This is a genomic window from Ruegeria sp. YTSA064 (assembly GCF_059610325.1).
In genome coordinates this window covers 1-222370 of the sequence record NZ_JBXWNK010000008.1, presented here as the reverse complement: position 1 = coordinate 222370, position 222370 = coordinate 1, and the positions used below count along the sequence as shown (strand labels likewise).

Annotated in this window: 225 protein-coding genes, 2 tRNA genes, 1 other RNA gene, 3 pseudogenes and 1 riboswitch (1 of these 232 cut by a window edge); of the genes and pseudogenes, 141 read left to right on the top strand and 90 right to left on the bottom strand. The window is 56.3% G+C overall.

Annotated elements, in window-relative coordinates:
- The 4 genes in view from AC2FI7_RS14145 to AC2FI7_RS14130 are tightly spaced (each overlapping or abutting the next) and all read left to right on the top strand, a layout consistent with a single transcriptional unit that may run on beyond the window.
- Positions 1 to 1007, top strand: partial view of an ABC transporter ATP-binding protein gene (locus AC2FI7_RS14145; RefSeq protein ID WP_029621870.1) — the 3' portion only. Its footprint begins 121 nt before the window's first position; only the last 1007 of its 1128 coding nucleotides appear in the window; its start codon lies beyond the left edge, outside the window; its stop codon occupies positions 1005 to 1007.
- Complete coding sequence (locus AC2FI7_RS14140; RefSeq protein WP_010440728.1) at positions 1007 to 1897, top strand: ABC transporter permease subunit; 891 nt, start codon at positions 1007 to 1009, stop codon at positions 1895 to 1897. Before AC2FI7_RS14145 ends, AC2FI7_RS14140 begins: the two co-directional genes overlap by 1 nt.
- Entirely contained in the window at positions 1894 to 2712 is an 819-nt protein-coding gene (locus AC2FI7_RS14135; protein WP_170780872.1) for an ABC transporter permease, read from the top strand. Before AC2FI7_RS14140 ends, AC2FI7_RS14135 begins: the two co-directional genes overlap by 4 nt.
- Entirely contained in the window at positions 2709 to 4010 is a 1302-nt protein-coding gene (locus AC2FI7_RS14130) for an NAD(P)/FAD-dependent oxidoreductase (protein WP_010440732.1), read from the top strand. The genes AC2FI7_RS14135 and AC2FI7_RS14130 overlap by 4 nt, the downstream gene beginning before the upstream one ends.
- Here AC2FI7_RS14130 and AC2FI7_RS14125 read toward each other — a convergent pair.
- The 3 genes from AC2FI7_RS14125 to AC2FI7_RS14115 form a co-directional block, all read right to left on the bottom strand.
- A complete protein-coding gene (locus AC2FI7_RS14125; protein WP_496816202.1) occupies positions 4005 to 4751 on the bottom strand; it encodes a phosphotransferase family protein in 747 nt (248 codons plus the stop codon). The two genes, AC2FI7_RS14130 and AC2FI7_RS14125, sit on opposite strands and share 6 nt — an antisense overlap.
- A gap of 174 nt (positions 4752 to 4925) precedes the next feature.
- On the bottom strand, positions 4926 to 5591 hold the full coding sequence (locus tag AC2FI7_RS14120; protein ID WP_496816201.1) for a flagellar hook capping FlgD N-terminal domain-containing protein: 666 nt from the start codon (positions 5589 to 5591) through the stop codon (positions 4926 to 4928).
- 3 nt (positions 5592 to 5594) lie between these two features.
- Positions 5595 to 6815, bottom strand: a complete 1221-nt coding sequence (locus AC2FI7_RS14115) for a flagellar hook-length control protein FliK (protein WP_496816200.1) — start codon at positions 6813 to 6815, stop codon at positions 5595 to 5597.
- A gap of 113 nt (positions 6816 to 6928) precedes the next feature.
- On the opposite strand from AC2FI7_RS14115, the gene AC2FI7_RS14110 reads away from it, so the two are divergent.
- Together AC2FI7_RS14110 and AC2FI7_RS14105 are read left to right on the top strand one after the other, a co-directional pair.
- Positions 6929 to 7201, top strand: a complete 273-nt coding sequence (locus AC2FI7_RS14110) for a rod-binding protein (protein ID WP_010440740.1) — start codon at positions 6929 to 6931, stop codon at positions 7199 to 7201.
- Entirely contained in the window at positions 7194 to 7541 is a 348-nt protein-coding gene (locus AC2FI7_RS14105) for a flagellar biosynthesis protein FlgN (protein WP_496816199.1), read from the top strand. The genes AC2FI7_RS14110 and AC2FI7_RS14105 overlap by 8 nt, the downstream gene beginning before the upstream one ends.
- 53 nt (positions 7542 to 7594) lie before the next feature.
- Here the strand turns inward: AC2FI7_RS14105 and AC2FI7_RS14100 are convergent, their stop codons facing one another.
- Positions 7595 to 7762, bottom strand: coding sequence for a hypothetical protein (locus tag AC2FI7_RS14100; protein WP_162096913.1), 168 nt, complete (start codon positions 7760 to 7762; stop codon positions 7595 to 7597).
- Between AC2FI7_RS14100 and AC2FI7_RS14095 the strand changes: the two genes are divergently transcribed.
- The 4 genes from AC2FI7_RS14095 (at position 7752) to AC2FI7_RS14080 (ending at position 10646) form a co-directional block, all read left to right on the top strand.
- Positions 7752 to 8999, top strand: coding sequence for a flagellin N-terminal helical domain-containing protein (locus AC2FI7_RS14095; protein WP_010440744.1), 1248 nt, complete (start codon positions 7752 to 7754; stop codon positions 8997 to 8999). The genes AC2FI7_RS14100 and AC2FI7_RS14095 overlap by 11 nt on opposite strands.
- A gap of 77 nt (positions 9000 to 9076) precedes the next feature.
- Positions 9077 to 9451 (top strand): flagellar biosynthesis regulator FlaF, encoded by a 375-nt coding sequence (gene flaF, locus AC2FI7_RS14090; protein WP_010440745.1) that lies wholly within the window; start codon positions 9077 to 9079, stop codon positions 9449 to 9451.
- Complete coding sequence (flbT, locus tag AC2FI7_RS14085; protein ID WP_010440747.1) at positions 9451 to 9852, top strand: flagellar biosynthesis repressor FlbT; 402 nt, start codon at positions 9451 to 9453, stop codon at positions 9850 to 9852. The genes flaF and flbT overlap by 1 nt, the downstream gene beginning before the upstream one ends.
- Positions 9849 to 10646 (top strand): DUF1217 domain-containing protein, encoded by a 798-nt coding sequence (locus AC2FI7_RS14080; RefSeq protein WP_496816198.1) that lies wholly within the window; start codon positions 9849 to 9851, stop codon positions 10644 to 10646. Before flbT ends, AC2FI7_RS14080 begins: the two co-directional genes overlap by 4 nt.
- A gap of 152 nt (positions 10647 to 10798) precedes the next feature.
- Here the strand turns inward: AC2FI7_RS14080 and AC2FI7_RS14075 are convergent, their stop codons facing one another.
- The 3 genes from AC2FI7_RS14075 to AC2FI7_RS14065 form a co-directional block, all read right to left on the bottom strand.
- Entirely contained in the window at positions 10799 to 12358 is a 1560-nt protein-coding gene (locus AC2FI7_RS14075) for a DUF427 domain-containing protein (protein WP_010440751.1), read from the bottom strand.
- A gap of 90 nt (positions 12359 to 12448) precedes the next feature.
- The gene (locus tag AC2FI7_RS14070) at positions 12449 to 13150 is read right to left on the bottom strand and encodes a winged helix-turn-helix domain-containing protein (protein ID WP_010440753.1); all 702 of its coding nucleotides are present in this window, start codon (positions 13148 to 13150) and stop codon (positions 12449 to 12451) included.
- Positions 13122 to 13409 (bottom strand): hypothetical protein, encoded by a 288-nt coding sequence (locus AC2FI7_RS14065; RefSeq protein ID WP_010440755.1) that lies wholly within the window; start codon positions 13407 to 13409, stop codon positions 13122 to 13124. The genes AC2FI7_RS14070 and AC2FI7_RS14065 overlap by 29 nt, the downstream gene beginning before the upstream one ends.
- Positions 13410 to 13585: 176 nt before the next feature.
- On the opposite strand from AC2FI7_RS14065, the gene AC2FI7_RS14060 reads away from it, so the two are divergent.
- From AC2FI7_RS14060 to AC2FI7_RS14045, 4 genes are all read left to right on the top strand, one after another.
- On the top strand, positions 13586 to 14065 hold the full coding sequence (locus AC2FI7_RS14060) for a hypothetical protein (RefSeq protein ID WP_010440757.1): 480 nt from the start codon (positions 13586 to 13588) through the stop codon (positions 14063 to 14065).
- 110 nt (positions 14066 to 14175) lie between these two features.
- A complete protein-coding gene (gene rnhB / locus AC2FI7_RS14055) occupies positions 14176 to 14793 on the top strand; it encodes a ribonuclease HII (RefSeq protein WP_029621872.1) in 618 nt (205 codons plus the stop codon).
- A gap of 105 nt (positions 14794 to 14898) precedes the next feature.
- Positions 14899 to 16002: a site-specific DNA-methyltransferase gene (locus tag AC2FI7_RS14050; RefSeq protein WP_010440761.1), complete on the top strand. Its 1104-nt coding sequence runs from the start codon at positions 14899 to 14901 to the stop codon at positions 16000 to 16002.
- Positions 16003 to 16141: 139 nt separating this feature from the next.
- Positions 16142 to 17530 carry an adenylate/guanylate cyclase domain-containing protein gene (locus AC2FI7_RS14045; protein ID WP_010440763.1) on the top strand — a complete coding sequence of 463 codons (1389 nt, stop codon included), beginning with the start codon at positions 16142 to 16144 and terminating at the stop codon, positions 17528 to 17530.
- A 78-nt stretch (positions 17531 to 17608) separates the two neighbouring features.
- On the opposite strand, the gene AC2FI7_RS14040 is transcribed toward AC2FI7_RS14045, so the two are convergent.
- On the bottom strand, positions 17609 to 18745 hold the full coding sequence (locus AC2FI7_RS14040) for an alkane 1-monooxygenase (protein WP_010440765.1): 1137 nt from the start codon (positions 18743 to 18745) through the stop codon (positions 17609 to 17611).
- Between the two features lie 59 nt (positions 18746 to 18804).
- Positions 18805 to 19791, bottom strand: a complete 987-nt coding sequence (locus tag AC2FI7_RS14035) for an A/G-specific adenine glycosylase (RefSeq protein WP_238528784.1) — start codon at positions 19789 to 19791, stop codon at positions 18805 to 18807.
- Positions 19792 to 19941: 150 nt separating this feature from the next.
- Between AC2FI7_RS14035 and AC2FI7_RS14030 the strand changes: the two genes are divergently transcribed.
- Together AC2FI7_RS14030 and AC2FI7_RS14025 are read left to right on the top strand one after the other, a co-directional pair.
- Positions 19942 to 20448 (top strand): DUF721 domain-containing protein, encoded by a 507-nt coding sequence (locus AC2FI7_RS14030; RefSeq protein ID WP_010440769.1) that lies wholly within the window; start codon positions 19942 to 19944, stop codon positions 20446 to 20448.
- A 14-nt stretch (positions 20449 to 20462) separates the two neighbouring features.
- A complete protein-coding gene (locus AC2FI7_RS14025) occupies positions 20463 to 21128 on the top strand; it encodes a DsbA family protein (protein WP_496816197.1) in 666 nt (221 codons plus the stop codon).
- Between the two features lie 38 nt (positions 21129 to 21166).
- Here the strand turns inward: AC2FI7_RS14025 and lpxK are convergent, their stop codons facing one another.
- From lpxK to AC2FI7_RS14000, 5 genes are all read right to left on the bottom strand, one after another.
- Positions 21167 to 22165, bottom strand: coding sequence for a tetraacyldisaccharide 4'-kinase (gene lpxK / locus AC2FI7_RS14020; protein ID WP_496816196.1), 999 nt, complete (start codon positions 22163 to 22165; stop codon positions 21167 to 21169).
- Positions 22152 to 23387 carry a 3-deoxy-D-manno-octulosonic acid transferase gene (locus tag AC2FI7_RS14015; protein WP_496816195.1) on the bottom strand — a complete coding sequence of 412 codons (1236 nt, stop codon included), beginning with the start codon at positions 23385 to 23387 and terminating at the stop codon, positions 22152 to 22154. Before AC2FI7_RS14015 ends, lpxK begins: the two co-directional genes overlap by 14 nt.
- Positions 23384 to 24184: an inositol monophosphatase family protein gene (locus AC2FI7_RS14010; RefSeq protein WP_010440776.1), complete on the bottom strand. Its 801-nt coding sequence runs from the start codon at positions 24182 to 24184 to the stop codon at positions 23384 to 23386. The genes AC2FI7_RS14015 and AC2FI7_RS14010 overlap by 4 nt, the downstream gene beginning before the upstream one ends.
- Positions 24171 to 25517, bottom strand: a complete 1347-nt coding sequence (locus AC2FI7_RS14005; protein ID WP_010440779.1) for a TldD/PmbA family protein — start codon at positions 25515 to 25517, stop codon at positions 24171 to 24173. The genes AC2FI7_RS14010 and AC2FI7_RS14005 overlap by 14 nt, the downstream gene beginning before the upstream one ends.
- 124 nt (positions 25518 to 25641) lie before the next feature.
- Positions 25642 to 27165, bottom strand: coding sequence for a DUF2125 domain-containing protein (locus tag AC2FI7_RS14000; protein WP_496816194.1), 1524 nt, complete (start codon positions 27163 to 27165; stop codon positions 25642 to 25644).
- Positions 27166 to 27297: 132 nt separating this feature from the next.
- Here AC2FI7_RS14000 and AC2FI7_RS13995 point away from each other — a divergent pair, with 132 nt between their 5' ends.
- The 3 genes from AC2FI7_RS13995 to AC2FI7_RS13985 are packed head-to-tail and all read left to right on the top strand — an operon-like array spanning position 27298 to position 29389.
- Entirely contained in the window at positions 27298 to 28047 is a 750-nt protein-coding gene (locus AC2FI7_RS13995) for an SDR family oxidoreductase (RefSeq protein WP_010440783.1), read from the top strand.
- Complete coding sequence (locus AC2FI7_RS13990) at positions 28044 to 28652, top strand: enoyl-CoA hydratase/isomerase family protein (RefSeq protein ID WP_010440785.1); 609 nt, start codon at positions 28044 to 28046, stop codon at positions 28650 to 28652. Before AC2FI7_RS13995 ends, AC2FI7_RS13990 begins: the two co-directional genes overlap by 4 nt.
- Positions 28653 to 28654: 2 nt before the next feature.
- The gene (locus tag AC2FI7_RS13985) at positions 28655 to 29389 is read left to right on the top strand and encodes a VOC family protein (protein WP_480614498.1); all 735 of its coding nucleotides are present in this window, start codon (positions 28655 to 28657) and stop codon (positions 29387 to 29389) included.
- On the opposite strand, the gene AC2FI7_RS13980 is transcribed toward AC2FI7_RS13985, so the two are convergent.
- Positions 29386 to 29682 (bottom strand): hypothetical protein, encoded by a 297-nt coding sequence (locus AC2FI7_RS13980; RefSeq protein WP_010440788.1) that lies wholly within the window; start codon positions 29680 to 29682, stop codon positions 29386 to 29388. The two genes, AC2FI7_RS13985 and AC2FI7_RS13980, sit on opposite strands and share 4 nt — an antisense overlap.
- A gap of 44 nt (positions 29683 to 29726) precedes the next feature.
- Here AC2FI7_RS13980 and AC2FI7_RS13975 point away from each other — a divergent pair, with 44 nt between their 5' ends.
- Complete coding sequence (locus tag AC2FI7_RS13975; protein ID WP_496816193.1) at positions 29727 to 30905, top strand: TIGR03862 family flavoprotein; 1179 nt, start codon at positions 29727 to 29729, stop codon at positions 30903 to 30905.
- Between the two features lie 3 nt (positions 30906 to 30908).
- Here AC2FI7_RS13975 and holA read toward each other — a convergent pair whose 3' ends face one another.
- The 4 genes from holA to AC2FI7_RS13955 form a co-directional block, all read right to left on the bottom strand.
- The gene (gene holA, locus AC2FI7_RS13970; protein WP_010440792.1) at positions 30909 to 31937 is read right to left on the bottom strand and encodes a DNA polymerase III subunit delta; all 1029 of its coding nucleotides are present in this window, start codon (positions 31935 to 31937) and stop codon (positions 30909 to 30911) included.
- On the bottom strand, positions 31934 to 32425 hold the full coding sequence (gene lptE / locus AC2FI7_RS13965; protein ID WP_010440794.1) for an LPS assembly lipoprotein LptE: 492 nt from the start codon (positions 32423 to 32425) through the stop codon (positions 31934 to 31936). Before lptE ends, holA begins: the two co-directional genes overlap by 4 nt.
- Positions 32412 to 34964, bottom strand: coding sequence for a leucine--tRNA ligase (leuS, locus tag AC2FI7_RS13960; RefSeq protein ID WP_010440797.1), 2553 nt, complete (start codon positions 34962 to 34964; stop codon positions 32412 to 32414). Before leuS ends, lptE begins: the two co-directional genes overlap by 14 nt.
- A 72-nt stretch (positions 34965 to 35036) precedes the next feature.
- On the bottom strand, positions 35037 to 35525 hold the full coding sequence (locus AC2FI7_RS13955; protein WP_010440798.1) for a DUF3576 domain-containing protein: 489 nt from the start codon (positions 35523 to 35525) through the stop codon (positions 35037 to 35039).
- A 282-nt stretch (positions 35526 to 35807) separates the two neighbouring features.
- Here AC2FI7_RS13955 and AC2FI7_RS13950 point away from each other — a divergent pair, with 282 nt between their 5' ends.
- Both AC2FI7_RS13950 and AC2FI7_RS13945 read left to right on the top strand, forming a co-directional pair.
- A complete protein-coding gene (locus tag AC2FI7_RS13950; RefSeq protein WP_010440800.1) occupies positions 35808 to 36815 on the top strand; it encodes a porin in 1008 nt (335 codons plus the stop codon).
- 102 nt (positions 36816 to 36917) lie between these two features.
- Positions 36918 to 37577 carry a YggS family pyridoxal phosphate-dependent enzyme gene (locus tag AC2FI7_RS13945; RefSeq protein ID WP_010440803.1) on the top strand — a complete coding sequence of 220 codons (660 nt, stop codon included), beginning with the start codon at positions 36918 to 36920 and terminating at the stop codon, positions 37575 to 37577.
- Here AC2FI7_RS13945 and AC2FI7_RS13940 read toward each other — a convergent pair.
- Complete coding sequence (locus AC2FI7_RS13940) at positions 37561 to 38061, bottom strand: L,D-transpeptidase family protein (RefSeq protein ID WP_029621876.1); 501 nt, start codon at positions 38059 to 38061, stop codon at positions 37561 to 37563. The genes AC2FI7_RS13945 and AC2FI7_RS13940 overlap by 17 nt on opposite strands.
- Complete coding sequence (gene ribA / locus AC2FI7_RS13935; RefSeq protein ID WP_010440806.1) at positions 38058 to 39152, bottom strand: GTP cyclohydrolase II; 1095 nt, start codon at positions 39150 to 39152, stop codon at positions 38058 to 38060. The genes AC2FI7_RS13940 and ribA overlap by 4 nt, the downstream gene beginning before the upstream one ends.
- Before the next feature lie 161 nt (positions 39153 to 39313).
- Between ribA and AC2FI7_RS13930 the strand changes: the two genes are divergently transcribed.
- From AC2FI7_RS13930 to AC2FI7_RS13905, 6 genes are all read left to right on the top strand, one after another.
- Entirely contained in the window at positions 39314 to 40000 is a 687-nt protein-coding gene (locus AC2FI7_RS13930; RefSeq protein ID WP_008756096.1) for a response regulator transcription factor, read from the top strand.
- Positions 40001 to 40164: 164 nt separating this feature from the next.
- Positions 40165 to 40656, top strand: coding sequence for a GNAT family N-acetyltransferase (locus AC2FI7_RS13925; protein WP_010440809.1), 492 nt, complete (start codon positions 40165 to 40167; stop codon positions 40654 to 40656).
- 114 nt (positions 40657 to 40770) lie between these two features.
- Positions 40771 to 41559, top strand: coding sequence for an exodeoxyribonuclease III (locus AC2FI7_RS13920; protein WP_010440811.1), 789 nt, complete (start codon positions 40771 to 40773; stop codon positions 41557 to 41559).
- A gap of 87 nt (positions 41560 to 41646) precedes the next feature.
- Positions 41647 to 42564: a tetratricopeptide repeat protein gene (locus AC2FI7_RS13915; protein WP_480456600.1), complete on the top strand. Its 918-nt coding sequence runs from the start codon at positions 41647 to 41649 to the stop codon at positions 42562 to 42564.
- Positions 42565 to 42591: 27 nt separating this feature from the next.
- A complete protein-coding gene (locus tag AC2FI7_RS13910; RefSeq protein WP_010440815.1) occupies positions 42592 to 43233 on the top strand; it encodes an LON peptidase substrate-binding domain-containing protein in 642 nt (213 codons plus the stop codon).
- Entirely contained in the window at positions 43230 to 43415 is a 186-nt protein-coding gene (locus AC2FI7_RS13905; RefSeq protein WP_010440817.1) for a Trm112 family protein, read from the top strand. The genes AC2FI7_RS13910 and AC2FI7_RS13905 overlap by 4 nt, the downstream gene beginning before the upstream one ends.
- Here the strand turns inward: AC2FI7_RS13905 and AC2FI7_RS13900 are convergent.
- Positions 43412 to 44638, bottom strand: a complete 1227-nt coding sequence (locus AC2FI7_RS13900) for an FAD-dependent monooxygenase (protein WP_010440819.1) — start codon at positions 44636 to 44638, stop codon at positions 43412 to 43414. The two genes, AC2FI7_RS13905 and AC2FI7_RS13900, sit on opposite strands and share 4 nt — an antisense overlap.
- An 87-nt stretch (positions 44639 to 44725) precedes the next feature.
- Between AC2FI7_RS13900 and AC2FI7_RS13895 the strand changes: the two genes are divergently transcribed.
- From AC2FI7_RS13895 to AC2FI7_RS13880, 4 genes are all read left to right on the top strand, one after another.
- Complete coding sequence (locus AC2FI7_RS13895) at positions 44726 to 46054, top strand: amidase (RefSeq protein ID WP_010440821.1); 1329 nt, start codon at positions 44726 to 44728, stop codon at positions 46052 to 46054.
- A gap of 108 nt (positions 46055 to 46162) precedes the next feature.
- The gene (locus AC2FI7_RS13890; protein ID WP_010440822.1) at positions 46163 to 47344 is read left to right on the top strand and encodes an aminotransferase class I/II-fold pyridoxal phosphate-dependent enzyme; all 1182 of its coding nucleotides are present in this window, start codon (positions 46163 to 46165) and stop codon (positions 47342 to 47344) included.
- A gap of 14 nt (positions 47345 to 47358) precedes the next feature.
- Positions 47359 to 50250 carry a DNA translocase FtsK gene (locus AC2FI7_RS13885; RefSeq protein ID WP_010440824.1) on the top strand — a complete coding sequence of 964 codons (2892 nt, stop codon included), beginning with the start codon at positions 47359 to 47361 and terminating at the stop codon, positions 50248 to 50250.
- A 39-nt stretch (positions 50251 to 50289) separates the two neighbouring features.
- Positions 50290 to 50886 carry a LolA family protein gene (locus AC2FI7_RS13880; protein ID WP_010440826.1) on the top strand — a complete coding sequence of 199 codons (597 nt, stop codon included), beginning with the start codon at positions 50290 to 50292 and terminating at the stop codon, positions 50884 to 50886.
- A 10-nt stretch (positions 50887 to 50896) separates the two neighbouring features.
- Here AC2FI7_RS13880 and AC2FI7_RS13875 read toward each other — a convergent pair whose 3' ends face one another.
- Positions 50897 to 51478, bottom strand: coding sequence for a transglycosylase SLT domain-containing protein (locus AC2FI7_RS13875; RefSeq protein ID WP_010440829.1), 582 nt, complete (start codon positions 51476 to 51478; stop codon positions 50897 to 50899).
- Positions 51479 to 51538: 60 nt separating this feature from the next.
- Complete coding sequence (locus AC2FI7_RS13870) at positions 51539 to 52420, bottom strand: AEC family transporter (protein WP_010440831.1); 882 nt, start codon at positions 52418 to 52420, stop codon at positions 51539 to 51541.
- A gap of 80 nt (positions 52421 to 52500) precedes the next feature.
- Here AC2FI7_RS13870 and hspQ point away from each other — a divergent pair, with 80 nt between their 5' ends.
- The gene (gene hspQ / locus AC2FI7_RS13865; protein WP_010440833.1) at positions 52501 to 52827 is read left to right on the top strand and encodes a heat shock protein HspQ; all 327 of its coding nucleotides are present in this window, start codon (positions 52501 to 52503) and stop codon (positions 52825 to 52827) included.
- A 24-nt stretch (positions 52828 to 52851) separates the two neighbouring features.
- Here the strand turns inward: hspQ and AC2FI7_RS13860 are convergent, their stop codons facing one another.
- The 3 genes from AC2FI7_RS13860 to AC2FI7_RS13850 all read right to left on the bottom strand — a co-directional run bounded on the left by AC2FI7_RS13860 (position 52852) and on the right by AC2FI7_RS13850 (position 55451).
- Entirely contained in the window at positions 52852 to 54429 is a 1578-nt protein-coding gene (locus tag AC2FI7_RS13860) for a gamma-glutamyltransferase family protein (protein WP_010440835.1), read from the bottom strand.
- Positions 54430 to 54640: 211 nt separating this feature from the next.
- Positions 54641 to 55090, bottom strand: a complete 450-nt coding sequence (locus AC2FI7_RS13855) for an ATP-binding protein (protein WP_010440837.1) — start codon at positions 55088 to 55090, stop codon at positions 54641 to 54643.
- Between the two features lie 22 nt (positions 55091 to 55112).
- Positions 55113 to 55451, bottom strand: coding sequence for an STAS domain-containing protein (locus AC2FI7_RS13850; protein ID WP_319545414.1), 339 nt, complete (start codon positions 55449 to 55451; stop codon positions 55113 to 55115).
- A gap of 102 nt (positions 55452 to 55553) precedes the next feature.
- On the opposite strand from AC2FI7_RS13850, the gene AC2FI7_RS13845 reads away from it, so the two are divergent.
- On the top strand, positions 55554 to 56726 hold the full coding sequence (locus AC2FI7_RS13845; RefSeq protein WP_010440841.1) for a thiolase family protein: 1173 nt from the start codon (positions 55554 to 55556) through the stop codon (positions 56724 to 56726).
- 75 nt (positions 56727 to 56801) lie between these two features.
- A complete protein-coding gene (locus AC2FI7_RS13840; RefSeq protein ID WP_010440843.1) occupies positions 56802 to 57254 on the top strand; it encodes a GAF domain-containing protein in 453 nt (150 codons plus the stop codon).
- 10 nt (positions 57255 to 57264) lie between these two features.
- On the opposite strand, the gene AC2FI7_RS13835 is transcribed toward AC2FI7_RS13840, so the two are convergent.
- Positions 57265 to 57549: a DUF1294 domain-containing protein gene (locus tag AC2FI7_RS13835; protein ID WP_170476242.1), complete on the bottom strand. Its 285-nt coding sequence runs from the start codon at positions 57547 to 57549 to the stop codon at positions 57265 to 57267.
- A 117-nt stretch (positions 57550 to 57666) separates the two neighbouring features.
- Between AC2FI7_RS13835 and AC2FI7_RS13830 the strand changes: the two genes are divergently transcribed.
- From AC2FI7_RS13830 to rarD, 9 genes are all read left to right on the top strand, one after another.
- Positions 57667 to 58236, top strand: a complete 570-nt coding sequence (locus tag AC2FI7_RS13830) for a helix-turn-helix domain-containing protein (RefSeq protein ID WP_496816191.1) — start codon at positions 57667 to 57669, stop codon at positions 58234 to 58236.
- Positions 58236 to 58859, top strand: a complete 624-nt coding sequence (locus AC2FI7_RS13825) for a LysE family translocator (RefSeq protein WP_010440850.1) — start codon at positions 58236 to 58238, stop codon at positions 58857 to 58859. Before AC2FI7_RS13830 ends, AC2FI7_RS13825 begins: the two co-directional genes overlap by 1 nt.
- A gap of 4 nt (positions 58860 to 58863) precedes the next feature.
- Positions 58864 to 59244: a GFA family protein gene (locus AC2FI7_RS13820; RefSeq protein ID WP_029621880.1), complete on the top strand. Its 381-nt coding sequence runs from the start codon at positions 58864 to 58866 to the stop codon at positions 59242 to 59244.
- Between the two features lie 15 nt (positions 59245 to 59259).
- On the top strand, positions 59260 to 61707 hold the full coding sequence (locus tag AC2FI7_RS13815; RefSeq protein ID WP_496816190.1) for a GcvT family protein: 2448 nt from the start codon (positions 59260 to 59262) through the stop codon (positions 61705 to 61707).
- Between the two features lie 24 nt (positions 61708 to 61731).
- Positions 61732 to 62778 (top strand): alcohol dehydrogenase family protein, encoded by a 1047-nt coding sequence (locus AC2FI7_RS13810; RefSeq protein ID WP_010440857.1) that lies wholly within the window; start codon positions 61732 to 61734, stop codon positions 62776 to 62778.
- Positions 62779 to 62790: 12 nt separating this feature from the next.
- Positions 62791 to 63684: a homocysteine S-methyltransferase family protein gene (locus AC2FI7_RS13805; RefSeq protein ID WP_010440859.1), complete on the top strand. Its 894-nt coding sequence runs from the start codon at positions 62791 to 62793 to the stop codon at positions 63682 to 63684.
- A 9-nt stretch (positions 63685 to 63693) separates the two neighbouring features.
- Positions 63694 to 64674, top strand: a complete 981-nt coding sequence (locus AC2FI7_RS13800; RefSeq protein WP_010440861.1) for a GlxA family transcriptional regulator — start codon at positions 63694 to 63696, stop codon at positions 64672 to 64674.
- Positions 64675 to 64763: 89 nt separating this feature from the next.
- On the top strand, positions 64764 to 67217 hold the full coding sequence (locus tag AC2FI7_RS13795) for a GcvT family protein (RefSeq protein ID WP_496816189.1): 2454 nt from the start codon (positions 64764 to 64766) through the stop codon (positions 67215 to 67217).
- Between the two features lie 160 nt (positions 67218 to 67377).
- Positions 67378 to 68283 (top strand): EamA family transporter RarD, encoded by a 906-nt coding sequence (gene rarD / locus AC2FI7_RS13790; RefSeq protein WP_010440863.1) that lies wholly within the window; start codon positions 67378 to 67380, stop codon positions 68281 to 68283.
- On the opposite strand, the gene AC2FI7_RS13785 is transcribed toward rarD, so the two are convergent.
- Together AC2FI7_RS13785 and AC2FI7_RS13780 are read right to left on the bottom strand one after the other, a co-directional pair.
- Positions 68274 to 68984, bottom strand: coding sequence for an SGNH/GDSL hydrolase family protein (locus AC2FI7_RS13785; RefSeq protein ID WP_010440865.1), 711 nt, complete (start codon positions 68982 to 68984; stop codon positions 68274 to 68276). The two genes, rarD and AC2FI7_RS13785, sit on opposite strands and share 10 nt — an antisense overlap.
- 2 nt (positions 68985 to 68986) lie before the next feature.
- Entirely contained in the window at positions 68987 to 69397 is a 411-nt protein-coding gene (locus tag AC2FI7_RS13780) for a nuclear transport factor 2 family protein (protein ID WP_010440868.1), read from the bottom strand.
- A 97-nt stretch (positions 69398 to 69494) separates the two neighbouring features.
- On the opposite strand from AC2FI7_RS13780, the gene AC2FI7_RS13775 reads away from it, so the two are divergent.
- Complete coding sequence (locus tag AC2FI7_RS13775) at positions 69495 to 70142, top strand: RluA family pseudouridine synthase (protein WP_010440870.1); 648 nt, start codon at positions 69495 to 69497, stop codon at positions 70140 to 70142.
- Here AC2FI7_RS13775 and AC2FI7_RS13770 read toward each other — a convergent pair.
- The gene (locus AC2FI7_RS13770; protein ID WP_010440872.1) at positions 70139 to 70336 is read right to left on the bottom strand and encodes a hypothetical protein; all 198 of its coding nucleotides are present in this window, start codon (positions 70334 to 70336) and stop codon (positions 70139 to 70141) included. The two genes, AC2FI7_RS13775 and AC2FI7_RS13770, sit on opposite strands and share 4 nt — an antisense overlap.
- Positions 70337 to 70440: 104 nt before the next feature.
- On the opposite strand from AC2FI7_RS13770, the gene AC2FI7_RS13765 reads away from it, so the two are divergent.
- The 3 genes from AC2FI7_RS13765 to AC2FI7_RS13755 all read left to right on the top strand — a co-directional run bounded on the left by AC2FI7_RS13765 (position 70441) and on the right by AC2FI7_RS13755 (position 72562).
- Positions 70441 to 71133, top strand: a complete 693-nt coding sequence (locus AC2FI7_RS13765) for a helix-turn-helix transcriptional regulator (protein ID WP_010440874.1) — start codon at positions 70441 to 70443, stop codon at positions 71131 to 71133.
- Between the two features lie 118 nt (positions 71134 to 71251).
- On the top strand, positions 71252 to 71923 hold the full coding sequence (locus AC2FI7_RS13760; protein ID WP_010440876.1) for a YiaD family glycine zipper/OmpA-like lipoprotein: 672 nt from the start codon (positions 71252 to 71254) through the stop codon (positions 71921 to 71923).
- A gap of 96 nt (positions 71924 to 72019) precedes the next feature.
- A complete protein-coding gene (locus AC2FI7_RS13755) occupies positions 72020 to 72562 on the top strand; it encodes an NADPH-dependent FMN reductase (protein WP_010440878.1) in 543 nt (180 codons plus the stop codon).
- Between the two features lie 3 nt (positions 72563 to 72565).
- On the opposite strand, the gene AC2FI7_RS13750 is transcribed toward AC2FI7_RS13755, so the two are convergent.
- Positions 72566 to 73045 carry a GNAT family N-acetyltransferase gene (locus tag AC2FI7_RS13750; protein ID WP_010440880.1) on the bottom strand — a complete coding sequence of 160 codons (480 nt, stop codon included), beginning with the start codon at positions 73043 to 73045 and terminating at the stop codon, positions 72566 to 72568.
- Complete coding sequence (locus AC2FI7_RS13745) at positions 73042 to 74076, bottom strand: NAD(P)/FAD-dependent oxidoreductase (RefSeq protein WP_010440881.1); 1035 nt, start codon at positions 74074 to 74076, stop codon at positions 73042 to 73044. Before AC2FI7_RS13745 ends, AC2FI7_RS13750 begins: the two co-directional genes overlap by 4 nt.
- Before the next feature lie 55 nt (positions 74077 to 74131).
- Here AC2FI7_RS13745 and mnmC2 point away from each other — a divergent pair, with 55 nt between their 5' ends.
- Both mnmC2 and AC2FI7_RS13735 read left to right on the top strand, forming a co-directional pair.
- The gene (gene mnmC2, locus AC2FI7_RS13740; protein WP_010440882.1) at positions 74132 to 74797 is read left to right on the top strand and encodes a tRNA (5-methylaminomethyl-2-thiouridine)(34)-methyltransferase MnmC2; all 666 of its coding nucleotides are present in this window, start codon (positions 74132 to 74134) and stop codon (positions 74795 to 74797) included.
- Positions 74794 to 75672, top strand: a complete 879-nt coding sequence (locus tag AC2FI7_RS13735) for a DMT family transporter (RefSeq protein ID WP_010440883.1) — start codon at positions 74794 to 74796, stop codon at positions 75670 to 75672. Before mnmC2 ends, AC2FI7_RS13735 begins: the two co-directional genes overlap by 4 nt.
- On the opposite strand, the gene AC2FI7_RS13730 is transcribed toward AC2FI7_RS13735, so the two are convergent.
- Positions 75637 to 77610 carry a lytic transglycosylase domain-containing protein gene (locus tag AC2FI7_RS13730; RefSeq protein ID WP_496816188.1) on the bottom strand — a complete coding sequence of 658 codons (1974 nt, stop codon included), beginning with the start codon at positions 77608 to 77610 and terminating at the stop codon, positions 75637 to 75639. The two genes, AC2FI7_RS13735 and AC2FI7_RS13730, sit on opposite strands and share 36 nt — an antisense overlap.
- Positions 77611 to 77732: 122 nt before the next feature.
- Here AC2FI7_RS13730 and dapA point away from each other — a divergent pair, with 122 nt between their 5' ends.
- Complete coding sequence (dapA, locus tag AC2FI7_RS13725) at positions 77733 to 78605, top strand: 4-hydroxy-tetrahydrodipicolinate synthase (RefSeq protein ID WP_010440885.1); 873 nt, start codon at positions 77733 to 77735, stop codon at positions 78603 to 78605.
- 133 nt (positions 78606 to 78738) lie between these two features.
- Here dapA and AC2FI7_RS13720 read toward each other — a convergent pair whose 3' ends face one another.
- From AC2FI7_RS13720 to pdxR, 5 genes are all read right to left on the bottom strand, one after another.
- The gene (locus tag AC2FI7_RS13720; RefSeq protein WP_010440886.1) at positions 78739 to 79626 is read right to left on the bottom strand and encodes a dimethyl sulfoxide reductase anchor subunit family protein; all 888 of its coding nucleotides are present in this window, start codon (positions 79624 to 79626) and stop codon (positions 78739 to 78741) included.
- On the bottom strand, positions 79626 to 80375 hold the full coding sequence (locus AC2FI7_RS13715; RefSeq protein ID WP_010440887.1) for a 4Fe-4S dicluster domain-containing protein: 750 nt from the start codon (positions 80373 to 80375) through the stop codon (positions 79626 to 79628). Before AC2FI7_RS13715 ends, AC2FI7_RS13720 begins: the two co-directional genes overlap by 1 nt.
- Entirely contained in the window at positions 80372 to 83218 is a 2847-nt protein-coding gene (locus AC2FI7_RS13710; protein ID WP_083829002.1) for a molybdopterin oxidoreductase family protein, read from the bottom strand. Before AC2FI7_RS13710 ends, AC2FI7_RS13715 begins: the two co-directional genes overlap by 4 nt.
- 139 nt (positions 83219 to 83357) lie before the next feature.
- Positions 83358 to 85133, bottom strand: a complete 1776-nt coding sequence (gene xsc, locus AC2FI7_RS13705) for a sulfoacetaldehyde acetyltransferase (RefSeq protein WP_010440889.1) — start codon at positions 85131 to 85133, stop codon at positions 83358 to 83360.
- A 124-nt stretch (positions 85134 to 85257) separates the two neighbouring features.
- Positions 85258 to 86718, bottom strand: a complete 1461-nt coding sequence (pdxR, locus tag AC2FI7_RS13700; protein ID WP_010440891.1) for a MocR-like pyridoxine biosynthesis transcription factor PdxR — start codon at positions 86716 to 86718, stop codon at positions 85258 to 85260.
- Between the two features lie 125 nt (positions 86719 to 86843).
- Between pdxR and AC2FI7_RS13695 the strand changes: the two genes are divergently transcribed.
- Both AC2FI7_RS13695 and AC2FI7_RS13690 read left to right on the top strand, forming a co-directional pair.
- Positions 86844 to 87152 (top strand): ArsR/SmtB family transcription factor, encoded by a 309-nt coding sequence (locus tag AC2FI7_RS13695; RefSeq protein WP_010440893.1) that lies wholly within the window; start codon positions 86844 to 86846, stop codon positions 87150 to 87152.
- Entirely contained in the window at positions 87145 to 88176 is a 1032-nt protein-coding gene (locus tag AC2FI7_RS13690) for a permease (RefSeq protein ID WP_010440895.1), read from the top strand. The genes AC2FI7_RS13695 and AC2FI7_RS13690 overlap by 8 nt, the downstream gene beginning before the upstream one ends.
- Before the next feature lie 41 nt (positions 88177 to 88217).
- On the opposite strand, the gene AC2FI7_RS13685 is transcribed toward AC2FI7_RS13690, so the two are convergent.
- Complete coding sequence (locus tag AC2FI7_RS13685) at positions 88218 to 88607, bottom strand: hypothetical protein (protein ID WP_010440898.1); 390 nt, start codon at positions 88605 to 88607, stop codon at positions 88218 to 88220.
- Between the two features lie 54 nt (positions 88608 to 88661).
- Complete coding sequence (locus AC2FI7_RS13680; protein WP_010440901.1) at positions 88662 to 89423, bottom strand: DUF1013 domain-containing protein; 762 nt, start codon at positions 89421 to 89423, stop codon at positions 88662 to 88664.
- A gap of 130 nt (positions 89424 to 89553) precedes the next feature.
- Between AC2FI7_RS13680 and AC2FI7_RS13675 the strand changes: the two genes are divergently transcribed.
- On the top strand, positions 89554 to 90195 hold the full coding sequence (locus tag AC2FI7_RS13675) for a ribonuclease T2 family protein (RefSeq protein WP_010440903.1): 642 nt from the start codon (positions 89554 to 89556) through the stop codon (positions 90193 to 90195).
- Here AC2FI7_RS13675 and AC2FI7_RS13670 read toward each other — a convergent pair.
- Positions 90192 to 90680: a hypothetical protein gene (locus AC2FI7_RS13670; protein ID WP_010440905.1), complete on the bottom strand. Its 489-nt coding sequence runs from the start codon at positions 90678 to 90680 to the stop codon at positions 90192 to 90194. The genes AC2FI7_RS13675 and AC2FI7_RS13670 overlap by 4 nt on opposite strands.
- Positions 90681 to 90829: 149 nt before the next feature.
- On the opposite strand from AC2FI7_RS13670, the gene AC2FI7_RS13665 reads away from it, so the two are divergent.
- Together AC2FI7_RS13665 and AC2FI7_RS13660 are read left to right on the top strand one after the other, a co-directional pair.
- On the top strand, positions 90830 to 91006 hold the full coding sequence (locus AC2FI7_RS13665; protein WP_010440907.1) for an ArsR/SmtB family transcription factor: 177 nt from the start codon (positions 90830 to 90832) through the stop codon (positions 91004 to 91006).
- A 153-nt stretch (positions 91007 to 91159) separates the two neighbouring features.
- Entirely contained in the window at positions 91160 to 91642 is a 483-nt protein-coding gene (locus AC2FI7_RS13660) for an SRPBCC family protein (protein WP_037321185.1), read from the top strand.
- 23 nt (positions 91643 to 91665) lie between these two features.
- Here AC2FI7_RS13660 and recR read toward each other — a convergent pair whose 3' ends face one another.
- The 3 genes from recR to AC2FI7_RS13645 all read right to left on the bottom strand — a co-directional run bounded on the left by recR (position 91666) and on the right by AC2FI7_RS13645 (position 94630).
- Complete coding sequence (gene recR / locus AC2FI7_RS13655) at positions 91666 to 92259, bottom strand: recombination mediator RecR (RefSeq protein WP_010440911.1); 594 nt, start codon at positions 92257 to 92259, stop codon at positions 91666 to 91668.
- A 64-nt stretch (positions 92260 to 92323) separates the two neighbouring features.
- Entirely contained in the window at positions 92324 to 92668 is a 345-nt protein-coding gene (locus AC2FI7_RS13650) for a YbaB/EbfC family nucleoid-associated protein (protein ID WP_010440914.1), read from the bottom strand.
- Between the two features lie 201 nt (positions 92669 to 92869).
- Complete coding sequence (locus tag AC2FI7_RS13645; protein ID WP_496833433.1) at positions 92870 to 94630, bottom strand: DNA polymerase III subunit gamma/tau; 1761 nt, start codon at positions 94628 to 94630, stop codon at positions 92870 to 92872.
- Positions 94631 to 94800: 170 nt separating this feature from the next.
- Here AC2FI7_RS13645 and AC2FI7_RS13640 point away from each other — a divergent pair, with 170 nt between their 5' ends.
- Entirely contained in the window at positions 94801 to 95304 is a 504-nt protein-coding gene (locus AC2FI7_RS13640; RefSeq protein WP_010440915.1) for a protein-tyrosine phosphatase family protein, read from the top strand.
- A gap of 3 nt (positions 95305 to 95307) precedes the next feature.
- Here AC2FI7_RS13640 and AC2FI7_RS13635 read toward each other — a convergent pair whose 3' ends face one another.
- Entirely contained in the window at positions 95308 to 95715 is a 408-nt protein-coding gene (locus AC2FI7_RS13635) for a hypothetical protein (protein ID WP_010440917.1), read from the bottom strand.
- 87 nt (positions 95716 to 95802) lie between these two features.
- Positions 95803 to 96023: riboswitch (cobalamin riboswitch) on the bottom strand.
- 121 nt (positions 96024 to 96144) lie between these two features.
- On the opposite strand from AC2FI7_RS13635, the gene AC2FI7_RS13630 reads away from it, so the two are divergent.
- The gene (locus tag AC2FI7_RS13630) at positions 96145 to 97002 is read left to right on the top strand and encodes an alpha/beta hydrolase family protein (RefSeq protein WP_010440919.1); all 858 of its coding nucleotides are present in this window, start codon (positions 96145 to 96147) and stop codon (positions 97000 to 97002) included.
- Positions 97003 to 97036: 34 nt separating this feature from the next.
- Here the strand turns inward: AC2FI7_RS13630 and rsgA are convergent, their stop codons facing one another.
- The 3 genes from rsgA to AC2FI7_RS13615 form a co-directional block, all read right to left on the bottom strand.
- Positions 97037 to 98065, bottom strand: coding sequence for a ribosome small subunit-dependent GTPase A (gene rsgA, locus AC2FI7_RS13625; protein WP_496816185.1), 1029 nt, complete (start codon positions 98063 to 98065; stop codon positions 97037 to 97039).
- A 158-nt stretch (positions 98066 to 98223) separates the two neighbouring features.
- Positions 98224 to 98322: signal recognition particle sRNA small type (gene ffs, locus AC2FI7_RS13620), an RNA gene on the bottom strand.
- 39 nt (positions 98323 to 98361) lie between these two features.
- A complete protein-coding gene (locus tag AC2FI7_RS13615; protein WP_496816184.1) occupies positions 98362 to 100278 on the bottom strand; it encodes a bifunctional 2',3'-cyclic-nucleotide 2'-phosphodiesterase/3'-nucleotidase in 1917 nt (638 codons plus the stop codon).
- 137 nt (positions 100279 to 100415) lie between these two features.
- Here AC2FI7_RS13615 and nudC point away from each other — a divergent pair, with 137 nt between their 5' ends.
- From nudC to AC2FI7_RS13595, 4 genes are read left to right on the top strand one after another with little or no spacing between them, the layout of a single operon-like run.
- Positions 100416 to 101399, top strand: coding sequence for an NAD(+) diphosphatase (gene nudC, locus AC2FI7_RS13610; protein WP_496816183.1), 984 nt, complete (start codon positions 100416 to 100418; stop codon positions 101397 to 101399).
- Positions 101400 to 101438: 39 nt separating this feature from the next.
- Complete coding sequence (locus AC2FI7_RS13605; protein WP_010440928.1) at positions 101439 to 101906, top strand: SRPBCC family protein; 468 nt, start codon at positions 101439 to 101441, stop codon at positions 101904 to 101906.
- Positions 101907 to 101920: 14 nt separating this feature from the next.
- Complete coding sequence (locus AC2FI7_RS13600; RefSeq protein WP_010440930.1) at positions 101921 to 102406, top strand: GNAT family N-acetyltransferase; 486 nt, start codon at positions 101921 to 101923, stop codon at positions 102404 to 102406.
- A 37-nt stretch (positions 102407 to 102443) separates the two neighbouring features.
- Positions 102444 to 102986, top strand: coding sequence for a chloramphenicol phosphotransferase CPT family protein (locus AC2FI7_RS13595; RefSeq protein ID WP_496816182.1), 543 nt, complete (start codon positions 102444 to 102446; stop codon positions 102984 to 102986).
- 13 nt (positions 102987 to 102999) lie between these two features.
- Here AC2FI7_RS13595 and AC2FI7_RS13590 read toward each other — a convergent pair whose 3' ends face one another.
- Entirely contained in the window at positions 103000 to 103833 is an 834-nt protein-coding gene (locus AC2FI7_RS13590) for a prephenate dehydratase (protein ID WP_010440934.1), read from the bottom strand.
- A 119-nt stretch (positions 103834 to 103952) separates the two neighbouring features.
- On the opposite strand from AC2FI7_RS13590, the gene AC2FI7_RS13585 reads away from it, so the two are divergent.
- From AC2FI7_RS13585 to AC2FI7_RS13565, 5 genes are all read left to right on the top strand, one after another.
- Entirely contained in the window at positions 103953 to 104462 is a 510-nt protein-coding gene (locus tag AC2FI7_RS13585) for a c-type cytochrome (protein ID WP_029621890.1), read from the top strand.
- A gap of 175 nt (positions 104463 to 104637) precedes the next feature.
- A complete protein-coding gene (locus AC2FI7_RS13580) occupies positions 104638 to 106545 on the top strand; it encodes an extracellular solute-binding protein (protein ID WP_010440938.1) in 1908 nt (635 codons plus the stop codon).
- Between the two features lies 1 nt (position 106546).
- Positions 106547 to 107641 (top strand): microcin C ABC transporter permease YejB, encoded by a 1095-nt coding sequence (locus AC2FI7_RS13575; protein ID WP_010440940.1) that lies wholly within the window; start codon positions 106547 to 106549, stop codon positions 107639 to 107641.
- Positions 107642 to 108748 carry an ABC transporter permease gene (locus tag AC2FI7_RS13570; protein ID WP_010440942.1) on the top strand — a complete coding sequence of 369 codons (1107 nt, stop codon included), beginning with the start codon at positions 107642 to 107644 and terminating at the stop codon, positions 108746 to 108748.
- Positions 108745 to 110322 (top strand): ABC transporter ATP-binding protein, encoded by a 1578-nt coding sequence (locus tag AC2FI7_RS13565; protein ID WP_010440943.1) that lies wholly within the window; start codon positions 108745 to 108747, stop codon positions 110320 to 110322. Before AC2FI7_RS13570 ends, AC2FI7_RS13565 begins: the two co-directional genes overlap by 4 nt.
- Positions 110323 to 110344: 22 nt before the next feature.
- Here the strand turns inward: AC2FI7_RS13565 and AC2FI7_RS13560 are convergent, their stop codons facing one another.
- Together AC2FI7_RS13560 and hemN are read right to left on the bottom strand one after the other, a co-directional pair.
- Complete coding sequence (locus tag AC2FI7_RS13560) at positions 110345 to 112270, bottom strand: elongation factor G (RefSeq protein ID WP_010440946.1); 1926 nt, start codon at positions 112268 to 112270, stop codon at positions 110345 to 110347.
- Positions 112271 to 112482: 212 nt separating this feature from the next.
- The gene (hemN, locus tag AC2FI7_RS13555) at positions 112483 to 113838 is read right to left on the bottom strand and encodes an oxygen-independent coproporphyrinogen III oxidase (RefSeq protein WP_010440949.1); all 1356 of its coding nucleotides are present in this window, start codon (positions 113836 to 113838) and stop codon (positions 112483 to 112485) included.
- A 61-nt stretch (positions 113839 to 113899) separates the two neighbouring features.
- On the opposite strand from hemN, the gene fnrL reads away from it, so the two are divergent.
- Complete coding sequence (gene fnrL, locus AC2FI7_RS13550; protein ID WP_010440951.1) at positions 113900 to 114643, top strand: transcriptional regulator FnrL; 744 nt, start codon at positions 113900 to 113902, stop codon at positions 114641 to 114643.
- 45 nt (positions 114644 to 114688) lie between these two features.
- Positions 114689 to 114943, top strand: a complete 255-nt coding sequence (locus AC2FI7_RS13545; RefSeq protein ID WP_010440953.1) for a GlsB/YeaQ/YmgE family stress response membrane protein — start codon at positions 114689 to 114691, stop codon at positions 114941 to 114943.
- A 38-nt stretch (positions 114944 to 114981) separates the two neighbouring features.
- Here AC2FI7_RS13545 and AC2FI7_RS13540 read toward each other — a convergent pair whose 3' ends face one another.
- Complete coding sequence (locus AC2FI7_RS13540) at positions 114982 to 115821, bottom strand: universal stress protein (RefSeq protein WP_010440955.1); 840 nt, start codon at positions 115819 to 115821, stop codon at positions 114982 to 114984.
- A 193-nt stretch (positions 115822 to 116014) separates the two neighbouring features.
- Here AC2FI7_RS13540 and ccoN point away from each other — a divergent pair, with 193 nt between their 5' ends.
- The 4 genes from ccoN to ccoP are packed head-to-tail and all read left to right on the top strand — an operon-like array spanning position 116015 to position 119443.
- The gene (gene ccoN / locus AC2FI7_RS13535) at positions 116015 to 117622 is read left to right on the top strand and encodes a cytochrome-c oxidase, cbb3-type subunit I (protein ID WP_010440957.1); all 1608 of its coding nucleotides are present in this window, start codon (positions 116015 to 116017) and stop codon (positions 117620 to 117622) included.
- 14 nt (positions 117623 to 117636) lie between these two features.
- Positions 117637 to 118365 (top strand): cytochrome-c oxidase, cbb3-type subunit II, encoded by a 729-nt coding sequence (ccoO, locus tag AC2FI7_RS13530; protein ID WP_010440960.1) that lies wholly within the window; start codon positions 117637 to 117639, stop codon positions 118363 to 118365.
- Between the two features lie 11 nt (positions 118366 to 118376).
- Entirely contained in the window at positions 118377 to 118583 is a 207-nt protein-coding gene (locus AC2FI7_RS13525) for a CcoQ/FixQ family Cbb3-type cytochrome c oxidase assembly chaperone (RefSeq protein WP_010440962.1), read from the top strand.
- Complete coding sequence (ccoP, locus tag AC2FI7_RS13520; protein ID WP_010440964.1) at positions 118580 to 119443, top strand: cytochrome-c oxidase, cbb3-type subunit III; 864 nt, start codon at positions 118580 to 118582, stop codon at positions 119441 to 119443. The genes AC2FI7_RS13525 and ccoP overlap by 4 nt, the downstream gene beginning before the upstream one ends.
- A gap of 152 nt (positions 119444 to 119595) precedes the next feature.
- Here the strand turns inward: ccoP and AC2FI7_RS13515 are convergent, their stop codons facing one another.
- Complete coding sequence (locus AC2FI7_RS13515; protein ID WP_158005269.1) at positions 119596 to 119754, bottom strand: hypothetical protein; 159 nt, start codon at positions 119752 to 119754, stop codon at positions 119596 to 119598.
- 100 nt (positions 119755 to 119854) lie between these two features.
- Here AC2FI7_RS13515 and AC2FI7_RS13510 point away from each other — a divergent pair, with 100 nt between their 5' ends.
- The 7 genes from AC2FI7_RS13510 (at position 119855) to nusG (ending at position 126077) form a co-directional block, all read left to right on the top strand.
- Positions 119855 to 120730, top strand: coding sequence for a LysR family transcriptional regulator (locus tag AC2FI7_RS13510; protein ID WP_010440966.1), 876 nt, complete (start codon positions 119855 to 119857; stop codon positions 120728 to 120730).
- A gap of 102 nt (positions 120731 to 120832) precedes the next feature.
- A complete protein-coding gene (ccoG, locus tag AC2FI7_RS13505) occupies positions 120833 to 122260 on the top strand; it encodes a cytochrome c oxidase accessory protein CcoG (protein WP_037321191.1) in 1428 nt (475 codons plus the stop codon).
- 2 nt (positions 122261 to 122262) lie between these two features.
- The gene (locus AC2FI7_RS13500; protein ID WP_010440969.1) at positions 122263 to 122721 is read left to right on the top strand and encodes a FixH family protein; all 459 of its coding nucleotides are present in this window, start codon (positions 122263 to 122265) and stop codon (positions 122719 to 122721) included.
- 4 nt (positions 122722 to 122725) lie between these two features.
- A complete protein-coding gene (locus AC2FI7_RS13495; RefSeq protein WP_496816181.1) occupies positions 122726 to 124903 on the top strand; it encodes a heavy metal translocating P-type ATPase in 2178 nt (725 codons plus the stop codon).
- A 5-nt stretch (positions 124904 to 124908) separates the two neighbouring features.
- Positions 124909 to 125067, top strand: coding sequence for a cbb3-type cytochrome oxidase assembly protein CcoS (ccoS, locus tag AC2FI7_RS13490; RefSeq protein WP_010440972.1), 159 nt, complete (start codon positions 124909 to 124911; stop codon positions 125065 to 125067).
- Positions 125068 to 125146: 79 nt separating this feature from the next.
- On the top strand, positions 125147 to 125344 hold the full coding sequence (gene secE, locus AC2FI7_RS13485) for a preprotein translocase subunit SecE (RefSeq protein WP_010440974.1): 198 nt from the start codon (positions 125147 to 125149) through the stop codon (positions 125342 to 125344).
- 199 nt (positions 125345 to 125543) lie between these two features.
- Positions 125544 to 126077, top strand: coding sequence for a transcription termination/antitermination protein NusG (nusG, locus tag AC2FI7_RS13480; protein ID WP_010440977.1), 534 nt, complete (start codon positions 125544 to 125546; stop codon positions 126075 to 126077).
- A 53-nt stretch (positions 126078 to 126130) separates the two neighbouring features.
- Here nusG and AC2FI7_RS13475 read toward each other — a convergent pair whose 3' ends face one another.
- The 3 genes from AC2FI7_RS13475 to AC2FI7_RS13465 form a co-directional block, all read right to left on the bottom strand.
- Complete coding sequence (locus tag AC2FI7_RS13475; protein WP_010440979.1) at positions 126131 to 127315, bottom strand: adenylate/guanylate cyclase domain-containing protein; 1185 nt, start codon at positions 127313 to 127315, stop codon at positions 126131 to 126133.
- A 268-nt stretch (positions 127316 to 127583) separates the two neighbouring features.
- Complete coding sequence (locus tag AC2FI7_RS13470; protein WP_238528782.1) at positions 127584 to 128456, bottom strand: alpha/beta fold hydrolase; 873 nt, start codon at positions 128454 to 128456, stop codon at positions 127584 to 127586.
- A gap of 306 nt (positions 128457 to 128762) precedes the next feature.
- A complete protein-coding gene (locus tag AC2FI7_RS13465) occupies positions 128763 to 129980 on the bottom strand; it encodes a peptidoglycan-binding domain-containing protein (protein WP_010440982.1) in 1218 nt (405 codons plus the stop codon).
- A gap of 381 nt (positions 129981 to 130361) precedes the next feature.
- Here AC2FI7_RS13465 and rplK point away from each other — a divergent pair, with 381 nt between their 5' ends.
- The 4 genes from rplK (at position 130362) to AC2FI7_RS13445 (ending at position 135423) form a co-directional block, all read left to right on the top strand.
- Complete coding sequence (rplK, locus tag AC2FI7_RS13460; protein WP_010440985.1) at positions 130362 to 130811, top strand: 50S ribosomal protein L11; 450 nt, start codon at positions 130362 to 130364, stop codon at positions 130809 to 130811.
- A 1-nt stretch (position 130812) separates the two neighbouring features.
- On the top strand, positions 130813 to 131511 hold the full coding sequence (gene rplA, locus AC2FI7_RS13455; protein WP_010440987.1) for a 50S ribosomal protein L1: 699 nt from the start codon (positions 130813 to 130815) through the stop codon (positions 131509 to 131511).
- A 639-nt stretch (positions 131512 to 132150) separates the two neighbouring features.
- Positions 132151 to 133323 carry a glycosyltransferase family 32 protein gene (locus AC2FI7_RS13450; protein ID WP_496816180.1) on the top strand — a complete coding sequence of 391 codons (1173 nt, stop codon included), beginning with the start codon at positions 132151 to 132153 and terminating at the stop codon, positions 133321 to 133323.
- Between the two features lie 243 nt (positions 133324 to 133566).
- A complete protein-coding gene (locus AC2FI7_RS13445; protein WP_496816233.1) occupies positions 133567 to 135423 on the top strand; it encodes an SLC13 family permease in 1857 nt (618 codons plus the stop codon).
- 9 nt (positions 135424 to 135432) lie between these two features.
- On the opposite strand, the gene AC2FI7_RS13440 is transcribed toward AC2FI7_RS13445, so the two are convergent.
- Entirely contained in the window at positions 135433 to 136533 is a 1101-nt protein-coding gene (locus AC2FI7_RS13440; RefSeq protein WP_010440992.1) for a Gfo/Idh/MocA family protein, read from the bottom strand.
- Between the two features lie 12 nt (positions 136534 to 136545).
- Positions 136546 to 137256 (bottom strand): GntR family transcriptional regulator, encoded by a 711-nt coding sequence (locus AC2FI7_RS13435; RefSeq protein WP_010440994.1) that lies wholly within the window; start codon positions 137254 to 137256, stop codon positions 136546 to 136548.
- A 105-nt stretch (positions 137257 to 137361) separates the two neighbouring features.
- Between AC2FI7_RS13435 and AC2FI7_RS13430 the strand changes: the two genes are divergently transcribed.
- From AC2FI7_RS13430 to AC2FI7_RS13405, 6 genes are read left to right on the top strand one after another with little or no spacing between them, the layout of a single operon-like run.
- Positions 137362 to 138516: an LLM class flavin-dependent oxidoreductase gene (locus tag AC2FI7_RS13430; protein ID WP_010440997.1), complete on the top strand. Its 1155-nt coding sequence runs from the start codon at positions 137362 to 137364 to the stop codon at positions 138514 to 138516.
- Positions 138516 to 139406, top strand: coding sequence for an aldo/keto reductase (locus AC2FI7_RS13425; protein ID WP_010440999.1), 891 nt, complete (start codon positions 138516 to 138518; stop codon positions 139404 to 139406). Before AC2FI7_RS13430 ends, AC2FI7_RS13425 begins: the two co-directional genes overlap by 1 nt.
- On the top strand, positions 139406 to 139921 hold the full coding sequence (locus AC2FI7_RS13420) for a flavin reductase family protein (protein ID WP_010441001.1): 516 nt from the start codon (positions 139406 to 139408) through the stop codon (positions 139919 to 139921). The genes AC2FI7_RS13425 and AC2FI7_RS13420 overlap by 1 nt, the downstream gene beginning before the upstream one ends.
- Before the next feature lie 53 nt (positions 139922 to 139974).
- The gene (locus tag AC2FI7_RS13415; protein WP_010441003.1) at positions 139975 to 140562 is read left to right on the top strand and encodes a TRAP transporter small permease; all 588 of its coding nucleotides are present in this window, start codon (positions 139975 to 139977) and stop codon (positions 140560 to 140562) included.
- Positions 140563 to 141852 carry a TRAP transporter large permease gene (locus AC2FI7_RS13410; protein ID WP_010441005.1) on the top strand — a complete coding sequence of 430 codons (1290 nt, stop codon included), beginning with the start codon at positions 140563 to 140565 and terminating at the stop codon, positions 141850 to 141852.
- A 20-nt stretch (positions 141853 to 141872) separates the two neighbouring features.
- Positions 141873 to 142934 (top strand): TRAP transporter substrate-binding protein, encoded by a 1062-nt coding sequence (locus AC2FI7_RS13405; RefSeq protein WP_010441007.1) that lies wholly within the window; start codon positions 141873 to 141875, stop codon positions 142932 to 142934.
- 30 nt (positions 142935 to 142964) lie between these two features.
- Here the strand turns inward: AC2FI7_RS13405 and AC2FI7_RS13400 are convergent, their stop codons facing one another.
- Positions 142965 to 143435, bottom strand: a complete 471-nt coding sequence (locus AC2FI7_RS13400) for a tetratricopeptide repeat protein (RefSeq protein ID WP_010441009.1) — start codon at positions 143433 to 143435, stop codon at positions 142965 to 142967.
- 15 nt (positions 143436 to 143450) lie between these two features.
- Here AC2FI7_RS13400 and AC2FI7_RS13395 point away from each other — a divergent pair, with 15 nt between their 5' ends.
- Together AC2FI7_RS13395 and AC2FI7_RS13390 are read left to right on the top strand one after the other, a co-directional pair.
- On the top strand, positions 143451 to 144719 hold the full coding sequence (locus tag AC2FI7_RS13395) for a cytochrome-c peroxidase (RefSeq protein ID WP_496833430.1): 1269 nt from the start codon (positions 143451 to 143453) through the stop codon (positions 144717 to 144719).
- Positions 144720 to 144929: 210 nt separating this feature from the next.
- Entirely contained in the window at positions 144930 to 146102 is a 1173-nt protein-coding gene (locus tag AC2FI7_RS13390) for an acetate/propionate family kinase (RefSeq protein ID WP_010441012.1), read from the top strand.
- A 219-nt stretch (positions 146103 to 146321) separates the two neighbouring features.
- Here AC2FI7_RS13390 and gph read toward each other — a convergent pair whose 3' ends face one another.
- On the bottom strand, positions 146322 to 146990 hold the full coding sequence (gph, locus tag AC2FI7_RS13385; protein ID WP_010441013.1) for a phosphoglycolate phosphatase: 669 nt from the start codon (positions 146988 to 146990) through the stop codon (positions 146322 to 146324).
- Positions 146991 to 147211: 221 nt separating this feature from the next.
- Here gph and hemP point away from each other — a divergent pair, with 221 nt between their 5' ends.
- A complete protein-coding gene (hemP, locus tag AC2FI7_RS13380) occupies positions 147212 to 147379 on the top strand; it encodes a hemin uptake protein HemP (protein WP_010441016.1) in 168 nt (55 codons plus the stop codon).
- Complete coding sequence (locus AC2FI7_RS13375) at positions 147376 to 147852, top strand: hypothetical protein (RefSeq protein WP_010441018.1); 477 nt, start codon at positions 147376 to 147378, stop codon at positions 147850 to 147852. Before hemP ends, AC2FI7_RS13375 begins: the two co-directional genes overlap by 4 nt.
- A gap of 46 nt (positions 147853 to 147898) precedes the next feature.
- On the opposite strand, the gene AC2FI7_RS13370 is transcribed toward AC2FI7_RS13375, so the two are convergent.
- The 5 genes and pseudogenes from AC2FI7_RS13370 to AC2FI7_RS13350 all read right to left on the bottom strand — a co-directional run bounded on the left by AC2FI7_RS13370 (position 147899) and on the right by AC2FI7_RS13350 (position 155647).
- Complete coding sequence (locus AC2FI7_RS13370) at positions 147899 to 150964, bottom strand: aminotransferase class III-fold pyridoxal phosphate-dependent enzyme (RefSeq protein ID WP_496816179.1); 3066 nt, start codon at positions 150962 to 150964, stop codon at positions 147899 to 147901.
- A gap of 104 nt (positions 150965 to 151068) precedes the next feature.
- On the bottom strand, positions 151069 to 151941 hold the full coding sequence (locus tag AC2FI7_RS13365; protein ID WP_010441022.1) for an NAD(P)-dependent oxidoreductase: 873 nt from the start codon (positions 151939 to 151941) through the stop codon (positions 151069 to 151071).
- 101 nt (positions 151942 to 152042) lie between these two features.
- A complete protein-coding gene (gene cueR, locus AC2FI7_RS13360; RefSeq protein ID WP_010441024.1) occupies positions 152043 to 152432 on the bottom strand; it encodes a Cu(I)-responsive transcriptional regulator in 390 nt (129 codons plus the stop codon).
- Positions 152429 to 154903 (bottom strand): annotated as a pseudogene (locus AC2FI7_RS13355) (heavy metal translocating P-type ATPase). The gene cueR and the pseudogene AC2FI7_RS13355 overlap by 4 nt, the downstream one beginning before the upstream one ends.
- A gap of 111 nt (positions 154904 to 155014) precedes the next feature.
- Positions 155015 to 155647, bottom strand: a complete 633-nt coding sequence (locus AC2FI7_RS13350; protein ID WP_010441026.1) for a pyridoxamine 5'-phosphate oxidase family protein — start codon at positions 155645 to 155647, stop codon at positions 155015 to 155017.
- Positions 155648 to 155858: 211 nt separating this feature from the next.
- Between AC2FI7_RS13350 and AC2FI7_RS13345 the strand changes: the two genes are divergently transcribed.
- Both AC2FI7_RS13345 and AC2FI7_RS13340 read left to right on the top strand, forming a co-directional pair.
- A complete protein-coding gene (locus tag AC2FI7_RS13345; RefSeq protein ID WP_010441027.1) occupies positions 155859 to 157016 on the top strand; it encodes an acyl-CoA dehydrogenase family protein in 1158 nt (385 codons plus the stop codon).
- Between the two features lie 216 nt (positions 157017 to 157232).
- Complete coding sequence (locus tag AC2FI7_RS13340; RefSeq protein ID WP_010441028.1) at positions 157233 to 157985, top strand: nuclear transport factor 2 family protein; 753 nt, start codon at positions 157233 to 157235, stop codon at positions 157983 to 157985.
- Between the two features lie 7 nt (positions 157986 to 157992).
- On the opposite strand, the gene AC2FI7_RS13335 is transcribed toward AC2FI7_RS13340, so the two are convergent.
- Positions 157993 to 158892, bottom strand: a complete 900-nt coding sequence (locus AC2FI7_RS13335; RefSeq protein WP_010441030.1) for a LysR substrate-binding domain-containing protein — start codon at positions 158890 to 158892, stop codon at positions 157993 to 157995.
- 191 nt (positions 158893 to 159083) lie between these two features.
- On the opposite strand from AC2FI7_RS13335, the gene AC2FI7_RS13330 reads away from it, so the two are divergent.
- The 3 genes from AC2FI7_RS13330 to AC2FI7_RS13320 are packed head-to-tail and all read left to right on the top strand — an operon-like array spanning position 159084 to position 163620.
- On the top strand, positions 159084 to 161276 hold the full coding sequence (locus tag AC2FI7_RS13330; protein ID WP_029621896.1) for a dehydrogenase E1 component subunit alpha/beta: 2193 nt from the start codon (positions 159084 to 159086) through the stop codon (positions 161274 to 161276).
- Positions 161273 to 162307: an acyl carrier protein gene (locus tag AC2FI7_RS13325; protein ID WP_010441033.1), complete on the top strand. Its 1035-nt coding sequence runs from the start codon at positions 161273 to 161275 to the stop codon at positions 162305 to 162307. Before AC2FI7_RS13330 ends, AC2FI7_RS13325 begins: the two co-directional genes overlap by 4 nt.
- A gap of 41 nt (positions 162308 to 162348) precedes the next feature.
- Positions 162349 to 163620 (top strand): NAD(P)/FAD-dependent oxidoreductase, encoded by a 1272-nt coding sequence (locus AC2FI7_RS13320; protein WP_496816178.1) that lies wholly within the window; start codon positions 162349 to 162351, stop codon positions 163618 to 163620.
- A gap of 3 nt (positions 163621 to 163623) precedes the next feature.
- On the opposite strand, the gene AC2FI7_RS13315 is transcribed toward AC2FI7_RS13320, so the two are convergent.
- The gene (locus tag AC2FI7_RS13315; protein ID WP_010441038.1) at positions 163624 to 164325 is read right to left on the bottom strand and encodes an SDR family oxidoreductase; all 702 of its coding nucleotides are present in this window, start codon (positions 164323 to 164325) and stop codon (positions 163624 to 163626) included.
- A 103-nt stretch (positions 164326 to 164428) separates the two neighbouring features.
- Between AC2FI7_RS13315 and AC2FI7_RS13310 the strand changes: the two genes are divergently transcribed.
- Positions 164429 to 165280 (top strand): LysR substrate-binding domain-containing protein, encoded by an 852-nt coding sequence (locus AC2FI7_RS13310; protein ID WP_010441039.1) that lies wholly within the window; start codon positions 164429 to 164431, stop codon positions 165278 to 165280.
- Here AC2FI7_RS13310 and AC2FI7_RS13305 read toward each other — a convergent pair.
- Positions 165271 to 166173 (bottom strand): LysR family transcriptional regulator, encoded by a 903-nt coding sequence (locus AC2FI7_RS13305; protein ID WP_010441041.1) that lies wholly within the window; start codon positions 166171 to 166173, stop codon positions 165271 to 165273. The genes AC2FI7_RS13310 and AC2FI7_RS13305 overlap by 10 nt on opposite strands.
- 77 nt (positions 166174 to 166250) lie before the next feature.
- Between AC2FI7_RS13305 and AC2FI7_RS13300 the strand changes: the two genes are divergently transcribed.
- The 5 genes from AC2FI7_RS13300 (at position 166251) to AC2FI7_RS13280 (ending at position 173427) form a co-directional block, all read left to right on the top strand.
- Positions 166251 to 169463 carry a reductive dehalogenase gene (locus AC2FI7_RS13300; RefSeq protein ID WP_496816177.1) on the top strand — a complete coding sequence of 1071 codons (3213 nt, stop codon included), beginning with the start codon at positions 166251 to 166253 and terminating at the stop codon, positions 169461 to 169463.
- A 127-nt stretch (positions 169464 to 169590) separates the two neighbouring features.
- Complete coding sequence (locus AC2FI7_RS13295; RefSeq protein WP_010441045.1) at positions 169591 to 170457, top strand: FAD binding domain-containing protein; 867 nt, start codon at positions 169591 to 169593, stop codon at positions 170455 to 170457.
- Complete coding sequence (locus AC2FI7_RS13290) at positions 170454 to 170933, top strand: (2Fe-2S)-binding protein (RefSeq protein ID WP_010441047.1); 480 nt, start codon at positions 170454 to 170456, stop codon at positions 170931 to 170933. The genes AC2FI7_RS13295 and AC2FI7_RS13290 overlap by 4 nt, the downstream gene beginning before the upstream one ends.
- Positions 170933 to 173185 (top strand): xanthine dehydrogenase family protein molybdopterin-binding subunit, encoded by a 2253-nt coding sequence (locus AC2FI7_RS13285; protein WP_010441049.1) that lies wholly within the window; start codon positions 170933 to 170935, stop codon positions 173183 to 173185. Before AC2FI7_RS13290 ends, AC2FI7_RS13285 begins: the two co-directional genes overlap by 1 nt.
- Positions 173182 to 173427: a MoaD/ThiS family protein gene (locus AC2FI7_RS13280; protein WP_010441051.1), complete on the top strand. Its 246-nt coding sequence runs from the start codon at positions 173182 to 173184 to the stop codon at positions 173425 to 173427. The genes AC2FI7_RS13285 and AC2FI7_RS13280 overlap by 4 nt, the downstream gene beginning before the upstream one ends.
- 11 nt (positions 173428 to 173438) lie before the next feature.
- Here AC2FI7_RS13280 and AC2FI7_RS13275 read toward each other — a convergent pair whose 3' ends face one another.
- Positions 173439 to 174317, bottom strand: a complete 879-nt coding sequence (locus AC2FI7_RS13275; protein WP_010441053.1) for a LysR family transcriptional regulator — start codon at positions 174315 to 174317, stop codon at positions 173439 to 173441.
- A gap of 100 nt (positions 174318 to 174417) precedes the next feature.
- Between AC2FI7_RS13275 and AC2FI7_RS13270 the strand changes: the two genes are divergently transcribed.
- From AC2FI7_RS13270 to AC2FI7_RS13240, 7 genes are all read left to right on the top strand, one after another.
- Positions 174418 to 175860 carry an aldehyde dehydrogenase family protein gene (locus AC2FI7_RS13270; RefSeq protein WP_010441054.1) on the top strand — a complete coding sequence of 481 codons (1443 nt, stop codon included), beginning with the start codon at positions 174418 to 174420 and terminating at the stop codon, positions 175858 to 175860.
- Positions 175860 to 176837: a membrane dipeptidase gene (locus AC2FI7_RS13265; protein WP_010441056.1), complete on the top strand. Its 978-nt coding sequence runs from the start codon at positions 175860 to 175862 to the stop codon at positions 176835 to 176837. Before AC2FI7_RS13270 ends, AC2FI7_RS13265 begins: the two co-directional genes overlap by 1 nt.
- The gene (locus tag AC2FI7_RS13260; RefSeq protein WP_496816176.1) at positions 176834 to 178519 is read left to right on the top strand and encodes a hypothetical protein; all 1686 of its coding nucleotides are present in this window, start codon (positions 176834 to 176836) and stop codon (positions 178517 to 178519) included. The genes AC2FI7_RS13265 and AC2FI7_RS13260 overlap by 4 nt, the downstream gene beginning before the upstream one ends.
- Positions 178516 to 179145: a DUF3726 domain-containing protein gene (locus AC2FI7_RS13255; RefSeq protein WP_010441060.1), complete on the top strand. Its 630-nt coding sequence runs from the start codon at positions 178516 to 178518 to the stop codon at positions 179143 to 179145. The genes AC2FI7_RS13260 and AC2FI7_RS13255 overlap by 4 nt, the downstream gene beginning before the upstream one ends.
- A gap of 12 nt (positions 179146 to 179157) precedes the next feature.
- Complete coding sequence (locus AC2FI7_RS13250) at positions 179158 to 180168, top strand: Ldh family oxidoreductase (protein ID WP_010441061.1); 1011 nt, start codon at positions 179158 to 179160, stop codon at positions 180166 to 180168.
- A gap of 77 nt (positions 180169 to 180245) precedes the next feature.
- Complete coding sequence (locus AC2FI7_RS13245; protein WP_010441063.1) at positions 180246 to 182060, top strand: BCCT family transporter; 1815 nt, start codon at positions 180246 to 180248, stop codon at positions 182058 to 182060.
- 189 nt (positions 182061 to 182249) lie between these two features.
- On the top strand, positions 182250 to 182471 hold the full coding sequence (locus tag AC2FI7_RS13240) for a hypothetical protein (RefSeq protein ID WP_010441066.1): 222 nt from the start codon (positions 182250 to 182252) through the stop codon (positions 182469 to 182471).
- 242 nt (positions 182472 to 182713) lie between these two features.
- On the opposite strand, the gene AC2FI7_RS13235 is transcribed toward AC2FI7_RS13240, so the two are convergent.
- Complete coding sequence (locus AC2FI7_RS13235) at positions 182714 to 184024, bottom strand: tetratricopeptide repeat protein (RefSeq protein ID WP_139056601.1); 1311 nt, start codon at positions 184022 to 184024, stop codon at positions 182714 to 182716.
- A gap of 594 nt (positions 184025 to 184618) precedes the next feature.
- Positions 184619 to 184876 (bottom strand): hypothetical protein, encoded by a 258-nt coding sequence (locus tag AC2FI7_RS13230; RefSeq protein WP_496816175.1) that lies wholly within the window; start codon positions 184874 to 184876, stop codon positions 184619 to 184621.
- Positions 184877 to 185641: 765 nt separating this feature from the next.
- Here AC2FI7_RS13230 and AC2FI7_RS13225 point away from each other — a divergent pair.
- The 3 genes from AC2FI7_RS13225 to AC2FI7_RS13215 all read left to right on the top strand — a co-directional run bounded on the left by AC2FI7_RS13225 (position 185642) and on the right by AC2FI7_RS13215 (position 187326).
- Positions 185642 to 186331: a DUF6629 family protein gene (locus AC2FI7_RS13225; RefSeq protein ID WP_120981271.1), complete on the top strand. Its 690-nt coding sequence runs from the start codon at positions 185642 to 185644 to the stop codon at positions 186329 to 186331.
- Between the two features lie 456 nt (positions 186332 to 186787).
- On the top strand, positions 186788 to 187072 hold the full coding sequence (locus AC2FI7_RS13220; protein ID WP_496816174.1) for a TraM recognition domain-containing protein: 285 nt from the start codon (positions 186788 to 186790) through the stop codon (positions 187070 to 187072).
- Complete coding sequence (locus AC2FI7_RS13215) at positions 187069 to 187326, top strand: hypothetical protein (protein ID WP_010441075.1); 258 nt, start codon at positions 187069 to 187071, stop codon at positions 187324 to 187326. The genes AC2FI7_RS13220 and AC2FI7_RS13215 overlap by 4 nt, the downstream gene beginning before the upstream one ends.
- Here the strand turns inward: AC2FI7_RS13215 and AC2FI7_RS13210 are convergent.
- Complete coding sequence (locus AC2FI7_RS13210; RefSeq protein WP_010441076.1) at positions 187323 to 187571, bottom strand: hypothetical protein; 249 nt, start codon at positions 187569 to 187571, stop codon at positions 187323 to 187325. The two genes, AC2FI7_RS13215 and AC2FI7_RS13210, sit on opposite strands and share 4 nt — an antisense overlap.
- 68 nt (positions 187572 to 187639) lie before the next feature.
- Between AC2FI7_RS13210 and AC2FI7_RS13205 the strand changes: the two genes are divergently transcribed.
- The 3 genes and pseudogenes from AC2FI7_RS13205 to AC2FI7_RS13195 all read left to right on the top strand — a co-directional run.
- Positions 187640 to 188131 (top strand): hypothetical protein, encoded by a 492-nt coding sequence (locus tag AC2FI7_RS13205; RefSeq protein ID WP_010441078.1) that lies wholly within the window; start codon positions 187640 to 187642, stop codon positions 188129 to 188131.
- Positions 188132 to 188210: 79 nt separating this feature from the next.
- On the top strand, positions 188211 to 188579 hold the full coding sequence (locus AC2FI7_RS13200) for a hypothetical protein (protein ID WP_010441080.1): 369 nt from the start codon (positions 188211 to 188213) through the stop codon (positions 188577 to 188579).
- Positions 188576 to 189571: pseudogene (locus AC2FI7_RS13195) on the top strand (recombinase family protein); the annotation flags it as partial. The gene AC2FI7_RS13200 and the pseudogene AC2FI7_RS13195, both read left to right, overlap by 4 nt.
- Positions 189572 to 190118: 547 nt before the next feature.
- Here AC2FI7_RS13195 and AC2FI7_RS13190 read toward each other — a convergent pair.
- Positions 190119 to 190193, bottom strand: a tRNA-Thr gene (locus tag AC2FI7_RS13190).
- An 83-nt stretch (positions 190194 to 190276) separates the two neighbouring features.
- Here AC2FI7_RS13190 and AC2FI7_RS13185 point away from each other — a divergent pair.
- From AC2FI7_RS13185 to AC2FI7_RS13135, 11 genes and pseudogenes are all read left to right on the top strand, one after another.
- A complete protein-coding gene (locus tag AC2FI7_RS13185; protein ID WP_010441084.1) occupies positions 190277 to 190432 on the top strand; it encodes a hypothetical protein in 156 nt (51 codons plus the stop codon).
- Between the two features lie 6 nt (positions 190433 to 190438).
- Positions 190439 to 191707 (top strand): UDP-N-acetylglucosamine 1-carboxyvinyltransferase, encoded by a 1269-nt coding sequence (murA, locus tag AC2FI7_RS13180; protein WP_170780747.1) that lies wholly within the window; start codon positions 190439 to 190441, stop codon positions 191705 to 191707.
- The gene (locus tag AC2FI7_RS13175; protein ID WP_010441087.1) at positions 191704 to 192180 is read left to right on the top strand and encodes a DUF2948 family protein; all 477 of its coding nucleotides are present in this window, start codon (positions 191704 to 191706) and stop codon (positions 192178 to 192180) included. Before murA ends, AC2FI7_RS13175 begins: the two co-directional genes overlap by 4 nt.
- On the top strand, positions 192177 to 192698 hold the full coding sequence (locus AC2FI7_RS13170) for a GNAT family N-acetyltransferase (protein ID WP_010441088.1): 522 nt from the start codon (positions 192177 to 192179) through the stop codon (positions 192696 to 192698). The genes AC2FI7_RS13175 and AC2FI7_RS13170 overlap by 4 nt, the downstream gene beginning before the upstream one ends.
- 60 nt (positions 192699 to 192758) lie before the next feature.
- Positions 192759 to 194060 (top strand): histidinol dehydrogenase, encoded by a 1302-nt coding sequence (gene hisD, locus AC2FI7_RS13165; RefSeq protein ID WP_010441090.1) that lies wholly within the window; start codon positions 192759 to 192761, stop codon positions 194058 to 194060.
- 97 nt (positions 194061 to 194157) lie between these two features.
- Positions 194158 to 194637 carry a UPF0262 family protein gene (locus tag AC2FI7_RS13160; RefSeq protein ID WP_010441091.1) on the top strand — a complete coding sequence of 160 codons (480 nt, stop codon included), beginning with the start codon at positions 194158 to 194160 and terminating at the stop codon, positions 194635 to 194637.
- A 3-nt stretch (positions 194638 to 194640) separates the two neighbouring features.
- A complete protein-coding gene (locus AC2FI7_RS13155) occupies positions 194641 to 195093 on the top strand; it encodes an arsenate-mycothiol transferase ArsC (protein WP_010441093.1) in 453 nt (150 codons plus the stop codon).
- Positions 195094 to 195095: 2 nt separating this feature from the next.
- Positions 195096 to 195494, top strand: a complete 399-nt coding sequence (locus AC2FI7_RS13150; RefSeq protein WP_029621900.1) for a ketosteroid isomerase-related protein — start codon at positions 195096 to 195098, stop codon at positions 195492 to 195494.
- Positions 195487 to 196080, top strand: a complete 594-nt coding sequence (locus AC2FI7_RS13145; protein WP_496816172.1) for a GNAT family N-acetyltransferase — start codon at positions 195487 to 195489, stop codon at positions 196078 to 196080. Before AC2FI7_RS13150 ends, AC2FI7_RS13145 begins: the two co-directional genes overlap by 8 nt.
- Positions 196081 to 196139: 59 nt before the next feature.
- Complete coding sequence (locus AC2FI7_RS13140; protein ID WP_050806456.1) at positions 196140 to 196817, top strand: SOS response-associated peptidase; 678 nt, start codon at positions 196140 to 196142, stop codon at positions 196815 to 196817.
- Positions 196818 to 197010: 193 nt separating this feature from the next.
- Positions 197011 to 197124: pseudogene (locus AC2FI7_RS13135) on the top strand (hypothetical protein); the annotation flags it as partial.
- A 2-nt stretch (positions 197125 to 197126) separates the two neighbouring features.
- On the opposite strand, the gene AC2FI7_RS13130 reads toward AC2FI7_RS13135, so the two are convergent.
- Positions 197127 to 197750 (bottom strand): DnaJ domain-containing protein, encoded by a 624-nt coding sequence (locus tag AC2FI7_RS13130; RefSeq protein ID WP_010441101.1) that lies wholly within the window; start codon positions 197748 to 197750, stop codon positions 197127 to 197129.
- A 107-nt stretch (positions 197751 to 197857) separates the two neighbouring features.
- Here AC2FI7_RS13130 and AC2FI7_RS13125 point away from each other — a divergent pair, with 107 nt between their 5' ends.
- Positions 197858 to 198112, top strand: coding sequence for a BolA family protein (locus tag AC2FI7_RS13125; protein ID WP_010441103.1), 255 nt, complete (start codon positions 197858 to 197860; stop codon positions 198110 to 198112).
- 252 nt (positions 198113 to 198364) lie between these two features.
- On the top strand, positions 198365 to 199621 hold the full coding sequence (locus AC2FI7_RS13120) for a molybdopterin molybdotransferase MoeA (RefSeq protein ID WP_010441106.1): 1257 nt from the start codon (positions 198365 to 198367) through the stop codon (positions 199619 to 199621).
- On the opposite strand, the gene AC2FI7_RS13115 is transcribed toward AC2FI7_RS13120, so the two are convergent.
- From AC2FI7_RS13115 to AC2FI7_RS13070, 10 genes are all read right to left on the bottom strand, one after another.
- Positions 199605 to 200150 carry a GNAT family N-acetyltransferase gene (locus AC2FI7_RS13115; protein WP_010441108.1) on the bottom strand — a complete coding sequence of 182 codons (546 nt, stop codon included), beginning with the start codon at positions 200148 to 200150 and terminating at the stop codon, positions 199605 to 199607. The genes AC2FI7_RS13120 and AC2FI7_RS13115 overlap by 17 nt on opposite strands.
- On the bottom strand, positions 200147 to 200701 hold the full coding sequence (locus AC2FI7_RS13110) for a helix-turn-helix domain-containing protein (protein WP_480456716.1): 555 nt from the start codon (positions 200699 to 200701) through the stop codon (positions 200147 to 200149). The genes AC2FI7_RS13115 and AC2FI7_RS13110 overlap by 4 nt, the downstream gene beginning before the upstream one ends.
- A 115-nt stretch (positions 200702 to 200816) precedes the next feature.
- Positions 200817 to 201833 carry a Fe(3+) ABC transporter substrate-binding protein gene (locus AC2FI7_RS13105; protein ID WP_010441112.1) on the bottom strand — a complete coding sequence of 339 codons (1017 nt, stop codon included), beginning with the start codon at positions 201831 to 201833 and terminating at the stop codon, positions 200817 to 200819.
- Between the two features lie 375 nt (positions 201834 to 202208).
- Complete coding sequence (locus AC2FI7_RS13100; RefSeq protein WP_010441114.1) at positions 202209 to 203408, bottom strand: pyridoxal phosphate-dependent aminotransferase; 1200 nt, start codon at positions 203406 to 203408, stop codon at positions 202209 to 202211.
- Entirely contained in the window at positions 203405 to 204067 is a 663-nt protein-coding gene (locus AC2FI7_RS13095) for a TetR/AcrR family transcriptional regulator (RefSeq protein ID WP_496833429.1), read from the bottom strand. Before AC2FI7_RS13095 ends, AC2FI7_RS13100 begins: the two co-directional genes overlap by 4 nt.
- Positions 204068 to 204232: 165 nt before the next feature.
- Positions 204233 to 205492, bottom strand: coding sequence for a TRAP transporter large permease (locus AC2FI7_RS13090; protein ID WP_010441118.1), 1260 nt, complete (start codon positions 205490 to 205492; stop codon positions 204233 to 204235).
- Positions 205489 to 206022, bottom strand: a complete 534-nt coding sequence (locus AC2FI7_RS13085; RefSeq protein WP_010441120.1) for a TRAP transporter small permease — start codon at positions 206020 to 206022, stop codon at positions 205489 to 205491. The genes AC2FI7_RS13090 and AC2FI7_RS13085 overlap by 4 nt, the downstream gene beginning before the upstream one ends.
- Before the next feature lie 63 nt (positions 206023 to 206085).
- Complete coding sequence (locus tag AC2FI7_RS13080; RefSeq protein ID WP_010441122.1) at positions 206086 to 207060, bottom strand: TRAP transporter substrate-binding protein; 975 nt, start codon at positions 207058 to 207060, stop codon at positions 206086 to 206088.
- Between the two features lie 25 nt (positions 207061 to 207085).
- On the bottom strand, positions 207086 to 207628 hold the full coding sequence (locus AC2FI7_RS13075) for a 3-hydroxyanthranilate 3,4-dioxygenase (protein WP_010441124.1): 543 nt from the start codon (positions 207626 to 207628) through the stop codon (positions 207086 to 207088).
- Between the two features lie 95 nt (positions 207629 to 207723).
- On the bottom strand, positions 207724 to 208677 hold the full coding sequence (locus AC2FI7_RS13070) for a dihydrodipicolinate synthase family protein (protein WP_029621903.1): 954 nt from the start codon (positions 208675 to 208677) through the stop codon (positions 207724 to 207726).
- Between the two features lie 146 nt (positions 208678 to 208823).
- Between AC2FI7_RS13070 and AC2FI7_RS13065 the strand changes: the two genes are divergently transcribed.
- The 3 genes from AC2FI7_RS13065 (at position 208824) to AC2FI7_RS13055 (ending at position 212079) form a co-directional block, all read left to right on the top strand.
- On the top strand, positions 208824 to 209597 hold the full coding sequence (locus AC2FI7_RS13065) for an aspartate dehydrogenase (protein ID WP_010441128.1): 774 nt from the start codon (positions 208824 to 208826) through the stop codon (positions 209595 to 209597).
- 2 nt (positions 209598 to 209599) lie between these two features.
- On the top strand, positions 209600 to 210544 hold the full coding sequence (locus AC2FI7_RS13060) for a LysR substrate-binding domain-containing protein (RefSeq protein ID WP_496816170.1): 945 nt from the start codon (positions 209600 to 209602) through the stop codon (positions 210542 to 210544).
- A gap of 104 nt (positions 210545 to 210648) precedes the next feature.
- The gene (locus AC2FI7_RS13055) at positions 210649 to 212079 is read left to right on the top strand and encodes an NAD-dependent succinate-semialdehyde dehydrogenase (RefSeq protein WP_010441131.1); all 1431 of its coding nucleotides are present in this window, start codon (positions 210649 to 210651) and stop codon (positions 212077 to 212079) included.
- Between the two features lie 84 nt (positions 212080 to 212163).
- Here AC2FI7_RS13055 and ykgO read toward each other — a convergent pair whose 3' ends face one another.
- On the bottom strand, positions 212164 to 212289 hold the full coding sequence (gene ykgO, locus AC2FI7_RS13050; protein ID WP_005648635.1) for a type B 50S ribosomal protein L36: 126 nt from the start codon (positions 212287 to 212289) through the stop codon (positions 212164 to 212166).
- A gap of 90 nt (positions 212290 to 212379) precedes the next feature.
- Positions 212380 to 212454: transfer RNA gene (locus AC2FI7_RS13045), tRNA-Val, on the bottom strand.
- 150 nt (positions 212455 to 212604) lie between these two features.
- Between AC2FI7_RS13045 and AC2FI7_RS13040 the strand changes: the two genes are divergently transcribed.
- Complete coding sequence (locus AC2FI7_RS13040; RefSeq protein ID WP_496816169.1) at positions 212605 to 213477, top strand: N-formylglutamate amidohydrolase; 873 nt, start codon at positions 212605 to 212607, stop codon at positions 213475 to 213477.
- 2 nt (positions 213478 to 213479) lie between these two features.
- On the opposite strand, the gene AC2FI7_RS13035 is transcribed toward AC2FI7_RS13040, so the two are convergent.
- Positions 213480 to 214733 carry a DNA polymerase IV gene (locus AC2FI7_RS13035; protein ID WP_496833427.1) on the bottom strand — a complete coding sequence of 418 codons (1254 nt, stop codon included), beginning with the start codon at positions 214731 to 214733 and terminating at the stop codon, positions 213480 to 213482.
- A gap of 89 nt (positions 214734 to 214822) precedes the next feature.
- On the opposite strand from AC2FI7_RS13035, the gene AC2FI7_RS13030 reads away from it, so the two are divergent.
- Entirely contained in the window at positions 214823 to 215215 is a 393-nt protein-coding gene (locus tag AC2FI7_RS13030) for an NUDIX hydrolase (protein WP_496816168.1), read from the top strand.
- Between the two features lie 280 nt (positions 215216 to 215495).
- On the opposite strand, the gene pyrF is transcribed toward AC2FI7_RS13030, so the two are convergent.
- Positions 215496 to 216200 (bottom strand): orotidine-5'-phosphate decarboxylase, encoded by a 705-nt coding sequence (pyrF, locus tag AC2FI7_RS13025; RefSeq protein WP_010441153.1) that lies wholly within the window; start codon positions 216198 to 216200, stop codon positions 215496 to 215498.
- A 141-nt stretch (positions 216201 to 216341) separates the two neighbouring features.
- Here pyrF and AC2FI7_RS13020 point away from each other — a divergent pair, with 141 nt between their 5' ends.
- Together AC2FI7_RS13020 and clpB are read left to right on the top strand one after the other, a co-directional pair.
- The gene (locus AC2FI7_RS13020; RefSeq protein ID WP_010441155.1) at positions 216342 to 216662 is read left to right on the top strand and encodes a hypothetical protein; all 321 of its coding nucleotides are present in this window, start codon (positions 216342 to 216344) and stop codon (positions 216660 to 216662) included.
- Between the two features lie 127 nt (positions 216663 to 216789).
- On the top strand, positions 216790 to 219408 hold the full coding sequence (gene clpB, locus AC2FI7_RS13015) for an ATP-dependent chaperone ClpB (protein ID WP_010441156.1): 2619 nt from the start codon (positions 216790 to 216792) through the stop codon (positions 219406 to 219408).
- A 75-nt stretch (positions 219409 to 219483) separates the two neighbouring features.
- Here clpB and AC2FI7_RS13010 read toward each other — a convergent pair whose 3' ends face one another.
- Positions 219484 to 219861 (bottom strand): VOC family protein, encoded by a 378-nt coding sequence (locus AC2FI7_RS13010; RefSeq protein WP_010441157.1) that lies wholly within the window; start codon positions 219859 to 219861, stop codon positions 219484 to 219486.
- Positions 219862 to 219901: 40 nt separating this feature from the next.
- Here AC2FI7_RS13010 and AC2FI7_RS13005 point away from each other — a divergent pair, with 40 nt between their 5' ends.
- From AC2FI7_RS13005 to msrQ, 3 genes are all read left to right on the top strand, one after another.
- The gene (locus AC2FI7_RS13005) at positions 219902 to 220429 is read left to right on the top strand and encodes a winged helix-turn-helix transcriptional regulator (protein ID WP_010441159.1); all 528 of its coding nucleotides are present in this window, start codon (positions 219902 to 219904) and stop codon (positions 220427 to 220429) included.
- Between the two features lie 143 nt (positions 220430 to 220572).
- Positions 220573 to 221472 (top strand): protein-methionine-sulfoxide reductase catalytic subunit MsrP, encoded by a 900-nt coding sequence (gene msrP, locus AC2FI7_RS13000; RefSeq protein WP_010441161.1) that lies wholly within the window; start codon positions 220573 to 220575, stop codon positions 221470 to 221472.
- 4 nt (positions 221473 to 221476) lie between these two features.
- Complete coding sequence (gene msrQ / locus AC2FI7_RS12995) at positions 221477 to 222091, top strand: protein-methionine-sulfoxide reductase heme-binding subunit MsrQ (RefSeq protein WP_029621906.1); 615 nt, start codon at positions 221477 to 221479, stop codon at positions 222089 to 222091.
- Positions 222092 to 222370 lie beyond the last annotated feature (279 nt).

The window sequence follows — 222370 nt, the reverse complement described above, 5'->3', positions numbered from 1 at the left end:
ATGAGCGTGAGTTCTTTGCTCTGCTTGGGCCGTCGGGCTGCGGAAAGACCACGATGATGCGGATGCTGGCCGGTTTTGAAACTCCGACCGATGGCCATATCCTTCTTGGGGGTCAGGATATCGATCCGATCCCGCCCAATAAGCGGGCGGTGAACATGATGTTTCAGTCTTACGCCCTGTTCCCTCATCTGAGCATCTGGGACAATATCGCTTTTGGTCTGCGTCGGGACAACATGCCCAAGCGCGATCTGGAAGAACGAGTTGAAGAGATGTTGCGCCTGACCCGCCTTGAGCAGTTTGCGCGCCGTAAGCCGCATCAGATCTCGGGCGGTCAACGCCAACGCGTGGCGCTGGCCCGGTCATTGGCCAAAGCGCCAAAACTGCTTTTACTCGACGAACCCTTGGGGGCGCTGGATAAGAAGCTGCGTCAAGATACCCAATTCGAGTTGATGGACATTCAGGAAAAGACCGGCACGACCTTTGTCATCGTGACTCACGACCAGGAAGAGGCGATGACCGTTGCCAGCCGAGTGGCTGTCATGGATCAGGGCAAGTTGATGCAAGTGGCGACACCCGATCGCATCTATGAGACACCGAATTCCGTCTATGTCGCTGATTTTATCGGCGACGTGAACATCATCGAAGGGCGCGCCACGGCACAAGGGGATGAAAACTATCGGATTGATTGGGCCGAGGGGCAACCTCCGCTCACAGCCTCAACTGCAACCCAATTGTCCGATGGGCAGGGCTGCCATCTGGCGATCCGTCCCGAGAAAGTCGCCATTTCAGCCGAGCGCCCCACAGATGCGATCAATGCGATCCAGGGCAAGGTGCATGACATCGCTTATCTGGGCAACCTGTCGACCTATCATGTTGAGCTGCCAGACGGCACGATCATCAAAGCACAAACGGCGAATACCCGTCGTATCTCGCGCCGCTCGTTTACTTGGGAAGACCCGGTCTGGCTGTCCTGGACAGCGACTGCCGCAGTCTTGTTGGAAAACTGATGCGTCGCGCTGTTCTGATCGCCATTCCCTATGTCTGGCTTCTGGCGCTGTTTCTGGTGCCGTTCTTTATCGTTCTGAAAATCTCACTTTCGGACACCGCGCTGGCCATTCCACCTTACACGCCGACATTGGATTTCTCTGAGGGCTGGACAGGCATTAAGAACTTCTTCAGCCAGCTTGATCTTGAGAACTTCGTTTGGCTGACCGAGGACGATCTATACTGGAAAGCTTACCTTTCCAGCGTCAAAATCGCCCTGATTTCAACAATTCTTACGCTGATTGTCGGCTACCCGATCGCCTACGCGATGGCGCGCGCGCCTGAAGAATGGCGGCCCACATTCATGATGTTGGTTATCTTGCCCTTCTGGACGTCATTCCTAATCCGGGTCTACGCGTGGATGGGCATTCTCAGCAATGAAGGTTATCTGAACCAACTGCTGCTGTGGACGGGCATTATCTCAACCCCGCTGACCATTCTTAACACCAATACGGCGGTCTATATTGGCATCGTCTACACTTATTTGCCCTTCATGATTCTGCCGATTTACTCGTCTCTAGAACGTATGGACGGGTCGCTGATCGAGGCCGCCGAAGACCTTGGGTGTTCGCGCATGCAGGCTTTCTGGTTGATCACAATCCCTCTTTCACGCCCGGGTATCATCGCGGGTTGTTTTCTTGTGATGATCCCGGTGATTGGTGAGTTCGTGATCCCGTCGCTTCTGGGTGGCTCCGGAACTCTGATGATCGGTAAGGTTCTTTGGGAAGAGTTCTTCTCGAACCGCGACTGGCCGGTCGCCAGTGCGGTGGCCGTTGTTTTGCTACTGATCCTTGTGATTCCGATCGTGCTGTTCCAGCGCAACCAGCAAAAGCAGACGGAGGCTGAACAATGAGCAGACTCAGCTGGTTCAACACAGTGTCGCTGACGTTGGGGTTCGCGTTCCTGTATATCCCGATGATCATCCTGATCATCTTCAGCTTCAACGAAAGCAAGCTTGTCACGGTCTGGGCCGGGTTTTCGACCAAATGGTACGGAGAGCTGGTTCAGAACGAAGCGTTCCTTGACGCGGCATGGGTTACACTGCGGGTTGCTGTGTTCTCGTCTACTTTGGCGACGATCCTTGGCACGGCTGCGGCATATGTTCTGGTGCGTGGCGGGCGGTTCTTTGGACGAACGCTATTCTCGGGGATGATCTACGCCCCTCTGGTGATGCCAGAGGTGATAACGGGCCTGTCTCTGCTGCTGTTATTCATCGGGATCGGGTTGGATCGGGGGATCCTGACCATCGTTCTGGCTCATACGACATTTTCCATGTGTTTCGTTTCGGTCGTCGTCTCTTCGCGCCTTGTTACATTTGATAGGTCGCTGGAAGAGGCCGCGCTGGATTTGGGGTGCTCGCCGGCGCAGGCTTTTCGTCTAGTGACGTTGCCGATCATTGCGCCCGCCGTAGTTTCCGGCTGGTTATTGGCGTTTACCTTGTCGCTTGATGATCTAGTCATTGCGTCCTTCACCTCAGGACCATCCGCCACGACACTTCCCATCAAGATTTTCTCGGCTGTGCGTCTGGGTGTCAGTCCAGAAATCAACGCGTTGTCGACGCTTATGATCGCTGTGGTAACGGTGGGTGTCATCACCGCATCATTGGTGACCAAACGCGCGATGATGCGGCAAAAGCAGGATGAACAAGCCGCGGCGCGCACCGAATGAAGCGAATCTTTTCGGATTACGCCTACAGTGCGGCCCCTCGTTCAGGATGCTGGTGGGACGAGACGATTGAGGCACCTGATTGGCCTAAGCACCAAGGAGAGCTGAAGGTCGATGTTGCCATAATCGGTGGCGGGTTCACGGGCCTATCTGCAGCGCTGCATTTAGCGAAAGAGGGCGTATCGGTTGCTGTGTTCGAGGCGAACTCTCTGGGCTGGGGCGCGTCAGGGCGAAACGGAGGATTCTGCTGTCTGGGTGGTTCGAAGCTCAGTGAAGCCACTCTCAGACGCCGTTACGGTGCAATTGAGGCAGCAGCATATTTTCAGGCTGAAAAAGACGCAGTGTCGTTGGTTGCCGATCTTCTGGCGCGTCATGAAATCGATGCGGACAGGCACTCGCGGGGTGAAACTCAACTGGCCCATTCCAAGCGAGCGATGGCACGACTACGTCAAAGCGTCGCCTCAGAAGGCCAGCTGCATGAGCAGCATGAACTGGCAGATTTAGGGTTGGGAGGCGCGTTCTTTGGCGGATACACAACGCCTGTAGGCTTTGGTTTGAACCCTCGTAAGTACCTTTTTGGTTTGGCCAACGCAGCGCAGGCTGAGGGTGCAAAGTTGTACCAACACAGCCCGGTTCAGAAGATATGCAAAATCGCGCAAGGCTTTGATCTGCATACCCCCACCGGTCAAGTTCGGGCTTCGAACGTGCTAACCTGCACAAATGGGTATTCCAGCGAGGATTTACCCCAATGGATGGCTGCGCGCTATATGCCGACGCAATCGACGGCTTTTGTCACACGCGTTCTGTCCCAAAACGAATTACAGGCTCAAGGCTGGACTTCGGATCAGATCGCATATGACACGCGCAACCTGCTGCATTATTTCCGGTTGATGCCCGATAGGCGGTTTCTGTTCGGAATGCGTGGGGGATTGATGTCGTCACCCCGTGCCGAAATGCGCATTCGGCAAAAGGCGTTGCAGGATTTCAGACGCTTGTTTCCTGCGTGGGCCTCGATTGACGTTACGCATATCTGGTCCGGTATGGTCTGCCTGTCCCGCGCCCTCGTGCCCTTTGCGGGTCCGGTTCCGGATCAAGCCGGGTTGTTTGCGGGCTTTGCATATCACGGCAACGGCGTTGCTATGGGGACCTATTGTGGCCGAGCCCTCGCCCGGATGGTCCTCGGGCAACCGAGCGAGCTTCCTTTGCCGATCAAGCAACCGCCAACCCGTTTTCCATTGGGTAGATGGCGTCGTGCCTTGATGCCGCCAGCCTATGCATTGCTTGGTCTTGCGGATCTATAAGGCCTGAATTTCCAATTCAAAGGCCCGAACATATTCGGGTGATCCGTTTTCGACCCGCCACAGACAATAGGCCGCCATTCGCCAGCCATACCAAGAGCGCAGAGATAAGTATCGCGCAGTAACTTGGTGCCGATCATAGGCGGTTAGAAAGTTCGTTACCTCCACCTCCGACAGAGGTGTACCGCGATAAAGCTGCTGCATCGCGGGCGATAAAAATATCGCTAAGTCTTCGCATGGGTCACCCGAGGCCGGACATTGCCAGTCGATGAGTGTCAGCCCGGCTGATGATTGCAGAATGTTGCCCGCCACCGGGTCACCATGGATCAGACATCGCTCGGCAAGGGGTGGTATTTGCCCCCGCGGTTTCAACGCGATCAGCTGCTGTGTCTCAGCGTTCTGGCAACTGCGCAAAATCTGCTCAGCATGGCATCTCAGATCCTCGCTGCCATTGCAGCCAGTGGGGAGGTCCAGATTTATCGATAGACTGTGTAGTCGCCTCAGCAGAACCGCGACGTTTTCGACGCCTTCGCGCCATGGATTGCCTGGTGCATGATCGTAGTAAACCCAGCTCGCCTTCTCGAAAGACCCGGTCGCCCGTAGATTGGGCACGAAGCCGGTGCTGTTGAGTGCGCGCAAGCAGTTCGCCTCAAGTCTAGCGTCGTTGCGAAACAGTGGGTTCTGAAACGGTGCGCGATACAGCTTGAGGACCGCGTCGCTGTGATCCGACAGTACCTTCCACACCTGATTTGTACGCCCACCGTACAGCACCTGGAATTGGGCTCGAACATCAATCAGCCCTTGAGAATGTAACTGGGCAACCAGCTTTGGCGGAGGTGGGATTTGGTCAGACAGGGAAGTTACCAGATTGAGCAGCGAGTCGATTTTGCCAAGCTTTGACCTGCGCCGCCCAACAGATCAAGCACCTGTTCGGATTTGAGTAACCTCATTCGCAGATACTTCTGCCCCGCTTTCAAGTGTTAACATGACCGCGCCGTCACCAACTTGGGCCTCAACAACACGGCCAAAAGCTGCGGTGGGGGTTTCAGCCAGCAATTTGTCTCCCTTATAGCTCGCGAGAGACGCAGAGTAACTCCCTGCCAGAAACGCAGTGCCGGTACTGTCAACACCGTGCCATTCGAATTCGGTTTCATCGACGGGTACGGTAATTCGGTCGACCACGTCGCCCTGCGTGTTGCGGATGATCAGTTCAGCTCTGGTTGCATCAGGAGCTGCACTGGCAAAGAGCGTAACAGGCTGGTTTTCAAACTGAAATGGTGCGGCAACTTGAACATCCATACCAACCCAACTGGCAAGCTGATTCAGATTGACCGATCCCAACGTCAAAGCCAGACCAGATAAAAGTTCATTTGCTTTGACCTGTTGTTCGACCATCGAAAACTGCGCGAGCTGCGAGGCGTATTCTGATGAGTCCAATGGTTCCAGCGGATCCTGATTTCGTGCCTGTACCGTCAGCATGCGCAGGAATGTCTCGAAATCCGACGTCAGAGCAGAACGTTGCGCGTTGCTGGGTACACCTGAGGTTGCAATTGGGTTTGCGGTTGAACTCGACAGGGTGATCATCGCTTAAAGCCTCACATCAAGGCCACCACGCGGGCCGGATTGAACTATTGGTGCATTATGAATCTCATCAACAGCGACCTCCGATGTGTCAGAGAACTGCTGAGCCTCGGGATCTTTTTCTTGCTCTGCTGTGTTACCGGACAGGCCCAGATCAAGCGACATACCTTGGTATCCAAGTTTCTCGAATTCAGCGGATAACAGCGCGATGTGCCGCCGCATCAAATCAAGCGTTTCTGGCCGTTCCGTCATGATCATCAGATGCAACCCATCTTCACGGTTGGTTAATGTGATCGAGACGCGGCCCAGTTCCTCGGGGTTGAGGGCAATGTCTACGCCCTGAACGCCGGGCCTTGCTGAGATGACGGCTGCCAGTTGGCCCGCAATGGCGCGGGCATATTCGGCGCGATGGGGTATAAATGGTGTTATGCCCATGGTTTCCCGCTGCGTGGGCACAATTGTGGCTTCCTTTAGTGTCGGAATATCGAGAATCTCGTGTACTGTTGCAGGTTCGCGGATTGTGTCCACAGGAGCTATATTTGTGGCTTGGGCCGATATCAGCGCATTTGTGGCGCTAGCTGTTTGCTGCTGCGAGACTACTTTAAATACCGACGCGATCGGTGTGTCTAAATCCGGGCGGATGCCGACTTCGGTCGAATTTCGAGACTGAAACGGGCGTGCATTCGAATCCGGGCTGATCCCGGACCGACCTAGCGTCCGTGTGAGCACCCGTTTTTCAACTTTATCGGATTTTTGTTCCGGCGCTGGCGGGATTTCGGACGCTGCAGGGGTGGTCGAACTTATTGTTGTCGACCTATTTGTCTGATCGGTTGGTGAAGTGGATATGTTCTGATTAGACACCGGATCTACAGCGGGCGAGGGTACTGCTATTTCCGACTGTCTTGGCGCTTGCAATTCGCTGTCCGCAAGCGTCAACAGTTGCGGAAACGCAGCCTCGGGATTTGGCAGCTCCTCATCACCGTTTTGGGATAGTGGTTTCACAGTAGTTCTAACAGAGTCGTTGATTTCGACATCCGGCTGTTCTTCTACTGCGACTTTCTGTTTTGAAATTGTTGGCAAGCTCTCAGGATCGTTCAACTCGGCCTCTTCGTTCATGACGTCCTCAAAGGCCTGAGCTCCCTTGTTCTCTCGCGCCCCCCCGTGCTGGGCATCGGATTTGCTTCCTGTTGTGGTTGAGGCCGTCAAAACGGTCAGCGGGTTGGACATTTCTTGCTCCGGCTGTGTTTGCCTGACCCGGACTCTGACCTCAGGAGGTTACAATTATTTTAACTGCTTTCCTCTTTGATCATGAAAGTTCGAAGCAATTTACGGAGAATCCAATGTCGATATCAGCGATTGGAGCAACGACGCCGGCCGCTCAAGCTTCAGATAAGCTTAGAGCTGCCTCAATCGAGCTTGAGGCGACCTTTCTCGCCGAGATGTTGAAATCCGCGGGCCTTGGGCAGGCGCGGCAATCGTTCGGAGGAGGCGCAGGTGAAGATCAGTTTTCTTCGTTTCTAATTCAGCAGCAGGCCCAGCAGATGGCCCGCGCTGGTGGAATTGGTCTGTCAGAGGTTCTCTTTAATGCAATGATGGAGAAGGCCGATGGGTGAAAATCCGATAAAGGCGTTGGAGGATCTGCTGGATCAGGAGCGTAAGGCATTGATAGGCGGCGATCTTGACGACCTGAACCGATTGGCACCTGAAAAGGAAGACCTGATTGATGCTCTCAACGGCCTGAAAGTCATTGATAACGACGGCCTTGTTCGTGTTCAGATGAAAGTCGCGCGTAATCAGGCACTATTGACCAGTGCAGCCGAGGGCATCCGCGCCGTTGCTGAACGCATGTCGGAACTGCGTCGCGTGCGTCAGGAGTTCAGTACTTATGACGCGGCGGGTCAGCGGAATGGGTATTCGGTGCGCTTGCAGGCAAAGCTGGAGAAGCGTGCATAAGGCTGGGTTTGATTCAAATCCAAAGCTTTGGATTTATTCGTCTTAGCACTCCGTTAGGGGATCAGGGTCAAAGTTGGGATTGCACCTGGAACAGCAGGTGGCGCGAAGGCCACAGGGCGCGACGCAAAGGTCAGAACGACGGAATGCCCGCCGGTTCGGTGGGTCCAACATGGGCGTCGAAGGCGCTCGAACGCAAAGAGGATGACAAATATGTCCAGCATTCTGACGAACAATGGCGCAATGGTTGCGCTGCAAACTCTCAAATCCGTAAACAAGAACCTGGCGATGACGCAGAACGCGATTTCGACCGGTAAAGATGTGGCGACGGCCAAGGACAACTCTGCCGTCTGGGCTATTTCCAAAGTGATGGAATCGGACGTTAAGGGTTTCAACGCCATCAAAGACAGCCTGGCGCTGGGTGAATCCACAGTGGCAGTTGCACGGAACGCTTCGGAAACGGTTACAGATCTGCTGAACCAGATGAAAGGCAAGATTGTTGCGGCACAGGAAGACAATGTCGACCGCGGCAAGATCAATGACGATGTGACGGCATTGCGGGACCAGATCGCATCGGTCGTAGGCGCGGCGCAATTCAATGGTCTAAACCTAGTCGATGGGTCGGCAGGTACAGCGTCCATTCTTGCGTCGCTGGATCGTGATAGCGCTGGAAACGTAAATGCATCATCAATTTCGGTTGCGAGCCAGGATTTGTCGACCGGCGGCTATGCGTCGAAGGGGGTTCTGGCGGGGTCGGATAACGTAACCACCGACAATGATGCGGCCGGGTTCACAATGGATAAGTCCGGCGGTTCGGGTGATATCGTTATCGACAGCTCGACTGACAACTTTGCTGCTGGTGACCAGGTGTCGATTACCATCGGTGACAAAGTTGCTTCCTATACGGTTCAAGCTGGAGATCTGGACCCGTCGGGCACCTACGACTCAGCTTATACTGATGCGATTGTCGCAGTTGGGTTGAAGAACCAGATTGATGCCTTGGGTATTACCGGTGTGGCTATCGACTATGACTCCAGCGCGGCGGGTACGCTCTCATTCGTTACCGGGACTGCAACAGCGGGTTCCGACGCAGATCGCGATGTGACCGTTTCGGCGCAATTCACCAATGCCGGAGCAGGCGGTTTGGGTGCGTTGTCGTCGATTGACGTATCGACCGATGCAGGTGCCGCGGCAGCACTAGGAACCATCGAGACACTGATCAATACCGCGATTGATGCATCGGCCGCATTTGGTTCGTCGCAGGGCCGGATTGAAACCCAGAAAGAGTTCATCTCGAACCTGGCGGACTCGTTCAAATCCGGTATTGGCTCATTGGTCGACGCCGACATGGAAGAGACGTCGGCGCGGTTGCAGGCTCTGCAGGTGCAACAACAACTGGCGACGCAGTCTCTTTCTATTGCGAACCAGGCTCCGCAGTCCATCCTGTCGCTGTTCCGCTAATTCAGGAACTCAGCCGGGGCGCGCGTACCGTGCCCCGGCCTTAACTGCCCGCTGATGGACAATCGGAAGGATTTCAAGTGACTCCGCAAACGCTCGCCCAACGCGCTTATGCGCAATCTGCTGCACCGACGCGAACGCCCCGGGATACGGAATATGAGGCGATATCCAAAATCACACATCGCCTAAAGTCTGCGTCAGCACGCATGGAAACGGATTTTAGCGCCTTCGTCCAGGCATTGCATGAAAACCGCCGGTTATGGAGCGTGTTGGCGACCGATGTTGCGGATGCTGATAATGCACTGCCGAACAATCTGCGGGCTCGAATATTTTATCTCGCTGAATTCACGGAACAACACAGCAGTCAGGTGTTGGGAAATAAAGCGACAGTAGAGCCGCTGCTTGAAATCAACATGGCAGTCTTGCGAGGACTGCGTCAAATGAGGGGGAATTGATGGGCGGTCTGGTGCTAAAGCTTGCCCCAAAAGAGCGGGTTCTGATCAACGGTGTCGTCATCGAAAATGGTGAACGCCGCAGCAGATTTTCCATCATGACACCGCAAGCCAATGTTCTGCGTCTGCGCGATGCTATTCACCCTGAAGAGGTGAACACTCCAGTGCGTCGTGTCTGCTATGCAGCACAGCTTGTGCTGTCTGGTGACACAGAACCCGATCAGGCGCGTCAGCAGTTGCTGCGACGCGTAGAGGAGTTAAGCCAAGTCTTTACAGATACCGATAGCCGCCGGGTGTTGGCCGATGCCACAGAAGCGTTGGTGGCCGAGCAATACTATAAGTGCCTAAAAGCGTTGCGCTCTCTATTACCGCGAGAAGAGCGGTTGATGGCGTATGAGCAATGACCTTTCAACCGGTCGTACCCACCGGTGGAATTGTGGGCTGGCGAATTCTTCAGCGGACGTATGACGCGCAACTGCAAAGTTTTTCAAACTCGTCGATTAATGAGCGTGAGACAGCGTATTTTCTGAAAAACATAGGAAATGTTCGCTCGGCTGAAGATCTGGTTGCTGATCGTCGCTTACTACAGATCGCCTTGGGTGCCTTTGGCCTCGAAGATGATCTGAACAATCGGTTTTTTATACAAAAGATGCTGTCGGACGGTACTCAGGCGGAGGATGCATTGGCGAACAGGTTGGCTGACAACCGATATCGTGACTTTGCAAAAGCTTTTGGATTGGGGCCGGGTGAGATTCCAAAGACGGGTTTGGTCAGCGCGATGGAGAAGATCGCCGAAGATAATATGGCCGCCCGGTTCGAAATATCGGTTGGTGAATCCGATGAATCGGTGCGTATCGCACTATTCACGCAGCATGCCTTGCGCGAGATAGCTCAACAAGGTGGTAGTGAGAACAGAAAATGGTTCGACCTTATGGGATTGCCACCATTGCGCAACATGATGGAAACGGCATTAGGCCTGCCCAGATCATTTGCACAGTTGGATTTAGACAAACAACTTGAAGTCTTTAAGGATCGGTTGCAACGCGCCACCGGATCCTCGGATCTGGCGCAATTTACGGACATAGAAGCCGTCGAAATTTTGACGGATACCTATCTGGCCCGCAGCCAGATCGCGCAATTCCAGAGTGTAACTTCTCCTGCGCAGACGGCGTTGATCCTGCTGGGTGGCGGGTTTTGATACTAAACTCCGGATGTCGGACGGAGTTCGATCTGGGTCAGAAATCGCCAAAGCTCTGAAGCGTGAATTCGAGTGTGGTAAAGACCTGGCTTCGGCAACTAGGTGTTCAGATCTTTCGACGCGTCGTATCCGCTAACAATTTAAGTATCCGGTTAGATATCTGCAGAAGCTTGCAGTGCAAAAGAACTAATCGGTTGCGAAACGTTATGCAGCTTGATCTCTCCTAACGGGATGGCCTGTTTACAGGCGGGCTCGATATCGTGGGATACAACGATTCTGTGACCGGCTGTTTTGCCATATTCCCCTAGTCTGGCGGCGATATTCGCCGCTTGTCCGATCACTGTGAAATCCAGCCGCTCTTGTGAGCCTACATTGCCGTAAGTAACACGACCATAGGCGACGCCGATTGAGCAGTCGCAATGATAATCATTTTCGCCGTTGCGAAGCTCAGCCAGTTTCTCGACGATCTCAATCGCCGAGAGCTGCGCGTTGGTCCGGGCTTTAGCGGCGTCGTCACCCGCCGGGAAAACAGCCAATACCGCGTCGCCGATGAATTTCAACACTTCTCCATCATGGTCGTGCACGATCCCCGATACTGTTTCGAAGAACGCGTTCAACAAATCGATGTATTCATCGCGGCCCAACGTCTCTTCGAGCGCGGTTGAGTTGCGCAGATCGCAAAACATAATAGCCGCATCTATATCATCACCATCACCTCGGCGGATTTCACCGCCCAAAACCCGAGCGCCCGATCGTTTTCCAACATAGGTTTCAAGCAAAACCTGGGCGTTTTCGCGCTGCATGAAGACCTCGTAGAAGCGCGCGATTACGGAAGAGCACTCAAAAACCAGGCCAAGGTTTTCTGTTGTGAATCCATCTGGGTGATCACTGGTCAGGGTCAGGACGTTTATTCGCCCATCTGAAAAGGGTAGTGGCATGGCAACATAGTCTGTTGCCCCTTTCGCGCGCAGATCTTCGATGATCGGAAAACTGTTATGCGGATTGTCGTTGTTCAGGCGTTGACGCACGCCGCCCAGTCCGTTTGAGACGTGGCGCAGGGGGCTATTGGTAAAGGCAGGGTGATCGTGGATCTCGTAGGTCGGGGTGTGGGTCGAAATCTCGGCCGTGTCCTTTTCCCAGATGTAGTGTTTGCCTGCGATCAACGGGTGCAGCGACCAGACCAGGATGCTAAGGCGTTGTATTGCGATGCCGTGTTCCAGCATTTTCTCGGCCAGTGCTTTGGTGAAAGCATCGGGTGTTGCGATATCCGACGCTCCGCGCATCAACCAGTCGATCAAAGGCCCGCTGATATTGCCGTCATCGGGTTGCCGAAGTTGGTTTTCTCCAAGGTCGATCCGCGTCGCCGTGTTGGGCATAAAGCCGATATGTCCTTGAATGGCTGCGCTTTCGGGAAAGGCATCTTCATAGGCCCAGATCGAGTTACTCAGGTGCTCTTCCGGCAGGCTGATGTCGTGATAGGTTGCGGTGCCCTTGAACGGACAGAATGTTTGCAACTCAGTCTCGGGGCTGAGTTCGACGCACAGGTCTTCACGCGGGATGTAAACCGAAGGGGGCAGCCGCGTTTCATACATGACCTTGGCGTTATGACTTTCGGCGAGCAGGATATCACCACGGTAGATCGCAATCCGCCCTTTTAACGGTTCAACCGAAATACCATAGCCTTTGACATTTGGTGTGGCATGGACGTTCATCTGCAACCTCCCCTGGCCAAGCCCTTATATGATGGGCCTTCAGGGTGACGATTCCAAGATGCGCACACAGATTTTACCGCGGTGAAGCAGTCAGACCATCTGAATTACGTCTTTTTCGATCGACAACATGTAGCCTTTTTTGGCGATGTTTTTCACCAGCAATTCACTGACCATCTGATTGCCGAGTGCGTCCCTTAGGCGTTTGATACGGGTGGCCCCAGCGGCTTCTTCGCAATCGACCACGTTCCGCCCTGAAATCATGGCTTCGATCTGCGCTCCGGACAGAACTTCGTCATCCAGCCGGGATTCGGCTAATACCGACAGGGTTTCCATTGCTGCGGGAGTTAGCCTGAAATCCATGTTGTTGAGGTAAACCGTGTTTTCCTCGCGGCTGATCAGCAGCGAGGTCACCTGAATCCCGGTCCGCTCAATCTGCGCCATGCGGCGATTCAGCAGGACTAGCATCACCAGAAACACCAACGCGGTAATCAGCATGGCGCTGGCAAAGACCAGCAGCACGAAGATCACCATGCGATAGCTGGACAGCGTATCGGCGAATGCTGTGCCGGATTGGGCCAATATTTCCAGCAGGCGGATTTCGGATTGTGAGGTCAGGTCAGACTCGACAAACAACCGCTCGACACGCGCGTTGAAAGCGTTCGCATCCGGTAGCGTCCAGAATAGGAAAACCGCTGCAGTCACCAGGATCGCGACGACTGCCGCTATCCCCAGACCAACCAGCCGAACCCCCGAGCGACGCGCTTCAGTAACGGAGATAGTATTTTCCGGCATTGGCCTTCCTTTGATCCAGTCCATTCGCCTCAAAAACGGTCATCACGTTCAGCAGGGTCCAGCCGTTTGATTTCAGCCGCTTTGCGACTTCGTTCTGGGCCGAGCCCTTATCGCAGCTTGAGACCTGCATGACGCCATAGTGCAGGCGCAAGGGATTGTCCTGCTTGGCTTTGTAGTCGGCATAGCAATCTGCCGCGATGGCCTGCGACCCAACCGATATCAGGGCCGTCAGAGCCAGAGAAGAGAGGATCTGTTTCATGGGCTGCATCCTGCGCATGGGTTGGGCGGATATTCAATAACCTCAGGGGGTTTGCGGTGCTGATATTGGATAACAGATTGCCGTTATTGCTTGTCTGGAGGGGGTGGTCGCAGTGTCGGGTTATCAGTTTCGCGGTCCGTCACGGGCCTGCCCCATCATCCGAAAGGACACGTATCATGCACCGGAAATTTATTGCTCTGATCATAGCCGTCGCCGTTGCCATCACCGGGATCTCAGCGTCACAGGCACGGGCAGCAGATACCAGGGATATTCTCGGAGGACTGGCTGCAATCGCGATCATTGGTGCGGCGGTCAATCACTACCATCAAGAGAAGAAGCGTGACGAAGAGGCCGAGCGCCGCAAGCGTCATAAGAAGGCTGAAGCCAAGGCGGAAAAGGCTAGGAAAAAACATGCTGTTCGCCCGCTGCCAAAGCGGGTTGCTCGTTATGACTTGCCGCAACGTTGCCTGCGTACGTTTAATGCCTACTCGAAAAAGCGTCCGCTGCTTGGGCCGAACTGCCTGAAGAAGCACTATAAACATGCCGATAGCCTGCCACACCAATGCAAGGTTGGTTTCTGGAATGGTAAAAGGGTAAAACGGGCATACGAACCCGCCTGCCTGCGCCAGAAAGGATACCGCGTCGTTTACCAGTAACCGGTTTCGAGCAGGAGTGGCGCCATAGAAGCGCCACGCGGGAGAGGGTGGCGCAAGCTGCCCTCTTCTTTTTTCTTGCGCCCGGCAAGGAAACGCGGTTTGCCAATGGTATGACGACACCTGATTTCGAACTCGAACGGGCTTTGCTAGCGCGCGGATACACCCGAATTGCCGGGGTGGATGAGGTTGGGCGTGGTCCATTGGCCGGGCCTGTTGTTGCGGCAGCGGTGGTATTGAATCCGCAGGATATTCCGGACGGGCTGAACGATTCCAAAAAACTGACGGCCAAACGTCGCGTTGGTTTGGATGAGTCATTGCGCAATCGGGCAGAGGTCGCGGTGGCCGAAGCCACAGTTGCCGAGATAGATGAGCACAACATCCTGCGCGCCTCTCATCTAGCGATGGTGCGTGCGGTCGCGGCGCTCGACCCGGCACCGGATTTTCTGCTGATCGATGGGAATATGATTCCGCGCGGGATGAAACTACCCTCGCAAGCCGTGGTGAAGGGTGACGCTCGATCGATGTCGATTGCGGCAGCGTCGATCATTGCGAAAATCTGGCGTGATCAATTGATGGTGGATTTGGCGCAACAGCATCCCGGCTACGGGTGGGAGGCAAATGCCGGATATCCGACAAAACAGCACCGCGAGGCGCTGCGAAATCTCGGGGTGACCCCACACCATAGACGTTCGTTCAAACCGGTCCACAATATCTTGTATCAAGAGTAAATTGTAAGTTGCTGATTCAAAAAAGAAATTGACGGCGAATCATCTTTGACTCATCCTTGTCTCAACCAAATGAGCGCAAAAGCGCCGTGGAACTGAGGCAGTGATATGACCACAATCAAGACGAAGGGCGCAACCGCGCTCCCTTTAAACACGATTCTATCCGGGGACTGCATCGAGGCGATGAACAGTCTGCCCGAGGCGTCGGTTGACCTGATTTTTGCGGACCCCCCGTATAATCTGCAGTTGAAAGGCCAGTTGCACCGGCCCGATAACTCTCAAGTCGATGCGGTCGATGATCACTGGGATCAATTCTCAAGCTTTGGCGCCTACGACCAGTTCACGCGTGGTTGGCTGAAAGCGGCGCATCGTTTGCTGAAACCCAATGGTGCGATCTGGGTGATTGGGTCTTATCACAACATTTTCCGCGTGGGTTCCGCCCTGCAGGATGCTGGCTATTGGATTCTGAATGATGTGGTTTGGCGAAAATCGAACCCGATGCCGAATTTCCGCGGCAAGCGCTTCACCAATGCGCATGAGACGATGATCTGGGCCTCCAAACGTGAGGGTGCGAAATACACGTTTAACTACGAAGCGCTGAAAGCGCTGAATGAAGGCGTACAGATGCGCAGCGATTGGGTGCTGCCGATCTGCACCGGGCACGAGCGCTTGAAGGATGAAAATGGCGACAAGGCGCATCCGACACAGAAACCGGAATCACTGCTGCATCGTGTTTTGATTGGCTCGACTAATCCGGGTGACGTTGTGCTGGATCCTTTTTTTGGCACTGGCACCACAGGTGCTGTTGCGAAAATGCTGGGGCGTGAGTTCATCGGTATCGAGCGCGAAGAAAGCTATCGCGAGGTAGCTGAAAAGCGCATCGCCAAGGTCCGTAAATTCGACCGCGAGGCGCTGGAAGTCAGCGCCAGCAAACGCGCCGAGCCGCGCGTGCCCTTTGGCCAATTGGTCGAACGCGGCATGCTGCGTCCGGGTGAGGAGCTTTATTCCATGAACCAGCGCCACAAGGCCAAGGTACGCGCGGATGGGACGTTGGTAGGCGACAACGTCAAGGGCTCGATCCATCAAGTGGGGGCGCATCTTGAAAACGCGCCGTCCTGCAATGGCTGGACTTACTGGTGCTTCAAACGCGATGGCAAGACTGTGCCGATTGATGTGCTGCGTCAGCAGATCCGATCAGAGATGCATAGCTGATTTACTCAATACCGCCGGTGCCTGTGGCCTGACACAAGGCACTAAGCCTTGCCCCGCCGTTTTGGCGGGGTCTTTTGTTTTCTTCTATAGGATGATTGCATAGGGTAGCCCCTGACCGCGCATATGGGAGACCGATGCAATGACCGAGACAACCGCCAGTCAATCTCGTCTGAGCAGACTGTTCTTCACGCAGCCGGACAATTATGACCTAGACAACAAGTACACCGAAGCTGCGCTGGAGCGAAATAAGCGTGAGGGTTTGGAGCTTGCAGTTCGGGCGCGTTGGATCGCAATGGCCTTTACGGCACTATTGCTGATTTACCTGAATCCCCACTGGGAGGTTCTCTGGTACCATTTCATTCTGTTGCTGATCTGCGCCAATGGTTGGCTGATCCGACGTGCGGGGCGCGTTGGTCAATCCCGAACAGAGCTATTTTTGATCTTCATTGATCTGCTGATCATGACATTGGGTATGATCGTTCCTAACCCGTTCAGCGACGACGTGCGGCCGCTGGCAATGCAGTATCGGTTCGACAACTTCCAGTATTTCTTCATCATTCTGGCTGCAGGAACTCTTGCCTATTCCTGGCGTACCGTCATCGCGATTGGTACTTGGACGGCATTCATGTGGACAGCAGGTTGGGTTATCGCATGGTGGGTCTCCACGCCGATACCGGGGATCAGCGAGCGTGTATCCGAGGCCTTGGCAGGTTATCCAGACGTCGCAGAATTCATGGATCCCAACAGTTTCATGCCGACGCTTCGTATTCAGCAGGTGATTGTTTTTGTCATGGTTGCAGTGACGCTTGGTGTTTCGATGCGGCGCCTCAATCGCTTGTTGATGTCGAATGCCGGGCTTGAACGTGAGCGCGCGAACTTGTCGCGCTATTTCTCTCCGAATGTGGTTGATGAGCTGAGCCAGAACGATGAGCCTTTGAAGCAAGTCCGCAAAGAAGACATTGCGGTTCTTTTCATCGACATCGTTGGGTTCACCAAGTTTTCTGCAGGGCGCGATCCGTATGAGGTCATCGAGGTGTTGCGCGGGTTCCACGCGCGGATGGAGACAGAGGTGTTTCGCCACCATGGAACGCTAGACAAGTATCTTGGAGACGGATTGATGGCTACGTTTGGCACACCGCTGCCGGGTGAATTGGATGCGAGCAATGCATTGGCTTGTGCCCGGTCGATGGTCGATATGATCGACCGCTGGAATATTGATCGCAAACGCGCCGGTGAGGCAGAGATCCAGATCGGAGTAGGGGTTCATTATGGCTCAGTTGTCCTGGGTGATATCGGAGCGAACCGGCTGGAGTTCGCCGTGATAGGCGATGCGGTAAATGTTGCTGCAAAGCTTGAGGCAATGACGCGCGAATGCGCTGCCCGCATAATTGTCAGCGATGCATTGCGCGCCCAAGCGTTGCAAGAAACACCGAACTCAGAAGACTTGATGGCAGGATTTGAACAGCGGCCGGATCAGACGGTGCGAGGTGTCGCCGCCCCGATGGATTTTTGGGTGCTCCAAAAATAGGGGCTCCCGCCTGTCAGAACCGCATCAAAGATGCGATCCTTCCTGTTGGGCGGGGGAGCACGCTGGCGCGTGCTGCGGTTAGGTGCGAGGCAGAGGGTTCTGCGCCTTGTTATAGGGCTGCCAGTCGGCGATCTCGGGATAGTATTGACGTCGCCACGCTCGGACCTTGGGGTTCATGATGCGTCGCCACAATGGTGGGATCATCGCAGCAATTGTCATGACCGGATACCCATATGGCAGTTGCGGGGCGGCGTCCTGAGAATGGTGTTGCAGCAAAGGGAACCTGCGGCTTGGTTTGTAATGGTGATCCGAATGGCGTTGCAGGTTGATAAGTAGCCAGTTCGACGCTTTATGCGACGCGTTCCACGAGTGGCGCGGGTGGACGTGTTCGTACTTACCGTCCCCCAGGTATTTTCGCGTCAGGCCGTAATGTTCGACATAGTTGACCAATTCTAGCTGCCAGATCGCGGTACCTGCCTGCAGCAGGAATAAGCCTATCCCGGCCCATCCTCCGAGCAGATACGCCAGAAGCAGCATGGTCGATTGCAAGGCCCAATACCGCCAGAAGGGGTTCGTGGAAGCTGTCCAGGGGCGGTCTTTGCGGGCCAGTTTGTTCGCTTCCGCGTGAAACGCCGATTTCAGACTTTGGCGCAGGACGCGCGGATAGAAACGGTGGAAGCCTTCGTTGTAGCGTGCGGTCACAGGGTCGCGTGGGGTGCCAACATAGCGGTGGTGGACCAGCAGATGTTCCGACCGGAAATGGGAGTAAAGCACCATCGACAGCAGGATATCACCCAGCCATCGTTCCAGCTTGCCTTTCTGGTGCATCAACTCGTGGCTGTAATTGATTCCGATCGTGCCTGAAATAACGCCCATGCCGAAGAATACGCCAATTTTTTCGATTGTGGTCAGTCCCGTTGCGCGGGTCGTGTACCAGATCAGTCCGTAAAGCGTGAGGAACTGCACCGGAGCCCATGCTTTGGTCAGCCAAATATACCAGTCCAGCTCTTCATCTGGCGCATCCGGGTCGGCATTTTCCAAGTTAAGCCCCGTCAGTTGATCCAGCACAGCAAAGGCCCACCAAGTTGAAAGAGGCACAATCAAGACCCACCAACCACCAGCGAAGGAGGTCATCCAAATGAGTGGGACCAGCAGGTATGAGACCCAAAATGGAACGGCAGATTGCCAGCGAGAGAGGGTGTCAGATGCAATCATCTTGGGGCTCCAAAGCGTTGCCCGAACAGTAGACCGCTCTTTATGTTTTGCACAGCGGTCTATTGGCCGCGCCAGAGATCGAACCCCTTGCGCATAACGGTGGGTAAGTCGCTGGGTTTGAACTGGTGTTTGTCCATGATCACAAAATCATCCGGAGTAAACCCATCGGGCAGTTTGGTCGTCCAGATACGCAGGATCAGGTGAAAATGGGTGAAAGTGTGCCGCACTTCGCCCGGTATTTCTTGCCAACGCGCCGGGAACGGAGGATTTTCTACAGGCGCGTCGGACCAGTCCGAGCCGGGCCAGCCCAACATGCCGCCCAGCAGGCCTTTGTCGGGGCGGCGTTCCAATAGCAGAGCACCATCTCTGCGTTGGGCAATATAGATATGACCCAACCGTGTTGGTTTCGGTTTTTTGGGTGTTTTTTGCGGTAATTCTGTCTGCGTACCCGCAGCCCGCGCCAGACAGGGCGCATAGAGTGGACAAATCCCGCAGGCTGGAGATTTAGGAGTGCAGATCGTCGCGCCTAAATCCATAACCGCCTGAGCATGATCCCCGGGCCGCAGAGGTGGTGTCAGTGACGCGGCCTTTTCTTTCAACAGGGGTTTTGAACCAGGTAGGGGATCGTGAATGTCATATAACCGCGCCATGACTCGTTCGACGTTGCCGTCCAAAACAGTTTCGGATTGATCAAATGCAATCGCTGCAATAGCAGCAGCGGTGTAGGGCCCAACTCCCGGCAGTGTCAGTAATTCGTCGTATCTCTCGGGGAATTGACCATCATACTCAGCAGCGACAACGCGCGCGCATTTCAATAAGTTGCGCGCGCGGGCGTAATAGCCAAGGCCAGCCCACTCGCCCATGACCTGATCGTCTTGGGCCTGTGCCAAGGCTTTGACAGTGGGCCAACGGGTGGTGAATCTGATGAAATAGTCGCGCACAGCGGCTACGGTGGTCTGCTGTAGCATAACTTCGGAAAGCCAGACCCGATAGGGATCAGGCATGACACCGGCGGCGCGATCCACCGGGCCAATCCGCCACGGCATTTCCCGCGCGTGGCGGTCGTACCAGTCCAACAGCGTCTTGCTCAGGTCGATTTCGGTGCAGTCACGCAAGTTTTATGTAACTCCCTGTCGGGTTTCACTGGCGCACAGGTCGCAGCTTATTACAATAGCCGCGCAAGAGTTGGAAACCAGATGCAACGCAGACGTTCTTCGACCCGCGGGTTCAAGCGTACCGCCACTTTGCTGAATGACCGGATCAGGCAGGCCGGGGAAAGCCGGGGTTTTGCCGTCTCGCGCCTTTTGACTCATTGGGCCGAGATTGTGGGCCAGGACATCGCGTCGATCGCCCGGCCGGTGAATGTAGGATACGCCAAGGGCGGATTTGGGGCGACGCTGACGGTGCTGACAACCGGGCCGCAGGCTCCAATGCTGGAGATGCAGAAAGAGCAGCTCCGTGACAAAGTGAATGCCGTCTATGGTTACAACGCGATTAATCGGGTACGTATCACCCAGACCGCGCCGACCGGGTTTGCCGAGGGGCAGGCGAGTTTCGATCATAAACCGAAACAGACAAAACCTGTTGTTTCACCAGAAGTCGCAGCTGAGGCCGACAATGTGTCGCGCGCAGTTCATGATGAAGATTTGCGTGCAGCCCTTGAACGTTTGGGCCGCAACGTTTTATCCAGACAGAAACGCTAAGAAAGGGCTGAGGAATGAGCCGGATTGCAACCGTAATATGTGCGGCTGTCGCCGTAGCCGCTGGCGGCTATTGGCTGACAACGTCGAGTAATACGATCCCTTCTAACCCGCTTGTCGGTACCGCCGAGGCGCAAGAGGCGGATCTGGACACGTCAACCATCGTTGAGATGGTGCAGGGGGCGGAAGACGCGCCAGTCGAGATCATCGAATATGCATCATACACTTGTCCGCACTGCGCGAACTTTCATCAGGGCGCGTATAAGCAGCTCAAGAAGGACTTCATCGACACGGGCAAGGTCAAGTTCACCTACCGCGAGGTGTATTTCGACCGCTATGGCCTTTGGGCATCGATGGTGGCGCGGTGTGCGAGCCCCGAGAAGTTCTTTGGCATTACCGATCTGCTGTATGAAGGTCAGTCTGAATGGACTCGCGCCGGAGGTCCCACCGAAATCGTTGAGGAGCTGCGCAAGATTGGTCGTCTAGCAGGTATCGACAATGATCAACTTGAAGCCTGCTTGCAGGACGGCACCCACGCGCAGACGTTGGTAGCCTGGTACCAAGAGAACGCTGAACGTGATGGAATTCAGGCGACACCCTCTTTCATCGTGAATGGCAAGAAGGTTGATAACCAGTCTTATGACGACTTCAAGAAGTTGATCGAAGACGAGCTGGGCAGCTAATCCCTGTTGGGCCAGCCTGTATCGGGCTGGCCATTCGTTCAGGGTGAGGGTGCGACTTTGGTTAACATCGCTTTGACCATTTCATCCTGATTGATGTGTAGCCGAACCGGAAGTGTAAGGACCTTACTTCGGAACGCCGCAGGTAAGCGCACGGCGTCCTTCTCGGTTGTAACCAATTGGGCGCTCAACGCTTTAGAGTCCTTCTCCAAGCGGCTCATAAGGGCGGTTGTCAGCGGTTGGTGATCGTCCAAAGCTTCGGCGCGCAGCAGTTTTGCACCTAGTTGCCGCAGAGTTTCAAAAAACTTTTCGGGGTATCCGATGCCCGCAAATGCCAGAACAGAGGTATCGCTCCAGTCCATCCCGGTTTGCAGCGGTCGCATCTCACCCGTGGCGTGGGGCACCGAAAGGGCGTGGCTCCATCTTTCAGCAAAAATCGATTGCGCCTCGGAATCGCCAAGGGACAATACAAGATCAGCCCGCTTCAACCCCGCTTCCACGGGTTCTCGCAAGGGTCCGGCAGGAAGGCACAGCCCGTTGCCAAATCCCCGCGCGGCATCCACCACGATGATCGAAAAGTCTTTGTTGACCGAGGGATTTTGAAATCCGTCATCCAGTACAATAGCGGTCGCGCCTGCAGCTGCGGCAGCCTGTGCTCCGGCGGCACGATCCTTTGCAACCCAGACTTCGGCGAATGCAGCCAACAAAAGGGGTTCGTCGCCCACCTGCGCCGCGGTGTGTTTCCGCGGGTCAACCTGCACCGGGCCTTCCAGAGATCCACCATGTCCGCGGGTGACAACATGAGGTTGGTGCCAGATGCCCCTCAGACAATCCAGTACCCATACTACGGTTGGCGTTTTGCCGGTGCCGCCCGCGTTCAGGTTGCCGACGCAGATTACCGGTACCCCGGGTGAGAGGCTCTGCCCGCTCGCCACGCGGCGGGCTGTCGCGGACGCGTAGATGCGGCCGAGTGGTGCAAGTAATCTGGCCCGCAAGTTCAACTGATCGGGGGCCGAATTCCAAAAATCAGGGGCGCGCATGGTGGGCCCTCCGCCGGTCCAGCGTGTCTTGCACCATGTCGATCAGTTGATCCGCCTGTGGCGCGCCTTCGGTTACAATCTGCCAACCGGCCAATGCCATGTCTGCGGTGCGGTCCGGGGCCAGCAACTCGACTACGCCATCGCCCAACTCAGTCGCTGACTTTATGGTTAGGGCGGCGTTGGCTTGGTTCAACCTATCATAAAGGACCTGGTAATTGCCGACATGCGGACCATTAATCACCGCCGATCCCAACGCGACTGCAATCAACGGGTCTTGACCACCTGCGTTGCGTTCTAACGAACTGCCCATGAATGTCACGGCTGAAACACGATGCCAAAGGCCCAGATCTTCGGGTTCTGACGACACGATGACTTGCGTTGTATCCTCAATGGCATGACCTTCGTCCCAATTAGCGCATCGCAAGTCCATCGCCTCTAAACGTTTGTACAATGGCGCGGCCTCGGATGCATCGGCCACGTGCAGAACCATAGCAAGACGCGGCAACAATCGTAGTGCCTGGCGATGTGCACTGAGTACCGAAATAAACTCCTTGGCCTGAACCCATGCGGCCAGCCAAACTGGCCGACCGGCCAGAATGTGGTTGGTCTCGATCAATTCATCCTCGGGCCAAGGGGTTGGGTTGGGGCTGATATGAAGAGGAGGTTCGACCGAAATTTTTGCCGAATTGACCCCCAGCCTCCGGATTTGGCGTGCTGTTTCATCATTTGTGGTGAGGATGGTCATAAAGCAATCCAGCGTATAACGGGTAATATCCGGGAGCCAACGCCCACCTCGTGCCGTCTTCACTTCAACTAATGCCTCAAGCAGTACGAGCGGGATTGACCGTTCCTGCGCACGGGTAATGATGTTTGGCATTAATCCACCGCCGAACCAAAGTCCCATATCGGGGCGCCAATGGTCCAGGAAAGCTCGTGCGGCACCGGTGTGTTCGGCCGGGAGCTTTAGAATTTGGCAGCTGCACTCTTCCCATTCTCCGAAATCGGCGTCGGGAGGCGCTGTTAGAAGCAGCGACAAACCCGGTCGCGCAGACATCAAGCGGCGACAGAAATCATCAACAGCGCGTAGCCGGTATGGTGTGCTGACATGCACCCATAAAACTTCTCCCTCGGGACGCGCTATACCTGCAAAACTGGTGTTCTTGGGAACACCCCAAGAAAGGACCCGATAGGCCGCCAGGCTGAGAGATCGTGGTTTACTCATGCAGAGATGCCGATCCCGCGCGGGTCCAATCTGGAACGAAGATTTTCATGTACCTCTGAGCCCGCCGCTACAACGCCATTCAGGCGAGGGTGAGCATTATTGAACCGTAAAGGATGCCCCAACCGATCTGTACAGCGTCCACCCGCCTCACGCAGGATAAGATCACCGGCGGCGATATCCCATTCCCAACTGGGGCGCAGGGTCAGCATTCCGTCGAACCGTCCTTGTGCAACCAATGCCATCCGATAAGCGAGTGACGGCCGGTACACTCGGCGAAATTCCGGGACAGCCTCAGATAGCCAATGGCGCGGATCAAGATTAGGTTTTGCGGCCAGAATCTCAGCTTCGGACAGCTGCACCCGCCCAGAAACGTATATGGGTCTGCCATTCAGCGTTGCGCCTTGCTCTTTCGCGGCGGCATAAAGCAGATCACGCATTGGCAGATAAATGACCGCTGCCGTTACTTCCCCCTGCTCAGTCACGGCCAGCGAATGCGCCCAGGTGCGTGATCCTTCGGCAAAACTGCGGGTGCCATCGATGGGGTCAATGACAAAGACCCGATTACGGGTCAGGCGATCAGGTGAATCCTCGGTTTCTTCGCTGAGCCAGCCATAGTCTGGGCGGGCAGCCTGCAGTTCACGCTCGAGCATTGCATTGACGGCCAAATCTGCTTCGGTAACCGGTCCTGCGCCTTCGGGTTTGTCCCAGCGCTGGGCCTGAGGGCCAGAATAGCGCGTGGCGATATTTCCGGCTTCAAGTGCGGCGTCGATCAGCAGGGACAGGTCAGTTGCCGGCAAGGGTCATCCCTTCGATCAGCAGCGAGGGTACAACGCGCGACAAGTAAACGCGCGCATCGTTTGCAGGAATGATGCGCATTAACATGTCGCGCAGATTGCCCGCGATGGTGCATTCGTTGACAGGGTGCGTGATCTCACCGTTTTCGACCCAAAAACCCGAGGCCCCGCGGGAATAGTCGCCGGTATTGGGGTTGATGGTCGAGCCAATCATCGACGTAACCAAAAGCCCTGTCCCCATATCGCGCAATAAATCAGCACGTGTTTTGTCGCCCGGCGTCAGGCTAAGGTTCCAGTTGCTGGGTGAGGGTGGCCCGGATACGCCGCGCGCGGCGTTCCCGGTAGAGCTCATTTCCAGTTTGCGCGCGCTGGACAAATCCAGCGTCCATCCAGTCAGCACACCATCCTCAACGATAGCTCGCCTGTGTGTTGCCAGGCCTTCGGCGTCAAATGGGCGCGAGCCGGAGATGCGCGGGCGATGTGGGTCTTCGATCAGCGACAGGTGTGACGGCAGAACCTGCTGCCCTAGGCTTTCCTTCAGCCAAGAGGCTCCGCGTGCAATAGCGGCGCCATTGCTGGCCGCCAGCAGATGGCCGATCAGGGACGAAGAAATACGCTCGTCGAAGACGACAGGGAAACTGCCGGTCTGCGGTTTGCGCGCACCGACGATCTGAACCGCGCGCTCACCTGCTGTTCGGCCGATCTCGGCCGGACCGCGCAGATCTGACTGAAAGGTACGGCTGTCACCGTCATAGTCACGTTCCATCCCTGTGCCCTCGCCGGATATGGCAACGCATGAGGTTGAACGGCTGCTGCGCATGTAGCCACCCGAAAAGCCGTTTGTCGCAGCAAGATGAACCCGGTGAGTGCCATAAGCCGACGCCGCGTCAGAAACCTGCGATACGCCCGCCACTTCCAACGCCGCTGCTTCGGCAGCCAACGCGTCCTGCATCAGAGCTTCGGCGCTGGGTTCAGGGGCCGTGTCAAAAAGTTCCAGTGCATCCATGTCCCAGTCGGTGATCAACTGGTCGGGTTCAGCCAAACCGGTAAACGGATCCTCCGGGGCTTCCCGGGCCATGGCAACAGCCCTTTCGGCCATCGCTTTGAGGGTCTCGGGACGGCTGTCTGAACTGGAAACGATCGCCTGACGCTTGCCCAGAAAAACCCGCAGCCCCAGATCGGTTGCTTCCGAGCGTTCGGCATGTTCCAGCGCACCACCACGCACCTCTACAGAAACGGAAGATCCATCAATAACAATGGCATCGGCCGCCTCGGCGCCAGCCCTGCGGGCTGCGTCCAGCAGTTCGTCGCTGATGTTCTGAGGTGTTCGGGTCATGAGGCCTCCGGTCTGGTTATACTGGACCTAGCCTCGGATCGTTCGTCCCGCAAGGCCTGCAGCACAATAGCGTAATGTGCCTCAGGCGGGAAAGGCCACGATTGCGGCCTTTCCCATATGTTGATCACTTGATACGCTGACCGTTGGCCAGAATCTGTCCGTCCTCGGTGAACTCAATTTTCGAATTCAACGTGTCGGGTTCTTCGCCTGGAACAGCCATCAGACCCATCATCATACGGGCACCCAGCGCATCGTTTTCCGAGACAAAGCCCATGCCGATCAGCTTGTCGAGCAGAGCATTTGCCCCAACAAGTTTCAGATTGGCGACGCCCGACGGGGCGGGTAGACCATCAAACTCTTCGGTGTTGGAATTGTCGAACGTGAAGTCTCCGTTCCCGGTCAACTCTGCCCCGACCAGCGACACAAGCAGTTCGTTGATCTTCATTGAATGCAACTCGCCCGGAACCACATCAGATGTCTCAAGCTCTTCCACTGCTTCTGGGTCCATGAAATCAACCAGAACCTTGGCGGTGCCGGTCGTATCCAACGCAATGGTTGCCGGATCACGGGGCAGCGCGCCTGCAGGGTCAAACATGCTCCACAAAATGTCGGACATGGTGAAATCGGTCAGGTTTATACCAAACCCGAAGGGCTGGATCTCTTCCGACGCCTGAACGGGGAACTCAAATTTCAGCCCGGCATTGGCCATTGCCATTTCGATCGGGAACGGCAGGTCGGCCGTTGTGATCGCCAGCTTCGTGCCGTTCTGCGCAAGATCGTAAACAAGTCTCTGGGCATCGATGCTGCCGGTAAATCTGCCACCCTCGGAACTGCTGCTCAGCGAAAACGGTTCGCCCTCGGATGTACCCGCCATTTCGGTGCTACCCGAGGCATAGGTAAAGGTCCCTGACGCGGCAAACCCTGCCTTATAGATGTCTTCAATACTTGCGACATCCATGCCGGGTGGGATGATTGTATCACCGTTAAATTTCAGGTCATCAAGCTTGCCGCTGATCCGGCCCGTATCTTCGCTATCAGGCTCGTTAAAGGCGACGTCATAGGACAGACTGCCAGCGGTAAGTTGCTGCTCTATATTGCGCTTCTCGTTGATTTCCATCCGGGAAGCGCCAGCAATATCGTTCATCTGGACATTCAGGGCCAACATGTCATCTGGCGCAGTCTCACCGTCGAATTCCATCGAGTCCAGCGTCAGAGACAGGCTGTTCGCCGTATAGTCGTAAGTCATATTTTCGGGAGTACCCGACACGACCATTTCCAGAGCGTCATGAGAATAGACCAGATCGGCCGAGAATGTCTCCCCCTCAGCCTCACCCGAAATTGTCATTGGAAAGCTGGCAGGGAACCCGATATTGACAGTGCCGTCGCCATTCTCGGTCAGCGTCATCTCGGGGATGACCATATCAAATGTGCCTTCGGTATCCGGAATCGCCATTGCCATCGTCATGTTCGAGATGGTTGTGACGCTGCCCGATACGCTCTGCTCACCCGTTACGTCATAGCCCATCCCGCCCAGATAGGCCTGCCAGTCGGACCAGACATCATCGGCTGTTACATCTGCAAATGCGCCGTTTGTGGCAACGGCATATGCCAAAGCTGCACCGCAGCTGCGGCGAAGGAAAACAGTCATAAGAGAACCCTTCTTGATCAATTTGACGGCATCGTCGTGCCTGTAGCGATCAGCGTCAAGGGGGAAGGGGTGGACCAATTCCCCATTTGCGGGGTACGAGTTAAGACAATTTCAAATGCAGGGATTTAAGCGATGCATATGCAAGGGAAAACTGTACTGATCACTGGGGCCAGCCGAGGTATCGGCGCAGAAGCCGGGCGCGTTTTTGCCGCAGCCGGGGCCCATGTGGCTCTGGTCGCGCGCAGCCGTGATCAGATCGAAGCGCTGGCTGCGGCGCTGGGTGAAAATGTGATCGCATTGGCTTGCGATGTCAGCGATTTTGCGCAGGTAGAACAGACAGTTGCCGACTGCATTGATCGGTTTGGTGCGCTGGACGTGCTGATCGGGAACGCGGGTGTGATCGATCCGATTTTTCATCTGTCGAACGCGGATACACAGGCTTGGAGCCATGCGATCGATATCAATCTAAAAGGTATCTTCTATGGAATGCGCGCGGCTTTGCCCATCATGCGGGCGTCAGGCGGGGGCACGGTTTTGACCGTCTCGTCCGGCGCGGCGTCTAATCCGGTGGAAGCCTGGAGCCACTATTGCGCCTCCAAAGCTGGTGCCAAGATGTTAACGGAATGCGTGCATTTGGAAGAGGCGCATCATGGCATCCGCGCCATGGGCTTGTCGCCGGGGACCGTGGCCACCGATATGCAGCGGGTGATCAAGGCCAGCGGTATCAACCCGGTCAGCCAGCTGGATTGGGACGATCATATCCCCGCAGATTGGCCGGCTCGGGCGTTGATGTGGATGTGTTCGGCGGATGCGGATGAGTTTTTGGGGACCGAGATATCGCTGCGCAATGAAGAAATTCGCAAACGAGTTGGTCTGACGTGATTGATCTGACCCAAGAAGACGGGTTGTGGACGGTCACGTTGAACAACCCGGAAAAGGCCAATGCACTGACTTCAGCGATGCTGGGTGAATTGGTCCACATCGCAGAGACCGCAACTGAGGCCCGCGCGTTGATCTTGACCGGCGTAGGCCGGGTTTTCAGCGCAGGTGCAGATCTCGAGGAAGCGCGGGCGGGACTTGCAACCTCAGATCTGTGGGAACGACTTTCGGGTGCGATTGCTGCGTTGCCCTGCCTGACGGTGGCGGCGCTCAATGGCACGCTGGCGGGTGGGGCCAACGGTATGGTTCTGGCCTGTGATCTGCGTATCACAGTTCCGTCAGCCAAGTTTTTCTATCCAGTCATGAAGCTGGGTTTTTTGCCGCAACCCTCTGATCCGAAACGGATGGCCGCTTTGATTGGCCCATCCAGAACTAAAATGATCTTGATGGCCGGGCAAAAGATCTCGGCCGAAGAAGCGTACAACTTTGGGTTGGTTGATCGGGTTGTCGAGGCCGATCTACTGATGCCCACCGCGCGGGAGTTGGTAGCAGACAGTCTGTCTGCTGACCCAGCAATTGCAGCTGGTATCGCCGGATTGTGCCCATGAGAATGGCTGCACTGCGCTTGCGAGTGACAGATCCGGATGGGTTGGCCGCGTTCTATCGTGATGCGCTTGGTATGTCGGTTCAGGCCGAAGGTGCCAATCGCCGCGTGGGATACCCCGGCTTGGATGCCGATCTTTTACTGATGCCGGGTGGCGGCGGCTACCGCCACGACCGTGGTCAACGCTATTGGAAGATTGGGATCACGCTGCCGAATGTTGATCTTGCAGCGGACATCCTGCACCAGAAGGGTATCGCGGTCAGCGCGCCGGGACAGTTTTTGGACATTGGCTACATGTGCCATCTGAGTGATCCCGAGGGGTTTGTTATCGAACTGCTGCAGCATGATTTCGAGGGTAACCGACCCGACGAAGCCGCCAGCCCGGACACCCCATTTGCCGAGGCCCACATTGGTCAGATCACCTTGCGGACTGGTGACATCGCCGCTGAAGATGCGTTTTGCCGATCCCAGGGAATGACTTTGCTATCTATGCAAGATGTCGAACCTTACGGCTTTGATCTGCATTTCTATGCGTTTACAGCCGACGCGCCTCCTAACCCCGATCTCTGGGCAGTCGAGAATCGCGAATGGCTGTGGAAGCGCCCCTACACGACGTTGGAGTTCCAACATATCCCAAGTGCTCGGTTTGCGCCGGTGCCGGATTATCTTGGGATTGAGGTCGAAGGATTGGCAGATCCACAAGAGGATGCGTTTGGTGATCCATGGCTTCCGGGTGGTTAACGTCCACGCCGTTTACCGGGCACCTTTGAACGAAAACCCGGTGGGCGTTTACGCACCCAATCCAGAAACTTTTCCAGCCTTGGGTGCGTGCGCAGCGAATCGACCGTGTTGTAGTCGCGCGCCAATTCGGCCTCGGTGAGTGTTGCATGTACTTCTTTGTGACAGATCTGATGCAATAAAACGATTGGCCCGCCCTTGCCTCCTTTGAGCTTTGGGATCAGATGGTGCAGGCTACCACCCCCTTCAGGGATCGGGCGGTTACAGAGCGGGCAGATCGGATCAGAATTTGCCATGACCTAACTTTGCGCCGAAGCGTGCATTGGGCAAGAGGGACACAATGGCGCAAACCGTTGTCATAGGAGCAGGACCAGCGGGATTGATTGCTGCCGAGCAACTTGCTGCTGCAGGGCATGAGGTTCTTGTGGCCGAAGCGAAACCTTCGGTGGCGCGCAAATTTTTGATGGCAGGAAAGTCTGGGCTGAACCTGACCAAAGACGAACCCTTTGAGACTCTTATTTCCGCATATGGGGAAGCTGCGAACTGGCTGCATCCGATGATCCAAGCGTTTGACGCGCAGGCGGTCATGTCTTGGGCCGGTGGTCTGGGGCAAAAGCTTTTCACAGGTTCAACTGGCCGTGTATTTCCCAAAGCGATGAAGGCATCGCCCTTATTGCGGGCGTGGTTGTCCCGACTTGATCGGGCTGGTGTCGAGATCAAAACCCGATGGCGCTGGAAAGGTTGGCAAAATGGTGCGTTGGTGTTTGAAACGCCCATTGGGGCACAGTATTGCACCCCAGACGCGACAATATTAGCGCTCGGCGGTGCCAGTTGGGCGCGGCTTGGATCGGATGGGGCATGGGCACCTTGGCTTGTAGAACAAGGTGTCAGCGTGGCCCCGTTCGCACCCGCTAATGCGGCTCTTTCAGTCGATTGGAGCCCGTACATGCAGCCTCATTTTGGTGCAGCCCTAAAGTCGGTGAGATGGTGGGCAGGTCAATTTCAAAGTCGAGGTGAGGCGACGATTTCCGCAAAGGGCTTGGAAGGTGGGGGCCTGTATTCTCTGACGCCGGCACTTCGGAATGGCACGCCACTATTTGTGGATCTGGTTCCGGATATTTCGAAAGATGCGCTGCATGAGCGATTGGGTGCGAAGAAACCCAAGGCGACCCTGTCGCATTGGTTGAAAAATGGTTTGCGCCTGTCTTCGCAGAAGGTCGCTTTGTTTCATGAAATGACCAAAGGTAGCGATTTGGCACCATCGCATTGGGTCGAGACCCTGAAGAACCTGCCTTTACACCATTCTGGCCTGCGCCCGATGGATGAAGCGATCTCGACTGCAGGTGGTATTGAGCGTCATTCGGTGAATGAAGGCCTAATGCTGACCGCCTTGCCTGGCGTCTTCTGTGCAGGCGAGATGCTGGATTGGGAAGCACCAACTGGCGGTTATCTTCTGACCGGCTGTCTGGCGACGGGTCGATGGGCTGGGCAGTCGGCAGTTGAATGGTTGAACCGCTAGGCTTCAGCCGGATCTGGCCAGCATCGCCAAGCGGATCATGGCCCTCTCCACCAGCGCCATTGCTGGTGCGGTTTGGCCAGCCGAGCGCAAGGACAGGTCAGTATCGGTCAGAACCGTTAATGCGGTCTGCAATTTCTGTGCCCCCCAACCCTGGGCTTGCCGTAAGATCCGATCGCGCCGTTTGCCATAGACCGGAGGGCGCAATTTGCCGATTCCCTGTGCCGCTCCGCCTGGATCTGACGCACAGGCATAGAGAGTTCGGAAATGTCGCGTGGCACCGATACACAAGGTTACCGCATTGGTGCCCTGCGCCTGCAACCGCCGGATCAATGGCCCGATCTCTTGTGCACGGCCTTCGGCGACAACGTTCAACACATCATCCAGTGCGGCCTCAGTCGACCGTGGCGCGCATGCCTCGATATCTTCTATGATCAGTTCGCTTGTGTCGCCACGCTTGTAAAGCGACAGTTTCTCAACGGTTTGCGTGAAATCGCCGGGGCTCAGCGCCATGGCGAGCTCGCTGAGGGCCGACATCGAATCACGCGGAATATTCTGTAATCCGGCTTGCGCTAGAATTCGTTCCACCTCGGCCCGAGAGGGTGGATCATCATAGATACCAACGGCGTACGCTGCCGGGTTCGCCTCAAACGCTTTGCGGATTTTTGAGCTGGGTTTGAGCTGACCAGCGGTTACAACAATTTGTGCGTCGCCATGATCCCAGTCTTCCAAAGCGGCAAGAATCGCGGGCGCTGCCACATCTGTCGTGTCTTCGACAAATACCGCGCGGGGTCCGGGAAAAAACCCGACCGCCTTTACTGCGTCCAGCAACAAGGCCGGGTCGCTGCGCAGCTCGCTTCCGGGGATTCGGGTCAGGCGCATTTCTTCTTCCGCGCCGGGTCCAAGCAGGGCGGCCAGTACCTGTTGGCGTTTCAGGGCAACCCGCATGGCGTCCGCGCCGTAGATCAGCAAACCCGCTTTGCCCTCATCCGGCTTGGCAAAATATCCGTCAGCCTCGCGCGGGCTCAGCTTCATGCGGACAGGCCCGGTGTGGCATATAGACGATTCACGATCTGATCGGCCAGTATCACCATCAATCGCTCGGTCGCGTCGCGTTCATCAGCCAATGTTGAGACGGTCGAGCCAGCGGCAGAATAACCGACGAAATCTGTGACCTGTCCAGAGGCAAGGACCTGCCCGGTCGCGTTGGACTTCAACTCGTATCTGGCATTGCCATCAATCGTGTAGCGATTGGTTTCATTTGCCGTCGTGATTGAGGCTCGGCGGGTGACCGTCGAAACCACGACATCTAGTTTGTATTCATTGCCGGAGGTCGCGCTTCGGCCCAATTTACGCTCAAGATTCTGTACCAGCAGAAAACTTTCGACCGTATTCGGTGCTGATACCTCAACCTTGCCATCCAGAGCCGAGCCTGATCCACCGGGTGCATAGACCGGCTCGAACCCGCAAGCGGCAAGCGCTAGCGGCATCAACAGCAAGGTTCTGCGATCAAACGACGACATTTACGATTCGGCCCGGAACAACGATTACTTTTCTCGGAGCAGCGCCATCCAGCGCCTTTTGCACAGCTTCGGTGCTGAGCGCGATTTTTTCAACCTCTGCCTTGTCCATGTCTTTCGGAACGCTGATTTCTGCACGGCGCTTGCCGTTGATCTGAATGGGCAGGGTGATGGTGTCATCAACCAGCATCGCCTCATCGGCCACAGGCCACGGTGCTGTTGCGACCAAACCTTCGCCGTCCAGCATCTGCCAAAGCTCTTCTGACAGATGAGGGGTCATGGGCGACATAAGCTGTGCCAGCGTTTTTGCGGCCTCGCGCTTGGCTGCGGTGCCCGCCTTTGATTTCGCCAGCGTGTTGGTGAAAGCATAAAGCTTGGCGATGGAGGCGTTGAAGCCGAAGGATTCGATGCCGCCTGACACATCGTGAATGGCTTTGTGCATCTCGCGCAGTAGCGCTTCGTCCTCGGCATTGGCGGCCACGTCCGACCCGACGATTTCCGATGCGATCCGGTGCACCCGGCTCAGGTGCTTGAACGCGGCTTCAGCGCCGGACGCGGTCCATTCCACGTCGCGTTCGGGTGGCGAATCGGACAGCACGAACCAGCGCGCGGTATCGGCACCGAAGGCCGAGATGATGCTTACCGGATCAACCACGTTTTTCTTGGATTTCGACATCTTGGCCGAGGGGATGATCTCTACCTCGGTGCCGTCGGCCAATTTGCCGTCGGTCACATCCTCGGGCAGGTGGTAGACCGGTCGGCCCTTGGCATCGCGCGTCTGGTAAATCTCGTGCGTGACCATGCCTTGCGTGAACAGCGCATTGAAGGGCTCGATGGCTTTTTTCGGCAGGTGGCCAGTGATGTTCATCGCCCGCGCGAAGAAACGGGAATAGAGCAGGTGCAGAATCGCGTGTTCGATCCCACCGATATACTGGTCGACGTTCATCCAATACTCGGCTTCGGCAAGATCGGTAGGCGATTCCGCGCGCGGCGCAGTGAAACGGGCGAAATACCACGACGAATCGACGAACGTGTCCATCGTGTCGGTTTCGCGCTTGGCCGGTGCGCCGCAGGACGGGCAAGGGGTGTCACGCCAGTTGGGGTGACGGTCCAGCGGGTTGCCCGGGATCGAAAAGTCGATTGGTTCGCCGTTGCCACCGTCATAGGGCAGCTGAATCGGCAGATTCTCTTTCTTCTCTGGCACGGTGCCGCATTTGTCGCAATGGACAACGGGAATCGGACAACCCCAATACCGCTGACGGCTCAGACCCCAGTCGCGCAGGCGGTACTTAGTGACGCCTTCACCCCATCCTGCCTTTTCGGCGAAATCGACCGTCGCGTTGATCGCCTCATCACCGGTCGCCTCGGTCAGACCGGCAAAATGGTTCACCCAGCGGACCTTTTCGGTCTTAGGCGGTACAAAGGCGATTTTGTCGACCGGTGTGTCACTGTCCAGTGCGAAGAACGTGTCGATCACCGGCAGGTCGTATTTGCGGCAGAAATCCAGATCGCGCTGGTCATGGGCGGGGCAGGCGAAGATCGCGCCGGTGCCATAGTCCATGAGGATGAAGTTGGCGATCCAAACCGGCAGCTCCCAGTTCGGGTCCAAAGGGTGCTTGACGCGGATGCCGGTATCGTAACCCAGCTTTTCGGCCGTTTCGATGGCTTCTTCGGTGGTGCCACCCTTGCGGCATTCGGCAACAAATTCAGCAACTTCGGGGTTTTCGGCCTCGAGCTGCTTGGCGATCGGGTGGTCAGGCGAGATGCCAACAAAAGATGCCCCCAGCAGCGTGTCGGGACGAGTCGTATAGACGGTGATAGGCTCTTTGCCATCGGTTCGTTCGAACCCAAACTGAAGGCCGCGCGACTTGCCGATCCAGTTTTCTTGCATCAGGCGCACCTTGGCGGGCCAGTTATCCAGCGTGTCCAGCGCGTCGAGTAACTCCTCGGAATAATCCGAGATCTTGAAAAACCACTGAGTCAGCTCCCGACGCTCCACCAATGCACCCGAACGCCAGCCACGGCCGTTTTCTACTTGTTCATTGGCCAAAACGGTCATGTCGACCGGGTCCCAGTTCACTACGGCGTTCTTGCGGTAGACAAGACCGGCCTCAAGCATATCTAGAAACAGCGCTTGCTGTTGGCCGTAGTATTCCGGATCACAGGTGGCAAATTCACGGGACCAATCGATCGACAGGCCCAGCGGTTTCATCTGACCGCGCATGTCGGCGATGTTGCCGTAGGTCCAGTCTTTAGGGTGGCCGCCGATTGCCATCGCGGCATTTTCGGCTGGCATTCCGAAGGCATCCCAGCCCATCGGATGTAGCACGTTATGTCCGGTCGCCAGTTTATGCCGCGCGATCACGTCGCCCATCGTATAGTTGCGCACATGCCCCATATGAATGCGGCCTGAGGGATAGGGGAACATTTCAAGCACGTAGTATTTCGGCTTGTCCGCCTTGTGGTTGGCGGTGAAGATTCCGGCCTTGTCCCAGGCCTCTTGCCATTTTGCTTCGATTTCGTTGGCCGAGTAGCGCGACATGGTGCGGTCCTTCGTGAATGAAAACGCCGGGTATGAACCCGGCGTTGTATTATTGTGATTTCTTGCGGGTTGCTAGAACTTGTTGTCAGCAATCCGTAGCTGACGGGCCCGGGATAGGATTGCATCCTCAACCGCGCGAGAGGTTGCCGCACTGACCGGGGAACCGCCACTGGTTTGAAGCGCAACAGAAAGTGAGCGCGCCTCGAGCGCTGGATCACTAATATGTACCGTTGCGCGATACGACCGCCCGCCGCCGGGCGGCCTTCCGTAACCGGTAACGATCACACCTGTAAACGGATCAACCTCTTCAATGGGCAGGAAATTCAGCACATCCAGTGACGCGGCCCAAAGATAGCGGTTTACCTGCGTTACCTGCTCGGATGTGTCCGGGCCGAAGATGTCCCATATCGTTGTACGATTCGGATCATTCAGCTCGCGCTCTTCTGACGAGCTGCCATCAACGGTCAAAACGCTGGCGTCTCCTGGCGGCAGTCGCCCGCGACTACAGGCAGAGACAGTCGCCGTCACCATGATCAAACCCAGAATCGTTATCAGGCGCATCGTTGGAAGGTCCTGTTTTACTTGTTTTGTACTGTTTGAATGTCACTCCTAGACAAGGAGTGGTGCTGCAACAAGCCTATTCTTTACATATGGGCGTGAGTTGCCCGCAGGACCTGGCGGAAAATCGACTGTGGCATCCTTGCACCAATTCGATCTGAATGACGGCAAGGCGTTTATGCCAAGCTTGCGCAACCGGGGTAAAAAAAGCGAAACGATGTGCGTGCTGAGACACGTGCTTTGCATGTGTCGAGTAGAAATATCTTTGAAACCGAGGGAAACAAGATGAAAAAAGTTCTCTTCGCATCGACCGCTCTGATCGCAACCGCAAGTGTTGCAGCGGCCGACGTTAAATTCAGCGGTTATGGCCGCTTTGGTATTGGTTACCTGGAAGACCGTACCGGCACCGTTGATTCGATTGATGGCGGCACCGCTTCTGGCGTTGACACCGACAACACAATCCTGATCTCGCGTTTCCGTCTGAACATCGACGGCACCGCAGAAACCGACGGTGGTGTTGAGTTCTCGGCTCGTGTTCGTCTGCAAGCTGACGAAAACGCCGGCAACGGCGAAGCAGGCACAGCTCAGCTGAGCGGCGCGCGCTTCTCGGCAATCTACGGCGGTCTGCGTGTTGACGCGGGTAACGTATCGGGTGCCTTCGACAACCTGGCAAACTACTACGGTAACGAGCCTGGTCTGGAATTCTTCATCGGTCAGTATGCTGCTGTTGACTACAGCTTCCTGGCATTCTCGTCGACCGGCGCAGGTTCGAACGCTGTGTTCTTCCAGTACGCAGTTGGCGATTTCGCCTTTGGCGCGTCGTATGACCAAGCCACTTTTGCTGAAACTGCAACTGCCGGTGCAGACACCGACAGCGGCGACCGCTGGGATATCAGTGCAACTTACACCTTCGGCAACGTCACAGCCGCTCTGGCCTATGGTCAGACCGACCGTCCGTTCGGTGGTGAGAAAGACACTCTGACCGTACTGACCTTGGGCGCTGACTTCGGCGACTTCAACGGTACCCTGTTTGTAGCTGACGATGACGTTGCAGCAGATAACCTGAACGGCACCGCGTATGGTTTCTCGCTGGCCTATAACCTGGGCGCGGCAACCACTCTGACCGCTGCTTACGGTGACGGTAGCGCAGACGACGACACCCAGCAGTACGGCATCGGCTTCATCCATGACCTGGGTGGCGGTGTGTCGCTGAAAGGTGGTCTGGGCAACACCAAAGCTGGTGACGGCGACAGCCGCGTTCGCGCAGACTTCGGTGTCAACTTCAACTTCTAAGTTGATTTGAACCGCAAGGTTTAAGGGCAGGTCTTCGGACCTGCCCTTTTCTTTTTTGTCTACATGATGTTTTGCTGCAGCAAACGCAAAATGAGAGGCCCCATGTCGCTGCAAGATATCACCGACCGTATCGCAAAAGCGGAATCCGCATCCGGGCGCGCCACTGGGTCTGTAAAGTTGATCGCGGTTTCCAAGGTTCAACCCAACGATCGGGTCGAAGCCGTTTTGCAACAGGGCCATCGGTGTTTTGGAGAGAACCGGGTTCAGGAGGCAGCGGGCAAATGGCCCGCGTTCCGGGAAAGTTATCCAGATGTCGATTTGCATTTGATCGGACCGCTGCAGACCAACAAGGCGCGGCAGGCGATTGAGCTTTGCGATGCGATCCATTCGGTAGATCGGCCAAAGCTTGCGAAAACACTGGCGAGATTGGCGCAAGAAATGGGCAAGTGCCCGGATCTGTTCATTCAGGTCAATACGGGAGAAGAGGATCAGAAGGCAGGCGTACTTCCACTTGATGCGGATACCTTTATCGCTGAATGCCGGGGCCTTGACTTGCCCCTTCGTGGATTGATGTGCATACCACCGGTCGAAGAAGAACCCGCGCTGCACTTCGCGCTTTTGGCAAAAATAGCCGAAAGGAACGGGTTGGACGGGTTATCGATGGGGATGAGCAGCGATTTCGAATCCGCAATTGCCTTGGGCGCGACTCACGTTCGCGTCGGATCAGCCATCTTTGGTGCGCGCGTTAAGCCTGAGGAATGATCAGCCGATTACCCGGTGCAATCTGCCGCGCGATCCATCGTAGATGGTCGCGCCGGAAGGCGATGCAGCCTTCTGTGGGATAGCGCGGTCGTCGCCACTGATGCAGGAATATGGCCGAACCTTGACCGGGTATCGAGTCTGGGTAATTCCAGTCGGTTATAAGTATCAGATCGTACAACGGATCGGGACGACGCAGTTTTTCGTGGCTGTAGCCGTGAGGCGCATGAACCAGATGATTATAGGCGGTGTCTTCTACGTCGTCTGACCATAAATCGTTTGTTCCGATAGGGCGCGCCCAAGAAGCGGGCCGCGACATTCGGTCAGCGCGGTAGAGCATCCCGACAATATGATGTGCGCCCACAGGTGTAGCCCCATCACCTTCCCGTTTGGTTCGACTCAAAGATCCCCTGCCTATCGCACAGGGGAACATGCGCCCCAGAAACCGTATGCCCCGAGGTGTTAGAACCAGATCGCGTGGTGTCACAGTAAATGACCCGATTTCGCCGCTTTGGTTGCAAGATATGAGCGGTTGAAATCGGTTTCGCCCACCTTCAGCGGAACGCGTTCAGTGACGGCGATTCCGGTTCGCTCCATCATCGCGATCTTAGCGGGGTTGTTGGTTAGCAGACGCACCGAACTGAACCCCAGAGACTTCAGGATGTCAGACCCCAGTCTAAAATCCCGCTCGTCATCTTCGAAACCCAATCGATGATTGGCTTCAACCGTATCAAAGCCCTGATCTTGTAAAAAATAGGCGCGCATCTTGTTGGCGAGCCCAATGCCGCGGCCTTCCTGATTCAGATAGAGCAGTACCCCCGCACCTTCGGCGCCCATCTGAGTTAGAGCTCCGCGCAATTGCGGACCGCAGTCGCATTTCAGGCTGCCCATAAGATCACCGGTAAAACAGGCTGAATGCAGCCGAGCGAGGACGGGTTCGTCTCGGTCCGGACGTCCGATCTCAATGGCGTAGTGTTCCTCTCCGCCGTCTTCAGGGCGGAATACGTGCAGGCGACCAGCCTCTGACACTTCCATCGGGAGACGCGCGGCGACGACAGGATGCAACGCGCTTCGATCGGTCAGATGTGGTGCCGCGCGTGCATGATCGATACGGGTCAGCCCGTGCGTTGCTGCAAACTCATGGCTTTCATTGATGGGGACGACCACAGTCGCGGGTAGCAGTTGGGCCGATTTGGCCAACGCAATCGCGATCCGGTGCAAATTTGCGCTGCCCTGCCGCTGGGTCATCAGCGGCCCTTTCATGGGCGCGTTCAGATCGTCCGAGGGGTCTGCGACTGCCTGGACCCAGCTTAGCTCGGCATCCGCTGGAATCATGACCCGGGCCAGATCGCCGTCATACGCGCGCGCTTTTAGTGTTTCGGCGCGCCGCATTGTAATGGCCACAACCGGTTCTCCACCAAGGGTACGCAAGTCTGCCAGTCTCTGCGGGCTCAGCGTTTCCGTGGCGAAAGCGAGAGCACCGAAACCGAGTTCATCCGTTAGAACGACAGGAACACCCATTCGCAGGTCCGCCCGCGCCCGCGCCAGCAGTTCAGTTATGTTGGGGACGAGACTCATGTATGTTACCCTATAACGATTTGTCTTTCTCCTACCCCGATCAATGGGAAATGTGAAACAATTCCTATGCGACAGACACGAGGCCGTGAGGCGACTGCAGTATATCTTGCTGATTGCATTCTCCGTACGCAAGTGATGGAAAAGGCTTAGGAGGACCGGACATGGCTCAGCTCAAGAAAATCCTGCTGGTGGATGATGACGAAGATCTGCGCGAAGCGCTCAGTGAGCAACTCGTGATGACTGAAGATTTTGATGTGTTCGAAGCATCAGATGGTCAGTCCGCAATGGAGCGTGCACGCGAAGCGATTTACGATCTGGTTATTCTAGATGTCGGCCTGCCCGATACCGATGGCCGCGAGCTGTGCCGCCTGATGCGCAAGCAAGGTGTCAAAAGCCCTGTACTGATGCTGACCGGGCACGACAGTGATGCCGATACGATCCTTGGCCTGGATGCAGGTGCAAATGACTATGTCAGCAAGCCTTTCAAATTCCCGGTTCTTTTGGCACGCATTCGGGCCCAACTGCGTCAACACGAACAATCCGAGGATGCAGTATTTGTTCTTGGTCCCTATACCTTCAAGCCAGCGATGAAGATGCTGATGACCGAAGATGATCGCAAGATCCGACTGACTGAGAAAGAGACGAACATTCTCAAGTTTCTCTATCGGTCGACCGATGGCGTTGTCGCGCGCGATGTCCTGCTGCACGAAGTGTGGGGTTATAACGCCGGTGTTACGACGCACACATTGGAAACACACATCTACCGTCTTCGTCAGAAGATCGAACCCGACCCGTCAAATGCGCGCCTTTTGGTCACAGAATCGGGCGGATATCGCCTTGTTGCTTGACTAATGGTGGATTGACTTGGATCAAAGTGATACCCTGTAGGTATCTTTAGATTACTCCCAACCCGCGCATGTCCGGGTTATGACATGCACCTCCCTGTTGGACTGCCGGGCCTCATGGCCCGGCTTTTTTTAACGCTCAGCCAATTGATCGCCTGAATTCTACTATGCTGTCACGATCAGAGATTGAGATGAAACTGACCTTTACACGCCTACCCGAGGTTGATCCGCAAGATATTCTTTCGCACATGTCTGATCCTCGCTTGGCTGAACATTTGCCTCTGTTAACAAGCGGATGGGACAACGCAGCCGTCGACCAATTTGTTCAGGTCAAGGAAGAGTACTGGGTGCGTGACGGGCTTGGGCATTGGGCAATATTGCAGGGCGATACATATATAGGTTGGGGTGGGTTCCAAAAAGAAGGCGACGAGTGGGACTATGGTTTGGTTCTGAGGCCTGAATGTTTTGGATTAGGCTCGCGGATCACGCGACAGGCAATTGAATTTGCTATTGCGGACACGCGCATCCCGTTCGTGACGTTTTTACTGCCTCTATCGCGTCGGAAATCGGGGGCTTTGGCACGGTTGGGTGCCCACTATATCGGTGAAATCGAGTATGAGGGTGCGAAGTTCAGAAAGTATCGTATTAAAACGGGCTGAAAGCCCGACACATGCCGTTTCGGGCAATAGGATCTGATTTGTCGGTCTTTTCCCATGGCGCCGCTCACAGTCGCGCGCTAACCTGCGCAGATCGAGACAAAGGAACTTTCCGATATGCCCTTTACCCTTGCCACATGGAACATCAACTCGGTCCGCCTGCGAGAGCCTATCGTGCTGAAATTGCTGCAGGAAGAAGCGCCGGATGTGCTGTGTTTGCAGGAATGCAAGTCGCCGGTCGACAAGATTCCGACCGAGGGCTTCGCCGAGCTAGGCTACACGCATATGATCGCGCGGGGGCAGAAAGGCTACAACGGTGTCGCCATCCTGTCCCGGCTGCCGCTCGAGGAAGTGGGCGACAAGGATTTCGCGGGTCTGGGCCATGCGCGGCATATTGCGGGCCGGTTGGAAAATGGTGTGACTATCCACAATTTCTATGTTCCTGCCGGGGGTGACGTCCCGGATCGCAAGATGAATGAGAAGTTTGGTCAGAAACTGGACTACCTGACCGATATGCGGGACTGGTTCCATGCCGAGAAGCCGGAAAAGTCCATACTGGTTGGCGATTTAAATATTGCCCCGCGCGAAGATGATGTCTGGTCGCACAAACAACTGCTCAAGGTGGTTTCGCATACGCCGATCGAAGTTGAAGCGCTGGCCGAGACGCAGGATGCGGGTGGCTGGGTCGATATTACCCGGCAGGATATCCCCGAAGGGCAGCTTTATAGCTGGTGGTCCTACCGGGCGCGGGATTGGGACGCGGCAGATAAGGGGCGCAGGCTGGATCATGTCTGGGCCACGCCTGATATCTCGAACGCTGGCCATTCCAGCCGAGTTTTGCGCGATGCGCGTGGATGGGAGAAACCAAGCGATCATGCGCCGGTTTTTGCGACATTCGACGTCTGATTGATGTAAAAACGCTCGACTCAGCCCTTGGTTTCTGAACTGCGGGGCTGCATATAGAGCGCAAATACGAACCTGAGAGTAAATACCATGGATCTTTTGAACGGCGCAGCCGGCCCTGATACCACTGATCTGATCAAGGATGGGACCGAGGCCACTTTCATGGCCGATGTGGTCGAAGCCTCGCAAGAGATGCCGATCATCGTCGATTTCTGGGCTCCATGGTGCGGTCCTTGCAAAACGCTAGGCCCGGCACTGGAAGAGGCGGTGACCGCAGCCAAGGGCGCGGTCAAGATGGTCAAGATCAACGTGGATGAGGCTCAGATGATCGCGGGCCAGTTGCGTGTGCAGTCGATTCCGACCGTCTATGCCTTTCATAAGGGGCAACCAATTGACGGATTTCAAGGCGCCTTGCCGGGGTCTGAGATCAAGGCATTTATTGATCGCGTGATCGAAGCCGCAGGTGGTGAGAGCCCCGGTAATCAGCTGGACGATGCGGTTCAGGCCGCAGAAGAAATGTTGACTGAAGGGGCGGCCGTTGACGCGGCGCAAACCTTTGCGGCTATTCTGGGCGAGGATGCCAACCACGCTGCAGCTTATGGCGGGCTAGTACGGGCGCATATCGCGCTGGGTGATCTTGATCAGGCTGAAGCCATCCTCAACGGTGCCCCGGCCGAGATTTCAACTTCGCCCGAGGTTGAAGCAGCCCATGCGCAGCTCGAACTGGCTAAACAGGCGGCGGATGCTGGGCCGGTTGGTGAATTGACTGCGGCGGTTGAGGCTGAACCTGACAACCATCAAGCCCGATTTGATCTTGCGCAGGCCTTGCATGCCAACGGTGATGTTGAAGAGGCGGTCGCTCAATTGCTCGAACTGTTCCGCCGCGATCGCGAATGGAATGAGGGCGCGGCCAAGGCTCAGCTCTTCACGATCTTCGATGCGCTCAAGCCCAATGATCCGATCGTGTTGAACGGACGGCGCAAGCTCAGCTCGATGATATTTGCCTAAATTCCGATCAGGGCTACACTCGTCTACATGATGCACCCCGCTGATCTGCCGGAAACGGTGTCTGTGTTTCCTCTGCCCGGAGCGCTGCTGTTGCCGCGCTCGCGCCTACCGCTGCACATTTTTGAGCCGCGCTATCTCCAGATGCTGGATGACGCTCTGAAAACGTCCGAGCGGCTGATCGGGATGGTGCAGCCGAACACCTGTCAGGGGGACGAGACCAAGCTGCATCAAATCGGTTGCGCTGGCCGCATCACGCAGTTTTCCGAGACTGAAGATGGTCGCTATCTGATCACTCTGACTGGTATATCGCGATTTAGGGTCAAATCAGAATTGGACAGTTTCACCCCGTATCGGCGCGCCTCAGTGTCTTGGGATGGGTTCGATCGTGATCTGGGCAAGGCCGAAGTGGATGATGGTTTTGATCGAAACAGGTTCCTAAAACTACTGGAACGGTTTTTCTCATCGCGCCAGTTGTCGACCGATTGGGACACGATGAAAGACGCAGACGACGAGCTTTTGGTCAATTCGCTGTCGATGATGCTCGAATTTGACCCTGAGGAGAAGCAGGCCCTGCTTGAAGCCCCCTGCCTGCGTACCCGGCGCGAGACCTTGGTGACATTGATTGAGTTCGCCATGCGTGGCGGATCGAATGAGGAACATCTGCAATGAGCACACCCGAACACGCATTTGATCGCCATATGCTTGAGGCGTTGATTTGTCCGCAGACGCACACGACGCTGCACTATGATGCCGAGCGGCAGGAACTCGTTTCCAAAGCCGCCGGGCTAGCCTTCCCGATCCGCAACGGTATCCCAGTGATGCTTGTGGATGAGGCGCGCGAACTGGACTAAATCGGACGCCCTTGTAGCAGTTTCGGCAAATCACCGGTCAGACCTGCTGCCTCGCGCACAAAGCCCCGGCGCAGCCCGGGCAGAGATCCGACAATGCCCATACCGATATCCCGGCCCATGCGGAGCAGAGGGTTGTCGTTTGAAAACAGCTTGTTGAACACATCCGTCGCCATTGCGAGCGAGGCGGTGTCGAACCGACGCCACTCCTGATAGCGCTCCAGTACCAGCGTTGATCCGATATCTTCGCCACGTCGTCCAGCAAGAGTCAGGACCTCGGCCAAGGCCCCCACATCGCGCAGTCCCGCGTTCAGGCCTTGCCCAGCAATGGGGTGCATGCCGTGGGCGGCGTCTCCGACCAAGGCCAGTCGATCTGCTATGAAGGAGTTGGCAATTGTCAGGTTCAGCGGATATGTGAACCGGTCGCCTTGCAGGTGGATGTCCCCAAGGAAATCGCCAAAGCGCGGGCGCAGGATCTGCAGATAGTCTGCCTCGGGCAGGGCATTGATCTGTTTTGCCGTCTCACTGCGTTCGCTCCACACGATGGAACTACGGTTGCCGGTCAGAGGCAGAATCGCCAGCGGGCCGGGGGGCATGAAGAATTGATGGGCAATTCCGTGATGGGGCAGTTCGTGTTCTATGGCGCAAACCAAAGCGGTCTGTCCATAGTCCCATCCCGTGCGCTTTATCCCAGCGCGCGCTGCAGTCCCGCTGCGACGACCATCGCAACCGACCAAAAGATTGCCAGACAGAGTCGAACCGTCATCCAGCGTCAGCGTCGCTCCGAGTGCTGTGATGTCCTGAGATACAACAGTTTTGCCGCTGATTTCGGTGATCCCGGCATGTTCGGCCATGGCTTCCAGAAAGGCACGCCGAAGGTGACGGTCTTCGACCATATAGCCCATTGGACCTTCTTCGATCTCAGCATGATCGAAATGCATGAAAAATGGCGAGGGTCCTGCACCGGCATGGCCATCGGTGACCTTGATTTCGAGCATGGGCTGGGCATGTTCTTCGACCTTCTCCCAAACGCCGATTGCGTCCAGAAGACGTTGCGAGGCCAGCGCCAGTGCGTAAGCACGCCCATCAAAGGCCGCGTTCTTGCGCACCTTCTCTGCCAGAGCATCAACTACGGTGACCGAATGCCCGGTCTGAGCCAGCGCCAGCGCAAGAGCGGGGCCATTCAGGCCACCGCCAACAATCAGGATGTCGGATCTGTGTTCCATGTGCTGCAATATGCGTGCCCATTCGGGATTGTCCATGTGCGGTCCTGTCGCTACCGTCCGGACACGGAATTAACTGGAGGGGACCGGATGCAAGACTGGCTGACCATGACGGCATGTGATTTGGGCCGTGGTATCGGAATGGGGCAGATCGATCCGGTTGAACTTACCGAAACATATCTGAGCGCGATTGACGCCCATCCACATCGCGATCGCATTTACGCCTGTGTTACCCACGACCGCGCCCGCGCCGAGGCACAAGCAGCTCAAGAGCGGGTCAAACTTGGCCTGCGTCGATCATTGCTGGATGGGGTTCCGATCAGCTGGAAAGACCTGTTTGACACGGCAGGCGTCGGAACCGAGGCAGGTTCGGCCCTGCTAAAAGGCCGCGTTCCCGAATCTGACGCGCAGGTGGTACGGAACGCGACAGCAATGGGCACGGTCTGTCTGGGCAAAACGCATATGAGCGAATTGGCGTTTTCGGGTTTGGGCCTCAACCCTGTGACGGCCACACCTCCGTGTGTGAATGACGAAGAGGCCGTGCCCGGAGGTTCATCCTCAGGGGCAGGGGCCTCGGTGGCATGGGGTCTTGCGGCTGGTGGCATCGGATCAGACACGGGTGGATCGGTGCGCATTCCTTCTGCATGGAACGATCTTGTGGGGCTCAAAACCACGGCGGGGCGCGTTAGCCTCGAAGGCGTCGTACCGCTCTGCCTGAAATTCGATACGGTTGGGCCTTTGACAAGGTCTGTTGAGGATGCCGCTCATATGCTGGCTGCACTGGAGGGCACAGCCCCGGCTGATCTGCGCGGGGCCTCTTTGAAAGGTCGCCGCTTTGCTGATTTGCAGAACGTGGCCAAAGATGATCTGCGCGAGGCACCTGCCAAGGCCTATGATGAGGCGCTAGTGCGTCTGAAAGAGGCCGGGGCCGAGATTGTTCCGCTTGAAGTGCCCGAGTTGAACGATGCGATGGGACTGTCAGGTGTGCTTTATACGACCGAAGCCTATGGTCTGTGGCGCGACGTGATCGAAGCGAACCCTGAAGCGATGTATCCCGAAATCCTGGAACGGTTCCGCATGGGCAAAGCCTATACCGGCCCAGATTACGTGGCTGCCTGGTCAAAGCTGACTGCCTGCCGTCAGGCCTGGGACGCGGCGACCGCCGGGTTTGACGCGGTGCTTGCGCCGACGGCGCCGATCCTACCGCCCAATCTCGACCGGCTGATGAATGATCATGACTACTATGTCACCGAAAATCTCTTGGCCCTCCGAAATACAAGGATTGGAAATCTGATGGGGCTTGCGGCGTTGACTTTGCCCACGGGAACACCCGGTTGCGGGCTGATGATGCTGGGCTATCCGGGGTCGGAAGAGGCCCTGTTACGGCTCGGATCAGCCGCCGAAGGTGCTTTGACCTGAATGCCACAATCCCCTGATTCGGAACCTCTTTGTCTGGACGAGACCCGGGTCGATCTGTAATCTGCCAAGAAACGGGGCGCAAAATGACCCCGATATTGAGGCAGTATGATGAATTACCCCGAGCGGTTTTCGAACCTACCGGAATATGCATTCCCGCGTCTGCGCGCCCTGTTGGATCATCATCAACCGGGTGGTGATATCGTTCACATGACCATTGGCGAGCCCAAGCACGATTTCCCGCCCTGGGTAACCGACGTGATCATGGAAAACGCCGCCGGATTTCAAGGCTATCCGCCAAACGAGGGCTCGCCCGAATTGCGCGCTGCAATCGCTGACTGGGTCAACCGCCGCTATGGCGTGTCAATGGGCGCAGATACCAATGTGATGGCTCTGAACGGCACCCGCGAGGGGTTGTACAATGCTGCGATGGCACTGTGCCCTGAACAGAAGAATGGCCAGCAGCCGATCATTCTGTGCCCTAACCCGTTTTATCAGGTCTACATGGTCGCCTCGATCTCGGTCGGAGCGCAGCCCTATTTTGTGTCCGCAACCGCCGCAACTGACCATTTGCCGGACTACACCAGTTTGCCCGAAGAGGTGATGAATCGCACGGCCGTCGCCTATATCTGTTCACCCGCGAACCCTCAGGGGGCGGTCGCATCGCGAGACTATTGGGCTGAACTGATCCAATTGGCCGAGAAATACGATTTTCGCATCTTTGCCGATGAGTGTTACTCCGAGATCTACCGCGACACCGCTCCGGTCGGTGCGCTGACCGTTGCACAGGAGCTGGGTGCTGATCCCGAGCGGGTTACTCTGTTCAACTCACTGTCCAAGCGATCAAATCTGGCCGGATTGCGGTCCGGGCTGATCGCGGGTGGGCCTGAAACAATAAAACAGGTCAAGCTGTTGCGCAGCTATGCGGGTGCACCCTTGCCTGCACCGTTGCAGGCCGCCGCCGCCAAAGTCTGGGCCGATGAGGTGCACGTGCAGGAGAACCGCGCTCTCTATCAGGAGAAATACGCAATCGCGGATGAGGTCTTTGCAGGTGTGCAGGGTTACATGCCGCCTGAGGCCGGGTTCTTCCTGTGGCTGCCGGTCGAAAACGGCGAAGAAACCGCATTGAAGCTTTGGCAGGAAACCGGCGTTCGGGTTCTGCCGGGCGCATATCTTTCCCAAGGTGATCCGGGGCAAAACCCGGGCGAGCAATTTATCAGGGTCGCTATGGTGGCTCCAAAAACAGAGATGAAGCGCGGGCTGATCACGCTCCGCGACTGCATCTATTCGTGAGGTACGAGGGCAAAATGGCATCATTGAACGCGCGCAACCGTGACCCGCTGCTGGACAGCACCACGCAGGCCGCCATCGAACGGCGCAGTAAGGAACTGATCGGGATCGCTCTGATCTTGTTGGGGCTCGCAGCGGCCGCGATGGTATGGTCCTATACGCCTGACGATCCGAACTGGATGGTCTCAACCGACGCACCTGTGCAGAATTGGATGGGGCGCATCGGGGCCTCGATCGCCGCACCGTTGTTCATGATCGTGGGGTGGGGCAGCCTGGGTGTCGCGCTGGTATTGGTCACCTGGGGCGTGCGCTTTGCTGGTCATTTTGGCGAAGATCGCGCCATTGCCCGTTTGATTTTCGCTCCGATCTGGATTGCAGTTCTGGCCGTATACGCAGCGACGCTGGTGCCGGGTGTCGAGTGGCGGGCTACGCATAGCTATGGGCTGGGCGGTCTGTTTGGTGACACGGTGATGGGCGCTTTGTTGACGCTGTTGCCGATCTCTTCACATTTTCTTGTCAAGCTGATGTCGCTTGCGATGGCGGTTGGGATGCTAGCGCTGGGCGTTTTCGTGTTGGGTTTTACCAAAGTCGATGTGCGCAATGGTTTCCGGGCCTTCTTGTTGGGGCTGGTCATGGCTTATGACTTGCTGATGAATGCGCTGGGCCGAGGGGCGACCGCGACCGCGCAGGCCGCGCGCGATCGAAAAGCGCAGTGGGCCGAGCGTAAAGCAGAACGCGCAGTAGCGGTGCAGGCGGATTTTGATGATGATCTGGCCTATGCAGATCCTGTTTTTGAAGACCCTGAGCCTGAAGTTCAGGAGCCCGCAGCTAAGACAGGTCTTCTGGCGCGGATGCCATCGCTGATCCGCCGCCCCGAACCGATGCCCGAACCCGAGTTGATCGAAAACGTCGCTGTCGAAGGCTATTACGATATGCCCGGCGAGGATCGTATTCGGTCCAAGATTTCGGCTGCGGTACGCAATCGTAAGGTCGCGGCAGGGGAGCTGACGCCTGAACCTGATCCGAGTCTGCCATTGACCAAAGGGCGGGGTAGGGGTCCGGATCCGCTGATATTGAACTCTGGCGTGGCAGATGAATTGCCACCTGAGCCTCCGATGACATCTGCCGGTTTGCCCCCCGAACCACCGATGACTGCTGGTTCTGAGGCGTCTTATTTGGCTCAGGCTGATTTTGTGGCCGAACCGGACTATGAAGACGAGGCAGTGTTTGAGGATGCCCCTGAACAAGCGCCGCAACCACGGCAGGCGGTTAAGATACCGGTGGCAGAACCGCGTAAGCCCGTAGTGGCTCAGCCGGTTCGCCGCACTCCGCCGCCTTCGCGCCGGGCACAGGCCGAGGCGCAGCCGACACTTTCATTTGAGGAGCGGCATTCCGATTTCGAACTGCCACCGCTGGGCTTGTTGTCAAACCCGGCCAGCATTCAGCGTCATCACCTGAGTGATGAGGCGCTGGAGGAAAATGCGCGGATGCTGGAAAACGTACTGGATGATTATGGCGTCAAGGGTGAGATCGTCAGCGTCCGCCCTGGCCCTGTGGTCACCATGTACGAACTTGAACCGGCTCCGGGCCTGAAGGCCAGCCGCGTGATTGGTTTGGCGGACGATATCGCGCGCTCGATGTCGGCCTTGTCGGCGCGGGTGTCGACTCTGCCGGGGCGCTCGGTCATTGGGATCGAACTGCCGAATGAAAATCGTGAGATGGTGGTGCTGCGCGAGATCCTCGCCAGCCGTGATTTCGGTGATGGCAATCACGCCCTGCCACTGGCGTTAGGTAAGGATATCGGCGGTGAGTCCGTCGTAGCGAACCTCGCAAAGATGCCTCATCTACTGATTGCTGGTACAACCGGTTCCGGTAAGTCGGTAGCGATCAACACGATGATCCTGTCGCTGCTTTATAAGCTGACGCCGGATGAATGCCGCCTGATCATGATTGACCCGAAGATGTTGGAACTGTCCGTTTATGACGGTATTCCGCATCTACTCTCACCCGTTGTGACTGACCCGAAAAAGGCGGTCGTGGCCTTAAAATGGGTCGTGGGCGAGATGGAGGATCGCTATCGCAAGATGTCCAAGATGGGTGTGCGCAACATCGCGGGCTACAATGGCCGCGTGAAGGACGCGCTGGCCAAGGGAGAGATGTTCAGCCGCACGGTCCAGACCGGATTCGACGATGAAACCGGTGAGCCGATGTTCGAGACCGAGGAATTCGCGCCTGAGGCAATGCCTTATATCGTCGTCATCGTCGATGAGATGGCCGACCTGATGATGGTCGCAGGTAAAGAAATTGAGGCCTGCATCCAGCGTCTGGCGCAGATGGCGCGTGCCTCAGGTATTCACCTGATCATGGCCACGCAGCGCCCCTCGGTCGATGTGATCACCGGCACGATCAAAGCGAACTTCCCGACACGGATTTCATTCCAGGTAACTTCGAAAGTCGACAGTCGCACCATTCTGGGCGAGATGGGCGCCGAACAGCTGCTGGGGCAGGGCGACATGCTGTATATGGCTGGCGGTGCCAAGATTACCCGTTGCCACGGCCCGTTTGTCTCAGATGAAGAGGTCGAAGAGATCGTCAATCACCTGAAGCAGTTCGGCCCGCCGGAATATGTCGGCACCGTTTTGGAAGGTCCGGCCGAGGACAAAGCCGACAATATCGACGCGGTTCTGGGTCTGAATACTGGCGGTAACACCAACGGTGAAGACGCCCTTTATGATCAGGCGGTGGCGATTGTGATCAAGGATCGCAAATGCTCGACCTCGTACATTCAGCGGAAACTCGCCATTGGCTATAACAAAGCGGCACGGCTTGTTGAGCAAATGGAGGATCAAGGCGTTGTTTCCGGGGCAAATCATGTGGGTAAACGCGAAATCCTCGTCCCCGAGCAATAGGATATTTAATAACAAGGGCAGAACGCTTATCTGGGGCGTATGAAACAGATTGCTTTTGCCCTTGCTCTGACACTGGCCGCACCCGCCGCATGGGCGGCGGACAAGCTGCCGCTGTCGCAGATTTCTAACTATCTGAATCAGTTGAAAACGGTTCAGACCACGTTCACGCAAGTAAACGATGATGGCTCATTAAGCACCGGAAAGCTGTGGTTGCAGCGTCCGGGTAAGATGCGGTTTGAATATGATCCGCCAAATGACGCGGTGGTTTTGGCACGGGCCGGAACAGTGCAGATATTCGACCCCAAATCGAACCAACCGCCCGAGCAGTACCCTTTGAAACGTACCCCACTGTCTCTGGTCTTGGCGCGCAATGTCAATCTTGCACAAGCCAACATGGTCGTGGGTCACGACTTTGACGGAACAGCTACGATTGTCACGGCTCAGGACCCCAAGAACCCTGAAAGCGGCCGGATCGAACTGATGTTTACTTCCGATCCGGTTGAGCTGCGCAAATGGGTGATACACGACAACGCAGGCAGTCAGACGACCGTTCTGCTTGGGCCTCTGATCGAGGGTGGGACCCTCGATTCAAATGTGTTTTCTAACAAGGCCAGAATCGGGTCAAGCGATCGCTGATCCGACAGGTTCAATATCGGCAATTCGCCAACTGGGCCTGATACAGCTCTGCGCGGGCGTCCACATCACTCGCCACATTCAGCAGCCATGACTTGCTGTTGTAGCTGCCGCGTGCGTAACCTGTATGACCTTCGTGATAGGCCAGATACTGGTTGCGTGTGTCGCTGGGGTGGATGCCGTTCCGCTCATAGCTTTTGTTCATGTACCAGCCGATGAAATCTGACGCATCGCGAATGCGATCCCGCTTGGCGCGGCGTTTACCGGTTTCGCGCTGATACTGCTCCCAGGTGCCATCAAGCGCCTGGCCATAACCGTAGGCGCTGCTTTGACGACCCATCGGAATAACACCCAGCACATATTTGTGCGGGGTGCGTGCGTCGTGCCTATACCGGCTTTCCTGATAAATTGTCGCCATCTGAACGTGGACCGGAACGCCCCATTTGCGCTCGGTGCTTTTGAAGGCCTTGATATAGTCGGGCTTTTCGCGCGCAATGCTGCACGCGTCATTCAATCTGCTTGGCGGCTGCTTCGACCCGCCACCACAGGATGCCAAAAGCAGCACCCCGAAGAGTACGAAAAGAAATCTGCTCATGTGCCTCGTGCCTTTTTTCTTTATTCTAGCGCAGATTGAGCATTTTGGAAATCACAATCGTTACAGAATAATAGCGAGAATTAGAGGTAGTGCTGCAACAGACAACATCGTCGAGACCATAACCATACCGGCAACGGCGTCGGAATCAGCCTCGAACCTTTCCGCCAGCAGGTATGATGTCACGGCGACCGGCGTGCACATCTGCAAGACCAACACTCCAAAAGCCACAGGCCCCAACCCAAAACCGGCGGCAAAAGCCCAGCCGAGCCCGAAGCACACAGAAAGCTTGAGCAGAGAAAGCCAAATCGCCTGTTGCAATTTTTGGGTTGTCAGTCGGGCAATCGCTACGCCCAGTGTAATCAGCATCATCGGAATCGCCATCTGACCCAGCAATTCCAGCGTGTTGGTCAGAAACAGAGGTGTTTGCCACCCACGCCAAAGAAACAAGGCCCCCAGCAACGTGGCCCAAACCATGGGTTCGCGCAGAACCTTGCCAAATGCTCCGCGCCCGGCGACCAGATAGATTCCGTAGGTGAATGAGAACAGAGCGGTCACTGCCAAAAATATCACCGCATAACCCAATCCTGCCTGACCAAATGCAAATATGCAAAGCGGTAGCCCAAGATTGCCGGTATTTCCAAAGATAAGCGGTGCCAGATAAGTGCGTTGCTCCATTCTGGTCAATCGCACAAAGGCCCAAAACACTGCTGCCAGCGCGATATGGGCCGCAATTGCCGCAATGGTGAACCGGGTCAGATCCCCACCGGGAATATTGGTCTGCATCAGGGCGACAAAAATCAGACTGGGCACCGCAAGTGTGACCGCAAGACGCGTTACAAACTGTAGCCGATACTCAAATCCAAGCCTAACCCATGCGAACCCGATCCCAGCCAAAAGGAACACAGGGGCCACGATTTCGAACACTGTCAGTAGTAGGTGCACAGACTGTTTCCCCGAATTTCCACTCAATGATTGGCTTTTCCGCCCGAAAAGAGGTAGTAACCTCTTTGGGGGCCGAAACAATGTTAAAGACACAAGCCAAGTACCGCCTGGGACAGGTGGTTCGACATAAAAGACACCCTTTTCGAGGGGTAATTTTTGATGTCGATCCGGAATTTTCGAATTCAGAAGAATGGTATCAAGCCATCCCCGAAGATAGCCGCCCTCTGAAAGATCAGCCGTTCTATCACCTGCTAGCTGAGAACGACCAATCCTTCTATGTGGCTTATGTTTCAGAACAAAATCTGATCGAAGACCAATCGGGTGAGCCCGTTGATCACCCCGACATCCCCAATATGTTCGGCCCGTTTCAGGACGGATCATACCCGTTACATTTTCAGTTGAACTGAATTCCGTAGCTGTATTCTAAGTGTTTAGTATCCAAGGGCGCAGCCGTCTTTACGCGGGTCACTTGCCCCTATCAAGATGCCTGTGTCACAGATTCGAATGGCTTGCGCGCCCCCGAGGGGTGTTTCCAGAACCTCAATGATGTGCCCCATATCGGATAATTGTTGTTTGATTGGGTCAGAATAGCCGCGTTCCATTTTTAATACACCTCCATCCGCAAACGCGCGGGGGGTGTCAATGGCCTGCTGCATCTCCATCTTGAAATCCGTCAGGTTTGATACAAGCCGGGCATGGCCGGTCGGTTGATAGGCACCACCCATGACGCCAAAGGGCATCGTTATCCGGCCATTTTCCCGCAAAAGGCCGGGAATGATGGTGTGCATAGGACGCTTCCCACCTGCCAACTCATTCGGATGTCCAGGTTCAAGATTAAACCCGGCCCCCCTGTTCTGCAGCAATATTCCGAACTTCTCGGAAGCAATGCCCGAGCCGAACCCATGGTAGATCGAATAGATCAGCGAAACCGCCATGCGATCCCGGTCAACGACAGTGATATAGACGGTGTCCTTGTGCACGGATTCAGTCAGAGGGGCGGCTGCGGGCATAGCGCGTTTCGGGTCTATGAGGGCAGCCAGGCTTGCAGCGGTTTCTGGGGCAAGGAAATGCGCCATCCGGCTGCTATGATCGGGGTCGGCAATGAACCGGTTGCGGGCGTCATAGGCCAGTTTGGTGGCCTCGGCCTCGATATGCACCCGCTCGGCCCCCAATGGGTCGAGTGCTGCCAAATCAAAATGTTTCAGGATGTTTAGCAAAAGGATTGCGGTGGCGCCCTGACCGTTTGGAGGATGTTCGTACAGATCGACACCTGCGTAATCTCCACGAACAGGCGACGCTTCGTCACTCTGAACCGCCGCGAAATCTTGTACTGTGTGTGTGCCTCCAAGTTCTGATAAGACCGCCAGCATGTCTTCGGCAATCTCACCGTTATAAAACGCGTCATGCCCGTGTCGTGCCACACGGCGCAGTACCTCTGCCTGGCCCGGTGCCCGAAAAATCTGACCGGTTTGCAGGGGTTTGCCATCCCTCAGATAGTGATCCCGTGCGGCACCTTGCAGGGTCGCGGCGCTGTTTTGCCAATCAAACGCTACGCGCGGCGCAACTGGTACGCCAATTTCAGCATAGTGGATGGCCGGTCGCAGGATCGCTTCCAGCCCCAATCGCCCCTCCGATTGTGCCAATCGGCAAAAGGCCTCAACGGCACCAGGAATAGTCACCGCATCGGGGCTGGTCAGAGGGACGGAGCTTAGTCCGCGATCACGCAATGCCCCCGCATCAGCATCCGTCGCGGCACGACCTGAGCCGTTTAGTGCACGCACCGTGTTTTCACCTGCGCGGTTATACAGAACAAAGCAATCGCCACCTAAGCCGGTCATCTGTGGCTCGCAAATACCCAGAAGCACAGCACCCGCAATGGCGGCATCCATCGCGTTACCGCCTTGTTCAAGAATGTCCAATGCTGTTTTGGCGGCCAGTGGATGTGATGTGGCACACATTCCTTCGGTTGCCAGAACTTCAGACCGTCCGGGCTTGTGCAGATCGCGCATTGCGTACCTCTTCCGTAGTCAGGCCGAGACTAGGGCTTGGGATAAAATTGTCCAACAATTTCAGGAAGGAGGTTCCTCGGCGCCGTTCACTGGGTGGGGGCTGTGACGCTAGGCGCCGAGGGAAGCTATCTGAGCTACCCCTTGTTTATGATCTTTGTTTGCGGCGCGACAATGGTTCGATCTGGGCGTTATTGTGGCCATTTGGTGCCGATCAGTGTGGCGTGTCAAAGTTGAAGCGAAGGTAGAGCAGATTAACTCCGTCTTTGCGCTCATACTGAATGTCGCTGCTAAGTCGGTGAATCAGGTACCAGCCAAAGCCGCCTTCAGGAAGGTTCTCCAAATCTGTGTCGACGGGTGCCGGGTGGCTGCTTGGCACACGCAAACCGGGCATTGGATCGCCGGAGTCAAAAATTTGGACTATCAGTTCTTTTGCGCACAAAGAGCAATTAATTCTAATGTCAGTCGGGGAGATCTCGGCATAGGCGTGTTCAACCACATTGTTTATGGCTTCGGTGAGCGCAATTCTAACATCGTCAGCTTTACTTTCCGGCAAGCCGTGTTTTTCCAGTCGGGCACTTAAAATAGCTATCCCTTCGGAGGCCTGAACCTGGGTCGCAGGAAAGCTCAAATTGAGACAATCTTGTTTGCAATTGGCGCCCACAGCGACTTACTCCTGCCGGTCGTCAATCCGCCCCTGCGCATATCGCTTCATCCAGCGAAGCGAACAACCTGAAAACGGTATCCATACGCGTAAGACGAAACACTTTTTCAACAATCGGGCGGGGTCCTGCCAAGTCCAGGCGTTGCCCGTCGCCCAGTTGTTTCATTGAGGCGACAATGGCCCCCAGGCCACTGGAGTCTATGAATTCTACCGATGACAAATCCAGAACAATTCGTTTCGCACCGGTTTGTGTTTCTGCCCGCATGGCTTCTTTGAATTGAATCGCCATTGCGGCATCTATGCGGTCGCAGTGAACGGATATTACTTGTGTCTCGCCGGTCGTGCCGCTGCTGAGCCCCATGGTCAACCGCCCTTCGTATTGCAATTTGATCGTAGAAATACGCTAGACGGTAATTCTTACCATTCGGTATCCATGGTCGAGAAAGCACGAAGGAGATTCCGGATGAACGAAGTTGTGATCGCGGGGGCCGCACGCACGCCAATGGGTGGATTTCAGGGAATGTTTGACGGCGTCACTGCGGCGGATTTGGGTGGTGCTGCAATCCGTGCCGCGTTGAAAGGTGCAGGGGCCGATACTGTTGATGAAGTGCTGATGGGCTGCGTCCTTCCAGCGGGTCAGGGCCAAGCCCCTGCGCGCCAAGCGGGATTTGCGGCGGGCTTGGGTGAAGAGGTGCCCGCCACAACGCTTAACAAAATGTGCGGCTCCGGCATGAAGGCCGCAATGATTGCGTTTGACCAGATCGCTTTGGGCCATACTCAGACAATGGTCGCTGGCGGGATGGAGAGCATGACTAATGCACCCTACCTTCTGCCCAAGATGCGCGGTGGGGCACGGATCGGGCACGGGCAGGTGGTTGATCACATGTTTCTGGACGGGCTTGAGGACGCCTATGACAAAGGCCGCCTCATGGGCACGTTCGCCGAAGACTGCGCCGAATCCTACCAGTTCACGCGCGAGGCGCAGGACGAATACGCTCTGCGATCGCTTTCGAACGCTCTGTCAGCGCAGGAAAATAATGCCTTTGATCAAGAGATTACCTCGGTCTCGATTCAAACCCGCAAGGGAGAGGTCGTGCTGGATGCAGATGAGCAACCACAGTCGGCGCGGCCCGAGAAGATACCCACGCTGAAACCAGCCTTTCGCGAGGATGGAACGGTAACGGCGGCCAATTCTTCTTCGATCTCGGATGGTGCAGCCGCCCTTGTGCTTGCTTCGGCTGAGGAGGCGGAAAAGCAGAACCTGACCGTGCGTGCGCGAATCCTTGGTCACGCCAGCCATGCTCAAGCGCCGGGGTTGTTCACAACTGCTCCGGTCCCTGCCGCGCAGAAATTGTTGGATCGTATCGGTTGGAAGAAAGAGGATGTCGATCTGTGGGAAGTCAACGAAGCCTTCGCTGTTGTGCCCATGGCCTTCATGCACGAAATGGGCTTGTCCCGTGAGATCGTGAACGTGAATGGCGGCGCATGTGCGCTTGGTCATCCGATTGGCGCCTCCGGGGCCCGGATCATGGTCACGCTGCTCAACGCGTTGGAAAAACGGGACCTCAAGCGCGGTGTCGCGGCAATCTGCATCGGTGGCGGAGAAGGGACGGCCATAGCAATAGAACGCGTTTGACGCTTTGACTTTTTGCAAATACTTCGGGGAATTGGCGGCAGCGCCCGCAGTTCCCCGGATGCAAGGTCCATCAACATGACAGCCGATTACGACACACTCGCCAAAACCATTGCCGCCTTGACCGAAGGTGAAACCGACGAGGTTGCGCTGATGGCCACGGTGGCATGCGAAGTGCATCACTCTGACGACCGTTTCGACTGGACAGGGTTTTATCGCGTGACCGAGCCCGAGGTGTTGAAAATCGGACCCTATCAAGGTGGGCACGGCTGCCTAGTGATCCCTTTCGAACGGGGCGTTTGTGGCGCGGCTGCCCGGACAGGGCAGATTCAATTGGTCCCGGATGTCGACGCCTTCCCGGGCCATATCGCCTGTGCATCATCCACACGATCCGAGTTGGTGCTGCCCGTGCGGGACGCTAACGGAGACGTTATCGCAGTGTTTGATATCGACAGCGATCAACCTGATGCGTTTACCGAGGATGATGTGGTTGCGCTTGGCTCCATTCTCGCGGGTGTTTTTGCGCGCTAGGAATCTGCATCTATTGCAATAGCGCCCCGAGGTCGTGAGAGACGATCAGATAGCAAAGCCCGGCGTGACACGCGGTAATGGCATAAAGCCACGTGGAAAATCCACGCTTGCGTGTCTTGTGTCCAAATATCCAGCGCCCAAGAAGCGCGGCCAGACTGCCGCCGAGAGCTGCCAACCACAACAAGCGCCGCTCAGGAATGCGCCGCTTTCTGCGGCGTGCACGCAACTTGTCCCAACCAAAGATCAATATGGTTAGGGCGTTAATGGCCCAAAGATAGATTACGGCAATCCACATGGACCGTGCATAGCCAACTATTTTTGCGGACCCAAGTGAAAAAATGCTTGGAAATTTCACCGATTCGAGGCACCGTGAAAAAGTAAGAAAAAATTTCACGCTAACTCGGAGCGCAAATTGAACTCTCAGGCCCCCCACAGCGCAACACTCGGTGCCGACCTGCGCGCGCTCCGTAAGGCGCGCGGGTTGACGCTGACAGAAATCGCTAATCGATTGGATCGGTCCGTAGGCTGGCTCAGCCAAGTCGAAAGAGACATGTCCGAGCCTTCGATCTCGAATCTACGACAGATTGCCGAGTGTTTGGGCGTGCCGATGTCGATGCTGTTTGCTCATTCTGCCGCCCCAGCGGATGAGCAGGGATATGTCGTGCGGGCCGGATCACGTCGTCCGATGGGCTCGGGTGAAGAAGGTCTGATTGAAGAATTGCTTTCGCCCGACCTGACCGACGATTTCGAGATGGTGCATTCAACATTCGAGCCGCATTCGCAGATGCAGACGCCAGCAAACCGGCCGACACAGGAAGTCGGCTATATGGTGTCAGGCCGTCTGGAACTGACGATTGGTACGCGCAGTTTTCAGGTTGGTCCTGGTGACAGCTTCCGGATCAAGCACGAACCCTACACATGGTCCAACCCCTTTGACGAACCCGCGGTGGCCATCTGGGTCATTGCGCCTCCGGTGTACTGATGAGTTTTGAAGCCTGGACCATATTCGCTCTGTTCTGGGTGGTGTTTGTGACCACTCCGGGGCCGAATGCGGTCAACTGCATCTCAAATGGTATGAGCCTGCCATTAACCAAAGCTATGCTGGGCGTACTCGCCATTCTGACACAGGCAAGCGCGTTCCTGATCCTCTCGGCAGTGGGGATTACTGCGTTGATTGCCGCGTCGCCAATGGGGTTCTTTATCGCCAAGTTGATCGGGGCCGGGTTTCTGATCTGGATGGGCGTTCGCGGTTGGATGAACGCTGCGAAGCCAGCTCCAGCTTCTGAGCGGCCAGCGCGGCATGTTTACTTTCACGCGTTGGCCGTCGCCACGATCAACCCCAAAAGCGTCGCCGGATACCTCGCGGCGTTTTCGCAATTTGTGCAGCCGGATGTACCCATCTGGCAACAGATGGCTGTGATCATGCCGACGGCACTGGTCATCACGACACTCAGCTATACCGGGTTCACCTTGCTGGGGGCACTGATGGGCAAGGCCGCACTGGGGGCGGTGTTCAATATCTGGGTACGCCGCGTGATGGCGACCTGTTTCATCATCTATGGCGTTTTGCTGGGGGCCAGCTCTACGCCGACAGCGAGGGGATAAAGACATGCATACCGGTTCCTGCCTTTGCGGCGCGGTCGCTTTTGTTGTTGACGGAGACCTCACGCCACCAAATGCCTGCCATTGCGGGCAGTGCCGCAAACAGTCGGGGCATTTGTGGGCCTCGACCGTCACGCATCAGGACAATCTCAACTTTACCGCCAGCGAAACGCTGGGCTGGTATCGCGCCTCTGACATTGCCAAGCGCGGCTTCTGCCGCGCTTGTGGCTCGTTCCTCTTCTGGCAGCACAATGACGAGGACACGATCGCAATTTCCGTGGGCTCTTTGGATGAGCCGACCGGGTTGAAACTCGCCCAGCACATCTTCGTGGCGGACAAGGGCGATTACTATGACATCAAAGACGACCTGCCCCAGCGGGCTCACTAATAGGGAACCAAACACATGAGTGATTTTCCAACCAAGGCCCGCGTGGTCATCATCGGCGGTGGCGTTGTAGGCTGCTCATCGCTGTATCATCTGGCCAAGAAGGGCTGGACGGATTGTGTTCTGTTGGAAAAGAACGAGCTGACGGCAGGCTCGACATGGCACGCAGCGGGTAACGTGCCGACCTTTTCGACCTCGTGGGCGATCATGAACATGCAGCGCTACTCGACCGAGCTGTATTCGCGCATCGCGGACGAGGTCGATTATCCGATGAACTACCACGTTTCTGGGTCGATCCGACTGGCGCACAGCAAGGAACGGATGCAGGAATTCGAGCGGGCCATGTCCATGGGCCGCTATCAGGGTATCCCGATGGAGATGTGGACGCCGGAGGAGGCCAAGGAACGCTATCCCTTCCTTGAGACTCATGATCTTGAAGGCGTGCTCTATGACCCGACCGATGGCGACATTGACCCCGCACAGCTGACCCAGGCGCTGGCCAAGGGCGCACGCGATATGGGGCAGAAGATCATCCGCTTCTGCCCGGCAACCGATGTGACCCAGCATGATGATGGCACTTGGACCGTGCATACCGAAAAAGGTGACATTGCCTGTGACTATGTGGTGAACGCCGCCGGTTACTATGCCCAGCGCGTAGGGGAATGGTTTAAACCCTTCGGCGGCCGCACCGTCCCGGCAATGGTGATGAGCCACCAGTACCTGTTGACCGACGAAATCCCCGAGATTGAAGCGTGGTCGAAAGAAAGTGGCGGCAAGCTGCCTTTGCTACGTGACGTGGATATTTCCTACTATCTGCGGCAGGAAAAGAACGGCTTCAACCTCGGACCTTACGAACCCAACTGTAAGGGCCACTGGATGACCGAGGATGATCCGATGCCCGAGGATTTCAGCTTCCAACTGTGGAACGACGATCTGGACCGCATCGAAGATATCGTCACAGATGCAATGGAGCGGGTGCCGCTGATGACCACTTCGGGCGTTGGTCGCGTCATCAATGGCCCAATCCCCTACGCGCCAGACGGCTTGCCGCTGATCGGCCCGATGCCGGGTGTGACAAACGCGTTCGAGGCTCATACCTTCACCTTTGGCATCGCCCAAGGTGGCGGCGCTGGCAAGGTGCTGGCCGAATGGATCGTCGATGGTCACACCGAATGGGACATGTGGGCCGTCGATCCACGTCGTTACACCGACTACACCGATCAGGATTACTGCAATCAGAAAGGGATGGAGGTCTACGGCAACGAATACGCCATGCATTTCCCCCATCACGAATGGCCCGCTGCGCGCGACAAGAAACTCTCGCCTGTGCACGCCAAGGTCAAGGAACTGGGCGGTGTCATGGGGGCATATAACGGCTGGGAACGCGCCAACTGGTTCGCGCAACCGGGCGACGATACTTCTCTCGAAGCCACCCACACCTGGGGACGTTCAGGCCCATGGGAACAGCGGGTCAAAGAAGAATGCGAAGCCGTGCGCGATCACTGCGGCGTGCTGGATCTGCCGGGCTTCTCACGCTTCTGGATCCAAGGGGATGGCGCGGATGACTGGCTTCGGGGCTTCTGCACCGGAGGTATACCCAAAGCCGGGCGCATGAACCTGATCTATGTCTCGGATGAAAGAGGGCGCATTCTGACAGAACTGTCCTGTATCCGTCTGGCCGAGAATAACTTCGTCCTGATCACCGCCGCGACGGCGCAATGGCATGATGGAGAGCTAATCCGCAATTCGGTGCCCGAAGGTGTGACTGTTCGCGAAACTACTACCGAGCGCGATACGCTGATCGTAACGGGGCCGATGTCGCGGAATGTGTTGTCCGGCATCACGGATGCGGATCTGCAGCAAGGCTGGCTGACCCATCAGTTTGCCAAAGTTGCCGGGCAGGAGGCCTTTCTGATCCGAGTATCATTCGCAGGCGAGTTGGGCTGGGAAATCCACTCTGAAAACGATGCGATGCCAGCCATCTACGAAGCCGTGCTGGCTGCCGGGGCCAAACCCTTTGGCATGTATGCGCTGAACTCTTTGCGGATCGAGAAAGGTTATCGCGCGTGGAAGGGCGATCTGAGCACGGATTACTCTTTGCTTGAAGGTGGTTTGGGTCGTTTTGTCAAACTCGACAAGCCGCAGGATTTTGTTGGCAAAGCGGCCATTCAGAACGAAAAGCAACAAGGCGTTAAGAAATCCTTTGTCACTCTGATCGTGGACGCAGGCGAGGTCGATGCGCCTTACATGTCCTGCATCTGGAGCGGCGATGAGATCGTGGGTGAAACGACCTCTGGTGCGTGGGGGTACCGCATTGGTGCTTCCGTCGCGCTGGGCATGGTGCGTGCAGATCAGGCCGTGCCAGGAACTGAGCTGGAGGTTGAAATCTACGGTCAAAAATGCCGTGCTGTTGTGCAGGAAGACCAACCGCTTTGGGATCCTTCGAATGAACGGTTGAGGGCCTGACCACCTATATAGAAAGGAACGCAAATGACCCGGCAGATGCAAGGCGTATATCTGAATGGCCACGGTGGACCGGAGGTGTTGGAATGGCGGGACGATATCCCAGTTCCAAACCCTGATCCGGGGCAGGTCCTGATCCGCGTTGCCGCTGCCGGGGTGAACAACACTGACATTAATACGCGGATCGGTTGGTATTCTTCGGACGTCACGGGCGCAACGGATGCGGTCGATCAGCAGGTCGAAGCAGGTGGTTGGGGAGGTGCGCTGCACTTTCCCCGGATCCAGGGTGGCGATCTTTGTGGAATTGTCGAAGCGGTTGGATCGGGTGCGGCGTTCAAGCCTGGTCAGCGGGTGACTTGCCCGATCAATTTGCCGCGCCCGGTTCCTGGCCGACCACAGGGCTTTATCGTGCTCGGTTCAGAAATTGACGGGGCCTTTGCCCAATATTGCCTGATGGAAAGTGATGACCTGTACGACGTGACTGACTCGCCTTTGTCTGACGTTGAAATTGCCGCGATTCCCTGTGCTTTTGGTACGGCCGAAGGCCTGCTGACTCGTGCCGGTGTCATCGCAGGTCAAAAAGTGCTGATCACCGGGTCGTCAGGCGGTGTGGGCCTTGCTGCCGTCCAGCTTGCAGCGCTGCGCGGGGCGACGGTCTGGGGCGTTAGCAACGCCGCCAAGTCTGAAGTGGTCAAGTCACAGGGCGCAATCGGGACTTTTGAGCGCGACGCGGCTTTGCCGGAAGACATGTTCGATGTCGTCATAGACGTGGTCGGAGGTCCGGCTTGGCCAGACCTGATACTTGCGTTGAAACCTGGCGGCCACTATGCCGTAGCAGGCGCGATCGCAGGTCCCATTGTCAGCGCGGATTTGCGGGATATCTATCTGCGCGACATCACGATCCATGGGTGCACCTATCAGCCACCGGACGTTTTTGACCGCCTTGTTGCAATGATGAATGCAGGTCGGATCAAGCCCTTGGTCTCAAAGACCTATCCGTTGCGCGACATTGTTCAGGCGCAAGAGGATTTCCTGTCCAAGACTTTGCCCGGAAAGCTGGTTCTGGTGCCGTGAAAGAGGGAATAAATGGCTGATATTACGCTTTTGGATGGTTCGATCGGGCAGGAGTTGGTGAAGTTGAGCGGCGACAAGCCGACGCCACTTTGGTCAACACGCGTGATGATCGACAAACCCGAACTTGTGGCGGAGGTTCACGCAGCCTATTTCCGCAGCGGTGCAACGATCGCTACGACAAACACCTACGCCATACACCGCTCACGCCTGGTCCGTGAGGGGATCGAAGATCAGATGCCCAATCTCATTGACGCTGCCTTGTCACAGGCCGATCAGGCGCGCTGTGGCACCAGTGGGCGGATCGCAGGCGCGCTTGGCCCGTTATTGGCCAGCTATCGGCCCGATCTGAACCCCGACCCCGCAGATGCCGCCGCGAAATTCGCCGAGCTGGCTGCAATGATGTCGGACCGGGTCGATTTTTTTCTGATCGAAACAGTATGCTCGGTGCAGGAGGCCGAAGGTGCGCTGCGCGGAACAGAGAACAGTGGGAAACCCGTCTGGCTTGCCCTGTCGGTTATGGACGAGGACGGAACCCGCCTGCGTTCAGGCGAACCACTGGGGGACATTGCCCCTCTTGTTACGCGCTATGCACCCGAGGCGGTGCTGATCAACTGTTCACGCCCCGAAGCGATTCCGGCGGCTTTGGATGTCATCGCAATGTTGGATCGCCCGTACGGGGCCTATGCCAACGGCTTTACAGGCATCAAAGAAGGCTTTCTGGAAGATGCCCCAACGGTTGATGCCTTGGAAAGCCGCCATGACCTGGGCCCCGATGCCTATGCACGGCACGCGATGGGTTGGGTGGCGCAGGGCGCTACGATCGTTGGTGGTTGCTGCGAAGTCGGGCCGGAACACATCAAAACCCTCGCCGAGAATTTACGTGCGGCCGGACACAAAATCGTCTGAGGGACCTAGATGCCTGTCCGGACCAAATCTGACCAACAGCAGGATCGCGTCCAGTACCATTTTGACATTCTGGTTGCGTCGGGTTTCGTATTGCTCGAACTGGCCTCGCTGGTTGAGGTTTTGCGCTTGGCGAACCGTGTGTGTGCCCACCCGCCGTTCACGTTCACATATCGGTCGCGAAAAGGAGGGCCGGTGGAAAGCAGCAGCGGAGCGACAGTATCGACCGACACAGTTCCGGCGCAACCGAATGCGAATTATCTGTTTGTGATCGGAAACTCAGACCCGGATCAGCCCGAACTTTCTCTGGGACGTGTCGTGCGCGACTATACGTTTCGGGGCGGCCAGGTATTTTTGTTGGCTGAAGCTGCAAGCCGGTATATCGACGAAAATAGCGCTGATCATATGGCAACCCATTGGGAAAATGCCTCTTTCCTGCGCGAACGTGGAGCTCGGTTTGAGGCCAAGCTATCTATCGCCACCGAGCAAGGTTCGGTTGTCACTTGCGCTGGCATGGAGGCAACCACAGATATCGCGCTGGCCGTGATCGGGCGGCATATCTCGGGTGCGGCCAAGATGACGGTTGCCGACATCATGCTGCATGAAAACATCCGTGACTTTTCATCCATGCAACCTTTTTCCGGCACCCGGACAACGGCCACTGGTGATGAGAAACTGGACCAGTGCATCAAGCTGATGCAGGCGAACATCGAGGAACCTCTGCCGATCAAACAGATCGTTGACATATTGCACGTATCGAACCGCTCTCTTGAGCGAAAATTCAAAGCAATTTTTGGAACCACGCCAAACGGGTTCTACCGGGAAATGCGACTGGCCAAAGCTAACAACCTGCTTCTGAATACGACGATGAGCGTGCGGGAAATCGGGCTGGTTTGCGGTTTTCCAAACGGATTTTCATCCGTCTACAAAAGTTTTTTCGGCATCACACCTTTTGTTCTGAGACGCCAGAAAAGACGCCCGGAATATCGGTGATTTTTGTATTTAAGCTGACGCTTTTGATGCTTTTATTGTCGATCCTTCGTGGCATTTTACAGAAAACCTGAATCAGCGGAGACGTCAGGATGGTTGATCTTCCCACCAAGGCCCGAGTGGTCATCATCGGCGGCGGCGTCATTGGATGTTCGGTTGCGTATCATCTGACCAAGAAAGGTTGGGGCGATGTCGTTCTGTTGGAGCGCAAGCAACTGACCAGCGGTACGACATGGCACGCGGCGGGACTGATCGCGCAGCTGCGCGCGACGGCGAACATGACCAAACTGGCCAAGTACAGCCAGGAACTATATGGCGCGCTTGAAGAAGAGACCGGAGTTGCCACTGGGTTCAAGCGCTGTGGATCGATTACGGTCGCTTTGACCGACGAGCGTAAGGAAGAGATTTATCGCCAGGCTGCTATGGCCCGCGCTTTCGGGGTTGAGGTCGAAGAGATCGGCAATGACCGTGTGCAAGAGCTGTATCCCCATCTGAACCTGGAAGGGGTTAAAGGGGCAGTTTACCTGCCATTGGACGGGCAGGGTGATCCGGCAAATATCGCTCTGGCTTTGGCCAAAGGCGCGCGTCAGCGCGGAGGTATCGTCAAGGAACGTGTGAAAGTCACCGACATCGTCAAGCAGGGCCGTCAAGTGACGGGCGTTGATTGGGTCGCAGATGATGGCGGCGCTTCGGGCCATATCGAGTGCGACATGGTGGTGAACTGCGCAGGGATGTGGGGCCACGAGGTTGGCAAGATGGCAGGTGTGAACGTACCGCTTCACGCTTGCGAGCATTTCTATATCGTCACCGAGGGGATCGACGGTCTGACCCAATTGCCCGTGCTGCGCGTGCCAGACGAATGCGCCTACTACAAAGAGGATGCAGGGAAAATCCTGCTGGGCGCGTTTGAGCCGAATGCCAAGCCCTGGGCAATGAACGGCATCCCTGACAGTTTCGAATTTGACCAATTGCCTGAAGATTTCGACCATTTCGAACCGATACTCGAAGCAGCCTGCAATCGGATGCCAATGCTGGCCGAGGCCGGGATTCACACGTTCTTCAATGGTCCTGAATCCTTTACACCGGACGACGCCTATCATCTGGGCCTTGCACCCGAGATGGACAATGTCTGGGTCGCGGCCGGGTTCAACTCAATCGGTATTCAGTCGGCGGGCGGGGCCGGTATGGCGTTGGCCGAATGGATGGATACGGGTGAAAAGCCATTTGATCTGGGCGATGTGGACATCAGCCGCATGCAGCCCTTTCAGGGCAATAAACATTACCTCTTTGAACGTTCGAAAGAAACGCTTGGCCTGCTTTACGCTGACCACTACCCCTACCGCCAAAAAGCCACTGCACGGGGCGTCCGTCGGACACCATTTCACCATCATCTGCTGGAACAGGGTGCGGTCATGGGCGAAATTGCCGGGTGGGAGCGCGCCAACTGGTTTGCCAATGACGGACAGGAACGTGAATACCAATATAGTTGGAAGCGCCAGAATTGGTTTGAAAACGCGGCCGCAGAACACCGCGCAGTGCGCGAAAATGTAGGCATGTACGACATGTCGTCCTTCGGTAAGATCCGTGTCGAAGGGCCGGATGCCGAGAAATTCATGAACTATATTGGTGGCGGCGATTATTCGGTGCCCAATGGTAAGATCGTATATACCCAGTTCCTGAACCGCGCTGGTGGTATCGAAGCCGACGTGACCGTCACGCGCCTGACCGAGACCGCCTATCTGGTCGTCACCCCAGCGGCGACGCGTCTGGCGGATCAGACCTGGATGATGCGCCATGCCGGCAATTTCAACGTCGTCGTCACGGATGTCACCTCAGGCGAAGGCGTTCTGGCTGTCATGGGGCCGAATGCCCGCGCACTTCTGGAAAAGGTTTCACCAGCGGATTTCTCGAACGCGACCAACCCCTTTGGCACCGCGCAAGAGATTGAGATAGGTATGGGCTTCGCCCGTGCCCACCGCGTGACATATGTGGGCGAACTTGGGTGGGAGATCTATGTTTCATCCGACATGGCGGTTCACGTGTTCGAAACGCTGCATGAGGCCGGTCAGGATATAGGCCTGAAGCTTTGTGGTATGCACATGATGGACAGCTGTCGTATCGAGAAGGGCTTCCGCCATTTTGGCCATGACATCACCTGTGAAGATCACGTGGTCGATGCAGGGTTGGGCTTTGCCGTCAAAGTGGACAAGGGCGGTGATTTCATTGGGCGTGAGGCGGTTATAGCCCGCAAAGAAAGCGGGCCTCAAAACCGTTTGGTCCAGTTCAAGCTGACCGACCCCGAGCCGCTGTTGTTCCACAATGAGCCGATCATACGCGATGGAGAATATGTGGGGTATCTCAGTTCTGGCAACTATGGGCATACACTCGGCGGCGCGATTGGTCTGGGCTATGTACCCTGCGAAAGCGAGAAAGCGGCAGATGTTCTGGCTTCGAGCTATGAAATAGACGTTTGCGGTGTGAAAGTGAAAGCTGAGGCATCGCTCAAACCGATGTACGACCCAAAGTCCGAACGCGTAAAAGTATAGCCAAACTGTCGGGGCGCTGTGGCGCCCCGAATTGTTTGTTTGGCCTGCCTGTTTCAGATGAAACATATCAGGATTCCTGATGACCGGCTTCACAGTTTTGATGGTTCCCAAGCCCGTCTGATTTGCCGTAGAGAAATACAGTATCAGTCGGAGACCCATCGTGGCAGAGACCCCTGTAACGCCAAACAACACGGATACGCCCAAAGGGCTTGTGCTGGCCGTATTGGCCTATGTCCTTTGGGGCTTCCTGCCGCTGTACATGAAGGCGATGGAACATATCGGCCCGATAGAGGTCGTTGCACATCGCGTCATCTGGTCGGTTCCGGTGGCTGGGTTGCTGTTGGTTGCGCTTGGGCGTACCGGTGATCTTAAAGCTGCACTTCGCAATCCGAAGATGTTGGGCATGGCAGCGCTGACTGCGGCTTTGATTTCGGTGAACTGGGCGATTTATGTTTGGGCGATTTCATCTGGCCACGCGCTGGATGCGGCACTTGGCTACTATATGAATCCTTTGTTCAGTATTGCGCTCGGGGCGATCCTGCTACGCGAACCCTTAACCCGTACACAATTAGTCGCAGTCGGGCTGGCCGCATCGGGCGTGTTGGTTCTAGTGTTTCAAGCCGGAAGCCTGCCTTGGGCTGCTTTGGGATTGATGGTCAGTTGGGGATTCTATGCATTCTTCAAACGCTCTCTTCCGATTGGACCCAATCAGGGATTTTTACTTGAAGTCCTGATCCTGCTTATCCCGGCTTTGGCCTATGTTACATGGTTGGGCGCAAGTGGAACGGGGCATTTTGGGGCGGCTGCGTCAGACACTTTGTTGCTGGCAGGCGCGGGTATCGTAACAGCCGTACCCTTGTTGATCTATGCAAACGGGGCAAAACTGGTGCGCCTGTCGACCATGGGCATATTGCAGTACATCGCGCCCACTATGATCTTTATTACTGCGATCACCCTGTTCGGAGAACATATTGACCAGGCAAGAATGATTGCCTTCCCTTTGATTTGGTCTGGGTTGGTCGTGTATTCGATTCCGATGATCCGGCAGATACGGTCTCAGGCCTGACGAATAAGTCGAGTGATTTCGGCAGCCCAGATCGCGTAGGTTTTAGGGCTTGGATGGTACCCATCCGGGGCGGCGAGGGACGGATCGTCGGGCAGATTCAATGACAGATGGGAAACCTGCGGGAAACCAGCAGCCACCTTTTGCAATCCTCGGTCCAGCCGCGCGGCCTGTCGCCCCAACACCCATGCCAAGGGCTGAGGCAAGGCTGGGAATCGCGCCATCTGGGGAACGGCCGTCACGATTACATTTCGGGCTCCGATTTGCCTGGTCAGCAAGGCCAGAAGGCGTGATTGCTGATCTTCAAAGCGTTGTGCGGTCACGGCACGGGTCACGTCATTCACGCCAAGGGCCGTCACCACCACATCAAATTGGTCTTTTAGTCTCTGCAATCGGTCGATTGTATCTTGCGTGGTATATCCGGTCGTAGCTTCCAACCGCCATTCTACGGTGTGGTGTTTTGCCAGTAGGCTGACCAATTGCCCCGACAGCGCCTGTTTTTGCGTACCTGCGCCTACACCGGCAGCCGAGCTGTCCCCGGCGATCAACAAACGCAATCGCGGACCGCGCCCTTCACGCCCTTCGCGAGGACCTTCTGGTTCAGGCAGCAAGCGAGCATTGCGTCGCACAGAGTGGCCCTGAACAGCCAGTACGGGCAATAACGGGACGCGGAGAATTTGGTCCGCAGCAACAGGGAAAGGCATCTTCAGTTCAGTGCATCCTTGAATTTCAGAAAACGCGCATCTTTCATGACCCGCGCCATCATGGCTTCACGCAGGGCGCCGACAGTCTTGTAGGGGCGCATGACAACTTCGAAATCTTGAATGAGGCCATCAGTGTTCAAAGTGATCAAATCAACTCCGACTGCGTCCAGATCTCCGACCTTGCATTGAAACTCTAAGGCCCAATCGTTGCCGTCACCCATGATCCGGCGATACCGAAAATCCGAGAATACCTGACCTACATGACCCAGAACCGCCGCAACCGGTTCACGCCCTGTCCAGGTGCTATAATAGGTTGGGGGCAAAAACCGCACGTCCTCTGCCAGCAATTCGCGGATCAGGCTTTCATCGCCTTTTGCGACAACGTCCTGCATTCGTTTGATCGTCGGGTGCATGCCATCTTCCTTCTTATTGACCCGAGAGTTGCTGAACCGTTTCGTTCAAGCAAGGACGACGTTGCGGGAGGTGACGGGCTGGGATAGGCAGGCGCGCATGAGCGAGACCTATGATCCCCCGCAAACACCTCTGGACGTGCTGTATGAAGACACACAGTTGATCGTGGTGAACAAGCCATCGGGTTTGCTGTCTGTGCCCGGAAGGGGGGAGCATCTGGCCGATTGCCTGCTGACCCGTGTCCAGGCCGCGTTCCCTCAGGCTCTGCTGGTGCATCGTTTGGATCGGGACACATCGGGTGTCATGGTTTTTGCCCAGACACCGCACGCGCAGCGGCATCTGGGGCTGCAGTTTGAAAACCGTCAGACCCGTAAGACCTATATCGCCCGTGTTTGGGGACAGGTCGAAGCGAAAACGGGGACTGTGGATTTGCCTTTGATCGTTGATTGGCCCAATCGCCCACGCCAGATGGTGTGCCACGAGACGGGAAAGCCAGCGATCACCGAATGGCGTGTTGTGAAATACGAAGGTCAGTCGACCCGTATCCGCCTGTTTCCCAAAACCGGGCGATCGCATCAATTGCGTGTACACATGCGGGCGCTGGGCCATCCGATCCTAGGTGATCCATTTTACGCGGACGGCGCAGCGCGCGATTTTCCGAGGCTAATGCTGCATTCTGAAGAATTGCGACTGAAAAACCCAGAAGGCGGTGTATCAATGAAATTCCGCGCCCCAGCTGAGTTCTAAACTTCGGCGGTGCTGGTCCACAACATCTTCAGATTACCTAAGGAAAACCGCTTGGTACGTTTGATGGGTCGCGCGGCTTTGCATTCTCGGGCAGCAGCCAGCTCGCGCTCGATTTCGAAGCCGCGTAATACGTGATCCTGAGACCAGCGATCCAACTTCAAAGTCATCATGATGTGATTGTCGAGATAAGGCATGGGCAGTCTCCTGATTGGTGTTTGACCTATCTTCGCTCAACACTCCTGACACCACCTTGTCAGTGGGGTGTGCTAAGTTGTCAGCAGATCGCAAGGAGCTTCTGATGCGTCGTTCAACCCGTCTGTTCGAAATCATACAGATTTTGCGTGCTGCCGAGACACCTGTGACTGCTGATGCACTGGCTGCAAAGCTCGAGGTATCGGTGCGTACTGTCTATCGTGATATTGCTGCGTTGCAGGCGCAGCGCACTCCTATCGAGGGTGAGGCGGGTGTCGGATATCTGATGCGGCGGGGATATGATTTGCCGCCACTGAATTTTGACGCCGAAGAGGTTGAGGCCCTTTGGGTTGGTCTTTCGATGTTGGCGCGTACGGGCGACAGCACCTTGCAGCAAGCCGCAGACAGGGTGTGTCGCAAGATCGAAGCGTTACGGGTGCCTACGGATTGGCTGCAGGTTGCTCCATGGGGGGCTCCTATGGATGATCCTGAAAAGGGGTGTGTGCCAGTCGTAAACTATCGAGAAGCGATCAGGGCTGAACAAAAGATCCGCATCACCTATGTGAATTCGGAAGGTGAACGCAGCGAACGAACGGTGCGACCCGTTGCCCTGATCTACCACATTGAATGCACAATGTTGGCCGCCTGGTGTGAACTGAGAAATGGGTTTCGCCACTTCCGCACCGATCGGATTTGGGCCTGCGAATTGACGGAAGATCACTTTTGTGGGCAGGGAGAGCCATTGCGCGCGATCTGGCAGGAGCAAAATCACTGGAGCGACCCTGTCGGAGCGGCCTAAATGGCGAGTATTCGCCGATCTCACCCAATTGTTGCTTGAGGCCCATTGTTCTCACCATGTTATACTGCGCGCAACGAGGCAAACCCGGTGAACGGGTACGTGAGCAGAAGGTGAATTTATGACGATTTCCAAATTTGTACTAAGAGCCGGGCTGTGTTCGGCGTTTTTTTTGGCGGCGTGTACCGACCCCGGCACTCTGACCGTGCAAGAAGATCCCAATAAGAACGCGAAACAAGGCGCATTGCTTGGGGGTCTGATCGGTGCGGGTGTGGGCGCAATCGCTAATGATTCAGATCCGTTGCTGGGGGCGCTGGCCGGCGGTGCGATCGGTGCCGCAGGCGGTGGCGTGATCGGCAACCAGCTTGACCGGCAGGCGGCTGAGTTGCGGCAACAACTGGCCAATGACGGCATCACTATCGTCAACGCGGGTGACCGCCTGATCGTTACAGTACCGAATGATATCACCTTCGACACAGATAGCTCCACCGTGCGTCCGGCCCTCCGCGCTGATCTGGTGAAGGTGGGGCAGAACCTGGTCAACTACCCGAACTCGAACGTGCAGATTATCGGTCATACCGACAGTGACGGAGAGGCGTCATACAACCTGGGTCTGTCCGAGCGTCGCGCGAATGCTGTCGCCGATATTCTGCAGGCCAACGGTGTCAGCTTTTCCCGCATCACGACCGTGGGGCAGGGTGAAAACAATCCGATTGCGTCGAACCTGACACCGGAAGGAAAAGCCCAGAACCGACGGGTTGAGATTGTGGTCGTTCCCAGCGGCAATACCTGACCGGATGTTTCGCGCACAGTGACTGCGCGTCACGTGGGCTTTGGTTCAGGATCATCCCGGTCTAACAAGAGGGAAACACCACAGCGGAGTTTCCCCATGTCCGAACCGATCCTTCTTGGCCTTTCCGGCTCACTGCGAAAAGATGCCACCAATCGCAAACTTCTTCGCGAGGCTGCGCGTTTATTTGATGCCGGTACGTTCATCGAGGCAGATTTGAATCTGCCTCTTTATGACGGCGATGTTGAGGTTGGTGAAGGTATCCCCGAAGCGGTACATGTGTTGGCTGATCTGATTGCGCAGGCTCATGCGGTGATCATTTCGACGCCGGAATACAACAAGGGGCCCTCGGGTGTTCTGAAAAACGCGCTGGATTGGGTTAGCCGGACCAGCGGCAAGCCTTGGATGGATAAGCCTGTGGCAGTCATGTCTGCTGCGGCCGGTCGTGCCGGCGGTGAGCGGGCTCAGATGATCCTACGGGCTTTCATGGTTCCTTTTCAGCCTCGCATTCTGCAGGGGCCTGAATTGCATTTGGCCGACAGTTCCAACGAATTCGATAGTGAAGGACGATTGTCTAATGAGCGCTACGAAAACACACTGAACGCGCTGATGAAGAAGCTGCGGGCCGAAGCCGGGTTTTGAACTTCAGCCCAACCTTTTTTGCATGGTAATTGAGGTCGGCCGATCAAAGCCCGGATGGGCCGTCTCACCGGTCTTTGAGAATCCAAGCCGGGCAAAAGTCGCGTGGTTTTCGACAAGCTCAACCCGGGACTGTAGTTCCAGTATATCAAGCCCGTACCTGCGTGCTTGGACCTGAGCTTGTTCGATTAGTGTACGGGCCAGACCGCGATCGCGCTGCCGAAGGTCTACAGCCAGTTTGCTAAGATATAATCGACCCGGTTTGGGTGTCAGAAAAACAACAGCATCGGGGCGGTCTCCGATCACCCAAATCTCGCCCTCATCGATCTGCCTGCGCAGACTGTCCAGAGTTAGGCGGTGCATTGAAGAAGGCGGATCAATACGACCTTCCATATACGCAAAGCTTTCACGGATCAGGCGTAATACCTCAGGCAGCACAAGGCTGTCGCGGTTCAGTCGTGTGGGTTCAGAGTATGCGGTGTTCACAGCGACGCCTCGGGGCGAAAACCATCAGGAACTGCATCGCGATTGTCGAGAATCAGGTCGGCGATGACCTCAGCTACCTTCGGGGCCATGCCAAAGCCGATTTTGAAACCACCATTTGCGATAAATTGTCCTTTGTGCAACGGATGTGCACCCAGCATTGGCGCGCGGCTCTTGCTGCGCGGGCGAACACCGGCCCAACGCTCAATCACCTCGGCCCCGTGCAGCACCGGCACTGCCCGCATCGCGCGATCCAGCAGCTCTTCCAATGCCGCATCCGTGCTAGTTGGGTCATCATACTCACGCTCGGACGTTGAACCGATGGCGAGTGTACCATCCGTATGGGGCACAAAGTGAATAGCATCAGCAAACAGCTGCGGGACGGCACCCGCATCAAATCGCAGTAGCGCCGCCTGTCCCTTAACGCCATTACCGACTGTTTTGCCAAATGCTGCGCTGAGTTCCTGCAGGCCTGCAAGCCCTGTCGCGTGGACGACTTGCCCTTTGTCGGGGGCATTTGTGGTGACCTCGACTCCCATTACCGCAAGCGCTGCAACCAATGCGGCGCAGGCACGCCGAGGGTGCATGCGCGCACTAAGCGTATCATGAATAACAAATCCTGTCGGGCTGGGCGGGCACCACGCGCCGATCTCTTCCAACGCTCTGACGTTCCAGTCGGCCTGTCCCTGCCAAAGTTCCTTGGCCGTTAGTTCGCGTGCGCGGGCCAAGTCCAATGTCCGAGCGTCTGCAATGGGTTGCAGCCTGCCAAGCCGCGCGTATCCCGGTGACACCCCGCCTGTGGCCTCGACATGCTTCCAGAACGGTTCGGCCATGATGAGGCTTTCGAACTGAAACGCTTTTTTAGCGTTCCAGTTTTCGGGGACGTGCGGGGCCAACGCGCCGACCAAGCCGCCACTGGAGCCCGCCCCAGGGCCAATGGGATCAACGATCTGGACTTTGGCGCCGCGTCTTGCGCAGGTCCAGGCGATGGATAGGCCAAATATCCCTGCGCCGCGCACCGTCACATCGACCATTGCCAATCCCCTTTTCCTTGTTCAGTGTCGCGCCGCTTAGCTACAGGATTCCCCGATGGCAGACCAGCGTGCCGAACTCACTTGGACAGAGGATCAGATTCCGGTCTCTGATCGGTTCGATGATCCCTACTACTCGTTGCAAAACGGGTTGGAAGAAACGCGACATGTGTTTCTGGCGGGCAATGACCTGCCTGCGCGCTTTGCACCGGGATTTCATATCGCCGAGCTGGGCTTTGGCACCGGGCTGAACCTGCTGACCGTTTGGTCGGCCTGGGAAGCAGCGGGTCAGACCACGCCTCTTCGGTTCACGAGTTTCGAAGCCTATCCGATGGCGCCCGATGATATGGCGCGCGCTTTGGCGGCCTTTCCCGAGGTGGCGCCGTGGGCTGAGCGCTTTCTGAATGCCTGGAATGGGCAGAAATGTGTGCTGGACACATTGCATTTTGAAGTCATGGTCGGAGACGCGCGTGAGACATTGCCCAGTTGGGATGACACTGCAGATGCGTGGTTTCTGGATGGCTTCTCACCGGCCAAGAACCCCGAACTGTGGGGCGCTGACCTGATGCAGCAGGTTGCTGATCACACGGCCCAAGATGGCACTGCGGCAACGTATACCGCCGCCGGTTTTGTGCGTCGCGGTTTGTCTGATGCCGGGTTCAAGGTGACACGCACCCCCGGTTTTGGTCGCAAGCGGCATATGACGCGGGCGGTGAAGACATGAGCCAGAAAAACAATGTTAATGCTGGCATTGCCTTGATGATCGCAGCAACGATTGTCTTTGCGTTACAGGACGGGATCTCACGGCATCTGGCGGGCACCTATAACACCTACATGGTTGTGATGATCCGGTATTGGTTCTTCGCCGCTTTCGTGATTGCCGTGGCCGCAAGGTCAGCCGGGGGACTGCGGACGGCGGCGAAAACCGAGCAGCTCGGGCTGCAGATTTTCCGTGGCCTTTTGCTGGCCGGTGAGATTTGCGTGGCAGTTTTCAGTTTCACCATCCTGGGGCTGATCGAAAGTCAGGCAGTTTTCATTTGTTATCCGCTGTTGATCGCCGCCCTCAGCGGCCCTGTTTTGGGAGAGAAGGTCGGCTGGCGCCGCTGGGCCGCCATCGGTGTCGGTTGCATCGGCGTCCTGATAATCCTCCAGCCCGGTGCAGGAGTGTTCAACCCCTGGGCCGTAGTGCCGCTGATCTCGGCATTCATGTTCGCGGTTTACGGCCTTCTGACAAGGTACGCCGCGCGGCGGGACAGTACCGCGACCAGCTTTTTCTGGACCGGCGTGGCTGGCGCAGTCGCAATGACGGCTGTTGGCGTCTGGTTCTGGGAGCCGATGGCCAGAACCGACTGGCTATGGATGGGTCTGCTCTGCATCACAGGCGCGCTGGGGCATTGGCTGTTGATCAAATGCTATGAGATGGCCGAGGCCAGCGCAGTGCAACCTTTCGCCTATTTCCATCTGATGTGGAGCGCCATTCTGGGCATCACGATCTTCCACGAAACGCTGCGCCCTGAGGTGGTTCTGGGCGCAGCAATTGTGATTGCCGCAGGTCTGTTCACCCTATGGCGCGAAAGACGAAAGAGTCGAGCCGGTTAGCTCCTGTGAGAATGGCACCGGGAGCGCTGGCTGACCTAGCCGCGCGCGATAGACCGGTAGGCTTTCAGCGACGCGCATCACATAGTTGCGCGTTTCCTTGAACGGGATGGTTTCGATCCAGTCGATCACGTCCACCTGACCCCGACGCGGGTCGCCGTAGCGTTCCATCCACGAGATTGGACGCCTTGGCCCGGCGTTGTATCCAGCCGCCATCATCACAACATTGCCGTTAAAGTCCTCGGCCAGTGTCGCAAGATAATTCGCCCCCAGTTTGGCGTTATACTGCCAGTCCGAGGTCAGACGCCCTGTCTTGTGCCCTCCCAGTATGCCCAGATCTTGCGCCACAAGTTTGGCAGTGGCTGGCATAACCTGCATCAAGCCACGCGCACCCGCACCGCTGATAACAACTGGATCGAACTCGCTTTCACGGCGGGCAATTGCAAGTGTCATCTCCTTCGCCATGGGCAGGCCCATATCAGCCACCGGATGCACCGGGTAATAGGCGGCAGGCAAAACCATGCCGGTGGTCGCAGCTCGTTTGGCGATCATAACGGCCAGATGCGGTTCATTCAGTTCGATTACGAGATCACCTAACTGAGCGGCTTGCGTTTGATCGAGGCTCTCCACCAGATGGGTCAGGAAACGCTCAGACAGGTTACCCTCGCCAGCGCGCAGCAACAGCAACCCAGCCTCAAGCACGCTGGATTCCGCAAACGCGGCCTGTTTCCAATGCGGTGCACGGCGTGGACTAGCCAATTCGCTGTCAAACGGACGGCCGATCTGCTCTGCAGCGAGCAATCCGTAGAACGAGGTCTGATAGTTCGCACCTTCTGCATAAGCCTCGTGCGCCTTGTCCGCATCCCCTTGCGCCGCGTAGGCACGACCCAACCAATATCCACCGCGACCCTTCGAGATCGGCGATTGCACGGCACCCGAGAAATTCTGGAAATGCCGTACTGCTGTGGCCGGATCATTCAGTTTGCGCAGGGCCAGAAATCCGGAAAGCCATTCCAGATCTGCATAGCCATAGCCCATTTCAGGCGTCATGTGATGATTTGCAGCAATCGCATAGGCGCGCTCTGCATCTCCGGTACGCATCTCGAGCCGCGCCAGTCGACGCCGGCCTTCCGCCCATTTGTCAGGCTCACCCAGCGACTTTGGTCCGGTGGAACGCGCCAGCATCAGATCAATGGCACTGTCGTCCAGTTCCTTTCGATCCCGCCATACGAAGCGATCAAAGGCCAGACCAGGATCCTTGGCCAACGAACCGGGTACAGCGGCGACCTTGCCGTTCACACCATTCTCGCGTTTTTGCAAAGCAATGCGTGCCTCAGCCAGTTTGCGATAGTCGGCATCGACAAGGGGCAGCATCTGCCCCGCACTGACCAAATGCCCGTCCCACAGCATCCGGTCCAACCGCGCCTCGTGATGCGGTTTCAGAAGTTTGCTAAAGTTCTCCAGGTAGCTCTTTTGCAGACTCGACCCCATCGGCATTGTCCGCCACGCCGTTACGATGTCGGCTTCGGCCTCACCGTTGCGGCCTTGGCTTTTCAATGCAACGGCATAGTTCAACGCGCCTTCGGCGGTTTGCGGAGGCATCCCCTCGTAGAAATTCAGAACCCGATCCGGATCGGCTGCGGTGAACGATGGCTCGCTCTTACGGCGCAGCCAGGCCAGACCGGGCCAATCCGGACGCCGCTCCAGAAATACCAGCACGTCACCCGAGCTGCCAAAGCCCTCGCGCAACCAATGCCAGACAATGATGTCCCGCGCCACCGATCCACGGTGACCTGCCACGCGCAGCGCGGCATTCCAGTCGCCCTTGCGCATCTCATAGAGCCCCGCGCGCAAATCCTGCGTCGCATCCGCCCGAGTGGCCTGCGGCTGTAGCACCAACGCCAGAATCATCGCTATTCCAAGCGACAGAATACGTCTCATCCCTTGCATTCCCCAACAAACCAAGGATACAGCCATGCAGGATAAACCTTGCGCCGCCGGGATCAACTCACAAACCCTTAATCGTGACGGACCGGTGCGCAAAAACACCTAAGGAGCGTTCCATGTTTAAAGGCTCGATGCCAGCCCTGGTCACCCCGTTCAGCAACGGCGCGTTGGACCTGGATACGCTCAAACACCTGGTCGAATGGCAAATTCAGCAAGGTTCGACCGGACTGGTACCGGTTGGTACGACCGGCGAAAGCCCGACGCTCAGCCATGAAGAGCATGAAACGGTGATTGCCGAGGTGGTCAAAGCCGCCGCAGGTCGCGTACCTGTCATCGCTGGTGCCGGGTCCAACAACACGGTCGAGGCCATACGGTTCGTTCAATTCGCACAGAAAATTGGTGCGGATGCGGCGCTGGTTGTAACACCCTATTACAATAAGCCGACCCAGAAAGGGCTGCTGGCGCATTTCCAAACTCTGCATGACAGCGCCGATATCCCGATCATCATCTACAACATCCCGGGTCGTTCGGTCATCGACATGACCCCAGCAACGATGGGCGAACTGGCGAAACTGCCCCGCATAGTCGGGGTCAAGGACGCGACCGGCGATCTTGCACGCGTCAGCCAGCAGCGTGCGAGCTGCGGGGCCGATTTCTGTCAGCTGTCCGGGGAAGACGCGACAGCACTTGGCTTCAACGCTCATGGCGGAGTGGGCTGCATCTCGGTCACCGCAAACGTGGCCCCGAAGCTCTGTGCCGAATTCCAGCAGGCTACGTTGGCGGGCGATTATGCAAAAGCATTGGATTATCAGGACCTACTGATGCCGCTGCACGAAGCGATCTTCATCGAGCCTGGCTTGGTCGGCGCAAAATACGCGCTCAACAAACTTGGCCTATGCAGCACCGAAGTGCGTTCGCCTTTGACCGATCTGGAAGACAGCACCAAAGCCACTATCGAAGCCGCAATGGCGCACGCTGGACTAATCTGAAGTCAACATACAGAATCGCAAGGGCGGCCTCGAAGATCGAGTGCCGCCCTTTTCAATTCGGGATCCAAACTTCATCTGGCTAAAAATATCTCGGGGGGAGTCGCGGCTTGCCGCGACGGGGGCAGAGCCCCCATCAGCGCTTGCCGTAGTACAACCCAACCACATGCTCTGCTTGCGCAAAGAACAACCAGCGTGAAACCGCGACGCCGGTCAGATGTGACATGACAGCAAACAAAGCCAGGATGTGTTTCAGGACAACGCCATCTGCTGGAAGGATAAGCAGCAGGATCGGCAATACGAAGGCCAGCGCGAAAGAGATGGCCCGCAGCTTTTGCGCGTGTTTGCGCCCGACCACATGCACGAATTCCCGCAGCAGATAGTTTGTACCGGTATGTGGCGGCTCGAACGCACGCACTGTGCCACGATTGCCAAGGCCGGTTGCGGTGCCCAGATCGGTACCAGCGTTTTGAAACGCATTGTCGCCCATGACCCAGTAAATCAGTTGCACAATGGCGGCGACGACCAGCAGCGTGGGTGCAATACTTTCCGCACCAGCGAGCAACGCGCCGCCGGCAAGGCTGAAAGTGATGAACATCGCCGGGGTCGCCCACATATTCCAGCGCGGGATGGTTTTGAGCTGGGTGTAAATCATCGAGGTCGTGAAGACCGTTGCGAGACTAAGGATGGAGCCGACAACCCCGAGAAGCGTCCACTGCTGCCCAAGGAATATCACGCCGATGGCATAAAGCCCCATCACCGACAAAGCTGCAACGGCGCAGACGCCTTCTCGGCTGAGCCAACTTGTTTTCCACTGGCTAAAGGCTTTCCATGCCCTTTCCGGGTGGCCGAGGTGGAAAGTAGAGGCCAGCAGCCCACCGATGGCCAGCGCAAAGGCGATGGCGAAGAACACGAAAGCGGTGATGCCCGAGACGTCAGGGGTGCCAAAGCCCAGAAAGTACAGCAGGCCAAAGCCGAGGCCGGACAGTGTGGTAAAGATGATAACGGAAGGGGCCGGGTGCATCAGAGCTTCTCCAGGGTCTTGTCGAGCCAGCCAAGAAAACCCTTGGGCTCTTCGGCGACCGGGGCCAGCAGAGGGGCCAGAATGTCGATCTGCTCCTCAATCTTGTCCTTGGGTCGGGGTGGCAGATATTTATTGACGGGTTTGGTGCCCATTTCGGGCATCAGGTCCATACCGTCGCGTTCGGCGACCAGCTTGCTAACATCGCTGTCGGGATCCCCGAGGTCTCCAAAATGACGCGCGCCCGCCGGGCAAGTGCGCACGCAAGAGGGTACACGATCCACTTCGGGCAGGTTCTCGTTGTAGATCCGATCGACGCAAAGGGTGCATTTCTTCATCACGCCTTCGGCTTGATCCAATTCGCGTGCACCATAGGGGCATGACCAGGCGCAAAGGCCACAGCCGATACAGTCGCTTTCGTTAACGAGAACGATACCGTCCTCAGCCCGCTTATAGCTGGCGCCAGTTGGGCAGACCGTGACGCAGGGCGCGTCTTCGCAATGCAGGCACGATTTGGGGAAGTGGATCAGTTGGGCGTGCCCTTCCGCTGGCTGCACCTCGTAGGAATGTACGCGGTTGAGGAAAGTACCCGAGGGGTTTGCGCCATACGCATCCTGATCGGAAAGAGGTGCGCCATAATTTTCGGTGTTCCAGCCTTTGCAAGAGATCACACAGGCATGGCATCCGACGCAGGTGTCCAAATCGATGACAAGACCCATTTTGCGGTCGGTAGATGTGGGGAGTCGGGTCATTTTCCTACCTTCCACGCCAGGTTTTTGGGGCCGGTGCCAACCGGGGATTTAATCGGATCGAACTCGGGTTGGCTTTCGGCGTCGCTTGGAGCGGCGGCTTTTTCGATCTTTACCTTCAGATCGAACCACGCAGCCTGACCGGTGATCGGATCAGAGTTTGCCCAGCGCAGACCGTCACCCTTCGGTGGCAGCAACTCGTGGATCAAGTGGTTGAGCAGAAAACCCTTTGTGGCCTCAGGCGCATCTTCCTGAAGTGCCCAAGTGCCTTTGCGCTTTCCGATGGCGTTCCAAGTCCACACGGTATTGTCATTCAGTGCTGCCATTTCCATGACCGGCACGGTAATCTCACCATGCGGAGAGCTGACTTTGGCCCAGTCGCCGTCTTCCAGCCCATGTTCACGCATAAGCTTGGTCGGGACGTAAAGTGGGTTACGCCCGTGCAATTGCCGCAGCCATGCGTTTTGGGTGCCCCAGCTGTGGTACATCGCCATGGGGCGCTGCGTCAGGGCGTTGACGGTGAAGCCTTCACTGCCGGTCTGGTCGGTCTCGTACCAGATCGGCAGCGGGTCCATCGTGTCCTTGATCCGTTGGCGCAGGTGTTCGGGTGGTTGCCGTTCGCCATGACCTTCGGCTGCCAGCTGGAACTTTCGCATGGGTTCGGAATAGAGCTGGAACAGATAAGGCTGCGGGCTGTCATATATGCCCATGCCAACAGCCCAATCCTGATAGGCATTGTTCCACGGCTTATAGTAGTCGGCACCGTCGGGTATATGCGCGATATAGAAACCACCGTTCTCGATGTAGCGGTTCAGCTGATCGGGATTGACCTCGCCGCGGCCTTCCTTGTCGCCGTTTGCGCCCCGGAAACCGGCCAAAGGCCCGATGCCAGGTTTGCGCTCGTGATTCACAATGTAGTCGGCGTAATCCGTCCACTTGGCGCTGCCGTCTTCGTTGGTAAAGCCAGGCAGGCCCATGCGATTGGCGAGATCAATCAAAACCGACTGGAAGCCGCGCACGTCGCGGTCGGGTTCGATCACGGGCCAGCGGATCGCATCTGCGGCGGCCTCGGCTTCGCAGATCGGGCGGTCCAGCAGCGAGATACAGTCGTGGCGTTCCAGATAGGTGGTGTCGGGCAGGATTAGGTCAGCGTAAGCCACCATTTCCGAGCTGTAGGCGTCGGAATAGATGATGCGCGGAATCACATAATCGCCGTTCTCATCCTTGTCCGTCAGCATCTCCATGACACCTTTGGTGTTCATGGTCGAATTCCAGGACATGTTGGCCATATACATGAACAGCGTGTCGATCTTGTAGGGATCGCCCGCATGGGCGTTCGAGATCACCATATGCATCAGCCCATGGCTGGACATTGGGTTTTCCCATGTAAACGCTTTGTCGATACGGGCGGGGCTACCATCTTCTTTAAGCGCGAGATGCTCGGGGCCGCGGACAAATCCCAGATGCGGCCCGTCCAGAGGTGTATTCGGCGTCACCTTACAGTGCGGGGTCGGATGCGCCTCAACCGGCTTGGGGTATGGTGGTTTGAAGCGGAAGCCGCCGGGGACTTCGACTGTTCCAAGCAGGATCTGCAACACATGCAGGGCGCGGCAGGTCTGGAAACCGTTCGCGTGGGCCGAGACGCCGCGCATCGAGTGCATCGCGACAGGGCGACCGATCATCTTCGAGTGTTTCTCGCCCCGGAAATCGGTCCATTCATGGTCCAGTTCGAAGGCTTCATCAAAGGCCACACGGGCCAGTTCGGCTGCGATCGCTCGAATACGGGTCGCAGGTACGCCGCATTTATCGGCGATTGCCTCGGGTGCGTATTCGTCGGCCAGATAGCGTTCGGCCATCTGGTGGAAAACCGGACGGTGCGTGACCCCATCTTTCTCGTAGGTTGCCGAGAGATCAGGCCGCACGCCCGGTTTGTCGAACGCAGTCAGCTCGCCAGTTTTGCGATCAATGACCAGCGGTTTGCCGTCGTCGTCTTTCAGGAACAGACCTTTTTCCGGGCCTTCGGATGCGTTGATCAAGACCGGTGCGTTGGTGTAGCGGCTGAGGTAATCCAGATCAATTTTACCGGCCTTCATCAGCACATGGATCAGCGACATGATGAACAGGCCGTCGGTTCCGGGTGTGATTCCAACCCAGTCATCTGCCACGGCATTATAGCCACTGCGGATTGGGTTGACCCCGATCACACGCGCGCCGCGGGCCTTGATTTTGCCAATTCCCATCTTGATGGGGTTTGAGTCGTGGTCTTCTGCCACACCGAACAGCATGAACAGCTTGGTGTGATCCCAATCAGGTTGACCAAACTCCCAAAATGCGCCGCCCATCGTGTAGATGCCACCGGCTGCCATGTTGACCGAGCAGAACCCGCCATGGGCTGCATAGTTACAGGTGCCGAAATTCTGCGCCCAGAAACTGGTGAAGCTCTGGCTTTGGTCGCGGCCCGTGAAAAAGGCCAGTTTTTCGGGATTGTCTTCGCGGATCGGTTTCAGCCAACCGACAGCGATCTCCAGCGCCTCGTCCCAGCTGATTTCCTCGAACTCACCCGAACCGCGCGGCCCGACCCGTTTCAGTGGTGCGCGCAGCCGCGACGGTGCGTTCACCTGCATGATCCCTGCGCTGCCTTTGGCGCAAAGCACCCCTTTGTTCACCGGATGATCCCGGTTGCCTTCGATATAGGCGACCTTTCCATCCTTCATGTGCACGTTGATACCGCAGCGGCAGGCGCACATGTAGCAGGTGGTGCGGCGAATCTCATCTGACACAGGCGGGGATAGGTTGAGGTTTGGTTGTTGGTTCACGTTATCTCTCTCCCTGTGGCGAATCGCCATGGTGCCTGCGCGTGTTGGACGCTCTGGAGCGTAGGAACGCCGGGCTTAACCACTCAGAGGAAGAGAGCGCGAAAGCCTCTTCCTCTGCTTTTGTTTGACGGACCGGTTGAACCCGGTCCGGACTTTGACTTTACAGCGATCAAACCTGCTGTGGTCGCATGTCAGCCGCGTCGATACCGGCAACTTCAACTGGCTTCTTCATCGCGTCACGGCGGAAGGGTTCACCCAGTTCCTGGTTGATCATTGCTTCGATCAGTGTGGTGATGCCGTTCTTCTGGTCTTCGATCGCCTGGCTCAGTGCAGCGGTTAACTCGTCCTGAGTGCGTGCGATGACGCCTTTCAGGCCGCACGCATTGGCGATGCCAGCATAAGACACTTTGGTGTCCAACTCTGTGCCGACGAAGTTGTCATCGAACCACAGGGTCGAGTTGCGCTTTTCCGCACCCCACTGATAGTTGCGGAACACAACCTGGGTGATGGCGGGCCATTCTTCGCGACCGATGGCGGTCAGTTCGGTGACTGCGATGCCGAAGGCACCATCACCCGAGAAACCGACAACAGGTACATCTGGGCAGCCGATCTTGGCGCCGATGACCGAAGGCAGACCATAGCCACAGGGGCCGAACAGGCCGGGGGCCAGATATTTGCGACCTTCTTCGAACGAAGGGTACGCGTTGCCGATGGCGCAGTTGTTGCCGATGTCGGACGAGATGATCGCCTCTTTTGGCAGAGCGGACTGGATTGCGCGCCATGCTTTACGGGGGCTCAGCCAATCCGGCTTGGCAGCACGGGCACGTTCGTTCCAGGTGGTGCCCGGATCGTCCTGCTCGTGATCCATCGAGGTCAGCTCTTGCGCCCAGCGCGATTTGGTTTCTGCGATCTTCGCTTTGCGCGCATCACGACCTTCGTCACCGGCTGTATCAGACAGCTGATTCAGAATGTTGGTGGCAACAGTTGCCGCATCGCCCACGATACCAACCGAGACCTTCTTGGTCAGGCCGATACGGTCAGGGTTGATGTCGACCTGAATGATCTTCGCGTCTGCCGGCCAGTACTCCATGCCGTAACCCGGCAGAGTCGAGAACGGGTTCAGGCGGGTGCCGAGGCACAGAACAACGTCTGCTTCCTTGATCAACTGCATACCGGCTTTCGAGCCGTTATAGCCCAGCGGGCCAGCGAAAAGCGGGTGCGAGCCGGGGAAGGCGTCGTTGTGCTGGTAACCAACGCAAACCGGAGCGTCCAGACGCTCGGCCAGTGCTTTCGACGCTTCGATGCCACCATTCGACAGAACTGTGCCTGCACCGTTCAGGATGACAGGGTTCTTTGCGTTCGACAGCAGCGCGGCAGCTTCGGACACAGCCGTTGCGCCACCCGAAGGCAGCTCGAATTCAACAACAGCAGGCAAATCGATGTCGATGACCTGAGTGAAGAAGTCGCGCGGGACGTTTATCTGCGCAGGGGCCGACGCGCGTTTGGCGTTCATGATGACGCGGCTCAGCACTTCGGCCATACGGCTTGGGTCACGCACTTCTTCCTGATAGCAAACGCAGTCGGCGAACATGCGCATCTGCTCCATCTCCTGGAAACCGCCCTGACCCATGGTCTTGTTGGCGGCCTGCGGAGTGACCAGCAGCAGCGGGGTGTGGTTCCAGTAAGCAGTCTTAACAGCGGTGACAAAGTTGGTGATGCCGGGGCCGTTCTGGGCGATCATCATCGACATTTTGCCGGTCGCGCGGGTGTAGCCATCAGCCATCATTCCGCCCGAACCTTCGTGCGCGCAATCCCAAAAAGTGATACCAGCTTTCTCAAAAATGTCAGAAATTGGCATCATCGCAGAACCGATGATTCCGAACGCATGTTCGATGCCATGCATCTGCAGGGTTTTTACAAAGGCTTCTTCGGTGGTCATCTTCATCTGCGTAATCTCCGATCATAGATGGCGGGACCGAGGTTAGGGACCCGGTTTTCTGGTCGGTTTTGGCGTACGGGTGTCTGTGGCGTTAGGGCCAGAACTGGTGGTGACTTAGGTCCAGTACGCCTCAAGACTGACGAATAGTCTCAGCGATTTGCTGGATGCCGGGTCCGATACGCGCTGACGAAATCGCAGAATACCCCAATCGATAGTAGTTCTGCGGTCGGTTCGGGCCCGAAAAGAAGGGCTCGCCCGGTTCAATGTGGACGCTTTGGCGCTGCAGATCGCTTGCCAGTTTCGTCGTGTCGATACGTTCTGGTGCCTGCATCCAGATCGAAGAGCCGCCAAGCATGCCGCGACCTGCCACCGTCAGGCCATACTGCTTGATCGCTTCTTCAATTGCTTCTCGTCGGCGTTGCAGTGTTTTGGACATCCGTCTGATCTGCGCGTCGTAGTGACCGAGCGACAGAAAATAGGCTGCTGTGCGCTGCATGTGGCCGGGAGGGTGGCGCAGCACGAGTGACCGGAGTGCCCGGGCTTCGCGGATGAAGGGCTCGGAACCGACCATGTAGCCCAGACGAAGCCCCGGAAACAGAGATTTTGAGAAGCTGCCTACATAGATCACCCGCCCGTCCCGATCCATCGATCGCAGCGCTGGCGACGGTGCACCCAGAAATGACATCTCGAACTCATAGTCATCCTCGACAATCATTGCGTCCAATTCCCGGGCGCGGCTCAACAGGGCATTGCGGCGATCAACCGGCATCGTTGCGGTGGTAGGGCACTGGTGGCTGGGAGTGGTGAAAATTACGTCAGTATCATCCGGTATCGTATCTGGGAGCAAACCCTCACGATCAACCTTCAGATAGGATAGCTGGCAGTCTGAGTGGATCAGAAGATCACGCAAGGCGTAATAGCAGGGATCCTCAATCGCGGCTCTTCGATTCCGGTTTAGCAAAATGCGCGAGGCCAGCCAAAGTGCGTTCTGAGCACCCAGAGTGATCAGGATTTCCTCGGGCCGAGCCACGATGCCTCTGCGTGGCAGAGTGTGTCTTGCAATGAATTCAAGTAGCAGAGGATCATCCTGGTCGACATAGTCCCCGGTCAATGAATGGAAATCTTTGTGTCCAAGCGCCCTTACTGCACAGAGGCGCCAGTTTGCGTGGTCGAACAGTTTTCTGTCGACCTGACCATAGATGAACGGATAGCGGTAGTCGCGCCAGTTGCTGGGCTTGGTCAATACATCGCCATCCGAAAAACGGCGGGCAAAGGCACGGTCCCAGTCTACACTCTCGTTATCACGCCGAACCGGGGCGTAGGTTGGCGGCACCGGAGCGTTTTCCGACACATAGTATCCCGACCGGCCTTTGGCGGTCAGATAATCGTTTGCCAGAAGCTCAGTGTAGGCAAGGGTAACGGTAATCCGGCTGACACCCAGATGAGCCGCAAGTTTGCGGGACGAGGGCAGTTTCTCACCAACATGAAAACGCCCTGAAAGAATGCCTTCGGCGATCAGCTGCTGAAGCTGCGCCTGCAACGTGCCTTGCCCGTTGCGCTCAAGAAAGAACGTGTCGACCGAAATGCCCATGGCGTCGTTATAGGCTGGACTTAAGGTGGAAGCAATCTGGACTTATGACCGTTCGCAACTGTTTGGTTGACGTTGGTTGGTTATTGAGCCATATAACTAGAAACCTAGTTATATGGAGAAAACTTGTGTGGGAAGAAGCCGCTGCCGGTTTTTCGGCCATGGGGTCCGAAGCCCGGCTGAAAGTTCTGAAAACGTTGGTGCGTGCCGGCGAGACCGGGCTGACTGTCGGAGAAATCCAGTCTCGTACGGGCATCGCGCCGTCGACATTGGCGCATCATCTGCGGTTTCTCGCTGCTGGTGGTGTTGTTGAACAAGAAAAGATCGGGCGCACTACAATCAATCGGGCGTGCTTTGATGAGTTGAGAAATCTCGCACAGTTCATCCTCAGCGAGTGCTGTGCAGATGAGGTGGGAAAGGCCGCGAACGATGGCTGAGTTGACCCAAAACCCCAAACCCTCGGCGAGAAATCTGGTCAGTCTGATAAAAACGCCGTGGGCGCTGATCGTGGTCATCCTGGTGCTGGTGGCCGTTCTTGACCCAAGCAACTGGGCCGAAATCGTGACATTTGCCGGTAAGGCACTTGCGCATACAGGGCAATACATCCTGTTTGCCGTTTTGCTGCTGTCCTACCTCAAGGCAACCGGAGCTGAAGTGATGGTAGCCCGCGCGTTTGAAGGGCGTGAGACGCGGATGATTTTTTTTGCAGCTTTGTTTGGCGGACTGGCGCCCTTTTGTTCCTGCGAAGTCATCCCGTTCATCGCGGGATTGCTGGCCCTGGGTGCGCCCTTGTCGGCAGTCATGGCATTCTGGCTTAGTTCCCCGCTTATCGACCCGCCGACATTGCTTATCACAGCTGGTGCGTTGGGCTGGCCGTTTGCGATCGGCAAAGCCGTGGCCGCCGTTGCCTTGGGGCTGTTCGGTGGATTCGCCGTACGCGCCCTGATGAGAGGTGGTGCCTTCGCACAGCCGTTGCGCGAATACAATCCAACGGGATGCTGTGGATGCGGACCAAAGAAGGATGACAAGCCCGTATGGCAGTTCTGGAACGAGCCTGAACGCCGCACGCGTTTTCGGGCTGAGTTTGTCCACAACGGTTTATTCCTGCTGAAATGGCTGGCCTTTGCTTACGTGCTCGAAGCACTGCTGGTCAGCTATGTTCCAGCGGACCTGATTGCCAGAGTCGTCGGCGGTGAAGGCGTTGTTCCCATCGTTGTAGCGGCATTGGTCGGAATGCCGGCCTATCTGAACTCTTACGTCGCGCCACCGCTGCTGGCAGGCCTTATGGAACAGGGTATGAGCGCAGGTGCTGCGATGTCATTCATGGTGGCTGGAGCCGTCAGCTCAATCCCAGCAATGGCGGCGGTGTGGTCGCTGGTCAAACCTCGCGTATTTGCAACCTATCTGGGGCTGGGCATCAGTGGGGCCATCATCGCAGGCATCGCATTCCAGATGATTTGAATGAAAACCGCCCGGTGCAGACACCGGGCGGTTTTGCTTTACTAACTTGCTTCGCAGTACCGCGGCAGCTTGAACCTGTATCGCGGCTCACCGCTCGCCACGTACACACGTTTTTCTATGCAGGCCTCTGTACCCACTGAACGCGCGATAGGGCTTTCTGTAGACGTAATCGAAGTTGCCGAACCATCAGGCAAGCGCACCGATGCAATAACCCCGTTTTTGAGGTCTCCATTAATCGGCGTCGCTGACAAAACGGCAACGGTTAGAAACGCTTCGTGCTCGTGCTTGCCGTCGTCATTCAGCAACAATAAGCCTGCAACGATGGCAATCATTGCGATGGCGCCGGTGATCGCCAACCACCAGGATTTCAGGAACACATAGATCGATACGGCGCGGTGCGGTCCAAAAACTGCGGACAGAATGCTAAGCATCAGTTTCCCTTGGGAATGTGGCCCCGAGTATTGAATATCGGGGCCGTGAGCGCGTCAGGGGCGCAGATCTTCTTCGTCTTCGTCGTCGCCGCCACCTTTGGGCAGGTTGAAGAAGCTATCGGCATCAACGATTGGCTCATCGTCTTCTTTGTCTTCAGGCTCGTCGGATAGCGAGAACGTCTCTAGGCCTTCAATCGCGGTCGGGATCTTAGGTGCAGAATCCATTTCCAGCGATTGCTCGGTCGACACCAGCTTGCGACGCTCATCATCGCTCATAACGCCGCCTTCAGCAGCTTTCTTGGCCGCAGCCTTCTGCACGATGGCATCCAGTTCGGATTGTTTGCACAGGCCCAGAGCAACCGGATCGATCGGCTGCATGTTCGAGATGTTCCAGTGCGTCCGCTCGCGGATCGACTGGATGGTCGGCTTGGTGGTGCCAACCAGCTTGGCGATCTGACCATCGCTGAGTTCCGGGTGGAACTTGACTAGCCACAGGATCGAGTTCGGACGGTCCTGCCGCTTGGAGAGCGGCGTGTAGCGCGGGCCGCGGCGTTTTTCTTCGCCTGAAGCCGCCGGGTTGAATTTGAGTTTCAGCTTGTGCAGCGGATTGTTCTGCGCTGTATCAATCTCTTCCTGAGTCAGCTGGTTGTTGGCAATCGGATCAAATCCTTTGACACCAGCAGCCACATCACCATCCGCGATGCCCTGCACCTCAAGCTCGTGCATCCCTACGAAATCCGCGATCTGCTTGAAGCTGATCGTGGTGTTGTCCACCAGCCATACGGCGGTTGCCTTGGCCATAAGCGGTTTTGCCATCAGCCCGTCTCCTATAAATACATCTGTCCCGTCGCCGGAATGCGGCGGCCCCGAGGCTTTGGGGCAGGTTTCCGTTGTCGGGGAACTTGGGGCCTATATAGTCGCGACAACTAAAGAAGGGAAGAGGCGAATGCGCCAAGGTATTCTGGGGCTGGTATTGTGGTTCTTCAGCGCGATGGCAGCGCTGGCCGATGGCGAGCAAGCGGGAGAATTCGACTACTATGTCCTGTCGCTTAGCTGGTCACCCAACTGGTGCGCCCGCGAGGGGGATGCGCGCGGATCGGAACAATGCGATGCCCGGCACGATCACGGATGGATCCTGCACGGGCTATGGCCGCAATATCACCAGGGCTGGCCCTCTTACTGCCGCACGGTTGAGGCTCCGCCATCACGCCGTATGACACGGGAAATGGAGGACATTCAGGGCTCATCCGGGCTGGCATGGCATCAATGGAAAAAGCACGGAACCTGCTCGGGTCTGAGTGCGCCAGACTATTTTGCGCTGTCACGAAAGGCCTATGAAGGCGTCACGCGACCCGACGTGTTTCGTAAACTCGATGCGTCGGTCAAAATGCCTGCTTCGGTGGTGGAAGAAGCATTTCTCAAGGCCAACCCCAATCTGGAACCAGACATGATCTCGATCACCTGCAAGCAGGGATATATCGAAGAGGTCCGCCTGTGCCTGTCCCGCGATCTCAAGCCCGTTCCATGTGGCCGGGATGTTATCCGCGACTGCACTGCCAAAGACGCCGTGTTTGATCCGATTCGTTAAAGCTTTTTGTTCTGGCAATCGCGCGCATATTCCAGCGCTTTGGCCGTGCCTTTCAGATCAATTGCCATGACAGTCTGACCCTCTGGGTTGTAAACGGTCATGGTCTTGTTCTGCGCAATCGAGGTGACGAAGCTCCGGTCGGTAAAGAACACCGTCGCGCCGGGCACGCGATCCTGTTTGAACCCGATGGCGGTGGCATCAAAGCTCTTGCCGTCCAACTCGAACCGGATCGGATAGCTCTGCCCTGGTTTGATGTCGCCCCAAGCCTTGTTGTAAACGGTGAAATACCCACGATTGTCCAGCGCGTCATAGCCCAGCCGCACCACCGAGAGATCCTGATACACGGTCTGGATCAGGCACCCATTTCCGAGGTTGGGGTCCATCATGATGTTCCAGCCCTCGACGAAGCCTTTGTCGATGAGTTCCTGCGACAGGGCGGCGGTGGCGCTGAAGGCGGCCAGGGTCAAGGCAAAAAGTCGGGACATCAGATCATTCCAAATCGCAAGTGATACTGACCCTTAGTAACCGCAAACCATTCTCTTCCAAAGAGAATTCGAGAGATTCAAACTGCAGGGTGGTTCATCCTTTTATTTTACCAGTTGATTAATTAACCATGTGATTTATTAATGGGATTATGACTGACGACAAAAAATTGGATTTTGCATTTGCCGCTCTTGCGCACCCTGCGCGCCGCGCCATGCTGGCGCGATTGGCACAAGGAGAAGCAACAGTAAAAGAACTGGCCGAGCCGTTCGATGTAAGCATGCCGGCAATCTCTAAACATCTTCGTGTTTGGAAGAGGCCGGGCTGATTGAGCGTTCAAGAAACGCTCAGTTCCGACCCTGCAGACTAAACCCGGAGCCTTTGGAATCGATTGCAAACTGGACTGACCAATATCGTCATATTTGGGAGGTTCGGTTTGAAGCGATGGAAAAACTACTTAGCGAAATAAAGGATTTGAATGATGAGTGACTCAGAAAACTGGGTGCGAATTGTGCAGGAATTCCAGGCTCCGGCGAACCGGGTCTGGCGTATGTGGACCGATCCGGCGCTTTTTCAGAAATGGTATGGGCCCAAAGGGTTCTCAGTTCCAACTGCAGAGATCGATTTGCGTGTCGGAGGTATACGAAAGGTCTGTATGGAAATGAAAACGCCGGATACCACCATGAGGATGTGGTTTACTGGCGTATATAAAGAAATCTCAGAACCGTCCCGGTTGGTCTATACCGAGAGCATGTGTGACGAGGATGGAAATATTATTTCGCCAAAAGATATGGGGATGCCCGAGGGAAGCCCAGACTTAACCGAGGTGATTATTGATCTTCTCGAACAGGATGGTAGGACACGCATGACCATGGTCCATCGGGGTGTGCCTGCCGGAAGTGCAGGCGAAGGCGGATGGAAGCAAGCATTCGAGAAGCTGGATGCTGTTCTCAAGGAAAGGTGATGCTTCGGCCTTGGTCTGACGGTCTAAAGTTCCTTCCTTGCCCTAAGCGCTGCTGTGATCGTCCCATCGTCCAAGTAATCCAACTCGCCTCCAATCGGGACGCCCTGCGCTAGGGAAGTCAGGCGGACCTGTCCATCTAGTTGGTCGGCGATGTAATGCGCGGTGGTTTGGCCATCAACGGTGGCGTTTAGGGCGAGGATGATCTCGGTGATACCCTCGGCCAGAACCCGATCCTTTAGCCGAGGAATACGTAATTCAACCGGACCGACACCGTCCAGTGCTGACAATGTGCCGCCCAAAACATGGTAGCGACCCTTGAAAACCCCGGCGCGCTCCATCGCCCAGAGGTCGGCGACGTCTTCTACGACGCACAGTTCCCCGGTTGCACGGTCTTCGCTATTGCAGATGTCGCAGATATCGGTTGTGCCCACATTGCCGCAGTTTAGGCATTCACGGGCAGTGACAGCCACCTGCTGCATGGCATCTGAAAGCGGCGTTAGAAGCAGGGCGCGTTTGCGGATCAGGTGCAGGACGGCGCGTCGGGCCGAGCGAGGGCCGAGGCCGGGCAGCTTGGCCATAAGGTCGATCAGATTGTCGATGTCGCTGTTCGAACTCACCGCGAAGCTCCTGCAAAGAGGCCGGGTAAGTAAGCCCCGGCCATTGATCCGTCAGGAAGGTGCATCAGAACGGCAGCTTGATGTCTGCGGGCAGACCCATGCTTTCGGTCAGCTTGGCCATTTCAGCCTGCGAGCGCTCCTGCGCCTTGGTCTGGGCGTCCTTGATCGCAGCGAGGATGAGATCCTCGACCACTTCCTTGTCATCGCTGTTGAAGATCGACGGGTCAATATCCAGACCTTTCAACTCACCCTTGGCGGTTGCGGTGGCTTTGACCAGGCCGGCGCCGGATTCACCGACAACCATCAGGTTGTTCAGCTCTTCCTGCATCTCGGTCATCTTGGTCTGCAAGTCCTGTGCAGATTTCATCATTTTGGCCATGTCACCCAGGCCGCCGAGTCCTTTAAGCATCGGTAATCTCCTGTCACTCGATTTGAGGCCTAGATACGAAGCGTAACCGCGCGACACAAGAGGTCAGGACACTCCCGCCCGTCGTCAAGACCTTTGACAAGACCTTTCCTCCCGTTTGGCCCGGGCAGGATCGTCGGCGTCAGCCGAGGAGCCGTGGCGGCACGGGAGCACCTGGCTGGATTGAGTAGATCGCTTACAGGATCAGTCTTCCTCGAACGGATCCCATTCGTCATCTACTTCGGGCAGGGCTTCAGTTTCGACCTGAGCAGCGCGTTGCTCGGCTGTTTCGATGCTTTTGATCCGCGCTTTCGGGAAATGACTCAGAACCGCTTGCACCAGTGGATGCTTTTCCGCTTCGGCTTTGAGAGCCAGATCAGCAGCATCCCGAACTTCCGCAATTGTCGGAGCGTCGCCTTCTGAGACAATCGATACTGCCCAACGGTTACCCGTCCAGCGTTGCAGCGATGCACCCAACCGTTGAGACAGATCGGTCGGGGCATTGTCGGCCGGGGTAAATTCGATCCGTCCCGGTTGGTACGACACGAGGCGTACCCCGTTTTCGACCTCGACCAGCAGTTTCACATCCCGGTTGGTACGGATTAATTCAACCACATGTTCAAAAGTGGGATACCGCGCTAGTGCTGCCTGTACGTCCTGAGCCAGAGCTGCACTCGGTCCGCCTGCATTCCCACCGATGGCCGAAGAGGTATAGGCCGGTCGGGCAGAGGCCTGTGGCGCAGCGCTCGCCTGGCCTGGCACTCCGATACCCGAACCCGGCCCGGGATTGGGGGGGGGAGGTGCATCCTTTAAGCGCTTGATCAGTTCTTCCGGACTTGGCAAGTCGGCCACATGGGTCAGGCGGATCACAGCCATTTCTGCGGCCATCATGGCGTTGGGTGCAGCCGAGACCTCTTCCAGAGCTTTCAGCAGCATTTGCCACATGCGGGTCAGAACACGCATTGGCAGCGCTTCGGCCATCTGTTGGCCTCGGGCGCGCTCGTCAGGCGAAACGGTTGGATCTTCGGCGGCATCAGGGGTGATTTTGACCACCGAAACCCAATGGGTGATCTCAGCCAGATCGCGGAGCACTGCCAGAGAATCAGCACCTTCTGCATATTGTCCGCTAAGTTCGGTCAAAGCACTGGCCGCATCACCGCGCAGGATCATGTCCATCAGATCCAGCACTCGACCCCGATCCGCCAGCCCAAGCATTGCGCGCACCTGATCTGCGCTGGTTTCACCCGCACCGTGCGAAATCGCCTGATCCAACAGCGAGGTTGCGTCACGGGCAGATCCTTCGGCGGCTCGGGTGATTAGCGCCAATGCGTCATCGGCGATCTGCGCTTTCTCGGATTCAGCGATCTTGCGCAACAGGCCGATCATATCTTCGGGTTCGATCCGCCTCAAATCGAAACGTTGGCAGCGCGACAAAACCGTGACCGGGACCTTGCGGATCTCGGTCGTGGCGAAGATGAATTTCACATGCTCGGGTGGTTCCTCAAGCGTCTTGAGCAGCGCGTTGAAAGCGCTGGTCGAGAGCATGTGGACCTCGTCGATAATGTAAATCTTGTAGCGTGCGCTGGCGGCACGGTAGCGGACACTGTCGATGATTTCACGGATGTCGTTCACACCAGTCCGGCTGGCGGCATCCATCTCCATCACATCAACGTGGCGGCCTTCCATGATGGCGACGCAATGCTCGCACTGACCGCAGGGTTCGGTGGTGGGTTTACCTTCGCCATCAGGCCCGATGCAATTCATCCCCTTCGCGATGATCCGGGCTGTGGTTGTTTTACCGGTGCCACGAATGCCGGTCATGATAAAGGCCTGGGCGATCCGGTCCGCCTCGAACGCGTTTTTCAGTGTGCGTACCATCGCGTCCTGACCGACCAGATCGGTAAAGGTTTCAGGACGGTATTTGCGGGCAAGAACCTGGTAGGCGGGGCTTGGCGTATCGGTCATGTCTGCTCTGTCGGATTCGAATTACGCCGCAGCGTAGAGGCCCCCGCTGCCCGCGTCCACAGCAAGCCGCGAGGATTTTCATTTTGGATTGCCGTCCGACGCGGTTAATATCGTACAGTCTAAGACCAGCCAGAAAGATTTTCTGATCAGCGTTTCGGGGGGAGCGTAGAATGGCTCAGATTGTTATCCATGCACTTCAAGTGGGCGGGGGCTCGCTTGCGTTAACCTCAATGCCAGGGCGAGGAGGAGACTATTCCGGTGATCTTGATGCGGTTACCGGATGGAAGCCCGGCCTTATTCTGTCAATGACCACTGAGGTCGAGATGATCCTTGATGGCGCCAGGGATTTTGGGGCCGATGTTCGCAGCCGCGCTTGTCGCTGGGTTCATCTGCCAGTCGAGGATTACGGTATACCCTGCAACGACATTGATATGCGCTGGGCGGATGCCAGCGAGTCTGCTCGCCACGCATTGTCGGGTGGAGGCCGAGTACTAATCCACTGCAAAGGCGGATGTGGCCGCTCTGGTATGGCTGTATTGCGCTTGATGGTCGAGTGTGGAGAGCACCCGGACGAGGCATTGAAAAGGTTGCGAGCCTTACGCCCATGTGCAGTTGAAACCGACGCGCAGCTGCGCTGGGCGACTGCGCCTGCCAGTGTCCTGGTAGCCGAATAGCGATCAGGCCGACGGACGGTATTCAGCCTGCGCCCGAGTGTTTCCGCTCAGGGCTAACACTTCCAGCATTGCGCACGGCGGTCGGGACAAGGTGCCTGCAGGGATGGGGCGCGAGTCCGTGCCAAACATCAGGTCTGCATAGCTGTCCAGATGGTCGATCGCGACGTCTGAATCGGCATCACAGAACACTCGGGTTTCTTCCGGACCGGAGCGAAATCGGGCGGTGCATCCACTGGTGCAATGAGTCAGATCGCAGCTTCCTTCGATTCCGAATCCTGCGGTGGTCGTGGGGCCAGCTTTTCCAACCGAATTGGCCAGTGCCCGTGCCATTCGTGCCAAAGCGGGGCAGTTTTTCCCGGTCCGTTGGCAAATTGTTGCCGAGAATTTATGCGTGTTGGTCTTCCAGATCATTCATGCGCCCTCCGCGCAGGGCAGGGGCATCAATCAGGAGGGACAGCATGCATGCGGTCTTGCCCTGCCCGGACACCCCGCCCGAGTTTCAGTTTCGTTTTGATGGCAGGTCTCCTGACTCGCGGGTCATTGCTTTGCCGACCTTCCCGGCCTTCAAGGCCAGTGGCATTTCGACATCGCTCTCCGCTTACAGTTGCGGGGGCAGTCTCGGACTGGGTTCGTTCCGGGTTTATCCGGGCAGAACCGCACCGTGTTCCCTTTTCATCCCGGCCCGGTTGGGCGCGAGAACCATCACGTCATCGCTAGCGGTACAATCGTTCGGGTGTCAAGAAGATTGATCATGGCATGTGACGCACGGTCTAGCCACGTCAACCTTGACTCGGCGCGCCTTGGGTGAACTGATCGGTTCAGTTGATTTCAGAGGGCACCATGTTGGACACACAGCAAGCGGTTGTCACCGAGGACATTCAGTTTCAGTCCGGCCCGGCAATACTGTCGGCCCGGCTCTATCATCCAGTCGCAAAACCGGACAAAGTTGTTGTGATCAACGGCGCAACCGGTGTGCCCCGAGATTACTACCAACATTTCGCAAGTTGGCTTGCAGAAGCGCACGGCATGGCCTGCCTGACTTATGACTACAGGGATTTTGGTCACTCTCTGACAGGCTCACAAAAGCAATCGCGTGTCACCATGGCGGATTGGGCGCTGATCGACATTCCGGCTGCACGGACCGAAATGCGGCGGAGGTTTCCACAGGCCAAGCTTTGGAGTATCGGGCATTCTTTGGGCGGGATGTTTGGTCCGGTCCAACCCGATTTCGATCAGATCGACAGGATGATATGTGTCTGTTCCGGCCTGGTAACGCTGAGGGATCATCCTTGGCCTTACCGCGCTTTGGCGACGTTGTTCTGGTACGGTCATGCGCCCCTGGCGGTACATGCGCTCGGGTATTTGCCTGGAAAGGCTTTGGGTTTTGGAACAAATCTGCCTTCCCAAGTTTACTGGCAATGGCGCAAATGGTGCACAGCGCCTCAAAGCTATGTACCCGAAATCGGAAACACCTTGCCGGCAAACCGCTGGGCCGACATGGGCAAGCAAGTTGACATATTCGCCTTTGAGGATGATCAGGTTGTGCCCCCCGAGGCGGTTTGGCGGCTTGCCGATCTCTATGGTTCTGGCGCGCGGCGCCATCCGCTTTCGGCAAATGAATTCGGGTTATCTGAAGTCGGCCATATCGGCGCGTTTGCCCGGCGAAACGCTGCCGTCTGGCCCCGGTTGATCGCCTGAACTGCTGGGCACCGGTAACCGGTGCCCAGAATGGTCAAAGTCCCTTGCGGGATTTTTTCTCGTGCATCACGCTGCGCACCATTTTTCCAAACGCTTTATCGCGTGCGCGTGCCTGTGCCACCGAAGCCGAATTGTGCTGATCTTCGCGACGCAGCTTGCGCCATCGGTCCAGCCGTGCTGGATCAAGTGCACCGGATTCGATTGAAGTCTGTATCGCACAGCCGGGCTCGGTGTCGTGCTGACAATCAGAGAATCGACAGTTCAGGCTCAGGTCCGAGATGTCCGAGAACACCTCGTCCACACCCTCTTGCGCGTCCAGCAGGCGCAACGCACGCATACCGGGTGTATCGATCAACCAACCTCCGTTGCTCATTCGATTTAACGCACGTGCTGTTGTTGTGTGCCTGCCACGCGCATCATCTTCGCGAATGCCTGCGGTGGCTTGATCCTGTCCAGTCATCCCGTTGGCGAGTGTCGTCTTGCCAACGCCAGACGATCCGACCAGGGCGCTGGTCTGTCCCTTCGGGCACCACGACAGGACCTGTTCGATATCGGACTGATCCAAGGCATTTACGGCCAAAACTGTCAGAAACGGGGCCAGTGACTGGGCCTGTTCGACATAAGCAATTGCGTTGTCGCAGGTGTCCGACTTGGTCAGAACGATCACCGGATAGCTGCCTGCCTGATGGGCCAGCGCAAGATAGCGCTCTTGTCGGGGCAGGTTGAAGTCGGCATTGCAGGAACTGACGATGAACAGCACATCCACATTGGCCGCGATCAACTGTGCTGCGGCGTCTGTGCCCGCGGCCCGGCGCTGCAGCAGGCTGCGCCGTTCCAGAACACTGCGAATGCGTTTGTTTTCATCGGTCAGCACCCAATCTCCGACCGCAAAAGCACCAGTCGATTGGTCTGGGGAGAGTAGGGGAGTCTCGCCTTCTGGACTCAACCCGATCAACCGATCCCGGTGAACGGCTGCGATGCGAAAGGGGAGAAGAGACGGCTCAGCCGCATGCTGAGCTGCAAAGTGAGAGGACCATCCGAGGTCCGATAAGGAAAGTGACATGTGTCTGCCTGTGATCAGAAACAACAATCCTGTCGAATGGCGAACGCGCATTCGCAGGTGAGGTATTCAGGCAGTCAGCTGGAAAAAAGAATCAGAACCGGTCTGCCCGAAGGGTCATTGCTACAATCATAAACGCCCTCCTACGGCTAATGGGTTCAAAGTGAGAGGTTGGACATCGACCCAAGCGGGGCTCGTTGTGGCTGCTTCCTTCCGGACCTGACCAGGTTGGCGAGGCGCTCGCCCGCGCCAACCTCTCGAACATCGATATAGGCCTCCGGCTGTAAAATGGCAACCCGTCAGAAGGTCAGATGAATACGCATAAACCCATCGGTATCACGGGGCAGTATCTGGGGATCATAATCCGCCAATTCTTCTAGGTACTTGTCCGCGCCGGGACCGGTGGTCAGAATTGCTCCGCGGCTTTGGGTCGGCACAAAAGAAAACGGCTGAGGAGCTTGTTCCAATGGGTCTACGGGCGATCTTCCCGCGATGTAATCGCACAGGATTTCGTGAATGCGCAGCGACGGCAGGTTGATCTGATCTGCTTGAAAGTCGACAGGAAAATGACCGCCCCCGCTGGCGCGATAATTGTTGAGTGCAACAACAAACTTTTGATTGGCGGCGAGAGGCAGCCCTTGAAATGTAAGATCGCGAACGCGGCTATGGCCGGGATCTGTGATCCGTCCCGTTGCATCGAAACGAGCGGGTTGAGACAGGTCGAACCGGCAGGTCACGCCATGCAGTACATCAAAATAATACCCCGCCCGCAGAGGATCGATGAGGTTGACTGGATCATTCAGCGAAAGCTGATTGAACAGCCCGGCGGACATCTCAAGCCAATCACGAACCTGTTCTCCGGTGATCAAAGTGGCACGCAACTCGTTTGGAAACACGCACAGATCAGCCACATTGCGTACCGAGATACTTCCCGCCGGGACATCGGTATAAAACCGAGTTCCTGCGCGGCCTCCGAATTTGGTCGGGGCGGCGGCTGACAGGACGGGATGGTCTGCCCATTCGGTATTCAATAGGTACGGCCGAAGCGCTGCAGCTTGAGCGGTTGCGATAAGCGCCAACCCACGATCAGGGGTGCAGAACGAAAAATAGCTGTGTAATGGGTGTGGGACATTGCCGACGGGCTTGGCCGCGCGGGCGCGTGTTGCTGTGTGGCCTTGGGCAAACAACTGCGCCAACTCGGGACAATCGGTCACCGGCGATTTTGCTTGATTGACTGCGCGTAATTCGGCTTCGCTCTTGATGATGTGCCAGCCGTCAATATCTCGACCCAGAGTCAAATCAATGAGGCCGAGGTGTGAGCCTGCCCAACCCGGCATCACCACCGGTTTGCCATTTACAAGTCCGCGATTGCTGTCGACATGTTTCAAACCGACATGCGCCGCGCCCGGCAGAGTCAGGTGTGTATGGCCAGCAACGATTGCATCAATGCCTGTCAGGGCCGCAAGCGGAATAACGGCATTTTCCAGTTCTGGCTGTGCCTCTGCCGAACCGAGGCCTGAATGAGCCAGCGCGACGACCAAATCGCATCCATCTTTGCGCAGTTCTGCTGCTATACGTTGTGCTGCGGTTAGGATATCGGCAATTTGCACGTCATCCCGCAGCATATGCGCCTCCCACCGGGCGGTCTGAGGTGGCAGGACAGAAAGAACACCTATGCTAATAGGAACATCTTCTCCACCGATACTGATTGTGCGCTGCAGAATTGCTTGGGACACCCAGCCCTGTTCGGGAGTGTTGCTTTTCATGTTGCTGCAAACAACCGGACACTCGAACTGACCTGCGATGCGATTGATGAACTTTAGTCCAAATCCAAAATCGTGGTTGCCCAATCCGACTGCATCATACCCCAGGATATTGAACGCCTTGGGCAAAGGGTGTTGGGCTGGCATGGCTTCGGCCGCCCAGTCGCCAAACGGGGTACCTTGCAGGCTATCGCCATTGTCGAATAGCAAAACCAGCGCCCCGTTGCGTTCCGCCTGTTCTTGGGCGACCCGGATCATGCTTGCGGTGCGGGCGAGGCCGACATCAGGATCGGGGTGATCGGCATAATAGTCGTATGACGTCATGTGCATATGAAGATCAGAGGTCGCCAGGATCCGAAGGTGCGCGCGACCTTTGAAATCACGATTTTGAGGCGGGAAAACTTCGGCTTTCAATATTTTTACTTCTGGATGATTGTGTAACGCAAACTTCACTATGAGTTGTATTTAGTGCAAATTCCGAGGCATTGCTGCGGTCTTTCGACGGCGTAAGAAATATTGATCTGTGAATACCCCGTTGCACCGGTGGTCAAGACATGGCAGCCCTTTGCGCAAATACAGGAATGACAGGCATGAAACGCGCAGAACAGGTAACTTTTGGCGGCTCTGGGCTGGACCGGGCAGGATTGCTGCGAGGCGATGCGGACAAATTGGCGCAGGCCCATGCTGACCCATCAGCGACATGTGTTCTGCTGTGGCGCGGCAAAATTTTGGCTAAGGGTGACGCTGTGGATCAGTTGGCGCTGCTTCCCATGTCCCACGATATTCTCAAAAATGGTCCAGGTGGTGTGATCGAGGTGCCCGTCCTGCTCGGGTGTATGGACGACGGATCGCCTCTGTTTGCCTTGGATATATCTGATTGGGCGGCCGAGGGGCTCGACCTCTCTGCTGTCGGGAAGTTTGTGGATGGTAGCGAACAACAACACCCCGACTTGCCCAAAGGGCATGTGTTTGTCGAGCTACGCCGGATCATGGCACGGCTGAATCCACGTGATGCAGAGTTGGCAGCAACCGCCAAGGCGGTGATCGGCTGGCATGAAACGCATCAGTTTTGCGCCCAGTGCGGTGCACATAGTGAGATGGTTCAAGCTGGATGGCAGCGCAGCTGCCCTTCCTGTGGCGGGCAGCATTTCCCGCGCACAGATCCGGTTGTTATCATGCTGATAACGCATAGAAATTCGGTTCTTATGGGCCGTTCTCCTGGCTGGCCCGAGGGGATGTATTCACTTTTGGCGGGCTTCGTTGAACCCGGCGAAACGCTCGAAGCCGCAGTACGGCGCGAGGTGATGGAAGAAGCCGGAGTACCCGTGGGCGAGGTGCGCTATCTTTCCAGCCAGCCTTGGCCCTTTCCTGCATCCCTGATGTTTGGCTGTGCAGGCGAAGCCCTTTCGCGAGATATTCAGATCGACCCGGTTGAAATCGAAGATGCGATGTGGGTCACCCGGACCGAGATGATGCAGGCCTTTGCCGGGGACCACCCCAAGCTCCTGCCAGCCCGAAAGGGCGCGATTGCACATTTTTTGTTGCAGCACTGGCTTGCAGACACATTGGACTGACGAGAAACTGGACTCAATCAAGGGCAGAGTAAAACGAACATGCAGTTTTCAGCGCAGGAAGATATCGAAGTTCCGATTGATACGGTCTTCACCATGATTTCTGATTTCGAGCGCTTTGAACGCATGGCCTTGCGGCGCGGGATTGAAGTGAGGAGAATCGCCGATTCTGCGGTGCCACAGACCGGAACCGCATGGGAGACCGAGTTCAAGATACGCGGTAAACCACGTCAGATTGCCATAGAGATGACGGAATATGACAGCCCGTCTCTGATGCGCTTTCAATCCAGTAGCAAGGGAATGAACGGTGATACGGTTGTCGAGCTTTTGGCACTGTCTCAACGTCGGACACGTTTGCGGATTGAGACATCGCTGGGCGCAAAAACCCTTCCCGCACGGCTATTGCTACAGTCTTTGAAGCTCGGGCAATCCAGGTTCCGCCGACAGTTTCATACGCGGCTCAGCGAATTTGCGCGGGACATGGAAGAACGGCACCTGCATGGTGCCTGAATATGAGGGAGTAGATGAGTAGATTGGATCAACCGATCATCCGCGAAGCTGTTGAGGCTGATGCTGATGGAATTGCCAAGGTGCTGACCGAACTCGTGGCTGCCGGTAAGCGAAGCAAAGACAGCAACGCTGCTTTTGCTTTGGGGCATTACATCAGCGATCCCGAACGTATTCGGTGTAGTGTTGCTGTCACGCCAAACGGAGAAATTTTGGGATTCCAATCGCTGAAACTTGCCACCGAAAACAACCCCTATGAGGTTGCGGTCGGCTGGGGCATCATCGGCACACATATTCGGCCGTCTGCTGCGCGACGCGGTGTGGGGCGGGCACTATTTGAATCGACGCTTGAGGCCGCTCGGTATAAGGGTTTACCTGCTATCGACGCGACGATTGGGGCTGCCAATCCCGAGGGGCTTGGGTATTATGAAGCCATGGGATTTCGAGAATATCGCCGGATGGAAGGTGCAATATGCAAGATCTTTCATGTTCCCAAAGTCTGAGCCTGGCAACACCCAAACGATAAGCCCGTCCTAAAACATGTCGCAGATCTTCTTTCTTCACGGCGCATCCAGCAGTGGGAAAACGACACTGGCACAGGCACGGCAAAGGGCGGCAGAGGTGCCATTCTGGCACATCTCGATTGATCATCTTCGGGACTCTGGCGTTCTGCCCATGCGGCGCTTTCAAAGCAGAGAATTCGATTGGTCGATCGAGCGTGGCAAGTTCTTTGATGGTTTCCATGCGTCTTTGGCGGCCTATGCAAATGCAGGGAACAATCTGATCATCGAACACATTCTGGATACGCCTGAATGGGCAGAAATGCTAAAGCGGCATCTGGCAGGTCATGATGTATTGTTTGTGGCTGTGCATTGCCCCACCGACCTCCTAATCAAAAGAGAAATGGCGCGCGGTGACCGCGAACAAGGCAGCGCGGTGAGTGACCAACAGGTCATTCACATAGGCAGGGTCTATGATCTGGAAGTCAATTCGATGGATGACATCGATGGGAATGTCGATCTCATCCTCGACGCTTGGCGCAATGGGACGCGGAGCTCTGAGTTTGCCCTGCAGGAGGGGTAGCGACAGCGAAATGTTACCCGCGGGGCTGCGCCGCCGGGTAGACGCCAAGCACCTCAACATTGGTGGTGAAATGCTCTAGTTCATCCATCGCCAATTTTACATTGCGATCATCCGGGTGGCCTACGATATCCGCATAGAACTGCGTCGCAGTGAATGAGCCGTCGACCATGTAGCTTTCCAGCTTGGTCATGTTGATGCCATTGGTGGCAAATCCACCCATTGCCTTGTATAGCGCGGCCGGGATGTTTCGGACCTGAAAGACGAAACTGGTGATCATCCCATGTTCGCCACGACGCGAATCGTCCACCTCTCGTGACATCACTAGAAACCGGGTCGTATTATCTCCCTGATCTTCAATATGTCGCGCTAATACGTTGAGGCCGTAGATTTCGCCCGCCAGTTCACTGGCCAAAGCTGCGGAATGCTTGTTGCCAGCCTCAGCAACTTCTCGCGCGGCGCGGGCATTGTCAGGGCTGACCCGTCCGCGAATTCCGTGCTCTCGCAAAAATCCTGCACATTGTGGCAGCAAAACAAGGTGGGAATGCGCTTCGGTGACGTCTTCCAACTTGGCGCCTGGTACGGAAAGCAAATTGATATGCACCCTCACAAATGCCTCATCGATAATATGCAGCCCGCTATGGGGAAGCAGGCGGTGGATATCCGCGACGCGGCCATAGGTGGTGTTTTCTACCGGCAACATTGCCAGATCAGCTTCTCCCGAACGCACCGATTCGATCACATCTTCGAATGTGCGGCAGGGCAGTGCGTCCATATCCGGGCGCGCGTTGCGGCAAGCCTCGTGGCTATAGGCGCCGGGTTCTCCCTGAAATGCGATGCGATTGGTCATTTGGTCGTTTCCGTGCAACAAGTTCTTGAATTGGGCGTTTAGTCGCGGTGTCTATACCTTGCCTCTTGTCAGGGGAAGCCTTAGACACCCGGAAGACAGCTAAAGTGGACTCGCGATCAATGTTCGACACGATGACAGTTACCAAGGCCGCAGCAGGCCTGTTTGGCACCTTCCTGGTGCTGCTTCTGGCAAAATGGGGGGCGGATGTCCTCTATAGCAGTGATAGCCATCATGCCGAGGCTGCCTACGTTATCGAATCCGAAAGCTCGGGCGAAAGTGCCGACGGTGAAGAGGTGGTCTTCGAAGAGATTCTGGCAGCAGCCGATCCTGAAAAAGGAGCAAGGGTGTTCCGTAAATGCACCGCTTGCCACAAATTGGAAGACGGCGCGAACGGCACTGGCCCGTACCTGTACGCTATCGTAGATCGCCCTGTAGCTTCGGCAAAAGGGTTTACCGGCTATTCTGCAGCTATGCAGGCGCATGGCGGCAACTGGACGCCTGAAGCGCTTGATGCCTTCCTGACCCGACCCAGCAGCTATATCTCGGGCACCTCGATGAGCTTTGCTGGCCTGAAAAAACCACAGGATCGCGCCGACTTGATTGCTTACCTGCAGACCATCGGCAACTGATCTTTTGATCATTACGCAAGAATTCAAAGCCGCTGCGCCAAGCAGCGGCTTTTATTTTTTACGTGAGAAAAACTTCACAAAGCGCTCACGCATTCTAAACTTGCAACTGACAGTGCTGGACCTTTAGCTGGCTGGCACGACAATGAAGATGACAGTTATTCAGAGGACGAGCCCAATGAAACCCCTTCTGCCCGCGATGCGCTTTACTGGAATTCATTCTTGGACTGCGGCGCTAGGAATTTCGGCAGCGGTTGTTTTCGGGGGTATTCAAGCCAGCGCCAGCGAGGATGGTATCACGCGAAGCCACGGCTATTCTTACTTTGGAAACCTGGATTACCCGGCGGATTATCCGCACTTGAATTATGTCAATCCCGATGCGCCAAAAGGTGGAGAGCTGTCGCTGGCGGGATCAGGTACGTTTGATTCCCTGAACCCCTACTCGCGAAAAGGTCGCGCAGGCGCGTTGACGACGATTCAATATGACCCGCTGATCGAAAGCACATCAGACAGTGTTGGCCAATACTACGGCGTTGTCGCCGAAAGCATGGAGTATGACGAAGGCCGCAACTACGTGATATTTCATTTGCGCCCCGAGGCGATGTTCTGGGATGAAACCCCAGTGACGGCCGAGGATGTAGTCTATAGCCACCGCCTGTTTATCAAGCAGGGCTTGCCATCTTATGCACAGGCAGTCGGTCGGATGGTCACGGGTGCCGAAGCGCTGGATGATCACACCGTCAAATTTACCTTCAGCCCGGATGTCACCCGTCGTGGGCTTATCGAAACAGTTGGTTCAACTCCGGTCTTCTCGAAGGCTTGGTTTGAAGCTGATGAAAACCGCCGTCTTGATGAACCTCGTCTTGAGGTCGCGGTAGGGTCCGGCCCGTACAAGCTGGACAGCTACGACATCAATCGCCGCATCGTTTACAAGCGTCGTGATGACTATTGGGGCAAGGACTTGCCGATCAATGTGGGTCGCAACAATTACGACATCATTCGGATCGAATATTTCGCTGATCAAACTGCCGCATTTGAAGGTTTCAAAGCTGGTGAGTACACCATGCGTGTTGAAAGTGATCCGAAGCAGTGGGCCTCGAGTTACGATTTCCCGAAGCTCGACGAAGGGTATGTTGTGCAGGATGAGATCGTTGATGGAAGTCCTCCGACACCATCTGGGTTTGTATTCAATCTGGGAAAACCGCAGTTTGCCGACAAGAATGTGCGCAAAGCACTAGCGCTGGCGTTTAATTTCGAATGGGCAAATGAGTCGCTGATGTTCGGACTGAACAAGCCGCGCAATTCGTTTGTGCAAGGCACTCATCTTGAGGCAACAGGTGCGCCAGAAGGCGCGGAACTGGCGTTCTTGGAAACACTGGGCGATGTCGTCCCGGCCGAAGTCTTAAGCGAGCCCGCGCTTGTTGTTCATGAATCCAACCCGGCCCGCCTGAACGACCGTCGCAATCTGCGGAAAGCGTCGAAACTGCTGGATGAAGCCGGATGGCCGGTCGGTGAAGGCAATCTGCGCCGAAATTCCGAAGGGCAGACGCTGAAAGTGAATATTCCTTACGCGTCCAGTATTCCCACCTCGACTTCGACGATGATCGAGACCTACGTCCAGAACCTTCAGTCAATTGGTGTGGATGCTTCTGCAGAGAAAGTTGACCCCTCTCAGTTCACGCTGCGGCGTCGTGAGCGGGATTACGACATGGTGTATTCGAACCGATATGGCTCGTTCCTATCCACCGGTGGCGGCCTAAGCCAGATGTATGGATCGGAAGAGGCTGCATTCAGCCTGTTCAATCCGGCGGGTCTTGCCAGCCCTCTTGTGGACGCGGTGATCGAAGCGTCCTTTGATACAACAAATCAGGCAGAGCAGGATGCCGCATTGATGGCGTTGGACCGTGTGCTGCGCTATGAGTTCTTTGTCATACCCGATGGGTATGTGGCGGACTATTGGACGGCTTACTACGACATGTATGAATATCCTGAAAATCTACCTCCATTCTCGCTGGGGTATCTCGATTTTTGGTGGATCAACCCTGAGAAAGAGGCTGACCTGAAAGCCAAAGGCGCGCTGCGGTAAAATGGGCGCCTATATTCTAAGACGCCTATTGCTGGTCATACCGACCCTTCTGGGCATCATGATCGTCAATTTCACGCTGGTGCAATTTGTGCCGGGCGGACCGATCGAACAGATCATTGCGCAGATCGAAGGTCAGGGCGATGTCTTTGCAGGATTCGCCGGTGGTGGCGATGCCGGGGCAGGCGCCGAACCTGCTGGAGGTTCCTTTGACGACAAATACGTCGGTGCGCGTGGGTTGCCGCCTGAGTTCATCGCTGAACTGGAAAAAGAGTTTGGATTCGACAAACCGCCACTCGAACGTTTTCTAGGCATGATGGGCAATTACCTGACGTTGGATTTTGGTGAGAGCTACTTCCGCTCGATTAGCGTGATCGATCTGGTGCTGGAAAAAATGCCCGTGTCGATATCGCTGGGTCTTTGGTCGACCCTGATCGCCTATCTGGTTTCGATCCCGCTGGGTATCCGCAAGGCGATCAAAGACGGGTCAAGTTTCGACACTTGGACCAGTGGTGCGATCATTGTGGCATATGCGATCCCCGGGTTCCTGTTTGCCATTCTGCTGTTGGTGTTGTTTGCCGGTGGGTCGTATTGGCAGATATTCCCGCTGCGCGGGCTCACCTCGGACAACTGGGAAAGCCTCAGCCTGCTTGGCAAAGTCGCCGACTATTTCTGGCACATCGCGCTTCCGATCATCGCACTGACGATCTCGGCCTTCGCGACGCTGACACTGCTGACCAAGAACTCGTTCCTGGATGAGATCAAAAAGCAATACGTCATGACCGCCCGCGCCAAGGGTCTGAGCGAGCGCAAGGTGCTGTACGGCCATGTCTTCCGCAACGCGATGCTGATCGTGATTGCAGGGTTTCCGGCAGTGTTCATCGGCGTGTTCTTTGGTGGCTCGATCATCATCGAGACCATTTTCTCGCTCGATGGTCTTGGGCGACTGGGCTTTGAGGCCGCAGTGGCGCGCGACTATCCGGTGATTTTCGGCACGCTCTTCATCTTTGGCCTGATGGGCCTGGTTGTCGGCATCATCAGCGACCTAATGTACGTTCTGGTCGACCCGCGCATCGACTTTGAAAAGCGGGAGGGATAATTGGCACTTTCCCCTCTTAACCAGCGCCGCTGGCGCAATTTCCGGCGTAACGGCCGTGCCTTCTGGTCGCTGATCATCTTCTCGATCCTGTTTGGCCTGTCGCTGTTTGCCGAGTTCATCGCCAACGATAAGCCGATCCTGGTGAAGTACCGGGGCGAATTCTACACGCCGGTCTTCAACTTCTACGCCGAGACCGAATTCGGTGGCGATTTCCAGACCGAGGCGATCTACCGCGACCCCGAAGTCATGTGCCTGATCGACAGCGGAGGGCTAGATCAGTGTTTCGATGATCCTGAAGGGATTATCGAAGAGATTAAAGCCGGTACATTCGAGGCGGACGGCTTCGAGCGCGGCTGGGCTATCTGGCCACTGATCCCTTATTCCTTCAACACCAGCGTGGACCGACCGGGTGCTGCACCGCTGCCGCCCAATAGTCAAAACCTGCTGGGCACGGATGACACCAAGCGAGATGTGCTGGCCCGCGTGATCTATGGCTTTCGCCTGTCGATCCTGTTCACGCTAATTGTGACCGGGGCTGCCAGTTTGATCGGCATCTTTGCAGGGGCCATTCAGGGCTTTTTTGGCGGCTGGCTCGATCTGATCTTTCAACGGATTATTGAAATCTGGTCATCAACTCCCTCGCTCTATGTGATTATCATCATGTTTGCCATTCTCGGCCGAAGTTTTTGGTTGTTGGTGGCTCTGATGATTCTCTTCGGTTGGACCGGGTTGGTTGGCGTTGTACGGGCTGAATTCCTGAGGGCTCGAAATCTGGAATATGTTCGTGCCGCGCGCGCGCTAGGTGTGGGTAACATGACGATCATGTTCCGCCACATGCTGCCCAATGCGATGGTTGCCACGCTGACCTTCATGCCGTTCATCGTGACCGGCACGATTGGCGGACTGGCGTCGCTGGACTTCCTTGGTTTCGGCCTTCCGTCCTCGGCCCCATCGCTCGGAGAGCTCACATTACAGGCAAAACAAAACCTGCAGGCCCCGTGGCTGGCCTTCACCGCCTTTTTCACCTTTGCCATCATGCTGTCGCTGCTGGTCTTCATTTTCGAAGGCGTGCGCGATGCGTTTGATCCCAGAAAGACCTTCTCATGAGCCTGCTGGATGTGAACAACCTCAAAGTCTCCTTCCGGCAGGACGGGCAGGTTTCTGCTGCGGTGAAAGGTGTGTCCTTTACCGTGGACCGGGGTGAAACAGTAGCGCTGGTAGGGGAATCGGGCTCAGGCAAGTCTGTGACCGCTCTCAGCACCGTATCACTGCTGGGCGATAGTGCGATCGTCGAAGGCTCGGTCACCTATGACGGCCAAGAGATGATTGGCGCGTCCGAGAACAAGCTGATGGAAGTGCGTGGCAACGACATCAGCTTTATTTTCCAAGAGCCGATGACCTCGCTCAACCCGCTTCATACGATCCAGAAGCAGATGACCGAGTCTCTAGCATTGCACCAGGGGCTGGCTGGTGATGCGGCGCGAAATCGGATTATTGAACTGCTGAACAAAGTTGGCATCCGCGACCCGGAAGAACGTTTGGACAGTTATCCGCATCAGCTGTCGGGTGGGCAGCGTCAGCGCGTGATGATTGCAATGGCGCTGGCCAACAAGCCGGACATTCTGATCGCAGATGAACCAACGACCGCGCTGGATGTGACCATTCAGGCACAGATTCTGGAACTACTGGCTGAACTGCAAAAGTCTGAAAACATGGGAATGCTGTTCATCACCCATGACCTTGGCATCGTCCGGCGCATCGCAGACCGGGTCTGCGTAATGAAGGGTGGTGAGATCGTCGAAACCGGCGTAACCTCCGAGATTTTCGACAACCCGCAGCATCCTTATACGCGCAAGCTGCTGGCGGCTGAGCCGTCAGGACACCCCGATCCGGTGGCAGCTGATGCCGAAGAGGTCGCGCGCACCGATCACCTGAAGGTCTGGTTTCCGATCCAACGGGGGTTCCTGAAACGTACAGTCGGGCATGTAAAAGCCGTCAATGACGCGACGCTCAGCGTCCGCGCCGGGGAAACGCTTGGAATCGTAGGCGAGAGCGGGTCGGGCAAGACGACACTGGCCCTGGCCATGATGCGTTTGATCGCCTCCGAGGGCGGGATCACTTTCCGCGATCAGGACGTTCGCCGCTGGTCAACGCGTGAACTCAGACGGCTGCGCAAAGATATGCAGATCGTGTTTCAGGACCCGTTTGGCAGCCTCAGCCCCCGTATGACCTGTATGCAGATCATCGCCGAAGGGTTGGCTATCCACAATGTCGACCCCCATCGTGCCCCGCGTGAATTGGTGGCCGAAGTGATGACCGAGGTCGGGCTGGACCCCGCCGCGATGGACCGCTACCCGCATGAGTTTTCAGGCGGGCAACGCCAGCGGATCGCCATCGCGCGCGCCATGGTGTTGCGGCCCAAGCTGCTGGTTCTGGATGAACCGACCAGCGCGCTGGACATGACCGTGCAGGTGCAGATTGTTGATCTGTTGCGGGACCTGCAAAGGAAGTACGGGCTGGCTTATCTGTTCATCAGCCACGACCTGAAGGTCGTGCGCGCGATGTCTCATAACGTCATCGTCATGCGCAACGGGGATGTGGTCGAGATGGGCGCAGCCGAGGATTTGTTCGAACACGCCCAAACCGACTACACGCGTGAATTGATCGCGGCAGCGGGCTGACGAGCAGCCCGCCCCCCTAGCCTCAGGCCATTTCCTTGTTCTTTGCAGAGGCAGGAACAGGGCCGCGCAGTTCTTCATAATGATCGAACTGCAGTTTGACCCAACCGGTGCCACGGGTGGCGCTGGCAAGGGTTCGGTGCAGTTCATCCTCGGCAACGGCCGGAAGCTGCGCGTTGAATATCTCCCAACCCGAAGCGTTCGGATTGCCCTCGAATCCTAGAACTTGACCCTGCAAAGAACTGATCGTGGGGACCAGGTCACCGACGAAGGTTGACGGCAGATGGATTTCGGCATTCAGGATTGGTTGCAGGACGACGGGTTTGGCCTCGGGCAGCGCTTCACGCACCGCGTTCTTGCCAGCGGTGCGGAAGGCATAGTCCGAACTGTCCACGTTATGGTGCTTGCCGTCGCTGAGCGTCACCTTGACGTCCACGACAGGGAAACCTTCAGGGCCTTCGACCAGTGCGTCCTTGGCCCCGTGTTCAACCGAAGGAATGTAGTTCCGGGGTACGGCCCCGCCCTTGACTACTTCTTCGAACTGGAACCCCGATCCGCGCGGTAGCGGCGCGATTGAGATCACCACATCAGCAAATTGACCTGCGCCACCGGATTGCTTGCGGTGGCGGTGACGATGATCGACTTTGGTGCGGATGGTTTCGCGATAGGCGGTTCCGGCGGCCTCGGCTTCAATCTCAATCCCAAAATCTTCGTCTAGTTTAGCTGTCACGCGGCGCATGTGTTGTGGGCCTTGCGAACTTAGAATGGAATGACCGCTTAATTCGTCCTGTTCCAGATGCAGTCCGGGATCGATTTCAACCAAACGGGTCAGCGCGTTCGACAGACGCACATCGTCGCGTTCATGCGCGGGTGAGACAACCTGACGATGCGCAGCGGGATGCGAAGAGGCCCATTCCGGCAGCGGTGTAGCAGCAGCGCTGTCATATATGAAACCAGGGTTGAGATGATCGGATTTGACGGCCAGACCAATCTGTCCAGCCTCAAGAGCACCGATCTGGGTTTTGGCGTCGAGTGTGGTCAGGTTCCCAACGGTTTCACCGCCCAGAGGCTCGTGCGCTTTGACGCCATCGCCCAGTCCGCGCAATACGGTGATCTTACCAATATGCTTCTTCACATCCGCAAAGCCTGCGATGGCGCGCGCTGAATCTTCGGCCTCGTCCCTGTCTGCTGCGATGTTGAATTCCGGGGCCTCATGGCGCAGTGCTTTCATCAGGCGCGTCAGGCCATTGCCATGGCTGGCAGCACCCAGGCAGGCGGGGATAAGCTGGTGGTTCTGCAAAACCTGCGCGGCCAACTCGTAGACCTCCTCGCTGGGTGGCTGCTTATCTTCGATCAGTTGCTCCAGCAAATGGTCATCAAAATCTGACAGGGTCTCGAGCAACTCGGTGCGCGCTTCCTGTTCGCGATCCTCCACCGATTGCGGCAATTCGATCAAGGCTGAGGGCTGGCCTTCTTGATACTTCCACGCGCGTTCCGAGATCAGGTCGACGGCCCCGATGATGTCTTCTCCTTCGCGAATCGGAACTTGACGCAAAGCGATGTGGTGACTGCAATAGGTCTGAAGCGCTGCTACGATGTCGCGTATGCGGCCATTGGGGCTGTCCATGCGATTGATAAAGAGGAAACTGGGAATACCTGCTTCCTCAACCAGTCTCAGATAAGGGGCACAAAGGACTGCGGCGTCTGGATCGGGGGGAACCACAACCACAGCTGCGTCTGAAATGGCCATCGCCGGGCCGACATAGGCCAGCGCATCGCCGCCTCCGTCCACGTCCACCGCGCACCACGGTTCGTCTAAATAAGAAAAACCGTGCAAATGCACGGTTCCGGAAACATCGAATGTTGTAGGCCGCCCGTCGAGGCGGCTGATCGCTTCGACCAAGGTGGATTTGCCCGATTGACTGGGGCCGAGGACGGTGAAAACGCGCATGAGTGCTGTCCCTGTTTCAGTTGCAACTTGGCTGCACGAAAAGGGCTGTCGAACGCATGCGCGTCGGCAAGAACTGTCTGCGTTTGCCTGCCTCAGGCTGTGAAGAGGCGGTCCTCTCCACCCCTTGAGTGTGGAGAAAACCGAAGGCATGCGTCAAGCCCCCGTGCTGGATTCGAAGGGCAGGTCGCGAAAAACGACCTGCCGAAGTGTGTTCAGATCGCGGAACTATGCCCAGCCTTACTCAGATCATATGCGTCGAAGCTACGTGCGATCATGCGGGTGAGAGCGCGCGCTTCGGGCGGGATGAACAAGCCGTTTTCATCAATGCGCAGCAGTCCGTCAAAGGCTGCATTTGCCTTGGCGTACATCTGGTGCAGCTCAGCGGCTGAGATGTCGTAGTCGCGCAGAATCTCGTTCGAATTGATCTGGAAATCACACATCAGTGCCTCGATCAGGCGCGACCGCAGGATATCCTGACCTTTGAACAAGTGCCCGCGCGACGTCGAGAACCGCCCTTCGCGAATGGCCTTCGTGTGGGCTGAGGTTGCCGGAGCATTCTGTGCATATCCCTGCGGGAACCGCGAGATTGAGCTGGCACCCAAGCCAATCAGGATCGGGGCCTGATCGTCCGTGTAACCCTGGAAATTCCGTTTCAGACGACCGGCACGCAGCGCATGGGTCAGCCCATCATCCTGGGTCGCGAAGTGGTCGATCCCGATCTCAGCGTAATTGTCCCACAGAAACAGTCGCCGGGCAGTTTCGAACAATTCCAGTCGCTTCTCTGGCGTGGGAAGCGCATCTGATGGAATCAGTTGCTGGCGCTTGGCCATCCAGGGCACATGAGCATAGCCATAAAGCGCGACCCGATCCGGGTTCAGGGAAAGCAGCTTTTGGACGCTCTCGGTCATGCGGGCTTTGGTCTGATGAGGCAGACCATAAAGGATATCCGCGTTCAGGCTGGCAATTCCACGTGCGCGGATCATCTCGGCCGCTTTGCGAGTGGTATCGTAGCTTTGAATGCGGCCTATGGTTTTCTGGATTTCATCATCGAAATCCTGCACGCCGATCGAGGCGCGGTTCATCCCGGCCTCGGCCAGCGCATCCAATCTGGCTTCGTCGATCTCATTCGGATCAATTTCAACCGAGAATTCCGCATCTGGACCCAGCGGAACGACTTCAAGAATCCGTCCTGCCAACTCGCGCATCAGGTCCGCATTCAACAGGGTCGGCGTGCCGCCACCCCAATGTAGCCGAGACAGCGTAACTCTCTCGGGCAAACGCGCGGCCAGCAGGTCAAGTTCGGCTTTCAGAACGTCAACATAGGCAATAACAGGGTTATCCGTTTGGGTGCCTTGTGTCCGGCAGGCGCAGAACCAGCATAGCCTGCGGCAGAAGGGTACGTGGATATAAAGCGAGATCGAACTGCCGGGGGCAATCCCGGAAATCCAGTCGGCAAACAAGTCAGCCCCCACGTCATTGCTAAAGTGGGGGGCTGTGGGATAGCTTGTGTAACGCGGTACTTTCGCGTCAAAAAGTCCAAGCCGTGCCAATTGCGGTTTCAGTGTCATGGCGATATGACTATAGCGGGAGGGCCCAGGGTACTTTGACCGAAATCAAATGGAAACGCGAATGACACTCAAGGCCCAATTCGACCACACAAATTGCGCAGAATGCCCGATACGGCATCGCGCGGTGTGCGCGCATTGTGAAAAGGACGAGCTGGAAGAACTTGAGAGCATCAAGTACTACCGCAGCTTTGAGGCTGGGCAGACAGTCATCTGGTCCGGTGATCCGATGAACTTTGTCGGTTCTGTCGTATCCGGAATTGCGTCTCTGACACAGACGATGGAAGACGGGCGCACACAGATGGTGGGCTTGCTCTTACCTAGTGATTTCGTTGGCCGACCCGGGCGTGAAAACGCGCCGTATGACGTTGTTGCGACGACCGATCTGGTGATGTGCTGCTTTCGGAAAAAACCTTTTGAAGAACTGATGGTGACGACACCGCATATCGCGCAGCGCCTGTTGCAGATGACTTTGGACGAGTTGGATGCCGCGCGTGAATGGATGCTGGTGCTTGGGCGGAAAACGGCGCGGGAAAAGATTGCCAGCCTTCTCTCGATCATTGCGCGTAGGGACGCGTCACTTCATTCGTCCGGCACTGTCGGCCCGATTGTATTCGACCTTCCTCTGACACGAGAGGCGATGGCAGACTACCTAGGCCTGACACTTGAGACTGTTAGCAGACAAATCTCAGCCCTCAAGAAGGACAAGGTCATCTTGTTGGAAAGCAAACGCCATGTCACGATCCCAGATATGGGGCGTTTGATGGAAGAGGCGGGTGACGATTCGGATGGCGGATTTCTGGTCTGATATCCGATGATCTGACTAAAGCCCCAAAACAAACAGGAGCCAACAATGGAATTCAGCGGTGTATTGGCCATGTTGTTCATCGGCGCGATTGCCGGGTGGCTGTCCGGAAAGATCATGGAAGGACGCGGGTTCGGCCTGATCGGCAACATCATCGTCGGAGTCGTCGGCGCGTTTTTGGCTGGCACGATCTTTCCCGCTTTGGGCTTTGGCGTCGGTGGTGGGCTGCTCTCTTCGATTTTCTTTGCGACGGCCGGCGCAGTGATTCTTCTGTTCCTAATTGGCCTGATCCGCAAGGCTTGAGAAAAAACCGCCCCGATAGGGCGGTTTTTGCAATTTGATCAATGGGCCAGAAAGACCGGCACTTCGGATTGTTCCAACATGTTCCGAGTCGCACCGCCCAGAATGGCCTCGCGAAAGCGCGAGTGCCCGTAGGCGCCCATTACGATCATGTCGGCCTCGGTATCGGCGGCGTGACGATTAAGAATATCCGAAACGCGTGTCATGGTTTTGCTCAGCACATCAATCTCGCATTTCACGCCGTGCCGCGCCAACATTTGAGACAACAGCCCGCCAGGGTCCGAGCGATCGGGCCCATGACGTGGCGGGTCAATGACGACAATCCGTGTAAGCTCGGCCTGCTTCAGGAAGGGAAGGGCGCAGCGGATGGCGCGCATCGCTTCGATGCTTTCATTCCAGCCTACCATTATGGTTTTGGGTGAGGAGATTGGCTCAATTTCATCCGGTACCAGCAATACCGGGGCATGCCCTTCGAACATGGCGGCCTCAACAATCGGTTCGGCCTCGGCGTCGCGATCCTTTCCGTATGGGCGCGGCAATATCACAAGATCCGAAAAACGGGCGCGGCGGGCGACGTGTCGGCCAATATCGGCAATCTGTGCTACCCCATTTTCAGCCGACCAACGCACCCCTGATTTGCCAAGATAGTCCTGAGCAAATTTGAGGATTTCATCCGCCTCGGCATTTGCGCGACTCAGGGTTTCCTGCAGGATCAGTGCATTGGCCCCGGCGTAGTAATACCCGGTCTGACTGCGGTCGACCCCAAGGCACAGCGCTTCGGCGTGGGCGTCTTGCCCGTCGGCCAAGGCGACCATCTGTGCCAGAGCCGTTTGGGAAATCTTGGTTTCTGTCATGACCGTAAGCAGGGATTTGTATGCCATGTCGACCTCATTATTCCGGCGCTCCTTAATGCGGAACGTGTGTTTGTCTCTGGAAAATACCTCTCACAGAAAACAGGGGGTTGTCTTGACACAGATCAAAGCAGCAGAATTGGCATCACTGCATTACGACACGCAGTCAAAAGGGTTCCGTGTGGCATGAAGAATCGCGCGGGGCATGGCAAAGGGACGCAATATGTCAAATTACATCAAGCTGATCGTGCTTGGGCTGGTTGTGCTGTTCGCAGCCATTGGGTCCAATTATGCACGGGATTTGGCGTATCAGGTGCACGCAATTCTGGTGATGATCATCGCTGCTGGATTGTTCATTTGGACGCTTAGAAACACCGATGAGCCAGATATTCTTGTAGATCGCTCGGCGGAATATATGGATGGCGTGATCCGCTATGGCGTGATCGCAACTGCCTTTTGGGGTGTGGTCGGGTTCCTTGCGGGGACTTTCATTGCGTTCCAGCTGGCCTTTCCGTCGCTGAACTTCGAATGGGCGCAAGGGTATATGAACTTTGGACGTTTGCGGCCATTACACACGTCGGCGGTTATCTTCGCCTTTGGTGGTAACGCGCTGATCGCAACCTCGTTCTATGTCGTACAGCGCACAAGTGCCGCACGTCTGTGGGGCGGAAACCTGGCCTGGTTCGTGTTCTGGGGCTATCAGCTGTTTATCGTTCTGGCCGCAACCGGTTACTTGCTGGGTGGAACCCAGTCGAAAGAATACGCCGAGCCTGAATGGTATGTCGACCTATGGCTGACCGTTGTCTGGGTTGCTTATCTGGCTGTCTATCTGGGCACAATCATCAAACGGAAAGAACCCCACATCTACGTGGCCAACTGGTTCTATCTGGCATTCATCGTGACCGTCGCCATGCTGCATCTGGTCAATAACATGACCATTCCAGTCAGCATCTGGGGTTCGAAATCGGTCATCGTCTGGTCAGGTGTCCAAGACGCCATGATCCAATGGTGGTATGGCCACAACGCCGTGGGCTTCTTCCTGACCGCAGGCTTCCTGGGCATGATGTACTACTTCATCCCGAAACAAGCCGAGCGTCCGGTGTTCAGCTACAAACTGTCGATCATCCACTTCTGGGCGCTGATCTTCCTGTATATCTGGGCCGGTCCGCACCACCTGCACTATACCGCGCTGCCGGATTGGGCCTCGACGCTGGGCATGGTTTTCTCGGTGATCCTGTGGATGCCTTCGTGGGGTGGTATGATCAACGGTCTGATGACCCTGTCGGGCGCATGGGACAAGCTGCGCACAGACCCTGTGATCCGGATGATGGTCATCTCAGTCGGCTTCTACGGCATGTCCACTTTCGAAGGTCCGATGATGTCGATCCGCGCTGTGAACAGCCTGTCTCATTACACCGACTGGACTATTGGTCACGTGCACTCGGGTGCGCTGGGCTGGAACGGAATGATCACCTTCGGTGCGCTGTACTATCTGGTGCCTGTCCTGTGGAAACGGGACCGCCTGTATTCGCTGCAGATGGTCAGCTGGCATTTCTGGCTCGCCACAATCGGTATCGTGCTCTACGCCGCGTCGATGTGGGTCACTGGTATCATGGAAGGCCTGATGTGGCGTGAAGTGGATGCCAACGGCTTCCTGGTGAATTCGTTTGCTGACACCGTGGCTGCCAAGTTCCCAATGTACGTCGTACGTGGTTTGGGTGGGGTGATGTTCCTCGCTGGCTCGCTGATCATGTGCTACAATCTGTGGATGACTGTGCGGAAGGCACCGGCCAAAGAGGCCAGCCTGACCGTCGCGGTCCCGGCTGAATAAGGAGGGCCGGAGCAATGGCAATTCTCGACAAACACAAGATCCTCGAGACCAACGCGACTCTCCTGCTGATTTTCAGCTTCCTGGTCGTTACTATCGGTGGCATCGTTCAAATCGCGCCTCTGTTCTATCTTGAGAACACCATCGAGAAGGTGGAGGGCATGCGCCCTTACACTCCTCTGGAACTGGCGGGGCGTGACATCTACATCCGAGAAGGATGCTATGTCTGCCACAGCCAAATGATCCGCCCGATGCGGGACGAGGTCGAACGCTATGGCCACTATTCTCTGGCGGCCGAGTCGATGTATGACCATCCGTTCCAGTGGGGATCGAAGCGTACCGGACCTGATCTGGCACGCGTCGGCGGCCGATACTCGGATCAATGGCAAGTTGATCACCTGCGTGATCCGCAATCGGTGGTCCCGGAATCGGTGATGCCCAAGTATGGTTATCTCGAGCGTCGCAAGATCGACGGTAAGTACATCGGTGATGTCATGGCCGCGAACGCAATGGTCGGCACGCCTTACACTGAAGAGATGCTGGAGAACGCGCTGGCAGACTTCCGTGCTCAGGCGGATCCGGACAGCGACTACGACGGTCTTTTGGAGCGCTATGGTGACAAGGTGAACGTGCGCAACTTTGATGGTCAGCCCGAACTGACGGAAACTGACGCGTTGGTCGCCTATCTGCAGATGCTGGGTACATTGGTCGACTTCTCGACGTTTACGCCAGATGCAAGCCGCTAAGGAGGGATAAGATGGAAGAATACACTCTCCTAAGGCAGTTTGCGGATAGCTGGATGCTGCTGCTGCTGTTTACGTTCTTTCTGGGCATCGTGATCTGGGTTTTCCGCCCCGGTGCCAGCAAGGAATACAAGGACACGGCCAATATCCCGTTCCGACATGTGGATGCCCCTGCCCCTCAGCAAGACAAACCCGCCACATCCAAGGAGGCGCGGCAATGAGCAAAACACCTGAAAAACAGCCGGGCGATCCGAATACCACAGGTCACAGCTGGGACGGTATCGAAGAGTTCGACAACCCGATGCCACGTTGGTGGCTGTGGACGTTCTATGCGACCATTCTCTGGGGCGTGATCTATACGATCATGTATCCAGCGTGGCCTCTGGTTCAATCGGCAACCGCCGGTGTATTGGGCTGGTCTTCGCGCGAGCTGGTGCAGCAAGAAATGGTCGCTTTTGAAGAAGCGAACGCGCCGTGGAATGCCAAGCTGGTGGAGACACCGCTGGAACAGATTTCGGCGGATGCAGAGCTTCAGCAATACGCTGTGAACTCTGGCGGTGCCGTGTTCCGGACCTGGTGCGCGCAGTGCCATGGCTCTGGTGCGCAAGGCGCGCCGGGCTTCCCGAACCTGCTGGATGACGCCTGGCTGTGGGGTGGTACGCTCGAAGATATCGAGTACACCATCGCCCATGGTATCCGGAACGAAGAAAGCGACGATGCGCGCTATTCTGAGATGCCGGCCTTTGGTGAGATCCTCGAGCAAGACGAGATCACTCAGGTAGTCCAATACGTCATGTCTCTGACAAATGCGCAGACCGACGATGCGGCGGCGCAGGCGGGCAAGGTTGTGTTCGAGGACAACTGTGCATCGTGCCACGGCGAGGATGGCAAAGGCGACGTCACACAAGGTGCACCAAACCTGACGGATGCGATCTGGCTTTATGGTGGCAGTGAAGAGGCTCTGACTGAAACGGTCACCTACAGCCGCTTTGGTGTGATGCCCCCATGGGAAAATCGTTTGACTGACGCGCAAATCCGCGCCGTTACGTCCTACGTCCACCAATTGGGTGGTGGTCAGTAGAGGCTAAAAGAACACCTCCGGGCGGTTTTCCGCCCGAAGGCTGAGGCACCGGCTGTTCAATCTGTTCGCGCGTTTCCAGAACAGCCGGTGCCGATTTTCCAAACAATAGGGCCGCGTCAGGCTGCGGTCTAGTGTGGGGATCTAAGACGCCATCAGAGGTTGTTCAGATCCACCCCGCGCGGGCTTTCTCTCCACCAATGACTCTCGGGCAGCCACCGGCGCTTACGGAGACCCGGCTTAGGAGCCTCTCGAATGTGCGGAGCGTCGATGCGGGTCGCATTCATGAAAGATCGGGCAAATACAGTCAGCATGGCTTGCCTCCTATGTGGCGTTGTTTCTGCCGAATAGATTGACCTTTGATGCCGAAAATGCGACTCAATAACCTTTCCAACATGTAAGTATGGATTACATATGGATTGGCTCAAACTTCCTCCACTCGCCGCGCTGCGCGCTTTTGCTGCCTTTGCTGAGAAGCGTAATGTTGTCGAAGCCGGGGCCGCGCTGAACGTCAGTCATGCCGCCATTAGCCAGCAGTTGCGCGTGCTGGAAAAGTATCTTGGCGCAGCCCTGTTGGATCGCAGCGGCAAAGCCTTGACGCTGACAGCGGACGGAGAGCATCTGGCCCGCGCCTTGCAACTTGGCTTTGGTGCGATCGAGGCTGCGGTCGGCGATCTGGCCAGATCCGGCCTGGATCGCCCAGTTCATGTATCACTGACATCCTCTTTCGCGGCCTCATGGCTGATGCCACGCCTTCCGGTGTTTCGCGAATCCCACCCCGAGGTGAATCTGATCCTCGACCCGTCCGCCGAAGTGGTTGATTTGCGCCCAGGCGGAGTGGACATTGCGATCCGCTACGGCCCCGGAGGTTGGTCGGGGGTACATTCAGAAATGCTGTTGCAATCGCCGGTGGTGATTGTCGCCGCGCCGAAACTTCTGGGGGGCAAGACGTCATTGACCCCGTCGGAGCTGGCGCAGCTGCCGTGGTTGGAAGAGGTTGGCACCACCGAGGCAACGTCTTGGCTTGCCGAGCACGGCGTTGGTCCAGAACGCGGTGCAGGTCGGACTCAGCTGCCTGGCAATCTGGTTCTGGATGGTTTGCGCGCCGGGCAGGGGGTCACGGTGACCGTGCGACATTTCGTCGAGCAAGACATCAAAGCTGGGCGCATTGTGGAGCTCTACGCTGAGCCCGATGCGCGCGGATACCATATTGTGACGGCAAATTCGGCACTTAGGCCTGCTGTCAGAACTTTTGCCGGCTGGCTTAGACGTCAAGCACGTGAAACGTGATAAAAGGTATCTGTACGATGCGCGTTTTGACCCATGTCAAAGTCCCTATGCTTGTGATCTGGAAGAACGCACACTCAGAAGAGCCAGTCCCGGAGCCAGCCTGTGAGCGATTCCAACCCGACCCCCAGCCTTTACGCCGCCAGAGAACCAATTTTCCCAAGACGGGTATCCGGTCCATTCCGGAACCTTAAGTGGATCATTATGGCGGTGACACTGGGCATCTACTATGTAACGCCGTGGATCAGATGGGATCGAGGGCCAAGCCTTCCTGATCAGGCTGTGTTGCTCGATCTGGCGAACCGACGTTTTTATTTCTTCTGGATCGAAATCTGGCCGCACGAATTCTATTTCGTTGCCGGGCTTTTGATTATGGCGGGATTGGGGTTGTTTCTTTTTACCTCAGCGTTGGGCCGGGTTTGGTGCGGATATGCTTGCCCTCAGACTGTGTGGACCGACCTCTATATTCTTGTTGAACGCTGGATCGAAGGCGACCGCAATGCGCGTCTGCGCCTGCATCGCCAAAAGAAGCTGGATTTCCGCAAAGCGCGTCTTCGACTGACCAAATGGTTAGTTTGGTTCTTTATCGGGCTGGCAACCGGCGGCGCGTGGGTTTTCTATTTTGCGGATGCCCCAACACTGGCGCGTGATTTGGTCACCGGCAATGCGCATCCCGTCGCTTACACGACAATGCTGATCCTGACTGGTACAACCTTCTTCTTTGGAGGCTTCGCGCGCGAACAAATCTGCATCTATGCCTGCCCATGGCCGCGCATTCAGGCCGCGATGATGGACGAGGATACCCTGGTCGTCGGCTACCGTGAATGGCGGGGTGAACCGCGTGGCAAGGGCAAACGCTCCGCTGACAGCGAGCTGGGCGATTGCATCGATTGTATGGCTTGCGTCAATGTCTGTCCGGTAGGGATCGATATCCGCGACGGTCAGCAGCTGGAATGCATCACCTGCGCTCTTTGCATTGATGCCTGCGACGACATGATGGCCAAGATCGGCAAGCCACGTGGCCTGATCGATTACATGGCGCTGAGTGACGAAACGCGTGAACGCGAAGGTCATCCGCCCAAGAATGTGTGGAAACACATCCTGCGTCCGCGCACGATCCTTTATACCTCTTTGTGGTCGCTGGTTGGTTTCGCCTTGCTCTTCGCCCTGTTCATCCGGTCGGATATCGACCTGACTGTGGCTCCGGTACGGAACCCGACTTTCGTAACCCTTTCCGATGGTACGATCCGCAATACCTATGACGTACGCCTGCGTAACAAGCATGGCGAGGAACGGGCCTTTAAACTGTCGCTTGCCGGTGATCCGTCGCTGCAGGTCGAAATCGAGGGCGTCGAAGGTGACACTGTAAATGTCACGGCAGATACGGCACAATTGACGCGCGTTTATATTACAGCAGCGAAAGACACCGGGCCCGCAGCGGTTGACAGCACATCAGTTCGCATCTGGGTCGAAGATCTGGAAAGTGGTGAGCGCGCATACAAAGACACCACGTTCAATGGGCGAGGAAACTGACAATGGCAGAGCGTCAATTCACTGGCAAACACGCACTGGCGGTATTTGTCGCGGCCTTTGGCGTGATCATCGCGGTGAACCTCGTGCTGGCCTACAGCGCGGTAAAGACGTTCCCGGGGTTGGAAGTAAAGAACTCCTATGTTGCCAGCCAGGAGTTCAACGAACGCTTGCAGGAACAGCAGGCGCTGGGCTGGGATATCAAGGCTGAGTTGGTCGGTGGATTGCTGGTATTGCGCATCACCGATCAGACTGGTTCACCGGTTGAGGTGGCTGAATTGCAGGCCGTCGTCGGGCGCGCCACCCACGTGAAAGATGACTTCTCACCTGACTTCACCTTTGACGGCATCACCTATGCCGCCCCAGCTGCGCTGGGTAAAGGTAACTGGAACATTCGCCTTGTGGCAAAAGCGAAAGACGGTGCCGAGTTTGCGCAACGCGTGCCGCTTTATGTGAAGGGTTAGAGGGATGACAGCGCAAGTTACCCCAGCTCGGGCAGCTTGTCCCGGTTGTGTCGCGACCGCGGCGGAACCGGCCCGGCTAATCCCCGAGGACGTGCAAATCGCGCTGTCGCTGCCGGGTATCCATTGCTCGGCCTGTATCTCCACTGTCGAGCGCGAGTTGAATGCTCATCCCGGTGTGGAGGGTGCGAGGGTCAATCTGACGCTGAAACGCGCGATGATCAAAGCGAAACCCGATACACGTGCGGCTGATCTGATACCAGTGCTGGAACGTGCCGGTTTTGAAGCACACGAACTGGATCCGGGTGCCCTGTCGGCCACGCAATCGGATAAGGCTGGGCGCGATCTTCTGATGCGGCTCGCGGTTGCGGGATTTGCCTCGATGAACGTGATGCTGTTGTCGGTTTCGGTCTGGTCTGGTGCCACCGACGCGACACGCGACATGTTCCACTGGATATCGGCAGCGATTGCCTTGCCTGCGATTGCATTTTCGGCCCAACCTTTCTTTGCCAACGCCTGGAGCGCGCTGCGCGTGCGCCGGTTGAATATGGATGTGCCGATTGTTTTGGCGATCCTGCTGGCGCTGGTCACCTCGCTTTGGGAAACTGCACTCAGCGGTGAACACGCTTATTTTGATGCGGCCTTGACGCTGACATTCTTCCTGCTGGCGGGCCGGTATCTTGATTATCGCACGCGCGCCGCTGCGCGATCGGCTGCCGAAGAGCTTACAGCGCTGGAAGTCCCCCGCGCCATTCGTCTGGTGGATGGTTCAGAACAGGAGGTCGCCGTCACTAACCTGCGCGTGGGTGATCTGATCTTGGTTCGTCCCGGCGGGCGTATGCCGGTGGATGGCGAAATTACCTCTGGCCGGTCCGAGCTGGACCGATCGCTGCTGACCGGGGAAACGCTTCCTATCTTTGCCGAAGCCGGGCTGCGTGTCAGCGCTGGCGAGGTCAACCTGACCGGCCCTTTGACCATCCGTGCGACCGCGGTCGGCGAGGATACCTCGCTGCACCGTATGGCCGATCTGGTTGCCATCGCAGAGTCGGGCCGGTCACGCTATACCTCGCTGGCGGACAAGGCGGCCAAGCTTTACGCGCCGGGGGTGCACATCCTTTCGGCGCTCAGCTTTTTAGGATGGTATATCTATTCCGGCGATATTCGCACCGCGCTGAACATCGCAGCGGCGGTTTTGATCATCACGTGCCCCTGCGCATTGGGGCTGGCGGTGCCAGCAGTAACCACAGCGGCCTCGGGCCGGTTATTTCGGAACGGGATGCTGATCAAACACGCCACCGCCCTTGAACGCCTTGCCGAGGTGGACACGGTGGTGTTCGACAAGACCGGCACGCTTACTTCAGGGACGCCCGAGCTGACCAATCTCGGCGATCATTCCCGCGCTGATCTGGAAGTCGCGCTGGCATTGGCTGAGGCCTCTTCCCATCCGCTGTCGATTGCTCTTGCAAAGGCGGCGCGTGGGGTCGGGATAAAGCCTGCGATATTGCGTGATGTGGTTGAGGTGCCGGGCTATGGCACCGAAGGCATGTATCAGGAACAGCGCGTCCGGCTGGGTCGTGCAGCCTGGGTCGGAGGCAAAGATTGTGAGCAGACCGCAGCTTGGCTGGCCATAGGGTCGCAAACCCCGTTGCGCTTTACATTCACGGATAGCCTGCGCGCGGGTGCCGCCGAAGCCATCGCCGCGTTTCGGAAGGCGGGAAAAGACGTCATCCTGATATCCGGCGACACGCACCCCGCAGTTCAGGCCTTGGCTGACAAGCTTGGCATCCAGAACTGGATCGCACAGGCCTTGCCTCAGGACAAAGCCGCCAAGGTGCAGGACCTGAGCGATCAGGGTCGGCACGTTCTGATGGTCGGCGATGGGCTGAACGATACGGCCGCACTGGCGGCAGCGCATGTATCCATCTCTCCTGCCAGCGCCTTGGATGCCGCACGGGTGGCGTCGGATATCGTGCTGCTGGGCAACGATCTGTCTCCGATTGCCGAGGCCTGCGAAACTGCTGTCAAGGCGACGCGCCGGATTCGCGAGAACTTCCGCATTGCCACTGTCTATAACGTGATCGCTGTCCCGCTGGCCGTCGCCGGATTGGCAACCCCTCTGATCGCAGCCTTGGCGATGTCGACCTCGTCGATTACGGTGTCACTGAACGCCTTGCGGCTGAGGTAACCCCGATGGAAGTGCTTGCTTATCTGATCCCGATTTCGCTGCTTTTGGGCGCAGTTGGTCTTATCGCCTTTATCTACACCGTGCGCTCGAACCAGTATGAAGATCCCGAAGGTGATGCGCGCCGCATCCTCAGCGACGAATGGGATGACAAGCCCAAGCCCTGACGCGGTGCCAACAGCCCTTGAAATTGCCGCAATGCCCGGCTATGTCCGGCCCATCCGCAAGCAGAGAGATTGTAGCCTCATGGCAACCACAAACCCGATCCAGTTCATTCAGCAGGTCCGAGCCGAAGTTGCAAAGGTCGTCTGGCCGACCCGTCGCGAGGTGCTGTTGACCACGGTCATGGTGTTCATCATGGCAGCGCTGACTGCTGTGTTTTTTGCACTGGTCGATCTGGGCATTCGTGGTGGTCTGCAACTGGTCCTGGGCGCGTTCAGCTAAGCCCGTTCGGGGCGGGTGGAAACGCCATTGCCCCTTGCACAGCGCGCCGTGTCAGAGTAGGTGACACGGAACTATTCGGAATGGGCGTGCGGCGATTCGAGCTGCGCGCCGCTTTTTATTCCGGGTGACGTGATAGAATTTCAATGACGGTGCTTCGCCTGGTTCGAACGCGCCAAAGGCAAACAAGGACGACAGGTTCATGGCGAAACGGTGGTACTCGGTCAGCGTTCTTTCGAATTTCGAAAAGAAGATCGCAGAGCAGATCCGCACGTCGGTGGCTGAACAGGGCCTTGAGGACGATATCGACGAAGTTCTGGTGCCCACCGAAGAGGTGATCGAAGTGCGCCGGGGCAAGAAGGTCACCACCGAACGCCGGTTCATGCCCGGCTACGTTTTGGTGCATATGGAAATGTCGGATCAGGGCTATCATCTGGTCAACTCGATCAACCGTGTCACTGGATTCCTGGGCCCGCAGGGCCGCCCGATGCCGATGCGCGATGCCGAGGTGAACCAGATCCTCAACCGCGTTCAGGAAGGTGAAGAAGCGCCCAAGCTGATGATCACCTTCGAGGTTGGCGAGAAGGTCAAGGTCAACGACGGCCCGTTCGAGGATTTCGACGGTATGGTCGAAGGTGTGGACGACGAAGCCCAAAAGCTGAAAGTCTCGGTCTCGATCTTTGGCCGCGAGACCCCGGTCGAGCTGGATTTTACACAGGTTACCAAGCAGAGCTGATTGGTTTCTTTGAACCACCGGATGGGGTGCCTTATAGGCACCCTTTTTTGCGTTTACGGGCCACTCAACTGCCAAACGGTTTGATCTTCGCCAAACCCCTTGAGTGATACGGTCCCGACCGGTTCGCAGAGTTTCGGCAAAAACGCTGCGGCGGTTTCGGATAGGACGTGATCGCAATTCAGTTCTGTCGCCGCCGACACAAGTCTGGCTGTCAAGTTGACATCGGGGCCGATGGCCGTGAAGTCCAGCCGATCACCGCCACCTATATTGCCATAGTGGAAACGACCGTGATGGATTGCAGTCCGTACGCCAAGCTTGTGCTGGAAATCGGCATTGGTCAGCGACGCCAAACCCTCGCGGACTGCTGTAATGGCGGCTGTGATCTGTGTGCTCGGAGTAAGGTCCGAGTTGGTTGGGAAGATGGCAAAAAAGCCGTCGCCCATGAATTTCAGAATCTCTCCTCCCTGATCCATTACTGAAGGAACAAGGCAGTCAAAGCTGTCATTCAGCAGCCTAACCAGTGCATCGCCGGATACAGAATTTGAAAGATGTGTGAATCCCTTGAGGTCTGCAAACAGTATAACGGCGTCGATTGTGTTACCATCACCGCGATGCACCTTGCCATCCAGTATCTGCGCGCCGCTGTTACGTCCAACATAGGTCGACAGCAGGTAAGTCGCGTCGAGCCGAAGCATATAGGTCTCGGTCAGGCGCGCGAGCGGACCGCGAACCCGGTTCAGGACTGCCAGATCTCGATCTGAAAACCCACCGGGTGTAGCACTTGACCAAGTGCAGACATGAGTATCGCCATTGAGATAGATCAGCGGCTGCGCCAGGTAGTCCGTGAATCCCTGCTCGCGCAGTTCGCTGACGATAATGTAGTCCTGAGGGCAGTTTGGATCTTCCAGATGGCGACGGATGGATTGCTGACGCTCGATCACGTGCGGCAAGGGGTTATCGGTATAAATAGCGGTAGTAAACAGTTGTGACGGCGCATCGACCCTGTCGACGCCAGCGCCCGCTTTCCACAGGAAACGCCGGCCCATCAGATTGGGGTGTAGCGTCCAAATGAACAAACCGAACCGATCAATGGCCACATCAGCGTCCAGCAGACGCGTGCAGATACCTTCAATAATCTCGACCGCATTTCCAGCCGGTCGGGCTCCGTCAACCATCCACTCGATCAGAGCATCAACCTTGTTCTGTTGCTGGTTCGCTTCGGATGCTGGGGGCAACATAAGCCTCTCGCGATAGAATGCTGGGTCAGGTTCGTTCCGCGTTAGATAAAATTGTGGCGGTCTTAGTCCGAGACCGCAAGTAGCACGCGAAGATAGTGCTGCGACTAATGGAATAGACTATCAGGGACTGGTACGTGATCGAACGGGTCTCAAAATCGATCTTTGGCCAAATAACCCAAACATATTGGGATCTCCGTAGGCTGCCGCGCCTGTTCGGACTCTGCCTGAGAAAATCAAAAGCGGTGCCCGAGGGCGCCACCTGTTTCTGCTATCGGTTCAGCCATTCGTTCAGACTGGCAAAAAAGGCATCCTGCTCTTCTATGAATGGGTAATGGGCAGATTTTTCGAAAACCACGACTGTGGCGTTGGGCATCAATGCGCCAATTTTTTCGGCCCCAGGACCGGGAGGCGTAATGCCATCATGCTGACCAGCCATGGCAAGAGTAGGCACAGTCACATCAGGCAGTTTATCCAGCATGTTGAATGTGCCCAGAAGAGGGCCAGCGGCATTCCAGGCCTGATATTCATAGACGGTTCGATCATCCAGATCCGCGCCAGTATCTTCAGGATATTGCTTGAAGTAGAGCTTGACGACTTCACCCCAGGTAGACCGCCAATCATCATTGTCGGCCATGGGCTGGCTGAACAACTTCCCAAAAGCCGCCATTTGCTCGTCTGGCCCGGAAATCGTTGGCGCATAGTCAAACGCGGGGACCGTATCGATCAATACAAGCCCCTCCAGCCGATCCGCATTTTGAGTGGCAAAGTCCTGGGCAATAAAACCGCCGTAGGAATGGCCGATCAGCGTGAATTTTTCATGCCCCAGGTGATCCATCAGCCCGGCGGCATCTGATACCAGGCGGTCAAAGGTCATTTCAGAATATTCGTCGGGTCTGCCCGAGCGACCATTGCCAAAATGGTCATAGTAAATAACCGTATGCGTATCGGACAATGTATCGAAATAGGGTCTCAGGTAATCATGGCTCAGGCCGAGACCGCCATGCATCATCAGAATTGGCGGCCCGTCTCCGACGGTTTCATAATACATATCAGACCCATTGATCTCGGCGGTTTCTCCGTGCGCGGTGCCGACCGACGCTGCCAGCACGGCAATTGCCATTGCTCTGCCTGTCGTATTCATCATTGATCTCCTCTTTTTAGGCGGTTGTCGGTTCAGCACTTTGGATGGACAATCGATAGCACAATATTCCACAAAAAACGCTTGGCTATTTGAAAAACGGGTGAATGTATCAAAACTCCGCCCCAATGTATTCAGCGTTAAGCGTAGTTGCGGTCACAATAATTGGGGAGAGGCTTTCATCCCAGATTGAAAGGCGCGCGATCACGGGATGAGCCATGCTACGCGACCGGAATAAACGCCGCAACGCAGCTAGCGACGCGGCGCGTTTTGAAACCTACAGGGGCCGATACCGAATTGCGTATCGTCTTATTGCGACTGGATCATAGCCGCGCGCAAAAGTTGTGGACGGTCGGTCTGGGACGGCAGGAAGACAGCCTGTGAACCGGCATCCAGTGCCGAAAGGCTCGCATCATACCACTGCATCGCAAGATCGCGACGCTCCTGCACGCCAAATCCTTCGCGCAAGTGGTGGCCCACCAGCTCTCCATAGGCGGGTTCACCCATCGCAACCAGCATGAGCGCAGAGCCAACGGCGGTATCCATGTTGTCCTGACGGTAGCCCATCGCCAGACAGACCTTGCTCGTCGCAGCGAGATCCGCGGGGCTCAATCCAGAATCCAGCGCCATTTTGCGAACCTGCGTTTCAGCATCTGTTTTTGAGCTGATAGACAGGGCGTCAACTTGGGGTGCCAGCATCTCACCATACGAGGCACATTGGGCAGATACCTGATCGGGTGTCAGGCCCTGGATATCCTGCATCAGATCCTCACCACGCGCCATCGCATAGCTGCGGGCAAGGCAAAACTGCTCGCTGAGTGCAAAGTCGGCATCCGTCATGTTCGAAAGCGTTGTGTAGCCTCCGTTGGTCGAGGTTTGCAGCATGACCCCGCTGCAACGATTTGCCAGCGATGGACCTCCGGTGCCGCCGGAAAACAGAGTCGGCAGGCTCGCAGATGCTGTTTCAGTGGTGTTCGCTGCGGCTTCGGTATCTTGGGGCTTGATAACCGGAATAGCCTGAGCTGGAGCCTGAGGTGCCGCAGCCAGAGAAGATCCTGATTGAACCTGTCGGCGGTACTCCATCAACAGCGGTTGACCCGAGAGCTGGGTGGCGGCCTGTCCACCGCTTGTCGCCCAGTAATAAGCCTGCTGCAGGAAGTCATATTGATAAGGCTGAAAGTCATGCCCATTTACGGGATAACCCATTGAGGCCTGATAACGTTCGATGGCGGAGCGCGTGCCACGCCCGACCTGACCGTCAACACGACCGGCATTGTAGCCAAAGTAATTCAGCGCCGTTTGGGTTTGCGCCCCTTGAGTGGTGGATGGGATGCCCTGCCGGTAGGTTCGGGTCGCTGTCGATGACTGTGTCTTCTTTTTTTGCTGATCTTTGCCAATAAGATATCCAGCGACCCCTCCGACGACAGCACCGCCGATGAAATCCCCAGCGTCAGCGCGCGCATTCTGAGGGGCTATTGCTGCAATAGAAATAGCGATACCCAACGATAGAATAAAACGAATGATCATAATCAACCTCCACTCAAAAATCACTAATTTCGCTGAGTATAGCACAGCTAAGCACGCGCGGGTGAAACCGGCGACAATTGGCTGATTGTGCGCGGAGTATCTGGAATTTCTGTCGAACTATGGGATAGTTAGCTGTTCACCCGACGTTGGTGGCGAGACCGCTCATCCATAGAACTCACTCTCGATGCTGCGAAGCGCGATTCGATATGGCCCAATTGGTCGCCAGTCACTTGCCAATGTCTTCGTTCCACTGTAAACGCCGCCCCTATCGTCTTCGGGCGAGATTCTCTCGTGGGAGGTTACTGAGATCGCGATCTTGGGCCGGACCACGCAACATAATCTGGGTGGGACGCGTCCCGCCTAAGTTGAAAGGAAAACCAAATGGCCAAGAAGCTTGCTGGTACAATGAAACTGCAGGTTCCTGCAGGTCAGGCGAACCCGTCGCCGCCAGTTGGTCCAGCGTTGGGTCAGCGCGGCATCAACATCATGGAATTCTGCAAGGCGTTCAACGCCAAGACCGCAGACATGGAGCCCGGCGCTCCGTGCCCGACCGTGATCACCTACTATCAGGACAAGTCCTTCACCATGGACATCAAGACGCCGCCCGCGTCTTACTACCTGAAAAAAGCGGCTGGTTTGAAGCCGGTTGGCAAGCGTAACCGCCCCCGTGGCGCGGAAAACCCAGGTCGTGAGACCGTGGCAACCGTGACCTCGAAGCAGGTTCGCGAAATCGCCGAAGCCAAAATGAAAGATCTGAACGCTAACGACGTCGAAGGCGCAATGCAGATCATCCTGGGCTCGGCCCGCTCTATGGGCATCGAGGTGAAGTAAGATGGCAAAACTCGGTAAACGTACCCGCGCTGCGCGCGAAGCTGTTGCTGGCAAGGAAAACCTGTCGGTTGAAGAAGCAGTTTCCCTGGTCAAAGGCAACGCAACTTCGAAATTCGATGAGACCATCGAGATCGCTCTGAACCTGGGCGTTGACACCCGTCACGCAGACCAGATGGTTCGCGGCGTTGTTGGCCTGCCGAACGGCACCGGTAAAGCGATGCGCGTTGCTGTTTTCGCTCGCGGCCCGAAAGCTGACGAAGCAAAAGAAGCTGGCGCAGATATCGTTGGCGCAGAGGACCTGATGGAAACTATTCAGGGCGGCACCATCGAATTCGATCGCTGCATCGCAACCCCGGACATGATGCCGATCGTTGGCCGTCTGGGTAAAGTGCTGGGCCCCCGCAACCTGATGCCCAACCCCAAGGTTGGCACCGTGACCATGGACGTGAAAGCGGCCGTGGAAGCAGCCAAGGGTGGTGAAGTTCAGTTCAAGGCGGAAAAAGGCGGCGTTGTGCACGCTGGTGTCGGCAAAGCGTCCTTCGACGAAGCCAAGTTGGTGGAAAACGTCCGCGCCTTCATCTCGGCAGTTGCGAAAGCCAAACCGTCGGGCGCCAAAGGTACATACATGAAGAAAATCGCACTGAGCTCGACGATGGGCCCAGGTGTTACTTTGGACGTGGCTGCTGCTGCTGGCGAATAAGTTCTTCGAAATACTCTCGGAAAACCCGGCCAACAGGTGTTGGTCGGGTTTTTTGTTCCGCGTTGCCGCTGCATTGATGTCACAAATAATGCCGACAAGTTGGGAGATGGTTTCGCTATTAGACTTTTGCGATAGAAAAGGTCCAAATTTCGATTCTATCAAGAGCGTTCCATGCGTCCGAGCAAATCTCCAAAAGAATTGCGGCAGTTAAAGCGTCAGATCGTCCAGTATCGGAGGGACATAGGTAACCAACTATTTAAGGAACGTGGTGGATACGTCATGGGCGGCTGCCTTCGCGGTTTCCGGTTGCTTGAAGAAAGCAGTTGGGGGCAAGCAGATTTGTTCACGAAATTGCTGGGGATCTACGAACAACAAAATCAACCTATTTTCGTGGAAAGCACAAAGCCGATACTCGTCGATCTTGGGGCGGCAGATGGCTATTGGGGCGTTGGTTTGGTGCAAGCGGGCCATTTCGAGCGAAGCCTATGTTTCGAACAAAGACGCAAAGCTCGACAGATCATCCGTAAGACCCTGCACGTGAATGGTGTTCGCAACAGGGTCGAGATTGCTGCCACCGCTACGGACACGTCAATTCGCGAACTGGTGTCTACTAGGTATCAGCCTCAGGATTTGTTTTTCTTGATTGATATCGAAGGCGGTGAGTTCGAACTTTTAACCTTCGAATTTCTTAGTGAATTCAAGTCTTCAGAGTTTCTGATCGAGTTGCACTCCAGTGGCGTTTGGTTGGGCAACGAAAAAGAAGAAAGGCTAGTTCGCGACGCACAGGTCTTGTTTGATGTCGAATTGGTTGACGATACAAAACGCGATCTTTTGCAGCTTCGGAATGAGTTGCATATGCCAGATGATTTGACTTGGGTGCTTGCATCCGAGGGACGTAGATACCCAATGCGTTGGCTGCACTTAAAGCCAAAGAAAAAGCCAAAGAATGCCGCGTTGCCCAAGAAGCGAAGCGAGCAAAAGAAGGACCAAAAATTTGGGACACTCTGGATGGGGGGTGAGCCGGGAAAACTGGAACGTTCTTGCCTCAATTCCATGAAGGACTTTGGTTATAATCCTATTGTCTTTTCTTACGAGCCGATCCGAAACCTGCCAGAAGGGGTGGAGTATTTTGATGCGAGAGAAATATATGAGCCAGGCAGGGTCATTCGGCATGTAAGGCACAAAAGCCCAGCGATACACGCAGACATATTCAGGTATCATTTGGTTAGTAAGACCGGCATGATCTGGCTTGATACCGATATGTACATGGTCGCTTCGGCCGAGAGGCTCATGGCTTCGGCTGAATCTCGTGCAGGTTTTTGTGTTGGATGTGTTTTGCCGGATCTTCCAAGGCATCAAACGTATCATTCACTCGTGAATAATGCGGTTTTTGGGCTTCCGGCGCATAGTAAATCGCTTGCTCTGTTGGGAGAGGTGTTCGAGGAGGACCGTTTGGCCTCTGAGGCCTGGAAGGATTCGCCGGCACTTTTGGGATTGAACGCGGTGGTTGAGGCGCAACGAGAGAAACCTTTTGGGCGCTTGCGTTGGGGGTCAACTGGCCCAAGAGCTTTGACGACTGCATTGAATATGTCAGGCGAACGCAAATACGCTCATGACAGCACCGCATTTTACTATATTTCCAGTCGAGAAATACCTACGTTGTTTCAAGCAGGAACCCGGCTTTCAGATTTGGTGACACCCACCACATTTGGGTTCCATTTGTGGGGTCGAGATTTCCGCTCTGCTTTGGCCGAGCTTGATCCAAATGTTCAACAGTGCGCTGCCCGCGACATACTGGAGTCAGCTGTTTGACGGAACGATTAGCGACCATCCACGCTATTCTACAAAATGGCGATCTGCCTTTGGCGCTAATTGCGGGGTGTTTGTATGTTCAGGTCTCTTGATATGGAGGTGGGTAGAACCTGATAATGGTTTTGATTTTGCACAAGGATCACAAATACCATGACAGACACCGGGCAATTGCCTAGAAATGTTAATTAAGTTTACGATTTAAGCCCGGTGACCCCAGTGGAGCAATTGGCATTTACCTATGAGATGGCCGTGGTGTCGGGGCTTTTGGCGTTCACGGTTTTCTTGTTTGTGTCTGAAATCGTCCGGATCGATCTTTCCGCTATTCTCGTTTTGGTCATTGTCGGTCTGCTGAGCTATGCGCCCGGCCTTGAGAATCTGGCAGATGTACCGCATCTGTTTGACGGATTTGCGTCGAATGCGGTCATTTCGATCATTGCAGTAATGATCGTTGGTGCGGGGCTGGACAAGACGGGGCTGATGAACAAAGTCGCCTCGGTTATCCTGAAATATGGTGGCAAGTCGGAAGGACGGGTTTTGCCCATCATTTCAGGTACCGTCGGTGTCATCTCGTCATTCATGCAGAATGTCGGTGCCGCGGCTTTGTTCCTTCCTGTGGTTAGCCGGATCTCATCTCGATCAGGGATCCCGCTGTCGCGATTGCTAATGCCGATGGGGTTTTGCGCCATATTGGGTGGCACGATGACCATGGTGGGCTCTTCTCCGCTGATCCTTCTGAATGATTTGATTCAAACTGCGAATGAGGGTTTGCCTGAAGCACAGCGTATGGAGCCTTTTGGGTTGTTCTCGGTCACGCCCATAGGTGCGGTGCTGATTTTGACGGGTATCGCGTATTTCCTTTTGCTGGGGCGATGGGTCTTGCCGGGTGATTCAGGTTCGGAAAGCACCGGTACCGGGCGCGGGACGCAGGAATATCTTCAGCGGGTTTATGGGCTGAAGGCCGACGTGTTTGAGGTTGTTGTACCGGCCGACAGCCCTTTGGTTGGGCAAATTCTGGCGGATATCAATTTCGAAAATCACCTCTATATCATCTCGACCTTTTATCGCGGCAAGACCTCGATGGTTCAGGTGTTGACAGCCGAAATTGCCGCGCCATGCCGATTGGCGATTGTGGGGCGGCGTTGGGTTGTCGAAGAATTTGCCGAAAAGTACGGGCTGACCGTGCTGCCGGATCTGGATGTGTTTGTCGAAGAGTTTGCACCCACAAATGCCGGGGTCGCAGAGGTGGTCGTGACGCCCGAGAGCAAGCTGATCGGCAAATGCCCGAGGGAGTTGCTGTTTCGGAAAACTTACGGAATGTCTCTGCTCGCCATCCATCGGGGGGAGGAAACGCTAAGCCATGTCGAAACAGAGACACACGAATCCACGCAAATCGGTCTTGAGAAGTTCAAGGCCGGTGACATGTTGGTTGCCCATACCCGTTGGGATAACCTGATGCGGATCAAGCGTGACCCGGATTTTGTTGTGGTCACATCTGATTTCCCGCAAGACGAATTACGCCCGCAAAAGGTTGGCTGGGCGCTTTTGTTTTTCGTGATCTCTTTATCGCTAATTCTATTCACAGATGTGCGGTTGTCGCTTTGCCTGCTGACGGGTGCTGCGGGTATGATGCTGACCCGCGTGTTGAGCGTGGACGAGGCCTACCGCGCGGTCGGGTGGAACACGGTCTTTCTCTTGGCCTGCCTGATCCCATTGGGGCAAGCGGTGCAGAATACGGGAACTGCAGCATGGATTGCGCAACAGATCATGATCATCCTGGACGGATGGCCAATCTGGGCGCTCCAGGCCGGTGTAGCCATTCTGGCGACAGCGTTTTCGCTGGTGATGTCGAATGTCGGGGCCACAGTTTTGCTGGTGCCCCTTGCGGTTTCAATCGCGGTTGCCGCCGGTGGCAACCCCGCTGTCTTTGCGTTAACCGTCGCGATTTCGACCTCGAACAGTTTCATTATCCCGACCCATCAGGTCAACGCGCTAATCATGGGGCCCGCAGGGTACAAGGTTATGGATTTCGTGCGTTCCGGCGGCGTCATGACGATCATATTTCTGTTCGTCTCGCTGTTGATGCTAAACGTGATCTTCTAAACCTGATGACTATCCGGACAGGTTGATTGTTTGGCCCTGTTCGGATGCTTGTTGCGCCGCAAGACCGATGCGTACGGCCCAAATCCCATCACCCAGAGAGACCTCGGGTTTGGCGCGCTCACCCCGGATCAACTCCAGAAAACCTTTGTGCTGATAATAGGTCGAGCCATTGTGATCGCCAGCCGCCAGCAACTCGGGGTCGACCGGAATCTCACGTTGGATTGGGCCTTTCGGTGCGCGGGGGCTGATGATCAGCTGTGGTACCGGCGCGTCGCCCAGATGTTCGGGCCAGAACCGGCCCGGGCCGGGCACAAGCGCTTCGATCTTTGCTTCGGGTCCAATGGCTGAGATTTCTTCCTGATACCGCGACCCCTCGGCGAACATGCAAAGCTCGAGCATCGCCCGCGCGCCTGAGGCGAAATCGACAATGACATAGCCGTGGTCCAGAATATCCGGAGTATCGCCGTTATAGTCTTCGTCCAAGTGATTGACGGCTTGGCCACCGCTTGCCGAAACCCGAACCGGATCTGATTGCAGGATCAGGCGCATGAGATCGAAGAAGTGGCAACACTTTTCAACGAACGTACCGCCGGTGTTGCGGTTGAACCGGTTCCAGTTGTCGACCTTTTCAAGAAACGGGAAACGGTGTTCGCGGATCGAGAGCATTTTGATCCCACCACTGGCGGTCGCTGCTTTATCGATGAGCACCGCAATAGGGGGCATATAGCGATATTCCATCGCCACCCAGATCGGGTGAGGGTAAATGCGATCCAGTTCCTCAAGCCGGGCAAGATCGGCGGGGTCGGTGAATAACGGTTTCTCGATCAACAGGGGCAGGGGGCGGGTTTCCGCAATCTCGGCCAGTTGATCGACATGCAGGTGGTTGGGGCTGGCGATGACCAGACAGTCTAGGTCACTGACCGCCAGAAGGTCCTGAATGGAAGATGCTATCTTCGCATCGGGCGCAATCGCCTGCGCCTTTTGCGCCATCTCCGGGTCAGGTTCGAAGATTGCGGCGACGCGTGTGCCCTCAAGCAGAGCAATGTTGTGCAGGTGTTCCTGCCCCATCATGCCGCATCCGATCAGCCCGTAGTTGGTGGTCCGGGTCATGCGCAGTTCCTTTTACTTCAGGCGTTGAACGTATTTGGCCCGATCCGGATCGAACCATGTTTTTGAAAACTCGACAGGTTCGGCTTTCTCAGACCAGCTGAACCGTTCGATGTAACCGACCGTGTGTCCGGCAGATTTGGTGAAGCCTTCAGGCGTCCAGTCGGGCAATGAACCGATGGAAACGCGATCCTCTGCCCGTGTAATCCAGAAGCCAAGCTGTTGCTGGTAATAGCGATAAAGTGAGTCGGACAGCAGGTTCTGGTCGATGGTCCCAGCCGATTCGTCCAGCCAGATTTCCTCGACCGCGATGATTGTGTCATTCAAATAGCGCATCCGGCGCACCCGCGAACCGTGATCAGACAGGCCGAATTCCGGCAGGTCTGCGGGCTTTTGCAGATGATCAACCGATAGGATATCAGCGCGCGGCAACCCGCCGCCTTCGGGTAATTCCAGCCGGAACATCGCATAGACGCTGTTCTGCGTTCCAGTCTCGCGGATGTAGTTGCCCGAACCCTGAATACGCTCCAACATGCCTTTTTTCTCAAGCTCGGCGAGGGATTTTCGCAAGGTCCCGACTGAGACATTCAGGTTCGAAGCCATGTCTCGTTCGGGCGGAAGACGTTCACCATCAATCAGGCGACCCGCCGCGATATCACGGATCAGCAGCTCTGAGATCTGGACATAGATAGGCAGGGCATTTGGGTTGCGGCTGTTGGAGGACATTGAGGGCGCTTCACTCGGTCGCAGGAAAAATTGATATACTATTGATCTACATCAATGCGCTTGCTACGCAAGAGGAAAGTCAAAGATGTACGGAGCGTGAATCAAATGACCATCGTCCCCATCACATCCCCCGACCTGGATGCGGCCGAGGTTTCGTGGTTTGCAGCGCTCTGCTCGGATGACTACCAGTTTCTGGGTGTGCCCGATGGTGATCTGCGATCCAGTTGGGAGCATTGCTCGGGCATCGTTAAAGAGGCCGAGGCGCAAGGTTTTCGCAACATCCTTTGCCCATCGTCATATCAGGTCGGACAGGACACCCTGAGCTTTGTCGCAGGGTGCGCGCCGATTACCGAAAAAATCAACCTACTGGCCGCCGTGCGCTGTGGTGAGATGCAGCCCATCATGCTGGCCCGTACCATCGCGACGCTGGACCACATGCTCAAGGGGCGGTTGACGGTCAACATCATCTCGTCCGATTTCCCGGGCGAAAAAGCCGACAGTGCGTTTCGCTATCAGCGTTCGCGCGAAGTGGTTGAGATTCTGAAACAGGCCTGGACGCAGGATGAGATTAACCATGCGGGCGAGGTCTACAATTTTTCGAGCCTGACTACGGACCCGGCCCGGCCTTACCAGGCTGGTGGCCCACTTCTGTATTTTGGCGGCTACTCCCCGTCTGCTTTGGACCTGTGCGGCGAGCATTGCGATGTCTATCTGATGTGGCCAGAAACCAAGGATCAGTTGGCCGAGAGGATGAAAGCCGTTCATGCCGTTGCCGAGAATTACAATCGTACTCTGGATTACGGTCTGCGCGTCCACATGATTGTTCGCGATACCGAGGCTGAGGCACAGGAATACGCCGACTACATCGTTTCGAAACTGGATGACGAATACGGTCGCGCGATCCGCGAGAGGGCGTTGGACGCGACATCGTTGGGTGTGGCGCATCAATCCAAGAACCGTGATCTGGCGGATGAATTTGGCTATGTCGAACCCGGCCTGTGGACCGGCGTCGGTCGCGCGCGTTCGGGCTGTGGTGCTGCGCTGGTCGGTTCGACCGATCAAGTTATGTCTAAGATTGAAGAGTATCAGAAGCTGGGCATCCGCGCCTTCATCTTCTCGGGCTATCCGCACATGGACGAGGCCAAGCATTTTGGCGCCCGCGTGATGCCCAACCTGAAAACCTGCTCGCTTCCCGAAGCCTACGGACGCGTGCCAGCAACCACCCCGGCGACCCCGCTGGGCAACGGAGTTCGTCGCTAATGCAACGTGTGAAACTATCTGACACGCTGGAAATGAGCCGCCTTGTCTATGGCATGTGGCGCTTGGGTGATGACAGTGACACCTCGACAGCGCATGTCGAGGCCAAGATACAGGCTTGTCTGGATCAAGGGATCACCACCTTCGACCAGGCAGATATCTACGGTGGATACGCAGCCGAAGCTGTTCTGGGCAACGCCTTGCGCGCCAATCCCAGCCTGCGCCAGAAGATGGAGATCGTCACCAAATGTGACATCGTCGCGCCAATGGGTCGCTATGCGGAGGCCAAGGTCAAATACTACGACACGTCGCGCGCGCATATTCTGAAATCGGTGGATACGTCTCTGTCGGAAATGGCGATTGACCACATCGACCTGCTATTGATCCACCGCCCTGATCCAATGATGGACCACAATGAAACCGGTGCAGTGCTGGACGAGGTGGTTGCCAGTGGCAAGGTCGGGGCTGTAGGCGTGTCAAACTTCCGCCCTTGGGATTGGTCTCTGCTGCAGTCGGCAATGAAAACCCAGTTGGTCACCAATCAGATTGAAATCTCGCTTGGAGAAATCGGCCCGTTCACTAACGGTGATCTGGCGTTCCATCAGCAGCATGGACATCCGCTGATGGCGTGGTCCCCGCTTGGCGGCGGCCTTTTGATGGCCGGGAACCCTCCGGTCGGTGTTGTAGCGGATGAGATCGCCGCAGAATTCGGCGTGGACCGAGCGGCAGTGGCCGTTGCCTTCCTGCTCGCGCATCCGGCAAACATCCTGCCGGTTCTGGGCACAAATAATCTGGGCCGCATCAAGCGCGTCTCGGATGCTTTGAAGGTCAAGCTGGATCGTGAAAGCTGGTACCGCCTGTATGAGGCGGCGCTGGGACATGAGGTGCCCTGATGAATGCAATCTCGCGCGATATGAACCATACATTCGTCCCGCATAAAGACGACACGCGCACCCTGCGCGATGCCTTTGGTCGCTTTGCCACCGGTGTTACGGTCGTGACCTGCGACAGTGAGGATGGCCCGATCTGCATTACGGCCAACAGCTTTTCGTCACTGTCGCTGGACCCACCACTGGTGATGTGGGCGGGCGATCGTAATTCGCGCCGGTTCCGGTATTTTCACACGGCACGCCATTTTAGCGTGCATGTCCTGTCTGCTGAACAGGCCGAGCTGTGCTTTGGCTGTTCAAAAGACGCCCATGCGCTGCGTGATATCGAACATGACCGTTGCGAAAACGGCACCCCGTTGTTGCCGGGCAGTCTTGCCCGGTTCGAATGCGAGCAGCACGCTTATCACGATGCGGGCGATCATGTGATCGTCGTGGGCAAAGTTCTGAAGGTCAGCATGGCGGATGGAGACGCGCTGACTTTCTTTGCCGGAAAACTCGGCCAATTCGCGCAGAGCTAAGCGCGATATGACGATTGCGGGGCAAACCCGCAGCTGAACAAGGGAGGATCCGCATGGGCGGACTGGCATCGGCGCTCGCGCCGATTGCATTCGTGAACGAAACCGTGCTGCGATTGGGCCGCGCGGTTGGTGTCGTTGCGATTGCAGTCATGGTAATCGCAATCCTGATCCAAGTGTTCTTTCGATACGTTCTGGGCAACGCCCTGCCGTGGCCGGATGAGGCTGCGCGGTTCTGCATGCTCTGGATGACGGGTCTGATGGCCCCCACCGCTTTCCGCCGTGGAGGGTTCGTCGCCATCGACATGCTTGCGCGTTTCCTGCCGCGTGCGCTTGGCCTTTCGCTCAATCTGTTCCTGCTGCTGATCTCGCTGGCCGTCCTGCTGGTTGCGGTCAATATCGGCTGGTCCGAGGTGACGGGCTTTGGTGGCCGGTTCGCCACTGCGGCGTTGTATTTGCCTACCTCTTTGGGGTTTGATGAATGGTATCGCATCCCGCGCAGTTGGATGATGGCCTCGCTGCTGGTGGGGATCATCCTTCTGATCTCGGTCAATATCGAACTGATCCTGCGGTCCATCGTGACCATGCTAGGCGGAGCACATCTGTTGCCCGAAATTCCCGAAGCTGCGGTGGGGGCTGAATAAATGCTGATCTGGTTCCTGCCTACATTCCTTGTCTTCCTGCTGATCGGCCTGCCGGTCTTTTTCGCGCTACTGGCTGCACCCGGTATCTTGCTGTGGCTGAGTGGCCAAACCAACGACATCACGCTGCTCTATCGCAATGTCTATAACGGCATGGACAGCTTCCCGCTGATGGCTATTCCGTTCTTCATGCTGGCCGGAGAGCTGATGAATCGCGGCGGCATCACCATTCGCCTGGTCGAGTTCAGCCAGGCCCTGATGGGCCACCTGCGGGGCGGTCTCGCACATGTGAACGTCCTCAGCTCAATCCTGTTTGCGGGCCTTTCCGGGTCCGCCGTGGCGGACACCTCGGCGCTGGGTTCGATGCTGATCCCCGCGATGGAGAAGCAGGGCTATACCCGCAAATTCGCCGCAGCGATCACGGCGGCCAGTTCAGTGATCGGGCCGATCATCCCGCCCTCGGGCATCATGATCATCTATGCCTATGTCATGGGCGAAAGCGTGGCGGCCCTGTTCCTAGCAGGTATCGTGCCCGGTGTGATGGTTGGCGTTGGGCTGATGCTTATGATCAAGGTCATGGCCGATCGTTATGACTTCCCTGTCGCGAGCCGTAAATACACTTGGCCCGAACGCCGTCAGGCCAGCCTTAAGGCCTTCTTTCCGCTGATGACACCAGTGATCATTCTAGGTGGTATTCTCGGCGGTATCTTCACCCCCACCGAGGCCGCCGCCGTGGCTGTGGGATACGCTTTCATCATCGGTTTCTTTATTCTGCGCACACTTACCTTGAAGGAAGTTCCTGAAATACTTAGCAACGCGGGTATGACCTCGGCGGTCGTCTTGCTGTTGGTGGGCGCGGCAATGGCGTTTAAGACGGTGGTCAGCCTCAGCCATGCGCCGGAACAGTTGGCTTCGCTAATCCTCAGCCTATCGGAAAACCCGCTGATCCTGCTGTTCCTGATCAACCTGCTTTTGTTCATCGTGGGTATGTTTCTGGACGCAGGCCCGGCGATCATCATCCTTGGCCCGATCCTTGGTCCGATCTTCACCAGTCTTGGTGTCGACCCGATCCATTTCGCCATCATCATGAGCGTCAACCTGACCGTTGGTCTGGCCACACCGCCAATGGGCCTGGTTCTGTTCGTAGCCGCCGCAGTGTCGCGGGAGCGGGTAGAAACCATCGCCAAAGCCATCCTGCCGTTTCTGGCAGTCGAAATCATTGTGATCTTCCTGATCACATACATCCCCGCACTATCCATGACGATCCCGAGGATAACGGGATTTGCAAACTGAGTTTCACAGGGAGGAAACGCATGCTCAGAAGATTTATCAAAACCGCAGCGGTGGCCACATCGTTGGTGGCTGCATCCGCGATTGCCGCGACAGCCGCCGACTACACGCTACGCGCCACAGCAAACTCGAATGAAAACGACGAAGACTATGACGGTCTGGTCGTTTTCAAAAACTATGTCGAGGCGGCCTCGAACGGAGCCATTGAGGTTGAGCTGTTTATCGGAACGCAGCTTTGCTCGAACGGTGCCGAGTGCCTGCAGGGCGTGGCGGATGGCACCATCGACATCTACATCTCCACCTCTGGCGGCGCGTCGGGCATCTTTCCTTACGTGCAGGTTCTGGACCTGCCATATCTGATGGCCGATGACCGCATTGCCGAACACGTGTTGTCAGGCGATTTCACCCGCAAAATGCGCGACATGGCGCTGGAAGATTCCGGTGGCGCGATCCGCTTGATGACCATTGGCAACACCGGTGGCTGGCGCAACTTCGCCAATACGCAGCGTCGTGTTGCCGAGCCTGCCGATATGGAAGGTCTGAAAATTCGCACAGTCGTGGCCGACCTGCCACAAGAACTGGTTAAGGCTCTTGGTGCCTCGCCGACCCCAATCCCGTGGCCGGAACTGTTCACCAGCTTCCAGACCGGTGTGGTTGAAGGATCCAAAAACGGCATCACCGACATCATGGGCATGAAATTCCCCGATGCGGGTCTGCAATACGTCACGCTTGATGGTCACGCTTACATGGGTGCGCTGTGGTGGATGAACAACGCCAAATTCCAGGAAATGCCCGAGGACATGCGTCGCGTTGTCGTGGATGGTTTTTATGCGCTGCAGCAGGCCACCTTTGCCTCGCCCAAGCGCAAATCGATCCAAGCGTACGAAGATTTTGTTGCTGGCGGAGGTGATCTCTACGTACCTACACCCGAGCAGAAAGCCGCGTTCAAAGAGGCTGCAACGCCGGTCTATGCCTGGTTCCAGTCAAACGTGGCACGCGGGGACGAAGTGTTCACTGCGCTGACCGAGGCCGTTGCAGCGGCTGAGGAGGATGTAAACGCCTCGCGTGATGCGGATCTGAACTAAATTGTTGGGTCGGGCCTTTGGGCTCGGCCCTCACCGAAACGGGTACATCCACCCTTTGTAGTCGTTGACCAGAACATGCGCCCTTTCGATCTGCTCCGGCGACATCTTCTTGACCACTTCCTCAAGGCTGATCGCCGCATCGGGATCGCCGCCGATCGCGCTGAGCGTGTACCACATGTAGGCTCGCACCAGATCAGGCGCAGGCATGCCCAGACCCAGCTCATAATACCAGCCGATGCCGGATTGTGCCCCCGGATGCCCCTTCATCGAGGCGCGCAGATACCATTCGAACGCGCGCTCATAGTCTTGCTCTACCCCAAGACCCAGCCCGTACATCACACCGATCAACTCTTCGGCTTCGGCATTGCCGGATCGCGCCGCTGGCAACAGTTCTTCGCGCGCGGCCTTAAACTCCCCGGCTTCCATAAAATCACGCGCCTGTTCCAACTCGGCCAGCGCCGGAGTCGCAAGCAGATAAAGGGCAAATACAAACTGACGCATGGGGTTTCTTTCCTCTTGGCCGGGGCCGCGGTGGCTCAGGATTTGCCGCGCCCGCTGACGGATACTGATTTCATTCCCTTTGATATGGAACAGGCCGCTATCGGTCATCAACTGTTTTACGATCCGATCCTATCGGGTAATCAAAACATTGCTTGCGCTCATTGCCATCACCCGGATTTTGGCACCTCGGATGGGCTGTCTCTGGGCATCGGCGAAGGCGGGCAAGGGCTTGGCCCGGACCGCACGCCCGGCATCGGGGCGGACAAGATCCGCAAGCGAATTCCGCGGAACTCGCCGGGTTTGTGGAATCTGGGGGCCAAGGAGATCCATACGGTTTTTCACGACGGCCGCCTGAGTATTTCGGACGTTTACGGCAACGGCTTCAATTCACCTGCACAGGAGTGGCTGCCGGAAGGATTGAATTCCTTATTGGCCGCGCAGGCGCTGTTCCCGCTGACTTCGCAGTTCGAGATGGCCGGCAATGTCGCCGAAAATCAGGTGACGGGCGCGGTGCATGACCGCATCGACAAAGGTTGGCCGATCCTCGCAAAGCGCGTTCGCACCGACCCTCTCTATGGCCCAGCCATGGTCAGTGCGTTTGATGAAATCGACACGACCGAAGACATCACGATTACCCAGATCGCCAACGCGCTGGCCGCGTTCATGGCATTGGAATGGCGCAGCACAGACAGTCCGTTTGATCAATTTCTGGCCGGCGATCGTTTGGCTCTGACGCCACAACAAAAAGAAGGGATGTCCTTGTTCTTTGGCGACGCGGGCTGTTCTTCCTGCCACTCTGGCCCATTGCTTTCGGATCAAAGATTCCATGCATTAGGGTTGCCTCCGTTTGGTCCGGGGAAAACCCGTCAGTGGGATCCTTATGCGCGCGACGTGGGCCGTGTGGGTGAAAGCAATCGCCTGGAAGACGCCTATCGGTTCCGCACGCCAATGCTGCGGAACGTCGCCAAAACGGCACCCTATGGTCACAACGGTGCGTTTCCCGATCTTGAAGGTATTGTACGCCATCACCTGAACCCGCCGGAAAGTCTTGCGACATGGACCTCAGATATGGCTGCCCTTCCCGAAGTGCCGTGGCTGGAACGTGTCGACTTCATCGTCTGGGAAGACAGCTTAGAGATGGCTCGCCAGCGCCGCAAAATCGATATTACCCCGCAAAATCTGACGGATGATCAGATCGCCGACCTAGTTGCCTTTCTTCATGCTCTGACGGGAACGACGCTTGATACGCCGCTCTTTGGTGTGCCCGAGGGCTTTGAACCCTAGAAGAGCTTGGCCATGTCATTGGACATTTGCTTGAAATCTCATAATGCTCCGGTCAAATCCACCGCCGAGAGATTCAATGCATTGCCACTACAATCCAAATGATCAGTTACAGAATTGCGATATTGCAGATCTGACGCGGCGCTTCACAATACAGGATGCAGCTGCCTTGGACGCGACTCTGCAACGGGAACGTATATCGGGTAGATTCTGATGGACCATATCATTACTCTGAATTCGGGTTCGTCTTCACTCAAGTTTGGGTTGTTCACAACCACCGGAGACGATCCGGTGCTGATCTGCTCGGGTGAGGTTGAAAGCATTGGCAGTGCAGCGGCACATATCAGCGCAAAGACCACGGATGGCCGGGTACTTGTTGATACCACGTCCGAGGCTCTGCACGATCAGGCCAGCGCACTGGATTACATTCTGGATTTTCTAGAGCGAGAGTTCCCGGCTGCACGTGTGGCAGCCGTTGGGCACCGCATTGTGCATGGCGGGCCGGACAATGATCGACCGATATTGCTGACCCCCGATAGTTTGCAGGTGCTTGAAAAGCTCGAGCCTTTTGCGCCGTTGCACCAGCCTTACAATCTGCACGGCGCACGCGCGGCGATGGAAAGGTTCCCAGATGCCAAGCAGGTTGCCTGTTTCGATACGGCTTTTCACCGCCATCACCCCTGGGTCAATGACACCTTCGCATTGCCGACCGAGTATTACGACATAGGCGTTCGGCGTTATGGCTTCCACGGGTTGAGCTATGATTACATCTCGGACCATCTGGCCAACACCGCCCCACTAATTCACGGTGGGCGCGTGGTTGTAGCCCATCTTGGTAACGGTGCCTCGATGTGTGCCATGATCGCAGGCCGCTCGGTCGGGTCGAGCATGGGATTTTCGGCCATGGATGGTTTGCCTATGGGCACGCGCTGCGGTCAGTTGGATCCGGGGGTTGTGCTGTATCTCATGGATCAACAGGGCATGAATGCGGACGAGATATCGGATCTTCTTTATCGCAAATCCGGGTTGCTGGGACTTTCGGGTATGACCAATGACATGCGCACACTCGAGGCGTCGAATACGCCGGGTGCGCGTAATGCAATCAACTATTACACCTTCCGGATACGCCGCGAACTAGGTGCATTGGCCGCCGTGCTGGGTGGGCTGGACGCGGTCGTGTTTACCGGTGGGATCGGAGAGAACTCGACCTACATCCGTGATCGCATCTGCACCGATATGGGATGGTTGGGCATCGAGCTGGACCATGATGCAAACGCTGATAACAGGCGGGTTATTTCCACCGATTTGTCGCGCGTGAAATTGATGGTCATTCCGACAAATGAGGAATTGGTAATAGCGCGTGCGGCGGCTGCGCAGATCGGTTGAATCTTCCCTTACGAAGCGCGCCGGTTTGAAGATTCTTTCTGGGATCAGACAAAAATGTTTCGACACTACGGGAATCCCCCAATTTCGCGATTCCCATGGATGCGTTAACTTTTGATTAACTACCGGGCCAGTGTGCCCAACCACTTTCACTAATTTCCCCCGATGAGGGGCTGGCTTCCTACCCCCTTGGCCGGCCCCTCAACTTTTTTGGGACTAGGCTCACACCGTATCGTTTTGAAGGATTTGCCGAACGAGTGCAGGCAGCTCGGCGCTGTCTTGATAGCTGAGCGTGTGCGGCAGGTCCGAAATAGGTGATTTGCGATAGCCTTGTTCAAATAGCAAAAACGGTACCCCTGCACGCTGGGCTGTTTCGGCATCAACCTCGCTGTCACCGACAAAGATGGGCGGGCCAGCAGCCTGCAGTGCCTCAAAGCTGGCGTTCAGATGCGCTGGGTCGGGCTTGCGGATATCCAAGGTGTCGCCGCCAAATACCGTGTCGAAATAAGGCTGCAGCTTCAATTCGCTCAATACATGCCTGGCCGGCGCTTCGGGTTTGTTGGTACAGACCCCAAGAGCACAACCCATTTCACGCAGTTCTTCCAATGCCTCAAAGACTCCGGGGTAAACGACGGTCTGGTCGCACGCGCCCGCATTGTAGTGCGCTAAGGTAAGCTGCGTCAGTTCCGCGTGCCGATCCGGCTCTATCCCGCAATGGGTCATTACACGCTCGACCAATTTAGGCAGGCCGTTTCCGACGAATCTACGGATTGTGTCATTAGGCAAGGCCGGATGCCTTTGATCATCAAGCATTCGATTTGCTGCAGTAGCGATGTCGGCAAGGCTGTCTACCAAGGTGCCGTCCAGGTCAAATACAACGACTGCCGTCATCTGCGAATCCACCTATAACTATTGATGATTAGTGCCTAGGTCGCAATTCGTGACGACGCAATGGAGAGCCGAATAATTGGCTTCAAAACTGTGGCTTGACAAACCTTACTATTTTTATCAGATTAATTTTACGAAAAGATAGCCAACCCTATTCAGGGTCAGCCAGATCAAGCGAAACAAACCGACAGGCCACGTGCCAAAGACGCTCTGGAGATGCCCCGATGAACATGCAAACACCCTCCTCGACGCAAAGTTATGCTGTTTCAATGCTGCCGGCTCATAAAGCAGAAGATCTGACAAACGGTGGCAATCTGGCCCATATCGAGCTGGGCGATCAGCTTTATACACTGCGCATCACCCGCGCAGGAAAACTGATCCTGACCAAATGAGTGCACCTTCTTCGCGCGGCGGGGCGGCCGTCGGCCGCCTGTCAGACTTGAGCCCCATTGAGGCCGGTGCAGTCATGTATCTGCGTCTCTGGGGTGAAGGTGACAAAGGCCGCGCCAACGCTGCTAGTGATTTCGACATCGCGCTGGGCGCAGATCAGGGCCATGCCACGATGCTGACGTTGGATCGGCTGTGTTCACTGTGCGCGCATCACGGTCGCCGCCCGCTAGTGCGCCATGGTTTGGGTTGCGCGTGTCTGGGGGCTGATGAGAACTGCTTTGCGCAGATGATCGGCGCCGCGTCCGAAGGCGCGCGCGAGGACGCGATGATGATGGCCTCGCTGATTGTGCGACCTGATTTTGCCCCAGCATTGGCCTCATTGTCCGAGGAACTGGGGCTGGCTCTACGCCGGATGATTAAAGCGGCACCTTTGCCGACGACAGGGCACCAACCCCCAAATGCGGTGCTCCACTGATCGGTGGTAGCAAAACCCCGGCCATTTTGCCGGGGTTTTGTTTTACTCAGCAGCAGCCACAGCCTGCATGGTGGTGGTCGTGATCGCATTCGAGGGCGGGGCAATAGTCCCCAACCTCCGCAAGAACTTCCCGCAACGCCCAGAGGATCATGTCCACATCTTCCGCTTCGATGGTCAGCGGCGGCCGGATTTTCAGGATGTTGTCCTCCGGCCCCTCGCTGCCAATCAGGATGCGGTGATCGCGCATCCGATTTTTAACGTAGCTACAGATCTCGTCACTTTCCGAGCCATCCGGGTTGATCAGTTCTACGCCCAGAAAAAGGCCCATACCGCGCACATCGCCAACGCAGGCAAAGTCTGCTTCAATTTGCCTGAGGCCGTCCATCAGGCGAGCCCCCATGACGCGGGCATTTTCTTGCAATCCTTCGTCGTCGACAATGTCCAGCACCTCTTTCCCGATCCTGCAGGACAGGGTTGAGCCGCCAAAAGTAGAAAAGAACTCGATCCCGTTGTCGAAGCTTTGGGCGATCTCTTTGGTGGTGACCAACACGCCCAGGGGGTGGCCGTTGCCGATGGGTTTTCCCATGACCACGATGTCAGGCAGCGCGCCCTGATGTTCAAAGCCGAAGTAATGTTCACCCAATCGCCCAAGACCAGTCTGAACCTCATCTGCGATACAGACCCCGCCGGCAGCGCGGATTTTCTCGTAGACAGCAGGCAAATAGCCCTTTGGCGGGATGATCTGCCCGCCGACCGAAGGGAAGGTTTCTGCGATAAAGCCCGCAAGGCCGTGGCCTTTCGCCTGTAATGCCTCAATCGCCGGATCAACCAGATCCGCAAACCTCCGGGCACGGTCGGGATCGTCACGGCGGAACGAACCGCGATAGTCATTTGCGACCTCAACCAGTTCCACCCAATCGGCTTGCCCAACCCCTCGGGGTTTGTTGAACTTGTAAGCTGAGATCGCCACCGCTGCGTTTGTGTTTCCGTGATAGCCGTGATCCGGCGTCACGATACCCTTCGCCCCGGTATGCGCGCGCGCCAGCCGCAAGGCCAGTTCGTTGGCTTCGGTCCCCGAGTTGACAAAGAAACAGACCTCAAGGTGATCTGGCAGTTTCGACAAAATCTTGTCAGCAAATGCGGTCTGCGCAGGATGCAGATAGCGGGTGTTGGAGTTCATCCTCTTCAGTTGATCCGCCGCGACCGCTTGAATGCGCGGATGTGCATGGCCCACATGGGGCACGTTATTGTATGCGTCCAGATAAGGCCGCCCCCACTCATCGAACAGGTGATGCTTCCAACCGCGCACCAGCATGACCGGATCGTCATATGTTAGGCTGAGGTTGCCGCCAAAGTGATCGCGTCGGTCTTGCAGAATAGCTTGCTTGTCGGTTGGGCGATAGAAAACCTTCTCATCCGACAGGTTCAACAAAGCCGCCGGGTTGGGGCACACCGCGTTCCACAGTTCCATCTCATCCGGGTCGGCAACTCCGGGCCAGTCGGCCTGCATCCCGTCGGTCGTCAGTGCCAGTTGGAAATGCACATGCGGGGCCCAGCCACCATTCTGGCTGGCATTGCCCAGCCGGGCAAAAGCCGCACCCTGAGCCACCGGATCACCGGGTTTCAAACGCTCGCTTACTTCGGGGTCCAGATGGCCGTATAGCGTATAGAACGCGTCCCCCTCGGGTGTTTCGTGGTGCAGGATCACCACCCCACCGTAATCGAGATGAGCGTCCCGGTTCTCAACCACCTCGACCCGACCACTCAGCGGCGCATGAAGCACTGTTCCGGCTGGTGCAAACACATCCAACGCCAGATGCACGGTGCGCCGATCCGACGCTTTCCACGGACCCTTGCGGAACCCTGGCTCCGCATAGATCAGGCGGGGTTCATTGTAATAGCCAAGCCAGAGGCCCTCTCCGAATTCCTCTCCGACTCGAGCCGCCTCAGCAAGCGGCATGTGGAATGGATTTTGTGGCCATGTCGAATTTTCCACGGACAACGAGCCCATCGGCACATCGCTTAAATCCTGCCCGAACATCTGTGCGAAATGCCCGCGATGGCTGGACAGGTAGGTGTGGACGCGCTCGGCACCGTCAACTACCGGCAGGCCACAAGCGGCGCGCAGGCGGGCTGGCATGAGCGCGCCATTGATCTTCGCGTCCTCCAGGAATCGCCACGCCGGAGCCTGGCTGATTGTCACATAAGGGTCGTCCGGGTTCTCGGCCGCCATCAGAGTCGAGTTCACCACCGACACTGCCAGCCGCATCTGCAGAAGGGGCCAGATCAGATCGATTTCATCAGGTCGCAAACGGTTGGCGGCGTGATAGCCACGCACCAACGCGGCCAATGCGCGTTCGGGTTTCGGGTGGTCCAGAACAACATAAGCCCCAGCAATGGCCAACTCGCATACACGCGGTGCCGCGCACATATCACCAAGGTCGATCAGGCCCGAGACGCTTCGACGTTCGCTCAACTCACCTTCAACAAGGATATTGTAGTCATTGGCATCATTGTGGATCGCCTGTTTAGGTAAGCCGTTCAGCTGATCACCGATGGCATCAAATTCCAAAGCTATCTTTTGCAGACGTGCGCGCCTTGCAGGATCAGAAATTGCCTCCAGTCGATCAACAATCCAACCCGCTTGGGTCAGGTCCCATTTGAAATCTGCACGACTTAAGCCCTTGTGCTTGAACGCCTCCAACGCCCGGTCCGTTGCGCCTAGAATACGCCCCAGCTTGAGGATCAGGTCCTCGTTTTTTGGCACACTGCGGGCAAAGCACTGCCCCGGCATTCGTTCAAGCATCCAGACCAGCCGCGGTTGCCCGTCCGCGTCAGCAATTTCAGGCAACATGGTTCCGTTCAAATCAGAAACAACGTCAGGAAACGGCAAGCCCGGAGCCTCGGCATCGAGATGCTTTAGTGTTTTGATCTGCAAATCCACCAGATCGGCGTCACATCCGGCCCGCATTACTTTGAGCACATAGTCCTGCCCATTCGTGGCCTCGACTAGAAAGTTGAGGTCATATTCCCCATCCAACCGCGTTAGACGGGCTTCCAGCCCCCAGTTCTGACGCAGCTTTCCAGCCCAATATGCATTCAGATCGCCCATGCATTACCCCATGCCATTCCCAACTTGATCCCCTTCATCTGGCCAAAAATACTCTCGGGGGGATCGCGCCCCGGTGCGATGGGGGGCAGACAGCCCCCCTGCCGTCAGCTCAAAGCACGCAGGCGTTTGAACAGCGAGGACGTATCCCACCGGCCGCCGCCCAGTTTCTGCACATCCTTGTAGAATTGATCGACTAGCGCGGTAACGGGCAGCGATGCGCCGGTCTCATTTGCTGTATTCAGGCAGATCCCCAAATCCTTGCGCATCCAATCCACGGCGAAGCCATGTTCGAAGTGGTCATCCAACATGGTCTCGTACCGGTTTGCCATTTGCCAACTGCCCGCAGCGCCCTGGCTGATTACCTCGACGACAGCACGGCCATCCAGACCGGCCTTCTCAGCAAAATGCAGCGCTTCGCTGAGGCCTTGCACCAGCCCAGCAATGGCGATCTGATTGCACATCTTCGTCATCTGGCCTGCACCGTTGTCGCCAATGCGGCGGCAGATCTTGGAATAGACCTGCATCACCGGTTCAGCTGCGTCATAGGCCTCCTGATCGCCACCACACATGATCGACAATACACCATTCTCGGCCCCGGCCTGACCGCCCGAGATCGGGGCATCCACAAAAGCGATCCCATCAGCTTTGCCAGCTTCGTACAACTCGCGCGTCACTTTGGCGGATACCGTAGTGTGGTCCACAAAGATCGAACCTTTGGCCATTCCGTGAAAGGCCCCATCCTCACTTGTGCACACCATGCGGAGATCGTCGTCGTTGCCGACACAGGCCATCACGAATTCTGCCCCTGCTGCGGCTTCACGCGGGGTGAGCGCCATGGTTCCGCCATGCTGGGCAACCCAGGCCTCTGCTTTGGATGCGGTGCGGTTATAGACTGTGACGTCGTGACCGGCGGCCTGAAGGTGCCCGGCCATCGGGTAGCCCATGACGCCCAGACCAAGGAAAGCGATTTTTGCCATGTGATGATCCTCTTTGTAATCCGTCCCAGGCCTCGACGGCACTACAGGGCGAGATGTTCAGCAGAGACAAATCAAAGGTTGGGCTAAAGGGCAACCCTGCGTCACAGTTTGCCGCCCAAGTCTTTCAGAATCGGGCAATCAGGACGGTCGTCCCCGGCACACGCATCGACGAGATGGCTAAGCGTTTGGCGCATACCTTTGAGATCAGCAATTTTGGCGTCAATCTGCGCCAGATGATCCCGCGCAACGCGTTTTACGTCAGAGCTGGCCCGGGTCTCATCCTCGTAAAGGGCCAGCAATGTGCGGCAGTCTTCGATGGTGAACCCGAGCGTTCGGGCGCGACCCAGGAAATTCAGTTTGTGAATGTCCTGATCGCGGAACCGACGATACCCATTGTTGTCGCGCAGCGGTTTGATCAGGTTGATGTCTTCATAGTAACGGATGGTTTTGACGGGCAGGCCCGTATGGGTCGAGACCTCTCCGATGTTCATGCTACCGCCTCCCGTCGAAGTGAATTGTCACTGGCCGCCGGCACGCTGGTCCGGATGCGCCGCAGCCGCAGAGCATTGGATACGACAAAGACGCTGGACAAGGCCATGGCCGCGGCGGCCAGTGCGGGGGACAGTAGATAACCGCCTAACGGATATAGTGCTCCGGCTGCGACCGGGATCAGCAGCGTGTTGTATCCGAAAGCCCAACCGAGATTCTGGCGAATATTGCGCATCGTGCGCTGGCTGATTTCGACCGCGTTTGCGACACCGCGCAGATCGCCCGACATCAGCACGACATCCGCGGTTTCGATTGCCACGTCAGTGCCGGTTCCGATTGCCACACCTATATCAGCCCTTGCCAGAGCAGGCGCGTCGTTGATGCCATCACCAACAAAGGCGAGCGTTCCAAACCTGGTTCGCAACTTTTCGATTGCGTCAACCTTCCCCTCCGGCAGTACCTCGGCGGTGACGTGGTCAATGCCCAGCTTATCGGCCAGCGCCTGTGCGGTTTGCGCGTTATCGCCGGTGACCATGGCGAGGGTCACACCCATCTCATGCAGTCGGGTCAGTGCCTCGGGCGTGCCCGGTTTGAGTGGGTCTGAAACTGTCAGCGCAGCAGCGGCTTGTCCGTCAATCGCTACATAGATCGGTGTAGCCCCTTGGGCTGCACGTATCTGCGCATCAGGCCGCAGGCTACCAAGGTCGATGCCGGTCTGTACCATAAGGCGGTCAGACCCAATCAATACAGAATGCCCCTCGACCTGCGCACGCAAGCCCAACCCTGTCAGGGAGTTGAATTCCTTCACGTCAGGCAAAATGTCAGGACCTGCGCGAGTTATTGCGGTAGCGATAGGGTGTTCCGATCGCGCCTCAGCCACCGCGGCCAGGCGCAGGACTTCGGCGCAGTCAAAGCCGTTTGTTGTCGCAATCTCTTCCAGTTCGGGCCGACCCAGAGTCAGCGTGCCAGTTTTATCCAGGGCGATGACTTTGGCTTGTTGTAACTGCTGTAATGCATCGCCCTTGCGGAACAGCACGCCCAATTCAGCTGCATGCCCGGTACCCACCATGATCGAGGTCGGCGTAGCCAGACCCATCGCACAAGGGCAGGCGATGATCAGCACCGAAACCCCGGCCACCAGTGCCAGCGGTAAAGCCGGGGCGGGCCCAAAAATCAGCCACGCAACAACCGTCAATAAGGCCACACCTATCACCGCAGGTACAAAATAGTAGGTGATTCGATCCACCAGCGTTTGAATGGGTAGCTTTGCCCCCTGTGCCTGTTCGACGAGTCTGACAACCTGCGCCAGCACGGTATCCGAACCTACATGCGTGGCCCGAATGCGAAGGGCACCTGTTCCATTCACCGTTCCTCCGACCACCGGATCGTTCTTGGCTTTGCCGATGGGTATGGGCTCACCGGTAATCATGCTCTCATCTACCTACGAGGTTCCGTCCAAAACGTTGCCGTCCACAGGAACGCGCTCACCCGGGCGGATCTGAATGATGTCACCCACGATGATCTCAGCGATAGGCTGGTCTTGGGTTGTTCCATCCCTCTCGACCCGTGCAGTTTTGGGTTGGAGTCCGGCCAGTTTGCGAATTGCTGCACCTGTTCGCCCTTTTGCGCGAGCCTCCATCAGACGGCCCAGCAGGATCAGTACAACGATGACTGCCGCAGCCTCGAAATAGACATTGGCGGTACCTTGCGGCAGAACCTGCGGTGCAAATGTCGCGAGGACCGAGTACAGATATGCCGTGCCTGTCCCCAAAGCGACCAGCGCGTTCATATCGGGGGCGCCCCTCAGCAGTGATGGGATACCTTTGGTGTAGAACACCCGGCCAGGACCGACAAGCAGCGCTGAAGCTAGGGCCAACTGGATCAAATAGCTTGTTTGAAGGCCGATAGTAGAATGAACCCAATGGTGAAATGCAGGGATCATATGCCCGCCCATTTCCAAAACAAAAACCGGCAAGGCCAACATGGCCGCAAACACCGTCGCGCGCCGCAGTCCCGCAAACTCATCTATTTTGCAATTATGATTGGATCCGTCCTCGACCTCCGGGCGCGCCGGATACCCCGCTTTGGTCAAAGTTTTCGCAAGTAATGCCGTTTCGGTTACACCCTCGGCATAGGTCACTGTGGCGCTTTTCGTGGCAAGATTGACTGCCACATCTGACACACCCAGGCTTGACTGCAAAATACGCTCAATCCGCTTCACGCACGAGGCGCAGGTCATGCAATCGATGTCCAGACGTATCTGTCTTGTCGCCGCGGGATAGCCCGCCGTGTTGAGCGCGTCTAGAATCTCGTCGAATGAGGCCTCATGGGTGATATCGGCCGTCTTGGTCGCGAAGTTGACTTCGGCGGAGCACACCCCGGGTGTCGCACGCAATGCGCCCTCGACCCGGCCAACGCACGAGGCGCATCCCATGCCCGGAATCCTGATCTGTGTATGCAGTAACTCGGCCATTCGTGGCGTCCTGGTAATGTACTTTGGTCTCGATATAGAGTCTCCAGTCACTGGAAGGTCAAGACACTGTTCTCAACTGCGCGTCACCGTCGCACCTGGATTGAAGTTGATCTACGCGCCGGAAGCCTTGAGCTCGGCCAACTCGCGTTGCAGCCGCTGATTTTCTGTCTGTAAATCAGCCAGTTGCTTGCCCAGAGTGTTTAGGTGGGGCCGTAGCTCGGCCTCGGTGAAGCGGGGCGTGATATGGCGCGGGCAGTTCCAATCGAGCGCCTCAACTTTGATGATGGCAGCACGCTCTGCCTCGGTCTCCGAGCCGTCGACATAGAGATTGGTTGCGGCCTCAACACCCTCGGAAAATGTCATCCGCCCTAGGATCTTGAGGCGACGCTGGTTCGCGTAATCCATCAGAATCAACGCTACGCGGTCATTTCCATCAAGATTTCCGCGCGAGATGTACTGCTTGTTTCCCGACAGGTCAGCGTAACCGATAGTTTGCGGGTCCAGCACTTTCGGGAACCCGACCGGTCCACCGCGAAACTGAACATACGGCCACCCTGTTTCTGATACGGTGGCTTGATAAAATCCGTCGCGTGCGTGAATGAACGCCTCTTCTACCGGTCCGATTTGATGGCCTTGCCGTGGCCCGGATTCGAGGAATTTTGAGTAGGTTTTGGTTGATCCCATCCGCTCTTGATGGGTGCGCACTGCGGGCGTGAAGGTCAGTTCAGAAAAGGCGCGGGGCATTTTTGCGGTCTCCTGAGACTTTCGCGGATTGTCTTCAATATGGATGACAATTGCGTGGGCTGTCAGATGTGGGAACGCAGAAGTGAACAGGGCCGGAAACTGGACCAAAGACGTTGCGTAGCAACGCTTTTCGACGCCACGTCACATGGATTGGAAGGAATCGCACACGCAGATAGCCTTAGGTCAAACACCTGATCTGGAGAGCTTATTGATGTCGCTTTTTACCAGCACCGCAGCCTGGGTTACTGACGAACACCGGATGTTTGCCGAGATGGCCGGCCGTTTCATGGACGATGCTTTGGTTCCCAACACAGAGAAATGGGCCGAAGACGGCGTGGTCGATCGGGACTTTTGGCTGCAGGCGGGTCAGACGGGTCTGATGGCCGGTTCGATTGCCGAGGAATATGGCGGTGTTGGTGGTGGAATGGGCTTCGATTCTGTCACCCTGTACGAACAGACCGCACGCGGTGATGCTGGATGGGGATATGGCATTCAGTCCATCGTGACTCATTACATCACGACCTATGGCAGTGAGGATCAGAAACACAAATGGCTGCCAAAGCTTGCCTCGGGCGAGATGATCGGAGCGCTTGCCATGACCGAGCCGGGTACCGGATCGGATGTGCAGGCAGTGAAGACTACGGCTGAGAAGGATGGCAATTCGTATCGGCTTAAAGGCTCCAAGATATTTATCACCAACGGGCAATCGGCTGATCTGGTCATCGTGGCGGCGAAGACCGACAAATCCCTTGGGGCAAAGGGTGTCTCGCTGATTGCCGTCGAAACCGAAGGAACCGAGGGATTCCGCCGGGGACGGAACCTCGAAAAGCTTGGGATGAAGGGCAACGACACGGCAGAATTGTTCTTTGAGGATGTCAAAGTTCCAATGACTAACCTGCTGGGCCCAGAGGAGGGGCAAGGGTTCTATCAGCTGATGAAACAGCTGCCGTGGGAAAGGCTGACCATCGGGATCATGGCGCTGGGCGCGATCGACTTCGCAATATCTGAGACAGTGAAATATGTGCAGGAACGCAAAGCCTTTGGCCAGCGGGTGATGGATTTCCAGAATACCCGTTTCAAGCTGGCCGAGTGTAAGACCAAGGCCGAAGTCCTGCGCAGTTTTGTCAATGACTGCATCGGCAAACTAGAGGCCGGTGAGCTGGACGCAGCGACAGCATCGATGGTGAAATACTGGGGTTCAGAGGTGCAGAACGAAATCATGCATGAATGCCTGCAACTGTTCGGCGGCTATGGCTTCATGATGGAGTACCCGATTGCGCGGCTCTACGCGGATGCGCGGGTGCAAATGATCTACGGTGGCACCAATGAGGTGATGAAAGAGCTTATCGCCCGTTCGCTGGACACCTAAGGCGAGACACTCCCGCCCGTCGTCGACATTCCTTGCAGAACGTCTCCTCCCGTTGGGCCAGGCAGGCGCGGGCGCAGCCCGCGCCTGCCTGGCCCCTGCCGTCCGCAGGACGCAAGGCCGGAGGCCGCGTAGGTTTGCGGCACTGATTGCCATTGAAGCACTGAATTCTGCCTGCCATTGTGATTGAGGGATATTCTGTCCGAGAGGAACCTCGATATGGTTGCGTCTAACAAAGATCGCATATGCGCCCTGCTCAAGAGTATTGAGACGGGCGATCCGGGCCCGATTTCAGTGGTGAACGAAGCGCGGTATATCCAGCACAATCCACAAACTCATGAAGGCAGTGAGGGCCTGGCGGCGTTGTTCAAGCGGCTGTCTGATACCTCTCCATGCGTGAACATTGTGCGCGCGTTTGAAGATGGAGACTTTGTCTTTGCGCATACCGAATATGATTTCTCGCGCCGAAACATTGGATTTGAAGTATTCCGCTTTGAAGACGGGCAAGCGGTCGAGCATTGGGATAATATTCAGAAACGACTGGGTCCAAATGACTCGGGGCGAAGTATGGTGGATGGCCCCACAGAAAGCCGGGACATCGAGAATACAGAAAAGAACCGGACGCTTGTCCGTTCTTTCGTCGAAAATGCCCTGATCGCAGGAGACCCAGATCAGATAGGAGCTTTTGTTAACACAACTGCCTTTGTGGAACACAGCCCGGGTTTCTCAGACGAGTTAACAGCGTTGCGCGCCGCATTGTCCGACATAGAGGCCATAAACTATCAGCATCTTCACCGGGTTCTGGCGGAAGGCGATTTTGTTTTGACCGTTTGTGAGGGCGAGCGAGCAGGCAAGCATAGCTCTTTCTATGATCTGTTCCGCGTATCTGTTGGCAAGATCACTGAACATTGGGATACGGTTGAGACGATTGCACCGCGCAGCGAATGGAAGAATGACAACGGCAAATTCTAAGGGAGTTCTAAAGGCTGGTATCAGGCTCCAATTGTTCACTGATCCAGCCTTGGAAAGATCGCAGCGGCTCGGGGGTAGACCGGTCATTCGGCCATACGAGATAATAGCTGCCAAGACTCACATACGGACCGTCCCACGCCTTAACAAGTCTCCCTGAGCGCAGATCATCCTGAACCAGATATGAAGGCACCAAAGCTACGCCTAATCCGTGGATCGTGGCTTGGATCATGGTCGAGAACTGATCGAACATCATACCTCGCAGACCGGTGACTGATTGGCCCTGCATCTCGAACCAGCGCTCCCAGGCGTCTGGTCGGGAATCCAGGTGCAACAGCGGCGCGGCGCAGAGGGTATCCAAGGTGTCGAAATTGACGTTGGTAAGTGCAGGGGCACAAACGGGCAGGACCTCTTCCCTCATGATCGGCAGATACTGAACACCCGTCCAATCCTGCTGACCAAAATGGATCGCTGCATCAAACGGTTCAGAGGCAAAATCAAATGGCCTGAGGCGGGTACCCAGATTGACTGTGACCTCAGGATGGCGGCGGGCAAAATCCTGCAGGCGCGGTGCAAGCCAGTGCATCCCGAACGCGGGAAGGATCGACAGGTCAAGCGACCCGCCAGCCGGGTTGGCTTTGAGCTTCAATGCCGCACGCGCCAGTTCCTGCACTGCAGACCTTGCGGTTTGGACATAAACTTTGGCGGCGGGCGTGAGGTGCAGACGCATTTGGCTGCGCTCGATCAGTTGTACGCCCAACTGGTCTTCCATTGTCTTCAGTTGGCGACTGATTGCGCTTTGGGTCAGGGACAGTTCAGCAGCCGCAGCCGAAGCGCTGCCCAACCTGTCAACAGCCTCGAGCGCGAGCAGAGATGAGATGGAGGGAAGAAACCGCCTGGGCGTAATCATATGACTTATCCTCATACCTTCTGAATGCAATAGCACTGGTTTTTTCCAGCCACCAGAGCGATGAAAGCTGGAACGCATCGCCAATTGTGATCTTGAAACGAGCGCCCGGGCGCGGGAAAATCGAGAGGCTGGGCGAACCCGCGCCGAGATCGGTCAACGCCGATGATACAGACCAAACAAAAGCGAGAACCATGGACCGCGCCCAGATCGTACATGAGAATTTTCTGACCCGCGTTGCAGATCGCGATTTTCCCGACGGCGTGCCGCCGCGCTCCGGGTTGAGCGATGCAGATGCGGTTTCGCTGTTCCGGTCACAGGTTCTGAGCCGTGCATTGGACAGGACCAGCCGAGCGATGCAAAAGGCTGGGCAGGGGTTCTATACGATTGGCTCGTCCGGGCATGAGGGGATGGCAGCCGTTGCGCATGCCCTGCGCCCGACCGATATTGCGTTCCTCCATTATCGGGACGCGGCCTTCCAGATCGCGCGGGCGGAACAGGTACCGGGTCAACAGATCACATGGGACATGCTGCTCAGCTTTGCGTGCTCAAGTGATGACCCGATCTCGGGCGGACGGCATAAAGTTCTGGGGTCAAAAGCACTGATGATCCCGCCACAAACCTCGACCATCGCCAGCCATTTACCCAAAGCTGTCGGTGCGGCTTATGCGCTGGGGGCTGCGCGCCGAAACACGCCTGAACATCGCGTGTTGCCGGAAGACGGAATTGCAATGTGTTCTTTCGGGGATGCTTCGGCCAATCACTCGACGGCTCAGGGGGCGATCAACACTGCAGGGTGGACAAGCGTGCAGTCGACGCCGCTGCCCTTGCTGTTCGTGTGCGAAGACAATGGAATCGGGATTTCCGTCAAAACGCCCAAAGGCTGGATTCAGGCGTCGATGGAGCACCGTCCGGGGATCAGGTATTTTCAGGCAAACGGGTTGGATATCTATGAAACTCAAGCCGTCGCAAAAAAGGCTGCCGACTATGTCCGCAGGCGTCGAAAACCAGCTTTCCTGCATTTGAAAACAGTTCGCCTGTATGGCCACGCAGGTGCGGATGTGCCGACAACTTATCTGCCAAAGTCTGAAGTTGAAGCAGATGAGGCAAACGACCCGCTATTGCACACCGTACGGCTGCTGGATCAGGCAGGTGCGTTGTCGCCTGACCAAGCGCTGAGCATCTACCGCGACACTTGCGCAAGAACCGATCGCGTGGCGACCGAGGTCGCCAGACGTCCGCATCTGGCGAATGCGGCCGAGGTTATGGCAAGCCTGATCCCGCCCAAGCGTCCCTGCAAGCCGACAAATGGCCCGAGTGCCAAAGCGCGGACTGATACTTTTGGTGGCGACATGCGTGCGATGGATGAGCCCCAGCCAATGAGTCGGCTGATCAACTGGGCGCTGACTGATCTGATGCTGACACATGGTGAGATCGTGTGTATGGGTGAAGATGTAGGACGCAAAGGTGGCGTTTATGGCGTAACGCAAAAGCTGCAGCAGCGTTTTGGCCCGGATCGAGTGATTGATACACTTCTGGACGAGCAATCTATTTTGGGGCTCGCTATCGGCATGGGTCATAACGGCTTCGTGCCGATCCCCGAAGTCCAGTTTCTGGCCTATCTGCACAATGCCGAGGATCAGATCAGGGGTGAGGCGGCAACTTTGCCGTTCTTCTCGAATGGACAATTCACTAATCCGATGGTCCTGCGGATCGCTGGTCTGGGGTATCAGAAGGGATTCGGCGGGCATTTTCACAACGACAATTCTCTGGCCGTTTTGCGCGACATACCGGGGGTGATCATCGCCTGCCCCTCTACTGGTACGGATGCGGCAAAAATGCTGCGCGAGTGCGTGCGGTTGGCGCGAGAGGAGCAACGGGTTGTGGTGTTTCTTGAACCGATCGCGCTCTATCCCATGCGCGATCTGCACGGGGCGCAGGATGGAGGGTGGATGACCACATATCCGTCACCGGATCAAAAGATCGCGCTGGGCGAGGTTGGCATACATGGTGACGGCACAGATTTGGCGATCGTGACCTACGGCAATGGGCACTATCTTTCGAGACAGGCTTTGCCCGAGCTTGAAGCGGCAGGGCTGAAAACCCGGATCATTGATATGCGCTGGCTGGCTCCGCTACCGACTGACGCCTTGCGCGAGACCACCAACACATGCGCGCATGTGTTGATCGTTGACGAATGCCGCCGCACCGGCAGCCAGTCTGAGGCGTTGATGACTTTCTTCGCGGAAGACAGCCCCGCAATACCAACTGCTCGTGTTGTGGCCGAGGATTGCTTTATAGCGACCGGACCGGCCTATGCTGCTCCACTCCCCTCGAAAGACGGAATTGTTGACGCTGCTTTGGCGCTGACCGGAGGAAAATCATGACCCGCACTGCTGTTGTGATCTGTCCTGGTCGGGGTACTTATAACAAGCCTGAATTGGGCTACCTGCATCAATATCATGCGGATCGGATGAGCCAATTTCACAGTTTCGATGAGATCCGTGCTGAAGCGGGGCAGGAGACGGTTACGGCGCTGGATGGTGCTGGCCGTTTCAGCGTTGGAAAATATTCGCGTGGCGATGTGGCCTCACCCTTGATCTATGCGGCGTCATTGGCGGATGCGCAGGCACTTGCCAAGGATATTGAGGTAGTCGCCGTCACCGGCAATTCGATGGGATGGTACATCGCGCTGGCCGTCGCTGGTGCATTGACCCCAGAGAACGGCTTTCGTGTGGTCAATGCGATGGGTACGCTAATGCAAAAGCAACTGATCGGTGGCCAATTGGTGTACCCGTTCGTCGACGAAGAGTGGTCGAATGATGTTGCACGCAAATCAGCGTTGTTAGACGCGGTTGCACGGATCAACACATTGAAAGACCATACTCTGGCGCTTTCGATTGATCTGGGCGGGATGCTGGTACTTGCAGGGAATGAGGCAGGACTAAATGCGTTTGAAACCGCCAATCCCGTTGTGCAGGATAGGTTTCCTTTGCGACTGGCGAACCACGCTGCCTTCCACACCGCGCTACAGGCACCAGTCGCGGCGGAAGGTCGGGCGCTACTGGGCGCTGATCTGTTTGGCCAACCCGAGCGCCCGATGATTGACGGCCGCGGCAAAATCTGGTGGCCAGGAGCGACAGATACCGGGGCACTGTGGGAGTATACACTTGGCCATCAGGTGACCGAGACCTATGATTTCACCCATGCCATCCAGACGGCGGCGCGCGAGTTCGCTCCGGACCTCTTTATTGTGACAGGCCCCGGTGCAACGCTAGGCGGTGCCGTCGCGCAATCTCTGACTTTGGGGAATTGGCGCGGTATGACGGACAAGATGTCGTTCCAGTCGCTGCAGGAAGCTGACCCGTTTCTGATTGCCATGGGGCGGGCCGATCAACGCGCCCTTGCAACTGGCTAGATCCGGCCTGATGATCGACGAAAATTTGGCGAGGCTTGGGAATGCCTGACTATGATCAATCGTTATGGCGGCAGACCTGCGGCGAGAGTATCAAAACGCAAAAACTCTCCGGTGACGTAACCGTAGACATTGCAGTTATAGGAGGCGGGTACACGGGGTGCTCTGCCGCCTTGACCGCAGCAAAGGCTGGGGCTTCGGTTTGCCTACTCGAAGCACATGAGATTGGGCATGGCGGCTCGGGTCGAAATGTCGGGTTGGTCAATGCAGGGCTCTGGCTGCCGCCTGATCAAATTCGATCGCACTTGGGGCAGGTGCCAGGTAATCGTCTGATCGATCTGCTGGCGAATGCACCATCTGAAGTCTTTGGGTTGATTGATGCGCATGAGATCGCCTGCGAGCCGGTGAGGCATGGCACGTTACATTGTGCCCATTCGGCCAAGGGCTTTGAGGATTTGCATACACGCCATAGCCAGTTGAGCGTTTCTGGGGCGCCGGTCGAGCTACTTGATGCAAACACCTCACGCAAGCGCACAGGTAGCCCCGCTGTCCATGGCGCATTGTTCGACCCCCGTGCTGGCACAATTCAACCGCTGGCCTTTGTAGTCGGCCTGGCACGCGCTGCGCAGGATGCGGGGGCGCTGATCTATACCGATAGCCCAATCCAATCCCTGCGACAGGAGGCGGGGATGTGGGTTTTGCACGGAGAAAACGGCACCGTGCGTGCCAAATCGATCATTCAGGCGACCAACGCCTATCATCAAGGCATCGCCGATACCGCGCCCGCCTACGTACCTGTGTACTATTTCCAATACGCCACTGCTCCGCTGTCACATAACCTACGAGCCAGCATACTGCCCGAGGGTGAAGGGTGTTGGGATACAGGGCTGATCATGGCATCGTTCCGGCTGGATCAGGAGGGACGATTTATCATTGGCGGAATGGGTGATCTGAACAGCGTCGGAGGCTTTGCGCACAAAGCTTGGGTCAGTCGCAAGTTGGTGGTGCTCTATCCGCAACTGGCGGATCAACCGCTGGTCGAAGGTTGGCACGGACGCATTGCGATGACTTCAGACCACATTCCCAAGATCATTCAGATTGGTCCGAATGCGCTTGCCGCGCATGGGTTCTCGGGGCGTGGGATCGGACCGGGCACGGTGTTCGGTCGCTTGATGGCCGAAAGCCTGCTTAACGATGATCCGTCGCTGCTGCCTGTGCCGCCGATAACGGAGTACTGTGAGAGCTGGACGGGTCTACGCCGTGCTTTTTTCGAAACCGGAGCTGCCCTGACGCACCTCGTCAAAACCCGATTTTGAAGTTTAGACAGACCGGGTAATGCCGCCGTCCACACGGATATTCTGGCCGGTGATATATCCGCCACCCTCGGAGGCCAGCAGCGAGACGACCGAGGCGATCTCATCATAGCTGCGCCCATATCGGCCCATCGGAATGCGTGCGCGGAATTCTTCCTTCTCGGGAAGGCTGTCGATGAACCCCGGCAAGACGTTGTTCATGCGGATATTGTCGGTGGCATATTTGTCCGAGAACAGTTTTGCAAAGGCTGCCAGCCCCGCGCGGAATACGCCCGAAGTCGGAAACACCGGGTCAGGTTCGAAGGCGGCAAAGGTCGAGATGTTGATGATCGATCCACCACCCTGCGCCTGCATGATAGGGGTAACCAGACGTGTGGGCCGCACCACGTTCATGAAATAGACATCCATACCAGTGTGCCAGTCCTCATCCGTAAGCTCGAGCACCGGTGCGCGTGGGCCATGACCAGCCGAGTTGACCAGTACATCGATGCGCCCCCAATTGGTCATCGCCGCATCCACAAGTTTTTGCAGGTCATCATTTGACTGGTTCGAACCCGTAATACCGACGCCGCCCAATTCATGCGCCAGCGTCTCACCCTTACCCGAAGAGGATAGGATGCCAACCTTGAACCCGTCCGCCGCCAACCGGCGCGCGCTATCCGCGCCCATACCGCTGCCGCCTGCAGTGATCAATGCAACTTTTTCCATCTTCGCGCCCCTCTGCGATAACTGATGTGAAGATGACTGACCTGCATGAATTTGACCAATCAGTTCTATTGCGCGATAGCAGTAGAAAATCTACAGTCTAAGAATGCCTGCTCTTCCACCTCTCAACGCGATGCGCGCCTTCGAGGCCTCGGCGCGTCACTTGAACTTTCGCCTTGCAGCGGAAGAAATTGGGGTCACTCAAGGGGCCGTTGCTCAGCAAGTGCGTGGACTTGAGGCGCGATTGGGGACTGCTCTGTTTGAACGCCTTCCGCGCGGGTTGCGGCTAACCGAAGCGGGACGCAGGTTCCAAGCGCCACTACGTCGGGCGTTTCGTCTGATCGAAGATGCCTTCGATGACCTATCCAATAATAGGCAGATCGCAATATCGGTCACGCCCAGTTTTGCATCTAAATGGCTGGTGCCGCGTTTGAATGATTTTCTGACCAGCTATCCCGATATTTCAGTTCAGGTTGATGCACGCGAGCGGTTGGCGGATTTCAGATCGGATGGGATCGACATCGCAGTACGTCAAAGCCGTTCGCCGATTGCGCAGGACCTGAATGCCATACCGCTATTCTCGACCGAGTTCGTTGTTGTCAGCTCTCCAGAATTGGCATCACAAATCTCCAGCCCAGATGATCTGATGGAGTACGTTCTACTCAGCGATTCCCACGGACTTTGGCCTCTGTATCTGGAACGTGCAGGGGTAGAAGGGAAACCCCGGACGATAAGCTTCAGTCAGACAAGCCTGGCGATTGACGCCGCAATCTCAGGTCAGGGGTTTGCGCTGGCCAATGCCCCGCTTGTGTCGGATGAACTGGCCTCGGGGCGCCTATCGCAACCATTATCCGAGGTGCTGGTTGATGATCTGAGCTTTTTTATCGTCACCCCTAAGAAGCCACGTCAACCAGAATTAGTAGGACACATGCGCGACTGGCTTCTATCTCAGGTCTGAAGATTGGCGGCAATGCTCTCGATCCGTGTGCGTAACCAGCGATGCGCGGGATCGTTGGTCGAGCGCTGGTGCCAGACCATGTAGATCGACACTGGGTCACACTCAAATGGTAAGGGCGCACAGTCCAGTGTCGCCAGCGGGCCGCGTTGTATCAAAGCTGTATCGGTCGAGATCAGGTCGCTGCCTTTCACGAAGGGCGGGATTGCGTTGAAATGCGGCAAGGTAACAACGGGTGGTCTGATCTGGCTTTGGTCCACGCCACGCATTACGGCACGGGCATTTCGTCCGTCGGCGAAACGCACCTCGACATGATCGCTATCGCAATATGCCTGCCAGTCCTTGGGCGGGTCGTGGTGGGCGGCATCGTAGAAAATCATTAGCGGGCTGGTGATCAGCCGTTTCTGAAAGATATCCGGCCCATCTGGCGGCAATGGGGTCAGCATCAACTGGCACCGGTCACTGCGTAGTAGGTCCGGGTCCGGAACCCCCGAAGGGATGAATTCCAGCCGCAGCCGGACGCCTTCGTCGCGTGTTTCCCGCAGCAGTTCGGGAAAGATCAGCTCGCGCGGCATATCATTGGTGGCGATCTGGATGTCCATCTGTTCAGACACAGGATCAAATGGACGGCCGACGGTCAGGGCGCGCATTTTGTCGAGCACCTGTTGCACCGGCTCTTTAAGGGCAAGCGCGCGCTCGGTCGGGGTTAGTCCTTGCCCGGATCGAACGAACAGCGGATCACCAAGCACCTGCCGCAACTTTCCCAACGTATGGCTGATGGCCGATTGCGTCACCCCCAACCGGTCGGCCGCCTTCGAGACTGAACTTTCTTCGAGTATCGTCAAAAATACCCGCAAGACTTTGCCATCAAGATCGGTGAAATCAATTTTGTTCATACCATATATGACTATTCATGAATGGATTTGGTGTCCATGCCCGGATAGGGGGAAAGGCAGCAAGCAGGAGGCACGCGATGGGGATCCGCTTTTTCTCGGACAAGAACCGACCCGTTCATATGGGCTCGTACCCATTGGAACGGCTGGCACGGCAAAACCGGATGCCTGACCTGTCACAAGTCTCACCAATGCGCGCGCTCAGCTATCACCGTTCTGATCGGCCCGAAAGCATCGTCAATGCAATGGGAGAATTCCAGGCAATGCTGGATGCGATCCGGGACGGTTTCGTGAATCCAGTCGCGTCTGAAATTCCAGCCGATCCCGTTGATCGCGCCAACCACCTGAAAGCGTTCGGTTATTTTAACGACGCGTCGATGATGGGCTGCGGACCTCTACTGCCGGATGCAATGTTGGCCGAACCCCGGCGCAACCCGGATATCGATCGCTTGGCCCATGCCCTTCGAACCCGCCAGACCAAAACGCTGGCCTCGGGTATCGATGTGATCATGGCTGATCTGAAAGAAAGTATGGAGGCCGAACCCAAGCCCATCGACAGCCATCGCCATGCACTTGTGTTTCTTTACGAATTCAACCGTGATCCTGACCCTGCTGAGCCGGGGGCCGAATGGATCGCGGAGGCGCAGGATCATCGCGCCTGCCTCTTGGCTACCGAAAATGCCGTTGTGATAGCCAACTACATTCGTTTGTTGGGTTTTGATGCGCGGGCACACTCGGCAATGTCATCCGAGGTTGATCTGGGCAAACTCGCCGTGGCCGCAGGCCTGGCTTCACTGGAGGACGGTGAAGTCGTAGTGCCGTGGCTTGGCAAACGCTTTGGTCTGACAGCGGTAACCACCGAAATGGAATTTGCTCATGACCTCCCGCTTTGCCCCATGGCGGAACAACCCTGGTTCCGAACCCAGGGTCCAGCGTGGTGGTTGGGTACCGGCTTTGCGAAGAATGCCATGAACCGTGATCCGTATGCTAAGCGTCGATATGTCGATGGTGCCCATCCGTTCGAAAACCTCAAACGCGTGGATAACCCCACCACATATATCGACGAAGAGAATGTTGCCCGCGTGCCCAAACGGGCGGATATGTTCGCACGAGCACAGTTCGGCGACATGGGCAAAAACCTGCAGGACGCAGCCAAGGGCGGCTATTATGTCCGCAAAGCGGCCCCAAGCTTTGCCCAACGCCGTGCGCTGGGCGCGTTTGTTCTGCTGCAGGATGGCGACAGCGCCAAGGTCGAAGGACCTACAGATGCCGACCGAAATGCCGCGAATATCAAGGCTGCGACTTACTTCCTTGGGGTCGACGCGGTCGGTCTCAGCCGGTGTCCCGAATGGAGCTGGTATTCCCACGACGCCACTGGCGAAGAGATAAACCCGCCACATGATCAGGCGATCAGCATGATCATTGACCAGGGTTACGAGACGATGGAAGGTGCCAGCGGTGATGACTGGATCAGCGTGGCCCAGTCGATGCGCGCATATCTGCGGTTTTCGCTTTTGGGCGGCGTAATTGCGCAGCAAATCCGCAACCTCGGCTACAAAGCCAAGGCCCATACGGTGATGGATGGAGAGGTGCTGCAGCCCCCTCTGTTGCTACTGTCGGGAATGGGCGAGGTCAGTCGGATCGGAGAAGTTATTCTGAACCCATATCTCGGCCCCCGATTGAAATCGGGTGTCGTGACAACCGACATGCCGATGACGCATGACAAGCCGATCGATTTTGGCCTGCAGACTTTTTGTGAGAACTGCAACAAATGCGCGCGTGAGTGCCCATCGGGTGCGATCACCGCCGGGCCGAAGCTGATGTTCAATGGCTACGAAATCTGGAAGTCCGATAGCCAGAAATGCGCGACCTACCGGGTCACCACTCCGGGCGGCGCCATGTGTGGGCGTTGCATGAAAACCTGCCCCTGGAACCTGGAAGGCATATTCAAGGAACGCCCTTTCCGATGGGCCGCGATGAATATCCCTCAGGCCGCGACTGCCTTGGCAAAACTGGATGACGCCGTCGGCAATGGTGGTCTGAATGACACCAAGAAATGGTGGTGGGATATCGAGCTGGAAGCTGACGGTGCCTATCGCCCAACGCAACATCCCCTGAACCGGCGCGATCTGCAAAAGGACCTCGACCTGAAGTACGAGGATCAGACGCTTGCGGTGTATCCGGCCTACCTTGCGCCGCATCCGTGGCCCTATCCGTTTGCGATGGACCGCGAGGCCGGGATCGCAGCGTATGAAGCGATGCTGACTGCCGATGAATACAAAGCCCGCAAGGCTGCGGGCGATATGTCGGTCATTCATCGTTATCAGATCGCAGGCGATGCTCCGGTCATGAGGGTGGAGCTGACTAAGGTCGACAAGATGACCGCGGATGTCACGAAGTATGAATTCTCGACGCTCAATGGTGCCCCACTGCCCGAATGGACCGCTGGTGCGCATCTGGACGTGCTGGTCGCACCTGAATTTTTGCGGCAATACTCTATGTCCGGTGACCCGTCAGATTGCTCGATCTATCAGATCGGCGTTCTGCGTGAAGACGAGGGGCGGGGTGGATCAGCCCTATTGCATCGGATTTTCAATGAAGGTCGTAAGGTTTTCATTTCCAAACCGATCAACCACTTTGAGCTGAAAGAAGATGCATCAAAAACCTTCCTGATGGGGGGCGGCATCGGGATTACTCCGATGATTGCCTTCGCGCATCGATTGCATGCGTTAGGCAGGCCATTTGAACTGCACTACTCCGCCAGCACGCGCGCCGGGGCGGGATATCTGGACGACTTGGCCACGATGCCCTGGGCGGATCACGTCCACTATCATTTCTCAGATGAGGGCACGCGTGCCGACCTAGATGCGATCCTTGGCGGTTATCAGGAGGGTTGGCATGTCTATACCTGCGGTCCGGATCGTTTCATGGATGGCGTCATGCAAGCCGCCGAAGCGCAGGGTTTCCCAGAAGAAGCACGGCATCTGGAGTATTTTTCGGTCCCCGAACAGCCGGAGTATGAGAACTACGAATTCACCCTTAGGTTGGCCAAATCGGGTCGGGAACTGAGTGTACCTGCAGACAAAGATGCTGCTCAGGTCCTGAATGAATCGGGAATACACGTTGATGTGAAATGCTCTGATGGCATCTGTGGTGTCTGCAAATGCGGAGTGATTTCGGGCGAAATCGAACATCGTGATTTTGTGTTGTCGAACAAACAACGAGAAGGGGCGATCATTCTTTGCCAAAGCCGCGCAGCGGAAAAAGACGGTGTGATCGAAATCGATCTCTGAGCGCAGTCTGAATGCGACATATTTAGATCAAAAAATAGGTCGTACAGGCCATGGACGAACTGGGGTCGCTGCACTAACGTCCCCGCAAAACCCAGTGAACCCTGATCAACAGGTGCGAGGTACTTTCATGGACTATCACAGCCCTGCCAGTTTTGCCGAAGCGTCGGCGCTGGCACAAAATGCAACGGGCATCACGCGGTTTCTGGCGGGGGGCACCGACGTTCTGGTGCAACTGCGCTCGGAACTGGTGACACCGGATACGCTGATCGATATCAAGAAAATCAACGGCGTACATGACATCACCCGTAATTCCGATGGCAGTTGGACATTGGGTGTAGCCGCAACCGGCGCAGAGATGAGCGAGCACCCTGAGCTTGGCCATGACTGGCCCGGTGTGGTCGAGGCAATGGACCTGATCGGATCGACTCAGGTACAGGGGCGCGCAACGTTGACCGGTAACCTTTGCAATGGCTCTCCGGCGGCTGATTCCGTTCCCGCCATGGTCGCGGCAGGTGTAACGGTCACAGTCACTGGCCCAGAGGGTGCACGGGACGTGGCGGTTGAAAACATCCCGACCGGTCCCGGTAAAACTTCACTGGCTAAGGGTGAGGTAATCTCGTCTGTCAACATTCCGGCGCGTGGCGAAAACGGTGGGGATGCCTATCTGCGGTTCATCCCGCGTACCGAAATGGATATCGCCGTGGTCGGAGTGGGTGTAAACCTGCGACTGGACGGCGACATCATCACCGAGGCGCGCGTATCACTTGGGGCTGTCGCGCCGACCGTTCTTCTGGTCGAAGAAGCAGCCCGCGCGATCATTGGCACCACTTTGGATGACGCCGCGCTCGATGCCCTCACCGCTGCCGCATCGGCCGCGTGCAACCCAATTGATGACAAACGTGGCACCATCGCGTTTCGGACCGAAGTTGCCGGAGTTCTTGCCAAGCGTACCGCCAAGATCGCCTATGCCCGCGCCAAGGGAGAGCAAGCATGAGTAAGCTGCACGTAACGACCACCGTAAATGGTGATGAAGTTGAATATCTTTGCGATCCGCGTGAAACGCTGCTGGATTGTTTGCGCGACAAGCTGAACTTGACCGGCGCGAAAGAAGGCTGCGGCACCGGTGATTGCGGCGCTTGCTCTGTGACCGTCGATGGTCGTCTGGTGTGTTCGTGCCTGATGCTGGGCGTCGAGGCTGAGGGCAAGCAGATCGAAACCGTTGAAGGGATCGCAGATGGCTATGTCCTTCATCCGTTGCAGAAGAAGTTCATTGAATATGCCGCCCTGCAGTGCGGTGTTTGCACGCCGGGCATATTGGTTGCGGCCAAATCCCTGTTGGAAAAGAACCCGGATCCAACCGAGGAAGAGGCGCGCTATTGGCTGGCCGGCAATCTGTGCCGCTGTACCGGTTATGACAAGATCATCCGCGCCGTGATGGATACGGCCGCTGAGTTGCGGGAGGCATCGTAATGGCACTCGACCATCGTAAGTCCATCTTCAACTTTGTGGGCACGCGCCCCGACCGCCCTGATGGGCTCGACAAAGTGACAGGTCGTGCCAGGTTCGGGGCTGATGCCTACGCGCCGGGTATGTTGCATGGTGCAATCCTGCGCTCACCCCACGCCCATGCGCGGATCGTCAGGATCGACACCTCAAAGGCCGAGGCGCTCAAGGATGTCAAGGCTATCGTCACTCGTGCAGATTTTGCCGTACTCCCGTTCAAGCCGGGTCTGGAAGGCGAGTTCTGGAATGTCCTGGAAAACGTCATGGCGGGCGAGAAGGCGCTGTATGACGGCCATGCGATTGCTGCGGTTGCCGCGACTTCAGCGTTGGCTGCACGTGATGCGCTGAAACTGATCGAGGTGGAATATGAAGTGTTGCCTCATGTCACCGATGTAGACAACGCGATGGCTGCGGATGCACCGGTGATCCGCGAAGGCGCGGCCGACTATTCGGTGCCTGAAGGCATGCATCCAAATGTCGTACGCTATCATGAAAGCGGTCACGGAGATGTAGAGGCCGGGTTCGCCGAGGCTGATCTGGTCATCGAAGACAGCTTTGTGACCGAGGCGACTCATCAGGGCTATATCGAGCCTCATGCCTGTCTTGCGTCGTTGGGCATGGATGGTAAGGGAGAACTTTGGTGCACCACTCAGGGTCATTGGTACGCCCAGAAATACTGTGCCACATTGCTGGGCATCGAAACCGCGCAGTTGCGCGTGACAGCTTCCGAAATCGGAGGAGGTTTCGGCGGCAAGACCACTGTGTTCATCGAACCGGTGGCCTTGGCGTTAAGCCGCAAAGCCAACCGCCCGGTCAAGCTGGTGATGAACCGATCCGAGGTATTCCGGTCCACCGGCCCCACTTCATCCGCGTCGATGGATATTAAGATAGGGATGAAGAAAGACGGCACGATCACAGCGGCCCAAGGTATTTTTCGTCTGCAGGGCGGCGCGTTTCCCGGTGCACCCGGCGATTTGACTGCGATGTGTGCTTTTGCGCCCTATGACCTGACCAACGTGCGGCAGGTGGGGTATGACGTAATAGCTAATCGCCCCAAACAGGCCGCCTATCGCGCGCCGGGCGCACCTATGGGCGCGTTTGCGGTTGAATCTGTGCTGGATGAGCTGTGCAATCAGCTGGGTCTCGACCCTGTGGATGTGCGCCTAAAGAACGCGGCGGCTGAAGGTTCAAAAGCCAGCTATGGACCCACATATGAGCGCATCGGCCTTGTCGAAACACTTGAAGCAGCCAAGGCGCATCCGCATTATTCGGCACCGCTGAAACCAGGGCAGGGGCGCGGAATTTCCTGTGGCTTCTGGTTCAACCACGGTGGCGAGACCTCTGTTTCGTTGGCCTTGTCCGAGGATGGCTCGGCGCAAGTTATGGTTGGAACGCCTGACATTGGCGGTTCGCGTGCATCAATGGCCCTGATGGCGGCCGAGGTTCTGGGTATTCCCTATGAAAACATTCGGGTGACCGTCGCGGACACTGCTTCGCTTGGTTACAATGATGTCTCTCACGGCAGCCGCGTAACCTATGCCAGTGGTCTGGCGACGATCAAAGCCGCAAACCACGCGGTTGAGAAACTGTGCGAACGCGCAGCAGCCAAATGGGGCATTCCGGTTGATGCGGTGAAATGGGAGGATGGTTGCGCAGTACCGTCGGGCCCGAATGCGGGCGATTTCGACCCGCTGCCGTTGGCTGACATCACCGCAGATATGGGCGCGACCGGAGGTCCGATCTCAGGTCATTTCGAAGCCACCCCGGAAGGCGCGGGTGTGTCCTTTGGCACTCATATTGTGGATGCCGAGGTGGATTCGGAAACCGGCAAAACAAGCATCGTCCGCTACACGGTCATTCAGGATGCCGGCAAGGCGATCCACCCGACCTATGTGGAAGGCCAATATCAAGGCGGCGCCGCGCAGGGCATCGGCTGGGCGCTGAACGAGGAATATATCTATGGCGAGGATGGTCGATTGCAGAACTCGATCTTCCTTGACTACCGCATCCCGGTCGCAAGCGATTTGCCGATGATTGATACGGTGATTGTCGAAGTGCCCAACCCCGGCCATCCCTTTGGCGTGCGCGGCGTGGGTGAAACCGGGATCGTGCCGCCTCTGGCCGCCATCGCCAACGCGGTATCCAACGCAGCTGGTGTGCGGATGAAGCAACTGCCGATGTCACCGCCGCGCATTCTGGCGGCGCTTAAGGAAAAATGATCCAGGTTCACCTCTGGTCCAGCCTCCGGTCTCTGACCGGAGGCCAGCAGGTGGTCGAAGTTGAGGCGGCTACCACGGGGGAGTTGTTGAAAGAACTGGTGCGCCATCATCCCCGATTACAGGCCCCAATTGACGCGGGCGTATCGGTTGCGGTTGACGGTCGCATCATCGCGACGGGTCTGTCCGAGCCGATCCCGGAAGGTGCCGAAGTTTATCTGATGCAGCGCCTGCGCGGAGGCTGAATTTGGGAATCCTATTTCTTGGCGAAATCGCATGACAATATGAAAGTGCTGCACTGTTCGGTCAGGTTCTGAAACCGCGACCGTTCGCGGACATACAGATAAACCTGCCTCTTGTCGTCAAGATCCACGATAGGGCGGAAAGCGACCGCCTCTGGCAGGAATTCCGCCACGGTTTGGGGCAAAACAGTGATCCAATTACCGGATCGAACCAGAGTGATCAGTGAATGTGTATTGTGGATTGTGATCGCGGCATTTTCGGTGGCTGACAGGAACGCTGGCGATTGAATGAGATCGCAAAGCCTATTTCGCACAAATGGCGCGGTTGGGATATCAGCGATGCTCAGCGGTTTTGCACTTGTGATCAGGTCATGATCTGAGGCGGCGACAAGTCCAAATGGATCCTGAAATAGTGGAAGAGCGCGAACACCATTCAATGGATGATATCCCGATGCAATGCCGATATCGGCCTGATCTTGCGCAATCGCGTCGAGCACCTGTTGCGTATCCGAGTCACGCAGTTCGATCTTAACACCTGGGAACTGGCTGGTCATGTATTCCAGCAGAGGTGGAAATATCAACGCCCCGACCGAAGGGACGGATACGATCCGGATCAGACCCTGTTGAGCCTGTGCCGCCGCATCGATGTTCTGGACTGCCTGGTCAAATTGGCGAATCTGCTTCAGGGCAAGTTCGAACACCTGCTCACCCAGCGCCGATAGCTGGTTTTTTCGCTCGCCTTCAAACAGTTTCTTACCCAGATGGTCCTCGAGCTGTTTTAGCGTCATTGAGATGGCTGATTGCGTTCGGCCAAGGCGATCGGCTGCCTCGACCAGATTGCCGGTCTGCGCGACGGTGCAAAAGCATCGCAACATTTCGATTTTGATGGCCAACCTTCAGCTTCCTTGAAGTTTGTTTAAGTTATTTGAGTTTGACTGATGCGCCCCCGAAAATCCATCCTGTGACAAACGAATTCTGACTCTGGGGCGCATTGTGACCAAACTGAACCTAATCGCTGGCGAATGGCTGGCAGGCGAAAGCGAAATTGAAAACCGGAACCCTTCTGATCTGACCGATCTGGTCGGCATGTTCGCGCAGGCCAGCGGCGACCAGCTCGAGGCGACACTGGATCAGGCACGCGTGGCGCAGGCGGAATGGGCCGCCTACGGGCTGGAGCGCAAGCAAGCAGTTCTTAACGCAATCGGCAATGAATTGATGGCGCGCGCTGAGGAACTGGGCACGCTGCTCAGCCGGGAAGAGGGAAAGCCACTGGCCGAAGGCAAGGGCGAAGTTTATCGCGCCGGTCAGTTCTTCACCTACTACGCTGCAGAATGTCTGCGTCAGATCGGTGAGAACGCAGATTCTGTGCGCCCTGATATCGAGGTGGATGTGCGTCGCGAAGCCGTTGGCGTTGTTGCGATCATCAGCCCGTGGAACTTCCCAACTGCGACGGCCTCGTGGAAGATCGCACCGGCGCTGTGCTATGGCAACGCTGTCGTCTGGAAGCCTGCCAACATCACCCCGGCCTCGGCAGTGGCCTTGACCGAGATCATCGAGCGTCAGGATATTCCCAAAGGATTGTTCAGCCTCGTTATGGGGTCAGGGCGCTCAATTGGGCAGCGTCTTGTTGAAAGCCCCAAGGTCAATGCAATCTCGTTCACCGGATCGGTCCCGGTGGGCAAGGGCATCGCCGCAGCGGCCATACAGAATCTGACGAAGGTTCAGATGGAAATGGGGTCCAAGAACGCACTGGCGGTCATGGATGATGCCGATCTGGATCTGGCGGTTTCGCTGGCATTGGGCGGCGCGTTTGGTGGCACCGGTCAGAAATGCACAGCCTCGTCGCGGCTGGTGGTTCACGCGGGCATTCACGATGCATTTGTCGAGAAACTGGTTGCAGGCGCGCAGGCGATGAAGGTCGGCCATGCACTAGAAGAGGGCGTTCAGATGGGCCCCGTCGTCAGCCAACAACAACTGGGCGAGAACCTCGCCTATGTTGATCTGGGCAAATCCGAAGGCGCGGAACTGGCCTGCGGTGGTCAGCGTCTTGAGATGCCGCACGATGGCTTCTACATGTCGCCGGGCGTGTTCCTGAACACCAATAATGACATGCGTATCAACCGCGAGGAAATGTTCGCCCCTTTGACCAGCGTCATCAAGGTAGGCAGCTATGACGAGGCGCTGAGCGTGGTCAATGACACCAATTTCGGTCTGACTTCGGGCATCGTTACTAAATCTCTGGCACGTGCCACTCACTTCCGCCGCAATGCCCGCACGGGTGTTGTTACTGTCAACCTGCCCACCGCAGGTACTGACTACCATGTTCCCTTCGGCGGGCGGGGTGATAGTTCTTACGGTCCGCGTGAACAGGGCAAGGCAGCGGCGGAGTTCTACACCACCGTCAAAACCGCCTATATCAGCGCAGGCCCTGTCTGATGCTGATCGATGGCCTGCAATATGCAAACTGGTCGGAGAAGATCTTCCGGCAACTGCGTGAAGGAGGCGTGGACGCGATCCACGTCACCATCGCCTACCATGAGAATTTCCGCGAAACCGTTCTGAACTTTGAAAAGTGGAACCGTTGGTTCGAACAATACCCAGACCTGATCATGAAAGGCCGCTGGGCCAGCGACATCGACACTGCGCGCGAAACCGGGCGGTCGGCTGTGTTCTTCGGATTTCAGAACCCATCTCCGATCGAAGATGATATCGGTCTGGTTGAAATCCTGCACGATCTGGGCGCGCGCTTCATGCAGCTGACCTATAACAACCAGTCGCTGCTGGCGACCGGTTGTTATGAGGCCGAAGACACCGGTATCACCCGCATGGGCAAGCAGGTCATCAAAGAGATGAACCGCGTGGGGTTGGTGGTTGATATGAGCCATTCGGCGGATCGGTCGACTATCGAGGCCGCCGAACTTTCCGAGCGCCCCATCGCGATCACCCACGCAAACCCCCATGAATGGTCTCCAGCGCTTCGCAACAAGCGGGATGACGTGATCCGGGCGGTGACGGAAAAAGGTGGGATGCTAGGCTTTTCGGTCTATCCTCATCATCTGAAAGACAAGTCCGACTGCACGTTGGAAAGCTTTTGCGAAATGATCGCCCGCGCGGCTGACAAGTACGGGGCGCAGCATCTGGGGGTTGGTACGGACCTGTGTCAGGACCAACCCGATAGCGTGGTCGAATGGATGCGGGTTGGGCGCTGGACAAAAGAGATCGACTATGGCGAAGGCTCGGCTTCTAACGCCGGGTTCCCGCCGATGCCAAACTGGTTCCGCGACAATCGGGATTTTGGCAATATCGAATCTGGATTGCGTGCCGTTGGCATGAATGCCGAGGAAGTCGCCGGAATCATGGGCGGCAACTGGTATCGGTTCTTTGCAGAAAACTTTGGACCTTATGAACCATGAATACCGTGAACCCAACAATCGAACGCCGCGATACCGCCACGGTGATGCGCCTTTCGCGTCTGGGCTCGCTTCATCAATGTCGGCTCAGTTTTATGCGCCAGCTCACCCGTCGCATGGCGGCCGAGCAGTGGGTTTTTAGCCGCCCCGTATTCGATATCGATGACAACGGGGTCGGCCACGCGGTCTATTCCGCACAAGGACCCGATCGCACCTATTCACTGGTCGCATTCGCCCATGACCTGCCGCCCGAGCAACGCTCGGACCGTGTGATCGCCGAGGCCTGGGATGCCACCTTCACCTTGTTTGATGGTGTTCCCACCAAGGACGATATCCAACGTTTGTCTCGGAACGTACCACTGCAAGAGGCCGGGCGTGTCAGTGAAAATGAATTGTCGCTGTCGCGTGCCAACCGTTCTGTTCGGTTGTGGGCTCATGTGGTCGACCAGTTGGCTGCGGGCCAGCAACCAGATCTCGCGCAGATCTACAAGGTTGGCTATCTGATGCGCACAACTGCGGTTTACGGATCGGGCAAGTTCGGCGCGGCGGATCGGGAAAAGATCGCAGACCGCCCCGAGGTCAGCGGCCCGTTTCAGGCCGAGATGCTGTCAGTATATCTGACGCGAATATTCGTCCGTGATCTGGTGCAGCATATGGCAAATGCAAAGGGTGGTACGCAGACCGCGCAGCTTGATCCCGATATCGCTCGTTGGCTGGGGATCGGCAACTCGACCGGATTGGGCATGGCGCCTTTCATCGTCAATCACCCGATCCTGTTCAACAACTGGATCATGGTCCGTGAAGAGGCCATCGCACGCGTTCGGTCCCTTGATGCCGCCACAGACGCCCAAGTTGCCATGTTCCGCGAGATTTTCGAGCGCAGTAAATTGTCGATCTCGTGGTGGCGGTCCGAGCACCCGATCCAGATTGAAAAACTCGCCGCACTGAATGCCGATCTGGGCGCGATAGCCGCGCATCTCGATCAGACCGATCTGACGGAAAATCAGCCCTGGGATCGCCTGATCCTGTGGTCCCGGACCGCGCTTAGCGAAGAAGGGCAAGAGTTGCTGGCTTCTTTGATCCTTGAACCATATGGCGAGTTGGTGGACGGGCTGGCCAGCTGCATGGCGGATGGCAATAGCGCGGCCTTTACAATTGACGGCGCGATGCCAGTCGCACAGGTGCGCGACCTGATCCGCTCCAGTTTTGGCTGGGCGCTCGATCTTGACTGGTCGGCGCCTGAACACTGCGCGCGTGCCTGGTATGTGTCGGAAGAAAAGCTTGAGCCTCGTTTGGGGGAACGGTTTGAAGAACCGATAGAGGAGTATGAGCAACCGCTTGCTCCGGCACGTGATTCTGCGCTTGCCGATAAGGCTTTGGCGGACTGGTTGGGCGAAAGTCCGATCGCCGAATTCCTGCTGCGCCACCCTGAACACCGCCACACCGTACGTCGTGCGCAGATGAGCCGACTGGCACCATATGGCGAAATCAGCGACAATACGATCAGTGCGGAGGTCCTGCCGATTGACATGTTGCGCGCCAAATTGTCGTTTTTTGGTGCCACGCATTTCGACCCGCGCTCGGATCGTTGGGTGCGTATTTGCATGTATTCGGGGGCACCTTACCCCGAGGAACTGAGTCCGGAGAACGCGGATTTGTGGGTGTATCCGGAGCGCGCCCAATGAGTTTTTCCCTTAATGAAATCGAAGCCACGGCCAAGCGTGCAACGCGGGGTGCGGGCTATGCCTGGGGCATCTCTGAAGAGGCCGCAAAAGCGACGCGATGGCTCTGTGCGCAGGGGCTGGATGGAACGGTCGAATTGTCGCGCGTGCTGGAAGGCGAGTTTGCCGGGTCACTGGAAGATCATGTTCCCGCAGGGCTGGACGGAGACTGGGTTGGTCGTAAAGACCTATGCCCACTGATGGTCGGTGCTCTGCTTTCCGACTGTGCGCACATGCTGTTGGCAGGCCCGATCCGGATCAGACAGGTTTCTTCGCCAATGATGATACTGCCATTTGCGGCCTATGCTGCGCGCATGCACAACACGGTGGTTTCAGTCACGGCGGGCGATTTCAAGGCTTTGACGGATGGTGCGAGATTGATGCCGAGAAACGACTGCCCGGTTCGCGCGGATCATGTCGAGGTTGCATTTAGCGACCTACTGATCGAGCCGTGTTCACGACAGACGCGTGCAACGCCTGATCCGGCGGCATGGACAATACTGAACCGTTTTGCCCATCTTACCTATGCTCCTGCGACTGAAGAATCCCGTTTGCTCGGCGCAGGGGCTGGGCTTTCTGACAATGACTGAAAAGAGACAGACATGATTGAAACCCGCACCCTTTCACTTGCTGAAATTGAAGACCTGTCCTTTCGCGCGCTGGTGGCTGCGGGGACGAGCGAAGAAAACGCGCGTCCCTTGGCGGTTGCGACCGCGGCAACCGAGGCTGACGGGGTTGCCAGCCATGGTCTGGCCTATATCCCGATCTACTGTGAGCATGTTCAATGCGGCAAGGTTGATGGGCTGGCACAGCCCGTTCTGGCGCAGCCACGCCCCGGCGTCGTTACAGTCGATGCTGCCACCGGATTTGCGCATTCCGCCATAGAAGCCGGGTTCGACGCCTTGATCCCCGCTGCCCGCGCGCAGGGGATTGCGGCGCTGGCGATCAGAAACAGCTATAACTGCGGCGTTCTTGGATATCACACTTATCGTCTGGCGCAGGCCGGCCTGGTAGGTCTGGGTTTCACCAACGCTCCGGCCTCAATTGCGCCCTCCGGCGGAGCCAAGCCGGTGGTCGGCACCAATCCGTTTTCAATCGCCGCTCCGGGTACGGACGGCCAGCCCGCCCTTTTGATTGACCAGAGCGCCAGCACCATCGCCAAAAGCGAAGTCATGAAACACGCACGTGAAGGCAGGCCGATCCCTGTTGGTTGGGCGCTGGACGAAGAAGGAAATCCAACCACTGATCCGAATGTGGGCCTCAAGGGTTCGATGGCGCCGTCGGGTGGTTACAAAGGTGTTGGCATCGCGCTGCTGACCGAAGTTCTGGCTGCTGCTCTGACCGGCGCGACATTGGGAATCCACGCCTCTCCGTTTTCTGGCACGGTCGGTGGTCCGCCGAAGACGGGGCAGTTCTTTATTGCGATTGACGCAAATGCGACGGCGAATGACGCATTTTCAACAGGAATTGTCGATCTTGTCGAAGCGATCCGGTCGCAAGAGGGCGCACATTTGCCCGGAGATGGCCGCCGTGCAAAACGATTGGCAGCAAAATCTGATGGCGTTGCGGTGAACGTAGCGACACTTAACAAAATTGAGGCCCTGCTGACTTAGGGCTTTGTGGTGCAAATCCGGGGTGCCAGAAGAGAATGACCTGGAAATCGGGACACGTGCGAACAGGGAGGAATCACATGTCTATGAAGGATCCTTTTACCGATCTGGAGATCAAGCGATCTTCGGGTGGGTTTTACGAAGGCCACAGCGTCGAAATTGCCTTGCTCAGCAAGTCAATCATGGTCGCGCTGGTGATCTGGGCATTGGTCTGGCCCGCGAATGCAAACGGTGTTCTTGGCAGCCTGAACTCTCGCCTGCTGGAAGACTTTAACGCCTTCTATATCATCATCGTCGGCTTCTTTGCCTTTTTCCTGTTTGTTGTGGCTGCGCTGCCGCAAACTGGTAAACGACTCATGGGGCCGGAGGGTGAAAAACCGGAATTTTCGGATTTCTCGTGGTTTTCTATGATGTTCGGCGCCGGTCTGGGCGTCGGTCTGATGGTATTTGCCACCGCCGAACCTCTGGGCCTTTGGGGGTCAAATCCGGTTGTGATCGCCGAACAGGTAGTTGGTAATACCGAAGAGGCACTGCAGTCGGGGTATCGTTATACCTTCCTGCACTACGGGTTTCATGCCTGGGCGATCTATGTCGTGACGGGCTTGTCGCTGGCCTACTATGCCTACACGCGCAACATGCCGCTAACGATCCGCACTGCGCTGACACCTTTGTTCGGCAAGCTGATGAACGGTTTTCTTGGCCACGTCGTGGACGTTCTGGGTGTTGTTGCAACAATCCTGGGTGTCTCGGTAACGATCGGTTTTGGCGTTTCACAGTTTATCGACGGTCTTTATGCCATCACCGGTATGGGATGGATCATGGATCTGAACGGAGAAGTGCCGACGCCAAGTACAGTAGGTCTGTTGGCGGGTCTGATCGTCATCATGGGCCTATCGATCATATCGGCTGTTTCGGGTGTTGGTCGTGGCGTTAAGTATCTGTCTAACCTAAATCTGGTGTTGTCTCTGATCCTGCTGCTGGTCTTCGTCGTATTCGGGTCGTTCCTGTTTGCAATGACCACCTATGCAACGGCGTTCATCGACTACATCCTGCATTTCATCTCGCTCAGCTTTGGCGCGTTCAACCCGCAGTCAGCGGCAGCATTTGATGCAGCGTTGCCAAGCGAAGCTGCCCCATTTGCCGATGCCCTGTACAGCGGTGCAACCAACCCCTGGGGTTCGTTTGACGGGTTCAAATCAGGACTTGAAGGCGACGCCGCAGCTTTGCCTGAATCCGTTCTCGCTTCGGTATACGCCGCTGGTGATCCGGGTCGCCAGTTTGGTTGGCAGGCAGGTTGGACCACGTTCTACTGGGCCTGGTGGATCGCGTTCTCGCCCTTTGTGGGCCTGTTCTTGGCGCGCATCTCCAAAGGGCGTTCAGTTCGTGAGTTCATCGTTGGCTGTGTATTCGCACCAGCGCTGGTCTGCTTTGCTTGGATGACCATACTGGGTGGCACCGCGATCGATCTGGAACTGAACGGCACGGCCGAAGGCGCCATCATCGGTGCATCGAACACCGCCAAGCTGTTCGTCACTCTGCAAGAGATGATCTCGGGCGGGTTGCTGTCCGGCATCACCGTGATGTGCGTTGTACTGATCATGACGTTCCTGGTCACATCGGCAGACTCGGGTATTCTGGTGATGAACACCATCATGTCGGGTGGCGATCAGAATATTGGCAACAAGCACAAGATCATCTGGGGTCTGATCCTGACCGCAGTGATCGGCGCGCTCATACTTGCTGCGGGTGAGAACAATCCGATGGATGCGTTGCGAAATGCAATGATCATCGGCGCATTGCCATTTACAATGGTCATGGGGCTGATGTGCGTGGCGCTTGCTAAGGCGCTGTATCGCGACGGATTGCGGCAAAAGCACGCTGCGCCGGCTGAATAAGCTGTTGTGCCGGGCGGTCGCGATGCGGTCGCCCGGCATCATTTCGGTATTTGGCATCGCCCATCTCCGACTACCCCTCTGCATCGAATCACGCACTTAAGCTACGCCACGTAACCGGAAGATACGCAGACAGGAAAATGGCTGCCTGGCTCGCCGGCAGCATCTGTTCCCCTGATTGCATGGTAGGTCATGCCGCCGGTCATTCCCGCGCAAGAAACTGGTGTGGAATTTGGGCAGTTTATCAACAGCCCAAATCAGATCGAAATGGCATTCACCTTCGAACAGTATGCGCGGGACAAGGCTGGTTTAGGTGTTGATCCATCGTGCCACTATAGCGGCGAGTTGCGAAGAGGGGCTGATCGTATCTCTCATGCCAACACCGTCGCGCCGACGACTCAAAAAATGTTTTGAAAATTACGGCTTTCGAAAGCGCGGTTCGTTTCGAAGCGTGTTATGGCATAACCTTTTCCGAAATCTTCCATTTCTGAAGTTCTCCGGTGGTTTAAGCCAAGCCGGGGCGGCCAAAAAGACATAGTCAGCTTTGTCCCGCATGGCAGTCGTTCGAGCCATGATCGCTATGCGGTTGCTTTTGCCCAAAGCGATCGATACTGCTGCAAAAACTACAAAGCACCGACCAAGTGTGTTGTTGCCACTTATTGAAGTGCCACGAGGCTTCTTGCTCTGTTTGGAGAAAGATCCAGCGTCGCCTGATAAGCGACCGCAGCTTCATTGGGTTTTCCAAGCTCCATCAGCATGTCCCCGAGAAGTTCTCGTGCCGGAAGGACGTGGCCGGGTGTAACCGGGCTTTTGCCGATCTTATCCTCGAGATCAGCCGCGGCTGCCTGCTTAGCAACTGCGGTCTCAGAGCCCCCACCCGCCAGTTCAATCCAGGCTTCCACCGACATGATCTGTGCTTCGGTCAACTGCGCCCAATAGCCCTGCCCACGCTCCTTCATCATAGCGTGCAAAGACTTGAGCTCCGCAAGCGCGCTCTGCGCTGTATCGACATCACCGCTACGGGCCGCGCCGATACCGATCGCGAACCATCGCATGGCAACAGTTTGTGGAAATTTCTCCCATGGAATGACCGGATGCATCTCAGGCGACAGTGCCGCCGCGACGTCCCATTGTCCCTGCTCAAGAGGCAGCCGAACGGGTGCAGCCGCTAACGCATAAGCGCTTCCGAAACTGGCCTGATGATTTTGAATTGCGAGCATTTCGTCGACCAGCCCTGCAGCTTCGTCTGTGTTCCCAAGTTGTAGGTGGCCGTAAACCATGTAATCGATCGCGTGCGCATAGTGGCTTTGTACCACGTCTTTTGATTGCTCAAGAGCGGCTTCAGCGGACCGGCTATTCAGATCAATTGATTTTTCCCACTCTCCTGTTCGTGTAAAGATATGAGCGGGCATATGCAGCGCATGTGGAGCGCTTGGAGCCGTTTTATCGTATATCTCGGCGTACGGCCTGCCTCGCTCCTTGAGTAGTGGATTGTCATAGGCGTGGATCGCGTAGTGAATGACGCCAGGATGTTCTGGTGCCTTTTGATGAAGCGCGTCGAGCGTATCTCCCACCTGCGACTTTACTTTGATTCCGTCGGCCCCTCGCGGCGCCGTTGCAAGGCGCGCCAGCGCCGCAAATGCCGCGGCATCCAAGTCGTCTGCATGTTGGTCCGCAGCTGCCACCTGTTTCTCCGCCCACGATTTTAGCTGAGCGCGGTAGCCTTCCTGGCTTGAGGCGTAGAAAGCAACGGCGGCGTCGATCAATGCTTGTTCAATGGCGCTTTCGGAGGACATTGACCCGAGTCTTTCCGCTGCAGCAGACCCTCTCTCTGTTTCGGCTTCACTGGGAGTGCCCGGCCAAAGAGGGTGAAAGTTCGACATCGCGATGCCCCACTGTGCCATGGCACAAGTTGGTTCCGCAGACGCTGCTTTGTTGAACGCTTCTTCGGCTTGAATGTACATCATGTTGTGAATGAGATTCAGACCTTCGTTGAAAGCCTGGTCCGCTTTTGGGTTGCATGTCGTCTGGAAATTAGCCTCCGCTGAGATTGCGGGCACGAAAACAAGAAACGAGCTAATACAGGCGACAAAAGTATTGCGGGCTTTAGTATGCAAATGCTGCATCTATCGTCTCCACATTAAATATTGTCCGAATTTGTTTGAGCGTATGGCTCGGCGGCATCATACACAAAATTGTGCGATATGTCCGAACTGTCATCTGAGCGGCGATGCGCTCTGTTCGATCGAATATTTTCTTACGCTGCGTGTCCGCGTTATCCGCACAGCGGTCGTCCAAGCAAAGCAAACCTGCCGCAGCGCAGCTAGGCCAAAGGTTGGACGAACATGGAGGCCGCGCCTGTGCCAGATGGCGGCAAGATTCAGCGATCTACGCTTTCGTACGACGGCTGGCAGGTGGGACGCGACTATGTTCCAGTTCTGCCGCAATTTTCGGGTCTTGAACCATCACGGCGTCGAACCGCCAGACCACGCCATAACGACCGAGCAGGAACTCTATGGACCACCGGGGCACAGAAGAAACCCGCAAGCAACAGAAGCGAATTAGTCGATTTTAGTCACTTCCGACTTTCTGAACACCAACAGTGTTACAAAGAGACCGCCTATCAGTAGCATATGCGCCGACGCTGTTACGCCGAACACGAAGTAACTGCCGACCATAAGCGAGAAAATTGCGCTCCACATCCATGCCAACATTTGCATCAGCAAATGGGCCACGGGTAAGGACTGATTTCTTAGTGGGTTTTTGGTTTCATCCATTACCGAAGCCCATGTGGTTTTCACGTCTAAACTATTGGTCATGATTTTCCTCCCAATTCCAAATAATTCGTGATCTCAGTTCCACTGAGCATAACTGGAGTGTTTGCTGCCAGTGGAGCAGCGGGATCAAATTACAAGACAAACCGTTCGTGATTTGTGATATTGCTAATACGTACAATTCAGACGGTTGGACCGAAAAAAAACGGCGCCCGAGGGATGGGTGGCACGCGCAGGTTACAGGTTTGGGGTGCATGTGATAGCCGGCAAAGCCCGGATTGGATTCGCAACTCGCGCTATCAACTGGACCGGAGGGACGGATCGTTGGCAGCGCGGCTAATTCCGAGTGATGGATACTTTTTAGTTAAGGTGAGCCTCAATGCCGCGATTTTTCCTGATAGCTGCAAGCCAGCGTTGAAGTCACTTCCTCAACTGTAAACTCAAGGCCGGAGCGATTTCATTGGTCAAGACAAACAGCATGGGGAAGAAGGTCAAAAGACGAGCCCGAAAATCCGCGTAGCACAGGCTATCGGCATTCCTTGGTACGTCGGAAGAAAACATAAAGACACTTAACTTTTTAACCAATTTCTTCGCGGACCCGGCCGCTGAGATCGTCGGCGCTTAACGACCAACATTCCGCTGGTTGGTCCGATTTGACTGGTCCGAATTTACCTGACAGCACCGTTTCCTAAATAGTTGGCCAGACAACAGACAATGCCCCTTTGGGCAGCACAAGCCAGTACTTCGGAATGAAAAGTGTTCTTTGCTTCAACGACTTCAGCTATGTAAAACGGCAGAGGTGGTCTAAGCATGTGTTTCTCATCACAAGCCAGTTTTGTAGCCGGTGCAGCAATCATAGCCTGCAGTGGTCTTACGATACGTTTGGCGTTGCAAATGGGCGAACGATTTCTTCCGCTAGCCAGCTTTCCACTTTTCTTTGGGATTCAGCAATTGTCCGAAGGCTTTTTGTGGGTGTCCATTGATAACCCGTCGGCGAACCCTTCTTCGGCAGCTGCGTTGACGTTTCTTTTCTTTGCCTATTTTTTTTGGCCGTTTTGGGTTCCGCTGTCCGCGGCTTCGATCGAAAGTAACCGGCGTCACAGGCTCATATTCCAAGGGATTTGCGGAATTGGTTTCTGCCTTGGCTTGTTGCTTTACTTACCAGTGTTGTTGTCACCAGAAAACCTAGATATCGGCCTCGTTCATCACTCCATTCAGTATGAAAACATAGAAACGTACCCCTCCGAAATTACGAGGAACTTTGCACGTGTTTTCTACGCTTTGGTGATCTGCGTTCCGCTTGTAGGATCGAGCGATAAAGGTTTGCGAGGTTTCGGGTATCTAATTGTCGTTTCCGTTGCTTTGGGGTTCTTTTTTGCTTCTCATGCCTTCACGTCAATCTGGTGCTTCGTTGCGGCAGGTTTGTCTGCCTATATCTACTTCGTTCTAAAGTTTCACTACTGGGAAGTGGACCGCTTAGGTGGGCCCGCCAAAGGTTGAGGGACATTTTGAAAAATGCGTTTAAGTGCGGGAAGGGGGTTTCGCTGGAAAGCCGTCATCCGACAGTTTTTGTCAGATGACCGCGTTGAGCTCAAAGCGGAAGTTCACTCGCCTAAGGTGAAACGAGTGGTTTTGGACGATTTTGCATTAGCCTGATTCCAAGTAGCAAGGACAAACATCCAAACGCCAATCCCATTGCGAGGGCATTGGCAACGAAGATACCGCCAAACAGGGATAAAGTTCTCGTCTTTCCCAAAAGTGAACCCAAAGATGACGACAGGGGAAAAGAAAACTATGTCTAGCCATGTACTAGAGCCTTGCCAATCAATGTCGCCGCTCTTCACTTTTTCCCTCAAGCTGTTCTTCCGATTATAAACCCATGATCGAGCACGTTGAGCCGCCGTTTATGCGCTGCACCTCCAGTCTTTCGTTGATGCTGTGCTCTTCGGAGCTGGCGTGCCGGTTGATTTCATCTTGGATGAAGCAACCAATGCGCCGCTCAAGTCGCTTATCTCAGCCATGACCGTTATTCGCGGTTATGGCGGCAACTTGCATTTCATCGCGCAGTCGCGGTCCGAGATACAGCGGGCCTACTCTGACAAAGAAGCGGCAACGATCGAAGAGAATGCGATCGTGAAGCAGTATTTTGGCTTTAGCTCATTCGAAGAATGCGAGCGAATTTCGCGCGCGATCGGTGAACCAAAAGTAACAATCAACATAGTGCCAGAGGGTGAACAATGACTCCGCGCTTGTTCAAGCCCAGTTATCTTTTGTGGGTCGGACCCTTGGCAGCGTTGTGGCTGACCTTCCATACGCTCGGATTGCCGCATGTGATTTGGTCATACACTTGGCGAGACAACGGTCATGGCATGAGCCTATCCGTGCCGCGCATCTATGTGCGCTGTCGCTTCATCGGACCCTATGGTGAATTCGATGTTCCGGCGACAGGTGGCAACTGCGCTTGGGTGCGTTTCTTCCATGAGGAGACGCGCTAATGGATTGTCTCTTCGGGCCAATCAACACGCCATTCGAGTTCCAGAATGGAAGCCAATTCCACCCTGGCCAAATTCTTCACGACGTGGAGAACGGTTTCTTCATCGACATCACCATTGGCAATGTCGGTGTCGCATTTCTCACGGGGCAGCATGATCAAGCAAAAAGGTCTGATCTCTTCCCAGAAGGTTTCGTAATCCATTGGCTCAAGCCAATCCACAATATCGTTGATGAAGCTGAATTTCATATTGGATTCAGCATAGCAAAATCTGTGATCTGGCCACAAATGTCGGCCCGAAACCAAGGGAGACTATGATGCCAGAGTCATCCAATGAACTTCGTGCTCACTTCAATCCAAAGGGTGAGCTTTATGAGCTGCGCCATCAACTAGCCCGCGTCATGAACAACAAGGAATGGAAAACCTATTCCAAAATTGCTGGGGATTTCGATGCCAAACGCCGCTACACCGAACGGGCATTTCAGCTTGATCGCAATTTGCGGTTTCAAGAAACCCGCAAGCGCCTGATCGATGAAGCAGGCTCCGTGAAACGCCAGTTCACACCAAAGTTCTTTGGTGCCGATAACTTCGACAAGAATGACATTAATCGCCGTGCGAAAGCTCAAGTGATCGATGCCCACAAAAAAGACATGGCCCGGATTGATCGCGACGAAACCGAAGTTCTGCGCACTATGCTCGAAACCTGCGAGAAACGGGCCTTCAAACGCGAAGAAGTGAAACGGGATTTTCAAAAATCTGTGGACCGCCGATCTGGGTATGAACGACGTCAACGATCGTGGAGCCGCTAGAAACACATCAATCGCAACTTATGCAGGAAATCACGCTGTAACCCGCTGAAATTAGCCGTTTTTAGGAGTTTATGATAAAATGAAGTTAGGTGATAAAATGGTTGAAAAACTGAATGACAAAACAGGCTGTGACGGCCTTAAGTTCGAGTTCGACACCTCTACAAAGCCAACCCTATCGGTGGATGTGGAGCGCTATCAACACTTCCTTGATGAAAGCGACTTGACCGAAGTTCAGAAGGCCGAGTTCCTTCAATCGCTTTGGAATATCATGATGAGTTTTGTTGAGCTGGGGTTCGGTGTGCATCCGCTTCAGGAAGTCTGTGGAAAAGATGCTGGGACAAGCACTCTATCCACCGATGAATATTCAGATGCGCTAAGCTTGGAATACCCCCAAGATGACGAGGACGCCCGCGCTAATGAGCGTGAAGGCAGTTTGGAGTTAGAATGAAAGATGAGTATTCAAAAAGCGCTGAAGTAACTCGGGCATTGGTCTATTGCCGCGTGTCATCAACCAAGCAGCGACTAGAAGGTAGCGGGCTTGAAAGTCAGGAACAACGCTGCCGCGCATATGCCGATGAAAAGGGTTATGCCGTGGAAGCGGTATTTCCTGATGATGTCAGCGGTGGCGGCGATTTCATGCATCGCCCCGGCATGGTCGCTCTGCTTAGCTTTCTTGATGCACAAAAGGGCAAGCCATATGTCGTGATTTTTGACGATCTGAAGCGCTTCGCCCGCGATACGGAATTTCATTTGAAACTACGCCGTGAGTTCGCCAAGCGTGGCGCAACGATCGAATGCTTGAATTTCCGCTTTGAAGATACCCCAGAAGGTAAGTTCATCGAGACGGTGATCGCGGCTCAAGGTGAATTGGAGCGCGAACAGAACCGTCGCCAAGTTGTTCAGAAAATGAAGGCGCGCGTCGAGAATGGCTTTTGGGTTTTCCGTGCGCCTGTTGGATATCGTTACGTGTCAGCGCCTTCTGGTGGTGGCAAGGTTCTCGAACCCGATCCGGTGCTTGCGCCCATTGTAACGGATGCGCTTGAAGGTTACGCATCAGGTCACTTTGGCTCTCAAGCCGAAGTGCAGCGTTTCTTGGAACGCAGCCCACATTTCCCAAAAGACAAACCGGACGGCAAATTGCGACCAATGACAGTGAATCGTCTGCTTAAGAAGGTTGTTTACGCCGGTTACGTCGAGGCCCCCAAATGGGGAGTGAGTACCCGCAAAGGGCAGCATGATGGTCTCGTTAGCTTTGCGACCTTCCAAAAGGTGCAAGACGTTCTGGAGGGGCGCAAACGCCATTATCCAGCGCGCAAAGACCACAACGAAGACTTCCCATTGCGCGGCTTTGTTGCATGTGATTGCTGCAGCAACGCGATGACTGCCGCTTGGTCAAAGGGTAAGTACCGTCACTACGCGTACTACAGGTGCGAAACCCGTGGCTGTGAAGCCAAAAGTAAATCAGTCCCCAAGGCGAAGCTGGAGGACAGCTTTGCTGAAATCCTGAGGGGTTTGCAGCCAGCCAGAGAACTCTTCGATCTGGCGAAGGCTATGTTACGCGATGCCTGGGATATGCGTTTTGCAATCGCCCTAGGCGAAAAGGAAGCGATGCAGAAAAAGTTGGATGATACCAACAAGCAAATCGATGGCTTGCTCGACCGAATTGTCGAAGCAAGCAATGCATCCGTCGTGAGCGCCTATGAAACGCGTATCGATAGGCTCGAACGCGACAAAATGGTACTCCAAGAAAAGATCGATGCTGCCGTGCCTGACAAGGGACGGCTGGAGGAGTGTATGGAACTCTCACTACGGTTCCTATCAAGTCCTTGGAATGTTTATAAAAATGGTGACTACGCTATGCGCCAAACTGTACTCAGATTGGCATTTGCAGAGCCATTAAGGTACGGCCTAAATGGCGTGTATGGAACTCCCGAATTATCATTCCCTTTCAAGTATTTAGGGGGGATTTCGGGATCAAAAAGCGAGATGGTGCTGCTGGAGAGAATTGAACTCTCGACCTCTCCCTTACCAAGGGAGTGCTCTACCTCTGAGCTACAGCAGCGCTGTGGGCGGGTGATTAGACTCAAACGAAACGCGGCGCAAGGGTGTCTGGACGGTTTTTTTCCACTGCTGTAGAGAAAGACAATGGCAGACAAAAATTCACCCAAAAAACACGGCAAATCCGGGGAAACGCGCGAGGACCGTTTGAAGGCGGCTCTGAAGGCGAATATGGCGCGGCGTAAGGCACAGGCGAAAGCGCGGGCAGCGTCCGGGCACAAGGCCGACAAGGACGAGGGATAAGAGCAGATGGATTCGATTCTGGTGACGGGCAACGGTCCGCTGAGTGGGCAGATTCCCATTGCAGGGGCGAAGAATGCGTGCCTGACGCTGATGCCTGCGACGTTGCTCAGCGAAGAACCGCTGACGCTGACCAATGCGCCGCGCCTTAGTGACATCAAGACAATGACCGCATTGCTTCAATCTCTTGGGGCTGAAGTGTCCGCATTGCAGGATGGGCAGGTGATTGCGATGTCGAGCCACAGCCTGACCAGCCATGTTGCTGATTATGACATCGTTCGTAAGATGCGCGCTTCGAATCTGGTACTCGGACCGTTGCTTGCGCGGTTTGGGCAGGCGGTTGTCTCGCTGCCTGGTGGCTGTGCGATCGGCGCGCGCCCGATGGATTTGCATGTCGAAGGGTTAGAGGCGCTGGGTGCCGAAATCGAATTGAAAGATGGCTATCTACACGCCAAGGCACCCGGTGGTCTGAAAGGTGCCGTGCACGAAATGCGATTTGCCTCGGTTGGTGCGACTGAGAATATCGTCATGGCTGCCACGCTGGCTAAGGGTACGACAGTACTTAAGAACGCTGCGCGCGAGCCTGAGATTGTCGATCTGGTGGAATGCCTGCGCAAGATGGGCGCGCAAATTTCCGGTGAGGGTAGTTCGACCATCGAAATTCAAGGTGTCGACCGGCTGCACGGTGCCACCCATCAGGTGGTGACCGACCGGATCGAGTTGGGCACTTATATGCTGGCCCCTGCGATCTGCGGAGGCGAGGTCGAGCTGTTAGGTGGCCGTATGCGGCTGGTTGAGAGTTTTGCTGCCAAGTTGGATGCGGCAGGGGTCAGTGTGGCAGAGACCGACAAAGGCCTGAAAGTGACGCGCAAGAACGGGCGCGTAAGCTCGGTTGATGTTGTTACCGAACCGTTCCCCGGATTTCCAACCGATTTGCAGGCGCAGATGATGGCGCTGATGTGTACAGCTGAGGGAACTTCGGTGCTTGAGGAACGCATCTTTGAAAATCGTTTTATGCACGCCCCCGAATTGGTGCGCATGGGTGCGAATATTGAGGTGCATGGTGGCACGGCCACCGTCACCGGGGTTGAGCGCTTGAAAGGCGCGCCGGTGATGGCGACCGATCTGCGGGCTTCGGTCTCGTTGATCCTTGCCGGATTGGCGGCGGAAGGTGAAACGGTGGTCAGCCGGGTCTATCATCTGGATCGCGGATATGAACATGTGGTGCGCAAGCTGGAAGGCGTGGGCGCAAAGATCGAACGGATTAAGGGTCAATGACAGACGCGAGTTTCAAAGACGGCCGTGAGGCACCGCTGAACCTTGGGGCCGAGGATGCCGATGACCTGCAGGTTATCGCGACCCTGACGCAGGACGCGATTTTTCCGGTCACCGAGATGACATGGCGCCCATCCGAGCGTCGCTTTGCCTTGTTGCTGAATCGCTTTCGGTGGGAAGACAAAGATGCCGCTGCCCGGCGAGGCCGCGCATTCGAACGAGTGCAGGCAGTATTGGTGTTTGATTCCGTTTTGTCGGTGGCCAGCCAAGGTATCGACCGCAGCGATAAGGATATGATCCTGTCCCTGTTGTCGGTTGAATTCGAGCCCGCAGAAGATGGCGCCGGTCAGGTGTTGCTGACGCTCGCTGGCGATGGTGCGATACGGCTGTCGGTCGAGGTGATAGACGTTACGCTCAAGGACGTTACACGCCCATACATCGCGCCCTCGGGCCAGGCTCCGCAGCACCCTGAGTGAACAATAAACGTGGCATCGCTCAGGCGTTTTCGAACCCATCTGAGGGTCTAGGATTACGACCCGCAACTGTTTTTGATGTGTTCGGCATGAGCCGGACTCTGACCCGTTCGTTCTGCGATCTGTGTCAGGCGGATCATCGGGATGACCCCATGAAGCTTGCCCTATGGACCGCCAACAAGGATCCGGCTGCGATCCGAGACTGGATCGATGCTGGAGCCTCTCTGTGGGTCGCGACAAAAAGGGAGGAGGTTGTAGCGGTTGGCGGACTGCGTGCAGAGGGTGAGATTTCATTACTCTATGTCGATCCAGATCACTCTGGGCAACGAATTGGCGCAACTCTTCTGCATCAGTTGCAGGATGAATTGCGCGCGCAAGGCTGCACAGAGGCGCAATTGCGTGCGACCAAAACCGCGCATGGGTTCTATGTCGCTCAGGGTTGGCAGGATGCTGGAGACCCCACCGAATGGAACGGCCTTCCGCAATATCCAATGCGCAAATCGCTGCATCCAGTAGGCTAAGGGTTGAGGCCACGCGGTCCCGGCTATAAGACCCGTTGAAACGCCTTCGGAGTACCCTACATGCCCGTTTTCCTCGATACGACCGCAGCTGATTTCGAGCCCGCTTTTCAGTCGCTGCTATCCGCAAAACGCGAGGACAGCCCCGATGTGGACGCGGTCGTGGCACAGATCATCGACGATGTGCGGACCCGAGGCGACGCGGCGGTGATTGAACTGACCGCGAAATTCGACCGTCTCGAGCTGACGCCCGAGACCATGGCCTTCTCTGCAGATGAGATCGCTGAAGCCGTCGCGCGGGTTACGCCAGAGGATCGCGCAGCGCTGGAACTGGCGGCTGACCGCATCAGGGCCTACCACGAAAAACAGATGCCCGAGGGCCATCGGTGGACTGATGAGGCCGGGGCGACGCTCGGCTGGCGCTGGTCCGCGGTGTCGGCTGCGGGGCTCTATGTGCCGGGAGGACTGGCGTCATACCCCTCATCGGTTCTGATGAACGCAATTCCTGCAAAGGTGGCTGGCGTGGGCCGGCTGGCGATTGTCGTCCCAACACCTGACGGTCAGGCGAACCCGTTGGTCCTGCTGGCGGCGCAGCTGTCGGGTGTGGATGAAATCTATCGTATCGGAGGTGCGCAGGCCGTGGCCGCGCTGGCATATGGCACCGAGACTATTGCGCCGGTCGACAAGATCACCGGGCCGGGCAATGCCTTTGTTGCGGCTGCCAAACGCCGCGTTTTCGGCAAAGTTGGCATCGATATGATCGCCGGTCCCTCGGAAATTCTGGTCATTGCCGACAGGGACAACGACCCCGACTGGATCGCTTTGGACCTGCTCAGCCAGGCCGAACATGACGAATGCGCGCAATCGATTCTTATTACTGACGCCGCCGATTTCGGTGAGGCCGTTGCCCAAGCCGTCGAGAAACGCCTTGAGACCCTTCAGCGCCGTACCATCGCAGGTGCCAGTTGGCGTGATTTCGGCGCGGTGATTACCGTGCGTGATCTGAATGAGGCCGCCGCATTGTCCAATCGTATCGCCCCCGAGCATCTGGAACTCTGCGTGTCCGACCCAGAGGCTCTGAGCCAGAAAACCATCCACGCAGGTGCCATCTTCCTCGGCCAGTATACGCCCGAAGCCATCGGCGACTATGTCGGCGGCCCTAATCATGTGCTGCCAACCGCACGTTCGGCGCGATTCTCGTCAGGACTCAGCGTGATGGATTTCCTCAAACGAACCACGCTCAGCCAAATGACGCCCGAGGCTCTCCGCATCATCGGTCCGGCGGCCGAAATGCTTGCGAAGTCGGAAAGCCTTGAGGCGCACGGATTATCGGTTACGGCACGCCTGAACCGGTTGAACGGTTGATGAGACGCAATGACTTGAGGCGATGCCACTTCTGTGCGTTGCCCATTGAAATCCGTTGTTATAGGTCTGTGCAGACGTAAGGATTGTGACTGTTAAGATGACCCGTATCTCACATATCGAACTGGATGACCGGAACCTACCCCCGCCGACCCCCGAAATCGAGCAGGAGCGCAAGGTCGCCATCTATGATCTGCTTGAGGAGAATTCATTCACCCTTCCTTCGCGCGACGACCGGGCAACCCCGGACGGGCCATACCACTTGCAACTGTCAATCCGCGACAAACGTCTGGTATTCGACATTGCAACCGAGGCGAGCGAGAAGGCGGCTGAGTTTCATCTGTCGCTGGGGCCGTTCCGCCAAGTGGTCAAAGACTACTTCCAGATTTGCGAGAGCTATTTCAACGCGGTGAAGAACCTTCCGCCCAGCCAAATCGAAACCATCGATATGGCCCGGCGCGGTATCCACAACGAAGGTAGCCGCGTGCTACAGGAACGGCTGGAAGGCAAAGCCGATATCGACACCGACACCGCCCGCCGCCTGTTCACGCTAATCTGCGTGCTGCATTTCGGAGGCTGACGGGTGACGTCTCTGCCGCAGTCCATTCTGTTCTGTTGCGACCACAATTCGGTTCGGTCCCCCATGGCCGAAGGCATCATGAAGAAATTTTATGGGACAGGCACCTATGTGCAATCTGCGGGTGTCCACGGTGATCTTGATATCGACGGCTTTTGCATAGCTGTCTGTCAGGAGATCGAAGTCGAGTTGTCCCGCCACCGTTCGCGATCATTCGACGAGATGGAGGAATGGGGCGACGATCTCAGCTCGTTTGATCTGATTGTGGCCCTATCGCCAGCCAGCCAGAGAAAGGCGCTGGAACTGACCCGGTTTTTTCACCTCGATGTCGATTATTGGCCAATTATGGACCCTACCGGATTAGGCGAATCCCGCGAGGAAAAGCTACGTCACTATCGACAGACCCGCGATCAGATCATCTCGCATCTGAAAGACCGCTGGGGCGAACCTACGGAGTGACCATGAACCCGACTGTAAAAACCTATTTTGATGCCTTCAATGCGGGTGATGTGGAAGGCATGTTGGCCTGCCTCTCCGATGACGTGGCCCATCATGTGAACGAAGGTCAGATACGCGTCGGCAAAGAGAAATTTGCCGCATTCTGCGCCCATATGAATCGTTGCTACCACGAGAACCTGACCGATATCGTGATCTTCGAGGCCGAGCACGGCGCCCGCGCCGCCGCCGAGTTTATCGTTAACGGCACCTATCTGGAAACCGATGAGGGGTTGCCTGAGGCGCATGGCCAGACCTATCGCCTGCCTGCGGGTTCGTTCTTTGACCTCAGGGATGGCAAGATCACTCGCGTGACGACCTACTACAATCTTGCTGACTGGACCAAACAGGTTGCAAATGGCTGAGATCACGGATGTCCGCCCCTTGACCGGAGCGGCACTTGAGGTTGCGCTGGACGATGTGGCGCGCCTGCGGATCGAGGTGTTCCGGGTCTGGCCATATCTCTATGATGGCGATTTGGCCTATGAACGGGAATACCTGCGATCCTATCGGGACAGTGACAGGGCTATCGTTGTCGGTGCCTTTGATAGCGACAGGTTGGTCGGCGCCTCGACAGGGGCCCCCCTGACCGATCATGCAGACGACTTCGCCGCAGCCTTTGCAGAGACGGATCTGGACCTTTCAAACATCTTCTACTGCGCAGAGTCCGTGTTGTTGCCGCGCTACCGAGGACAAGGTGTAGGGCATAAGTTCTTTGACCTGCGCGAGCAACATGCGCGTGCGTTGGGCTTCACCAAATGCACCTTCTGCAGCGTCCAGCGCCCCGACAACCATCCGATGCGACCCACCGATTACCGTCCGCTTGATACCTTCTGGCGCGCGCGGGGATACACGCCGTTACCGGGGTTGGTAGCGCAGTTCTCGTGGAAGGATGTGGGCGAGGAGTTTGAAAACCAAAAACCACTGCAGTTTTGGATTCGTGATCTATAAAATGCTTGAGGGCAAGCTGCCCACTTGCCCCGATTATAGCCACCCAATACCATCGTGGCATGTGTGGTAAGTTTGCAGCCGGTCACCTGACGCAGCGCGAGATGTTGGCGATACTCGAGAATTTTCTCTACGGAAAAGTTTCGGCTCATTTGCCCGACCAGTTGCCAACAGGCGGTTATAATGTTTCCCCGACCAATCAGATCGGCATGATCCGGTGGGCGAATGGCACCGCAGAACTGACAACCGCACGCTGGCAGTTGAAGGACCCGCGTAGCGCGAAGCCCGTCATAAACTCGAAGATTGAAAATGTAGGTTTCTGGCAAGATTACTGGGACAACGGCCGCTGCTTGATCCCGGCGTTGGGGTACTATGAGTGGCCAAAAGACCGGGGCCATGATTGCCCGGTCTTTATTACGGTCAAGCGCAACGCACCTACCATGTTCTTCGCCGGTTTTGTTCGAACACAAGACGGAAGTCACAATTGTTCGATTCTAACCCGTCAGCCAAGCCCGCAGATTGCCCATATTCACAGTCGTATGCCGGTCATCCTGACGCCTGATGAGATTGAAAGCTGGTTGTCAGGGGTAACGACACCTCAGGACGCTCAGAAATCGCTTGGAGCAGGTTACGAGGGCCGCTTCGAGTTTCACGCTGTAAGACCGATTAAGCGCGATAGCGAAGGCGAAGAAATGATCGAGCCATATTCCCCGCCGGTTCAGACGGCGTTTGATTTTTGATTGAACCAAAGCGTAAGTGGCCGTCCGGTGAACCTGGCCGGTTATTATGGAGCGGAATGTACTGTGTGGTGCCACGGCATAGAGCCTTGCGATCCGACGAGTGCCTCGCTCGTGCCATCCATGATAAGCAAGCAAACGCGGCGCTGAATGCCCAGCCGAGCACAATCTCGGGCACCTCTACGCCGCCAAACCCGATTTGGCGACGTTCTACAAGTGGATTGATCCTACAAACAGCATGTATCGGGGAATCGGAAAATGTCGCGAAACAAGCATTATTCGTGTACCAAGCCGAACCGCTCCCGCATAACCTTACTTGAAGCTGCGGCTGTCCTTGATCTGGTCCCAAGCCCAGACGACCTCTTGCAACTGTTCTTCCTGCGACCGGTCACCACCGTTCATGTCGGGGTGTAGCACCTTGATCAGTTTCTTATAAGCCTTCCGGATTTCAGCCTTGGACCAGCTGTCCTGAGCTTCGAGAATCTCGATCGCGCGACGTTCGGTGGGGGGTAGGCGGCGGCCGCCAGAGTTGGCACGGCCGGGGTTCTTGGTGGCGTTTTCGCCCAGAACCTGATGCGGGTCCTCGATGCCCAGGCGTGCCCATGCTCGTGCTTCGGGGTCACCCATAGGTTTGGTCTCACGCTCCCACACTTTGTCCTTCGAGCGCTGTGCGTTCAACTCGGCCTCGGTGGTGCCGTCGAAGAAATTCCATTTCTGGTTATATTCGCGCACGTGTTGCTGGCAGAACCAGAAAAAATCATCCAGAACATCAGGTGCCTTGGGCGCGCGGAACTTGCCGGCCTCTTCGCAACCCTCGTGATCGCAGATTCGCACCGAAGTTTCGGACGCACCCGACATGCCTCGGCGCCCGCGCGGCTTCTTTTTCTTAGCGCTGGACACGGACATATCGAACCCGAAGGGATCTGACTTTACCATCTGCACAACCTCACGAAGGCATCTTTTCGACTCGGAGGCAGCAGTTTAATCTAAGCAGCCGAAAGTAGAAGAGGGGAACGGCAATTTATTTGCCGTTGAGCAAAAAAATGAGCGTGACCGACGAAATCCGTAACCGATTGCAGGCAGCATTTGATCCGACTGAGCTTGATGTAGTCGATGATAGCGAAAGCCATCGCGGTCATGCAGGTTATCAAGAGGGTGGAGAGAGCCATTTCAACGTTCGCATCCGGTCTGAAGCCTTCACTGGCCAATCTCGTGTCGCCCGCCATCGCGCGGTTCATAAAGCGTTGGGGGACATCGTGCCGCGTATTCATGCGCTGGCGTTGGATATTGATGTATAGCGGTCAAAACCTCGGGCGTAGTTAAATTTGCGCGTGTCCGAATTTGATTGACCCGCCAGAATCGCCAACTGCAGAGCTAGAGTGATTGGGTTGGCTTGGCACACAGCCCACTTTCAGAGGCAAAATAGCTGATCTCGAATTTATTGCAGATTTAACCTCGATCAAAGAACTGCAATTCACCGCTCTTTAAATTCGCCACGTCGATCTCTGGCCTGCCAGATCGATCGGAGTAATGGATTAAGAGGGCTCAAAATGGCTGATGGGTGTGATTGTGACCGTAACGCTCTCATATATCAAACCGTGGATGCGGCCTTAACCCTTGGCCTGTCGATCGCGCACCCGGTTGGTAACACTGCATCCTTACCGCTGCAGCAAGCGATCGGGCGTGTACTGGCCGAGGAGTGTTATAGTAAGGTCGACATGCCAGCCTTCGACAATTCGGCCATGGATGGATACGCCATTCGGACTGGTGATCTGGACGAAGGGCCTGAGTTTGAATTGCCGATAGGCGGGCGAATGGCCGCCGGTGATAGCGGAGTGCACAACGCACCTGTGGGCAGCGCCTTGCGAATTTTTACCGGCGCTCCGGTTCCAACGGAGTTTGATGCCGTTCTTATGCAAGAGGACTGCAGCGTAATCGCTGACCGCATCCGATTTTCTCGTCGGCCCAAGCCCGGTCAACACATACGCCGCACGGGCGAGGATTTACAGGTCGGGACCCAGATTCTGTCCCGCGGATGTGAGATTACGGCGCGCGAAGCTGCCGTACTGGCGTCTTCTGGTCACGGGCGCGTCAAGGTATATCGCAAACTGAGGGTGACAATTTTTTCGACTGGCAGTGAGTTGCGCGAGCCGGATGAAGTGCTGGGCCCCGGCCAGATTTACAACTCCAATCGGTATATGCTGTTGGCTTTGTTGAACAAGCCGTGGATTGATTTAACGGATTGCGGCCAGATCGAAGATGACCCCAAACTTCTGAAGCGCGTGTTGGAGGAGGCTTGTGAAACGTCTGATCTAATCGTCACCACAGGTGGCGTTTCGGTGGGGGATGAAGATCATATGCCTCGCCTGTTCAAGGAAATTGGCGGTGAGACTGATGTGATGAAGGTGGCAATGAAGCCGGGCAAGCCAATCATGTTCGGGCGCCGTGGGGATGCGCTATATGTTGGGCTACCGGGCAATCCAGTATCTGCTTATGTCACATGGCAGATCATCGGGTCGCACATAATGGCGCGGAAGGCGGGATTGAGCCACACTCAGCCGGTAAGCGAGCAAGCTGTTCTGGCAGAGCCATTGCAACGCCAAGCAGGTAGGCAGGAATATCGGCCGGTGCGGATTGAAGGCACATCACCAGAGGGGACTCCGCAGTTGCGATGTCTGGCGGCATCCTACAGCGGGCGGGTGGCATTGCTGGCGCAGTCCGACGGGTTGGCGGTAATCCCGGCAGAGATCGCGAACTTGCCTGAAGGGCACCGGGTTGAGTTTTTGAGATTTAACCGACTGTTTTGACGACCGGTAATAAGCTCAGGTCCTTAAACATATAGGTTGTGGGTTCCAGTCGATTTTCGAACGGGTTGCGGCAATAGTTCGGAATTTCGCCAGAGATTTGAAAACCCAGCGACTGGTACAATACCCGTGAAGGATCGGAGCTACGGGTATCCAGAACCAGTAAGGATTTTTCCAGTTCAACCGCCCGTGCTTCCAAAGCGGTCATCAGGGCGCGTCCCAGCCCACGGCGGCGCGCATCGGGGTGGACCAGCAGTTTGGCAACATCTGCACGATGGGGCTGGTTTGGCATTGTGGCTTGAATCAATTGCACTGTACCTTGAATGCGTCCATCACCATAGGCAACGAACAGATCGAGCGTGCCTTGGCGCAGGCCGGGGCGCACCCGATCCCGCCAATAAGTAAGGGCGGCTTCGTGTGAAAATGGCAGGATGAAACCTATGCTGGAACCGGTATGCACGCACCGATGAAGGATATCCGACAAATCCTCCAGTGCGGCATCGAAAAAGGCCTCGGGCAAGCGCGAGATCATATTAGCACCAGCAGATAACGCGCGCCTCGTTTCGCCCCGGTTTCAAACCGCGTGGGTCCGGACAAGTGATAGCGCAGACAGTCGCCGCCGCTGAGTGCGTGGCGCACTCCGTCTACTGTCAGCGCCAATTCGCCGTCCAGAACAATCAGATGATGTTCCTGCCCCGGTTTGGGTGGTGTCTCGTAGTTTATGACGGTTTCGCGGGGCAGATGGCCCTCCATCACTTCACCGCTGAGTCCCGTCGCCGGAGGTGAGACCGACCGGCGCGTAAAACCGCTTTCGGCGTCGTGCCATTCGGGTTGCTTTTCAAAAGGCACCTTAGGGTCGAAACTGTCCTCGACCATCATCAACAAGCGCGACATCGGCAAGCTGTAAGCCGCACATAAACGTCCAAGGGTTTCGGCGGTTGGGCTAACATCACCATTTTCCATCCGCGAAAGGGTGGCTCGACTGATACCGCTTTGGTCAGCCAGTTGTTCAAGCGACCAGCCACGGCCCTGACGCAACTCGCTCAGACGTTTTGCAAGGCGGTTTGAGAGGTTGTCTAGCATAGATCAAATATGGGAATCATTTTCATAATTGAGAATTATGCCAAAAATAATGTAGTGCGCAACAAAAAAGGACGCGGAATATCCGCGCCCTTAACTGCTCGGGTTGCCAGATAACTTACTTCCAGCCAACCTCATTAAAGATTTTTTGGGCCTCGGGGATGTTCTTGGCGACTTCCGAAAGGTTCACCTCATCCGCTTTGAAATCACCCAACGCTGCAACGTTGTCGGCCAGTGCTACACCTTCGACCGCGGGAAACTCATCGTTTCCGTTTGAGAAATATACCTGGGCCTGATCGCTCGCGAGATATTCGAGGAACTTGATGGCGTTCTCTTTGTTCGGCGCGTTCGCCGCGACACCGGCGCCCGACAGATTCATATGAGCGCCCTCGGCGTCTTGAGCCGGGAACTGCACGCCGATCATATCGATATCTGCGCTCAGGCCTTTTACGTCTTTGCGCATGGCACGAGCAAAGTAGTAGGAGTTTGAAACAGCGATCTCACACTCGCCGGAAACGATACCGCGCAGCTGGTCGGTGTCACCGCCCTGTGGCTCGCGGGCCATATTGGCGACAACGCCTTCGGCCCATTTCTTGGCTTCTTCCGCACTGTGGTTGGTGATGATCGACGCCAAAAGTGTCTGGTTATATGTGTTGCTTGACGACCGTATACAGATCAGTCCTTCATACTCTGGCTTGGCCAGATCCAGATAGGTGGCCGGGGGATTGGCAACGTCGGCCTTGTCGTAAAAGATGATCCGTGCGCGCTGCGAGAATCCGTACCACTGATTGTCCTGATCCTGCAGATTGGCCGGGATGCGTTCTTCCAGCACTGCACTTTCGATGGGCTGCAGAATACCAGCATTCTTGGCGCGGGCCAGACGTGACGTGTCGACTGTTAGAAGGATATCGGCAGGTGAATTCGCACCTTCAGCTTCCATCCGCGCGATCAACTCATCTGCTTTGCCTTCAATGCGGTTGATGGTGATGCCGGTGGCGTCTTCGAAGTCAGAATACAGGCGCTCATCAGTGTCATAGTGGCGCGAAGAATAAAGGTTCAGCTCACCTTCGGCTGCAGCCGAGGTGGAGATCAGAGCCGTCAAGACGACGGCGATACATGTGGAGGATTTCAGCATGATGTGTCCCAACATTACAATTCGGTGCGGGCGCTTACCCGACTGAAACAGTCAATTAGACGATTTGGCAGGAGATGCAAGTAATTCCGACAAAATTACTTGGTCAAATTGTCGCCGCGCTTGAAGGCTTAAACGATAAGGCATCGGATACTGCAGTTGAGTTGCCGGTGCAGTCATTATTCGGAGTGAACCGCGTAAGCTCTGCGCGTCCCGTTTTATGTTAAATGTATGGGTGATCACGTGCCCTCTGGCCGCAAACGAGACCAATTCAAGTGACATAGCCCTATGTGTTGGGGCTAAATCAAACTTGTAGAACCAACTAAGATCAACCGCTTTAGAGCGATGCTATCATGAACATTTTTTCTAATGCGGCGTCTAAGCATGCCTTGCTCTGATGCGTTCGCAGGTTAACAAATTGGCGTGGTCCACAATACGGCTGACCGCTGTGGAAAATTTGGCATCACTGATCGTCAGCGCGACACGTACCCAATCGTTCAAGCCGTCGCCAAAGGCTGATCCGGGCATGACGGCCACGCCAGCTTGTAGCAGATCCCAGGCGTAGGCCTCTCCGTTTAAACCGGTGGCTGAGACGTTGATAAGTGCAAACATCCCTGCCTCTGGCCGGTGTACTGTCAGCTTCGTTTCGGCGCGCAGTCGCTCGGCCAACAGGGTGGCGCGCGACGCAAATCGTTCAGCCATTTCAGGGGCCACTTCAGATCCGCTTCGGATCGCCAGTTCTGTCATGTCTGCAATAAAAGGCTGGTTCCCGAACAGCATGGTTTCGGAAAAAGGCAGCAAAGCCTCACAAAATGAGACGGGTCCGACACACCAACCGCTGCGGAACCCCGGGGCCGCATGTGATTTCGAGATCGAAGAAACCGCGATAACGCGATCAGCCAGATTCGACATAGCTAATGGCGAAACAAATCTAGCGCCTTCATAGACGAGTTCTTCATAGACTTCGTCTGAGATAATCCACAAATCATGTTTGATAGCCAATTGTCCAATCTCGGCAATGTCTGCCTCGGTCAGAATTGCACCTGTGGGGTTGTGTGGTGTGGTTAGTAAAATCGCGCGACTGCGCGATGTTATCCGCGGCGCGATGTCCTGCGCCTGCATGCGAAATCCGCATTCAGGTCGAAGCGGAACGGGCACCACGTCAGCGAGAGACGCGCGAATAACCCCTTCGTAAGTCGCATACATCGGGTCCCCGACAAGAACCTCGTCTCCGGTCTGAGCCACCCCGGCCATTACTGCAAACAATGCGGTTTGGGTTCCGGGGAAGCACAAAACATTCTCAGGTTCAAAAACTCGCCCTCGGTTGGCTGTGTAGCGTTCGGCAATCGCTGTAAGTAAACCAGGTTCACCGTGGCCATTGGAATACCCAGTGCGCGCAGCCCTTAGCGAAGATACGGTGGCTTCAATCAGTGTATCTGGAACAGGGACGTCTGGTTCGCCAATTGTCATCTCGACGATATCCGCACCAGTTTTGATAAGCTCTCGTGCTTTCAGGTGTACACCCCATTTCGCCCCTCCCAGGTTGGCGAGCCGTTTAGTTACGTCAGTGGTTCTCAAGGCTGCCTCATATCTTTGGTTAACGGAATTCTGATGATCGCACTGATCGCTGTCAGCCCAATCTGCGCTAGTTGCCCATCAGAGAAAGCGTCCGGGATGGCGCCACCTTCAAGCCAAAGCCCATCAAGTACCGCGTTGCAGGCGATCGCTAGTTGAGTTGCCTCGGATGCTTTGACCGTGTGTCCGGATTCGTTCAATGCCGCGACGATCAGTTTCTCAAGTTTGTCGCGAAAATAGGTATAGGTCTGTTGGTGGATACACTGCATTTTGGGGTCATGGAGCACCCGGTTCAGAAAACCGGCCCATAACGCTATGGCAGCTGGATCAACTACCGGAGGCTGTAGCGACGCAGTCACAAAATTGGTTAGCTGAGACACCGCGGTTCCATCACCTGCCGCGGCTGTTGTTTGATCGGTCAGAGCGTTCATGTGATGTTCATAAGCGGCCTGAATCAGCTCTTCTTTCGATAAGAAATAATGCCGGATCAATCCCTGCGTAACGTTTGCGCGAGCGGTAATTTCGCGGACAGTTGCGCCGTGTAAACCTATCTCCGCAATCAGGTCCAACGTCGCCTGAATCAGGGCTTCACGTCGAGATTCGGCGGATTGACGCGTGAATTTCCGACCTTGGGTTATCATTTCCAATCCATGAAATGCCATTGTTATGCAGTTGTATAATTATTAATACTATTGATTATCGCAAGGTGATTTTAACCAAGGATTGGATCAAGAATGGGCGGCTATTCTTGTAAAAATCGTTCTGCGGTACACGGGGTTGGAAACGATGATGAACCACCCAACAAAGACCTAACCGGGTAGAACGGGCTATATCAAAGCCGTCGACAGTATTGGAGCGTAGCTTAGTAGGATCAGAACGGTGGCAACTGCGATTAGAAAGGGCCAAAGAGATTTGAGAATAGCCCCCGGGCTCGTGCCGCTCATTGTGGAAGCGATGTAGAGACCGATTCCGACAGGTGGCGTCAGCAGGCCCAGAACCAGATTCAGGCAAACGACAACACCGAATTGATATGGGCTGATATCATAGGATCCGGTTGCGATGGGCAAAAGAATGGGTGTGATCAGAATGATCGCTGCGATGCCGTCTATGACCATTCCAACCAAAAGCAGGGCGAGATTGACGATCAGCAGAAACAGAAACGGATCGGATGTAATTGAGGTGATTAAACCGGCCAGATGTTGGGGGATTTCTTCGTAGATAATAACCCAGCCGAAAACGCTGGCAGCGGCGATCATGAACAGGATCATTGACGCGTTTGAGGCGGTTCTTTTGAACATCTCGCCCAGGTTTTGAGGTTTAAGATCGCCGTAGATCAACCATCCGACCAGAAACGCGATCAGTGAGGCGATGGCGGCGGATTCGGTTGGCGTGGCGATGCCGAACAGGATGCCTCCGATGATCGAAACAGGGATCAGTAGGGCGGGCAGGGCAGCGATCAGAGCGCGCATCGCGTCGCCACGTGACATCCAGACGCCCTTGGGAAACTGCTGCGACCACCCAATCAAAGTGATCACCAGCGCAAAGGCCCCGGCCAGCAGTAGACCCGGAATGATTCCTGCGATGAACATGTCGCCGATCGGGATCTGAGCCAGAACCCCGAAGATGACAAACATCATCGAGGGCGGAATGACGGGCGCCAGCAGGCCTCCCGCCGCTGTGGTCGCGGCGGCAAAGCCTTTATCATAACCTTCTTCTTCCATCGCGGGGACCATGGCGCGCGACATTACGGCAATCTGCGCGGTGGCAGAGCCAATGATGGCGGCCATGAACATGTTGGCTAACAGGTTGATATAGGCAAGCCCACCTCGGAACCCGCCCACAAAGACACGCGCCAAAGCAACCAGGCGACGCGTCATGCCGCCTTCGTTCATCAGCTCTCCGGTTAACATGAACAGGGGGATCGCCAGCAGGCCATAATTCTCCAGCCCGCCAAACATCTTCTGGGCAAAACTGTCATAGAGAACAGTATTACCGCTCTCCCAGATGTACCAGATCGCCGTAATAGCAAGAACGATGGCGACGGGAACCGACAAAAGCAGTGCGGCCAGAAAGACAATCGGGCTCATGATTGCGCGCCCTTAGTTTGCCAAGCCAGCAGGTGCATCGTGGAATGCAATGTGGCCCCCAGAGCGAACAGCCACATGACCAGCCAGAACAGATATTTCGGCAGCCCGAGAGTCAGGGTTGGCTCGGCATAGATGAAATTGAAAGTGTTGCCCTGAAAGGTCGCTGTATCGAATCCAGCGCGCGCGATATCCAAAGGTAGGAACCAGCGCCAGCAGAAGTACAGCATCGCGGCTGCGAAAACGAATACAACCAGATCCACCACCTTGCCGATGATTGCCCTGATATGAGGTGGTACCAGATCAACAACGAGCGTAATCGAGACCGAGTTGCGGTGATGCAATGCTGCTGATGCGCCTAGAAACGTCATCCAGACCATCGCATAGATCGCCAACTCATCCACCCAGAAAAGCGCGTTTCCAGCTGTGCGTGTCACCACGTTCAGCAAGATCAAAAGGGTCACGCAGACCGCCAAACCTGCGGCACACCACAACTCTACTCGCGCCCAGGCGGCTGACAGCCGGTACAACATCGCTGATCCCCTATGAAAAAGGGCGCAGGATCGACCTACGCCCTTTCCTTGATGTATTCACCTTTATTTGGTTTCTGCCGCAGTCGCCCGCAATGCGTCAAGGGATGAGGTTTTTTCCGACCAGATACCGTTCCATTCCTCGATGGCATCGCCGAAGAACGAGGCATCCACTTTCTTGTAGGCCTTGCCGGTTCCCTCGATCTGATCGAGCCACTTGGCCTCATTGGCGACATAGGCATCGATGGTGCTGTCCACATGCTTGGCCATCAGATCGCCAATCATTGCGCGATCTTCATCGGATAGACCGGCCCAGACCTTGGCCGAAACCAGACCGACCATTGGGAACATCATGTGGTCCGACTGCACGATCGTATCGGCGTGATCATAGTATTTCAGAACCCAGATCAACTCAGCATCCATGTCGATGGCATCGACCTGACCATTGGCCAGTGCGTCGTAGACCGCCGGCAGGGGCATCGGAGTTGGAGCAGCCCCAACTGCGTTGTAGAAATCAAGGATCGGTGTGAAGGGCGTGATCCGAAGTTTCAGGCCTGACAAGTCGTCGGCTGATGACACTTCTCCCCGGCTGACGATCTGGCGCAGGCCAGCCATACCGTAGCCAACGCCCACGACGCCAACCTGACCGGGCAGGGGCTCCAGCATTGTTTTGGCGGTATCGGAACGCAGGATACGCCCAGCATGGCCAATATCATCCGCCAGATAGGGGGCGTAAAACGCACCCAATTCTGGTGCGCGGTTCGATACCTCGGCCACCGTCATGAACGCCATGTCCAGCGCACCGGTCTGAAGTTGCTGCAACATCTCGGCCTCGTTCCCTAACTGGCGGGCCGGGAAAACCGAAACGGAATGAGCGCCACCGCTGGCTTCATTCAACTCGGCCCCAAAGGACTCTGCTGCTTTGGTCCAGATATGCGGGGGTGGAGTAATCAGGCCCAGACGGAATTCATCTGCATGGGCGGCCAGCGATGTCATAGCAAGCGCGACTGCTGATGCGGCGATCTTAGCAAAATGTCTCATGTGTTTCCCTGTTTTATTGTTGGTGTCAGAGGGTGACCCAGCCTTCTGGCGGCTCTTTGCCCGGATGCACGGTCCGGCACTGGGGGCATGTTCGGTCCTCTTCCGATGCATAGAATTTTTCGTAGACTGGCGGCAAGTCTTTGACGATGGACTGCAGTTGCATCTCGGCTCGATGAACGAGCGACCCGCACTCAAAACAGTACCACTCGATAGCGTCCAGATCACCTGTCTGCCGTTTGGGTTCTATAACCAACCCGATCGAGCCTTCCTGAGGGCGCTGCGGAGAATGACGTACATGGGGCGGCAGCAGGAAAATCTCGCCCTCGCGGATTGGGACGTCGTAGAACTCATTACCATCAAACAGTTTCAATACCATGTCACCTTCGAGTTGGTAGAAAAACTCTTCGACCGGGTCGTCATGGTAGTCGGTCCGCTTGTTCGGTCCACCAACCACAGTGACCATCAGGTCGGCATCTTCCCAGATCTGTTGATTGCCGACAGGCGGTTTCAGCAGGTGACGGTGTTCGTCGATCCATTTCTGAAAGTTGAATGCTCTTAACTTCGACATATCACACTCCCTGTTAGTAGAAGATTGGCCTGTTTTTCCATAACCGCAAAGAAATTATCTGCATTTAGATATCTGATTTGCTTATATCTATCGGGCTAAACCTTAAGTCCGCTTTCTTCGAACCCATTGCGAATGATCTCTTTTTCAGCCTCTGTCAGTTCTAACATCGGGGGCCGTACACGCCCGCCAGTTTGTCCCAATAGTTCCTGCCAGTATTTGCCAAAGGCGGTGGGTTTGTCCGCAGGCCGGGTACGCTTCATTGCGTCCCGCACTGGGTTCAGGCTGTCGAACACTTTGCGTGCTTCATCTGCTTTGCCCGCAAAGGCCAGCCGCGTGTATTCATTCATCCGCTGGTCGTTATTGCTCTGCAACAGGTAGGGTGGTGACGAGCACAGGTACAGTTTCCAGTTCAGTTCGAGGATGTTATCCAGCCACTCATGTTCGGCTGAGGTAGAGACTTGAATCTTGTCGCCGACCATATGGGTCAGCTTCACGTACATCTCGCGCGGGACCGAGTATTTGATCGCAACGATATTGGGCAGATCGGCAATCCGCGCGCATTCCTCGGGTTGCATGAGATATCCGCTGTCCGGATGGCTCCACATCGCGATTCCAATATCAAGCTCGTCGCAGAACCGCTTATAATATTGGTACAGAACCTCTCCGCGTTCCTGAACAAAACTCAGAACGGGCGCATGCAGAACGACGTAGTCGGCACCGCAATTCTGCGCATGGCGTGCTAGGTCCAGCGCTGTGTCCATGTTCTGATCCGAAACTGAAACGATCACACCGGCCTTGCCCGCACATTCATCGACGGCAACCTCAAAGTTTCGTTTGCGCTCTTCAAGGCTCATCGAAAAGAACTCGCCTTGTTTGCCCGCTACAAACAGGCCCTGAATGCCCAGATCATCAATCCAGTGCCGGATATTCGACCTCAACCCCGCCTCATCCAGCGTAAGGTCGTCATTGAACGGATTCAGGGCTGCTGCCCAAATTCCTGTCATGTGTTCGCGTGCATAGGCTTTTGCATTGTGCTTGGAGTATTTCATTTCAGACGGGCCTTCCGGTTGACCGCACCATGAAAGCCCGATCATTCCACCTGATCCAACGCGAAAGCCGGGAATTGGATATCGGAAAATAGAATATCCATGGATTATCAATTTAGAAAACTTTAGCGCTGGAGTAGGCTTGCCACATGAGGATCGGATTGATTGGTAAAGGCGCGATTGCGCAATATGTTTCGAACGCGGTTCAGGCCCGGGGACATTCGGTTTGCGCGGTGCTGGTGAGATCGGGCAGCGTTTCGCAAAATCCGGAACTGTTTGTAGATTCGGTTTCGAATCTCACGGCGAATACGGAACTGGTGATTGATTGCGCGGGCCATCGGGCACTGGAGGAGTACGGGCCCCAGATTCTGGCTTGCGGCCTCGATCTGGTTACCGTTTCCATTGGCGCACTGGCGGATCAGAGGGTGGCAGATGCGTTGGCATCGGCCGCACGGGAAGGTGGGGCAAAGCTGCATCTGGCCAGCGGTGCGATCGGAGCGCTCGATTGCCTTAGTGCCGCCGCGACGGGCAAGCTGGAAAAAGTCACCTATGTCGGGCGGAAACCGCCACTGGGCTGGATGGGTTCACCGGCAGCGGACAAACTGCACCTGGAGGCTCTGACAATCGCGGAAACGCATTTCAAAGGCACCGCCCGAGAGGCTGCACTGAGATTTCCTAAGAACGCGAATGTTGCGGCGGCGGTCGCGCTGGCAGGGCTGGGTTTCGACCAAACGCAGGTCCGTCTGATCGCTGACCCTTCGATTACGCGCAACATCCACGAGATCGAAGCCGAAGGCGATTTCGGGCAGTTCCATTTTCAGATCAGCGGAAATTCCCTGCCTGACAATCCGCGCAGCTCAGCACTGGCCGCGATGAGCGTCGTCTCGAAACTCGAACAGATTTCAAGTCCAGTCGTGCTCTGATCATGGTGGGGCGTCATTCACGCATTGTCGACCGCGCCCTGACTCGGCTGAAATTGCGCCAGTTGCGTTTGCTTGTTGCCGTAGGCGCACACGGCAATATCCAGAATGCTGCGTGCGAGCTGGGCATTTCGCAACCCGCCGCGACCAAGATGATTCAGGATCTGGAACTAGACTTTGAGGTCAAACTATTCAGCCGAACCAATCGCGGCGTTATCCCAACTGTGTTCGGAGAGACCCTGATCCGTCATGGCAAGCTGATCTTTGCACAAGTCTCAAACGCAGCGCAGGAACTTGATGACCTGAATGAGGGGAATTCGGGGCGTGTGGTTGTGGGTACTCTGCTCGCCGCCTCGACCAGCCTGCTGCCAACGGCAATTGAAATATTGTTGGCCGATCGCCCGAACGTGGCAATCAAGATCAATGAAGGCACGAATGAAGTTCTGATGCCCCGATTGCTGTCAGGTGAAATCGATATGGTGGTAGGACGCCTGCCCTCGCACCGACACCGTGACAAGATCAGGCAGGAGAAACTGTTCGAGGATCACATACTTGCAATTGTTGGCAATCAGCACCCCCTTGCCAGGCGTAAGAACATCTCGTTTGCCCAGACCAAGCCTTTTGGCTGGATTGTGCCCCCATTGGAAACCACACTCAGACGACAGCTCGACCATTTCTTCGTTGGTCAGCAACAACATGTGCCGCCGGTGATGATAGAATCCGTGTCCTACCTAACCAACCGGGCTTTGCTGCAATCGCGCGATTTGATTGGGCTTATGCCGGCAGAAGTTGTCTCGCAGGACGTTGCCCACGGTTATTTGACGCCGTTGGATTGGGACGTACCCTTTGGTCAGGGGCCCATCGGAGTTTCATTTCGTGCCGATGCCGATCTGTCCCCGGCAGGCCGGGCTTTCAAAGCCGCGCTACACCAAGCAGTGCAAAAGAAATAGGATCAGGTATTCGCCAATTTGATATCAGTATTCATCCAATTCACTTGAAGTAATGTCAGCCATTGCATGAGTTGAAAGGGTCCTAATTCGGAGGCATCAATTACATGTATCCTGAGCTTAAGCTGTTCATCGCAGGAAAATGGCGCACGACCAGCCAGGATCTGCCTGTCGTGAACCCGGCGACCGAAGAAGAAATCGCACGTCTTCCCTGTGCGTCCAAAAGCGATCTGGATGATGCGCTTGATGCGGCTGTCAAAGGTCTCAAAATCTGGAGCCGCACCGCACCACGCGAACGTGCTGACACGATCCTGCGTGCTGCTGCACTGATGCGGGAACGTCAGGAGGAAATCGCTCAATCCATCACTTTGGAACATGGCAAACCGCTAAAACAGGCCCGACTTGAGGTGATCCGAGGGGTCGAGTTCTTTGAGTGGGACGCGGGCGAAGCAATGCGCACCTATGGACGGATCATACCCGCTGCGCCGGGTCACAAATTCGCGGTACATCACCAGCCCATCGGTGTGGTCGCCGCGTTTTCACCTTGGAACTTTCCTATGAGCCAACCGGCACGGAAAATCGCTGGTGCACTCGCCTCAGGTTGTTCGATCATCTTGAAAGCGGCCGAAGAAACACCGGCGGGTGCAATCCATATCGCAAAGGCCTTTGACGACGCTGGATTACCTCCGGGTGTGTTGAATCTTGTGTTCGGCAACCCAGCAGAAATCTCTGGCCACTTGATCCCGCAGGAACCGATCCGGCTTGTGGCTTTTACCGGTTCGACAGCAGTGGGCCGCCATCTGACCACGCTTGCGTCCGAACATATGACGCAGGTGCTGATGGAACTGGGGGGCCATGCGCCCGTAATTGTCTGCGAAGATACCGATGTTCGGGCGGCAGGTGTATCAAGCGCGGTTCGAAAGATGCGCAACGCCGGGCAGGTCTGTACATCACCGACTCGGTTCTTTGCCCATGAAAGCATCTTCGATGCGTATTCAGACGCGTTCGTCGAACGCGCCGCTGCAACTGTTGTCGGCAACGGGATGGGCCAAAATGTTGAGATGGGGCCACTGGCCAATGATCGCCGGGTACCTGCATTGACAGAACTGGTGGAAGACGCCCGCGCAAAGGGCGCGACGGTTGCGACGGGCGGAGCCAAACATGGTGACAAAGGCTACTTCTTTCAGCCCACGGTCCTACTGAATGTGCCCGACAAAGCGCGTATCATGCAGGAAGAACCTTTTGGTCCGGTCGCGGTAATCAATCCGGTCACTTCATTGGATCATGCGATTGAGCAGGCAAATTCGGTGCCTTATGGATTGGCAGGCTATGCCTTCACCAATCGTGCAGATTATATCGACCGTTTGATCGATGAGGTCGAGGTGGGCAATCTGTCGATCAACACGCTCGAAGCCTCGATGCCCGAAACGCCTTTTGGTGGTGTGAAATCTAGCGGCTATGGCCGTGAGGGCGGAACCGAAGGGTTGGAGAACTACATGACGGTCAAACATGTCTGGCACTCGGCCAAACTCTCTTAACCCAGGCGTCGCACAAATCATTTCAACCCTAAACAAAAAAACCGCGCTCAAAGGCGCGGTTTCTTATTCGGATATGTGCAGCTCTTAGCCCTGACGAGCTTTGAACTTGCGCTGCGTCTTGTTGATCACGTAGACGCGGCCTTTGCGACGCACAACCCGGCAATCACGGTGCCGGTTCTTGAGCGAGCGGAGCGAGTTCTTGACCTTCATGGTCTGTCTCCAATCTGCGGCGCCTTCATCAAGGACGTGGCCAGCGCCTGGGTTAATCGGGTGCCCCGGAAATCCGAAGCAGTGAATTCATGGTGGGCGGTACAAGGATCGAACTTGTGACCCCTTCGATGTCAACGAAGTGCTCTACCGCTGAGCTAACCGCCCATGAAACCGTCGCTTGGCCTACCCCATAACGAAATGGGGCGCGGAACCCCGCGCCGGTAGCGGGGTCTATAAAAGGAGTCGTTAGGGGGATCAAGGGGTTTGGCAGAACTATTTTCCGGTCTATGTTCAATGCGAACGAACGGAGAGCCCATGCCCAACGCCGCGACCAATGCAGCCTATGTTCTGGATATGCCCGCAGAGCGTACCTCATGCGTGGTATTTGCCTCTCCGCATAGTGGTCGGGCATATCCCGCGTCGTTGCTTAAACGGTCTGTACTGAACCGTAAAATGATTCGGTCTTCCGAGGATGCCTATGTCGATCAGCTATTCGACTCGGCCCCGGAATCCGGAGCGCCATTCCTCGCCGCGGCCATGCCACGCGCCTATCTGGACCTGAATCGCAGTGCTGATGAATTGGATCCGGCGCTGATTCAGGGCGCGCGCCGTCACGGGCACAATCCGCGTGTGGCTTCGGGGCTGGGAGTGGTCCCCCGCGTGGTTGCCAATGGGCGCGCGATTTACAGTGGTAAGCTGACGATGGACGAAGCGCGCCTGCGGATCGACACTTACTGGCGGCCCTATCACCAAAAACTGAAATCCCTTCTGTCCGAATCGCATGAGATGTTTGGGCAAGCGATCCTGATCGATTGCCACTCGATGCCACATGAGGCGGTCGCAATGGCCGGCGGCTCTGGCAGTGCGCGCCCCGAGATCGTTCTAGGTGATCGGTTTGGTGCTGCTGCTTCGGGGGTGATCGTCGATCAGATTGAATCTGCATTCACAGATGCGGGTCTGAATGTAGCTCGTAATGCGCCCTTCGCAGGGGCCTATGTCGCTCAGACCTATGGACGCCCAACCCGGCAGCAACACGCGATCCAGATCGAGATCGACCGCTCTCTTTATATGGACGAAGATACAATTCAGCCAAACGGCAACTTTCAGTCGTTCCGTGAGGTGCTGCGGCAGGTCACCGGCAAGATTGCCTCCATAGGGTCCGAGCCGTTGTCGCTGGCTGCCGAATAACCTTAGCGCAGCGCGCGTCCCTTAACGATCGCATCATTACCAAATCGGCGGCGAATATCGTCTGTGGCCCGCTCAGCCTGGGATCTGCGTGTGGCACCGGGATCCAGCAAATCACCCGAAATATCAGCCTGATCCTCGGTGCACAAATCGGATAGGCCACATCCAAGCAGGCGATACGGGCCCTGATCCCCAACCTGATCGAACAATCCGCGCGCCGTGCGATATATCCTATCCGCGATCTGTGTCGCGTCGCGCAACGACACGCGCCGGGTAATGACTTTGTGATCGGTTTGTTTCAGTTTCAGCGTCACAATCCGACCCGCCAATCCCTTGGCTTTGGCACGATCGGCCACTTTTTCGGACATGCGCCACAGGTGTCCGTCTAATATTTCGATGCTGGCGGTGTCTTCAAAAAACGTGGTCTCGTTGCTTATCGACTTCATCGGTTCATGCGCAGAGACGCGCCGCTTATCCTGCCCTCGGGCCAGATGCCATAAGCGATAGCCCATCGATCCGAACCGGGCGGTCAGTGCCTCCTGGTCCCAGCGCAGAAGATCGGCAAATGTTCGAATTCCTACACGATCCAGCGATTCTTGCGCAGCCGGGCCGATTCCCCAGATCAGCCTCACTGGTTTATCGTGCAAAAACTCAGCTGTTTCAGCCTTGCCGATCACCGAAAACCCGCGCGGTTTGTCCAGATCTGAAGCGACCTTGGCCAAAAACTTGTTGTGGCTAAGACCGATTGAGCCGGTCAAGCTAAGTTCATCCTTCATTCGTCTGACCAGCCGTGCCAGCATTACAGCTGGTGGCGCACCATGCAGTCGTTCAGTGCCCGACAAGTCCATAAACGCCTCATCCAGTGACAGCGGTTCCACAACAGGCGTCAATTCGTCCATCATCTCCCGGATTTGGCGTGAAACGCTGGCATAAACCGACATGCGCGGTTTGATCACGACCGCGTCGGGGCACAGCTGAAGTGCCTTGAACATCGGCATCGCTGATCGCACGCCGCGTATACGCGCGACATAACACGCGGTCGATACCACCCCGCGCTTCCCACCCCCGATAATCACCGGCTTGTCTGCCAGTTCGGGATTATCGCGCTTTTCGACAGATGCGTAGAAGGCATCGCAATCCATATGAGCGATGGTTAGATCGAACAACTCGGGGTGCGATTTCAATCGTGGGCTGCCACAGTATGTGCAGCGCTTGCTCTGCTCTATTTGATTTAAACAATCGCGACAGATAGCAGGCATCACAGGTTCTTTCGGTCCAGTTTCGACTTGGCGAAGTCTCTGGGTCGGTTAGAATCTATCTCGATTGGGCCGGAATAAAAAGGGGATTGATGGATTTCACCGGGGCCAAAACTGCGCTGTTCCTCGGGGACGAATTGCTTGTGATTTTGCGAGACCAAAAAGATGATATCCCCTTTCCCGGGCATTTCGATTTCCCCGGCGGAGGGCGAGAGGAGGGCGAATCCCCCATAGAATGTGCGTTGCGAGAGACGGTCGAAGAAGTTGGGCTGAACTTGTCGGAAACTGATATTGTATGGTCCCGTCAATACGATCAAAACTGGTTCTTTGTTGCCCGACGCCCGGCCCAAGATGTGCATCTTGTCCAATTGGGTGACGAAGGGCAGGGATGGTGCCTGATGCACCCTCAAGATTATTTGGCCGACCCACTTGCGATACCCAATTTCGTTGTCCGTCTAAAGGATTACCTTACCGAACTTGGGTAGTGGAAAAGGGTTGGTTGTTCTCAGAAGAAAGCCCCCCGCTGGTGCGGGGGGAGGAAACGGACCTCAGGAAGAGATGGCCCGTTGGGGAGTGTCTCAAGTCCAGAATCGCGCAAATTCGCCCATTTCGATACCTTCAAGCCAATCGTGCAATAAACTCGTATTTTTCATGTGTGTTTTCGGGCACAGGGGCGATTTGGCGCGGCTGCAGTGAAAATTGACGTTAGGTCAACTGGTTGCAGGTCGAACTTGTCCTCTATTCTGCATTAATCCGGTTGCTCAGTCAGTGCCGCGGCAAAGAAATTAGTTCGTTCAGAACGGCTTCTGCGGCGGCCCGTGGATTCTCAGCCTTATAGATCGGACGACCCACAACTATGTGGTCCGCGCCGTCTCCAATTGCGCTGGCAGGGGTTGCGACTCGTTTCTGGTCGCCATGAGCAGCGCCAGCCGGGCGCACTCCAGGCGTGACAATCAGACGGCCGTCGGATTGGGGTAGGGCCCGGATCAGAGCAGCCTCCTGAGGGCTAGCGATGACGCCATCGGCCCCCGCTTCAAATGCCTTGGCTGCACGTTCAACCACGAGGTCCTGAACGTCGCCCGCTTTCAGAAGGCTCGCATCCAAATCGTCCCTGTTCAGGGATGTCAGGACGGTAACCGCCAAAATCTTCAGGTCTTTGCCCGCTGCACCTTCCTTTGCGGCGCGCACCACATGCGGGTCGCCATGAACAGTGAGGAAGTCCAAGTCAAACTGCGCCAACCCACGCACCGCATTTTCAACAGTATTGCCGATATCGAACAGCTTCATGTCCAAAAATATGCGCTTGCCGTGATCCTGTTTAAGTTCGTTGGCCAATGCCAGCCCGCCGCCGGTCAGCATCCCCAGCCCGATCTTGTAAAACGAAACAGCATCCCCCAGCCGCTCAGCCATGGCCAGACCCTGCAGGGCGTTTGGGACATCGAGGGCTACGATTAGGCGGTCATCGGACATAGGGGGCTCCTTTTTGGCAAACGTGTGCGTCCTAACGAGTTCGGAGCGATCTGTCTATGCGCGAAGCCTGAGGTGAAGCGGTTCACGTACTAAATTGCTCAATGTGCTAATGTGCAAACGTTCAGAACAGGGATAAAAAAGATGAAAAAAGTAATTCTACTTGGCGTGGCACTGATGTTGGCCGCATGCGAAGACGCGCCTCAGAGTGATCCGCCCGAAACTGGTGCTGCACCGGCTCCAACCAATGACAATCTTCTGCTGGTGCGTGGGTATCGATCGGAAGACGACTGGTGTCAATTGACAGGGGAGACAGCCTATACCGGCAACTTCCTCGATCATACAGCTGATCTGGTTTCATGCCCCACAGGCAGCAGTGCCGAGCAATCTTTGGTTGAAATGTATGATGCTGAATTGATGGGCCAAACCGGCGGTTATTCCGTCTATTCCATTCCGCGCGGGTGACGCCGATTTATCTGCTCTAGCCCCTTGAACGGGAAAAGACATTTCCCAAATTGAATGTGAGGCCCAGAACGACGCGTGCCGCCAAGCGGGCGCATCAAAACGGGGCGCTTAGGAGAAGGAGAAAGCTATGGACTTGAACAAGTTCACCGAGCGGGCACGGGGATTCGTGCAAGCGGCGCAGACCATTGCGCTGCGTGAGGGGCACCAAAGGCTGGAACCCACACATATTCTGAAAGCATTGATGGATGACGATCAGGGGTTGGCGAGCAACCTGATCACACGCGCTGGCGGCGCACCGAACCGTGTGGTTGAGGCGTTGGACGCTGCAATGGGCAAGATCCCAAAGGTCAGCGGCGACGCGAGCCAGATTTATATGGATGGCCAGACTGCCAAGGTTTTGGACGAGGCAGAGAAGATCGCCACCAAGGCGGGCGACAGCTTTGTGCCGGTCGAACGCGTTTTGATGGCGCTGTGTATGGTGAAATCCAAAGCCAAAGAGGCGTTGGAGGCCGGTGCCGTATCCGCCCAGAAACTGAACGAAGCGATCAACGACATCCGCAAGGGGCGCACCGCTGACACCGCATCGGCGGAAGAGGGCTATGACGCGCTTAAGAAATACGCGCGCGACCTGACCGAAGCCGCAGCCGAAGGCAAGATCGACCCGATCATTGGGCGGGACGAGGAAATCCGCCGTTCGATGCAGGTTCTGTCGCGCCGCACCAAGAACAACCCGGTTCTGATCGGGGAGCCCGGCGTCGGTAAGACTGCGATTGCCGAGGGTATGGCCCTGCGCATCGTCAACGGCGACGTGCCGGAATCGCTGAAGGACAAGAAGCTGCTCGCGCTCGACATGGGTGCGCTGATCGCTGGTGCGAAATACCGCGGTGAGTTCGAAGAACGACTCAAGGCCGTTCTGACCGAGGTCACCGAGGCCGCCGGTGAGATCATCCTGTTCATCGACGAGATGCACACGCTGGTCGGGGCTGGGAAGTCCGACGGCGCGATGGACGCTGCCAACCTGATCAAACCCGCGCTTGCCCGGGGTGAGTTGCACTGTATTGGTGCGACGACGCTGGATGAGTACCGCAAATACGTCGAAAAAGACGCGGCCCTTGCGCGCCGGTTCCAGCCCGTTGTGGTGGCTGAACCGACCGTCGAGGACACGATCAGTATCCTGCGTGGCATCAAGGAAAAGTACGAGCTGCACCATGGTGTGCGTATTTCCGACTCGGCACTCGTGTCGGCGGCGACGCTCTCGCATCGCTATATCACCGACCGCTTCCTGCCCGATAAAGCCATCGACCTTGTCGATGAGGCGGCGTCTCGGTTGCGGATGGAGGTGGACTCCAAGCCGGAAGAACTCGATCAACTCGACCGTCAGATCCTGCAGATGCAGATCGAGGAAGAGGCGCTGAAGCTTGAAGATGACGCGGCCTCCAAGGATCGTCTGGAAACCTTGCAAAAGGACCTCGCCGACCTGCAGGAGCAATCCGCCGAGATGACTGCTCAATGGCAGGCCGAGCGTGACAAGCTCGCGGGTGCCCGTGATCTGAAAGAACAGCTCGACAAAGCGCGGGCCGATCTGGAGATCGCCAAACGGGAAGGCAATCTCGCCAAGGCGGGCGAGTTGTCTTATGGCGTCATCCCTGAGCTTGAGAAAAAGCTGACCGAGGCCGAGAACGCCGAGAGCAACGCCATGATGGCCGAGGAAACGGTGCGCCCAGAGCAGATCGCTTCGGTGGTGGAGCGCTGGACGGGTATCCCGACCTCGAAAATGCTGGAAGGTGAGCGCGAGAAGCTGCTGCGGATGGAAGACGATCTGCATTCCCGCGTGATCGGTCAAGATGCGGCAGTGACCGCCGTGGCCAACGCCGTGCGCCGTGCGCGTGCCGGTTTGAACGATGAAGGCCGCCCGCTGGGCTCGTTCCTGTTCCTCGGGCCAACCGGCGTGGGTAAGACCGAATTGACCAAGGCTGTGGCGAACTTCCTGTTCGACGACGATAACGCGATGGTGCGCATCGACATGTCCGAGTTCATGGAGAAACACGCGGTCGCCCGTCTGATCGGAGCCCCTCCGGGCTATGTCGGTTATGATGAAGGCGGTGTGTTGACCGAAGCCGTACGGCGCAGGCCCTATCAGGTCGTGCTGTTCGATGAGGTCGAAAAGGCACACCCGGATGTGTTCAACGTGCTGTTGCAGGTTCTGGACGATGGCGTACTGACCGACGGTCAGGGTCGCACCGTGGACTTCAAGCAGACGCTGATCATCCTGACGTCGAACCTCGGGTCTCAGGCGCTCAGCCAGTTGCCCGAAGGTGCGGACAGCGCCCAGGCACGGCGCGATGTGATGGATGCGGTCCGGGCGCATTTCCGGCCCGAGTTCCTGAACCGCCTGGACGAAACGATCATCTTCGACCGTCTCAAACGGGCCGATATGGATGGCATCGTCGATATCCAGATGGCACGTCTGCAGAAACGTTTGGCCGCCCGAAAGATCGAGCTGGTTCTGGACGATGGGGCTAAGGAATGGCTGGCAAACGAAGGCTATGATCCGGTTTTCGGTGCCCGCCCGCTCAAGCGCGTGATCCAACGTGCCTTGCAGAACCCGCTGGCCGAGGCTTTGCTGGCCGGTGAGATCAAGGATGGTGAGACTGTACCTGTAACAGCAGGCACGGATGGATTGATCATCGGCGATCGGTTGGGAACGTCTGAACGCCCACGTCCTGACGATGCCGTGGTTCACTAAGCCTTAAGAACTGAAAAGACCCGTCAATCTGACGGGTCTTTTTTTGGTAGTGGCGCGAAAAAGGGTTGAGAGCGTTCAGGCCTGTCCGGCCAAGTCCTGCGCCAGCATCATTGCATTGCCGTCCGGGTCGTAAAATGTGGCAGTGCTGACCATCCCCTCAATCGTCTCGGTTTCGCCGTCAAACCGAACTCCAGCCCCTTCCAAAGCATCGCGTGCGCTTGCGATATCAGCAACACCAAAGACCGGAACGGTGTTTCCGGGCGCTGGTTCTGCCTGCTCACCCAAACCAAGGGTCACGCCTTCGGTTTTGGTGAGCATCTCGCTCCAACCCGCCTCATCAATATGATGAACCAATTCAAACCCGAGCTTCTCATTGTACCATTGTGCGCTGGCGTGGCGGTCTTTGACCGAAATGGCAAGAGTGATGGTGTTTTCTAAGGAAACGAGGGGCATGGAACTTTCCTTTTGTCCTAAAATAAAGTAACTATACTTTATGGACATAAAGCTACTTGTCAAGCTTACCTCTCGGGCCTGGTCGCTGAACATTCTTGCGCAGTTGCACAGTGGGGTTCCGGGCAGGCAGGCCCCATTACTCGCTGCGACCGGGGCAAGCCGGACGGCATTTGCAGCAAGTCTGGAGCATCTGGTCAGCCTTGGCCTGCTTGAACGGAACCCGGGCCACGGCCACCCTTTGCGACCTGAATTCCGTTTGACCAAAGCCGGAGTACAGGCGGCGGCGGTAGCGGCAGAAATCATGGCTTTGGTGCCGGATGATACCGAATTGACGCTACTGCGCCGCAGCTGGACGGTTCCTATTCTGGCGCTGACCCGCCAACCTCGGCGCTTTTCCGGGCTTAGGTCCGACCTTCAGGTGATCACGGATCGTGCATTGTCATCCTCGCTCAAGCAATTGGAGGCGCAGGACTGGGTTCGACGCGATATCGAAACTTCGGCCCGGCTGCCTTTTCCGACCTATCAGGCGGTCAATCTGGGCTGCGAAATAAACCGTGTTGTCGGCTAGAACATCGGGTGACTGATATCTCTGCGCCAAAGCACGCCGAGTTTTCGTTACAATCTGTTCGCTCAATCGTGACGCCTGTTTCCTTGGCTCTGTGCTATCAGACCTTACCTCAGTTCCGAGGTTAATGAATGACGGAGAACCAAATGGCGCATCGCTGGACCAACAAACTGACGCATGCAGACGTCACCCCAAGGGCGGCGTTCCTGAACCGGCGGCAGGTCATGGCCGGTTTGGCGGGTGTCGGGCTGGCGGGCTTTGCACGACCCGCAGCGGCCGAGGCGCTTGAGCCGAATACCTGGGAAGAGATCACCTCGTACAACAACTATTACGAATTCGGGACCCGCAAGGATGACCCGGCGAAATATGCGCACACGCTGGTGACCGAACCCTGGAGTGTCACCATCGACGGCTTGGTCGACCGCCCCGGAGAGTATGATTTCAAGGACATCATGTCTGAAATGACGGTTGAAGAGCGAATCTATCGCTTCCGCTGTGTCGAGGCATGGTCGATGGTCATCCCCTGGAACGGGTTCGAGCTGGCAGATTTGCTTGGCATGGCCGGTGTTCAGGACGGCGCGAAATATGTGGCCTTTGAAACAGCCTATCGACCCGATGAGATGCCGGGTGTCGCATATCCGGTGCTCGACTGGCCGTATCGCGAAGGGCTGCGTTTGGATGAGGCGATGCACCCGCTGACCATTATGGCGACCGGGATTTATGGCAGGGACATCCCGAACCAGAACGGTGCGCCTCTACGCCTGGTAGTGCCGTGGAAATACGGTTTCAAATCGATCAAATCGATTGTGCGGATCACCCTGACGGATACGCAGCCTCCGACCAGTTGGAACCTGGCGGGTCCGCGTGAATATGGATTCTACAGCAATGTGAACCCCAATGTGGATCACCCCCGCTGGTCGCAGGCCTCGGAACGCCAGATCGGCGGAGGTCTGTTCGCCAAGCGAATCCCGACGCTGATGTTCAACGGGTATGAAGACGAAGTTGCCGGCCTTTACGAAGGCATGGATCTGGCGAAGAACTATTAAGATGATGCAGCGGCTCAACGACCTCTTGCGACGGATCCCCATTTGGTCCGTCTATCTGCTGGGCGCGCTGCCAGCGCCCTGGTTGTTCTATCAGGGCATGACCGGTGGCCTCGGGGTCGAGCCGATCGAGGCGCTCGAGCATGAATTTGGCGAACTGGCGCTACAACTTCTGATTTTGGGTCTCGCGATTTCGCCCTTGCGCCGCTTCGTTGGGCTAAATCTGATGAAGTTCCGCCGTGTGATAGGCGTACTGACATTTTCCTATGTCGCGTTACATCTGTTGATCTGGCTGGTTCTGGATGTCCAGATTCCCAGCCAAATCTGGGCGGATATTATCAAGCGGCCCTATATCACGGTCGGCATGGCTGCCTTTGTATTGTTGCTGCCGCTTGCAATCACATCCAACAACTGGTCGGTTCGCCGTTTGGGGTCTCGGTGGCGCAAATTACATCGTCTGATCTATCCAGCAGCAATTCTGGGGGCGCTTCATTATGTGATGCTGGCGAAGGGGTTTCAGATCGAGCCATTGGTCTATCTGGCGATCATCCTCGGCCTACTGGCCATGCGTCTGCCGGTCACAACACTCCTGATCCGGTTTAGGCAGGCCGATTCAGTCTGACTCGCGGGCGAGTCTGTGGGTAACCGTGTGAATAACATATCTGAGGTGCTGTTTTGCGATGGTCGGCGTTAGCGACTTCCGGGTGCTGCGGCTGAGTCGCTCTCATAACCGTTTGTTTTTGTGCATTAAAATTTGATATTTGTGTTTTTTACGACTTTCTTGAATTTTCCACTTGCGCGTTGAATGTGTAAGGCATAGAACGCCCTTCACCGGCGCTGCTGAGGCGGTTGCTGGGACGCTGGGAACGGCGGAGACGAGCCGGAGAGACGGTTGAGACGC

What these genes read in the sequence shown, in the direction of transcription:
- AC2FI7_RS14140 (WP_010440728.1), top strand. Translation starts at nt 1,007, where the DNA reads ATGCGTCGCGCTGTTCTGATCGCCATTCCCTATGTCTGGCTTCTGGCG.
- AC2FI7_RS14135 (WP_170780872.1), top strand. Translation starts at nt 1,894, where the DNA reads ATGAGCAGACTCAGCTGGTTCAACACAGTGTCGCTGACGTTGGGGTTC.
- AC2FI7_RS14130 (WP_010440732.1), top strand. Translation starts at nt 2,709, where the DNA reads ATGAAGCGAATCTTTTCGGATTACGCCTACAGTGCGGCCCCTCGTTCA.
- AC2FI7_RS14120 (WP_496816201.1), bottom strand. Translation starts at nt 5,591, where the DNA reads ATGATCACCCTGTCGAGTTCAACCGCAAACCCAATTGCAACCTCAGGT.
- AC2FI7_RS14115 (WP_496816200.1), bottom strand. Translation starts at nt 6,815, where the DNA reads ATGTCCAACCCGCTGACCGTTTTGACGGCCTCAACCACAACAGGAAGC.
- AC2FI7_RS14110 (WP_010440740.1), top strand. Translation starts at nt 6,929, where the DNA reads ATGTCGATATCAGCGATTGGAGCAACGACGCCGGCCGCTCAAGCTTCA.
- AC2FI7_RS14105 (WP_496816199.1), top strand. Translation starts at nt 7,194, where the DNA reads ATGGGTGAAAATCCGATAAAGGCGTTGGAGGATCTGCTGGATCAGGAG.
- AC2FI7_RS14095 (WP_010440744.1), top strand. Translation starts at nt 7,752, where the DNA reads ATGTCCAGCATTCTGACGAACAATGGCGCAATGGTTGCGCTGCAAACT.
- AC2FI7_RS14100 (WP_162096913.1), bottom strand. Translation starts at nt 7,762, where the DNA reads ATGCTGGACATATTTGTCATCCTCTTTGCGTTCGAGCGCCTTCGACGC.
- flbT (WP_010440747.1), top strand. Translation starts at nt 9,451, where the DNA reads ATGGGCGGTCTGGTGCTAAAGCTTGCCCCAAAAGAGCGGGTTCTGATC.
- AC2FI7_RS14080 (WP_496816198.1), top strand. Translation starts at nt 9,849, where the DNA reads ATGACCTTTCAACCGGTCGTACCCACCGGTGGAATTGTGGGCTGGCGA.
- AC2FI7_RS14075 (WP_010440751.1), bottom strand. Translation starts at nt 12,358, where the DNA reads ATGAACGTCCATGCCACACCAAATGTCAAAGGCTATGGTATTTCGGTT.
- AC2FI7_RS14070 (WP_010440753.1), bottom strand. Translation starts at nt 13,150, where the DNA reads ATGCCGGAAAATACTATCTCCGTTACTGAAGCGCGTCGCTCGGGGGTT.
- AC2FI7_RS14065 (WP_010440755.1), bottom strand. Translation starts at nt 13,409, where the DNA reads ATGAAACAGATCCTCTCTTCTCTGGCTCTGACGGCCCTGATATCGGTT.
- AC2FI7_RS14060 (WP_010440757.1), top strand. Translation starts at nt 13,586, where the DNA reads ATGCACCGGAAATTTATTGCTCTGATCATAGCCGTCGCCGTTGCCATC.
- rnhB (WP_029621872.1), top strand. Translation starts at nt 14,176, where the DNA reads ATGACGACACCTGATTTCGAACTCGAACGGGCTTTGCTAGCGCGCGGA.
- AC2FI7_RS14050 (WP_010440761.1), top strand. Translation starts at nt 14,899, where the DNA reads ATGACCACAATCAAGACGAAGGGCGCAACCGCGCTCCCTTTAAACACG.
- AC2FI7_RS14045 (WP_010440763.1), top strand. Translation starts at nt 16,142, where the DNA reads ATGACCGAGACAACCGCCAGTCAATCTCGTCTGAGCAGACTGTTCTTC.
- AC2FI7_RS14040 (WP_010440765.1), bottom strand. Translation starts at nt 18,745, where the DNA reads ATGATTGCATCTGACACCCTCTCTCGCTGGCAATCTGCCGTTCCATTT.
- AC2FI7_RS14035 (WP_238528784.1), bottom strand. Translation starts at nt 19,791, where the DNA reads ATGCCGTGGCGGATTGGCCCGGTGGATCGCGCCGCCGGTGTCATGCCT.
- AC2FI7_RS14030 (WP_010440769.1), top strand. Translation starts at nt 19,942, where the DNA reads ATGCAACGCAGACGTTCTTCGACCCGCGGGTTCAAGCGTACCGCCACT.
- AC2FI7_RS14025 (WP_496816197.1), top strand. Translation starts at nt 20,463, where the DNA reads ATGAGCCGGATTGCAACCGTAATATGTGCGGCTGTCGCCGTAGCCGCT.
- lpxK (WP_496816196.1), bottom strand. Translation starts at nt 22,165, where the DNA reads ATGCGCGCCCCTGATTTTTGGAATTCGGCCCCCGATCAGTTGAACTTG.
- AC2FI7_RS14015 (WP_496816195.1), bottom strand. Translation starts at nt 23,387, where the DNA reads ATGAGTAAACCACGATCTCTCAGCCTGGCGGCCTATCGGGTCCTTTCT.
- AC2FI7_RS14005 (WP_010440779.1), bottom strand. Translation starts at nt 25,517, where the DNA reads ATGACCCGAACACCTCAGAACATCAGCGACGAACTGCTGGACGCAGCC.
- AC2FI7_RS14000 (WP_496816194.1), bottom strand. Translation starts at nt 27,165, where the DNA reads ATGACTGTTTTCCTTCGCCGCAGCTGCGGTGCAGCTTTGGCATATGCC.
- AC2FI7_RS13995 (WP_010440783.1), top strand. Translation starts at nt 27,298, where the DNA reads ATGCATATGCAAGGGAAAACTGTACTGATCACTGGGGCCAGCCGAGGT.
- AC2FI7_RS13985 (WP_480614498.1), top strand. Translation starts at nt 28,655, where the DNA reads ATGGCTGCACTGCGCTTGCGAGTGACAGATCCGGATGGGTTGGCCGCG.
- AC2FI7_RS13980 (WP_010440788.1), bottom strand. Translation starts at nt 29,682, where the DNA reads ATGGCAAATTCTGATCCGATCTGCCCGCTCTGTAACCGCCCGATCCCT.
- AC2FI7_RS13975 (WP_496816193.1), top strand. Translation starts at nt 29,727, where the DNA reads ATGGCGCAAACCGTTGTCATAGGAGCAGGACCAGCGGGATTGATTGCT.
- holA (WP_010440792.1), bottom strand. Translation starts at nt 31,937, where the DNA reads ATGAAGCTGAGCCCGCGCGAGGCTGACGGATATTTTGCCAAGCCGGAT.
- lptE (WP_010440794.1), bottom strand. Translation starts at nt 32,425, where the DNA reads ATGTCGTCGTTTGATCGCAGAACCTTGCTGTTGATGCCGCTAGCGCTT.
- leuS (WP_010440797.1), bottom strand. Translation starts at nt 34,964, where the DNA reads ATGTCGCGCTACTCGGCCAACGAAATCGAAGCAAAATGGCAAGAGGCC.
- AC2FI7_RS13955 (WP_010440798.1), bottom strand. Translation starts at nt 35,525, where the DNA reads ATGCGCCTGATAACGATTCTGGGTTTGATCATGGTGACGGCGACTGTC.
- AC2FI7_RS13950 (WP_010440800.1), top strand. Translation starts at nt 35,808, where the DNA reads ATGAAAAAAGTTCTCTTCGCATCGACCGCTCTGATCGCAACCGCAAGT.
- AC2FI7_RS13945 (WP_010440803.1), top strand. Translation starts at nt 36,918, where the DNA reads ATGTCGCTGCAAGATATCACCGACCGTATCGCAAAAGCGGAATCCGCA.
- ribA (WP_010440806.1), bottom strand. Translation starts at nt 39,152, where the DNA reads ATGAGTCTCGTCCCCAACATAACTGAACTGCTGGCGCGGGCGCGGGCG.
- AC2FI7_RS13930 (WP_008756096.1), top strand. Translation starts at nt 39,314, where the DNA reads ATGGCTCAGCTCAAGAAAATCCTGCTGGTGGATGATGACGAAGATCTG.
- AC2FI7_RS13925 (WP_010440809.1), top strand. Translation starts at nt 40,165, where the DNA reads ATGCTGTCACGATCAGAGATTGAGATGAAACTGACCTTTACACGCCTA.
- AC2FI7_RS13920 (WP_010440811.1), top strand. Translation starts at nt 40,771, where the DNA reads ATGCCCTTTACCCTTGCCACATGGAACATCAACTCGGTCCGCCTGCGA.
- AC2FI7_RS13915 (WP_480456600.1), top strand. Translation starts at nt 41,647, where the DNA reads ATGGATCTTTTGAACGGCGCAGCCGGCCCTGATACCACTGATCTGATC.
- AC2FI7_RS13910 (WP_010440815.1), top strand. Translation starts at nt 42,592, where the DNA reads ATGATGCACCCCGCTGATCTGCCGGAAACGGTGTCTGTGTTTCCTCTG.
- AC2FI7_RS13905 (WP_010440817.1), top strand. Translation starts at nt 43,230, where the DNA reads ATGAGCACACCCGAACACGCATTTGATCGCCATATGCTTGAGGCGTTG.
- AC2FI7_RS13900 (WP_010440819.1), bottom strand. Translation starts at nt 44,638, where the DNA reads ATGGAACACAGATCCGACATCCTGATTGTTGGCGGTGGCCTGAATGGC.
- AC2FI7_RS13895 (WP_010440821.1), top strand. Translation starts at nt 44,726, where the DNA reads ATGCAAGACTGGCTGACCATGACGGCATGTGATTTGGGCCGTGGTATC.
- AC2FI7_RS13890 (WP_010440822.1), top strand. Translation starts at nt 46,163, where the DNA reads ATGAATTACCCCGAGCGGTTTTCGAACCTACCGGAATATGCATTCCCG.
- AC2FI7_RS13885 (WP_010440824.1), top strand. Translation starts at nt 47,359, where the DNA reads ATGGCATCATTGAACGCGCGCAACCGTGACCCGCTGCTGGACAGCACC.
- AC2FI7_RS13880 (WP_010440826.1), top strand. Translation starts at nt 50,290, where the DNA reads ATGAAACAGATTGCTTTTGCCCTTGCTCTGACACTGGCCGCACCCGCC.
- AC2FI7_RS13875 (WP_010440829.1), bottom strand. Translation starts at nt 51,478, where the DNA reads ATGAGCAGATTTCTTTTCGTACTCTTCGGGGTGCTGCTTTTGGCATCC.
- hspQ (WP_010440833.1), top strand. Translation starts at nt 52,501, where the DNA reads ATGTTAAAGACACAAGCCAAGTACCGCCTGGGACAGGTGGTTCGACAT.
- AC2FI7_RS13860 (WP_010440835.1), bottom strand. Translation starts at nt 54,429, where the DNA reads ATGCGCGATCTGCACAAGCCCGGACGGTCTGAAGTTCTGGCAACCGAA.
- AC2FI7_RS13850 (WP_319545414.1), bottom strand. Translation starts at nt 55,451, where the DNA reads ATGGGGCTCAGCAGCGGCACGACCGGCGAGACACAAGTAATATCCGTT.
- AC2FI7_RS13845 (WP_010440841.1), top strand. Translation starts at nt 55,554, where the DNA reads ATGAACGAAGTTGTGATCGCGGGGGCCGCACGCACGCCAATGGGTGGA.
- AC2FI7_RS13840 (WP_010440843.1), top strand. Translation starts at nt 56,802, where the DNA reads ATGACAGCCGATTACGACACACTCGCCAAAACCATTGCCGCCTTGACC.
- AC2FI7_RS13835 (WP_170476242.1), bottom strand. Translation starts at nt 57,549, where the DNA reads ATGTGGATTGCCGTAATCTATCTTTGGGCCATTAACGCCCTAACCATA.
- AC2FI7_RS13825 (WP_010440850.1), top strand. Translation starts at nt 58,236, where the DNA reads ATGAGTTTTGAAGCCTGGACCATATTCGCTCTGTTCTGGGTGGTGTTT.
- AC2FI7_RS13820 (WP_029621880.1), top strand. Translation starts at nt 58,864, where the DNA reads ATGCATACCGGTTCCTGCCTTTGCGGCGCGGTCGCTTTTGTTGTTGAC.
- AC2FI7_RS13815 (WP_496816190.1), top strand. Translation starts at nt 59,260, where the DNA reads ATGAGTGATTTTCCAACCAAGGCCCGCGTGGTCATCATCGGCGGTGGC.
- AC2FI7_RS13810 (WP_010440857.1), top strand. Translation starts at nt 61,732, where the DNA reads ATGACCCGGCAGATGCAAGGCGTATATCTGAATGGCCACGGTGGACCG.
- AC2FI7_RS13805 (WP_010440859.1), top strand. Translation starts at nt 62,791, where the DNA reads ATGGCTGATATTACGCTTTTGGATGGTTCGATCGGGCAGGAGTTGGTG.
- AC2FI7_RS13800 (WP_010440861.1), top strand. Translation starts at nt 63,694, where the DNA reads ATGCCTGTCCGGACCAAATCTGACCAACAGCAGGATCGCGTCCAGTAC.
- AC2FI7_RS13795 (WP_496816189.1), top strand. Translation starts at nt 64,764, where the DNA reads ATGGTTGATCTTCCCACCAAGGCCCGAGTGGTCATCATCGGCGGCGGC.
- AC2FI7_RS13785 (WP_010440865.1), bottom strand. Translation starts at nt 68,984, where the DNA reads ATGCCTTTCCCTGTTGCTGCGGACCAAATTCTCCGCGTCCCGTTATTG.
- AC2FI7_RS13780 (WP_010440868.1), bottom strand. Translation starts at nt 69,397, where the DNA reads ATGCACCCGACGATCAAACGAATGCAGGACGTTGTCGCAAAAGGCGAT.
- AC2FI7_RS13775 (WP_010440870.1), top strand. Translation starts at nt 69,495, where the DNA reads ATGAGCGAGACCTATGATCCCCCGCAAACACCTCTGGACGTGCTGTAT.
- AC2FI7_RS13770 (WP_010440872.1), bottom strand. Translation starts at nt 70,336, where the DNA reads ATGCCTTATCTCGACAATCACATCATGATGACTTTGAAGTTGGATCGC.
- AC2FI7_RS13765 (WP_010440874.1), top strand. Translation starts at nt 70,441, where the DNA reads ATGCGTCGTTCAACCCGTCTGTTCGAAATCATACAGATTTTGCGTGCT.
- AC2FI7_RS13760 (WP_010440876.1), top strand. Translation starts at nt 71,252, where the DNA reads ATGACGATTTCCAAATTTGTACTAAGAGCCGGGCTGTGTTCGGCGTTT.
- AC2FI7_RS13755 (WP_010440878.1), top strand. Translation starts at nt 72,020, where the DNA reads ATGTCCGAACCGATCCTTCTTGGCCTTTCCGGCTCACTGCGAAAAGAT.
- AC2FI7_RS13745 (WP_010440881.1), bottom strand. Translation starts at nt 74,076, where the DNA reads ATGGTCGATGTGACGGTGCGCGGCGCAGGGATATTTGGCCTATCCATC.
- mnmC2 (WP_010440882.1), top strand. Translation starts at nt 74,132, where the DNA reads ATGGCAGACCAGCGTGCCGAACTCACTTGGACAGAGGATCAGATTCCG.
- AC2FI7_RS13735 (WP_010440883.1), top strand. Translation starts at nt 74,794, where the DNA reads ATGAGCCAGAAAAACAATGTTAATGCTGGCATTGCCTTGATGATCGCA.
- AC2FI7_RS13730 (WP_496816188.1), bottom strand. Translation starts at nt 77,610, where the DNA reads ATGAGACGTATTCTGTCGCTTGGAATAGCGATGATTCTGGCGTTGGTG.
- dapA (WP_010440885.1), top strand. Translation starts at nt 77,733, where the DNA reads ATGTTTAAAGGCTCGATGCCAGCCCTGGTCACCCCGTTCAGCAACGGC.
- AC2FI7_RS13720 (WP_010440886.1), bottom strand. Translation starts at nt 79,626, where the DNA reads ATGCACCCGGCCCCTTCCGTTATCATCTTTACCACACTGTCCGGCCTC.
- AC2FI7_RS13715 (WP_010440887.1), bottom strand. Translation starts at nt 80,375, where the DNA reads ATGACCCGACTCCCCACATCTACCGACCGCAAAATGGGTCTTGTCATC.
- AC2FI7_RS13710 (WP_083829002.1), bottom strand. Translation starts at nt 83,218, where the DNA reads ATGGCGATTCGCCACAGGGAGAGAGATAACGTGAACCAACAACCAAAC.
- xsc (WP_010440889.1), bottom strand. Translation starts at nt 85,133, where the DNA reads ATGAAGATGACCACCGAAGAAGCCTTTGTAAAAACCCTGCAGATGCAT.
- pdxR (WP_010440891.1), bottom strand. Translation starts at nt 86,718, where the DNA reads ATGGGCATTTCGGTCGACACGTTCTTTCTTGAGCGCAACGGGCAAGGC.
- AC2FI7_RS13690 (WP_010440895.1), top strand. Translation starts at nt 87,145, where the DNA reads ATGGCTGAGTTGACCCAAAACCCCAAACCCTCGGCGAGAAATCTGGTC.
- AC2FI7_RS13685 (WP_010440898.1), bottom strand. Translation starts at nt 88,607, where the DNA reads ATGCTTAGCATTCTGTCCGCAGTTTTTGGACCGCACCGCGCCGTATCG.
- AC2FI7_RS13680 (WP_010440901.1), bottom strand. Translation starts at nt 89,423, where the DNA reads ATGGCAAAACCGCTTATGGCCAAGGCAACCGCCGTATGGCTGGTGGAC.
- AC2FI7_RS13675 (WP_010440903.1), top strand. Translation starts at nt 89,554, where the DNA reads ATGCGCCAAGGTATTCTGGGGCTGGTATTGTGGTTCTTCAGCGCGATG.
- AC2FI7_RS13670 (WP_010440905.1), bottom strand. Translation starts at nt 90,680, where the DNA reads ATGTCCCGACTTTTTGCCTTGACCCTGGCCGCCTTCAGCGCCACCGCC.
- AC2FI7_RS13665 (WP_010440907.1), top strand. Translation starts at nt 90,830, where the DNA reads ATGACTGACGACAAAAAATTGGATTTTGCATTTGCCGCTCTTGCGCAC.
- AC2FI7_RS13660 (WP_037321185.1), top strand. Translation starts at nt 91,160, where the DNA reads ATGAGTGACTCAGAAAACTGGGTGCGAATTGTGCAGGAATTCCAGGCT.
- AC2FI7_RS13650 (WP_010440914.1), bottom strand. Translation starts at nt 92,668, where the DNA reads ATGCTTAAAGGACTCGGCGGCCTGGGTGACATGGCCAAAATGATGAAA.
- AC2FI7_RS13645 (WP_496833433.1), bottom strand. Translation starts at nt 94,630, where the DNA reads ATGACCGATACGCCAAGCCCCGCCTACCAGGTTCTTGCCCGCAAATAC.
- AC2FI7_RS13640 (WP_010440915.1), top strand. Translation starts at nt 94,801, where the DNA reads ATGGCTCAGATTGTTATCCATGCACTTCAAGTGGGCGGGGGCTCGCTT.
- AC2FI7_RS13635 (WP_010440917.1), bottom strand. Translation starts at nt 95,715, where the DNA reads ATGATCTGGAAGACCAACACGCATAAATTCTCGGCAACAATTTGCCAA.
- AC2FI7_RS13630 (WP_010440919.1), top strand. Translation starts at nt 96,145, where the DNA reads ATGTTGGACACACAGCAAGCGGTTGTCACCGAGGACATTCAGTTTCAG.
- rsgA (WP_496816185.1), bottom strand. Translation starts at nt 98,065, where the DNA reads ATGTCACTTTCCTTATCGGACCTCGGATGGTCCTCTCACTTTGCAGCT.
- nudC (WP_496816183.1), top strand. Translation starts at nt 100,416, where the DNA reads ATGAAACGCGCAGAACAGGTAACTTTTGGCGGCTCTGGGCTGGACCGG.
- AC2FI7_RS13605 (WP_010440928.1), top strand. Translation starts at nt 101,439, where the DNA reads ATGCAGTTTTCAGCGCAGGAAGATATCGAAGTTCCGATTGATACGGTC.
- AC2FI7_RS13600 (WP_010440930.1), top strand. Translation starts at nt 101,921, where the DNA reads ATGAGTAGATTGGATCAACCGATCATCCGCGAAGCTGTTGAGGCTGAT.
- AC2FI7_RS13595 (WP_496816182.1), top strand. Translation starts at nt 102,444, where the DNA reads ATGTCGCAGATCTTCTTTCTTCACGGCGCATCCAGCAGTGGGAAAACG.
- AC2FI7_RS13590 (WP_010440934.1), bottom strand. Translation starts at nt 103,833, where the DNA reads ATGACCAATCGCATCGCATTTCAGGGAGAACCCGGCGCCTATAGCCAC.
- AC2FI7_RS13585 (WP_029621890.1), top strand. Translation starts at nt 103,953, where the DNA reads ATGTTCGACACGATGACAGTTACCAAGGCCGCAGCAGGCCTGTTTGGC.
- AC2FI7_RS13580 (WP_010440938.1), top strand. Translation starts at nt 104,638, where the DNA reads ATGAAACCCCTTCTGCCCGCGATGCGCTTTACTGGAATTCATTCTTGG.
- AC2FI7_RS13575 (WP_010440940.1), top strand. Translation starts at nt 106,547, where the DNA reads ATGGGCGCCTATATTCTAAGACGCCTATTGCTGGTCATACCGACCCTT.
- AC2FI7_RS13565 (WP_010440943.1), top strand. Translation starts at nt 108,745, where the DNA reads ATGAGCCTGCTGGATGTGAACAACCTCAAAGTCTCCTTCCGGCAGGAC.
- AC2FI7_RS13560 (WP_010440946.1), bottom strand. Translation starts at nt 112,270, where the DNA reads ATGCGCGTTTTCACCGTCCTCGGCCCCAGTCAATCGGGCAAATCCACC.
- hemN (WP_010440949.1), bottom strand. Translation starts at nt 113,838, where the DNA reads ATGACACTGAAACCGCAATTGGCACGGCTTGGACTTTTTGACGCGAAA.
- fnrL (WP_010440951.1), top strand. Translation starts at nt 113,900, where the DNA reads ATGACACTCAAGGCCCAATTCGACCACACAAATTGCGCAGAATGCCCG.
- AC2FI7_RS13545 (WP_010440953.1), top strand. Translation starts at nt 114,689, where the DNA reads ATGGAATTCAGCGGTGTATTGGCCATGTTGTTCATCGGCGCGATTGCC.
- AC2FI7_RS13540 (WP_010440955.1), bottom strand. Translation starts at nt 115,821, where the DNA reads ATGGCATACAAATCCCTGCTTACGGTCATGACAGAAACCAAGATTTCC.
- ccoN (WP_010440957.1), top strand. Translation starts at nt 116,015, where the DNA reads ATGTCAAATTACATCAAGCTGATCGTGCTTGGGCTGGTTGTGCTGTTC.
- ccoO (WP_010440960.1), top strand. Translation starts at nt 117,637, where the DNA reads ATGGCAATTCTCGACAAACACAAGATCCTCGAGACCAACGCGACTCTC.
- AC2FI7_RS13525 (WP_010440962.1), top strand. Translation starts at nt 118,377, where the DNA reads ATGGAAGAATACACTCTCCTAAGGCAGTTTGCGGATAGCTGGATGCTG.
- ccoP (WP_010440964.1), top strand. Translation starts at nt 118,580, where the DNA reads ATGAGCAAAACACCTGAAAAACAGCCGGGCGATCCGAATACCACAGGT.
- AC2FI7_RS13515 (WP_158005269.1), bottom strand. Translation starts at nt 119,754, where the DNA reads ATGCTGACTGTATTTGCCCGATCTTTCATGAATGCGACCCGCATCGAC.
- AC2FI7_RS13510 (WP_010440966.1), top strand. Translation starts at nt 119,855, where the DNA reads ATGGATTGGCTCAAACTTCCTCCACTCGCCGCGCTGCGCGCTTTTGCT.
- AC2FI7_RS13500 (WP_010440969.1), top strand. Translation starts at nt 122,263, where the DNA reads ATGGCAGAGCGTCAATTCACTGGCAAACACGCACTGGCGGTATTTGTC.
- AC2FI7_RS13495 (WP_496816181.1), top strand. Translation starts at nt 122,726, where the DNA reads ATGACAGCGCAAGTTACCCCAGCTCGGGCAGCTTGTCCCGGTTGTGTC.
- ccoS (WP_010440972.1), top strand. Translation starts at nt 124,909, where the DNA reads ATGGAAGTGCTTGCTTATCTGATCCCGATTTCGCTGCTTTTGGGCGCA.
- secE (WP_010440974.1), top strand. Translation starts at nt 125,147, where the DNA reads ATGGCAACCACAAACCCGATCCAGTTCATTCAGCAGGTCCGAGCCGAA.
- nusG (WP_010440977.1), top strand. Translation starts at nt 125,544, where the DNA reads ATGGCGAAACGGTGGTACTCGGTCAGCGTTCTTTCGAATTTCGAAAAG.
- AC2FI7_RS13475 (WP_010440979.1), bottom strand. Translation starts at nt 127,315, where the DNA reads ATGTTGCCCCCAGCATCCGAAGCGAACCAGCAACAGAACAAGGTTGAT.
- AC2FI7_RS13470 (WP_238528782.1), bottom strand. Translation starts at nt 128,456, where the DNA reads ATGAATACGACAGGCAGAGCAATGGCAATTGCCGTGCTGGCAGCGTCG.
- AC2FI7_RS13465 (WP_010440982.1), bottom strand. Translation starts at nt 129,980, where the DNA reads ATGATCATTCGTTTTATTCTATCGTTGGGTATCGCTATTTCTATTGCA.
- rplK (WP_010440985.1), top strand. Translation starts at nt 130,362, where the DNA reads ATGGCCAAGAAGCTTGCTGGTACAATGAAACTGCAGGTTCCTGCAGGT.
- rplA (WP_010440987.1), top strand. Translation starts at nt 130,813, where the DNA reads ATGGCAAAACTCGGTAAACGTACCCGCGCTGCGCGCGAAGCTGTTGCT.
- AC2FI7_RS13445 (WP_496816233.1), top strand. Translation starts at nt 133,567, where the DNA reads ATGGCCGTGGTGTCGGGGCTTTTGGCGTTCACGGTTTTCTTGTTTGTG.
- AC2FI7_RS13440 (WP_010440992.1), bottom strand. Translation starts at nt 136,533, where the DNA reads ATGACCCGGACCACCAACTACGGGCTGATCGGATGCGGCATGATGGGG.
- AC2FI7_RS13435 (WP_010440994.1), bottom strand. Translation starts at nt 137,256, where the DNA reads ATGTCCTCCAACAGCCGCAACCCAAATGCCCTGCCTATCTATGTCCAG.
- AC2FI7_RS13430 (WP_010440997.1), top strand. Translation starts at nt 137,362, where the DNA reads ATGACCATCGTCCCCATCACATCCCCCGACCTGGATGCGGCCGAGGTT.
- AC2FI7_RS13425 (WP_010440999.1), top strand. Translation starts at nt 138,516, where the DNA reads ATGCAACGTGTGAAACTATCTGACACGCTGGAAATGAGCCGCCTTGTC.
- AC2FI7_RS13420 (WP_010441001.1), top strand. Translation starts at nt 139,406, where the DNA reads ATGAATGCAATCTCGCGCGATATGAACCATACATTCGTCCCGCATAAA.
- AC2FI7_RS13415 (WP_010441003.1), top strand. Translation starts at nt 139,975, where the DNA reads ATGGGCGGACTGGCATCGGCGCTCGCGCCGATTGCATTCGTGAACGAA.
- AC2FI7_RS13410 (WP_010441005.1), top strand. Translation starts at nt 140,563, where the DNA reads ATGCTGATCTGGTTCCTGCCTACATTCCTTGTCTTCCTGCTGATCGGC.
- AC2FI7_RS13405 (WP_010441007.1), top strand. Translation starts at nt 141,873, where the DNA reads ATGCTCAGAAGATTTATCAAAACCGCAGCGGTGGCCACATCGTTGGTG.
- AC2FI7_RS13400 (WP_010441009.1), bottom strand. Translation starts at nt 143,435, where the DNA reads ATGCGTCAGTTTGTATTTGCCCTTTATCTGCTTGCGACTCCGGCGCTG.
- AC2FI7_RS13390 (WP_010441012.1), top strand. Translation starts at nt 144,930, where the DNA reads ATGGACCATATCATTACTCTGAATTCGGGTTCGTCTTCACTCAAGTTT.
- gph (WP_010441013.1), bottom strand. Translation starts at nt 146,990, where the DNA reads ATGACGGCAGTCGTTGTATTTGACCTGGACGGCACCTTGGTAGACAGC.
- hemP (WP_010441016.1), top strand. Translation starts at nt 147,212, where the DNA reads ATGAACATGCAAACACCCTCCTCGACGCAAAGTTATGCTGTTTCAATG.
- AC2FI7_RS13375 (WP_010441018.1), top strand. Translation starts at nt 147,376, where the DNA reads ATGAGTGCACCTTCTTCGCGCGGCGGGGCGGCCGTCGGCCGCCTGTCA.
- AC2FI7_RS13370 (WP_496816179.1), bottom strand. Translation starts at nt 150,964, where the DNA reads ATGGGCGATCTGAATGCATATTGGGCTGGAAAGCTGCGTCAGAACTGG.
- AC2FI7_RS13365 (WP_010441022.1), bottom strand. Translation starts at nt 151,941, where the DNA reads ATGGCAAAAATCGCTTTCCTTGGTCTGGGCGTCATGGGCTACCCGATG.
- cueR (WP_010441024.1), bottom strand. Translation starts at nt 152,432, where the DNA reads ATGAACATCGGAGAGGTCTCGACCCATACGGGCCTGCCCGTCAAAACC.
- AC2FI7_RS13350 (WP_010441026.1), bottom strand. Translation starts at nt 155,647, where the DNA reads ATGCCCCGCGCCTTTTCTGAACTGACCTTCACGCCCGCAGTGCGCACC.
- AC2FI7_RS13345 (WP_010441027.1), top strand. Translation starts at nt 155,859, where the DNA reads ATGTCGCTTTTTACCAGCACCGCAGCCTGGGTTACTGACGAACACCGG.
- AC2FI7_RS13340 (WP_010441028.1), top strand. Translation starts at nt 157,233, where the DNA reads ATGGTTGCGTCTAACAAAGATCGCATATGCGCCCTGCTCAAGAGTATT.
- AC2FI7_RS13335 (WP_010441030.1), bottom strand. Translation starts at nt 158,892, where the DNA reads ATGATTACGCCCAGGCGGTTTCTTCCCTCCATCTCATCTCTGCTCGCG.
- AC2FI7_RS13330 (WP_029621896.1), top strand. Translation starts at nt 159,084, where the DNA reads ATGGACCGCGCCCAGATCGTACATGAGAATTTTCTGACCCGCGTTGCA.
- AC2FI7_RS13325 (WP_010441033.1), top strand. Translation starts at nt 161,273, where the DNA reads ATGACCCGCACTGCTGTTGTGATCTGTCCTGGTCGGGGTACTTATAAC.
- AC2FI7_RS13320 (WP_496816178.1), top strand. Translation starts at nt 162,349, where the DNA reads ATGCCTGACTATGATCAATCGTTATGGCGGCAGACCTGCGGCGAGAGT.
- AC2FI7_RS13315 (WP_010441038.1), bottom strand. Translation starts at nt 164,325, where the DNA reads ATGGAAAAAGTTGCATTGATCACTGCAGGCGGCAGCGGTATGGGCGCG.
- AC2FI7_RS13310 (WP_010441039.1), top strand. Translation starts at nt 164,429, where the DNA reads ATGCCTGCTCTTCCACCTCTCAACGCGATGCGCGCCTTCGAGGCCTCG.
- AC2FI7_RS13305 (WP_010441041.1), bottom strand. Translation starts at nt 166,173, where the DNA reads ATGAACAAAATTGATTTCACCGATCTTGATGGCAAAGTCTTGCGGGTA.
- AC2FI7_RS13300 (WP_496816177.1), top strand. Translation starts at nt 166,251, where the DNA reads ATGGGGATCCGCTTTTTCTCGGACAAGAACCGACCCGTTCATATGGGC.
- AC2FI7_RS13295 (WP_010441045.1), top strand. Translation starts at nt 169,591, where the DNA reads ATGGACTATCACAGCCCTGCCAGTTTTGCCGAAGCGTCGGCGCTGGCA.
- AC2FI7_RS13290 (WP_010441047.1), top strand. Translation starts at nt 170,454, where the DNA reads ATGAGTAAGCTGCACGTAACGACCACCGTAAATGGTGATGAAGTTGAA.
- AC2FI7_RS13285 (WP_010441049.1), top strand. Translation starts at nt 170,933, where the DNA reads ATGGCACTCGACCATCGTAAGTCCATCTTCAACTTTGTGGGCACGCGC.
- AC2FI7_RS13280 (WP_010441051.1), top strand. Translation starts at nt 173,182, where the DNA reads ATGATCCAGGTTCACCTCTGGTCCAGCCTCCGGTCTCTGACCGGAGGC.
- AC2FI7_RS13265 (WP_010441056.1), top strand. Translation starts at nt 175,860, where the DNA reads ATGCTGATCGATGGCCTGCAATATGCAAACTGGTCGGAGAAGATCTTC.
- AC2FI7_RS13260 (WP_496816176.1), top strand. Translation starts at nt 176,834, where the DNA reads ATGAATACCGTGAACCCAACAATCGAACGCCGCGATACCGCCACGGTG.
- AC2FI7_RS13255 (WP_010441060.1), top strand. Translation starts at nt 178,516, where the DNA reads ATGAGTTTTTCCCTTAATGAAATCGAAGCCACGGCCAAGCGTGCAACG.
- AC2FI7_RS13250 (WP_010441061.1), top strand. Translation starts at nt 179,158, where the DNA reads ATGATTGAAACCCGCACCCTTTCACTTGCTGAAATTGAAGACCTGTCC.
- AC2FI7_RS13245 (WP_010441063.1), top strand. Translation starts at nt 180,246, where the DNA reads ATGTCTATGAAGGATCCTTTTACCGATCTGGAGATCAAGCGATCTTCG.
- AC2FI7_RS13240 (WP_010441066.1), top strand. Translation starts at nt 182,250, where the DNA reads ATGCCGCCGGTCATTCCCGCGCAAGAAACTGGTGTGGAATTTGGGCAG.
- AC2FI7_RS13235 (WP_139056601.1), bottom strand. Translation starts at nt 184,024, where the DNA reads ATGATGTACATTCAAGCCGAAGAAGCGTTCAACAAAGCAGCGTCTGCG.
- AC2FI7_RS13230 (WP_496816175.1), bottom strand. Translation starts at nt 184,876, where the DNA reads ATGACCAATAGTTTAGACGTGAAAACCACATGGGCTTCGGTAATGGAT.
- AC2FI7_RS13225 (WP_120981271.1), top strand. Translation starts at nt 185,642, where the DNA reads ATGTGTTTCTCATCACAAGCCAGTTTTGTAGCCGGTGCAGCAATCATA.
- AC2FI7_RS13215 (WP_010441075.1), top strand. Translation starts at nt 187,069, where the DNA reads ATGACTCCGCGCTTGTTCAAGCCCAGTTATCTTTTGTGGGTCGGACCC.
- AC2FI7_RS13210 (WP_010441076.1), bottom strand. Translation starts at nt 187,571, where the DNA reads ATGAAATTCAGCTTCATCAACGATATTGTGGATTGGCTTGAGCCAATG.
- AC2FI7_RS13205 (WP_010441078.1), top strand. Translation starts at nt 187,640, where the DNA reads ATGCCAGAGTCATCCAATGAACTTCGTGCTCACTTCAATCCAAAGGGT.
- AC2FI7_RS13200 (WP_010441080.1), top strand. Translation starts at nt 188,211, where the DNA reads ATGAAGTTAGGTGATAAAATGGTTGAAAAACTGAATGACAAAACAGGC.
- AC2FI7_RS13185 (WP_010441084.1), top strand. Translation starts at nt 190,277, where the DNA reads ATGGCAGACAAAAATTCACCCAAAAAACACGGCAAATCCGGGGAAACG.
- murA (WP_170780747.1), top strand. Translation starts at nt 190,439, where the DNA reads ATGGATTCGATTCTGGTGACGGGCAACGGTCCGCTGAGTGGGCAGATT.
- AC2FI7_RS13175 (WP_010441087.1), top strand. Translation starts at nt 191,704, where the DNA reads ATGACAGACGCGAGTTTCAAAGACGGCCGTGAGGCACCGCTGAACCTT.
- hisD (WP_010441090.1), top strand. Translation starts at nt 192,759, where the DNA reads ATGCCCGTTTTCCTCGATACGACCGCAGCTGATTTCGAGCCCGCTTTT.
- AC2FI7_RS13160 (WP_010441091.1), top strand. Translation starts at nt 194,158, where the DNA reads ATGACCCGTATCTCACATATCGAACTGGATGACCGGAACCTACCCCCG.
- AC2FI7_RS13150 (WP_029621900.1), top strand. Translation starts at nt 195,096, where the DNA reads ATGAACCCGACTGTAAAAACCTATTTTGATGCCTTCAATGCGGGTGAT.
- AC2FI7_RS13145 (WP_496816172.1), top strand. Translation starts at nt 195,487, where the DNA reads ATGGCTGAGATCACGGATGTCCGCCCCTTGACCGGAGCGGCACTTGAG.
- AC2FI7_RS13140 (WP_050806456.1), top strand. Translation starts at nt 196,140, where the DNA reads ATGTGTGGTAAGTTTGCAGCCGGTCACCTGACGCAGCGCGAGATGTTG.
- AC2FI7_RS13130 (WP_010441101.1), bottom strand. Translation starts at nt 197,750, where the DNA reads ATGGTAAAGTCAGATCCCTTCGGGTTCGATATGTCCGTGTCCAGCGCT.
- AC2FI7_RS13125 (WP_010441103.1), top strand. Translation starts at nt 197,858, where the DNA reads ATGAGCGTGACCGACGAAATCCGTAACCGATTGCAGGCAGCATTTGAT.
- AC2FI7_RS13120 (WP_010441106.1), top strand. Translation starts at nt 198,365, where the DNA reads ATGGCTGATGGGTGTGATTGTGACCGTAACGCTCTCATATATCAAACC.
- AC2FI7_RS13115 (WP_010441108.1), bottom strand. Translation starts at nt 200,150, where the DNA reads ATGATCTCGCGCTTGCCCGAGGCCTTTTTCGATGCCGCACTGGAGGAT.
- AC2FI7_RS13110 (WP_480456716.1), bottom strand. Translation starts at nt 200,701, where the DNA reads ATGCTAGACAACCTCTCAAACCGCCTTGCAAAACGTCTGAGCGAGTTG.
- AC2FI7_RS13105 (WP_010441112.1), bottom strand. Translation starts at nt 201,833, where the DNA reads ATGCTGAAATCCTCCACATGTATCGCCGTCGTCTTGACGGCTCTGATC.
- AC2FI7_RS13095 (WP_496833429.1), bottom strand. Translation starts at nt 204,067, where the DNA reads ATGGCATTTCATGGATTGGAAATGATAACCCAAGGTCGGAAATTCACG.
- AC2FI7_RS13090 (WP_010441118.1), bottom strand. Translation starts at nt 205,492, where the DNA reads ATGAGCCCGATTGTCTTTCTGGCCGCACTGCTTTTGTCGGTTCCCGTC.
- AC2FI7_RS13085 (WP_010441120.1), bottom strand. Translation starts at nt 206,022, where the DNA reads ATGTTGTACCGGCTGTCAGCCGCCTGGGCGCGAGTAGAGTTGTGGTGT.
- AC2FI7_RS13080 (WP_010441122.1), bottom strand. Translation starts at nt 207,060, where the DNA reads ATGAGACATTTTGCTAAGATCGCCGCATCAGCAGTCGCGCTTGCTATG.
- AC2FI7_RS13075 (WP_010441124.1), bottom strand. Translation starts at nt 207,628, where the DNA reads ATGTCGAAGTTAAGAGCATTCAACTTTCAGAAATGGATCGACGAACAC.
- AC2FI7_RS13070 (WP_029621903.1), bottom strand. Translation starts at nt 208,677, where the DNA reads ATGAAATACTCCAAGCACAATGCAAAAGCCTATGCACGCGAACACATG.
- AC2FI7_RS13065 (WP_010441128.1), top strand. Translation starts at nt 208,824, where the DNA reads ATGAGGATCGGATTGATTGGTAAAGGCGCGATTGCGCAATATGTTTCG.
- AC2FI7_RS13060 (WP_496816170.1), top strand. Translation starts at nt 209,600, where the DNA reads ATGGTGGGGCGTCATTCACGCATTGTCGACCGCGCCCTGACTCGGCTG.
- AC2FI7_RS13055 (WP_010441131.1), top strand. Translation starts at nt 210,649, where the DNA reads ATGTATCCTGAGCTTAAGCTGTTCATCGCAGGAAAATGGCGCACGACC.
- ykgO (WP_005648635.1), bottom strand. Translation starts at nt 212,289, where the DNA reads ATGAAGGTCAAGAACTCGCTCCGCTCGCTCAAGAACCGGCACCGTGAT.
- AC2FI7_RS13040 (WP_496816169.1), top strand. Translation starts at nt 212,605, where the DNA reads ATGCCCAACGCCGCGACCAATGCAGCCTATGTTCTGGATATGCCCGCA.
- AC2FI7_RS13035 (WP_496833427.1), bottom strand. Translation starts at nt 214,733, where the DNA reads ATGCCTGCTATCTGTCGCGATTGTTTAAATCAAATAGAGCAGAGCAAG.
- AC2FI7_RS13030 (WP_496816168.1), top strand. Translation starts at nt 214,823, where the DNA reads ATGGATTTCACCGGGGCCAAAACTGCGCTGTTCCTCGGGGACGAATTG.
- pyrF (WP_010441153.1), bottom strand. Translation starts at nt 216,200, where the DNA reads ATGTCCGATGACCGCCTAATCGTAGCCCTCGATGTCCCAAACGCCCTG.
- AC2FI7_RS13020 (WP_010441155.1), top strand. Translation starts at nt 216,342, where the DNA reads ATGAAAAAAGTAATTCTACTTGGCGTGGCACTGATGTTGGCCGCATGC.
- clpB (WP_010441156.1), top strand. Translation starts at nt 216,790, where the DNA reads ATGGACTTGAACAAGTTCACCGAGCGGGCACGGGGATTCGTGCAAGCG.
- AC2FI7_RS13010 (WP_010441157.1), bottom strand. Translation starts at nt 219,861, where the DNA reads ATGCCCCTCGTTTCCTTAGAAAACACCATCACTCTTGCCATTTCGGTC.
- AC2FI7_RS13005 (WP_010441159.1), top strand. Translation starts at nt 219,902, where the DNA reads ATGGACATAAAGCTACTTGTCAAGCTTACCTCTCGGGCCTGGTCGCTG.
- msrP (WP_010441161.1), top strand. Translation starts at nt 220,573, where the DNA reads ATGGCGCATCGCTGGACCAACAAACTGACGCATGCAGACGTCACCCCA.
- msrQ (WP_029621906.1), top strand. Translation starts at nt 221,477, where the DNA reads ATGCAGCGGCTCAACGACCTCTTGCGACGGATCCCCATTTGGTCCGTC.